Source organism: Ralstonia pickettii, from assembly GCF_001699815.1.
Lineage (GTDB): Bacteria > Pseudomonadota > Gammaproteobacteria > Burkholderiales > Burkholderiaceae > Ralstonia > Ralstonia thomasii.
The window spans coordinates 169701-392764 of record NZ_MCGB01000061.1 but is presented as its reverse complement, the minus strand read 5'-3'; the positions used below and the strand labels follow the sequence as shown (position 1 = coordinate 392764).

General features: G+C 62.4%; 192 protein-coding genes, 1 tRNA gene, 6 pseudogenes and 1 riboswitch (1 of these 200 only partly in view). Of the genes and pseudogenes, 105 read left to right on the top strand and 94 right to left on the bottom strand.

Annotation, left to right across the window (positions count from 1 at the left end; translation table 11 throughout):
- From BEK68_RS12450 to lpxC, 12 genes and pseudogenes are all read left to right on the top strand, one after another.
- Nucleotides 1–256: pseudogene (locus BEK68_RS12450) on the top strand (UDP-N-acetylmuramoyl-tripeptide--D-alanyl-D-alanine ligase); the annotation flags it as partial.
- 15 nt (nt 257–271) lie between these two features.
- Entirely contained in the window at nt 272–1441 is a 1170-nt protein-coding gene (gene mraY / locus BEK68_RS12445) for a phospho-N-acetylmuramoyl-pentapeptide-transferase (RefSeq protein ID WP_012436473.1), read from the top strand.
- Nucleotides 1442–1590: 149 nt separating this feature from the next.
- Nucleotides 1591–3090, top strand: coding sequence for a UDP-N-acetylmuramoyl-L-alanine--D-glutamate ligase (gene murD / locus BEK68_RS12440; RefSeq protein ID WP_024542294.1), 1500 nt, complete (start codon nt 1591–1593; stop codon nt 3088–3090).
- A complete protein-coding gene (ftsW, locus tag BEK68_RS12435; protein WP_012436471.1) occupies nt 3087–4328 on the top strand; it encodes a putative lipid II flippase FtsW in 1242 nt (413 codons plus the stop codon). Before murD ends, ftsW begins: the two co-directional genes overlap by 4 nt.
- Nucleotides 4325–5425 (top strand): undecaprenyldiphospho-muramoylpentapeptide beta-N-acetylglucosaminyltransferase, encoded by a 1101-nt coding sequence (gene murG / locus BEK68_RS12430; RefSeq protein ID WP_012436470.1) that lies wholly within the window; start codon nt 4325–4327, stop codon nt 5423–5425. The genes ftsW and murG overlap by 4 nt, the downstream gene beginning before the upstream one ends.
- A 13-nt stretch (nt 5426–5438) precedes the next feature.
- Complete coding sequence (gene murC / locus BEK68_RS12425; protein ID WP_012436469.1) at nt 5439–6890, top strand: UDP-N-acetylmuramate--L-alanine ligase; 1452 nt, start codon at nt 5439–5441, stop codon at nt 6888–6890.
- Complete coding sequence (locus BEK68_RS12420; RefSeq protein ID WP_012436468.1) at nt 6887–7882, top strand: D-alanine--D-alanine ligase; 996 nt, start codon at nt 6887–6889, stop codon at nt 7880–7882. Before murC ends, BEK68_RS12420 begins: the two co-directional genes overlap by 4 nt.
- A gap of 37 nt (nt 7883–7919) precedes the next feature.
- Entirely contained in the window at nt 7920–8831 is a 912-nt protein-coding gene (locus BEK68_RS12415) for a cell division protein FtsQ/DivIB (protein WP_012436467.1), read from the top strand.
- Nucleotides 8828–10060 (top strand): cell division protein FtsA, encoded by a 1233-nt coding sequence (ftsA, locus tag BEK68_RS12410; protein WP_004633059.1) that lies wholly within the window; start codon nt 8828–8830, stop codon nt 10058–10060. Before BEK68_RS12415 ends, ftsA begins: the two co-directional genes overlap by 4 nt.
- Nucleotides 10061–10200: 140 nt before the next feature.
- Nucleotides 10201–11400: a cell division protein FtsZ gene (gene ftsZ / locus BEK68_RS12405; protein ID WP_012436466.1), complete on the top strand. Its 1200-nt coding sequence runs from the start codon at nt 10201–10203 to the stop codon at nt 11398–11400.
- Between the two features lie 391 nt (nt 11401–11791).
- Nucleotides 11792–12292, top strand: coding sequence for a peroxiredoxin (locus BEK68_RS12400; protein WP_004633056.1), 501 nt, complete (start codon nt 11792–11794; stop codon nt 12290–12292).
- Between the two features lie 245 nt (nt 12293–12537).
- Nucleotides 12538–13455, top strand: coding sequence for a UDP-3-O-acyl-N-acetylglucosamine deacetylase (lpxC, locus tag BEK68_RS12395; protein ID WP_004633054.1), 918 nt, complete (start codon nt 12538–12540; stop codon nt 13453–13455).
- A gap of 49 nt (nt 13456–13504) precedes the next feature.
- Here the strand turns inward: lpxC and BEK68_RS12390 are convergent, their stop codons facing one another.
- Nucleotides 13505–14026, bottom strand: coding sequence for a DciA family protein (locus tag BEK68_RS12390; RefSeq protein WP_004633051.1), 522 nt, complete (start codon nt 14024–14026; stop codon nt 13505–13507).
- Nucleotides 14027–14095: 69 nt separating this feature from the next.
- Here BEK68_RS12390 and BEK68_RS12385 point away from each other — a divergent pair, with 69 nt between their 5' ends.
- From BEK68_RS12385 to BEK68_RS12365, 5 genes are all read left to right on the top strand, one after another.
- Nucleotides 14096–15061 carry a M23 family metallopeptidase gene (locus tag BEK68_RS12385; RefSeq protein ID WP_012436465.1) on the top strand — a complete coding sequence of 322 codons (966 nt, stop codon included), beginning with the start codon at nt 14096–14098 and terminating at the stop codon, nt 15059–15061.
- Between the two features lie 250 nt (nt 15062–15311).
- Entirely contained in the window at nt 15312–18116 is a 2805-nt protein-coding gene (gene secA, locus BEK68_RS12380) for a preprotein translocase subunit SecA (protein ID WP_012436464.1), read from the top strand.
- A 74-nt stretch (nt 18117–18190) separates the two neighbouring features.
- Complete coding sequence (gene argJ / locus BEK68_RS12375) at nt 18191–19420, top strand: bifunctional glutamate N-acetyltransferase/amino-acid acetyltransferase ArgJ (RefSeq protein WP_012436463.1); 1230 nt, start codon at nt 18191–18193, stop codon at nt 19418–19420.
- A gap of 16 nt (nt 19421–19436) precedes the next feature.
- Nucleotides 19437–20321: an ATP-binding protein gene (locus BEK68_RS12370; protein WP_012436462.1), complete on the top strand. Its 885-nt coding sequence runs from the start codon at nt 19437–19439 to the stop codon at nt 20319–20321.
- A complete protein-coding gene (locus BEK68_RS12365) occupies nt 20311–20760 on the top strand; it encodes an NUDIX domain-containing protein (protein WP_012436461.1) in 450 nt (149 codons plus the stop codon). The genes BEK68_RS12370 and BEK68_RS12365 overlap by 11 nt, the downstream gene beginning before the upstream one ends.
- On the opposite strand, the gene BEK68_RS12360 is transcribed toward BEK68_RS12365, so the two are convergent.
- From BEK68_RS12360 to ispB, 9 genes are all read right to left on the bottom strand, one after another.
- Nucleotides 20753–20956, bottom strand: a complete 204-nt coding sequence (locus tag BEK68_RS12360) for a DNA gyrase inhibitor YacG (RefSeq protein WP_004633040.1) — start codon at nt 20954–20956, stop codon at nt 20753–20755. The genes BEK68_RS12365 and BEK68_RS12360 overlap by 8 nt on opposite strands.
- An 8-nt stretch (nt 20957–20964) precedes the next feature.
- Nucleotides 20965–21723: a cell division protein ZapD gene (gene zapD / locus BEK68_RS12355; protein ID WP_004633038.1), complete on the bottom strand. Its 759-nt coding sequence runs from the start codon at nt 21721–21723 to the stop codon at nt 20965–20967.
- Between the two features lie 135 nt (nt 21724–21858).
- Nucleotides 21859–22473 carry a dephospho-CoA kinase gene (gene coaE, locus BEK68_RS12350; RefSeq protein ID WP_004633035.1) on the bottom strand — a complete coding sequence of 205 codons (615 nt, stop codon included), beginning with the start codon at nt 22471–22473 and terminating at the stop codon, nt 21859–21861.
- Between the two features lie 13 nt (nt 22474–22486).
- A complete protein-coding gene (locus BEK68_RS12345) occupies nt 22487–23368 on the bottom strand; it encodes a prepilin peptidase (RefSeq protein WP_012436460.1) in 882 nt (293 codons plus the stop codon).
- 4 nt (nt 23369–23372) lie between these two features.
- On the bottom strand, nt 23373–24647 hold the full coding sequence (locus BEK68_RS12340; protein WP_004633031.1) for a type II secretion system F family protein: 1275 nt from the start codon (nt 24645–24647) through the stop codon (nt 23373–23375).
- A gap of 44 nt (nt 24648–24691) precedes the next feature.
- A complete protein-coding gene (gene pilB / locus BEK68_RS12335) occupies nt 24692–26419 on the bottom strand; it encodes a type IV-A pilus assembly ATPase PilB (protein WP_004633029.1) in 1728 nt (575 codons plus the stop codon).
- Between the two features lie 259 nt (nt 26420–26678).
- Nucleotides 26679–27953, bottom strand: coding sequence for an HlyC/CorC family transporter (locus BEK68_RS12330; protein ID WP_012436459.1), 1275 nt, complete (start codon nt 27951–27953; stop codon nt 26679–26681).
- A gap of 169 nt (nt 27954–28122) precedes the next feature.
- A tRNA-Pro gene (locus BEK68_RS12325) sits at nt 28123–28199 on the bottom strand.
- A gap of 26 nt (nt 28200–28225) precedes the next feature.
- Nucleotides 28226–29155: an octaprenyl diphosphate synthase gene (gene ispB, locus BEK68_RS12320; RefSeq protein WP_049768047.1), complete on the bottom strand. Its 930-nt coding sequence runs from the start codon at nt 29153–29155 to the stop codon at nt 28226–28228.
- Nucleotides 29156–29492: 337 nt separating this feature from the next.
- Between ispB and rplU the strand changes: the two genes are divergently transcribed.
- From rplU to proB, 4 genes are all read left to right on the top strand, one after another.
- Nucleotides 29493–29804 (top strand): 50S ribosomal protein L21, encoded by a 312-nt coding sequence (gene rplU / locus BEK68_RS12315; RefSeq protein WP_004633023.1) that lies wholly within the window; start codon nt 29493–29495, stop codon nt 29802–29804.
- Nucleotides 29805–29841: 37 nt separating this feature from the next.
- Complete coding sequence (gene rpmA, locus BEK68_RS12310; RefSeq protein ID WP_004633021.1) at nt 29842–30102, top strand: 50S ribosomal protein L27; 261 nt, start codon at nt 29842–29844, stop codon at nt 30100–30102.
- Between the two features lie 195 nt (nt 30103–30297).
- Nucleotides 30298–31392, top strand: coding sequence for a GTPase ObgE (gene obgE, locus BEK68_RS12305; RefSeq protein ID WP_012436457.1), 1095 nt, complete (start codon nt 30298–30300; stop codon nt 31390–31392).
- A gap of 33 nt (nt 31393–31425) precedes the next feature.
- The gene (proB, locus tag BEK68_RS12300; RefSeq protein ID WP_012436456.1) at nt 31426–32550 is read left to right on the top strand and encodes a glutamate 5-kinase; all 1125 of its coding nucleotides are present in this window, start codon (nt 31426–31428) and stop codon (nt 32548–32550) included.
- Between the two features lie 92 nt (nt 32551–32642).
- On the opposite strand, the gene BEK68_RS12295 is transcribed toward proB, so the two are convergent.
- The gene (locus BEK68_RS12295; RefSeq protein ID WP_012436455.1) at nt 32643–33272 is read right to left on the bottom strand and encodes a CNP1-like family protein; all 630 of its coding nucleotides are present in this window, start codon (nt 33270–33272) and stop codon (nt 32643–32645) included.
- A gap of 5 nt (nt 33273–33277) precedes the next feature.
- Nucleotides 33278–33985, bottom strand: a complete 708-nt coding sequence (locus tag BEK68_RS12290; RefSeq protein WP_012436454.1) for an RNA pyrophosphohydrolase — start codon at nt 33983–33985, stop codon at nt 33278–33280.
- Nucleotides 33986–34205: 220 nt separating this feature from the next.
- Here BEK68_RS12290 and BEK68_RS12285 point away from each other — a divergent pair, with 220 nt between their 5' ends.
- The 4 genes and pseudogenes from BEK68_RS12285 (at nt 34206) to BEK68_RS12270 (ending at nt 38252) form a co-directional block, all read left to right on the top strand.
- Complete coding sequence (locus BEK68_RS12285; protein WP_004633012.1) at nt 34206–35930, top strand: proline--tRNA ligase; 1725 nt, start codon at nt 34206–34208, stop codon at nt 35928–35930.
- Between the two features lie 22 nt (nt 35931–35952).
- Nucleotides 35953–36713, top strand: a pseudogene (locus BEK68_RS12280) (lytic transglycosylase domain-containing protein).
- Between the two features lie 66 nt (nt 36714–36779).
- Nucleotides 36780–37646 (top strand): 2OG-Fe(II) oxygenase, encoded by an 867-nt coding sequence (locus BEK68_RS12275; RefSeq protein ID WP_012436453.1) that lies wholly within the window; start codon nt 36780–36782, stop codon nt 37644–37646.
- Nucleotides 37647–37658: 12 nt separating this feature from the next.
- Nucleotides 37659–38252 carry a MarC family protein gene (locus tag BEK68_RS12270; protein WP_012436452.1) on the top strand — a complete coding sequence of 198 codons (594 nt, stop codon included), beginning with the start codon at nt 37659–37661 and terminating at the stop codon, nt 38250–38252.
- A gap of 65 nt (nt 38253–38317) precedes the next feature.
- Here BEK68_RS12270 and BEK68_RS12265 read toward each other — a convergent pair whose 3' ends face one another.
- Both BEK68_RS12265 and ffh read right to left on the bottom strand, forming a co-directional pair.
- Entirely contained in the window at nt 38318–38866 is a 549-nt protein-coding gene (locus BEK68_RS12265; RefSeq protein WP_004633004.1) for a hypoxanthine-guanine phosphoribosyltransferase, read from the bottom strand.
- A 68-nt stretch (nt 38867–38934) separates the two neighbouring features.
- Complete coding sequence (gene ffh / locus BEK68_RS12260) at nt 38935–40350, bottom strand: signal recognition particle protein (protein WP_012436451.1); 1416 nt, start codon at nt 40348–40350, stop codon at nt 38935–38937.
- Nucleotides 40351–40524: 174 nt separating this feature from the next.
- Between ffh and BEK68_RS12255 the strand changes: the two genes are divergently transcribed.
- From BEK68_RS12255 to ampD, 5 genes are read left to right on the top strand one after another with little or no spacing between them, the layout of a single operon-like run.
- On the top strand, nt 40525–41433 hold the full coding sequence (locus BEK68_RS12255; RefSeq protein WP_012436450.1) for a cytochrome C assembly family protein: 909 nt from the start codon (nt 40525–40527) through the stop codon (nt 41431–41433).
- Nucleotides 41434–41478: 45 nt separating this feature from the next.
- Nucleotides 41479–41745, top strand: a complete 267-nt coding sequence (locus BEK68_RS12250; RefSeq protein ID WP_004632999.1) for a hypothetical protein — start codon at nt 41479–41481, stop codon at nt 41743–41745.
- Nucleotides 41742–43781 (top strand): ATP-binding protein, encoded by a 2040-nt coding sequence (locus BEK68_RS12245; RefSeq protein ID WP_004632997.1) that lies wholly within the window; start codon nt 41742–41744, stop codon nt 43779–43781. Before BEK68_RS12250 ends, BEK68_RS12245 begins: the two co-directional genes overlap by 4 nt.
- A gap of 39 nt (nt 43782–43820) precedes the next feature.
- A complete protein-coding gene (locus BEK68_RS12240; RefSeq protein WP_012436449.1) occupies nt 43821–45446 on the top strand; it encodes a sigma-54-dependent transcriptional regulator in 1626 nt (541 codons plus the stop codon).
- Nucleotides 45439–46035, top strand: a complete 597-nt coding sequence (gene ampD, locus BEK68_RS12235; protein ID WP_012436448.1) for a 1,6-anhydro-N-acetylmuramyl-L-alanine amidase AmpD — start codon at nt 45439–45441, stop codon at nt 46033–46035. Before BEK68_RS12240 ends, ampD begins: the two co-directional genes overlap by 8 nt.
- Nucleotides 46036–46689: 654 nt before the next feature.
- Here the strand turns inward: ampD and BEK68_RS12230 are convergent.
- The 3 genes from BEK68_RS12230 to BEK68_RS12220 are packed head-to-tail and all read right to left on the bottom strand — an operon-like array spanning nt 46690 to nt 51147.
- Nucleotides 46690–48849, bottom strand: a complete 2160-nt coding sequence (locus BEK68_RS12230) for a phosphocholine-specific phospholipase C (protein ID WP_012436447.1) — start codon at nt 48847–48849, stop codon at nt 46690–46692.
- A gap of 36 nt (nt 48850–48885) precedes the next feature.
- Entirely contained in the window at nt 48886–49086 is a 201-nt protein-coding gene (locus BEK68_RS12225) for a hypothetical protein (protein WP_012436446.1), read from the bottom strand.
- A 30-nt stretch (nt 49087–49116) separates the two neighbouring features.
- Nucleotides 49117–51147, bottom strand: a complete 2031-nt coding sequence (locus BEK68_RS12220) for an alkaline phosphatase family protein (RefSeq protein ID WP_012436445.1) — start codon at nt 51145–51147, stop codon at nt 49117–49119.
- 649 nt (nt 51148–51796) lie between these two features.
- On the opposite strand from BEK68_RS12220, the gene BEK68_RS12215 reads away from it, so the two are divergent.
- From BEK68_RS12215 to BEK68_RS24900, 11 genes and pseudogenes are all read left to right on the top strand, one after another.
- Nucleotides 51797–54781, top strand: coding sequence for a ribonucleoside-diphosphate reductase subunit alpha (locus BEK68_RS12215; RefSeq protein ID WP_004632986.1), 2985 nt, complete (start codon nt 51797–51799; stop codon nt 54779–54781).
- A gap of 116 nt (nt 54782–54897) precedes the next feature.
- On the top strand, nt 54898–56106 hold the full coding sequence (locus BEK68_RS12210; RefSeq protein WP_004632983.1) for a ribonucleotide-diphosphate reductase subunit beta: 1209 nt from the start codon (nt 54898–54900) through the stop codon (nt 56104–56106).
- Between the two features lie 329 nt (nt 56107–56435).
- Nucleotides 56436–56948, top strand: coding sequence for a DUF6471 domain-containing protein (locus BEK68_RS26165; RefSeq protein WP_238563764.1), 513 nt, complete (start codon nt 56436–56438; stop codon nt 56946–56948).
- A gap of 63 nt (nt 56949–57011) precedes the next feature.
- Nucleotides 57012–57665: a hypothetical protein gene (locus BEK68_RS12200; RefSeq protein WP_004630218.1), complete on the top strand. Its 654-nt coding sequence runs from the start codon at nt 57012–57014 to the stop codon at nt 57663–57665.
- 650 nt (nt 57666–58315) lie between these two features.
- On the top strand, nt 58316–58678 hold the full coding sequence (locus BEK68_RS12195; protein WP_004630221.1) for a helix-turn-helix domain-containing protein: 363 nt from the start codon (nt 58316–58318) through the stop codon (nt 58676–58678).
- Entirely contained in the window at nt 58675–59229 is a 555-nt protein-coding gene (locus tag BEK68_RS12190) for an ImmA/IrrE family metallo-endopeptidase (protein WP_004630222.1), read from the top strand. Before BEK68_RS12195 ends, BEK68_RS12190 begins: the two co-directional genes overlap by 4 nt.
- A gap of 172 nt (nt 59230–59401) precedes the next feature.
- Entirely contained in the window at nt 59402–59530 is a 129-nt protein-coding gene (locus tag BEK68_RS26375) for a hypothetical protein (protein ID WP_004630224.1), read from the top strand.
- 84 nt (nt 59531–59614) lie between these two features.
- On the top strand, nt 59615–59821 hold the full coding sequence (locus BEK68_RS24905) for a DUF2188 domain-containing protein (protein WP_080517552.1): 207 nt from the start codon (nt 59615–59617) through the stop codon (nt 59819–59821).
- A 256-nt stretch (nt 59822–60077) separates the two neighbouring features.
- Nucleotides 60078–60842 (top strand): hypothetical protein, encoded by a 765-nt coding sequence (locus tag BEK68_RS12185; protein WP_004630226.1) that lies wholly within the window; start codon nt 60078–60080, stop codon nt 60840–60842.
- A 358-nt stretch (nt 60843–61200) separates the two neighbouring features.
- On the top strand, nt 61201–62217 hold the full coding sequence (locus tag BEK68_RS12180; RefSeq protein ID WP_004630227.1) for an SDH family Clp fold serine proteinase: 1017 nt from the start codon (nt 61201–61203) through the stop codon (nt 62215–62217).
- 359 nt (nt 62218–62576) lie between these two features.
- A pseudogene (locus tag BEK68_RS24900) lies at nt 62577–62783 on the top strand (methyl-accepting chemotaxis protein); the annotation flags it as partial.
- Nucleotides 62784–63077: 294 nt separating this feature from the next.
- On the opposite strand, the gene BEK68_RS12175 reads toward BEK68_RS24900, so the two are convergent.
- Nucleotides 63078–63302 carry a hypothetical protein gene (locus BEK68_RS12175; protein ID WP_004630232.1) on the bottom strand — a complete coding sequence of 75 codons (225 nt, stop codon included), beginning with the start codon at nt 63300–63302 and terminating at the stop codon, nt 63078–63080.
- A 157-nt stretch (nt 63303–63459) separates the two neighbouring features.
- Between BEK68_RS12175 and BEK68_RS26160 the strand changes: the two genes are divergently transcribed.
- On the top strand, nt 63460–63822 hold the full coding sequence (locus tag BEK68_RS26160) for a transposase (protein WP_004630237.1): 363 nt from the start codon (nt 63460–63462) through the stop codon (nt 63820–63822).
- The gene (locus BEK68_RS12165; RefSeq protein WP_310722459.1) at nt 63771–64619 is read left to right on the top strand and encodes an IS3 family transposase; all 849 of its coding nucleotides are present in this window, start codon (nt 63771–63773) and stop codon (nt 64617–64619) included. Before BEK68_RS26160 ends, BEK68_RS12165 begins: the two co-directional genes overlap by 52 nt.
- Before the next feature lie 76 nt (nt 64620–64695).
- On the opposite strand, the gene istB is transcribed toward BEK68_RS12165, so the two are convergent.
- The gene (gene istB / locus BEK68_RS12160) at nt 64696–65481 is read right to left on the bottom strand and encodes an IS21-like element helper ATPase IstB (RefSeq protein ID WP_004630242.1); all 786 of its coding nucleotides are present in this window, start codon (nt 65479–65481) and stop codon (nt 64696–64698) included.
- On the bottom strand, nt 65471–66997 hold the full coding sequence (istA, locus tag BEK68_RS12155) for an IS21 family transposase (RefSeq protein ID WP_012760797.1): 1527 nt from the start codon (nt 66995–66997) through the stop codon (nt 65471–65473). The genes istB and istA overlap by 11 nt, the downstream gene beginning before the upstream one ends.
- Before the next feature lie 76 nt (nt 66998–67073).
- On the opposite strand from istA, the gene BEK68_RS12150 reads away from it, so the two are divergent.
- Nucleotides 67074–67352, top strand: coding sequence for an H-NS family nucleoid-associated regulatory protein (locus tag BEK68_RS12150; protein ID WP_012760798.1), 279 nt, complete (start codon nt 67074–67076; stop codon nt 67350–67352).
- Between the two features lie 296 nt (nt 67353–67648).
- Here BEK68_RS12150 and BEK68_RS24895 read toward each other — a convergent pair whose 3' ends face one another.
- The 3 genes and pseudogenes from BEK68_RS24895 to BEK68_RS12140 all read right to left on the bottom strand — a co-directional run bounded on the left by BEK68_RS24895 (nt 67649) and on the right by BEK68_RS12140 (nt 71103).
- A complete protein-coding gene (locus BEK68_RS24895) occupies nt 67649–68074 on the bottom strand; it encodes a transcriptional repressor (RefSeq protein ID WP_274521289.1) in 426 nt (141 codons plus the stop codon).
- An 837-nt stretch (nt 68075–68911) separates the two neighbouring features.
- Nucleotides 68912–69659 (bottom strand): annotated as a pseudogene (locus BEK68_RS12145) (lipid-transfer protein); the annotation flags it as partial.
- A 25-nt stretch (nt 69660–69684) separates the two neighbouring features.
- Complete coding sequence (locus BEK68_RS12140; RefSeq protein ID WP_086004677.1) at nt 69685–71103, bottom strand: long-chain-fatty-acid--CoA ligase; 1419 nt, start codon at nt 71101–71103, stop codon at nt 69685–69687.
- A 66-nt stretch (nt 71104–71169) separates the two neighbouring features.
- Between BEK68_RS12140 and BEK68_RS12135 the strand changes: the two genes are divergently transcribed.
- Complete coding sequence (locus BEK68_RS12135) at nt 71170–71781, top strand: helix-turn-helix transcriptional regulator (RefSeq protein ID WP_238563765.1); 612 nt, start codon at nt 71170–71172, stop codon at nt 71779–71781.
- 769 nt (nt 71782–72550) lie between these two features.
- Here the strand turns inward: BEK68_RS12135 and BEK68_RS12130 are convergent.
- The 4 genes from BEK68_RS12130 to BEK68_RS12115 form a co-directional block, all read right to left on the bottom strand.
- Nucleotides 72551–72979, bottom strand: coding sequence for an ExbD/TolR family protein (locus BEK68_RS12130; RefSeq protein WP_004630254.1), 429 nt, complete (start codon nt 72977–72979; stop codon nt 72551–72553).
- A 10-nt stretch (nt 72980–72989) separates the two neighbouring features.
- The gene (locus BEK68_RS12125) at nt 72990–73415 is read right to left on the bottom strand and encodes an ExbD/TolR family protein (RefSeq protein WP_004630255.1); all 426 of its coding nucleotides are present in this window, start codon (nt 73413–73415) and stop codon (nt 72990–72992) included.
- Nucleotides 73416–73418: 3 nt separating this feature from the next.
- Nucleotides 73419–74330 (bottom strand): MotA/TolQ/ExbB proton channel family protein, encoded by a 912-nt coding sequence (locus BEK68_RS12120; protein WP_065851735.1) that lies wholly within the window; start codon nt 74328–74330, stop codon nt 73419–73421.
- Between the two features lie 79 nt (nt 74331–74409).
- On the bottom strand, nt 74410–75198 hold the full coding sequence (locus tag BEK68_RS12115) for an energy transducer TonB (protein WP_004630261.1): 789 nt from the start codon (nt 75196–75198) through the stop codon (nt 74410–74412).
- 928 nt (nt 75199–76126) lie between these two features.
- Between BEK68_RS12115 and BEK68_RS12110 the strand changes: the two genes are divergently transcribed.
- On the top strand, nt 76127–78808 hold the full coding sequence (locus tag BEK68_RS12110) for a TonB-dependent receptor (protein ID WP_065851733.1): 2682 nt from the start codon (nt 76127–76129) through the stop codon (nt 78806–78808).
- Nucleotides 78809–79283: 475 nt separating this feature from the next.
- Here BEK68_RS12110 and BEK68_RS12105 read toward each other — a convergent pair whose 3' ends face one another.
- A complete protein-coding gene (locus tag BEK68_RS12105) occupies nt 79284–80939 on the bottom strand; it encodes a flavin monoamine oxidase family protein (protein WP_238563766.1) in 1656 nt (551 codons plus the stop codon).
- Between the two features lie 247 nt (nt 80940–81186).
- Entirely contained in the window at nt 81187–82602 is a 1416-nt protein-coding gene (locus tag BEK68_RS12100; protein WP_004630273.1) for a ClcB-like voltage-gated chloride channel protein, read from the bottom strand.
- Nucleotides 82603–82744: 142 nt separating this feature from the next.
- Between BEK68_RS12100 and BEK68_RS12095 the strand changes: the two genes are divergently transcribed.
- From BEK68_RS12095 to BEK68_RS12080, 4 genes are all read left to right on the top strand, one after another.
- Nucleotides 82745–85000 (top strand): hypothetical protein, encoded by a 2256-nt coding sequence (locus BEK68_RS12095; protein WP_004630274.1) that lies wholly within the window; start codon nt 82745–82747, stop codon nt 84998–85000.
- Between the two features lie 101 nt (nt 85001–85101).
- Nucleotides 85102–86529 carry an NAD-dependent succinate-semialdehyde dehydrogenase gene (locus tag BEK68_RS12090; RefSeq protein WP_004630276.1) on the top strand — a complete coding sequence of 476 codons (1428 nt, stop codon included), beginning with the start codon at nt 85102–85104 and terminating at the stop codon, nt 86527–86529.
- A 257-nt stretch (nt 86530–86786) separates the two neighbouring features.
- Nucleotides 86787–88403, top strand: a complete 1617-nt coding sequence (locus BEK68_RS12085) for a GMC family oxidoreductase (RefSeq protein WP_004630278.1) — start codon at nt 86787–86789, stop codon at nt 88401–88403.
- Between the two features lie 290 nt (nt 88404–88693).
- Nucleotides 88694–89998 carry a spinster family MFS transporter gene (locus BEK68_RS12080; protein WP_004630280.1) on the top strand — a complete coding sequence of 435 codons (1305 nt, stop codon included), beginning with the start codon at nt 88694–88696 and terminating at the stop codon, nt 89996–89998.
- A gap of 122 nt (nt 89999–90120) precedes the next feature.
- On the opposite strand, the gene BEK68_RS12075 is transcribed toward BEK68_RS12080, so the two are convergent.
- Nucleotides 90121–90414, bottom strand: coding sequence for a hypothetical protein (locus tag BEK68_RS12075; RefSeq protein WP_004630282.1), 294 nt, complete (start codon nt 90412–90414; stop codon nt 90121–90123).
- Between the two features lie 131 nt (nt 90415–90545).
- Between BEK68_RS12075 and BEK68_RS12070 the strand changes: the two genes are divergently transcribed.
- A complete protein-coding gene (locus BEK68_RS12070) occupies nt 90546–91457 on the top strand; it encodes a LysR family transcriptional regulator (protein WP_004630283.1) in 912 nt (303 codons plus the stop codon).
- A gap of 17 nt (nt 91458–91474) precedes the next feature.
- Here BEK68_RS12070 and BEK68_RS12065 read toward each other — a convergent pair whose 3' ends face one another.
- From BEK68_RS12065 to BEK68_RS12035, 7 genes and pseudogenes are all read right to left on the bottom strand, one after another.
- The gene (locus BEK68_RS12065) at nt 91475–92605 is read right to left on the bottom strand and encodes a hypothetical protein (RefSeq protein ID WP_004630284.1); all 1131 of its coding nucleotides are present in this window, start codon (nt 92603–92605) and stop codon (nt 91475–91477) included.
- A 530-nt stretch (nt 92606–93135) separates the two neighbouring features.
- A pseudogene (locus BEK68_RS24890) lies at nt 93136–93372 on the bottom strand (integrase core domain-containing protein); the annotation flags it as partial.
- Between the two features lie 30 nt (nt 93373–93402).
- Complete coding sequence (locus BEK68_RS24885) at nt 93403–94911, bottom strand: flavin monoamine oxidase family protein (RefSeq protein ID WP_238563768.1); 1509 nt, start codon at nt 94909–94911, stop codon at nt 93403–93405.
- A 145-nt stretch (nt 94912–95056) separates the two neighbouring features.
- Nucleotides 95057–96982 (bottom strand): flagellar hook-associated protein FlgK, encoded by a 1926-nt coding sequence (gene flgK / locus BEK68_RS12050; RefSeq protein ID WP_004630286.1) that lies wholly within the window; start codon nt 96980–96982, stop codon nt 95057–95059.
- A 42-nt stretch (nt 96983–97024) separates the two neighbouring features.
- Nucleotides 97025–97810: a flagellar basal-body rod protein FlgG gene (flgG, locus tag BEK68_RS12045; RefSeq protein ID WP_004630287.1), complete on the bottom strand. Its 786-nt coding sequence runs from the start codon at nt 97808–97810 to the stop codon at nt 97025–97027.
- Between the two features lie 46 nt (nt 97811–97856).
- Nucleotides 97857–99062, bottom strand: a complete 1206-nt coding sequence (gene flgE / locus BEK68_RS12040) for a flagellar hook protein FlgE (RefSeq protein ID WP_004630288.1) — start codon at nt 99060–99062, stop codon at nt 97857–97859.
- Between the two features lie 357 nt (nt 99063–99419).
- The gene (locus BEK68_RS12035) at nt 99420–100241 is read right to left on the bottom strand and encodes a flagellin (protein ID WP_004630289.1); all 822 of its coding nucleotides are present in this window, start codon (nt 100239–100241) and stop codon (nt 99420–99422) included.
- A 1112-nt stretch (nt 100242–101353) separates the two neighbouring features.
- Here BEK68_RS12035 and BEK68_RS12030 point away from each other — a divergent pair.
- Nucleotides 101354–102628 carry a flavin monoamine oxidase family protein gene (locus BEK68_RS12030; RefSeq protein WP_349289604.1) on the top strand — a complete coding sequence of 425 codons (1275 nt, stop codon included), beginning with the start codon at nt 101354–101356 and terminating at the stop codon, nt 102626–102628.
- 490 nt (nt 102629–103118) lie between these two features.
- On the opposite strand, the gene BEK68_RS24880 is transcribed toward BEK68_RS12030, so the two are convergent.
- From BEK68_RS24880 to BEK68_RS12020, 4 genes are all read right to left on the bottom strand, one after another.
- On the bottom strand, nt 103119–104132 hold the full coding sequence (locus tag BEK68_RS24880) for a hypothetical protein (RefSeq protein ID WP_004630291.1): 1014 nt from the start codon (nt 104130–104132) through the stop codon (nt 103119–103121).
- Nucleotides 104133–104141: 9 nt separating this feature from the next.
- On the bottom strand, nt 104142–104528 hold the full coding sequence (locus BEK68_RS25490; RefSeq protein WP_137884644.1) for a hypothetical protein: 387 nt from the start codon (nt 104526–104528) through the stop codon (nt 104142–104144).
- A 1001-nt stretch (nt 104529–105529) separates the two neighbouring features.
- Entirely contained in the window at nt 105530–106069 is a 540-nt protein-coding gene (locus BEK68_RS24875) for an SOS response-associated peptidase family protein (RefSeq protein WP_167313371.1), read from the bottom strand.
- Nucleotides 106030–106374 (bottom strand): hypothetical protein, encoded by a 345-nt coding sequence (locus tag BEK68_RS12020; RefSeq protein ID WP_004630293.1) that lies wholly within the window; start codon nt 106372–106374, stop codon nt 106030–106032. Before BEK68_RS12020 ends, BEK68_RS24875 begins: the two co-directional genes overlap by 40 nt.
- A 1196-nt stretch (nt 106375–107570) precedes the next feature.
- Between BEK68_RS12020 and BEK68_RS12015 the strand changes: the two genes are divergently transcribed.
- The 4 genes from BEK68_RS12015 (at nt 107571) to BEK68_RS12000 (ending at nt 113591) form a co-directional block, all read left to right on the top strand.
- Entirely contained in the window at nt 107571–108341 is a 771-nt protein-coding gene (locus BEK68_RS12015) for a hypothetical protein (protein ID WP_004630294.1), read from the top strand.
- Nucleotides 108342–108499: 158 nt separating this feature from the next.
- Complete coding sequence (locus BEK68_RS12010; protein ID WP_004630295.1) at nt 108500–110512, top strand: DDE-type integrase/transposase/recombinase; 2013 nt, start codon at nt 108500–108502, stop codon at nt 110510–110512.
- Between the two features lie 9 nt (nt 110513–110521).
- Nucleotides 110522–111505 (top strand): TniB family NTP-binding protein, encoded by a 984-nt coding sequence (locus BEK68_RS12005; protein WP_004630296.1) that lies wholly within the window; start codon nt 110522–110524, stop codon nt 111503–111505.
- A gap of 1 nt (nt 111506) precedes the next feature.
- Nucleotides 111507–113591: a TniQ family protein gene (locus tag BEK68_RS12000; protein WP_012760803.1), complete on the top strand. Its 2085-nt coding sequence runs from the start codon at nt 111507–111509 to the stop codon at nt 113589–113591.
- 599 nt (nt 113592–114190) lie between these two features.
- Here BEK68_RS12000 and BEK68_RS11995 read toward each other — a convergent pair.
- The 3 genes from BEK68_RS11995 to BEK68_RS11985 are packed head-to-tail and all read right to left on the bottom strand — an operon-like array spanning nt 114191 to nt 116076.
- A complete protein-coding gene (locus BEK68_RS11995; RefSeq protein WP_004630298.1) occupies nt 114191–114652 on the bottom strand; it encodes a DUF6527 family protein in 462 nt (153 codons plus the stop codon).
- Complete coding sequence (locus BEK68_RS11990; protein ID WP_004630299.1) at nt 114642–115844, bottom strand: ThiF family adenylyltransferase; 1203 nt, start codon at nt 115842–115844, stop codon at nt 114642–114644. Before BEK68_RS11990 ends, BEK68_RS11995 begins: the two co-directional genes overlap by 11 nt.
- Complete coding sequence (locus tag BEK68_RS11985; RefSeq protein WP_004630301.1) at nt 115819–116076, bottom strand: multiubiquitin domain-containing protein; 258 nt, start codon at nt 116074–116076, stop codon at nt 115819–115821. Before BEK68_RS11985 ends, BEK68_RS11990 begins: the two co-directional genes overlap by 26 nt.
- Nucleotides 116077–116204: 128 nt before the next feature.
- Here BEK68_RS11985 and BEK68_RS24865 point away from each other — a divergent pair, with 128 nt between their 5' ends.
- The 3 genes from BEK68_RS24865 to BEK68_RS11970 are packed head-to-tail and all read left to right on the top strand — an operon-like array spanning nt 116205 to nt 118413.
- Nucleotides 116205–117041, top strand: coding sequence for a TIGR04255 family protein (locus BEK68_RS24865; protein WP_004630302.1), 837 nt, complete (start codon nt 116205–116207; stop codon nt 117039–117041).
- Nucleotides 117038–117721, top strand: coding sequence for a hypothetical protein (locus tag BEK68_RS24860; protein ID WP_004630305.1), 684 nt, complete (start codon nt 117038–117040; stop codon nt 117719–117721). Before BEK68_RS24865 ends, BEK68_RS24860 begins: the two co-directional genes overlap by 4 nt.
- On the top strand, nt 117718–118413 hold the full coding sequence (locus tag BEK68_RS11970) for a zeta toxin family protein (protein ID WP_004630307.1): 696 nt from the start codon (nt 117718–117720) through the stop codon (nt 118411–118413). The genes BEK68_RS24860 and BEK68_RS11970 overlap by 4 nt, the downstream gene beginning before the upstream one ends.
- Before the next feature lie 331 nt (nt 118414–118744).
- Here the strand turns inward: BEK68_RS11970 and BEK68_RS11965 are convergent, their stop codons facing one another.
- Nucleotides 118745–119158: a hypothetical protein gene (locus BEK68_RS11965; RefSeq protein WP_004630309.1), complete on the bottom strand. Its 414-nt coding sequence runs from the start codon at nt 119156–119158 to the stop codon at nt 118745–118747.
- A 961-nt stretch (nt 119159–120119) separates the two neighbouring features.
- Here BEK68_RS11965 and BEK68_RS24855 point away from each other — a divergent pair.
- Nucleotides 120120–121202 carry a M14 family metallopeptidase gene (locus BEK68_RS24855; protein ID WP_004632982.1) on the top strand — a complete coding sequence of 361 codons (1083 nt, stop codon included), beginning with the start codon at nt 120120–120122 and terminating at the stop codon, nt 121200–121202.
- A 3-nt stretch (nt 121203–121205) separates the two neighbouring features.
- Here the strand turns inward: BEK68_RS24855 and BEK68_RS11950 are convergent, their stop codons facing one another.
- The 7 genes from BEK68_RS11950 to BEK68_RS11920 all read right to left on the bottom strand — a co-directional run bounded on the left by BEK68_RS11950 (nt 121206) and on the right by BEK68_RS11920 (nt 128805).
- Entirely contained in the window at nt 121206–122117 is a 912-nt protein-coding gene (locus BEK68_RS11950; RefSeq protein WP_004632979.1) for an EamA family transporter, read from the bottom strand.
- A gap of 121 nt (nt 122118–122238) precedes the next feature.
- Complete coding sequence (locus BEK68_RS11945; RefSeq protein WP_012436443.1) at nt 122239–123582, bottom strand: hypothetical protein; 1344 nt, start codon at nt 123580–123582, stop codon at nt 122239–122241.
- A gap of 118 nt (nt 123583–123700) precedes the next feature.
- On the bottom strand, nt 123701–125248 hold the full coding sequence (locus tag BEK68_RS11940; RefSeq protein WP_012436442.1) for a methyl-accepting chemotaxis protein: 1548 nt from the start codon (nt 125246–125248) through the stop codon (nt 123701–123703).
- 207 nt (nt 125249–125455) lie between these two features.
- Nucleotides 125456–125911, bottom strand: coding sequence for a DUF2147 domain-containing protein (locus BEK68_RS11935; RefSeq protein WP_012436441.1), 456 nt, complete (start codon nt 125909–125911; stop codon nt 125456–125458).
- A gap of 66 nt (nt 125912–125977) precedes the next feature.
- Entirely contained in the window at nt 125978–127090 is a 1113-nt protein-coding gene (locus tag BEK68_RS11930; RefSeq protein WP_012436440.1) for a collagen-like triple helix repeat-containing protein, read from the bottom strand.
- A gap of 132 nt (nt 127091–127222) precedes the next feature.
- A complete protein-coding gene (locus BEK68_RS11925) occupies nt 127223–128032 on the bottom strand; it encodes a collagen-like triple helix repeat-containing protein (RefSeq protein WP_012436439.1) in 810 nt (269 codons plus the stop codon).
- A 497-nt stretch (nt 128033–128529) separates the two neighbouring features.
- Entirely contained in the window at nt 128530–128805 is a 276-nt protein-coding gene (locus tag BEK68_RS11920; protein WP_137910748.1) for a hypothetical protein, read from the bottom strand.
- 970 nt (nt 128806–129775) lie between these two features.
- Here BEK68_RS11920 and BEK68_RS11915 point away from each other — a divergent pair.
- Nucleotides 129776–130012 carry a hypothetical protein gene (locus BEK68_RS11915; protein WP_212634773.1) on the top strand — a complete coding sequence of 79 codons (237 nt, stop codon included), beginning with the start codon at nt 129776–129778 and terminating at the stop codon, nt 130010–130012.
- A 252-nt stretch (nt 130013–130264) separates the two neighbouring features.
- Here BEK68_RS11915 and BEK68_RS11910 read toward each other — a convergent pair whose 3' ends face one another.
- From BEK68_RS11910 to BEK68_RS11865, 10 genes are all read right to left on the bottom strand, one after another.
- Nucleotides 130265–130732: a membrane protein gene (locus BEK68_RS11910; RefSeq protein WP_012436437.1), complete on the bottom strand. Its 468-nt coding sequence runs from the start codon at nt 130730–130732 to the stop codon at nt 130265–130267.
- Nucleotides 130733–130741: 9 nt separating this feature from the next.
- A complete protein-coding gene (locus BEK68_RS11905) occupies nt 130742–131677 on the bottom strand; it encodes a carbohydrate kinase family protein (RefSeq protein WP_012436436.1) in 936 nt (311 codons plus the stop codon).
- Between the two features lie 92 nt (nt 131678–131769).
- A complete protein-coding gene (tpx, locus tag BEK68_RS11900) occupies nt 131770–132270 on the bottom strand; it encodes a thiol peroxidase (RefSeq protein WP_012436435.1) in 501 nt (166 codons plus the stop codon).
- Nucleotides 132271–132420: 150 nt separating this feature from the next.
- The gene (locus tag BEK68_RS11895) at nt 132421–133881 is read right to left on the bottom strand and encodes a DUF3426 domain-containing protein (RefSeq protein ID WP_012436434.1); all 1461 of its coding nucleotides are present in this window, start codon (nt 133879–133881) and stop codon (nt 132421–132423) included.
- Nucleotides 133882–133977: 96 nt separating this feature from the next.
- Nucleotides 133978–134874 (bottom strand): 50S ribosomal protein L11 methyltransferase, encoded by an 897-nt coding sequence (gene prmA, locus BEK68_RS11890; RefSeq protein ID WP_012436433.1) that lies wholly within the window; start codon nt 134872–134874, stop codon nt 133978–133980.
- Nucleotides 134871–136238 (bottom strand): acetyl-CoA carboxylase biotin carboxylase subunit, encoded by a 1368-nt coding sequence (gene accC / locus BEK68_RS11885; protein WP_004632953.1) that lies wholly within the window; start codon nt 136236–136238, stop codon nt 134871–134873. Before accC ends, prmA begins: the two co-directional genes overlap by 4 nt.
- Before the next feature lie 132 nt (nt 136239–136370).
- The gene (gene accB, locus BEK68_RS11880; RefSeq protein WP_004632950.1) at nt 136371–136838 is read right to left on the bottom strand and encodes an acetyl-CoA carboxylase biotin carboxyl carrier protein; all 468 of its coding nucleotides are present in this window, start codon (nt 136836–136838) and stop codon (nt 136371–136373) included.
- Nucleotides 136839–136980: 142 nt separating this feature from the next.
- The gene (aroQ, locus tag BEK68_RS11875) at nt 136981–137448 is read right to left on the bottom strand and encodes a type II 3-dehydroquinate dehydratase (protein WP_004632949.1); all 468 of its coding nucleotides are present in this window, start codon (nt 137446–137448) and stop codon (nt 136981–136983) included.
- A 183-nt stretch (nt 137449–137631) separates the two neighbouring features.
- The gene (locus BEK68_RS11870) at nt 137632–138156 is read right to left on the bottom strand and encodes a TlpA family protein disulfide reductase (RefSeq protein ID WP_004632947.1); all 525 of its coding nucleotides are present in this window, start codon (nt 138154–138156) and stop codon (nt 137632–137634) included.
- 66 nt (nt 138157–138222) lie between these two features.
- The gene (locus BEK68_RS11865; protein WP_012436431.1) at nt 138223–138897 is read right to left on the bottom strand and encodes a hypothetical protein; all 675 of its coding nucleotides are present in this window, start codon (nt 138895–138897) and stop codon (nt 138223–138225) included.
- 78 nt (nt 138898–138975) lie between these two features.
- Between BEK68_RS11865 and mpl the strand changes: the two genes are divergently transcribed.
- The 7 genes from mpl (at nt 138976) to mtgA (ending at nt 146437) form a co-directional block, all read left to right on the top strand.
- Nucleotides 138976–140361 (top strand): UDP-N-acetylmuramate:L-alanyl-gamma-D-glutamyl-meso-diaminopimelate ligase, encoded by a 1386-nt coding sequence (gene mpl / locus BEK68_RS11860; RefSeq protein WP_012436430.1) that lies wholly within the window; start codon nt 138976–138978, stop codon nt 140359–140361.
- A 7-nt stretch (nt 140362–140368) separates the two neighbouring features.
- On the top strand, nt 140369–140992 hold the full coding sequence (locus BEK68_RS11855; protein ID WP_004632943.1) for a YqiA/YcfP family alpha/beta fold hydrolase: 624 nt from the start codon (nt 140369–140371) through the stop codon (nt 140990–140992).
- On the top strand, nt 140989–141567 hold the full coding sequence (locus tag BEK68_RS11850) for a chorismate--pyruvate lyase family protein (RefSeq protein WP_004632940.1): 579 nt from the start codon (nt 140989–140991) through the stop codon (nt 141565–141567). The genes BEK68_RS11855 and BEK68_RS11850 overlap by 4 nt, the downstream gene beginning before the upstream one ends.
- A gap of 152 nt (nt 141568–141719) precedes the next feature.
- Nucleotides 141720–143816: a ribonuclease catalytic domain-containing protein gene (locus BEK68_RS11845; protein ID WP_012436429.1), complete on the top strand. Its 2097-nt coding sequence runs from the start codon at nt 141720–141722 to the stop codon at nt 143814–143816.
- A gap of 52 nt (nt 143817–143868) precedes the next feature.
- Nucleotides 143869–144783, top strand: coding sequence for an energy transducer TonB family protein (locus BEK68_RS11840; RefSeq protein ID WP_012436428.1), 915 nt, complete (start codon nt 143869–143871; stop codon nt 144781–144783).
- Between the two features lie 11 nt (nt 144784–144794).
- Nucleotides 144795–145712, top strand: a complete 918-nt coding sequence (gene aroE / locus BEK68_RS11835; protein ID WP_004632935.1) for a shikimate dehydrogenase — start codon at nt 144795–144797, stop codon at nt 145710–145712.
- Between the two features lie 20 nt (nt 145713–145732).
- Complete coding sequence (mtgA, locus tag BEK68_RS11830) at nt 145733–146437, top strand: monofunctional biosynthetic peptidoglycan transglycosylase (protein ID WP_012436427.1); 705 nt, start codon at nt 145733–145735, stop codon at nt 146435–146437.
- Between the two features lie 12 nt (nt 146438–146449).
- Here mtgA and corA read toward each other — a convergent pair whose 3' ends face one another.
- The gene (gene corA, locus BEK68_RS11825; protein WP_012436426.1) at nt 146450–147412 is read right to left on the bottom strand and encodes a magnesium/cobalt transporter CorA; all 963 of its coding nucleotides are present in this window, start codon (nt 147410–147412) and stop codon (nt 146450–146452) included.
- Nucleotides 147413–147622: 210 nt separating this feature from the next.
- Here corA and pyrF point away from each other — a divergent pair, with 210 nt between their 5' ends.
- Nucleotides 147623–148438: an orotidine-5'-phosphate decarboxylase gene (pyrF, locus tag BEK68_RS11820; protein WP_012436425.1), complete on the top strand. Its 816-nt coding sequence runs from the start codon at nt 147623–147625 to the stop codon at nt 148436–148438.
- A gap of 40 nt (nt 148439–148478) precedes the next feature.
- Nucleotides 148479–148697, top strand: coding sequence for a hypothetical protein (locus BEK68_RS11815; protein WP_012436424.1), 219 nt, complete (start codon nt 148479–148481; stop codon nt 148695–148697).
- Nucleotide 148698: 1 nt separating this feature from the next.
- On the opposite strand, the gene BEK68_RS11810 is transcribed toward BEK68_RS11815, so the two are convergent.
- The 3 genes from BEK68_RS11810 to thiL are packed head-to-tail and all read right to left on the bottom strand — an operon-like array spanning nt 148699 to nt 150892.
- Nucleotides 148699–149199, bottom strand: a complete 501-nt coding sequence (locus tag BEK68_RS11810) for a CinA family protein (RefSeq protein WP_004632926.1) — start codon at nt 149197–149199, stop codon at nt 148699–148701.
- Between the two features lie 32 nt (nt 149200–149231).
- Nucleotides 149232–149810 (bottom strand): phosphatidylglycerophosphatase A family protein, encoded by a 579-nt coding sequence (locus BEK68_RS11805; protein WP_012436423.1) that lies wholly within the window; start codon nt 149808–149810, stop codon nt 149232–149234.
- A complete protein-coding gene (gene thiL / locus BEK68_RS11800) occupies nt 149807–150892 on the bottom strand; it encodes a thiamine-phosphate kinase (protein ID WP_012436422.1) in 1086 nt (361 codons plus the stop codon). The genes BEK68_RS11805 and thiL overlap by 4 nt, the downstream gene beginning before the upstream one ends.
- Before the next feature lie 161 nt (nt 150893–151053).
- On the opposite strand from thiL, the gene BEK68_RS11795 reads away from it, so the two are divergent.
- The 3 genes from BEK68_RS11795 to BEK68_RS11785 all read left to right on the top strand — a co-directional run bounded on the left by BEK68_RS11795 (nt 151054) and on the right by BEK68_RS11785 (nt 154923).
- Complete coding sequence (locus tag BEK68_RS11795; RefSeq protein WP_012436421.1) at nt 151054–153399, top strand: NADP-dependent malic enzyme; 2346 nt, start codon at nt 151054–151056, stop codon at nt 153397–153399.
- 472 nt (nt 153400–153871) lie between these two features.
- Entirely contained in the window at nt 153872–154303 is a 432-nt protein-coding gene (locus BEK68_RS11790; protein WP_004632916.1) for a ribonuclease, read from the top strand.
- A complete protein-coding gene (locus tag BEK68_RS11785) occupies nt 154300–154923 on the top strand; it encodes a barstar family protein (RefSeq protein ID WP_004632915.1) in 624 nt (207 codons plus the stop codon). The genes BEK68_RS11790 and BEK68_RS11785 overlap by 4 nt, the downstream gene beginning before the upstream one ends.
- A gap of 103 nt (nt 154924–155026) precedes the next feature.
- Here the strand turns inward: BEK68_RS11785 and araH (BEK68_RS11780) are convergent, their stop codons facing one another.
- From araH (BEK68_RS11780) to BEK68_RS11755, 6 genes are read right to left on the bottom strand one after another with little or no spacing between them, the layout of a single operon-like run.
- The gene (gene araH, locus BEK68_RS11780; RefSeq protein ID WP_012436420.1) at nt 155027–156037 is read right to left on the bottom strand and encodes an L-arabinose ABC transporter permease AraH; all 1011 of its coding nucleotides are present in this window, start codon (nt 156035–156037) and stop codon (nt 155027–155029) included.
- Nucleotides 156038–156070: 33 nt separating this feature from the next.
- Complete coding sequence (gene araG, locus BEK68_RS11775) at nt 156071–157600, bottom strand: L-arabinose ABC transporter ATP-binding protein AraG (RefSeq protein WP_012436419.1); 1530 nt, start codon at nt 157598–157600, stop codon at nt 156071–156073.
- A gap of 57 nt (nt 157601–157657) precedes the next feature.
- Entirely contained in the window at nt 157658–158662 is a 1005-nt protein-coding gene (locus tag BEK68_RS11770) for an arabinose ABC transporter substrate-binding protein (RefSeq protein ID WP_012436418.1), read from the bottom strand.
- Between the two features lie 53 nt (nt 158663–158715).
- The gene (locus BEK68_RS11765; protein WP_012436417.1) at nt 158716–159654 is read right to left on the bottom strand and encodes a Gfo/Idh/MocA family protein; all 939 of its coding nucleotides are present in this window, start codon (nt 159652–159654) and stop codon (nt 158716–158718) included.
- 2 nt (nt 159655–159656) lie between these two features.
- Nucleotides 159657–160598 carry a dihydrodipicolinate synthase family protein gene (locus tag BEK68_RS11760; protein WP_012436416.1) on the bottom strand — a complete coding sequence of 314 codons (942 nt, stop codon included), beginning with the start codon at nt 160596–160598 and terminating at the stop codon, nt 159657–159659.
- A 26-nt stretch (nt 160599–160624) separates the two neighbouring features.
- Nucleotides 160625–162361 carry an IlvD/Edd family dehydratase gene (locus BEK68_RS11755; protein ID WP_012436415.1) on the bottom strand — a complete coding sequence of 579 codons (1737 nt, stop codon included), beginning with the start codon at nt 162359–162361 and terminating at the stop codon, nt 160625–160627.
- Nucleotides 162362–162560: 199 nt separating this feature from the next.
- On the opposite strand from BEK68_RS11755, the gene BEK68_RS11750 reads away from it, so the two are divergent.
- Complete coding sequence (locus BEK68_RS11750; RefSeq protein ID WP_012436414.1) at nt 162561–163505, top strand: LysR family transcriptional regulator; 945 nt, start codon at nt 162561–162563, stop codon at nt 163503–163505.
- Nucleotides 163506–163565: 60 nt separating this feature from the next.
- Here the strand turns inward: BEK68_RS11750 and BEK68_RS11745 are convergent, their stop codons facing one another.
- The 4 genes from BEK68_RS11745 to gcvA all read right to left on the bottom strand — a co-directional run bounded on the left by BEK68_RS11745 (nt 163566) and on the right by gcvA (nt 166480).
- The gene (locus tag BEK68_RS11745) at nt 163566–164165 is read right to left on the bottom strand and encodes a YidB family protein (RefSeq protein ID WP_012436413.1); all 600 of its coding nucleotides are present in this window, start codon (nt 164163–164165) and stop codon (nt 163566–163568) included.
- 92 nt (nt 164166–164257) lie between these two features.
- Nucleotides 164258–165007 carry a 16S rRNA (uracil(1498)-N(3))-methyltransferase gene (locus tag BEK68_RS11740; protein ID WP_012436412.1) on the bottom strand — a complete coding sequence of 250 codons (750 nt, stop codon included), beginning with the start codon at nt 165005–165007 and terminating at the stop codon, nt 164258–164260.
- Nucleotides 165008–165056: 49 nt separating this feature from the next.
- A complete protein-coding gene (locus tag BEK68_RS11735; protein WP_004632896.1) occupies nt 165057–165476 on the bottom strand; it encodes a VOC family protein in 420 nt (139 codons plus the stop codon).
- A gap of 77 nt (nt 165477–165553) precedes the next feature.
- Nucleotides 165554–166480 (bottom strand): transcriptional regulator GcvA, encoded by a 927-nt coding sequence (gene gcvA / locus BEK68_RS11730; RefSeq protein ID WP_012436411.1) that lies wholly within the window; start codon nt 166478–166480, stop codon nt 165554–165556.
- A 175-nt stretch (nt 166481–166655) separates the two neighbouring features.
- Here gcvA and BEK68_RS11725 point away from each other — a divergent pair.
- The 13 genes and pseudogenes from BEK68_RS11725 (at nt 166656) to BEK68_RS11665 (ending at nt 181546) form a co-directional block, all read left to right on the top strand.
- Nucleotides 166656–167718: pseudogene (locus BEK68_RS11725) on the top strand (porin).
- A gap of 174 nt (nt 167719–167892) precedes the next feature.
- Complete coding sequence (locus tag BEK68_RS11720; RefSeq protein WP_012436409.1) at nt 167893–168906, top strand: 2-dehydro-3-deoxygalactonokinase; 1014 nt, start codon at nt 167893–167895, stop codon at nt 168904–168906.
- Nucleotides 168907–168982: 76 nt separating this feature from the next.
- Nucleotides 168983–169987 carry an arabinose ABC transporter substrate-binding protein gene (locus BEK68_RS11715; protein WP_004632890.1) on the top strand — a complete coding sequence of 335 codons (1005 nt, stop codon included), beginning with the start codon at nt 168983–168985 and terminating at the stop codon, nt 169985–169987.
- A 33-nt stretch (nt 169988–170020) separates the two neighbouring features.
- A complete protein-coding gene (gene araG / locus BEK68_RS11710; RefSeq protein WP_012436408.1) occupies nt 170021–171556 on the top strand; it encodes an L-arabinose ABC transporter ATP-binding protein AraG in 1536 nt (511 codons plus the stop codon).
- Between the two features lie 77 nt (nt 171557–171633).
- Nucleotides 171634–172581, top strand: coding sequence for an L-arabinose ABC transporter permease AraH (gene araH / locus BEK68_RS11705; protein ID WP_249262918.1), 948 nt, complete (start codon nt 171634–171636; stop codon nt 172579–172581).
- Nucleotides 172582–172591: 10 nt separating this feature from the next.
- Nucleotides 172592–173506: an SMP-30/gluconolactonase/LRE family protein gene (locus BEK68_RS11700; RefSeq protein ID WP_012436406.1), complete on the top strand. Its 915-nt coding sequence runs from the start codon at nt 172592–172594 to the stop codon at nt 173504–173506.
- Entirely contained in the window at nt 173487–174371 is an 885-nt protein-coding gene (locus BEK68_RS11695; protein WP_012436405.1) for an aldose 1-epimerase, read from the top strand. The genes BEK68_RS11700 and BEK68_RS11695 overlap by 20 nt, the downstream gene beginning before the upstream one ends.
- Nucleotides 174368–175177 (top strand): SDR family oxidoreductase, encoded by an 810-nt coding sequence (locus BEK68_RS11690; protein ID WP_012436404.1) that lies wholly within the window; start codon nt 174368–174370, stop codon nt 175175–175177. The genes BEK68_RS11695 and BEK68_RS11690 overlap by 4 nt, the downstream gene beginning before the upstream one ends.
- The gene (locus tag BEK68_RS11685) at nt 175174–175800 is read left to right on the top strand and encodes a 2-dehydro-3-deoxy-6-phosphogalactonate aldolase (RefSeq protein WP_012436403.1); all 627 of its coding nucleotides are present in this window, start codon (nt 175174–175176) and stop codon (nt 175798–175800) included. Before BEK68_RS11690 ends, BEK68_RS11685 begins: the two co-directional genes overlap by 4 nt.
- Before the next feature lie 20 nt (nt 175801–175820).
- Nucleotides 175821–176969, top strand: a complete 1149-nt coding sequence (gene dgoD / locus BEK68_RS11680) for a galactonate dehydratase (RefSeq protein ID WP_012436402.1) — start codon at nt 175821–175823, stop codon at nt 176967–176969.
- Nucleotides 176970–177084: 115 nt separating this feature from the next.
- Complete coding sequence (gene tkt, locus BEK68_RS11675) at nt 177085–179100, top strand: transketolase (RefSeq protein ID WP_012436401.1); 2016 nt, start codon at nt 177085–177087, stop codon at nt 179098–179100.
- Nucleotides 179101–179186: 86 nt separating this feature from the next.
- Nucleotides 179187–180185, top strand: coding sequence for a type I glyceraldehyde-3-phosphate dehydrogenase (gene gap / locus BEK68_RS11670; protein WP_004632871.1), 999 nt, complete (start codon nt 179187–179189; stop codon nt 180183–180185).
- Nucleotides 180186–180502: 317 nt separating this feature from the next.
- On the top strand, nt 180503–181546 hold the full coding sequence (locus BEK68_RS11665) for a LysR family transcriptional regulator (RefSeq protein WP_012436400.1): 1044 nt from the start codon (nt 180503–180505) through the stop codon (nt 181544–181546).
- 72 nt (nt 181547–181618) lie between these two features.
- On the opposite strand, the gene fur is transcribed toward BEK68_RS11665, so the two are convergent.
- Nucleotides 181619–182050, bottom strand: coding sequence for a ferric iron uptake transcriptional regulator (fur, locus tag BEK68_RS11660; RefSeq protein ID WP_004632868.1), 432 nt, complete (start codon nt 182048–182050; stop codon nt 181619–181621).
- A gap of 149 nt (nt 182051–182199) precedes the next feature.
- Between fur and BEK68_RS11655 the strand changes: the two genes are divergently transcribed.
- The 8 genes from BEK68_RS11655 (at nt 182200) to BEK68_RS11620 (ending at nt 191519) form a co-directional block, all read left to right on the top strand.
- Nucleotides 182200–182856: an outer membrane protein assembly factor BamE gene (locus BEK68_RS11655; protein ID WP_012436399.1), complete on the top strand. Its 657-nt coding sequence runs from the start codon at nt 182200–182202 to the stop codon at nt 182854–182856.
- A gap of 106 nt (nt 182857–182962) precedes the next feature.
- Nucleotides 182963–183754, top strand: coding sequence for a 4-hydroxy-tetrahydrodipicolinate reductase (gene dapB / locus BEK68_RS11650; RefSeq protein ID WP_012436398.1), 792 nt, complete (start codon nt 182963–182965; stop codon nt 183752–183754).
- A 178-nt stretch (nt 183755–183932) separates the two neighbouring features.
- A complete protein-coding gene (gene leuS / locus BEK68_RS11645; RefSeq protein WP_012436397.1) occupies nt 183933–186566 on the top strand; it encodes a leucine--tRNA ligase in 2634 nt (877 codons plus the stop codon).
- Nucleotides 186567–186596: 30 nt separating this feature from the next.
- Nucleotides 186597–187121, top strand: a complete 525-nt coding sequence (lptE, locus tag BEK68_RS11640) for an LPS assembly lipoprotein LptE (protein ID WP_012436396.1) — start codon at nt 186597–186599, stop codon at nt 187119–187121.
- Nucleotides 187122–187146: 25 nt separating this feature from the next.
- The gene (gene holA / locus BEK68_RS11635; protein WP_004632859.1) at nt 187147–188223 is read left to right on the top strand and encodes a DNA polymerase III subunit delta; all 1077 of its coding nucleotides are present in this window, start codon (nt 187147–187149) and stop codon (nt 188221–188223) included.
- Nucleotides 188224–188295: 72 nt separating this feature from the next.
- Nucleotides 188296–189576, top strand: coding sequence for a glutamate-5-semialdehyde dehydrogenase (locus tag BEK68_RS11630; RefSeq protein WP_012436395.1), 1281 nt, complete (start codon nt 188296–188298; stop codon nt 189574–189576).
- 85 nt (nt 189577–189661) lie between these two features.
- Nucleotides 189662–190084, top strand: coding sequence for a CopD family protein (locus BEK68_RS11625; RefSeq protein WP_009277382.1), 423 nt, complete (start codon nt 189662–189664; stop codon nt 190082–190084).
- A gap of 16 nt (nt 190085–190100) precedes the next feature.
- Nucleotides 190101–191519, top strand: a complete 1419-nt coding sequence (locus BEK68_RS11620) for a THUMP domain-containing class I SAM-dependent RNA methyltransferase (RefSeq protein ID WP_012436394.1) — start codon at nt 190101–190103, stop codon at nt 191517–191519.
- A 33-nt stretch (nt 191520–191552) separates the two neighbouring features.
- On the opposite strand, the gene BEK68_RS11615 is transcribed toward BEK68_RS11620, so the two are convergent.
- The 9 genes from BEK68_RS11615 to BEK68_RS11575 form a co-directional block, all read right to left on the bottom strand.
- Nucleotides 191553–192572, bottom strand: a complete 1020-nt coding sequence (locus tag BEK68_RS11615; RefSeq protein ID WP_004632854.1) for a response regulator — start codon at nt 192570–192572, stop codon at nt 191553–191555.
- A gap of 82 nt (nt 192573–192654) precedes the next feature.
- Complete coding sequence (phcR, locus tag BEK68_RS11610) at nt 192655–193761, bottom strand: two-component system hybrid sensor histidine kinase/response regulator PhcR (RefSeq protein WP_012436393.1); 1107 nt, start codon at nt 193759–193761, stop codon at nt 192655–192657.
- A 7-nt stretch (nt 193762–193768) separates the two neighbouring features.
- The gene (locus BEK68_RS11605; RefSeq protein WP_012436392.1) at nt 193769–195097 is read right to left on the bottom strand and encodes a sensor histidine kinase; all 1329 of its coding nucleotides are present in this window, start codon (nt 195095–195097) and stop codon (nt 193769–193771) included.
- 20 nt (nt 195098–195117) lie between these two features.
- Entirely contained in the window at nt 195118–196530 is a 1413-nt protein-coding gene (phcB, locus tag BEK68_RS11600; RefSeq protein ID WP_004632851.1) for a class I SAM-dependent methyltransferase PhcB, read from the bottom strand.
- A 655-nt stretch (nt 196531–197185) separates the two neighbouring features.
- Nucleotides 197186–198223, bottom strand: coding sequence for a response regulator (locus BEK68_RS11595; RefSeq protein WP_012436391.1), 1038 nt, complete (start codon nt 198221–198223; stop codon nt 197186–197188).
- A 150-nt stretch (nt 198224–198373) separates the two neighbouring features.
- Nucleotides 198374–199834, bottom strand: a complete 1461-nt coding sequence (locus BEK68_RS11590) for an NAD(P)(+) transhydrogenase (Re/Si-specific) subunit beta (protein ID WP_012436390.1) — start codon at nt 199832–199834, stop codon at nt 198374–198376.
- Nucleotides 199831–200160 (bottom strand): NAD(P) transhydrogenase subunit alpha, encoded by a 330-nt coding sequence (locus BEK68_RS11585; protein ID WP_004632848.1) that lies wholly within the window; start codon nt 200158–200160, stop codon nt 199831–199833. The genes BEK68_RS11590 and BEK68_RS11585 overlap by 4 nt, the downstream gene beginning before the upstream one ends.
- A gap of 70 nt (nt 200161–200230) precedes the next feature.
- Entirely contained in the window at nt 200231–200593 is a 363-nt protein-coding gene (gene panD / locus BEK68_RS11580; protein WP_009241493.1) for an aspartate 1-decarboxylase, read from the bottom strand.
- An 83-nt stretch (nt 200594–200676) separates the two neighbouring features.
- Nucleotides 200677–201816, bottom strand: coding sequence for a Re/Si-specific NAD(P)(+) transhydrogenase subunit alpha (locus BEK68_RS11575; protein ID WP_004632846.1), 1140 nt, complete (start codon nt 201814–201816; stop codon nt 200677–200679).
- Nucleotides 201817–202104: 288 nt separating this feature from the next.
- Here BEK68_RS11575 and BEK68_RS11570 point away from each other — a divergent pair, with 288 nt between their 5' ends.
- The 3 genes from BEK68_RS11570 (at nt 202105) to BEK68_RS11560 (ending at nt 205396) form a co-directional block, all read left to right on the top strand.
- A complete protein-coding gene (locus tag BEK68_RS11570) occupies nt 202105–202599 on the top strand; it encodes an NUDIX hydrolase (protein ID WP_004632845.1) in 495 nt (164 codons plus the stop codon).
- The gene (gene mnmA / locus BEK68_RS11565) at nt 202596–203708 is read left to right on the top strand and encodes a tRNA 2-thiouridine(34) synthase MnmA (RefSeq protein WP_012436389.1); all 1113 of its coding nucleotides are present in this window, start codon (nt 202596–202598) and stop codon (nt 203706–203708) included. The genes BEK68_RS11570 and mnmA overlap by 4 nt, the downstream gene beginning before the upstream one ends.
- 89 nt (nt 203709–203797) lie before the next feature.
- Complete coding sequence (locus BEK68_RS11560; protein ID WP_012436388.1) at nt 203798–205396, top strand: FMN-binding glutamate synthase family protein; 1599 nt, start codon at nt 203798–203800, stop codon at nt 205394–205396.
- Between the two features lie 20 nt (nt 205397–205416).
- Here BEK68_RS11560 and BEK68_RS11555 read toward each other — a convergent pair whose 3' ends face one another.
- Nucleotides 205417–206025, bottom strand: coding sequence for a glutathione S-transferase (locus BEK68_RS11555; RefSeq protein ID WP_012436387.1), 609 nt, complete (start codon nt 206023–206025; stop codon nt 205417–205419).
- A gap of 239 nt (nt 206026–206264) precedes the next feature.
- Between BEK68_RS11555 and purB the strand changes: the two genes are divergently transcribed.
- From purB to BEK68_RS11535, 4 genes are all read left to right on the top strand, one after another.
- Nucleotides 206265–207638 carry an adenylosuccinate lyase gene (gene purB, locus BEK68_RS11550; protein ID WP_004632841.1) on the top strand — a complete coding sequence of 458 codons (1374 nt, stop codon included), beginning with the start codon at nt 206265–206267 and terminating at the stop codon, nt 207636–207638.
- Nucleotides 207639–207900: 262 nt separating this feature from the next.
- Nucleotides 207901–208482, top strand: coding sequence for a cytochrome b (locus tag BEK68_RS11545; RefSeq protein WP_012436386.1), 582 nt, complete (start codon nt 207901–207903; stop codon nt 208480–208482).
- Between the two features lie 99 nt (nt 208483–208581).
- On the top strand, nt 208582–209154 hold the full coding sequence (locus tag BEK68_RS11540) for a YceI family protein (RefSeq protein WP_012436385.1): 573 nt from the start codon (nt 208582–208584) through the stop codon (nt 209152–209154).
- A 63-nt stretch (nt 209155–209217) separates the two neighbouring features.
- The gene (locus tag BEK68_RS11535; RefSeq protein WP_012436384.1) at nt 209218–209814 is read left to right on the top strand and encodes a YceI family protein; all 597 of its coding nucleotides are present in this window, start codon (nt 209218–209220) and stop codon (nt 209812–209814) included.
- Between the two features lie 95 nt (nt 209815–209909).
- Here the strand turns inward: BEK68_RS11535 and secF are convergent, their stop codons facing one another.
- The 5 genes from secF to queA form a co-directional block, all read right to left on the bottom strand.
- The gene (gene secF / locus BEK68_RS11530) at nt 209910–210881 is read right to left on the bottom strand and encodes a protein translocase subunit SecF (protein WP_004632837.1); all 972 of its coding nucleotides are present in this window, start codon (nt 210879–210881) and stop codon (nt 209910–209912) included.
- A gap of 79 nt (nt 210882–210960) precedes the next feature.
- Nucleotides 210961–212850: a protein translocase subunit SecD gene (gene secD / locus BEK68_RS11525; RefSeq protein WP_012436383.1), complete on the bottom strand. Its 1890-nt coding sequence runs from the start codon at nt 212848–212850 to the stop codon at nt 210961–210963.
- Between the two features lie 110 nt (nt 212851–212960).
- Nucleotides 212961–213293 carry a preprotein translocase subunit YajC gene (yajC, locus tag BEK68_RS11520; RefSeq protein ID WP_004632835.1) on the bottom strand — a complete coding sequence of 111 codons (333 nt, stop codon included), beginning with the start codon at nt 213291–213293 and terminating at the stop codon, nt 212961–212963.
- 105 nt (nt 213294–213398) lie between these two features.
- On the bottom strand, nt 213399–214550 hold the full coding sequence (gene tgt / locus BEK68_RS11515; protein WP_012436382.1) for a tRNA guanosine(34) transglycosylase Tgt: 1152 nt from the start codon (nt 214548–214550) through the stop codon (nt 213399–213401).
- A 2-nt stretch (nt 214551–214552) separates the two neighbouring features.
- On the bottom strand, nt 214553–215632 hold the full coding sequence (gene queA, locus BEK68_RS11510) for a tRNA preQ1(34) S-adenosylmethionine ribosyltransferase-isomerase QueA (protein WP_012436381.1): 1080 nt from the start codon (nt 215630–215632) through the stop codon (nt 214553–214555).
- A 131-nt stretch (nt 215633–215763) separates the two neighbouring features.
- Between queA and recG the strand changes: the two genes are divergently transcribed.
- A complete protein-coding gene (gene recG / locus BEK68_RS11505; RefSeq protein WP_012436380.1) occupies nt 215764–217911 on the top strand; it encodes an ATP-dependent DNA helicase RecG in 2148 nt (715 codons plus the stop codon).
- A gap of 254 nt (nt 217912–218165) precedes the next feature.
- Here the strand turns inward: recG and BEK68_RS11500 are convergent, their stop codons facing one another.
- Entirely contained in the window at nt 218166–219329 is a 1164-nt protein-coding gene (locus tag BEK68_RS11500) for a metallophosphoesterase (protein WP_004632831.1), read from the bottom strand.
- Nucleotides 219330–219488: 159 nt separating this feature from the next.
- Between BEK68_RS11500 and BEK68_RS11495 the strand changes: the two genes are divergently transcribed.
- Nucleotides 219489–220436: a LysR substrate-binding domain-containing protein gene (locus BEK68_RS11495; RefSeq protein ID WP_012436379.1), complete on the top strand. Its 948-nt coding sequence runs from the start codon at nt 219489–219491 to the stop codon at nt 220434–220436.
- 286 nt (nt 220437–220722) lie between these two features.
- On the opposite strand, the gene BEK68_RS11490 is transcribed toward BEK68_RS11495, so the two are convergent.
- On the bottom strand, nt 220723–221733 hold the full coding sequence (locus BEK68_RS11490; RefSeq protein ID WP_012435725.1) for a sodium:calcium antiporter: 1011 nt from the start codon (nt 221731–221733) through the stop codon (nt 220723–220725).
- Nucleotides 221734–221831: 98 nt separating this feature from the next.
- Nucleotides 221832–221942: riboswitch (yybP-ykoY riboswitch) on the bottom strand.
- Between the two features lie 660 nt (nt 221943–222602).
- On the opposite strand from BEK68_RS11490, the gene BEK68_RS11485 reads away from it, so the two are divergent.
- Nucleotides 222603–223064 carry the 5' end (the start) of a carbohydrate porin gene (locus BEK68_RS11485; RefSeq protein WP_012435726.1) on the top strand. 987 nt of this gene lie beyond the right edge of the window, so only the first 462 of its 1449 coding nucleotides appear in the window; it begins with the start codon at nt 222603–222605; the stop codon falls past the right edge of the window.

Below are 223064 nucleotides of genomic sequence, written 5' to 3'. Positions count from 1 at the left end.
CGCGCGCGGCATCGACGCAGTGCTGGCAACCGGCGAGCTTGCGCGCCACACGGTCGATGCCTTCGGCCCGGGCGCACAGCATTTTGCGTCGGCGGAAGACTTGATTGAACACGGTGTGCCCGCCATTGCGCCGGCCGCGACGGTATTGGTGAAGGGATCGCGCTTCATGCGGATGGAACGCATTGTGGAAGCGCTGGTCTTGAAAGACCCGGTAGCGGATTCGCCAGCCGGTTCCAACACACAACAGCAGCATTAAGGGAAGCAAGAACCCATGTTATTGGCATTGGCGCAATGGTTGCAGAACGACTACGGCTTCCTGCGCGTCTTCAACTATCTGACGTTCCGCGCCGTGATGGCATCGCTCACGGCGCTGGTGATCGGCCTCGGGTTCGGGCCGTTCGTGATCCGTCGCCTGACGGAACTGAAAGTCGGCCAGGCTGTGCGCAGCTATGGCCCGCAGACGCACCTGGTCAAGGCCGGCACGCCCACCATGGGCGGTGTGCTGGTGCTCATCGGCATTGCCGTGTCGACGCTGCTGTGGGCGGACTGGGGCAACCGCTTCATCTGGATCGTGCTGCTGGTCACGCTCGGCTATGGCGCGATCGGCTGGGTCGATGACTACCGCAAGGTCGTGCACCGCGATCCAAAGGGGATGTCTTCGCGCGAGAAGTTCTTCTGGCAGACCGTGATCGGCCTGTTTGCGGCGGCGTATCTGGCGTTCTCGGTGTCCGAGACCAGCAACATGCGCGTGCTCGAGCTGTTCATGGAGTGGGTGCGCAGCGGCCTGTCGCTGAACCTGCCGGCCAAGTCGCACCTGATCGTGCCGTTCTTCAAGGAGATCAGCTACCCGCTCGGCGTGTTCGGTTTCATCATCCTGACGTACCTCGTGATCGTCGGCTCCAGCAATGCGGTGAACCTGACCGACGGCCTTGATGGCCTCGTCATCATGCCGGTCGTGCTCGTGGGCAGCGCGCTGGGCGTGTTCGCGTACGTGATGGGTAGCGCTGTCTACAGCAAATACCTGCTGTTCCCACACATTCCGGGCGCAGGCGAGCTGCTGATTTTCTGCTCGGCGATGGCGGGTGCGGGGCTTGCCTTCCTGTGGTTCAACGCGCATCCGGCACAGGTGTTCATGGGTGACGTCGGCGCGCTGGCGCTGGGCGGCGCGCTTGGCACCATCGCCGTGATCGTGCGCCAGGAAATCGTGCTCTTCATCATGGGCGGCATCTTCGTGGCGGAGACCGTCTCGGTGATGCTGCAGGTGACGTGGTTCAAGTTCACCAAGAAACGTTATGGCGAGGGCCGGCGCCTGTTCCGCATGGCGCCGCTGCATCATCATTTCGAGCTGTCCGGCTGGAAGGAAACGCAAGTGGTCGTGCGCTTCTGGGTCATCACCATGATGCTGGTGCTGATCGGCCTGTCGACCCTGAAGCTGCGGTGAGCACGGACATGACCGACATGACCGACGACTCCATCACCCCGGACGACGATATGGCCGCCACGCAGCCCGACGCCGCCGTGGACGCCGTTGTCGCGACACTCGATTCGGCCGAGCCGATGCCCGCCGCTGAAACCGCACAGGCGCCGCGCATGTTCGGCGAGTTCGAAGCGCCGGTGGTGCTTGTGCTCGGCCTCGGCGAATCCGGCCTCGCCATGGCACGCTGGTGTGCCCGTCATGGCGCGCCCGTGCGCGTGGCCGACACGCGCGAGGCACCGGCCAACCTGCCGGTGCTGCGCGCCCATGTGCCGGACGCGGAGTTTGTGACCGGTCCCTTTGCCGTGTCGCTGCTGGACGGTGTGACGTTGGTGGCGATCAGCCCTGGCTTGTCGCCGCTGGATCCGAACGTCGCGGCGCTGCTGAACGCCGCCAATGCGCAGAGCGTGCCGGTGTGGGGCGAGATCGAATTGTTTGCCCGCGCGCTGGCCGGCCTCAAGGCCGCGCAAGGCTATGCGCCGCGCGTGCTCGCCATCACGGGCACGAACGGGAAGACCACCACCACGGCGCTCACGGGCGCCCTGGTCCAGCGCGCCGGCAAGACGGTCGGCGTGGCCGGCAACATCAGCCCGTCGGCGCTGGACAAGCTGAGCGAATGCGTCGACGCAGGCACGCTGCCTGACGTGTGGGTGCTCGAGCTTTCCAGCTTCCAGCTCGAAACCACGCATTCGCTGGAAGCCGATGCGGCCACCGTACTGAACATCACGCAGGATCACCTCGACTGGCACGGCACCATGGAGGCCTACGCCGCAGCGAAGGGCCGCATCTTCGGTGCCAACACCGTGCGCGTGCTGAACCGTCAGGACGCGGCCGTGATGGCATTCGCGAGCAAGAACGGCGGCGATATCACCTTCGGCATCGATGAGCCGGGCACGCCCGATGCGCTCGGCCTGCTGCGCGATGGCGGCATGCCCTGGATCGTATTGGCCGAAGTCGAAGAGGACGATCTGCCCAAGCCTACGCGCCGCAAGAAGGGCGACGCCGCGCCGGCCGCGCCGGTGCCGGTGCGCCTCAAGCGTCTGATGCCGGCCGACGCACTGCGCATCCGTGGCTTGCACAACGCGACCAACGCGATGGCTGCGCTGGCACTGTGTCGCGCGATCGGCCTGCCAGTGAGCGCGCTGCTGCACGGCCTGCGCGACTACGCCGGCGAGCCGCACCGCGTCGAACTGATCGCCGCGTTTGACGACATCGAATTCTTCGACGACAGCAAGGGCACCAACGTCGGCGCGACGGTGGCTGCACTCTCGGGCCTGTCCAAGCATGTCGTGCTGATCGCCGGTGGCGATGGCAAGGGTCAGGACTTTTCGCCGCTGGCCGAGCCGGTCGCGCAGTACGCGCGCGCCGTGATCCTCATCGGTCGCGATGCACCGCTGATTCGTGAGGCGCTGGCCAATACCGGTGTCGCGCTGGTCGACGCGCCGACGCTGGAAGCCGCCGTGCTGGAAGCCGCCGCGCATGCGCAGCCGGGCGACGCCGTGCTGTTGTCGCCGGCGTGCGCAAGCTTCGACATGTTCCGCAACTACGAACACCGCGCCCAGGTGTTCCACGAGGCCGTGGTCGCATTGGCGGCAGACCGAGGAGTCCTCCTATGAGCGACACCCAGATCAAGCGCAGCGGCTTCATCGGCGCGACCATCGGCAATGCGTGGGATGGCCTGCGCGACGCCGTTTCAGGGGTCAAGCCCACGCGCTCCAAGATGATGGAGTACGACCAGCCGCTGTTGTGGGTGGCGATCGTGCTGCTCGGCCTCGGGCTGGTGATGGTGTATTCGGCGTCGATCGCGTTGCCGGATTCGCCCAAGTACGCCAACTACAGCAACGGGCATTTCCTGATCCGCCACATCTTCTCGCTGGTCATCGGGCTGATCGGTGCGATCGTCGCATTCCAGATTCCGGTCAAGTTCTGGGACAAATACGCTCCGAAGCTCTTCATCATTGCACTGGTCCTGCTGGTGATTGTGCTCGTGCCGCACCTCGGCAAGGGCGTGAATGGCGCGCGCCGCTGGCTGCCGCTGGGCGTCATGAATTTCCAGCCGTCCGAGCTGATGAAGCTGGCGGTGGTGCTGTACGCCGCCAACTACACCGTGCGCAAGCAGGACTGGATGCAGAGCGTGCGCAAGGGGTTCCTGCCCATGGGCGTGGCCGTGGCGTTTGTCGGCTCGCTCCTGCTGTTGGAGCCGGACATGGGCGCGTTCCTGGTGATCGCAGCCGTGGCCATGGGCATCCTGTTCCTGGGCGGCGTGAACGGCAAGCTGTTCGGCGGCCTCGTGCTCACCGCGGTTTCCACCTTCTCGCTGCTGATCGTGGCGTCGCCCTGGCGACGCGAGCGGATCTTCGCCTACCTGAACCCCTGGCAAGAGGAATACGCGCAGGGCAAGGCATACCAGCTCACGCACTCGCTGATCGCTTTCGGCCGTGGCGAGTGGACCGGCGTTGGCCTGGGCGGGAGCATCGAGAAGCTGCACTACCTGCCTGAAGCGCATACCGACTTCATTCTCGCCGTCATTGGCGAGGAACTGGGCTTTGTCGGCGTGCTGATCGTGATCCTGCTGTTCTACTGGATGGTGCGCCGCGCCTTCGAGATCGGCCGCACCGCGCTGCAGCTCGACCGTACGTTCGCAGGCCTCGTTGCCAAGGGACTGGGAATCTGGATCGGCTGGCAGGCCTTCATCAACATGGGCGTGAACCTGGGCCTGCTGCCGACCAAGGGTCTGACGCTGCCGCTGGTCAGCTACGGCGGCTCCGGCATCCTGATGAACTGCGTCGCGATCGCGGTGCTGCTGCGTATCGACTATGAAAACCGCGTGCTGATGCGTGGGGGCAAGGTATGACGGCAGGCAATTCGGCCCGTCTGGCGCCGCGCACGCTCCTCGTCATGGCCGGCGGCACGGGCGGTCACATCTTCCCCGCGCTGTCGGTGGCCAAGCTGTTGGCCGCGCGTGGCTGGAAGGTGGTGTGGCTCGGTAATGCGAACGGCATGGAAGGCCAACTGGTGCCCAAGCACGGTTTTCCGCTGGAGTCGGTGCAGTTTGGTGGTCTGCGCGGTAAGGGCCTCGTCACCAAGTTTCTGCTGCCGCTCAACCTGCTGCGTGCCTTCTGGCAGAGCCTCGGTGTGGTGCGCCGTGTGCGCCCGAACGTGGTGCTGGGCATGGGCGGCTATATCACCTTCCCGGGCGGCATGATGAGCGTGCTGCAGGGTCGCCCGCTGGTGCTGCACGAACAGAATTCGATTGCGGGGCTCGCCAACCGCGTGCTCGCGCGCGTGGCCGATCGCGTGCTGTGCGCATTTCCGAATGCGCTGGCCGGTGCCGAGTGGGTCGGCAATCCGATCCGCGCTGACCTCGCCACGCTGGCTTCGCCGCAAACGCGCTACGCCGAGCGAACCGGCCCGCTGCGCGTGCTCGTCGTGGGTGGCAGCCTGGGCGCAGCGGCGCTCAACGACGTGGTGCCCAAGGCGCTGGCGTTGCTGCCGGCTGATACGCGTCCCATCGTCATCCATCAGGCGGGCGCCAAGCAGATCGATACGCTGCGCGCCAACTATGCCGCCGCAGGCATTGACGATGCCCACGCGCAGCCTGTGCCGTTCATCGACGACATGGCGGCTGCGTATGCGCACGCCGATCTCGTGATCTGCCGCGCGGGCGCCATGACCGTCTCAGAAGTGGCTGCGGCGGGTGTCGCGGCGCTGTTCGTGCCGTTCCCGCATGCCGTGGACGATCACCAGACCACCAATGCGCGCTTCCTCTCAGAACGCGGAGCGGCGCTGTTGGTGCCGCAGCAGGAACTGAGTCCGGCATCGCTGGCAGATACACTCGCGTCCCTGACGCGTGCGCAATTGGCCGATATGGCGGCTAAAGCACGTGAGCAGGCACGGCCCGAAGCGGCCGAGCGTGTCGCCGACGTGTGTGTAGCGGTGGCACGGGCATAGGGAACGAATCGATATGAAGCACATCGTCAAGAACATCCATTTTGTAGGCATCGGCGGGGCCGGCATGAGCGGCATCGCGGAGGTGCTGCTGAATCTGGGCTACCGCGTGACGGGCTCGGATCTGGGCAGCAGCGCGACCACGCAGCGTCTGGCAACGCTGGGCGCCACCATCATGCAGGGCCACGCGCCGGAACATGTGATCGGCGCCAATGCCGTGGTGGTCTCCACCGCCGTGCGCGGCGACAACCCGGAAGTGCTGGCCGCGCGCGCCAAGCGCATCCCCATCGTGCCGCGTGCGGTGATGCTGGCCGAGCTGATGCGCCTGAAGCAGGGCATCGCGATTGCCGGCACGCACGGCAAGACGACGACGACCAGCCTCGTCGCCTCCGTGCTGGCCGAAGGCGGTCTGGACCCGACGTTCGTGATCGGTGGCCGTCTCAACTCCGCAGGCGCCAACGCGCGCCTCGGCACGGGCGATTTCATCGTCGCCGAGGCCGACGAATCCGACGCGTCGTTCCTCAACCTGTTCCCCGTGATCGAGGTCATCACCAATATCGATGCCGATCACATGGACACCTACGGGCACGACTTCGCGCGCCTGAAGCAGGCGTTCATCGAGTTCACGCAGCGGCTGCCGTTCTACGGCATTGCCGTGCTGTGCGTGGACGACCCGAACGTGCGCGAAATCCTGCCGTTCGTCTCCAAGCCGGTCGTGCGCTACGGGTTTGCCGAAGATGCGCAAGTGCGTGCCGTCAATGCGCGCGCTGTCGATGGCCGCATGGAATTCACCGTGATCCGCCAGCTCAACGGCCATGCCGAGCCGCCGCTGTCGATCACGCTCAACCTGCCGGGCCTGCACAACGTGCAGAACGCGCTGGCCGCCATCGCCATCGCCACCGAACTGGAAGTGCCGGACGAAGCCATCGTCAAGGCGCTGGCCGAGTTCAACGGCGTGGGCCGCCGCTTCCAGCGCTACGGCGAAGTGCCGACCGCTGACGGCAAAGGCCACTTCACGCTCATCGACGACTACGGCCACCACCCTGTCGAAATGGCGGCAACGCTGGCTGCTGCGCGCGGTGCGTTCCCCGATCGCCGCCTCGTGCTGTCGTTCCAGCCGCACCGCTTCACGCGCACGCGCGATTGTTTCGAAGACTTTGTGAAAGTGCTCGGCACGGTCGACGCGCTGCTGCTGGCCGAGGTGTACGCCGCCGGCGAGCCACCCATCATCGCCGCTGACGGTCGCGCGCTGACGCGTGCGCTGCGCGTGGCCAACAAGATCGAGCCCGTATTCGTGGAGCAGATCGAAGACATGCCGCAAGCGATCCTGGATGCGGCGCAGGACGGCGACGTGGTCATCACCATGGGCGCTGGGTCGATCGGGCAGGTGCCCGGGCAAGTGGTTGCGTTGCAGGCGCAGGCGCGCACTGCAAACGTCGTGGATCTGAACGGAGGCGCCGCAGCATGACGACCGGTCCGTTTGTTCCCAATCCGACGATTGATCCGAAGTCCCTCGGCAAAGTGGGCGTGCTCATGGGCGGTCGTTCGGCCGAGCGCGAAATCTCACTGATGTCCGGCAACGGCGTGCTGGCTGCGCTGCGCGCACGCGGTGTCGATGCACACGCCTTCGACCCGGGCCTGCAGGCCGTGGCCGATCTGGCCAAGCAAGGGTTCGACCGCGTGGTGATTTCGCTGCACGGCCGCTTTGGCGAAGACGGCACGATCCAGGGCCTGCTCGAGCAATTCGGTATTCCGTACACCGGCAGCGGCGTACTCGCATCTGCGCTGGCGATGGACAAGGAAGCCACCAAGCGCCAATGGCAGACCCATGGCCTGCCCACGCCCGATTTCGTGATGCTGCACGCCGGCGCCGACTGGCAAGCCGTGGCCGACCGCCTGGGCCTGCCGCTGATCGTCAAGCCGGCGCGCGAAGGTTCGTCGATCGGTCTGACCAAGGTCACGAGCGTCGCCGAGCTGCCCGCCGCCTACGAAAAGGCCGCGCGCCTGGATCGTGATGTGATGGCCGAGCAGTTCATCGAAGGTGACGAACTGACCTGCCCGATCATCGGCGAAGGGGAGAGCGCTACGGCATTGCCGCTTATCCGCATCGTCGCGCCGCAGGCCAACTACGACTACCAGAACAAGTACTTCACCGACGACACGCGCTACGAATGCCCGGCACCGATTCCCGCTGATGTGGCCGCGCGCGTGCAGGCGCTGGTGGTGCAGGCATATCGCGGGCTGGGCTGCCGTGGCTGGGGCCGCGCCGACATCATGCTGCGCAAGTCCGATAACGCGCCGTTCCTGCTGGAGATGAACACGTCGCCGGGCATGACCGGCCATTCGTTGGTGCCGATGGGCGCCCGCGCGGCCGGCATCAGCTATGAAGATTTCGTATTGCAACTGGCGGCGAGTGCGTCGCTGGAGTTGCACGCGAGCACCGACTGGAAACCCGAGTAATCGACACAACGTCAGCGAAACCGGACAACACAACGTTATGTGGCACAACACCCGTCTCCTCAACGCCGTCGCGAGTGCGCTGTATGCGCTGCTCGCGCTTGGCGCGTTGGGCGTTGGGGCGGTCTGGCTGATGCAGCGGCCGACGTTCCAGCTGCAGCAGGTGCGTGTGATGCCGATGGCGGGCAGCGAGTTGCGCCACGTGAATGTGCCGAGCCTGCGCGCCAACGCGTTGGCCAAGCTGCGCGGCAATTTCTTCTCGCTGAATCTGGACGATGCGCGTGCGGCGTTCGAATCGGTGCCGTGGGTGCGGCGCGCGAGCGTGCGCCGCGTGTGGCCCAACGGGCTGCTGGTGGAAGTGCAAGAGCACGAAGCGCTCGGCACCTGGGGCGGCAATGAGTCCGGCAAGCTGGTCAACACGTATGGCGAAGTCTTCGTGGCCAACCTGGCCGAAGCCGAGGACGACACTGACCTGGTGGCGCTGGCCGGCCCCGAGGGTACTGAACAGGATGTGGTCGACAAGCTGGAGACCATGACCGAGTGGTTCAAGCCGATGAATGTCGAGCCGTTGAGCGTGACGCTCACCGACCGCTACGCCTGGCGCGCGCGGTTGTCCAACGGCACGGTCATCGAGCTGGGCCGCGAACTGAATGACGATGACCGCACCGCGCTGGCCGCGCGTGCCCGCCGCTTCGTGCGTGCGTGGCCCGAGGTGACCAAGCGCTGGGGCGGTCAGATTGAATACGCCGACCTGCGGTATCCCAACGGATTTGCAGTTCGTGCGGCGGGTGTGCGCTTCCTGACCGATGCGCAGGCTGCGGTGCTGGCCAAGGGGGGCAAGTTGCCCGGCACCACGGGTGGCACCAGCAGTGCTGCAAAGCCGAAAGCCACGCTGGGGGGTAAGCCGGCGGCCAACAACAAAGCAACGCGAAGCACAGAGAAAACGCGATGAGCAAGGAATACAAGGATCTTCTGGTCGGGCTGGATATCGGCACCTCCAAGGTGGTGGCGGTGGTGGCCGAGCTGCGTCCTGACGGCGCCTACGAGGTCATCGGCATGGGCCAGACCGAATCGAAGGGGCTCAAGAAGGGCGTAGTCGTCAATATCGAGGCGACAGTCCAGTCGATCCAGAAGGCGCTCGAAGAAGCGGAGCTGATGGCCGACTGCAAGATCGGCGAGGTCTTCACGGGCATTGCCGGCAGCCACATCCGCAGCTTCAATTCGAGCGGCATGGTGGCGATCAAGGACAAGGAAGTCACCTCCACCGATGTGGCGCGCGTGATCGAGACCGCCAAGGCCGTCAACATCCCGACCGATCAGCAGATCCTGCACATCCTCACGCAGGAATTCATCATCGACGGTCAGGAAGACGTGCGCGAGCCGATCGGCATGAGCGGTATCCGGCTCGAGGTGAAGGTACACATCGTGACGGGCGCCGTGAGCGCGGCGCAGAACATCGTCAAGTGCGTGCGCCGCTGCGGGCTGGAAGTGCACGACCTGATCCTGCAGCCGCTGGCATCGAGCCTGGCCGTGCTGACCGAAGACGAAAAGGAACTCGGCGTGGTGCTGGTCGACATCGGCAGCGGCACGACCGACATCGCCATCTTCAGCGAAGGTGCGATCCGCCACACGGCCGTGATCCCCATCGCCGGCGACCAGATCACCAACGACATCGCCATGGCCCTGCGCACGCCGACGCCGGACGCCGAGGACATCAAGATCCAGTACGGCATCGCCAAGCAGGTGCTGGCCGATCCGGACGAGATGATCGATGTGCCGGGCGTCGGCGACCGCGGCCCGCGCACGCTTTCGCGTCAGGCGCTGGCCGCCGTGATCGAGCCGCGCGTGGAAGAACTCTTCTCGCTCGTGCATCAGGTGGTGCGCGAATCCGGTTACGAAGAACTGCTCTCCAGCGGCGTGGTGCTCACTGGCGGTACCGCAATGATGCCGGGCATGGTCGAGCTGGGGGAAGACATGTTCTTGAAACCCGTGCGCGTGGGGGTGCCCGAGTACCGCGGCAATCTGCACGAGGTAGTGAAGAGCCCGCGCTACGCCACGGTGATGGGCTTGCTGCAGGAAGGTCGCGTGCAGCGCGTGCGCGGACGGAAAGTCGTGGTGCAGTCCGGCTCGGCCAAGCAGATCTGGACGCGCATGAAGGAATGGTTCATCGGCAACTTCTGAGCATGCGAGTGCCGGGTGTTGACGATGTGCTCCCCGGGGGGAGCAAGTTGAGTTTCTTGTTTTGATGTTTTTTGTTCAGGAACCAGGAGTTGCGGCGGGGAGGCTGCATCGTCTGGGACTGATCACTTCTGGAGGCAATGATGGACTTCGACATGATTGAAACGGAAATGCAGGACGGCACCATCATCAAGGTGGTCGGCGTCGGCGGCGCGGGCGGTAATGCCGTGCAGCACATGATCAACCGCGGCGTGCAAGGCGTGGAATTCATCTGCATGAACACCGATGCGCAGGCGCTCAAGCGCTCGACCGCATCGCGCGTGCTGCAGCTCGGCAGCACGGGCCTCGGCGCCGGTGCCAAGCCGGAAGTAGGCAAGCATTGCGCAGAGGAAGCCCGTGAGCAGATCGCCGACGCACTGCGCGGCGCGCACATGGTCTTCATCACCGCCGGCATGGGCGGCGGTACGGGCACGGGCGCAGCACCGGTGGTTGCACAGGTCGCCAAGGAAATGGGCATCCTGACCGTGGGCGTGGTCTCCAAGCCGTTCGACTTCGAAGGCGCACGCCGTTCGAAGGTTGGCGAGCATGGCGCGAACGACCTCGAAGGCAACGTCGATTCGCTGATCGTCGTGCTCAACGAAAAGCTCTTCGAAGTCATGGGCGACGACGCCGAGATGGACAAGTGCTTCCAGTGCGCCGACGACGTGCTGCACAACGCGGTCGCCGGCATTGCGGAAATCATCAACGTCGACGGTCTGGTGAACGTCGACTTTGAAGACGTGAAGACAGTGATGGGCGAACAGGGCAAGGCGATGATGGGCACGGCCACCGTGTCCGGCGTCGACCGTGCGCGTCTGGCCGCTGAGCAAGCCGTGGCAAGCCCGCTGCTGGAAGGCGTGGACCTGTCGGGTGCGCGTGGCGTGTTGGTCAACATCACGGCCAGCCGCTCGCTCAAGCTGTCTGAGACCAAGGAAGTGATGAACACCATCCGCAGCTATGCCGCGGAAGATGCCACCGTCATCTTCGGTACGGTCTACGACGATGCCATGGGCGACGCGCTGCGCGTGACCGTGGTTGCCACGGGTCTGGGCCGCGCTGCTCGCAACAAGCAACAACAGCAGCAGACGATGACGCTGCTGAAAACCGGGACCGACAACCAGCCGGTGGCTTTCGGGGGTGGCGCCGGTCATTCGGTGGCAGCTGCGCCGGACTACAGCAACTTCGACACCCCGGCGGTGTGGCGCAGCTCGCGTGAGTCGGCCTCGGCTCACGTGGCAGCACTGCAAGAGAAGGGCGTCGACACGTACGACATTCCGGCATTCCTGCGCAAGCAGGCGGACTGATCCGGGCCGCGTTGGCTCGATAGCGCTCGCGCACGTCCGACTGCCTGCGGTACTGCACGCCGCGCGCGGTTCACGGCTCCCCTCCCGTGATCGCCGTTGTGTGACGGCCCGCCGCTCGTCAGCCGACAGCGCGCGACGAACCGGACACAGTCGTTGCCGCCGGGCAGGTTGGCCTCTGGCCGCCTCCCCGGAAGGGTTCACCCCGCCCGGCGGGTGTGTCCGTTCGTTGTGCCGCGCGCGCTGCGTTCCGACCCAAGCGGCCTGATGGTGTTGTCTCCCAAGACCGCCCGCGTGATTCGTTCACGCGGGCGGTCTCGTTTTAAGAACCGGCTGCGCGGTCGCTCGGCAGGTTCTATGATCGCGATATCCACGCAACCGCTTCCTGACGATCATGATCCAGCCCGGTCAACCGCTGCCCGACGCAACGCTCTACGAGTTCTTTGAAGTGGAAAAGGACGGCTGCGCGCTCGGCCCCAACGCTTTCTCCGTGCGGCATCTGGCCGAAGGCAAGACGATCGTCATCTTCGGGCTGCCCGGTGCGTTCACGCCGACCTGCTCCGCGCGGCATGTGCCAGGCTACCTCGCCAACTTCGACGCACTGCGCGCCAAGGGTGTCGACGAGATCTGGTGTGTGTCCGTCAATGACGCCTTCGTGATGGGGGCCTGGGCCCGCACGCAGGGCACCGACGACAAAATCCGCATGCTGGGCGACGGCAGCGCGGAGTTCACGAGCAAACTCGGTCTCGACCAGGATCTCTCCAAGCGCGGTATGGGCATTCGTTCGCAGCGCTATGCGATGGTCGTGAAGGACGGTGTGGTAACAGCGCTACAGGTGGAAGCGCCCGGACAGTTCTCCGTCAGCAGTGCCGAATCGATGCTGGCGCTACTCTGACGCCACGTCACAATCTCCCCCGAATGGCGGAGTACCGCCCGCTATCCCACCCCACCTCAAGGCTCATGAGGCCGTGGCGCTAAATCTGCGTGCACTGTAGTTGGCTCGATTGTGTGCACTCCTAACATCCCGATACAAAAGTCGTTTTGAAGGCAGGGACGTGAAAATGGTATGCTTAAGGTTATCACCTATGCAGACTGCATAGATAAAAATAATCGTAGAAATTCTGTGAGTTGAGGGCGGCCATGTTGAAACAACGCACCATCAAGTCCCTCGTCAAGACCGTCGGCATCGGGTTGCACTCGGGCCGCAAGGTGACGTTGACGTTGCGCCCGGCGGCCGCAGGCACCGGCATCGTCTTCACGCGTGTTGACCTCGACCCGGCCGTCGAGATTCCGGCCACCGCCAGCGCCATCGGCGACACCCGCCTTGCATCCGTACTGCAAAAGGATGGCGCCCGCGTGTCGACCGTCGAACATTTGATGTCCGCTTGCGCAGGCCTTGGCATCGACAATCTCTATGTCGACGTCGACGCCGAAGAAATCCCCATCATGGACGGCAGCGCGGCCTCGTTCGTGTTTCTGCTGCAATCGGCGGGCATCGAAGAGCAGGGCGCGGCCAAGCGGTTTATCCGCGTGACCAAGCCGGTGGAAATCCGCGAGGGCGACAAGCTTGCACGCCTCGACCCCTACTTTGGCTTCAAGCTGTCGTTCACCATCGAATTCCGTCACCCGGCCGTCGACAAGACCGGCCAGACGTTCGAGATCGACTTTGCCGACACCAGCTACACGCGCGAAATCGCGCGCGCCCGTACGTTTGGTTTTGCCCACGAAGTCGAAATGCTGCGCGAAGTCGGCCTGGCGCGCGGCGGCAGCCTGGACAATGCCATCGTGCTCGACGAGCACCGCATGCTCAACAACGACGAACTGCGCTACGGCGATGAGTTCGTCCGTCACAAGATCCTCGACGCCATCGGCGATCTGTATGTGGTCGGTCACCCGCTGATTGCCGCGTATACGGCACACAAGTCGGGGCACGGGCTGAACAATGCGCTGCTGCGCGCACTGCTGGCCGATGAAACGGCCTACGAGATCGTGACGTTCGACAAAATCGAAGAGGCGCCGCGCGCGTTTCTACCTCAGTTGCAACCGGCATTCTCGTGATCGGCTGATGCGTTTGTACCCATGAAAAAAGCGCCCTGCGGGGCGCTTTTTATTTGGGCCTGGCCGCAGGTGCAACATGCCGTGCGATCATTTCGGCCAAGGCCTTCCGGAGCGGCGAATCGGGCAGTTCGTTGGCAAGTGCCGCCAGGCTGTTGACCCCAACTGCTGTCATCCTGGCGCGTTTAGGCGGCTTTTCGGTCTCTTGTGGCCATAAACTGTCGCTGCCCCCTTGCGGTTGTACGCGTACACGAATTGCGGTAATCTGCGATCCCCGGCGCTGCAGACGCTCTAGCAAGGTGGGTACCACCTGCCGTAAGCGCGCCGCAGCCGCACTATGTGCGGCGAGCAACACCAGAGTCGCTTCTCGGCTGTCGCGCGCATCGTTCTTGATGCCGCCGATCGCCACGCCGCCGCCCAAGCCGGGCGGCAACAGCGACAACACCTCCGCTTCCAATGACGCCAATTGCCTGGCCGCCTGCATCAGCGGGCCGACCGAACCGGCACCCGAGAGCCAGTCCTGGACGGGTTTTGCCACAGGCGTCTTGAGAGCGGGATGAACAAAGATTCGCATGCCGGCATTGTAGGGCGCTTCATCGCCCTTTCGTGCCGGTGGGCAGCTTTTTTGTCCGGAAAACGAGCGATGCAGATCATCCTGATTCACCCGCGCAAGGCCGGCGCGATGCACCTGTCGCGACGCGGCGTCTTCGTGGCTATTGGCGCGGCGCTGCTGACCGTGGCGGCCCTGTCCGTCGGTGGGACGTGGCTGGCGGCCAAGCAGGGGCTGCTGCCAGGGGCGGCAGCTTCCGCGGTTGCCAGCGCAGACCAGCGTGTCACCCGCGAAAACCTCAACCTGATGGCCGCGCGCATCGGCGAAATGCAGGCGCAGATCGCGCGCCTGGACGCGCTGGGGGCCCGCGTGTCGGGCCTGGCCGGTGTGCTGCCGCGCGAGTTCGATTTCAAATCGCAGCCGAGCCGGGGCGGGCCGGAAGGCGCGTTCTCCCGGCCGATGTCGATGCCGGAAATCCAATCCGAGTTGAATCGCCTGACGCGCTCGGCTGACCAGCGCAACGATTACCTCAGCGTGCTGGAGAGCACCCTGATGGACCGCCAAATCCACGCGAAGATGATGCCCACCGTGCGCCCAGTGGCGACGGGCTACGATTCGTCGGGTTTTGGCACGCGGATCGATCCGTTCACGGGCCGCCGCACGCAGCATGACGGCGTCGATTTCGTTGGCCCTGTTGGGACGCCCATCGTCGCGGCTGCTGGCGGCGTGGTGGTGGCCAGCGAATTCCACCACGAATACGGCAACATGATCGACATCGACCACGGCAACGGCCTGAAGACGCGCTATGCCCATGCGTCGAAGGTGTTCGTGAAGGTCGGTGACATCGTGAAGGCGGGCGAGCGCATCGCGCTGATCGGCCGCACTGGCCGTGCCACCGGCCCCCATCTGCATTTCGAGGTGCACGTCAACGACGTCCCGCAGAATCCGGTGGCCTTCCTGGAGAACGCCGGCCAGCCCAAGATGGCAGCCAACAAGGCGCCAGCGCCGAAGGTTGCGGCGGCCGATATCGGCAAGAGCATGGCGGCTGCCGGCCATTGATCCGGGCCGGGTTGCAATCGGGGTCGCCCATCCCCAATTCAGCGTGAGTGTGTGGCCGCTCGGACGGCGTTCGATGCAGCTCTAAAGTGCAGCGTTCCCGCCACATCCGGCGGTTCTGCTGCCATCAAGCGGGTGTTTTGCACATGCTAAACTCCCGCCTTTGCGCCAACCCTTTCTGGGCCGTTGTGCTGCCTGTGTTTCGCGGTCTCTCTCGACGCGCTTCCCGGTTGCGCACCAGCCCTAGCCATCGATGATCACGGGCCTTCTCAAGAAGATTTTCGGCAGCCGTAATGAACGGCTGATCAAACAGTACCGCCGCAAGGTGGCGCAGATCAATGCGCTCGAGCCCAAGTTCGAAGCGCTCTCCGATGCCGAGTTGCAGGCCAAGACCGAAGAATTCCGTCAACGCTTTGCCAAGGGCGAGACGCTCGACGCGCTCCTGCCCGAAGCGTTCGCTGTGTGCCGCGAGGCCAGCAAGCGTGTGATGAAGATGCGGCACTTCGACGTGCAGCTGATCGGTGGCATGGTGCTGCACGACGGCAAGATCGCCGAAATGCGCACGGGTGAAGGCAAGACGCTGACCGCCACGCTGGCCGTATACCTGAACGCCATTTCCGGCCAGGGCGTGCACGTCGTGACGGTCAACGATTACCTGGCTCAGCGCGATGCCGAGTGGATGGGCCGCCTGTATAACTGGCTGGGCCTGTCGGTGGGGGTCAACCTGACCACCATGGACCATGACCAGAAGCAGGCTGCCTACGCGTCGGACATCACCTACGGCACCAACAACGAGTTCGGCTTCGACTACCTGCGCGACAACATGGTGTACGACGCCGGCCAGCGCGTGCAGCGTCCGCTGAACTACGCGATCGTCGACGAGGTGGACTCGATCCTGATCGATGAAGCGCGTACCCCGCTGATCATCTCTGGCCAGGCTGAAGACCACACCGACCTGTACCGCCGCATGAACGGCATCCCGGCGCAGCTCACGCGCCAGATCGGCGAAGAGAAGTCGGATGGTACGGGTGTCGAGAAGCCAGGCGACTACTACGTCGACGAAAAATCGCACCAGGTCTACCTGACCGAATCCGGTCACGAGAAGGCTGAGCAGATCCTGCTGCAAGCCGGCTTGATCGGCGAGGGCGAGTCGCTCTACGCGCCGCAGAACATCACGCTGATGCACCACCTGTACGCCGCCCTGCGTGCGCACAGCCTGTTCTTCCGCGATCAGCACTACGTTGTGCAGAACGGTGAAGTGGTGATCGTCGATGAATTCACCGGCCGCCTGATGTCGGGCCGCCGTTGGTCCGACGGTCTGCACCAGGCCGTGGAAGCCAAGGAAGGTGTGCAGATCCAGCAGGAAAACCAGACGCTGGCGACCATCACGTTCCAGAACTACTTCCGCATGTACAACAAGCTGTCGGGCATGACCGGTACGGCGGACACGGAAGCGTATGAATTCCAGGAGATCTACGGGCTGGAAACCGTGGTGATCCCGACCAACCGCCCCCCGCAGCGCAAGGACTTGCAGGATCAGATCTACAAGACCTCGAAGGAGCGCTACGACGCCGTCATTCGCGACATTCGCGATTGCTACGAGCGTGGCCAGCCGGTGCTGGTGGGCACGACGTCCATCGAAAACTCCGAACTGCTGTCGAACCTGCTGAACCAGGCCAAGCTGCCGCACCAGGTGCTGAACGCGAAGCAGCACGAGCGTGAGGCCGAGATCATCGCGCAGGCCGGTCGCCCGAAGATGATCACCATCGCCACCAACATGGCGGGCCGTGGTACCGACATTGTGCTGGGCGGCAATGTGGAGAAGCAGTCCGGCTTCGTGATGGCCGACGAGTCGCTCTCCGACGCAGAAAAGGCCTCGCGCGTGAAGACGTTGCAGGACGAATGGCAATCGCTGCACGAGCAGGTGAAGGCTGCGGGCGGTCTGCACATCGTCGGCACCGAGCGCCATGAGTCTCGCCGGATCGACAACCAGTTGCGTGGCCGTGCCGGCCGTCAGGGTGATCCGGGTTCGTCGCGCTTCTATCTGTCGCTGGACGACCAGCTGCTGCGCATCTTCGCGGGCGACCGCGTGCGCGCGATCATGGATCGCCTGAAGATGCCCGAAGGCGAGCCGATCGAAGCCGGCATCGTCACGCGCTCGATCGAATCGGCGCAGCGCAAGGTTGAAGGCCGCAACTTCGATATCCGCAAGCAACTGCTGCAGTACGACGACGTCTCCAACGATCAGCGCAAGGAACTCTACAAGCTGCGCAACGAGATTCTCGAAGCGCAGGACGTGGGCGACCTCGTCAAGAACCTGCGTGAATCCGTGTTCACGGAGCTCTTCCGCACGTATGTGCCGGCCGAGACCATGGAAGAGCAGTGGGATGTCGCCGGTCTGGAAAAGACGCTGCGCGAGGACTGGGGTGTCGATCAGCCGCTGGTCAAGACGCTGGAAGCGGCGCAGTCGATCGAAGACGAAGACCTGCTTAAGATCGTGCTGGACGCCGCCGAGGCGGTGTACGAAGGCAAGGTGGCGCAGGTTGGCCGTGAGTCCTTCGCCGGCTTCGAGCGTTCGGTGATGCTGCAAAGCCTCGACACGCACTGGCGTGAGCACCTGGCGGCGCTCGACATGCTGCGCCAGGGTATCCACCTGCGCGGCTATGCGCAGAAGGACCCGAAGCAGGAGTACAAGCGCGAGTCGTTCGAACTGTTCGGCCGCTTGCTCGATACCATCCGCAACGAAGTCACGCGTATTGTCTTCACGGTGCGCATCCAGTCGCAGGAAGAGCTGGAGCAAGCCTCCGAGCAGATCGAAGAAGATCTTTCCGCGCTGACCAACCTGCAGTACAAGCACGACGAGTTCAGCGAACTGGCCGAAGTGGCTGCAGGTGATGCGGAGATCCATGGCGCAACGCCGGCCATGGCTGCATCGCGTTCGGCGGCATCGGCCGCTGCTGCCGCACTGGCTGGCGAAGTGCCGAAGGTTGGCCGCAACGATCCGTGCCCATGCGGTTCGGGCAAGAAGTACAAGCAGTGCCACGGCAAACTTGTCTGACGCTGCTGGAACCTGTTTTCTGTTGATTCACGATGCCCGCAATGCGGGCATCCTCATTTTGAAAGGTGTGCTCCATGGCTGTGAATCTCGTCGCGCCCGCCGCTGATACCCTGTTGCCGATCGACGGCGTGGACCTCGGCTGGGCCGAGGCCGGTGTGCGCAAGGCCAATCGCAAGGACGTGCTGCTGGTTCGTATCGCCGAGGGCTCGACGGTAGCCGGTGTGTTTACGCAGAACCGTTTCTGCGCGGCGCCTGTGCAGGTATGCCGTGAGCATCTGGCGAGCGGCAAGGGCGCACGCGCGATCGTCGTCAACACGGGTAACGCGAATGCCGGTACGGGCGCGTCTGGCCTTGCGCATGCGCGTCAGACCTGCGATGCCGTGGCCAAGCTGCTGGGCGTGTCGGCGGAACAGGTGCTGCCGTTCTCGACGGGCGTGATTCTGGAGCCGCTGCCGGTCGACCGCATCATCGCCGGACTGCCCGCTGCTGAGGCGAACGCCAAGCCGGACAACTGGCTGGCTGCCGCCGAGGCGATTATGACCACCGACACCGTACCCAAGGCAGCGTCGGCCACGTGCACGCTGTCGGGCAAAACCGTGCGCATGTCCGGCATCAGCAAGGGTGCAGGCATGATCCGTCCGAACATGGCGACGATGCTCGGCTTCATCGCCACCGATGCCGATGTGGATGAAGCCGTGCTTCAAGGTCTGGTGCGCCACGCCGCCGATCACTCGTTCAACAGCGTGACGGTGGACGGCGATACCTCCACCAACGACTCGTTCGTCGTCATCGCGACGGGCCGGGCTGGCACGCCGCGCATCGATTCCGAGTCGCACCCCGACTACGCTGCGCTGCGCGATGCGCTGACGGGCCTCGCACAAGAGCTGGCGCAGAAGATCGTGCGCGATGGCGAGGGCGCGACCAAGTTCATGGCCATCCAGGTTGAGGGCGGCCGCAACGTCGAAGAGTGCCGCCTCATCGCCTATGCGGTCGCGCACTCGCCGCTGGTCAAGACCGCGTTCTACGCTTCGGACCCCAACCTGGGGCGCATCCTGGCCGCTGTGGGCTACGCCGGCGTGACGGACCTCGACGTGAACGGCGTCAACCTGTGGCTCGACGACGTGTGGGTCGCGCGAGACGGCGGCCGCAACCCCGAGTACCGCGAAGAAGACGGCCAGCGCGTGATGAAGCAGGCGGAGATTACCGTGCGCATCGCGCTCGGCCGCGGCGACGCCACCGCCACCGTGTGGACGTGCGACTTCTCGCACGACTACGTGTCGATCAACGCCGACTACCGTTCGTGATCCGGAGCGCGCCGCTATGTCGTCCGACCTTTCCGCACGGCTCGACCGCTTTCTCGGGCGGCTTGAGCAATGGCTGCCGCCTGAACTGACCGAAGCTGACTGGAACGAGGCCGTTGCGTTCCGCTGGCGCAAGCGCCAGAGCCTGTTCGGCAACATCGGCTATCTCGCACCGATCCGCCAACTGCCCCCGATCCATCTGAGCGATCTGCACAACATCGAGCGCCAGAAAGACGCCATCGTCGCCAATACGCGCCAGTTCGTGCGCAAGTTGCCGGCCAACAACGTGCTGCTGACGGGCGCACGGGGCACCGGCAAGTCGTCGCTCATCAAGGCGTGCCTGAATGAGTTCGTGAAGGAAGGCCTGCGCTTGGTCGAGGTCGACAAGGACGATCTGGCTGACTTGGGCGATATCGTCGATCAACTCTCGGCGCGCCCCGAGCGCTTCGCGATCTTCTGCGATGACCTTTCGTTCGAAGAGGGCGAGTCGGGCTACAAGGCGCTGAAGTCTGCGCTGGACGGCTCGGTGGCAACGCAGTCAGACAACGTGCTGATCTACGCAACATCGAACCGGCGCCACCTGCTGCCGGAATACATGAAGGACAACGAGACCTATCAGCACACCTCGGACGGCGAAATCCATCCGGGCGAGGTGGTGGAAGAGAAGATCTCGCTGTCGGAGCGGTTTGGGCTGTGGCTGTCGTTCTACCCGCCCAAGCAGGACGAATACCTGACCATCGTCGGCCACTGGCTCAAGTACTTCGGCTGCAGTGACGAGGACATCGCGGCCGCCCGTGGCGACGCGTTGGTATGGGCGCTGGAGCGCGGTTCGCGTTCGGGCCGCGTGGCATGGCAATTCGCCCGCGACTGGGGTGGCAAGCATGGGCGGCACCATGTCGACTGACAACCTGACGCAAGTGCCCCCGACGCACACGCCGGACGGCCGCAAGATCACCGAAGTGGCCGTTGGCGTGCTCGTGCAGCCCGACGGCAAGTTCTTGCTAGCCCAGCGTCCGGAAGGCAAGCCTTACGCGGGCTACTGGGAATTCCCGGGCGGCAAGCTTGAAGCGGGCGAATCGGTCGAGGCTGCGCTCATGCGTGAGTTGAAGGAAGAGCTGGACGTCACGCTGCGCACCTGCGTTCCCTGGCACACCATCGAGCACGACTACCCGCACGCGTACGTGCGCCTGCACTTCTGCAAGGTCACTGCCTGGGACGGCACGTTGCGCGCACTGGAAGGCCAGGATTTCGCTTGGCAGACGCTGCCGATCAGCGTCCATCCGGTGCTGCCGGCAACGTTGCCCGTGTTCGAATGGATGCGCGAGGAAACGACGGTTAGTTGAGCTTGCCGCTCGTATCGTTGCCCGGTGCGTCGGGCAGGTCGTCTTCTTCGACCACGGGGATGGTGTACTGCTCGGCTGCCCACGCGCCCAGGTCGATCTGCTTGCAACGCTCAGAGCAGAAGGGGCGGTAGCGGCTCTCAGGCACCCAAGGCACGGGCTTGCCGCAGCTGGGGCATTTGACGGTCTTCACATTCATGGTGCGGCTCAGAAATTACAGAGCTTCAGCTGGAACGGGATATCCGCGTCGACCGGCTTGGGTCGCAGGTCGCCATCCTGCTGGGTAAAGCGCACCCAGAGCATGTATTTGTTGGCGCTGATCTCGGGAATGAACCCCAGCGCCGACTCATCCAGGCGCACCTGCATCAGTTGGTACACGCGGCCCGACAGCATCTGCTGATAGCTCCCAGCGTTAGCAATCACCTTGCCACTCTGACCCGATTCGCGCAGCAGGCGCAGCACGATCATCGTGGCGTCGCGCAGCGGCACGAGCGGTTGGGCCCATTTGATGATGTCGGCGCGGCGGCGCTCGGCCGGATGATGCTGCCATGCAAAATACGCCGGCAGATCGAATTCACACGTACCACCGGGGATGATGGCGCGGCTGCGGATGCTCGTCAGCCACTCGTTGTCGGCGATGAGTTGGCCGGCCTTGCCATGTGTGGCGGTGAGATTGCCCGAGGCGGTTTCCAGCTCGCTGATGACGGCGTCGAGCGCGTCTTGATCGATCTGCGGATTGGCGCGCAGCGCGGTGAGCGTCTGGCGCTGGCGATCGAGTTCTTTCAGCAGATCGGATTTGAGATCGGCACGCCCGGCCACGTCGACCACTTCGAACAGCGTGGTCAGTGCCACGTGGTGTTGCAGCGGGTGCTCCTGCACGAGAAAGAAATCCAGCCGCTCGAACAGGTCTTCGAGGCGCAGCAGCGTCCGAATGCGTTCGTTGAAGGGATATTCGTACAGGATCAAAACTTGGGTGCCCGGTGTGCTGGCCTGCTGGCATGTGCGGCCCCGAAGCCCATTTGGCCTCGATCTGCCCGCATTCTATGCGAGACCCTCGTTCATCACAATGCAAAGGGCTGTGACGACCGCTTTCAGATCGTTTCAGTTCGACCTGTAGGTTAGGTCCAGACGGTCGATCTGCGGCAGCAAATCCGCCAGCGTACCGCTGTTGTCGATCACGTCGTCGGCGGCGGCAAGGCGGGCTTCGCGTGAAGCCTGGCGGGCGATGATGGCTTCCACTTGCGCGCGCGGCAGCCCGTTCCTGGCCATCACGCGGGCGATCTGCGTGTCAACGGGGCAGTCGACCACCAGAATGCGGTCGACCAGCGAGCGCCAGCTGTGATGCCCGGCCAAGGATTCCACCAGCAGCGGGACGACGTAGACGAGGTACGGATGCGCGCCCGATGCCTGCGCAGCGGCCCCGCGCGACAGCGCAATCTCGCGGATGAGGGGATGCGTGATCTGCTCCAGTCGCGATTTGGCCGTAGCGTCCGAAAAGGCGAGGGCGCGCATGGCGTCGCGGTCCATGGCACCGTCACTGCGTAAGATGCCTGCGCCGAACGTCTCGACCAGCTTGGGGATGGCGGCGCCGCCCGGCGCGGTGATCTCGTGGGCGATGGCGTCGGTGTCAACGATGGCGGCACCGCGCTCCGCAAGGCGATCCGCCACGTAGCTCTTGCCGCTGCCGATGCCGCCGGTCAGGCCGATCACGCGCATGCTGATCATGCCCTTATGGCGCAAGGAGCGGGCCTAGGCCTGCCATCATGAGCAGCTGCGGGCCGGCCAGCAATGCGATCACGCCGGCCCCGGCAATGAACGGTCCGAACGAGAACGGCGATTCGCTCGTCGCGCCGCGCGCAATGCGCACGAGCCCAAACACCAGTCCCACGACGGACGAGAGCAGCACCAGCAACGGCAGCGCCTGCCAGCCGAACCACGCGCCGAGTGCGGCCATCAGCTTGAAGTCGCCGTAGCCCATGCCTTCGCGGCCGCGCAGCAGCTTGTAGGCCCAATAGATCGACCACAGGAACAGGTAACCGGCCATCGCGCCGACGACCGCGTCCTGCAAGTGCGCAAACATGCCGAACAGGTTCACGCCCAGCCCGAGCCACAGCAGCGGCTGGGTGATGGCATCGGGCAACAGTTGCGTATCGGCGTCGATCATGGTGCCGGCGATCAGGAACCACAGCAGGACCGCCGATGCGACCGCCACCCACGTCGGGCCGAAGTGCCACAGGCAGGCCGCGGTCAGCAGACCAGTGACCAGTTCCACAGCGGGATAGCGCCACGAGATGGGCGCCTTGCAGGCACTGCACCGGCCGTGCAGCGCAAGCCAGCTCAACACGGGGATGTTCTCGATCGCTTTGATCTGATGACCACACGACGGGCACGCCGAGCGCGGCACGACCAGGTTGTATGCGTCGGGGTGAGGCAGCGGCTCATCACGCAGTTCTGCGATGTAGTTGGCTTCCTCCCGCTCGATCATGCGCGGCAGACGGTGGATCACCACGTTCAGGAAGCTGCCGACCAGCAAGCCGACCAGCCCGCCTGCGGCAACTACAAACCACGCCGGCAGTTGCGCCAACGTGGGGATGACGAACATCTCAGGCATTGCGTCAGACCACCGTACCAAGCTTGAAGATCGGCAAATACATCGCCACCACCATGCCGCCGATTAGCACGCCGAGGAAGACGATGATGATGGGTTCGATCAGAGTCGAGATGTTGGCGACCGCATCGTCCACCTCGCGCTCGTAGAACTCCGCCACCTTCAGTAGCATGTTGTCCAGGGCGCCGGACTCTTCACCGATCTGCGTCATCTGCAGGACCATGTTGTCGAACACGTGTGTCGCTTGCATGGCGTTGGTGAGACTCGTGCCGATACGTACCGCTTGCTGAACCTCGAGGGTCGCATCATGGTAGATCCAGTTGCCTGCGGCCCCGGCGACCGACTCCATCGACTCCACGAGCGGCGTACCGGCTGCGAACATGGTAGCCAGCGTACGCGTCCAGCGAGCAATGGTTGCCTTGCGGATGATGTCGCCAAAGATGGGAATCTTCAGGATGAAGCGATGCGTCGAACGCTGGACGTTTTCAGATCGCTTGAATGCGCGCGAAAACAGTGCAATGCCGGCGATGGGGCCCAGCACGATCGGTATCCACCACTTGACGAAGAAATCCGATATCGCAATGACGAACAGCGTCGGGGCTGGCAAATCGGCACCGAAACCGGAGAAAACGCCCTTGAACGACGGCACCACAAAGATCATCAGCACCACGGTCACTAGGAAGGCCACCGTCAGCACCGAGATCGGGTAGATCAGGGCCGACTTGATCTGCGCCTTCAGTGCGAGGGACTTTTCCATGTACAGCGAAAGCCGCTCGAGCAGCGCATCCAGAATACCGCCTTGCTCGCCCGCGTCGATCAGGTTGCAGTACAGCGTGTCGAAGTACTTCGGGTGACGGCGGAAGGCTTGCGCCATGCTGCTGCCCGACTCGATATCGACGCGGATTTCCGTCAGCAGTTGCGTGAAGTTCGGGTTGGCGTGGCCCTTTGCGATGATGTCGATCGACTGCAGCAGCGGCACGCCGGCCTTCAGCATGGTCGACAGCTGGCGCGTGAAGTAGGCGATGTCCTTCGGCGTGATCTTCTTGCCGCGGGCCGCGCGGCGGCGCTTGGATTTGGTGATCGACAGGCCTTGCTTGCGCAGGATGGCATTCACCTCGGTGATGCTCTCGGCGCGCATCTCGCCCTTGAAGATCTTGCCTTTCCGATCTTTGCCTTCCCACTCGAAGATGTACTGCGTGGGCGCCTTGGTCTTGGCGGTCTTGCCGGTCGTGCGATTGGGCGCTGCGGCCGCGCGGTTCGCGGCGGGTGCTCGTGTGGCCATGGTTGGTTCCTACCCCCCGGTATGGGAACGATTGATCGAGAAGGTTATTGGTTCGTTGTGGCCAGCACTTCCTCGAGGGAAGTCAGCCCCTGCTTCACTTTTCGCAGGCCCGATTCGCGTAGCGACATCACGCCGTCTTTGCGCGCCTGCTCGGCAATCTGCAGCGCCGTGCCATGCGTGAGAATGATTTCCTGGATCGCCTCGGTAATCGGCATGACCTGGTAGATGCCGACCCGGCCCTTGTAGCCGCTGCCGTTGCAGGTTTCGCAACCGACCGGGTGATACGGCTGCCAGGAGCCGTCGAGGTCCGCTTCGGTAAAACCCGCGTCGAGCAGCGTTTCCTTGGGCAGCGGACCCGGCTTCTTGCAATCCTTGCACAGCCGGCGCCCCAGACGCTGCGCCGTGATCATCAGCACCGACGACGCGATGTTGAACGGCGCCACCCCCATGTTCATCAGGCGGGTCAGTGTGGTCGGTGCGTCGTTGGTGTGCAGCGTGGAAAACACCAGGTGACCGGTCTGCGCAGCCTTGATCGAGATGTCGGCCGTCTCCAGATCTCGGATTTCGCCCACCATGATGATGTCCGGATCCTGCCGCAGGAACGACTTCAGCGCCGCCGCAAAGGTCAGCCCAGCCTTGTCGTTCACGTTGACCTGGTTGATGCCGGGCAACTGGATTTCCGCTGGGTCTTCGGCGGTGGAGATATTGATGTCGCCCTGGTTCAGCCTGTTCAGGAACGTGTACAGCGACACGGTTTTGCCCGATCCGGTTGGCCCCGTCACCAGCACCATGCCGTACGGCCGCTTGATTACGTCGAGCAGCAACTGCTTTTGCTCCGGCTCATAGCCAAGCTGGTCGATATCGAGCCGCTCGGTGGACGACTCCAGAATCCGGATCACGATCTTTTCGCCGAACAGCGTCGGCAGCGTCGACACCCGGAAGTCGATGGCGCGCTCGATCGTCTCTTTGTTGTCCTTGTCCTTGCGGTCTTTCGGGACGGTGATGAGCAGCTTCATGCGGCCGTCTTGCGGCACGCGCTTTTCCGAGATGTCCAGGCGCGAGAGCACCTTGATGCGGGTCGCGATCTTGTCGCGGATATCCAGCGGCGGCTGCGCGACCTGCGCGAGGATGCCGTCGATGCGGAAACGTACGCGGTAAAACGTTTCAAAGGGCTCGAAATGCAAGTCCGATGCGCCGCGCAGCAAGGCTTCGGTAAAGAGCTTCTGCAGGAAGCGCACCACAGGGGCATCGTCGATGCCGTCGGGGGTGGTGCGACGCGTGGCGGCGGCAGCGCCCGCATCGTATTCGATCTGCGTGGCCTCCTGCTTGGGGAAGAGCGACTTGATCTCGGCCGGCGCCTCATTGGCGAGGCTGAGTTGGCGAACCAGCTTGTCGTGTTCGACGATGACCGTTTCGATGGCTACGTTCATCTTCTGACGCAGCTCTTCGATCGGCTTCGGATCGCTCGGGTCGGACGTGGCGAGGATGAGGCGGTTCTCGCGACGGCCCAGCGGCAACAGGCGCAACTGGGCAAAGTGCTTGTTGGCCGACAGCACGGCCGGCACGGTGTCGAGCTTGTACTGCGCAAGGTCGAGCAGCGGCATCTGGTACTTGCCGGCCACAAACACGGCGAGGTCGTGCGCACTCATGATCCCGCTGCCCACCAGTTCGTCGATCAGTTGCGTGCGTTTTTCACGCGCGCTCTGTTCGAGTTGGGTAAGTAGCGTCGGCGCGATCCGCCGGCTCTGCGCTAGAGCAAGTCCGAGTGTCATGAGTCCAGTCCGTCAGGCTGAAGCTGACCATTTCAGCGCGCGCCGGGCCCCACCGCCTCCTGCGCGCGCTCGCCCCCCAAGGCGATTGTTCTATGTTCTGCCGCCGGTACCCCACCCATTCGTGGGGGGTGGTGCCCGGAACCGGGGCAGTTTGCCGACCGCCCCTGCATTTGTAAAGCGCACATCAAAGCGCAGCTTGCATTTGTGCCACATCGGCAGAAAACCGCTCCAACTGAAGCGTTCGGCCTCAGGTGTGGCGTCAACTACGCTTTGGCTGCGGCGGCTGATGCAGTCGCACCGTGCGGATCGACTGACTGTCCATCTGGACGATGTCCATCACGCAGCCCGCGATCTTCACGCTGACCGTCGCCTCGGGAATCTCTTCCAGCTCTTCCAGTAGCAGCCCGTTGAGCGTTTTCGGGCCGTCGGTCGGCAGACTCAGGCCCAGGCGCCGGTTCAGATCGCGCAACGACATTCCCGCATCCGCAAGATAAGTGCCTTCCTTGTCCCACGCCAGCTTGCCGGCGTTGGGCAGCGTGGTGGTGAACTCGCCGATCATCTCTTCGATGATGTCTTCGAGCGTCACCAGCCCAAGCATGTCGCCGTACTCATTGACGATCAGCCCGAGGCGGCGGCGGTTCTCCTGAAAATACTGTAGCTGGCGGAAAACGGGTGTGCCGCTCGGTACGAAATAGGGCTCGGCCAGCAGGCTACGGAAATCGTCGTGCGTGAGTTCGGTGTGCCCCAGAAGTGACAGCGCCTTGCGCACATGCAGGATGCCGATCACCTGATCGCTGTCCTGCTCGAACACCGGAAGCTTGTTGTGATAGCAGGTCTCGAGTTGCTGGACGACCTCTTCGATCGGGCGCGACAGGTCGAGCGATTCCACCCGCGCGCGCGGCGTCATCACGTCGTCCACGGTGATGGCGTCCAGATCGAACAGGTTGAGCAGGATGCTGCGGTGCTTGTGCGGGATGAAGTTGCCCGATTCCAGCACCAGCGTACGCAGTTCCTCGGTCGACATGCGCTGCTCCGGCGCCTTGCGCGTGTTGATGCGCACCAATCTGAGCACACCCATGGCAAACGCGTTGACTACCGCCACCAGCGGCGTCGAAATCTGCAGCAGCGGCTTGATGATGAAGCTGGCGGGAAACGCAACGCGTTCGGGATAGGTCGCGCCCACGATCTTCGGGGCGATCTCGGCGAACACGATGATGAGAAACGCCACGATGGCCGTGGCGATCGACAGCGTCGTTCCGTTGTTGCCAAAGTAGTGGATCGCCAGGGTGGTGATCAGCACCGGCACGGCGGTGTTGATCAGGTTGTTGCCGATCAGGATGAGCGAGAGCAGCTTGTCGGTCTGACCGAGCAACTGCTGCGTATTGCGCGCGCCCGATACGTTGGACTTGGCAAGATGCCGCAGGCGATGGCGGTTGAGCGCCATCATCGCGGTTTCGGAAATCGAGAAGAAGGCGGAGCAGCACAACAGCAGCACGACGGCGCCAATTTGTGCCCAGAGCGGCCAAGAGTCCAAAGCGGGAGGGGAGGGGCAGCGAAGCGCCCACTATAACAGAGGGGTTTGCCCCGCCGTTGCGGGCGCCCGTTGCGCGTGCCGCAACCGTAGTCCCCATCAGATGGCCATTCAGAAACAAAAAAGCCCAGCAATTGCTGGGCTTGATGTCCTTGATCGACAAGGGAATTTCTGGTCGGGGTGAGAGGATTCGAACCTCCGGCCTCTACGTCCCGAACGTAGCGCTCTACCAGGCTAAGCTACACCCCGATGCTTCTTCGCAGATCTCGTGCGTGTCAGGACTGACGTTGCAGCGAGAAAGCACACAAGTCTATCAGTGTCTGGCGGAAAAGGGAAGGGGGTAATGCGTTTGCCGCTGCTTCAGCTGCGGCGGCTTCGCGCTCGGCGGCTTGGCGCGTGTACTCCAGCGCGCCGGAAGCCTGAATGGCAGCGAAGATCGCATCGAAATGTTCCGTGCCGCCTTGCTCGATGGCTTGGCGCACCAGTGCTCGCTGCTCTTCCGTGCCGTTCGATAGCAGGTGGATGAGCGGCAGTGTCGGCTTGCCTTCGCGCAGGTCGTCACCGGCGTTCTTGCCCATCTGGTCAGCGGTGGACGTGTAGTCGAGCAGGTCGTCGACGATCTGGAACGCGGTGCCGATGCGGCGGCCATATTCGGCAGCGGCTTCTTCAGTGGCGGCGTCCGCGTCCGAGAGCACGGCGCCGATCTGGGCAGCTGCCTCGAACAGCTTGGCGGTCTTGTAGCGAATGACCTGGAGGTAGCGCTCTTCCGTCACGTCCGGGTCATGCATGTTCAGCAGTTGCAGGACCTCGCCTTCAGAAATGATGTTGGTTGCGTCGGCCAGGATCTGCATGATGCGCATGCTGTTGGCCTGCACCATCATCTGGAAGGCGCGCGAATACAGGAAATCGCCCACCAGCACGCTTGCCGCGTTGCCGAACACGGCGTTGGCGGTCTTTCGGCCGCGGCGCAGGTCGGATTCGTCAACCACGTCGTCGTGCAGCAGTGTGGCCGTGTGGATGAACTCGACCACGGCGGCCAGTTCGTGCTGATGCTCGCCCTTGTAACCAAGCGCGTTTGCTACCAGCAGCAGGATCACCGGGCGCAGGCGCTTGCCGCCGGCGCTGACGATGTATTCGCCGATCTGATTGATCAGCACCACCTCCGAGCCCAGGCGGCGGCGGATCACGGCATCGACGGCGCGCATGTCTTCAGCGACAGGGGCGAGCAGGACGGAGGCGGAGGTCTGGGTCAAGGCGAATTCCGACAGAAAAGCGTGTGGCTGGTGGTCAACTTGGGCGCGTACGATGCTGCGCAAAAAACCGCGAGATTATAGAGCAACAAGGTGGTTTGCCCGATGGCCCGGCGCACCACGCTTGACGTGGCGGGCGCGTTGCGCGGGCGCAGCACGCCCGTAACGCATTAGCCTTTGATTTGCTTGGGTTTTTCTTGTATAATCACGAGTTCTCTGTGTTCGTTGCCCGCGCATGCGGGCGTCGAGCGGCACAAGAGTCACGTTTTAGTTCTTTTATCGAGGTCCGACAATGTACGCGGTCGTAAAAACCGGCGGTAAGCAATACAAGGTTGCTGCTGGCGAAAAACTGAAAGTAGAACAGATACCGGCGGACGTTGGCGCAGAAATCACGCTTGACCAGGTGCTCGCAGTGGGCGCCGGCGACCAACTCAAGGTTGGTGCGCCGCTGGTGAGCGGGGCTGCCGTCAAAGCCACCGTCATCTCCCACGGTCGTCACGACAAAGTGCACATCTTCAAGATGCGCCGTCGTAAGCACTATCAAAAGCGCCAAGGGCATCGTCAAAATTACACCGAGTTGCGTATCGACTCGATCGTGGCCTAAGGCTGCGTCGTCTACGTAACCGGATAGGAGTTCAGTCATGGCACAGAAAAAAGGCGGCGGTTCCACACGGAACGGCCGCGATTCCGAGTCGAAGCGCCTGGGCGTGAAGGTGTACGGCGGTCAAGCCATCAACGCTGGCGGCATCATCGTCCGCCAACGCGGCACCCGCACACACGCTGGCGTGAATGTGGGCATGGGCAAGGACCACACCCTCTTCGCGCTGGTCGATGGCCACGTGAAGTTCGCCAACCGCGGCGAAGGCAAGAAGCAGTTCGTCGACGTTGTTCCGGCGGCCTGATTCAGCCTTGTAGTGCAAAGGCCCCGCACCCGTGCGGGGCTTTTTCGTTTCTGGCCGTTAACAAAACGCGACCCTGATCCTGGGCGGTACGCTGCGTCTTGGCGCATGTTTCCAGGCGCGTTCTGTTAGCGATGGCGCGAGTGGCGCCGATTTCCTTTTACCTGCCGTGCGCACGCCGCACGGGCGGAGACCTCCATGAAGTTCATCGACGAAGCCCGGATCGAAGTGATCGCTGGTGACGGCGGCAACGGCAGCGCCTCGATGCGCCGCGAGAAATTCGTCCCGTTTGGCGGGCCCGACGGCGGCGACGGTGGGCGTGGCGGCAGCGTGTGGGCCGTGGCTGACCGCAACATCAACACCCTGATCGACTACCGCTTTGCCAAGAAGCATCTCGCGCGCAACGGTGAGAACGGCCGTGGTGCGGACTGCTACGGCGCTGCTGGCGACGACATTACCCTGCGCATGCCGGTGGGCACGGCCATCTACGATGCCGACACGGAAGAGCTGATCGCCGACCTGACGATCGACGGCCAGCGCCTGTGCCTCGCGCAGGGCGGCGAAGGCGGTTGGGGCAACATCCACTTCAAGTCGAGCACTAACCGCGCTCCGCGCCAGAAGACCGACGGGAAGGCCGGTGAGCGTCGCAACCTGCGCCTGGAGTTGAAGGTGCTGGCCGACGTGGGTCTGCTCGGCATGCCGAATGCCGGCAAGTCGACGCTGATCACCGCCATTTCGAACGCGCGCCCGAAGATTGCCGACTACCCGTTCACGACGCTGCACCCGAACCTGGGCGTGGTCCGGACGGGCCCGTCGAAATCGTTCGTGGTGGCCGACATCCCTGGCCTGATCGAAGGCGCAGCGGAAGGCGCCGGTCTGGGTCACCAGTTCCTGCGGCACCTGCAACGCACGCGCGTGCTGCTGCACGTGGTGGATCTCGCCCCGTTCGACGAGAGCGTCGACCCGGTTGCCGAAGCCAAGGCGATCGTCGGCGAGCTGAAGAAATACGACGCTGAACTCTTCGACAAGCCGCGCTGGCTCGTGCTTAACAAGCTCGACATGGTGCCCGAGGACGAACGCGAGGCGCGCGTGAAGGATTTCGTGAAGCGCTTCAAGTGGAAGGGCCCGGTGCACCGGATTTCTGCGTTGACGCACGATGGCACGCAGGCGCTTGTGCACGCGATCCAGGAATACCTCGACGAGCTGCGCGCCGAAGAGGATGCAGCCGCAGCCGCACCCGACCAGCGTCTGGACCCGACACTGCACAACGTCGACCACGACGATCAAGCCTAAACACAACAAACATCCTTCGGAGACGCGCCCACCATGGCCCTGCATTCGCTGATTGCCGATGCGCGCCGCCTTGTCGTCAAGGTCGGTTCCAGCCTGGTTACCAACGACGGCCGTGGCCTCGATCAGGCCGCCATTGCCCGCTGGGCCGCGCAGATCGCGGCGTTACGGGCGGCGGGCAAGGAAGTCGTGCTGGTCAGCTCGGGCGCCATCGCCGAGGGCATGCAGCGCTTGGGCTGGGCCAAGCGCCCGAAGGAAATCCACGAGCTGCAGGCCGCCGCCGCCGTCGGGCAGATGGGGCTGGCGCAGGTGTACGAATCCGAGTTCGCGCGGCACAGCATCCGCACGGCCCAGGTGCTGCTCACGCATGGCGACCTGGCCGATCGCGAGCGCTATCTCAACGCACGCTCCACGCTGCTCACGCTGCTGAGCCTCGGTGTCGTGCCGATCATCAACGAGAACGACACCGTCGTCACCGATGAAATCAAGTTCGGCGACAACGACACGCTTGGCGCGCTTGTCACCAACCTGATCGAAGGCGATGCGCTGATCATCCTGACGGACCAACGCGGCCTGTACACCGCCGACCCGCGCAAGGACCCGGGCGCCCGCTTTGTCGATGAGGCGCAGGCCGGTACGCCGGACCTGGAGCAGATGGCCGGCGGCGCCGGTTCGAGCATCGGCAAGGGCGGCATGCTGACGAAGATTCTGGCGGCCAAGCGGGCGGCCAAATCGGGCGCGCACACCATCATTGCTTCGGGTCGCGAGGCTGATGTGCTTGCGCGACTGGCGAGCGGTGAGGCCATTGGCACGCAACTTCGCGCGCCGACCGGGCGGATGGCGGCACGCAAGCAGTGGATGATTGACCATCTGCAGCTGCGCGGTCGCGTGGTGCTGGATGCCGGTGCGGTCGAGAAACTCACTGCCGGCGGCAAGTCGTTGCTGCCGATCGGCGTGACCGAAGTGCAGGGCGAGTTTGCGCGCGGCGAGGTGATTTCGTGTGTGGATGCGGCGGGGCTGGAAGTTGCCCGCGGGCTGACGAATTATTCATCGGCAGAGGCTCGGCTGATCGCGCGCAAGGCATCTTCCGAGATCGAGGCGGTGCTGGGCTACGTCAGCGCTGCGGAACTGGTGCACCGGGATAACCTAGTGCTGCTCTGATCCAGCCACTCGGCTGAGCATCGATAGAAAAGGCCAACCTTGCGAGGTTGGCCTTTGTGCTTGAGCGCACGCGGTATGCCGGTGTCTGCCCCTCAGGGCCCGAAATACCGCCCACTCTGCCCCAGCCGCTGCACTAGCTTAGAAGCCTTCCCATCTCCCGCTACCGAGCGCACGTCGCAGAAGTACGAGCGCATCAGCGCCGACGCATAGTCCGTCGGCCCGCCATTGCCGACACGCTGCCAATCCGTGGCGGGCTTGTAGGCGTTCATGCTGGCGGACTCGGTATTCGCCGTTTCGTTCATGTCGACCGCGCGGTTACCGATCCACTGGTTGGTATCGTTGCGCAGCGTTGCATAGATGCGCCGCTCGGCTGTGTCGCAGCGCAGGCCTTCGTAGTTCACGTTGCGCGCGCCGGTCTTGCTGGTGATCAGCACGGTGTAGCGCACCACGTTGTCCTTGCCGATCGACACCGATTTCGGATCGATGGCGAAGCGCAGCGGCGAGTCGCTTCGGCCGCCCACATCGAATGGCACGGCATCACGATCGACTGGCGGGGCCGGGAAGGTGACGGCGTCTTCCTTGAAGGGCTTGTCGTTGAACGGGTCCATCAACAGCTTGTCTTCGAGGTCGCCGGTGCGGTTATGGCCACATGCCGTCAGCGCCAGCGCAGCCGCCAGCGCGAGCGGCACGAGAGCGCGGCGCGCTCCACGTGTCGTCGTCATCAGATTCACGAATTGTCCTTGGGAGCCGTGTCGTCAGGGTTGGGGGAGGAGGGGGTCGGCGCGGATACGCTCACCGTCTCGACGATGACCGTCGTGGTGGTGACGGTCAGGGCCGGCTGGGCGTGCTGTTCGTTCCGGCCGCCCTGGTCGCTGGAGCGTTCGCGGCTATCGCGCGCGTCGCGTCCGTCGCGCTCTCGGTGCTGGCCGCCGCGCCCGTAGGGCGAGAGCGGCGCGCGGGTCTGACGCTGCACGAAGCGCGAAAGCTCCGACAGCGCCAGCTGATACACCTCGCGCTTGAACTCGATGACGGCTTCGAGCGGCACCCAGTACTGGCTCCACCGCCAAGCATCGAATTCCGGATGCTCGGTAGCACGCAGTTGGATGTCGCAGTCGCGACCGACCATGCGCAGCAGGAACCAGATCTGTTTCTGGCCCCGATAGTGGCCGCGTATTTCGCGGCGGATGAACTTGTCCGGCACCTCATACCGCAGCCAGTCGCGCGTGCGACCGACGATCCGGACGTGTTCTGGCAACAGGCCGACTTCTTCGTGCAGTTCGCGGAACATCGCTTGTTCGGGCGTTTCGCCGTATTTGATGCCGCCTTGTGGAAACTGCCAGGAGTGCTCGCCAATGCGCTTGCCCCAGAACACCTCGTTTCTTGCGTTGATGAGGATGATGCCGACGTTCGGGCGGAAGCCTTCACGATCGAGCATGACTGCACCTCGAATACTTTAGAATTACGCCGATTATAGAGCGGCCCGTCGCTCGGCTGTCACAGAAGCCGAAATGTTGCCGCTCACTCGCGCCTCCTGGGGGAGGGGTGCCGATTGCGCGAATGTGCGCCTGGCGCCTCGTCTCATCTCCTGATTCCGGTGGCTTTTGCCCTTGTTTTCGCGGCTTTGGTTGGTCGCGTCATCCCTTATTGTCAGTCGCATGAAAGCGTCCCAATTCTTCATTTCCACGCTCAAGGAAGCGCCCGCTGACGCGGAGATCGTCTCGCACAAGTTGATGATGCGTGCCGGCATGATCAAGAAGCTTGGCGCGGGCCTCTATACGTACATGCCCGTGGGTCTGCGCGTGATCCGCAAGGTCGAGCAGATCGTGCGTGAGGAAATGAATGCCGCCGGCGCGGTGGAGGTGCTGATGCCGGTGGTGCAGCCGGGCGAGCTGTGGCAGGAGACCGGCCGCTGGGACAAGATGGGCGACGAGCTGCTGCGCTTCAAGGATCGCCACGAGCGCGACTTCGTCATGCAGCCGACGTCGGAGGAGGTGGTGACCGACATCGCCCGCACTGAAATTCGCTCGTACAAGCAGCTGCCCGTCAATTTCTACCAGATCCAGACCAAGTTCCGCGACGAGCGCCGCCCGCGTTTCGGCATCATGCGCGGCCGCGAATTCACGATGAAGGACGCGTACTCCTTCGACCGCGACGCCGAGGGCCTGAAGGTGTCGTACCAGAAGATGTACGACGCGTACACGCGCATCTTCCAGCGCTTTGGCCTGGAATTCCGCGCCGTGGCGGCCGATAACGGCGCGATTGGCGGATCGGGCTCGCACGAATTCCACGTGATTGCCGACACGGGCGAAGACGCCATCATCTACTGCCCGGATTCGGACTACGCCGCGAACATCGAGGCTGCTGAAGCCGTCGCCCCGGCCGCACCGCGTGCCGCTGCCACCGAAGCGCTCACCAAGACGCATACGCCCGGCCGCGCCAAGTGCGAGGCCGTGGCCGAGCAACTGGGTATTCCGCTGCAGCGCACGATCAAATCCATCGTGCTGGCCACCGAAGTCGAGGGCGGCGAGCCCCAGATTTGGTTGCTGCTGCTGCGCGGCGACCATGAACTCAACGAGGTCAAGGCATCGAAGGTGCCGGGCCTTGCCGACTTCCGCTTTGCCACCGAAGGCGAAATCCTGCGTGCGTTCGGCACGCGGCCGGGCTATTTGGGTCCGGTCGGCACGAAGCTGCCCGTGAAGGTGGTGGCCGATCGCACGGCGGCCGCGATGAGCGATTTCGTGGTCGGCGCCAACGAAGAGGACTACCACTTCACTGGCGTGAACTGGGGCCGCGATCTGCCCGAGCCGGAGGTCTACGACCTGCGCAATGTGGTGGCAGGCGACGCCTCGCCGGACGGCAAGGGCACGCTGGCGATCTGCCGCGGCATCGAAGTCGGTCACGTCTTCATGCTGGGCACGCGCTACTCCGAGGCGATGAATGCGACGTTCCTCGATGAGAACGGGAAGACGCAGCCGATGGTGATGGGCTGCTACGGCATCGGCATCACGCGCATCCTGGGTGCGGCCATCGAGCAGAACTACGATGCGCGCGGGATCATCTGGCCGGCATCGATCGCGCCGTTCCAGGTGGTGATCTGCCCCGTGGGCTACGACCGGTCCGACGCCGTGCGCGAGGAAGCCGACCGCCTGCACGCCGAGCTGGTCGCCGCCGGCATCGACGTGATGTTGGACGACCGCGGCGAGCGCCCCGGCGCGATGTTCGCCGACTGGGAGCTGATCGGCGTGCCGTTCCGCGTGGTGGTGGGTGACCGCGGCCTGAAGGAAGGCAAGCTGGAATTCCAGGGCCGCCGAGACGAAGCCGCCACCGCCGTGGCGCCCGCCGACGTGCTGGCTACGCTGAAGGCGCGTCTCGCACAATAACGCAACAACCGGACCGACCCGCATGCGCCGCTTGTCTTCCGCCCGCCTGATCGTCACTGCGCTGTGCGCGGGGACGTTGCTCGCGGGCACGCAGCTGGCGTGGGCGGCGCCCAGAAAGAGGAATACCTGGCGGACTCCGTGCGCAGCGCGCTGTCTGCCGCGGTGGCCGACAGCCGTCCGCTGCGCCCGGTCTTTGCCAGCAACGACGAGCAACTCGGCTACCTGCGCTGGCTGGCGGAGATGTCGGTGCGCATGTCGGGCAAGATCCCGCAGGCGTCGGTACGCGTCGAACTGATCGAGACGGCGTATTACGAGGCCAAGCGTGCTGGCCTGGACCCGGCGCTGGTGCTCGGGCTCATCCAGGTGGAAAGCGGCTTTCGCAAGTACGCCATCAGCAGTGCCGGGGCGATGGGCCTGATGCAGGTGATGCCGTTCTGGACCCGCAGCATCGGCGACAACGACTCGCGCAAGCTCTTCCACCTGCAGAGCAACCTGCGCTACGGCTGCACGATCCTGCGTCATTACCTCGACATGGAAGGCGGCAATCTGTACCTGGCGCTTGGCCGCTACAACGGCAGCCGCGGTCAGCCGCAGTATCCGAATGCCGTGCTGGCGGCCTGGAAGCGTTGGCAATATCAGGAGTCGAGCGCGATGACGGTGTCGGCGCCGGTGCCTGCCGAGCCCGCTGTGCCCACGCCGCGTGCCAAGGCGCTGCCGGAAGTGCCGGCGCGCAATCCGTTCTCGCCGCTGCGTATTGCTGGCGGTCCGGCTGGCGGTTCGTGATCTTCCGCCGGCGAACGGTCGGCCTACAATAGGGCCATTTCTCGCTCGCCCGCATCTCCATCCCGCATGTCCACCACCCAACCGTACGCGACGATGTCTGACGCGCTGCGCGACTGGCTGCAGCGTCACGTGACCGAAGGCTTTGAGGCCGAATCCCTGGTGGCTTCGATGGTGCAATCCGGCTACGACCGTGCCTTCGCGCGCCGTGTCGTCGATGAGGCGCTGACTGCGCGCGCGCCCGCCCCGATTGTGGCGCCCGCTCCGACCTCCGCTGCCGACCAGGCGGTCGAAAACAGCAACGCTGTGCATACCGCCGATGGCGACATCCCCATCCTGTTTGCGATCGAGACGCCGCGCATCGTGCTGTTCCAGCACTTTCTGTCGGACGCCGAGTGTGACGAGCTGATCGCGATCGGGCGCAATCGCCTGAAGCGTTCGCCCGTCGTGAACCCCGATACGGGCGAGGAAAATTTGATCTCGGCCCGGACCAGCCAAGGCGGGATGTTCCAGGTCGGCGAGCATCCGCTGATCGCCAAGATCGAAGTGCGTATCGCGCAGGCCGTGGGCGTGCCGGTCGAACACGGCGAGGGCTTCCAGGTGCTGAACTACCAGCCCGGCGGCGAATACCAGCCGCACTTCGATTTCTTCAACCCCGGGCGCAGCGGCGAGGCACGCCAGCTTGAAGTGGGCGGTCAGCGCGTGGCGACCATGGTCATCTACCTGAACAGCGTGCAGGCCGGCGGTGCCACGGGCTTTCCGAAGCTCGGGCTGGAGGTGGCGCCGGTCAAGGGCAACGCCGTCTTCTTCGTCTACAAGCGGCCCGACGGCACGCTGGACGAGGACACGCTGCATGCCGGCCTGCCGGTCGAGCGTGGTGAGAAGTGGATCGCCACCAAATGGCTGCGTGAACGTCCCTATCGTCGCGGCGCCTGAGCGACGTCGGCGATGGAATACACGTTTCTCTCGGCGACCGTTCTGCTGGTGCTGATCACCGATCCGCTCGGCAACATTCCGATCTTCATCTCGGCGCTGCGGCCGGTCGCTCCCGAGCGCCGCAACCGCGTCGTGCTGCGCGAGGTCGGCATTGCGTTCGTGCTGCTGCTCGTCTTCATGTTCTTCGGCGAGAGCTTCCTGCGCATGATGAGCCTGACCGACATGTCGCTGCAGATTGCAGGCGGCATCGTGCTGTTCCTGATCGCGCTGCGGATGATCTTCCCGCGTGAAGGTGCTGCCGAGTCGCAGCCCACAGGCGAGCCCTTCATCGTGCCGCTGGCGATTCCGGCCATCGCGGGGCCGTCGGCGATGGCCACGGTGATGCTGCTGGTGTCACAGGCGCCCGGGCGCATGTGGACGTGGGTCGGCTCGCTATGCGCGACGATGGCCGTGTGCGCGGTGGTGCTGCTGAGCGCCACGCATATCCAGCGCCTGGTAGGGGAGCGTACGGTGATGGCGTTCGAGCGGCTGATGGGGCTGATCCTGGTGGCGATCTCGGTGGAGATGCTGCTCAAGGGCATCCGCACATTCGCGCATCAACTCTGAACCACGCGCGGGCAACAAAAAAGGGCGACTGAGGTGTCGCCCTTTTTGTTTGCTGCGGTGCTGCCTCAGGTGTTCTTGAGCGCGCGGATGGTCGGCAGGTTGCGCCAGTAGCCCTTGGCGTCCATTCCGCAGCCGAACACGTAGCGGTCAGGCACGTTGAAGCCGCAGAAGTCAGGGTGCAGCGGCTTCGATTTGGCGAGCGTCTTCTCGCAGAGCACGGCGGAATAGAACTCCGCGGCACCCATGTCGATGATGCGCGAGCGGATGGCGGCCATCGTCTCGCCTTCGTCGAGGATGTCGTCGAGCACCAGCACCGTGCGGCCCTTGACCGACTCGCGCGGCGCCACGCGCCACTGCATCTCGCCGCCCACCGTCTTGTTGTTGTAGCGGGAGAGGTGGATGTAGTCGAACTCCAGCGGGAAGGCCAGCTTGGGCAGCAGCATGCCGGTAAAGACCGCCGCGCCGCCCATCACGGACAGCACCATCGGGAACGTGTCGCCGATCTTCTCGGTGATCTCTTCGGCCATGCGGTCCAGCGAGCCGCGCACGGCGTCTTCGCTGACGATTTCTTCGGAGTTGGCCCAGAGTTCGCGGGCCTGTTCTGCGCTCAGCATCTTTTCGGTTCGGTGAAACGGTTCGGTGTGTCGATCAAAAGTGCGATTCAGGAGGGGGGGGAGCCCGCTCAGCGGCCGCCGAGCAGCCCCTTCATGCCGCCTTTCATGCCGCCCATGGCGCGCATCATCTTCATCATGCCGCCGCCTTTGAGCTTTTTCATCATGCCTTGCATCTGCTCGAATTGGTTGAGCAGACGGTTGACTTCCTGCACCTGCACGCCCGCCCCGGCGGCAATGCGGCGCTTGCGGCTTGCCTTGATGAGCTCAGGCTTGGCGCGCTCGGCAGCCGTCATGCTGTTGATGATGCCTTCCATGCGGCGGACCTGCTTTTCGGCCTGGTCCATGTTGGCGCCCTGGGCCTGTTGTGCGAACTGCGCAGGCAGTTTGTCCATCAGGCCGCCCAGACCGCCCATCTTCTTCATCTGGCCGATCTGCGCCTTGAAGTCTTCGAGGTCGAAGCCGCCGGTCTTTTTGATCTTGGCCGCAAGCTTCTGCGCCTCTTCCATGTCGACACCGCGCTGGGCTTCTTCCACCAGCGCGAGAATGTCGCCCATGCCCAGAATCCGCTGGGCCATGCGGTCGGGGTAGAACGGCTCCAGCCCGTCGAGCTTTTCGGCCACACCGACGAACTTGATCGGCTTGCCCGTGATGTGACGCACCGACAGCGCCGCGCCACCGCGCGCATCGCCGTCGAGCTTGGTCAGGACCACGCCGGTCAGAGGCAGGGTGTCGTTGAAGGCCTTGGCGGTGTTGACGGCATCCTGGCCGAGCATCGCATCGACCACAAACAGCGTTTCGGCCGGCTTGAGCTTGGCGTGCAGCGCGGCGATCTCCTGCATCATCGCCTCGTCGATACCGAGGCGGCCGGCCGTATCGACGATCAGCACATCGTGGTAGTGCTTCTTGGCCCAGTCCAGTGCGGCGGCGGCAATGTCCACCGGCTTCTGGTCGGGCTGCGAGGGAAAGAAGTCCGCGCCAACCTGCTCGGAAACGGTCTTCAACTGCGCGATGGCGGCAGGGCGATACACGTCGCACGACACCGTCAGCACTTTCTTTTTCTTGTTCTCTTTGAGCCACTTGGCGAGCTTGCCGACCGTGGTGGTCTTGCCCGCGCCTTGCAGGCCAGCCATCAGGATGATCGCGGGCGGCGTGACGTTGAGGTTCAGCTCGGCGGCGCGGCCGCCCATGATGTTGCTGCCGACGCCTTCCAGCGCTTCCTGGCCGCCGATGATGGCCGTCAGCTCGCGCTGCACGATGCCGACCAGCGCCTGGCCCGGCGAAAGGCTTGTGATGACGTCTTCGCCGAGCGCCTTTTCCTTGACGCGGGCAATGAATTCGCGCACGACCGGCAGCGCCACGTCGGCTTCGAGCAGCGCCATGCGAACTTCGCGCAGCATCTCGGCGGTGTTGGCTTCGGTCAGGCGCGCTTCGCCGCGCATGGTCTTGACCACGCGCGCGAGCCGTTGGGTCAGGTTATCCAGCATGACAGTGACAGGAATCCGGAATTGGGGACGGGATGAAGAGGCGGCCGGGGCGCGTTTGGTTCGCACCGGCTGGGAATGTGTTCAATGCGCGCATGTTGCGTTGCCGCCCAACGAGGCTTTCGGCGGGGGGCGGGCCCCAGCCAAAACTGGGGTGCGCTGCGGTAAACTGTGCAAATGGCAATTGTACTGTATGCGCTGACGGCGCTTCTCTACGGCATCCTCGCTTCGGTAGCGTGGGCGCGACGCGGTGGACTGGGTGCCCGGGCGCCGGCGGGAGCCATGGCGGCAGGCGGTCAGTCGCCGGGTGCCACGGTGCTCGTTCCGCCGCCTCCGGGGGCTGCTGACACTGTCCCGGGCTGGTGGCGCTGGGGTCTGCTGGCCGCCTTGATCGCGCACGGGTTCCTGCTGCACGAGACGATCTTCCCGGCCAGCGCCATGATATTTGGCTTTGCCTATGCGCTGTCGGCCATGCTGTGGCTGGGCGTGGGCATTTTCTGGATCGAAAGCCTCTTCTTCTCGCTGGCCGGCCTCGGCTTGCTCGTGATGCCAGTGGCGCTGGTCGGAAGTCTGCTGCCATTGGCCTTTCCGGGCACGCAAATTCTCGGCTATGCGGCCAGCCCCCTGTTCAAGCTGCACTTCGCTATTGCCAACGTCGCCTACGGGCTGTTCACGCTAGCGGCATTCCACGCGATCCTCATGCTGGCTGCAGAGCGCCGCCTGCACACCATCAACCGCCCGGAGGCAAGCGGGTTCGGCCGTTGGCTGGATCTGCTGCCGCCGCTGCTCACGCTCGAAAAACTGCTGTTCCGGCTGATCGGGGCGGGCTTCGTTCTGCTGACGCTGACGATCGCCTCGGGCGTGCTGTTCTCCGAGCAGCTGTTTCACAGCGCTTTCCATTTCGATCACAAGAATATCTTTGCCGTGCTGTCGTGGGTGATGTTCGGCGGCATTCTGATCGGTCGGCGTTTTCGCGGCTGGCGCGGACGCGTGGCGCTGCGCTGGGTGATGGCGGCCTTCGCGATCCTGATGCTGGCGTACGTGGGCAGCCGCTTCGTGCTCGAAGTCATCCTGCATCGCGCCTAGTGCGTTCCTGGCGCCTGCGCCGTTACTTGTCCTTGTCAGTTCCCCATGTCCCGTCCCGTCCTGCTGATCCTGATGCTGCTCGCCGGCTGGTGGTGGTTGAGCCGCCTGGGGACGCGTTCGTCCCGTTCCTCGGGGCAGCGCCAGACAGCCTCGGGCGGACAGGGCTCAGCCAAGCGCACGCCTGAGCCCGAGGCCTCTCAGCCCATCGAGCAATGTGCCGTGTGCGGCGTGCACGCGCCGCGCACCGGCATGATCGCGCTGCCGGGCGGCCGCTATCGCTGCCCCGAGCATGCTGACCGGGGCAACACATGACGCCCGACGCGTCGGGTGACGCGCGGGCAACACCGTCCACCGCCCGCAGGCTGCTCTCGCGCCTGAACGCCTGGCGCGCACTCCGATCAGTCTGGCTGGAGCCTGATCCGCCTGAGTTCCAGTGGCGCCTGCTGCGCTATTTCGCCTTCAGCCGCGCCGCCGTGGCGCTGGTGCTGTTGCTGTTCGTGATGGTGCCGCGCGAGCACAACGAAGCAGCCGGCCTGCCCAATAGCGAAGCGCTGCTCAGCCTGACGCTGCCGTATCTGGCGATGGCCCTGCTCATCCTTGCCGCAGCCGGCTGGTGGCGCACGCGATTCCAATTCCGCGTCCGGCTGGATGTGGTGCTCGATCTGCTCTTTCTGGGGCTGGCATACGCCACGCTCTCGCGGCTGTCGGCGAGCGTGGCAATGGTACTGCTGGTGCCGGTGCTGGCCGCCGGTGCGCTCACGAGCCTGCTCTTCGCGCTGTTCACGGCGGCAGTGGCGTCGATCGTGGTGCTGACCGATCCGTTCCTGCAGATGATGCGCGAGGGCGTGATTGCGCCGGGGTTGGCATCCGCCGGGCTGTACGGCCTGGTCTACATGATGGCCGCGTCGATGATGTACGGCCTGTCGCACCGTCAGGTTGCGCAGGAACGGTTGACGATGGCCCGCGAGCGGGAGTTGCGCCTGCAACAGCTCGTCAACCGCCTGATGGTCTACGACATGCAGGACGGCGTGATGCTGGTGCGTGCCGACGGCCGCGTCGTTGCCGCCAACCCGGCCGCAGCCATGCTGCTGGGCGTGCCGCAGAGCGCGTTTGTCGGCAGCGGTGCGATGTTGTTCGACCTGAAGGACGTGCCGCACCTGCGTCCGCTGCTCGAAACGCTGCGTCAGTGGCTGCGCCGCAAGAGCCGCCCCGCCGATGGCACCGGTGACGACGATGCACCGCGCATTCTCGACCTGCTGCCCATCGCCTCGGGCGGCCGGGGTGGCCGCGCCATGTTGAGCGCCCGGCTGCGCTTGCGCTTCATCCTGCCGAGCCTGGCCAACCTGCGCAGCGTCTATATGGATAGCCTTGTCAGCTCGATCGGCCTGGGCCTGCCGGGCGAGGGCGGCGAGATGCGTCCTCGCATTCCATCGGCCGAGGCGATCACGCAGGGCTGGTCTGTGGATGACGAAGCGTTTCTGCGCCACGAGTTGCATGACACCGTGCTGGTCCACGTGGAAAGCTGGGAGCGTGTGGCGGAGCAGGCGCAGCAGGAAAAGCTGGCCTCGATGGGGCGGCTGGTGGCCAGCGTCGCGCACCAGATCCGCAACCCGTTGGCTGCGATCAGCCAGGCCGCCGAACTGCTGGACGACCCGGGCGACGGCCATGATGGCGGTACACATGTCCGCCTGGAAAGCTCGGGCGTGGAGACGCGCCTGCTGCGCATCATCCGCGACAACGTGCGCCGGCTCGACCAGGTGGTCGCCGACGTGCTGATGCTCTCGCGCCGCCCGCGTGGCGAACGCGTGCGCGTGCAACTGGCGCAGGTGTTACCGGAAGTGGTCGAGCGCTGGCGTGCCGAAGCCCTGCGCCGCGCAGGCGAAGCGACCGAGATCAACCCGAACCTCGTGCGCGTGGCGGTCGACCTGGACAAGCCCGTGCTCTTCGACCCGGCGCAGTTGCAGCAGGTGGTGGGCAACATGCTCGACAACGCGCTGCGCTATTGCCGCCGTGTGCCAGGTTCGATCCAGCTGGCAGCCTACGCGCTGGACGAGACCCACGCCGAACTCGTGATCTGGAACGACGGCCCGGAAGTGCCCACCGAGCAGCAGCGCAGCCTGTTCGAGCCGTTCTTCACGAATGACGCCCAAGGCACTGGCCTGGGCCTCTACATGGCGCGCGAGTTGTGCAGCGCCAACGATGCGCAGATCCGTTATGGCGCCATCGCACTGGAATCCTTGCTCGATCGCACCGGAGCGTTGACCATGGAGGCGCGCGACACGTTGCCGCGACGGGCCTTCGTCATCACCCTGATGTTTGACCAACCTGCCCTGGCCGTAGCGGAATGATCCGCCGGCTGCGAATTTCCGCCGATCTTCTGCTGATTCATGTCCAAAGCCGCCATCGTTCGCGAACCCATTCTCGTCGTCGATGACGAAGCCGACCTGCGCGAGCTGCTGGAGATTTCCCTGCGCCGCATGGGGCACGACGTCGTGCTCGCCAGCGGGCTGGCCGAGGCGCGCGAGGCGCTCTCTCGCCAGCGCTTCGCACTTGTGCTGACCGACATGCGCCTGGGCGATGGCCTGGGCATCGAACTCGTGCGCCAGCTTTCTGCCACGGCCGACCGCACGCCGGTGGCCGTCATCACCGCCTATGGCAGCGCCGAGAACGCGGTGGAAGCGCTCAAGGCCGGCGCGTTCGACTACATCGCCAAGCCGCTCTCGCTTGATCAGTTGCGCAGCCTCGTGCTCAACGCGCTGGGCCGCCAGCAGCGCGATCCCGACCCGGGCAACGCCGATCTGGCCGAGCGCACCAACGACCTGCTGCCCGGGCATTCCGCTGCGATGCAGGAAGTGCGCCGCTCGCTGATGCGCCTGGCACGCAGCATGGCGCCGGTGGTGATCAGCGGCGAATCCGGCAGCGGCAAGGAGCGTGCGGCGCGCGCCGTGCATGCGCTGTCTGCGCGTGCATCGCGGCCGTTCGTGGCGGTCAACTGCGGCGCGATTCCCGAGAACCTGATGGAGGCCGAGTTTTTCGGCTACGTGAAGGGCGCTTTTACCGGCGCCGACACTGATCGCCAGGGCTTCTTCCAGGCCGCCAACGGCGGCACGCTCATGCTCGATGAAGTGGCCGACCTGCCGCTCACCATGCAGGTGAAACTGCTGCGTGCGTTGCAGGAGCGTCGCGTACGCAAGATCGGCGAAAGCCGTGAAGACCCCGTCGATGTGCGCGTCGTGTGCGCGAGCCACCAGAATCTGGCCCGTCTGGTGGCCGCTGGCCGTTTCCGCGAAGACTTGTTCTACCGCCTGAACGTGCTGGAACTGCGCATGCCCACGCTGCGCGAGCGTGCCGAAGACGTGCCCGTGCTGGCCGGCGTGCTGCTCGAACAGCTCGCCAGCCGCTACGGCGATCCGCGCCCCAAGCGCCTGACGCGACCGGCGCTGCAGCAACTGTGCGCGTATCCGTTCCCGGGCAACGTGCGCGAGCTGGAGAACCTGCTGGAGCGCGCTTACGCCTTTGCGGAAGGCGAGTCGATCGACGTGGACGACCTTGGCGCGCTGGGAGCCGAGATCGAACGCTCGCCGCTGTTCCACCGCACGCGCGAGGCGCAGGCTGCCGCAGCGGCCCATCACCCGATGTCGCCGGCGCCGATGACGAGTTGGCCTGATGCCGTCTACATGCCGGCGCCGGTGCCAAGCCCCTTGGGGATGCCGCAACCGGTCGCACAGCCCGAGCCGGCACCCGTTGCGCAGCCGGCGGAGCCGGCCCTGCCGAGCGTTTCGCTGCCGATCGATCTGCCGGCCTACCTGGAGTCGGTCGAGCGCAACGTGATCCTGGCCGCGCTGGACCAGACCGGCTTCAACCGTACGGCGGCCGCCAAGCTGCTTGGGCTGTCATTCCGCCAGTTGCGCTATCGCATGCAGCAGCTTGGCATTCGTGATCCGCGGGACGTTGAAGCGTCGCCGGGCAGCGTCGGTGAACCGGCCGGAAATGGGCTGAACGGCGATGCCTGAACGGTTGCACGTCGGCGCTGACGGATGGGTGGATGGCGCGCGCCGCCATCCCTCGCCGAATATCGACGCACGGCCCGAAGGCATGCCCATCGACCTGATCGTGCTGCACAACATCAGCCTGCCGCCTGCGCAATCCGCGGCCGACTTCGGCACCTGCCACGTGCTCGACTTCTTCACCAACACGCTTGACTGCGACGCGCATCCGTACTTCGATCAGTTGCGCGGCGTGCGCGTGTCGGCGCATTTCTTCGTCCGCCGCACGGGCGAATGCGTGCAATTTGCTTCGTGCGACGCGCGTGCCTGGCATGCCGGTGCGTCGGACTTCTTCGGCCGCACGCGCTGCAACGATTTCTCGATCGGCATCGAAATCGAGGGCACCGATGATCTGCCCTTCACGCCTGAGCAGTACGTCGCTACGGCGTCGCTTGTGCGGGCGATCTGTGCGGCGTATCCGATCGCAGCAATCGCCGGTCACTCGGACATTGCGCCGGGCCGCAAGACGGACCCGGGACCGCATTTCGACTGGGTGCATCTGCGCGCGCTCGGCGGGTTCAACGCGGCGTTGTTTCCGTATCAGCACGCGCTCTGACGCGACAACCCCCGTTCGCTCGCCAAGGTAGAAAGGCGGCGCACCTCGGCGCGGCGCCGGCACACGGCGGTAAGGCGCCGACGCCTCACGGTCTGCGGCTCACGTGCGAGGGTAAAACCGTGGAGTGTCACCCTCCAAAGCTCAGGCACGAGGGTGAGACTGTGGAACGTCAATGTCCAGGCGCCGCACGCGAGCCTAAAACCGTGGAACGCCACAGTCCGAGGTTCGCGCAGGAGGGTAAAACTGTGGATGTCTCCAGTCTTTGAGGCTCACGCACGACAGTAAAACCGTGGAGCGTCACGGTCCGAGGCTCGCGTGCGAGTGTGAAACCCTGAAGCGCGACCCTCCAAGGCTCACTTCGTCCATCATTCCGTGAGCGATTCCAGGGGCTGAGGCTCGCGCACGACAGTTGAACCCCGAACACGACGGTGTGAGCCCCACGCGAGGGGATAAATGTCTCGAACGTCATGATGAGAGGCCCAAGCGTCGGGGCGAAACCGTGGCCTTCGACCCTCCGAGGCCGACACGCCGCAGGCCGAGCGCGGCCCGCGCAGTCCACCGCTCGCTGCGCGGACGCCGAAACGCAAGCGGGCAGCCTCCTTTCGAAGGCTGCCCGCGTTTTCCCCTGCTGATCCTTCTACTTCACTGCCAGCCTCAGGTGCCCATCGCGGGGTCGGACACGCTGTCCTTGCCCGTTTCCATGCGACCGGCAAAGCGCCGCGTGAAGCCGCCTTGCGGCACCGTCACCGTGAAGTCGTACCAGTTGCCCTGGCGCGCGATCGGCCAGTGCTGGTCGAGCTGCTTGCCGGCCGGGATGTCGTACGTCCACGGGCCGTCGTTGCGGTACGCATTCGGCTTGACTGTGAAGGTGCAGCCGGCGGTGCCGGTGTTCATCATCGTCACGTAGACCTCGGCGTTGGCCAGGTCGTAGCACACGCGGATTTCCGGTGCGCTCGAACCCGCTGCCGACACGGCGCTCACATCGCCCGAGAACGCGCGGTGGAAGCCGTTGGGGCCCAGCACCCACAGGTCGTACTTGCCCTTGTCTGCGGTGAACACGTCCCACGTGTCGTCGAGCATCTTGCCGGGCTCCACCGCATAGCGGCGCGGCACGCGGTCCAGATGCAGGCGGTCGTACACGTGGAAGACAGCCGCGGCCGTGCCGGTGTTGCTGAAGATCAGGCGCAGCGCGCGGTTGGTGGCGTCTTCGCGGGCGCTGACGTGCAGCTCGTACGGCAGGGCCCGCGAGGGACGGGTGCCGGTGGCTTGTGTAGGCATCTGCTGCGCCGTGACGGAGGGCAGCGGCACCTGCGGCTGCAGCCCTTGCGCGGTGCGGATGGCGTCGGCGGTTGCCTTGTCGCGGCTTGGCAGCGTCGGCAGTGTCTCGTTGTTCGGGTTGACGAAGTTGAAGGCGCTGGTCAGGTCGCCCAGCACGGCGCGGCGGTACGCGCTGATGTTCGTCTCCTTGACGTTGAAGCGCAGTTCCAGGAAGCGCAGCACCGAGGTGTGGTCGAACGTCTGCGAGTTGACCCAGCCGCCACGGCTCCACGGCGAGACGATGTACATCGGCACACGCGGGCCGGGGCCGTAGGGGTGTTGGTCCGTGTGGTATTCGCCGGCCGTGCTGATGGTCGATTTGCCGGCCAGCACGCCGTTTTCGTAGGCAGGGGCCGCGGGCGGGGGCACGTGGTCGAAGAAGCCGTCGTTCTCATCGAAGTTGATGAACAGCACGGTCTTGCTCCACACGGCCGGGTTGGCGGTGAGTGCGTTGAGCACTTCCTGCGTGTACCACGCGCCCTGCACGGGGCTCGACGGGCCGGGGTGTTCGGAATACGTGGCCGGCGCGACAATCCACGACACCTGCGGCAGAAGGCCTGCGGCAATGTCGTCCTTCAAGGCCTGCAGGAAGCCGCCGTCGGGCATGGTGTTGCCGATGCCCTTGATGAGCGGGCTGACGGTTTCGTCGGCCGGCGTGTACGGCGGGAACGGCGTGCCGTCGGCAAGGTTGCCGCGCGCGGCGTTGGCATCGCGGTAGGCCTTGAACCCCGCGAGCGGGTTGTCGGTGAAGTTGTCCGGCATGTTCTGGTAGACCTTCCACGACACGCCGGCCGTTTGCAGGCGCTCGGGGTAGGTCGTCCAGTTGTACGTGACGCTGGCATCGAGGTGGTCGCCGCTGTTGTCGATGACGGGGCCGCCCGCAGCGCCGGTCGGGTCGTTCGTGCCCGTCCAGTGGAACAGGCGGTTGGTGTTGGTGCCGCCGTGGAAGGCGCAGTGGTACGCATCGCACAGCGTGAAGGCATTGGCCAGCGCGAACTGGAAGTCCAGCTCGGCCTGCTTGTAGTAGCCCATCGACTGCGTCTGCTTGTAGGTCGGCCACTTGCTCATGCGGCCGAGGTCCCATGCGTTCTGCGCATCAGGGTAGCTGTGTGGCGTGCCGGAGACGCGCTGCGCGTTGCCGGCGCTGCTGTCCAGGTAGTACGGCAGCACGACGCGGCTCGGCCCGCTGCTTGGCACATAGGTCTGCTGCCAGACGTTCAGCCCGCCGGCCAGCGGGATGGGGAAGCGGTCGCCAAAGCCGCGCACACCTTTCAGCGTGCCGAAGTAGTTGTCGAACGAGCGGTTCTCCTGCATCAGGATCACCACGTGCTCAACGTCGCGCATCGTGCCGGTGGCGTTGTTGGCGGGAATCGCGAGCGCACGGCGGATCGACGGCGGGAAGGCGGCGAGCGCAGCGGCGGAAATCGCCCCCGTGCTGGCCATCTTGAGGAAGTTGCGGCGGCTGCCGTTGTTGGCGTGGTTCGTGTCGGAAGTCATGTCGGTCTCAAACGCAAGTCGATGGGAAGCCGCGCGTTACGGAGCGCAGTGCAGGGTCGGCTTGTTGGCCGGCGGCTGGCCGGGTTGATCGGGCTGGGCGGTGCCAGGGCCGGTACCTGTGCCGGGCGTGCCGTCGTTCGAATCGCCGCCGCAGGCCGACAGCGACAAGGTGGCGGCGCACAGCAGCACGGCGGCCAGCCGGTGCGGCCGCGCGAGAGGGTGGATGAAGGGCTTCATGAGCGGTCTCGTTCGGGTTGGGGGAGGGGGTCAGGGGTTCAGCGACGACAGCGGCTGGTGCGAACCGTTGATCGTCTTGAGTTCGTCCAGCGTCAGCCGGCGCGTCCACATGGCGAGGTCGTCGTAGGCCATCACGCCCTTGAGCGAGCCCGGGTTGTTGGGCACGTAGTTGTGCGTGGCGTCGTCGTTCATGCCCCAGACCTTGGTGGTCAGGCCATTGAGCTTGGTGACGTCGGTATTGGCGATGGCCTTGTCTTCCACCTTCTGCACGCCGAGCACCGGGTCGAGGATGTACGCGCTGAAGCGCTTGGCCTGCGCGTCGACCGACAGGGCGAGATAGGCCCACTGGTTGGCGCTGAACTTCATGCCCTGGATGTCGTCGCGCTTGCCGCCGCTGCCGAGGTTGAAGCGCACTTCGCAGCCGCCCCACAATCCGATGGCGATGCCGGCATTGGAGCCGGAGGTGTAGTCCTTGTTGGCGAGGATCGGCTCGCCGGTGCCGTTGCCCTGTGTGCAATCCGACTTGAACCAGAAGCCGATGGTGAATTGCGGGCTTTGCGCGATGTCGGCGCCGTTCTGCGTGAGCTTGTAGGCGTCGATGCGCGAATCGACCGAGAGGGCCGTGCCGCCAAACGGGTCGGCCGTGGCCGAGCCACCGTCGGTGCCAGCCACCCACGGGCCGATCGTCGAATTGGCTTTACGGTCGGTCGGCGGCAGAGTGTCGAAGCCGTAATACGTGGCCAGGCCGTTGGTGAGCGACGTCGCCAGCGGCGTCGGCGCAACGTAGGCGATCTGCGCAAGCATCGACACCGGCACGTTGTTGCGCACCAGCGTGTAGTTGATGCGGTAGATGCCGCTTGCGGTGGCGATGTTGCTGTCGGTGTACTGCGTGGCCGTGGCGGGCAGCGTGGCAACCGGCTTGCCGTCGCGCAGCACGGTGATGGGGCCGCTCGCCGCTGTCGGGTTCTGCCAGTTCAGTACCAGCGAGGCGTTGTACGCGCCCACCGTGCTCTGGACGTTGCGCACGCCGACGGCGCTGGCCGTGAGCGCTGCACCGTCCAGCTTGTGGGCGGTGGCCGGCACGGCGGCGTTCAATTGCGCCAGCACGGTCGGCACGATGTCAGCCTCGCTCGGCAGGGCCGCCAGCGTAGCTTCCGACGTGGGCGCCGCCATGCCGGTCTTGCCGAGCACGGCGTTGACCGGCTTGTTCATGGCGATGAAGGCGGTGCGGTTTTCCAGCGTCGGCGCCGACGTGGTGGCCCCCGTGGCGTCCAGGCCGTGGCTGGTGGTGACGACGACGAGCCAGTCTTCGTTCGGGTTGGCAGCGCGGCGCTGGGCGATGGCCGCCTGCAGCGTGCCGAGCGCCTGGTCGACGTTGGCCAGCGCAGCGGTGTACGCATCGCTTTGCAGGCCCGAAGCCAGCGCGGCGGCGGCCGGCGCGGTGTATTGCGCGAAGACGATGTCGTAGCCGGACTGCACGAGCTTCACGCTGTTCTGCGTCACGCAGGTGTCCACCTGGGCGCAGTCGACGAGCGTGTCAAGGTTGCCGGCTTGCTGATCTGCCTTGAGCAGCGCGGGCAGCGCGGCCGAGCTGACAGCGGCGCCCAGCCGTTGCGTGGTGCCCGCGGCCTTGGCGGCGCTGCGCGCGTAGCTGAACACGCTTGGGGCGGCCAGGGTGGTGATCGTGTCGTCCGTCACGCCATGGCGGTTTTGCCAGGCGCCGGTCAGCACGGTGGCCCAGCTGGGCGTGTCCAGCGGCGGCTGGGCGGTGATGGTGCCAAGCGTCCCGCCGGTCGAAGCCGGCATCACCGCCAGCGCACCCAGGTTCGGCAGGCTGCGCTGCAAGAGCGCGCTCTGTACCTGCGCATAGGTGGCGCCGTCCACGCCGACCATCAGCACCTTCTTGCTGGCGGTGGCGGAGGGCGCGTCCGTGCTGCCCTGGTTGGCGATGGGGCCGCTGTCGCCACCGCCGCATGCGGTCAATGTAGTCGCCAGCGTCGCTGCCACGGTCGTGCTCAGCGCGGCCGTCAGCAGGCGCCGGGCGGGGTGATTCCAAGCCATGTCGATTTCCTCGGTCGTTGTGCGCGGCGCTCGGTGTCTCGCCGCTGTGATTGCGCTCCCTGCAATGCGACCGAAGCGTAGGGTGGGGGGCTGTCGCTCAAGTGACAGCCGCGGCAAGAATGCTGATGCGGCTATTCGGATTTCTTGAGCGGGGAATGTCGGGAAATGCCCCGGTGCGCGGCACGCGTGCACCGGTGCAGTGCGCCGCACACATACCCCTACCGTAGATGAGGTGACGTCTATTGAACTTGCGACGTCGATAGAAAGAATTATTCTGAAGAAACGGTCATTGCGACGCCGCACGCCAGTCCCGCCGACCCTTTGTGCAGACTGGCGTCGCGGGCTTGCGGCACTGCATTGGCGGGTGAAAAATAGCCCTCCGCCCCCACCTGTCAAGTCTAGGCAAATTCGATTGGGCCACTATACTTAGCGTCAATCCCGGAGTTGAACACTAGATGTAGTGGTCGCTTTCCGGGATTCTTATTTCAGCGCCACGCGGGGGCGGGCGTACGGCAGGTCGAGCCGGCGCTTGGGGGCTGAGGAAAGGCAGGGGTCTTTTCCGTCTCATTTCTCCGCGTAGCGCAAGGATTCGCCCAGGGTGTTTCACCATCGGCGAGCCAATAAAACGAACGGTTCAACAGGAGTCCACATGCAGACGGCCCAATCCGAAATCCACTCCGGCACCGCCAATCCTTCGCAATTTGCGCAAAGCGCTGGCGGCACGGCCGTGGCCCCCGGCACCGCTTCCGGCGTCAATCTTGCCGACTACAAGATCATTCGCCGCAACGGCGCCGTGGTGAGCTTCGAGCCTTCGAAGATCGCCGTGGCCATGACCAAGGCTTTCCTCGCCGTGAATGGCGGGCAGGGTGCTGCTTCCGCGCGTGTGCGCGAGCTGGTCGACCAACAAACGCAGAACGTCGTTCGCGCACTGCTGCGCAGCCGCCCGAACGGCGGCACGTTCCATATCGAAGACGTGCAGGACCAGGTGGAACTGGCCCTGATGCGCTCGGGCGAGCACGACGTGGCCCGCGCCTACGTGCTGTACCGCGAGCGCCGCGCCCAGGAGCGCGCGCAAGCCGGCGAAACCCAGCAGCAACCGGCCTTCATCGGCCTGAACGTGACCGACGGCGGCATCACCCGCCCGTTGGACATGGCGGCGCTGCGCAACGTGATCGTCTCGGCCTGCGAAGGTCTGGGCGAAGCGGTGGACCCGGAGCCGATCCTCAAGGAAACGGTCAAGAACCTGTATGAAGGCGTGCCGATGACGCAGGTGTACGACTCGGCCATCCTGGCCTCGCGTACCCTGATCGAAAAGGACCCGGCGTACAGCCAGGTCACGGCGCGCATCCTGCTGCACACGATCCGCCGCGAAATCCTCGGCGAAGAAGTCACGCAAGCGGAAATGAGCACTCGCTACGTCGACTACTTCCCGCAGTTCATCAAGCGCGGCATCAACGCCGAACTGCTCGACGACAAGCTGGCCCAGTTCGACCTGGCCCGCCTGGGCGCAGCGCTGGACGCCTCGCGCGACTTCCAGTTCAACTACCTGGGCCTGCAGACGCTGTACGACCGCTACTTCCTGCATATCAGCGAAACCCGCATCGAGATGCCGCAGGCGTTCTTCATGCGTGTGGCGATGGGCCTGGCGCTGAACGAAATCGACCGCGAAGCCCGTGCCATCGAGTTCTACCAGCTGCTGTCGTCGTTCGACTTCATGTCGAGCACGCCGACGCTGTTCAACTCGGGCACGCGCCGCTCGCAGCTGTCGTCGTGCTACCTGACCACCGTGTCGGACGATCTGGACGGCATTTACGAAGCGCTGAAGGAAAACGCGCTGCTGTCGAAGTTTGCCGGCGGCCTGGGCAACGACTGGACCAACGTGCGCGCACTCGGCTCGCACATCAAGGGCACCAACGGCAAGAGCCAAGGCGTGGTGCCGTTCCTGAAGGTGGTCAACGACACGGCCGTGGCCGTGAACCAGGGCGGCAAGCGCAAGGGCGCTGTCTGTGCGTACCTGGAAACGTGGCACCTGGACATCGAAGAATTCCTGGAACTGCGCAAGAACACCGGCGACGACCGCCGCCGCACCCACGACATGAACACGGCGAACTGGATTCCCGACCTGTTCATGAAGCGCGTGATGGAAGGTGGCGAGTGGACGCTGTTCTCGCCGTCCACCTGCCCGGACCTGCATGACAAGGTTGGCAAGGCATTCGAGCAGGCCTACCTGGCCTACGAAGACAAGGTCGCGCGCGGCGAGATCAAGCTCTTCAAGAAGATGCCGGCGCTGCAACTGTGGCGCAAGATGCTGGGCATGCTGTTCGAAACCGGCCATCCGTGGATCACGTTCAAGGATCCGTGCAACATCCGCAGCCCACAGCAGCACGTGGGCGTGGTGCACAGCTCCAACCTGTGCACGGAAATCACGCTGAACACCAACGACAGCGAAATCGCCGTGTGCAACCTGGGTTCGGTCAACCTGGTCGCTCACCTGGTCAAGCAGGCTGACGGCAGCGTCGTGCTCGATCACGAGAAGCTGAAGAAGACCGTGCGCACCGCCATGCGCATGCTCGACAACGTGATCGACATCAACTACTACGCGGTCAAGAAGGCGCGTGATTCGAACCTGCGCCACCGTCCGGTCGGCATGGGCATCATGGGCTTCCAGGACGCGCTGCACGTGCTGCGTGTGCCATACGCCAGCGACGCAGCGGTGCAGTTTGCCGACACCTCGATGGAAGCCGTGTGCTACTACGCCTACTGGGCGTCGACCGAGCTGGCTGAAGAGCGCGGCCGCTACAGCAGCTACAAGGGCTCGCTGTGGGATCGCGGCATCCTGCCGCAAGACTCGCTCAAGCTGCTGGCCGAAGAGCGCGGCGGCTACCTCGAAGCCGACATGTCGTCGACCATGGACTGGGACAGCCTGCGCGGCCGCATCAAGCAGTACGGCATGCGCAACTCGAACTGCGTGGCGATCGCTCCGACGGCAACGATCTCCAACATCATCGGCGTGTCGGCTTGCATTGAGCCGACGTACCAGAACCTGTACGTCAAGTCGAACCTGTCGGGTGAGTTCACGGTGGTCAACGACTACCTGGTGCGCGACCTGAAGGCACGCGGCCTGTGGGACGAGGTGATGGTCGCCGACCTGAAGTACTTCGACGGCTCGCTGGCCCGCATCGACCGCATCCCGCAAGACCTGCGCGACCTGTACGCAACGGCTTTCGAAGTGGAGCCGCTGTGGCTGGTGGAAGCAGCATCGCGCCGCCAGAAGTGGATCGACCAGGCGCAGTCGCTGAACATCTACATGGCCGGCGCGTCGGGCAAGAAGCTGGACGACACGTACAAGCTGGCGTGGCTGCGTGGCCTGAAGACCACGTACTACCTGCGCACGATCGGCGCCACGCACGTAGAGAAGTCGACCGTGTCGCGCGGCACGCTCAATGCGGTGTCGTCGGGTAGCGATATCGGTGGTGTGTCGGCGGCAGGTGCATCCGGAGTGACTTCGGCCGCGCCGGCCAGCGCGCTGGATGCCGCTGCTGCCACCGCCCAGGCGATGCCGGAAGCTGAAGGCGCCGTGTGCACGATGCGCCCAGGCGACCCCGGTTTCGAGGAATGCGAAGCCTGCCAATAAGTCAAAACAGTGTCTGAGGTTGCTCCCGCGCAAGCGGGGGCGCCGTGACCTGCACGACACTGGACTCGCGCTCCGAAAGAGCGGGAGCGACGAGCAAAGAATTAGGAGAAACACATATGCTGAGCTGGGACGACGACGTCAAACCTGCCGCACAACCGCAAGCTGCGCCGCAGCCCGCGTACCAACCGCAGCCGCAGCTGCAAACGGCCACCGCCGACCAGGGCGGCGTGCTGCCCCCGTCGGCCACGCAGGCCGCCGGCACGGGCATCCTTGGCAACAATCCGAACGCCGCTGCCGCACAGAGCAACCGCCGCGTGAACGCCGCCGACAAGCGCGTCATCAACGGCGCCACCGACGTCAACCAGCTGGTGCCGTTCAAGTACAAGTGGGCCTGGGAAAAGTACCTGGCCGGCTGCGCGAACCACTGGATGCCGCAGGAAATCAACATGTCGCGCGACATCGCGACGTGGAAAGACCCGAACGGTCTGACCGAAGACGAGCGCCGCATCATCAAGCGCAACCTGGGCTTCTTCGTGACGGCCGACTCGCTGGCCGCCAACAACATCGTGCTGGGCACGTACCGCCAGATCACCGCGCCGGAATGCCGCCAGTACCTGCTGCGCCAGGCGTTTGAAGAGGCGATCCATACGCACGCGTATCAGTACATCGTTGAATCGCTGGGCCTGAACGAGGCCGAGATCTTCAACGCGTACCACGAAGTGCAGTCGATCCGCGACAAGGACGAGTTCCTGATCCCGTTCATCGACACGCTGACCGATCCGTCCTTCAAGACCGGCACGCCCGAGAACGACCAGAAGCTGCTGAAGTCGCTCATCGTCTTCGCCTGCATCATGGAAGGCCTGTTCTTCTACGTCGGCTTCACGCAGATCCTGGCGATGGGCCGTCAGAACAAGATGACCGGCGCTGCGGAGCAGTACCAGTACATCCTGCGCGACGAGTCGCTGCACTGCAATTTCGGTATCGACCTGATCAACCAGATCAAGCTGGAGAACCCGCACCTGTGGACGGCCGAGTTCAAGGCCGAGATCACGGAGCTGTTCAAGAAGGCCGTCGACCTGGAATATCGCTACGCAGAAGACACCATGCCGCGTGGCGTGCTGGGCCTGAACGCACCGATGTTCAAGGGCTACCTGCGCTTCATCTGCAACCGTCGCTGCCAGCAGATCGGCCTGGACGCGCTGTTCCCGAACGAGGAAAACCCGTTCCCGTGGATGAGCGAGATGATCGACCTGAAGAAGGAGCGCAACTTCTTCGAGACGCGCGTGATCGAGTACCAGACCGGCGGCGCGCTGTCCTGGGAGTGATCTGAGCCACCGCTCACGGACACATAAGTTGAGATTTCGGACACATAACCTGAGACGCGCGGACACATAACGTGAGATTTTCGAATCTCCGTGAGTGATTCCTGATGATTTACTGATTGTTGCGGTACAGGTCGGACAGTTGTAGGCCTCTGTCGTAAGTGGGGGCGGGCGTCGAGAGACTTCCGCCTTCTTCTTTATGTGGTGGTAGTTGTGAGGCTGGCGAGCGATGTCCCCGCGTAGCCTTCGGCTCCTTCTGGAAGAGTTTCGGCTGATCACCTTATGAGACCTCGATTTGTGGGCTCATCTAGCTAGATGGGATTTGGTTCACCGTGAGCCACGTTGACACTCCTTGGACTCAGCTTGCAGCTCGCACTGCGCGCGGCTTGCTCGCGCGCAAAGGGGCTAGTTACCAGGATGTATGCGATCTAATGCGTGCGTCTGGAATTGCGGAATCGGTTCGCGGAGTAGAGGGAAAGATCTCTCGCGGTACCTATCGAGCAAGTTTCTTTCTGAGACTCCTGATTTCCCTACAGGCGGAATATCCAGAGCACTGGCGTCCGATATTGGCGGTGAAGGGAAGCGACGAAATGCACGCGAAGCACATTTTCCTTCGTGAGCTTTCAGCAAAAAATTTAGACACCGGCCTACTCGCGAAGAAGTTGGCAATGGCGGGTGTGAACATCACCCGTGAATCTCTCGACGAACAGATCGCCGTAGGTGATTTTCAGTTTGTCTTGCTTCTGCAGTTAGCAAGCGTAGATCGGATTTGCGGGTTTGAGCGCTTTGTCGATGATAGCGACTTGGCGCAGGCGACCCTGCTATCGCAGAGTCCCGCAGCTTGACGAAGAGGTCAATCGGATCCTCTTCATTTTCGATTTGAGGTCAATCCAGTTATTTCATCGCCTATGCAGAACGATTCGGGAACTGTTGACGACGGTGAGGAAAGAAAGCGGTTGTATGAGAAGCGGCGAGAGGAGCTTTTTAAGCTTAGACTCTCAAATCTGGAGAATTTGGACAAATCCATTTTGACGTATTCCAGTGCAGGCCTTGCGCTCTCGCTCGGATTTCTCAAGGATTTCATTCCAATTTATCAAGCTAAGTTCGCTTGGGCTCTTTACGGATCGTGGATATGTTTCGCGTTCGCGATATCGCTGGTTGTTCTGTCCTATGTGGTTAGTGTCCAAATTATTGTCAGGCAGCTTGAGCAGGCGGAGCGGTACTATCTCTACAGAGATGAAGGCGCGTATTTTTCTGGTGGCTGGGCTCACAGATTGGCGGATCATCTGAATTCTTGGCTGTCTGCTGCTGTGTTTGTTGTTGCATTAATATTGACAATACTATTTGTTTCGCTGAATTTAACTGGAGCAACCATGGTGAGCAAGAAGATCGTAAGTGCGTATGCCCAGGATGGTGCAATCGGTACGGCAATGCAAAAAGTCCAATCAGTCCAGAAAGGTGTAACGGGTATGCCGATGCAAACTGCTACGCCTGTCAAGCCCGCTAGTCCGGCACCAGCGCCCCAGTCACAACCGAGCAACGCCACAAAGTCCGTCGGTTGATGCATTTGGACTGTTGGGGTGATCCGCTGCGAATGGTCGGTGTCTCGTACAGGACTGCTTAGTTCATGCGCCACCAAGTACGAGAAACAATGCCAACGACAACCCCGGTTTTGCGCACGGGGTTGTGAGTTGCCCAGCGCTGCAACAGCTGAACCAGGCCGTCAATCAACATCTGGCGATCCACCGTCCAAGCCGTTCTAGTACCTGTAGGGCACGCCGTGCCCGATCCAGGTTGACGGTTCTGGACGATGTGGAGATTTGGTCACTCCACCGTCAAGCAAATCTGCGAGCCCATAGAGCGTGGATGCGCTAGGTGGTCGAACCCGTGCTCCGTACGGGGGCGCCTCGTTTCCTATCCGAGGGTGTTCTATGCCCTCGTTTCTCTGGCGAGGCCATAGGAACATGTGGTGTGCCCTTGCCGTCCGATGTAACGCATCCTCCACATGGGTCGCACCGAATGCAAGCGAGTTGCGGAGCCGGCGGCACCAGAATTTAGGGTGGATGTGCGCCAGCTCGTCTCCCTCCCACAGCAAAGAATCCTCTATGTCCGCCCACGGGGGATGTTGTTGCACAATTTCTTGCAAAAATTAACCAATTGGGTTAACATTATGTCTGCATAAGGATAATTTTCGGCTCACTGGAGAACCAACATGGCTCTGACACCGTTTGGCAAGGCAGTAAGGAAGGCCAGGCTGGATGCGGAAGTCACTCTTTCGGATATGGCCGCTGCATTGGACGTAACATCCGCATTTTTGAGCGCACTGGAGACAGGGCGCAAGAAGATCCCACCGCAACTGGCTGAGAGGGTGGAAGCCTACTTTGACAAGCAAGGCGTGCATACCGAAAAGCTACAGCCGTTGGCCGACGTATCTAACAAATCGGTATCGCTGGACGGACTTAGTCCGCAGCATCAGATGATGGTCGCGGGTTTTGCGCGGGCTTCATGGGATCAGCTTGACTCCAAGGACCTGGATAACTTGACACAGTTGCTCAAAAAGATCGGGGGGAAATGATGTTTGGTCAGGGTCCCCTAAAAGGGTTTCGTGTCCCGCCGCTCGGTGTTGCGGATATCCGGCGAACAGCGATGCGGACGCGTGAGGCGCTCGGGCTTACGTTCCCCATTGACTTGGGGGCCTTCCTTGAGAAGTTGTCTACCTATCTGATTACCTTGGACGTGCTAGAGGATGGGGCTAATGGGTTACCGACAGGAGTTGAAGCTTGTTGGATTCCGGAGTCACTAACGCTTTGTTTGACGGAGCAAGTATACGAAAAGGCGTGCCGGAATGACCCTCGCTCCCTCTTCACCGTATTTCATGAGTTGGGACACGCTTTGCTCGGTCACAGGCGGACTCTGAATCGAGAGCCTGTTGGCGGCGCAGAAATCAAAACGTTTGAGGATTCGGAATGGCAGGCAAATCAGTTTGCTGCCGAGATTCTCATGCCCGTGGACGAAATCAAGTACAGGGGGTTGAGAACGGGAGATGATCTCGCCGATGCGTTCGGTGTGTCGACGGAAGCCGCGAGGATTCGAGTCGACAGACTGAAGCGCAGGGGCGAGATGTAGGAAGCACGTAGTCGAGCGGCAACTCGACGAGTGCAGGAAAAAAGGAAGACAAACGCCTCTGACTTCCTCTTTTGCGCTTCGGTCAAGAAGGCACGCGGATTGTAGTCAAACAATTCGCTCGTCGCAAGCGCACAAGTTCCATTCGGTGAGGCATTTCTGACGAGGTTCGGAAATGACGACGAAAGATGATGAGTACATCACCATCTTCCGCCGCTTCCGTCGCACCAAGTCGGGCGCACTGCTAGATGCCAGGAAGTTTGGTCTCGCAGCGTGGCCGATCAAGGTGCGGCGCCAGAAGTGAGCGTGTAGTTCAGTTGTACGTCACGCATGAGGCTATTGCCAATTGCGTGGCGTCTTCACCAATTGACGTGTGTACGGAGTCAGCATGACGACGAAAAAAATCTTTGTAGAACGGCGTCCGCAAGGGGACTACGCAGTTCGGCGGCCCAATTCCGAAAGAGCAAGCGACGTGCTTCCCACGCAGGCGGAAGCTATCGAGCGAGCGAGGAAATTGAACGGTGGCACCCCGCCACTTGTTGAGCGCGTGCGCAATACCTCCAATGGGAAGCCGGACAAATGGCGAAAGCCTTAAGGCTTTCACTGGCCGGCCATAACCCCAGGCTTTAGCAACAAAGAGCGCGCCTCATTCTTGAGGCGCATCTTCCCCACACCATTCGACTAAGCAGGCGGCGCGCCATTGCGGGCTTGCCGCGCTCTCCGGCTTTGCGGTGACTCCAGAGTCTTCGCAGGTACCGTCACGTGCAAAAGAACTTGTCACGCTGGAGGCCAATCGCTTTGGCCTGGTGTTAGGGATGCAGAAAAAATGCTCAATAGCGTTTTAGAAAACCATGAACAACAAATACGCACTCAATTCAATCACTGTTAATGGCGACGGTAATGCGATCGGGACCGGCAACATAGTCAACGTGCTCAAGGAGCACCACGTCCATCATCACAACAATCGAAATGGTGGAGGCGGTGGTGAAAGCGACGGCAAAGGCGAAGTGGGCACAGTGCTGGGCGGGCTGTTGGCTATCGCTCTTGCCATCGCGGCTCTTTCTTATTGGTTCGCCAAATATGAGTCGCAAGTTTATACAGTGGCTTTTATCGTCGCTTTACTGGAGGGGGCTGCCGCGTTCTGTGCTATTGCCGTAACGGTGTATGTCCAAAACTATGCGGCGGCGGGTCGCAATGTCGCCATTCTTACGCTTGCGGCAGTTCTCGCATACACAATCACTTCAGCAGTAGGAGACTACAATCCGCGGCTTACGGAGCTGGCGAATCAGGCGATTGGCTTCAAAGAATTTTGGTGTCAACTGAATTTGTACGGTCAACAGTCGGCTTCGCGGCATGCCCTGCTCGCATCCCTTTTTGTTGTGCCCGGCGTGCTGTTGTTGATGCCGCATGCAATACGGTCCGTTTCAATTGACATTACGGGTGCCTCGGCGGCGATGCGTGTGTTGGCGCCGCTAGCAAAGCTTTCCCCGGCAAGGACGTTGGTAGTGGCGGGGATTCTGTGTTTTGGCGCTGTATACGGGCACTCCGCAGCAGGGGTTGATTTTTGGGCGCACCGGTTTGCCGAGCGAGTAACCATGTTATGCCCTGCACGGTAGGACCGTAGTCTGTTCTTTCGCGCAACGAAGAGAAGGGGGGGGCAGCTCGTTCTTCCCTTTTCGTTCATCAGATCCAAAACTGCGTTGCGGGGCTCGTCGGGCTTGAGTGCTCTCTCAATAAGGGTGTTGCGTAAGAAGATTTTTTTACATCTGATTTAGATATAACTTGTAGAGCCGCTCTATATCAATACTCGTCTTCTTAGGGCGAGAGAGCATCCCTTCTATTGAGGGGTGTTTGTACTGTTGGCGGACATGCATTCTTCTGGCCTATCGCGACAGCGAAAAACATCTCTGACAATGGCCGGCCTGTGGGTAACGTCTATTTGTCGCTACCGATGGACGATCACAAGGAGGAGCAATGGAGGAGAAGCAACTGCTGGAGAGCGTGACCGGCATGTTGGATGCAAACGGAGACCGGGATGTAATCGTAATTAGCCGAGGCGTTAACCGCGAGCTCCACCGAGATCTAACAAAAGCGATTCGGGAAGAGAAACGATACGATAAGTGCACTTTGTACTTGACTACAAACGGAGGCGATCCAGACGGAGCCTTCAGAATTGCGCGGTGTCTTCGTCATCATTACACACACCTTCGCATCGTGATCCCGAGCTACTGCAAAAGCGCTGGTACGCTGATTGCGATTGTTGCAGACGAGCTAGCGATTGGAGACCTTGGCGAGCTTGGCCCGCTAGACATCCAAGTGCCCAAGGATTCGGAGTTGGCCGGACGTAGTTCTGGGCTAGACATAATCCAGGCCATGAACGCCGCGCGTGAGCACACGCAGCGTGCGTTCAAAGAGGCGCTCATTGACATCCGGGGTGCTCGGTTGTCCACAAAATTGGCTGGTGAGTTTGCTACGAAGATTGCCGTCGGTGTTGCGGCGCCGCTATACGCTCAGATTGATCCGATTCGTTTGGGGGAGATGCAGCGGGCTATGCGAATCGCCTACGAGTATGGAAAGCGGCTCAATGAGTACACGAATTCCCTTGCCAACGGAGCCCTCGCCAGTCTGGTTGCAGACTACCCTGCACATGGCTTCGTGATCGATCGAAAAGAAGCGTCGACTCTTTTCACAACTGTCGTCGCCCCTACAGCCATCGAGGACAAATTCTGTACTACACTTGGGCCAATCTTGAACTCGCAGGTTGGCTTCGGACCACACTTCATCCGAGCACATGCGAGCCAAACAGAGGGGAATGAGAATGGAAGCAGCACTGAGGGAACTGGTCAGCACAGTGAACAGAACCCAACAAAACCAGTCGCAGGCAACGTTCCGCGAGGTACAAAAGCGTCAAATGGACAAGGCCGCACAATTCGCGGTAATGGTCGGGGATCGGCAGGCAGCAAGCGTGCTCCCTCGCGCAAAGGGACCTAGTAATCCGTTCTGACTAATCGGCCGTCAAGGGTCGCTAACAAAGCCCGCATCTGCGGGCTTTGTTCTTTCGGGGCCGTGTCGTTTGCCGGTCTTTTTTTAGCAATTCCCTCGTACTCGGCATAGGCTCACAGGCGAGACAGGGGGGCAACACGTCAAAGCAGGGCCATCAATCCGGCACTGAGTTCCAAGCATTTGCCGCTGGCCGCGAGGCGAGGGGGAAGTGCGAACTTCTACCATCGACTAGCTACCCTCCTTACCATCGTCATGCCCCAACGGTCGGGGTTTTGGGCGGGGGCTCCCCCGAAATTGCTCACAACGTTGTGTCGTCAGCGAACCTCTCGCGAGCTGTCATCAATCCTGCGGCCGCCTCCGAGGAACAGAGTCGAGGCATCGAGCAGGTCCACCAGGCAGTCAACCAGATGGATGAGGTGACTCAGCAGAATGCGGCACTCGTCGAGCAAGCAACTGCCGCGGCACAATCGCTTGAAGAGCAGGCGCAGACGCTCAAGGACGCGGTGTCCGTGTTCAAGCTGGCCGACAGCAGCCCTTTTTCTCGGGAAAGCTGAGGTTCGACGCTACTGCACGCCGGTAGTTGGAGTCAGGATTTCGCCGTGCGGTTGGGCGAGGCGAATTCGAGTATGTTGATTTGCACGGAATCCTGACCCCAGGGGGCGGTGATGCGAAAGTTGAACGCGTCGTCGCTGGCGGATCTCGTTCGCAAGACGGAAGTGCTGGGCGTGCCTGTACGGCCACTGGGCGAAGCCTCCGACGCTTCCGACGATTGACCGGACATCCCTTATGAGGCTGCACACGGTGCAACGGGGCTGATGTTCGCGGCGGGTGGCCTGGTTAGCCCAAATTTAAGCTTGTGCCGGGGCCCAGCCAGCGCGCTCTGCAATCACCTGCCACTCCGGCTTGTTCGCGCTGATCATGCTCTCGCAGTATCGGATCAGATACTTGTCGCGGGTGTCGGTACTGTCATATAGGCTTGCAGCAGGCATCCTGCTTTTGCTCCTGTACCACATCTGCATGTTTACGACGACTGGGTTTAGCAGCTCCCTCAGCTTCTCGTCCTCGGTTTTCATCTGAATACTCCCGAGTCTCTTAATACGGCTGGCCACGGTACACACGTCTGTTGATTTGCACCGAATCCTGACCCAGGATTGGAGTGACCCCTTGGGGCTGGACAGGGCGGCAGTTAGGGAGTGATACGCTTGCTGGGCCCCTACAAGGATCAGCTAGATGTCAACAAACGGGTCGTACCGGCGGCATAGTCCGCAATTCAAGTTGCAGCTATGTCACGACATTCGTGACGGCCGCATTGGCCGTCGTGAGGCGCAGCGAACCTATCGAATTTCAGCCAACCTCATTCAGATGTGGCTGAACCAGTTTGATCGCGGTGAGCTTGACAGTGAAGAAGTCGCAGCGTCAACGATCGCAGAATACGAGGTCAAGATCGCTGCACTGGAACGCAAGGTGGGACAGCTCACCATGGAAGTCGACCTGCTAAAAAAAACGTCGCGCCTGCTGCTCGTCAGCAGCAACGAGAACTCATCGATCGTGAGCGGCCCCTTCGTTGCTCCATCCGCCAGGGGTGCAACGTGATCGCGCTGCCTCGCAGTACATACTACTATCGCTCCACGGCCAAAGCTGTCGAGCTCAGTGATGGCCGCTTGGTGGAACTCATTGGCGAGATTCAAGATGAGTTTCCCGGGTATGGTTATCGACGTGTTGTCCGGGAGCTATGCGCACGCGGACATCACGTCAACCACAAACGGGTCGCTCGGATCATGCGGCAGCACGATCTAAGTGTCAGGCCGCGACGCCGATATGCGCGTGCAGGTACCGAGAGTGGAGATCTTGCGGCGTTTCCAAACCTGTATCGCAATGTCATTCCCTCCAAGCCGGATCTGGTCTGGGTGGGGGATATTACGTTCATCAAAGTCGCCGCAGGCTTTGTGTACCTCGCGGCCATTCTGGATGCGTGTAGCCGCAAAGTCGTGGGCTACGCGATCTCTCGTCGCATCGACACCGACCTGACCTTGGCCGCGTTGTTCGCCGCATTGCGAAACAGGCGTCCAACGCCAGGAAGCTGCATTCACCACACCGATCAGGGCTCGCAATATGCAAGCGCGAGGTACCGGGCTGCGCTGCGTGAATATGGTCTGATCGGCTCAATGAGTGCGCCGGGTAACCCTTACCACAACGCCCAGGCCGAGAGCTTTATGAAGACGTTAAAAGTCGAGGAAGTGTACCTGGCCGGTTACCGGACATTCGATGATGTCGCTGCGCGTCTGCCCAGGTTCATTGAAGACACCTACAATGCCAAGCGAATGCACTCGGCGCTCGGCTACGTTTCGCCCAACCAGTTCGAGTCCCAACTCACCCTGCAGGCGGCTTAGTTTCTAACTGCCGCCCTGTCCAGCCCCAAGGGGTCACTCCAGATTTGCATCGAAAACTGACCCACCCCAAAGGCTGTTAGGTGTCGCTTTGTGCGGGTTGTTTGGCGGTGCGTTTCTCCTTCTTGGGCTGGGTGGTGCTGTGCTTGAAACGATAGCTATCGTTGCCGGTTTCAACAATGTGGCAGTGGTGCGTGAGGCGATCCAATAGCGCGGTGGTCATCTTGGCGTCCCCGAAGACGCTGGACCATTCGCCGAAGCTCAGGTTGGTGGTGATGACGAGGCTGGTGCGCTCGTAGAGCTTGCTGATCAGGTGGAACAGCAATGCGCCGCCGGTCTGGCTGAACGGCAGATAGCCCAGCTCATCGAGGATCACCAGGTCGGCATACATGAGTCGCGTGGCCAGGTGTCCCGGCTTGCCTGAGACCTTCTCCAGTTCCAACGCGTTGACGAGCTCCACGGTCGAGAAGAAGCGCACTCGACGGTGATGGTGCTCCACGGCCTGCACGCCGATGGCGGTGCCGAGATGGGTCTTGCCCGTACCTGGGCCGCCGACCAGCACGATGTTGTGCGCCGACTCGAGGAACTCGCAGCGGTGAAGCTGCCGCACCAGTGCTTCGTTGGCCTCGCTGCAACTGAAGTCGAAGCCGGTCAGGTCTCGGTAGGCTGGGAAGCGCGCCACCTTCATCTGATAGGCCAGCGAGCGCACCTCGCGCTCGGTGAGCTCGGCCTTGAGCAGACGCGACAGGATGGCCACGGCCGACTGGTAGGCCGGCGAGTCCTGCGCCGCCAGGTCGCCCAGCGCTTGTGCCATGCCGTGCAGCTTCAACGACTTGAGCATCTCCAACATGACTTCATGCTGCATGATGCACCTCCCGATCTCGCAAGCTGTCGTAGCGGCCGACGTTGGCCTGCGGTTCGACGTGCAGCGCCAGTGCCTGTGGTGAGGTGATCGGTGCCACGGGCTCGCCTTCCAGGAGGCGGCTGAGGATGTTCAGGATGGTTTGCTTGGACGGGGCACCCGCCTCCAGTGCGAGCTCCACCGCAGTGAGCACGGCCTGTTCGTCGTGCAACAGCACCAGCGCCAGGATCTCGACCATCTCGCGATCGCCACCAGGGCGTTTGAGCAGTGTGGATTGCAGGCGTCGGAAGCCCTCTGGCAGTTCGGCGAACGGTGCGCCGTTACGCAGCGCACCGGGCTTACGCTGCAGCACCGCGAGGTAGTGGTGCCAGTCATAGATTGTGCGCCCCGGAAGATGGCTACGGTCGATGTGCCGCACGTGCTCGGCAATCACCTGGCCTTCGGCCACGAACACGAGCCGATTGGCATAGACGCGCAGACTGATGGGCCGGTTGGCAAACGACGCCGGTACGCTGTAGCGGTTGCGCTCGAAGGTCACCAGGCAGGTTGGTGAGACGCGCTTGGTGTGCTCCACAAAGCCATCGAACGGCTGCCCCACGGGCATCAGGTGTGGCCGCTCCAGCGACCAGGCCTCCCAGAGGGTCATGTCCAGCTCAGGATGGCGGGTCTGCTGCCACAGCCGTACGCACTGGTCGGCCAGCCAGTCATTAAGTGCCGCCAGAGAGCCGAATGCAGGGATGCGTTGCCAGATGCGGTGACGGCTGTCCTGCACGTTCTTCTCTATCTGCCCCTTCTCCCAGCCCGAGGCCGGGTTACAGAACTCGGCGTCGAACAGGTAGTGGCTGACCATGGTGCTGAAGCGCAAGTTGACGTCACGCAACTTGCCCAGGCGCACGCGATCCACGGCGGTCTTCATGTTGTCGTAGATGCCGCGACGCGGGATACCGCCCCAGGCCACAAAGGCGTGGTGATGGGCATCGAACAGCATCTCGTGGGTCTGCAGCAGATACGCGCGCAGGAAGAATGCGCGGCTGTGGCTGAGCTTGAACTGAGCCACTTGCAGCTTGGTGCGCTCGCCGGCGATGACCGCCCAGTCCTCGCTCCAGTCGAACTGGAAGGCCTCACCCTCTGCGAAGCGCAGTGGGATAAAGGTGCCTCGCCCCGACGTGCGGGCTTGCTCCTGTTGCTCCTGGCGCCAGCGGCGAGCGAATGCGGCAACGCGATCGTAGGAGCCGGTGAAGCCCAAGGCACACAGATCAGTGTGGATCTGCTTGAGTGTGCGCCGTTGCTTGCGTGGCTTGTTGGCCTCGGTCTTGAGCCAAGCGGAGAGCTTGGCGGCATGGCCGTCGAGCTTGCTCGGACTCTGCCGTGCAGGATAGGCCGGTGCCGTGGTGTCAGCGCGCAGATAGCGCCTGACCGTGTTCCTGGAGATGCCCAGGCGTCTGGCGATCTCGCGCAGCGGGATCTGGTCGCGAAGATGCCAGCGTCGAATGATGCTCAGTATGGCCACGTCGATCACTCCGATCTCCCGCTCGTTGCCGAGCGGGACAGTGTTCTATACGTGGGTCAACATTCGATGCAAAAACCTACCTCGGGTGGGTCAGGATTCCGTGCAAATCAACACCAAGCTAGAGCAGCAACTTGAAGCCGCACGGCGGGCCGAGCTCGACGGCGCAGTTCAACAAGTTCGTCAGATCGTCCAGGAATACGGGTTGACTGTAGATGACCTGGGACTTGCGATTAAGGCGAAAAAGCGCAAAGGGACAACTGTCGCGCCCAAGTATATGGATCCCAAGACTGGTGCGACTTGGTCTGGTCGCGGTAGGGCTCCCGCTTGGATTGGCAAGAACCGCGATCGATTCCTGATTAAGTGAAGGCCGCTGCTGCAGTCTAGAAAAGGTCCCTGCTCTCGGGCGGGGCCTTGGGCGCCTGCTTTACCTGACGGTCAGCAGGAGGAGCTGGTGCCGCCCCCCCCTATCAATTCAGAGGGATACAGCGAAAAACGGTCCGAGTGGCTGCCGGACCATCGCTGCATATGCGCGAACAGAGCGGTATGCAGCGTCTTGCATGATCGACAGTTGTGGGACTTGTTCCCCCGAAGATCGGGAAGAGCGTGTCGGCGGAAATTTCAACGACGCTGGAAATATCCACTCCCGGAGGGCACAGGTTCTTACGCAGGTTCAATCTGAATCAACAGATGTCTGCCAGTTGGATCGACCCCAAGCTTCAGCAACTCAGTCAGCAAAAGGTGTTTTAAATTCCACGTATCAAGACCGACTGAGTAGGCAGATCCGGCGTTGATGAAGGTTAGGCGAATGGAGTCAACGTCGAGTGGTTTGAATTGATATCGAGCCCGATGCCGACCCTTCCCCCAGTCCCGTATCAATAGTCCGGAATCCTCAATCTCGTGGAGGATTCGATATACGGTGCTGACACCTGTGCGCATTCCATCTCGAATGAGCTGGCGATGAATATCTTCCGCACTAATCCCTCCCGCACCCGCAGAGTTGATGATTTTCAATATACTGACTCGGGCAACGGTAGGTCGACAACCAATTGCCCTTAATTTATGCAGAATATACGGTTCAGCGTTCACGGCGATAACAGCCCGCTCATTGTCGTGCGGACCGGGAAGATTGCGAAAGAAGAATCAGTTGCTTTCTTGGTGCAATAAACAAGAATTGGTTTTCGCTAACGAAAGCCGGTGCCTGCGATAGACCCACAGCGATCTTCTGCGTCGACAATCCCATGTTTAACTGGAATCGATGGATAGATGAGTTGAACAGCACCGATTGCAAAAAAACCGCCCATCAAAATTTACGCGATGGGCGGCACCGGAAATCGAGCCGCTGCATAGCAGACCAACAGAATTCGCAGCCAACCTAGATTTGGTGGAAGCTTTTCATTAGCCGCCACCAACAAATGGCATAGTAGAGGCAGCCTGGGAGAAGCGGATAAAAATCAATCGAATGGCTTCTTTGTGCGTGGATTGTTGTCAAAGATTGAAATATTTGCCTGCCATTTTCTCGCAATGCGGAGAATTCGCATTTTGCTGCAAAAACATGCATGTAATTTATTCTTTATTTAATATTTTAATACCAATTTATTATTTAATTTATTTGTAGAAATAATTTTAAGATTTTATTTGTATATCCTTAGCGTTCTATTTGGCGATGGGTGTGCGCGCCAAAAGGAGAGGGAAAGGAGTGAAAGCTTTCTGTAGGAATTTCACTTATTCCCAATTTTTGTGCAGCCATTCCCTATTCTTGTGCAATTTTTCCTTTAATTACTGTTCTTATGGGAATGGAAAGGCTTCTGATGCTCCCATAGAGTTGCTTTGGATAGAGGGTGTTGGTGAGCAGATCAAGGGCACGTGCGGCCTTCCCTCATCAGATACTGGGCCGCAAGACAGCGACGCCATCGCGGCCAGGAGGGTCGGATTGGCCTGAGCGCGGATGCGAACGCTCGCGTCCAACTCATGCTTTTTCGCAAATGCTTCCGAGACCAGCAGCGCCGCAGCAGCGCCGCAAGTCGGGGGGGCAGGCCATGAGCCGGGTCATCACACCGGGCCAGATCATGGGCGAGGCCATGACGTCTTCCTCCGTCACCACCGTGCGGAACAGCGCCAGCGGATTGTTGGCCGCATGACGGCTGGCCTTGGCGCGGATCTTGGCAAACGTCTCGAGCTTCGTGCCGAACTCCTGCATGTGTGCGAGCCCCGCGCCGCCAAAGTAGCGTAGCGCGAATGGCACATCCGGAACGTCGATCAATTCGGCGGTCACCGCGTCAAAGCGTTCGAAGGGGCTGGGCCGATCGCTGAAGACCGAGCCCAGTGCCCCCGGCATCATCTGTTCGAAGCCGAAGGCCAGTGCGCAATCCACCGCGCCGCCGGCAACGGCCTGACGCGCCAGGTAGAGCGCGGTCGAACCGGTCGAGCAGTTGTTGTTGACGTTCACTACCGGGATACCGGTCATGCCAACCTCATAATGCCCGCGCTGGCCGGCGGTGGAGTCGCCGTAGACATAGCCAGCATAGGCCTGCTGCACCTTGCTGTATTCGAGACCCGCGTTGGCCAGCGCGGCCCTGATGGCCTTGGCGGCCATCACCGGATAGGGCTCGCTTGCCCCCGGTTTGATGAAAGGAATCATGCCGGCGCTGGCAACGATCACGGATGAGGTCATGGTTTCTCCTTGTCGATGGATCAATTCAGCGGACTTGTCGCTGTTGCCCTTCCCAGAAGAGCTTGCGCAGCTCGGTCTTGAGGATCTTGCCGGCGCCGGACAATGGCAGCGCATCACAGAAATCCAGGCTGCGCGGGCACTTGTAGCCTGCGATCAGTGTCTTGCAGTGGGCAATGAGTTCCTCGGTGGAAACGGATGCGCCCGGCTTGCGCACCACCACGGCATGCACCGATTCCCCCCACTGGGCGCTCGGTATACCGATGACGGCGCAGGCCGCCACGGCGGGGTGTTGGGTGATGGCGTTCTCGACCTCGGCGGAATAGACGTTCTCGCCCCCCGTCACGATCATGTCTTTCATGCGATCGACAACGAAGACGAAGCCCGCCTCGTCCATATAGCCGCCGTCGCCTGTGTGCATCCAGCGGTTGCGTACGGCGGCCGCGGTCTGCTCAGGTTTGTTCCAGTAGCCCTGCATCACGTTGGGCCCGCGTACGATCACCTCGCCCACGGTGCCACGCGGCACTTCCTGGCCCTCCACATCGACGATTCGTACTTCGGCGCAGAAGGTGGCGCGACCTGCGGAGCGCAGCTTGCCGAGCGTGCGTGCCTGCGGCGTCTGATACACATCTGGGAGAATGGTCGCCAGCGGTGACAGCTCGGTCATCCCGTAGGCCTGCACGAAGCCCACGCCAGGCAGCGCCGCCATCGCCCGCTCAAGTACCGCCTCAGAGATCGGCGAAGCGCCGTAGGCGATGCTCCAGAGCGCGCTCAGGTCGCGGGGTTGCCGCATCGCCGGGTGGTCGACCAGCATCTGGATCATGGTCGGCACCAACAGCAAATGGGTGACGCGATCGCGCGCCAGCACATCGAGCACCCCCTCTGGCGAGAACGCCGGAACCACGCAATGCGTATTGCCCTCGATCCAATGCGCCATCGCAACACCAATGTCTGCCAGGTGGAACATCGGCGCCGCATGCAGATAGGTGCTGCCGGCCGGAGCCAGCCCTTCTGCATGTGCTGCCAGCCCGGAACTGCAAAGATTGGTGTGGCTGAGCATCACCCCCTTGGGGAAACCCGTGGTCCCGCCGGTATAGAAGATGCCGGCCAGATCGTCGCCCCTCCGCACGGCATCGGTCGCCGGCTCGGCCTGGGCCAGCAGCGCCTCGTAGCCATGCATGCCGGTCGGCACATCGCCGTCGTCACAACAGACCACCTCGCGCAGCGTGGTAGCATAGCGGCGGATCTCCTCGGCGAGCGGGCGGAAGGTTTCGTCCACCAGCAGGTGGATCGAGCCCGAATCATTGAGCGAATACAGGATTTCGGACGCCGACCAGCGGGTGTTGCAGGGGTTCAGCACGCCACCGCCCCAGGGCACAGCCATCTGGTACTCGAGGTAGCGGTCGGAGTTCCGGGCCAGCATGGCGACGCGATCGCCGTCCCGCATGCCAGGCTTTGCAGCGCTCCGGCCAGGCGTGCCACGCGGTCTGCGTTTCGATTCGCCAATGCGCGGGTGGCGGAACCGGTCTTCCTGCATGAGATGCTGTTGCGCGTCTTCTGGCGCCTGATGGCCTGGCTAGCAGGCGGGCGCTTGCCGGCCACACGTTTCGACTTCGCCTTTGAAAGCCCGCCCCACGTCGACAGCTACAGCAAAGTCTTTCCAGCACAACTGCAGTTCGGGCAGCGGCAAACGACGATATGGTTCGATGTCGCGTGGCTGCAAAGCCCTGTGCGCCAGGACGAAGCCGCGCTGCGCGCCTTCCTAGCCGATGCGCAAGCCCACATCATCATGCCTCGGCGTGGCAACGACACCATCAGCGCACGCGTGCGCAACCACCTGCAGCACATGCAGCCGGCATGGCCCGACCTTGCCACCACGGCCGATGCGCTACACATGTCCACCGCCACGCCGCAGCGGCGCCTTGCACTGGAGGGTGCATCTTTCCAGTCATTGAAGGACGAGTTGCGGCGCGATATGGCCATCGTTCGTCTGTCGATGTCTTCCGTGCCGTTGGCAGAGTTGGCGCAGGATCTTGGATTTACCGACAGTGCAGCATTTCAGCGCGCATTCAAGAGCTGGACAGGCAGCGCGCCGGGGGTGTATCGCCGAGGCAAGCCGTCATAAAAGGGAATGGCGGGTGGCGAAGACTGAGCGCAACCGTGCGTCGCGGAGCGTAGGGGAGAAAATGGTTCATCGCAGGAAACCGTGGAGCCTTGGAGGTGCGCGCAGACCAGGCTCGGACGTAAGCGGGGTGCAATGCCCTTCGCGTAGCAATGCAACTGCAAGCGAATGAACACACGGCGATGCGCACGGGGCACTGGCAGATGGCTGGGGGCTTGCCAAGCTGACAGCACGCCTTGAAGCCAGCAAGTGCTGTTGACCGACTATCGCACGCAGTTCGGCTTGGCGAACCCGGCAGGTTGATTGGCGCCCACACACAACCAGCTGCGCCGCGACGTGGGACGGTGGCCTAATTTGGCGACAACGGCTTATTTACTGCGCAGTGAATAGGCGTCTACAGTGCTGATCCGGGCTGGCGCCAGCGCGAAAAGCCGCCAGATTCTGTGCGAAAAGGAAAGCTACCCTGGCATCAAGTTTTGGATGTCACTGCAATTGAGATCATGATGAGGGAATCAAGTATCAGCGACGGTCACCATTCTATTTCTCGAAATTGACAGGGGCAGTTATTCAATTTGATTTGACAGATTTTTTCGGAGGAGAATTGAGTTGAAGTGGGAGAATTTTCTGAATTTGATTGGAAGTGAAAAGCGATTGAAAACAAGTAGCGGGCGCTAAGGAAAACACACAAACCTTTCAGGTGTAACTGTGTGCATGCGTGCACGATTTCCGCTACTTGCTTTACATTTTCGCACTTCTTGATCGTGTTGCCTGGCTATTGCATGAACCGCTCGTCGCCGATCAGGCCAATCTTCGTAGCACCCATGCGCTGCGCGGAAGCAAGCACTGCTGCGACACTCCGATACGGCGCAAGCTTGTTCGGCAGCAGACGAATTTCGGCCTGCACCGGCGCCGCCGCCACCTGCGAGAGCTTGGCGTCGAGCGCGGCCTGGTTCACTACCGTGCCGTTCCACAAGATCGTACCGTCGGAGGCGATATCGACCTGCACGACTTCGGGCTGGATAACTGGAGGCGGTGGGTTGCCGACCGGCAGGTTCATGTTGATCACGTGCGTCTGCATCGGAATCGTGATGATCAGCATGATCAGCAGTACCAGCATCACGTCGATCAATGGCGTGGTGTTGATGTCGGCCATCACTTCCGGTTCTCGGCCAATCCCGCTGGATCCTACGTTCATTCCCATAATCAGCTCCTTACCCGCCGCGCGCCGGCGGCTCCGTCACAAATGACACCTTGCTGATCCCCGCGCGCTCACAGGCCGTAATCACCCGGCCAATGAACTCGTAGCGAGTGTTCTCATCACCGCGTACGTCGACTTCGGGCTGCGGCTGCATCACCGACACGGTCTTCAACCGCGCGAGCAGCGTCGCTGCATCCACGTGTTTCTCGTCCCAGAAGATGTCGCCGTCGCGGTTGATCGCGATCGTGACGCTCTTGGGCTTAGTCTGCAGCGGCTGGACCGCCTGTTTCGGCAACTGCACCGGCACCGTATGTGTCACCACTGGAATCGTGATCAAGAAGATAATCAGCAAGACCAGCATGACATCGACGAGCGGCGTGGTGTTGATGTCGGCAATGACTTCGTCCTCATCGCCATCGTGGCCAACGCTCATCGCCATGATTTACCCCACTTGCTCGACCAGTGCAGCCTTTTGAACTACCACCGGACGCTTGGCACGCTGGCCGCCGGCCAACACGACGGCGTGCAGTTGGGCACCAAAGGCACGCACACGTTCCATCACCGACTTGTTGCGGCGTACGAGGAAGTTGTAGCCGAGCACAGCCGGAACCGCGACTGCGAGACCGATTGCCGTCATGATCAGCGCTTCACCCACCGGGCCCGCGACCTTGTCGATCGACGCCTGGCCGGCGATGCCGATTGCCGTCAGCGCGTGATAGATGCCCCATACCGTGCCGAACAGGCCGATGAACGGCGCCGTTGAGCCAACCGTGGCGAGGAACGCGAGGCCATCTTGCAGGCGGTTCGACACGTTCGTGATCGCGCGCTCAACCGAGACGTCGATCCAGGTGTTGCGATCAACCGATTCGAGCAAGGCTTCGTCATGATGCTCACCCGCTTCGACCGCGGTTTCGGCAAGGAAGCGGAACAGCGAGGCCTCGTCCAGCAGCTTGGCGCCCGCGGCAAGCGACGGCGCGCTCCACAGTTGATCGTCGGCGTTCTTCGCACGGCGGTTTGCACGCATTTGCTCCAGGAACTTGGTAACCATGATGTACCAGCTTCCCATCGACATGATCACCAGCAGCATCAGCACGAAGCGAGCAACAAAGTCGCCGTTGTTCCACAGCGCACTGAGGCCGTACGGGTTAGTCACGGTTTCGGTGCTGGCAGGGACTGGCGGCGGCACCGCCTGGTCGGCTGTCGCGCCAGCCGTTTGCGGCGCGATGGTGCTCTGGGCGGGCACCTTCGCGTCACTCACTTGGGCGTACGCCATTTGCGGCGCGACAAAGGTGGTCGCCGATGCCGCGGCGATCAACATGGTTACCGCCATGGCGGCTAGAGAACGCTTCTTCATGTCTGCTCCCGTTCAAACGTTGAACTTCTACAACTTGACTAACAAATCGCTACCAGTACTACTCGACTGCGGGTTCAGATCAGTTCAGGTTGAACGAGAACGGAACTTGGACACGAACCGACTGGCCCTGGGCGATGCAATTGAATTTCTTCACGGCGTTGAATGCCGCGGTATCCAGCGCGGAATCGTCGGACGACTTCGCAATACGCTCATTCGTGATGTGGCCCTGCGGATCAACCACGAATTCGACGAGCACATCACCGGTGACGTTGTTCTCCTGCGCCTCCTTCGGATACCTCACCGATGAGCGCACCTGATCTGAGTTCGGGCAAACCACACCCACTTCGGTGCTCTTCGCCTTGGCTGGAGCAGGCTGCGCCACCGGGGCAGGCGGACCGGGCGGTGCGAGCGCCGGTGTTGAGGGCGCCGGCGCGCTCTGATGTGCGATGGTCGGCTGCGGCGCGGCCTGCACCGGCACTTCGGGTGGCGGTACGAACGGCGGCGGCGCAAGCTTCGGCGACGCCTGATGTACGGTTGGTTTCGGCAGTGGTGGGGGTGGCGGCTTGACCGGCTCGATGATCCTGGTCTCGACCGGATGTTGAATGACTTGCACTACCTTGGTCGCGAGGCCATTGAGCAGTGCATAAATCAACGCCACGTGGATGAGAAGAACGGCAGCGAGACCGCCAAATCGGCGCACGGGGGTCTGCTGTTTTTTTCCGAACTCGCGCGGGCGCCCCGCTCCTTGAACCGGGGACGATCCCACCAAATACTGCCCTTCGATTTTCACTTCATTTCTCCCGGCGTGCGCCGCCAACTGCCGCGACTGAGCGTCATTGCCTTCAGGGTTCTTGCTACGTCGAAACATGGGTGACTTCTGCTCTGTCGCGAGCGCTTACGTCCTGCCGTTGGGGCCGAAGCCCGCATGTCGGCAAATGTTCCGGCGGTGATGACGGTCGTTCTGGTCGAGTCGCCTCTCACGGCGCCACTACGCCGCCCTTAGCGCATTGAAGAGCCTTGCGATCTGACGGCACAACGCTGTGATGCGATTGGGCCCGCAAGGGTGTAGCGCAAGCATGGCGTCATAGCGGGCTTGAGACTCCCGGACGTGCGGCAGTCTCGACAGAAGCAGGCCGAAGCTCATGGTGATGCTCCTCGGAAGGAAAAGATCGGCTGAGCAACGCGCTTGCTGTTCGCGGACGTGGAAGCAGCCGGTCTGATTGGATGAACGGCGGCGATTCTAGGAGAGACACGCTGCCCCGCGAACTGTCACTTGTCACAGTAGACAGGTCCACTCTCACGCAACATCATGTGGCCCAATTTTCAAAGGCAGAGGCGAAGATGTGGAGGCTATGCGGGCAAGAGTTGGGCGCGGTTCTTCCAGCGCATTGCATGCGCTTCCACGCGCTGGTGTTGGCCGCCATCGGCCTGCCGGCGCCATTTTCTGACGCGGAATTCCGGTCATCGCTGGTGAGGGACACTCGCGGATTCGACCCACTTTGATGCAAGCGATTTGGCGTGAGTCCAGAGCAAGTTCGAGCCTTGTGCATGCGCGCGCCTCTGCCAAGGCTCTCGAAATGCTCACGCATACGTAAGCCGCTGCTAAGACCGTTGAAGTGTTCGCACACGCGTAAGCCGCTGCTAAGGCTGCACTGAAGTGGAGCACCGGCAGCCGCAATGACGGTTGCGACATCGCCGTTTTCTACAACACCGATTTTTTTTGGCCGCTCAAGGCGCTCGATCAGCAAGGACGCGCAGATCGCGAACGCCTGGAAGGCATTTGATAGGAATGGGAAATGAAACAAAAAGCATTGGCAGTCGCCATCAAGAAGATCGTCTGGGCGCAGTTGGTGTTGTCGGCCGCACTTGCCGTGCCGGCGTTTGCGCAGAGTCAACCCGTCGCCTCCGAAGGTCCGTCGTCCGAATCGGCCCTGGGCAGCACACCGGCAATCACTGGCCAGGTAGTCACGCCCACCGCGCCGGCGTCAGGTACGCAGACGCCAAAACCTGCCACGTCAACTTCCGGTACGGAGATCACTGGCCCATCGGACAACAAGGTTGCGCAGTTGAAGAAGTTTGAAGTGACAGGTTCGCTGATTCGCAGCTCGGACAAGACGGGCTTCAATCAAGTCCAAACGGTCACGCAGAAGGAGATGCTTAACAGCGGGGCCACCACGGTCTCGGATTTTCTCCGTGGCACGAGCGCCAACTCGGGAAGCAGTTGGGGGGAAGACACGGTGCTGAGCCAGTCGCCGGGCGGCACGGGTATTGCACTGCGCGGCATGAGCGAGAAGTACACCCTCGTGCTGGTGGACGGCCAGCGCGCCGCGCCGTACGCCTTCGCAAACGGCGGCACCGACACGTTCTTCGATGTCAACACGCTACCGTTGAACATGATTGACCGCATCGAGATCGTCAAGACGGGCGCTGTGTCGCAGTACGGCTCGGATGCGATTGCGGGTGTGGTCAATGTCATCACGAAGAAGAACTTCCAGGGCCTTCAGCTTGACGCAAGCGCGGGCGGCGCCCAGCACGGTGGCGAGGGCACAACGAGCTTCAGCATGTTGGGTGGCTTTGGCAATCTCAACTCGGATCGCTTCCATGTGACGGCAGCGCTCAGCCACTACCGCTCCAGTGGCGTTTCCATGTCGCAGCGGGATTTCGCGCGCAACGAGAACTACGCTGCGCTGCCAGGCGGATACTTCTCTCAGCCCAGCTCTTTCTTCATGACGCCTTCTGGCCCGCAGGCGCTGAGCCCCTGCGGACCTACAGGAACGGTCACCTCCGCGCTCAACAATCTGCAAACAAAGTCTGACGGTACGGTCTGCTCTCAAAACGGCGCGAGTGGACAATCGCTCGCAGCGCAGACAGAGCGCACCAGTGCCAAGGTGCACGCCACCTTCAAGGTCAGCGATAACGTCGAGGCCTTTGGCGACATCTGGGGCAGCCACAACACCACGTCGCTCATGTCCGGCCTGGCTGGCTTTGGAGCAGGCGCACTCGTGCCTTCGCTTTACTACACGGGCAGTGAATTTGCTGCGTTCGCTCCCACGGTCGGCGGAAATGCGCTGACCTATTACTTCCCGAAAGCGCAGGCGGTGAACACCACATCCAACTTCTATCGTGTGTCGACCGGCATGAAAGGCTCGCTCAGCACGACGAGATTCGGCGACTGGGATTGGGCCGCGTCTTATGGGCATTCGCAAAGCGTGGTGTCCAACGCCTACACAAACCAGGTCAATGCATCTGCGGTATTGGGGTACACCGATAGCGTGACGCCTGCCACGTTCAGCGCAGCTACGCTCAATGGCTTACCTGGTGTGCTGGGTACCTCCTATAACCAGGGGATCTCGAAGCTCGATGTGGTGGATGCGACGATCTCAACCCCGAACCTGTTCAAGCTGCCTGCGGGCGACGTAGGGATCGGTCTTGGCGCACAGTTCCAGCATCAAAGCGAATACATCGGTCCGGGCTCCACCGCATTTGTGAACCCGTACACTCAGGCGGTGGACGGCAACCGTAATGTCGCCGCGCTGTACTACCAGGCCGACATTCCGATCGTGCGTGGCCTAACATTCGGCCAGTCCGGCCGCTATGATCGATACAACGACTTCGGCGGCGTCTATTCGCCACGCTTTGCACTGCGCTATCAGCCGGTGCGCGACTTGACCATGTATGCCTCGTATAACCGTGGCTTCCGCGCGCCGACGCTGATTGAGCTCTACCAGGCGGCAGCCGTGACCTATCAGACCGTCAACAATCAGAACGTCAACGAGTACTTTGTCGGCAATCCGAGCTTACAACCCGAGCGTACGAAGAATTTCAACATCGGCTTCCAGTCGTCGCCGACCCGGACCACGGACTTCGGCCTCGACTATTACAGGATCGATGTCAGCAACGTGATCGGTCAGCCGAATATCGTCGCAATGGTTAACGCCAATCCGGGGCAGCCGATGTACAAGCTCGGGTACACGAATCTCTCGTATCTGCGTACCGAGGGTTTCGAAGCCACGTTCAAGCAGGTGGTACCAACGACGATCGGCACATTCACACTGGCGGGTGATTGGGCCTACGTGTGGCACTTCACGATGCCGATGAGCGGGGTCGCGACCGATTTCGCGGGCAATAACGGCGCAAACAACACGGTGTTCGGCGGGGCTTTCCCGCGCTGGAAGGGCACCACTGAGCTAAGTTGGGCTTATCGCAAGTGGACGACCACTCTTACTTGGAAATACACCGGTCCCTACACACAAGTGATTAACCCCGGCTCAGATGCCGCTTCCTATAGCCAGTTCAATCTGTTTGTGTCTTACACCGGCATCAAGAACTGGACGCTGTATGCGGGCATCAATAACCTGTTCAACCGCACCCCGCCGTTTGACCCGGTATGGATGTACACGTACCGCGGCGCCTATGATCCGTCGCTGTACTCGGGCATCGGCCGCTACGGTCAAATCGCTGCAACTTATAGGTTCTGATAACGGCATTTTCTGCACGACACCGCACGGCAACGAAGCTGACGGCGATGCCTTTTTCGCGGGGCAAGCTCACCACGATGAAAAAGGCCGCCGAATCGGCACTAGCAGCGCTGCGCGCACGTACAAGCCGCACCGTGCCGCGAATCGATTGAACGAAGCCGCCAACTCTAGAAAAAGCCACGGACCACACAGCGGTCAACCGTCGTGTGGTCCGAGCCGGCATGTTGATCCTGCTCGACCGCGACCATGCGCGTGAGCCTGGAGCGCCGCGACGTCTAGAAGGTCAACGATATCTCGGCGGACGGTCGTCTGCTGCCGGTGCCCGCACCATAACGATCAACCAGCGTGTCACCACGCAGTTGTGCGCGTACTAACTGGATAACGCGTCGTTGCGGTCATAGCTGTGCGCCGCTGGAATTTGCTGCGCGCCCTCGGCTGAGACATCACCAGACCTTGGTAGCGCGTTCCTGCTCAATTACAGCGCCATGATCTTCGCGACTTCGCGGGTACCACTCAAATAAGCCCCATGGACAGTCCCCCGATAATCTCGGTTGGTATGTTCTCCAGCGAAAAACACCTTGTTGTTGATCGCCTCAGCCAAGGTATCAAAGTCAGCTGAGGTGGTGCCGCTTGCCGCGTAGGAGTAGGCGCCGAAGGAATTCACGTTCTTTCCCCAAGCTGTGCGCAGCATGTTCGTCGGGAAAGGGATGGAGCTTCCGTAGATGGTCTGGAGATTGGCCATAATCGCGTTAATGACCTCGCTGTCCGTCATGGCTTCCGTGGCGGTGGCATAGTCGCCAAAAGCGAATGTCATCAAGGCGTTCGCTGATGCGAGATACTTGTTGATATTGAGGTAGTAGTTAAATTGCCCAAGGCTGTCGGGAGTGTAGCCAATATACTGCAAGCTTGTATCCCAGAATGGCGCGTTCCAGGTTAGCAAGAATTTATTGATATTTCCCATACCCATATTGGCAATGGCGGCGGCCTTCTCGCTAGGCAAGGCCGGTATAAACGTGATGGCGTTGCTCTTGAGAACCCCCAATGGCACAGTAACAACAACGGAGTCGGCTTGATAGATCTGGCCACCAGTTGTCGCTACAGTCACTTGATCTCCTGAGTAATCAATGATTGCAACCTGGGTGTTCAAGATCAAGTTCAAGCCTTTCGCCAAATAGTTGGCCACGGTGTCATAGCCATTGGTAACAATGACATCATCGCCGCTGAATTGCCGATCATCTTCAAAATATAGGGATGATATTTTGGAGACATCTCCGCCTACATCAAACTCAAGGTAGGCGGAGAGCATGTATTTCCATAGCCGGTCATTCTGGTATTGGGGATAATTACTATTGAAGACCGCCGCAAAACTTTGATTCAGGCTGCCCAAACCAGGAATGCTGTCTCGAACGGTATTGTAAGTATGTTCGGTGCTGGTCAGCGTAGCGTCAGGGTAGGCTGCACCATTGACATCATGGACGACGACATTGTGGTCATCAGTGAGGAAGGTAGTGGCACCAGCTTGCGCTGCAAGCGGAGTGATAGGGTTGCCGTTGGGTCTGTGAATCCAACTGGCTCCCTGATCAAAGGGAATCCCCAGGCTTCTGTCCGTGCTTAGCCGTCCTCCCACTTTGGATTGGGACTCCAGCACCGTAACGGCGTAGCCTTGCTGCGCCAATTGACTAGCGGCTGACAACCCAGCAATGCCGGCGCCAATAACGATGACCGATCTTGTGGTTGTACTGCTGCTGGAGATTTTCTTGATTGACGACGTGGTTGTCTCCGCAGCATTCTCACTCTGCACGCAAGCGGTCATTAATGCCGATGTCAGCACCGAAGGGGCCAAGGTTCCAAATGATAGCGTATGTAAAGCATTTCTTAGAAACGTCCTTCTGTGAATTGCAGGTTTTTCCAGTGCCTTAATCATATAGGTGGCTAGCTCTTGATGTTTGCCGTCCGCTATTTCGCCTCGAAAGGCGTCAATTTTATTGACTCCAATCGGCGAATCGTGTATTTCGAAGTTTTCATTTTCATTTGGCTGTTCTTGTTCCGTCATTTGTCCCATTTCACTCTCACTTAAGAAATACGCCATCACCCCGTTGCCAACCGTTCTGGCGGTCTTGCGCTTCGGCATTAGTACCGGTTCGTGCAAATACGACCATCTCGCGCTTCCCTGCAGCGACCAGCCACCACACCAACAGGAATTTCGCCGCCCACGTGGAATTCCCGATGCCCATCCCGGTCACCGTTTCAACGGAAGATGGCCGCGCATTGTCTCGGGTCGCTGCTTTAATCCGTCTATATGAACCATGTCGGCTCTTATGAAAAGGGGACGTTGACGTTGCCTCGGGGCCCAAGGAACGCGCCTAGCTCGGATTCGCTTATTGAGGTCGCTTCAGGTCAGAAGCCCAGGCGACACTTGCATCTTTTGCTTGCTTCTCGCCCACGCCTTGGTCGCGCGCAAGCGAACGCGCATACACGGAAGGTGCGCCTGCCGCGTTCGCGGTCACATAGCCGGTCATGCATGCCAGCATCAGCGGCAACACGACCTGATAGCTCAGCGTCATCTCGAAGATCATCAGGATCGACATGAGTGGCGCGTGCGTCGTAGCCGCCAGCAGTGCTCCCATGCCGACGATCGCATAGCTTGCTGGAACGGCCGCGGCAGCGGGCAGCAGCGCATGCATGGCCGAGCCATACAGAAGGCCCAGCGCTGCGCCGCAGAAAAGCGTGGGTGTGAAGATGCCGCCCACCGCACCTGAGCCAGCACTGGCGGCAGTCGCAAGAACCTTGCACAGCAGCACCAGCGTCACCCCCTGCCACTGCCACGGCTCGTGCAGAAAGCTGTTGACCACGCTGTAGCCGTTGCCCCACACCTCGGGCACCTTCACCGAGAACACGCCCACCACCAGCCCGCCTAGCGCCATCCGCACTGCAAACGGCAATGGAATATGCAGGAAGCCATCACGCGCACGGTCAATCAGCACCAGCAGCAACGGCCCCGCCATACCAGCCGCAAGCCCTAGGCCGAGATACGTGAACACCTCCCAGCCGGAAACGAAATTGAAATGCGGCATCGCATATGCCGCGCCGTAGCCAAAGAACTGACGCACAACGATGTCTGACATCACCGTGGCAATCAGCATCGGGCCGAGCTTGGCGGTGGTAATCGAACCGTAGACGATCTCGCACACGAACACCGCGCCGGCGATCGGCGCGTTGTAGGCCGAGGTCAAACCTGCGGCCGCGCCGCATGCCACGAGCAGGCGCAACTGGTCGGTCGAAATCATCGTCACGCGGCGCAGCACCCGGCCGGCGAGCGAGCCGCACAATGCGGCCAGTTGCACCATTGGCCCTTCGCGCCCAATCGACGCTCCGCTGGCCACTGAGCACAGGGAGGAAGCGCTGCGCAGCAGGCTCTGTCGCGCACTGAGCACACCGTCGCCGATGGCGATTGCTTCCATATAGTCTTCCGAGCCGTTGCGCGAGATCCATTTCGAGCCGATCTGCAGAAGCAGTCCGGCCAACAGACCTCCCACAGTGGGCACCAGCACCCGAGCCCACCACGGCAGCGCTCGTGCCACGGCCACCAAATCCTGGTCGGTGCGGGAAAGCCACCACTGCAACACCCGCAGGCATTCGCGGAAGAGAATCGTCGCCAGCGCTCCGATGCAGCCCAGCGCGCCGGCCAGCACAAGAAGCAGGTGCGCGCGCTGGAGTGGCAGCCACATAGCCAACCGCTGCAGCAGCGCGAGCGAGCCGCTTCTATCGGCAGATGGCAACGGGGCGTGCGGCATGGCGAATCCTCAATCCTTCAGGCCGCCATGGTAGAGGGGGACTTATCAGACGATTTGCGAAATTCGGCACGCACTTTCGAAGATTTGCAAAAGGCGGGGTGTGGGTCTGCCTAGACTCTTGTTGACTACTGTGAAGCCCACGATGACACACTCCGCATACCCCAGCACGTACATGGCCCACAGGGCCGGCACTGCCACCGTTACGCCGTCCGGCGCCTTCGAAGCGGGCAGTTTTCAAGAGTTTGTGCTGACGTACACGGCCGGCTACTTCGGTATCGACGATACGGGTAGCCTGAAGATCGTCCACCGGTTTGCGAGCGATATGGGCAAACCGCAGTTCACCGATCCGACCGCGCCGAACTACGTCACTGCGAAGGCCAGCAACGGCGCAATCCTGGCACTGGAGTACGACGGTAAGCGCAACGTTCGACCGTGGGACAAGACGCTGATGATCCGGGTGGTGAAGGGCTTTCTGCGCGAAGGCGACCAGATCACCGTACGCTTCGGCGATCGTCGCGGCGGCTCCCCCGGGTTGCGCGTGCAGACCTTCTGCGAATCCACCTTCGAGTTCAAAGTGCTAGTCGACCCGTGGGCTACTTACACATATATCGAGTTGCCCGTGCAGCCGGTCATCGCCGTCGTGGCAGGACCCGCTGTAAGCCGCAAGCTGCTGGCGCCCACTCTATGCCGCGCCGGAGAGTCCTTCCGGCTGGGCTTCAAGGGCGAGGATAAATGGGGTAACCCGAGCGACAGGATCGCGGGGCGCTTTCACCTGCGGGCCTCCATGCCGGTGGACGGCATACCGGATGCAATCGACGTCAAGCGAGGTACACATGCTTGTACCATCGACGGATTGTCCTGCAACACGCCCGGGCTGTTGACCTTCGAGATCGCCAATCGGGCAGGAGAAGTCGTCGCGCGCTCCAATCCGGTCAAGATTGTTGCCAATGCCGAGCGGCTTACCTACTGGGCAGATCTGCATGGCCAGTCCGAGGAAACGATCGGGACCAATTCCGCCCGGGAACTGATCGAATTCGCGCGCGACCGCGCGTTCCTCGATGTCATGAGCCACCAGGGCAACGACTTCCAGATCACGCTGCCTTTCTGGCATGAGCTCAACCGGCTCACCGCCGAGTTCAACAAGGACGGCAGGTTCATCATCTTCCCCGGCTACGAATGGTCGGGCAACACCGGCCTGGGGGGCGACCGAAATGTACTGTATGCGAAGGAAGGCTGCACCCTTCACCGGTCTCACCATGCCCTGGTCGAAGATTTGGCCGATGCGGACACCGACGCCCATAGCGCGAACGAACTGTTCGAGAAGCTGGCGCACGAGGACTGTGTCGTCTTCGCCCATATCGGCGGGCGCTATGCAGACATTAAGATGGCGCACGATATCCGCATTGAGAAATCCATCGAGATTCATTCCGACTGGGGCACGTTCGAGTGGTTGTTGGAGGATGCTTTCGATCAAGGCTATCGCGTGGGCATTCTCGCGAATTCCGATGGCCACAAAGGCCGGCACGGCGCCAGCCATCCGGGCGCCTCGTTGTTTGGCGCATACGGTGGCCTGAGTTGTCTGCAGGCGACCGGGCTGACACGGCCGGCCATCCTAGAGGCCCTGCGCAAGCGGCGCCATTACGCGACGACCGGAAGCCGCCTGTTCCTTGACGTCGGCGTACAGGTTGATGAAAGCGCAGCGCTCTATAGCGACGACCCGCAGATGGGCGGCCGGGTGGTGGCGCAAACCTCCTCGCTCTCCATGGGTGATATCGCAAGCTATGCCGGTAAGGAGGCGACTTTCAAGGTGGAACTCCATAGCGGCTCGCCGATCGACCGACTCGAGATTCGTAACCGGACGCGCGTCGTCCAGACTGTCCGTCCAACGTTCGATGCATCGCGCAGTCGCCGCATCCGGCTGATCTGGGAGGGCTCGGAATATCGCGGCCGCGGCCGCCAAACCATCTGGGACGGAAGCCTGGAGGTATCCGGCAACGCGATCGAACGCATCGACGGCATCAACTGGTGGAACCTGGACAAGCGCCTGCTGCTTGAGGATAAGCACAACGTGCGCTGGGAATACCTGACGACCGGCGGCTTTGGCGGGATCGAGCTGTGGCTGGATCAGGCCAGTGGCGGCGAGTTGCGTCTGAACACAGGACCCGTGCAGATGGTCCTGCCGATCGACGAGGTGAGCGGTGAAGACACGGTGTTCGAGGCAGGCGGCCTGGGGCGCAGGGCACGTGTCTACCGCCTGCCCGAAGAGAACCGGATGCTGTCCTACGTCGGCGAAGCCGTAGTGCCGTTGAACGAGACGGGTGACAACGCCTTGTATGTGCGCGCCGTGACCGAGGATGGCCATCTCACTTGGTCTTCGCCCGTGTACCTGATCGATTGACGCTTGCACACGGTGTATGGCCGCTCATACCAGGCGTGCCCCGTGCCTGCTACCACGATTGCGCATCGCCGCCTAAGAGAACAAGCACGGAGAAGAACTTGATGGGGTACCGCAAGCTGTCGCTCTACATCGACGGAGAGTTCGTTTCTGAAGGTCGGCATCGGCAGGAGGTGCTTGACCCAGCCACGGGCCAAGTCATAGGACATTTGCCGCATGCCACGCGCGAGGACCTCGATGCGGCACTTGCCTCGGCCGAGCGGGCCTTCCAAGACTGGCGCCGTACTTCGCCCCTGGAGCGCAGCGCGGTGCTCAGGCGGGTAGCTCAGCTGTCACGCGAACGTGCGCCGGAGATCGCGCGCAATATGACGCTCGACCAGGGCAAGCCGCTTGCGGAAGCGATGACCGAGGTGATCGCTTGCGCCGATCATGCCGACTGGCATGCGGAGGAATGCCGCCGCATCTATGGCCGGATCATCCCGCCACGCGAGCCGGACGTCCGCCAGATGGTACTGCGCGAGCCCGTCGGCGTCTGCGCCGCGTTCACACCGTGGAACTTCCCGTACAACCAAGCCATTCGCAAGGTGGCTGCAGCGCTCGGTGCGGGCTGCACCATCATCCTCAAGGGACCGGAGGATTCGCCCAGCGCGGTCATGGCGATTGCCGAAATGTTCCACGACGCCGGCCTGCCGCCAGGCTGCCTGAGCCTAGTGTGGGGCAAGCCGGCAGAGATATCGGACTATCTAATCCGCTCGCCCATCGTGCGCAAGATTTCCTTTACCGGCTCCGTGGCCGTGGGGCGTCAACTGGCAGCGCTTGCGGGCGCCCATATGAAGCGGGTGACCATGGAACTGGGCGGACATTCGCCGGTGATCGTATTCGACGATGCCGATATTCCCCGCGCCGCGATGATGCTCGCGCGCTTCAAGGTCCGCAATGCAGGCCAGGTTTGCATTGCACCTACGCGCTTTTATGTCCAGCGGCACGTGTACGCTGCATTTCTCGACTTCTTTGTTGCCGAGCTCAAGCGTGTTCGTGTGGGCAATGGCCTGGAAGCCAACACCGAGATGGGGCCGCTGGCGCACCCTGGCCGCGTGGCAGCGATGGAGGGCCTGGTGGCCGATGCCGTCGGGCGCGGCGCTACGGTGGTCAACGGAGGCCAGCGGCTGCCCGGCGCCGGCAACTTCTTTCCGCCGACGGTCATCACCAATCTGCCGGATACGGCCCGGCTGATGCAGGAGGAGCCGTTCGGGCCAATCGCGCCTGTTGTGCCGTTCCGTACTCTGGAGGAAGTGCTAGTGCGAGCCAACAGCCTGCCCTTCGGGCTCGCATCCTACGTCTTCACGCGCTCGCTGGAGACAGCCACCCGCGTCTCCAACGGGCTGGAGGCGGGCATGGTCAATGTCAACCATTTCGGCAGTTCGTTACCCGAGACACCCTTCGGCGGCGTGAAGGACAGTGGCATTGGCAGCGAAGGCGGTACGGAGACCTTCGATGGCTACCTAGTCACCAAATTCATCTCGCAGCGCTAGACCCAGCAGCGTACGAGTGTGACCTCAAAGACTTGATTGGCACAGGAAATGCGCTAAGCCCATGACATCTGACCGGCGCGATCCCGAATCTCGCAAAGCGTCTTGCGAATCGCGGAATATCACCGCCAGAATTGCAATTAGGCTTCCATCGAGCATCGCGCGAACGGATACCGTGCCGGAGCCGCGTCCGGCAGGTGCGATGGCGAGACGGAAGCCTGGTCCCCAATGCCCCTGCGCGTGGAGGCTGGAGTACAAGAATGAATGAGACAGATACGTTCGACTTCATCGTCGTCGGCGCGGGTTCCGCCGGCGCGGCGGCTGCGGTGCGCCTGGCACAAGCAGCAAAGCACCGGGTCCTGCTGCTGGAGGCAGGACCGCCCGACACTAGCTTCTGGTCGCGCATCCCGATCGGCGTCGGCACCTTGCTTGCCAAGGGCATCTATATTCGCGACTTCTTTACCGAGCCAGACCCGCAACTCAACAGCCGCCGAATCTACTGGCCGCGCGGTTGGGTGGTGGGAGGCTGTTCCACCGTCAACGGCATGATGTGGGTGCACGGCACGCCGCGCGAATATGACCTGTGGGCCCAGGATGGCTGCCCCGGCTGGGGCTGGGCCGACCTGGCACATTGGTTCCGCAAGATCGAGAACTATGCCAAGGGTGATCCGATGTATCGTGGACTGAACGGACCCGTTGGCGTCACGGAGTTCCAGCCGGTGGACGAAGGCCCCGACGCATTCCTCGACGCCTTGCAGGCATCCGGCGTGGGCAAGCGGGTCAGGGACTACAACGCCGGCGGGATCGGCGGCAGCTACGTTCAATTCAATACACGCCGGGGATTGCGCTCTAGCATGCGCGAGGCTTATCTCGATCCCAACAAGGGCCTGCCCAATCTGACGATCATGACGGGCGTGTTGGCCACGCGTGTGCTGACGCAGGGCAAACATGCCTGCGGCATCGTGGCGCGGGCCGAGGGGCGTGAGCTGACGCTGCATGCGCGCAAGGAGGTGATCCTGTGCGGCGGTACCTTCAATTCTGCGCAGCTACTGGAGCTGTCGGGCATCGGCCGGCGTGAAGTGCTGGATGCGGCAGGGATTCCGCTGTTGCACGAGCTACCTATGGTTGGCGAAAACCTCTCCGAACACGTCTACAGTCCGATCACGTTCCGGTGCAAGCCGGGCATCAGTTGGAACCGGAGGTTGAACAGCCCGATCGGGAAACTGCTGGATGGGGCGCGCTGGCTGCTCCGCCGTGACGGCCGATTGACCTCGGCGACCATGACTGCGCATGGATTCGTGCCGCACAACCCCGCCGACAACAATGCACAGATCAAACTGCAGCTCCAGCAAGCCAGTGCGCCAGGCAATCGCGGCAAGTCGATGACACGCCTGGACTCATTCGATGGCGTGACACTTGCGTCATTCCAAATCAGCCCCTATTCGCGCGGGTCGTGCCACATTGCCAATGCCGACCCGGCCGCCGCGCCAAAGCTGATATCTAACCATTTCACCGATCCGCGGGATATCGAAACCAGCCTGGTGGCGCTGCGCAAGCTGCGCCAAGTTGCCTCTGCTGCCCCACTGGCCCGTTGGCTGCTCGAAGAGCTGCGCCCCGGTCGTCGCGCAATGTCGGATGAGGCACTGATCGAGTACATGCGGGCGACCAGCGCTACGGCCTACCACCCAGTCGGTACCTGCAGGATGGGGGCTGACACCTCACAATCAGTGGTTGATCCGTGGCTGCGCGTACACGGGGTCAGCGGGCTGCGTGTCGCGGATTGCAGCATCATGCCCTCCATCGCGTCCACCAACACGAATGCGCTTGCCATCGTTATCGGCGAGCGCGTGGCCGAATTCGCATTGGCCGACGCCTGAATTTCGGCACCCATCCGGATAAGCAGTCCAGTACATGAGTAGCTGGCGCCAGATGAGCACAGCGTGAGATCGAGCCACTAGAGAGCCCTCAAGAGACCTGTCGAGGAGACCGCGAAGATGGTGGGAGTTCTGACAGCACAGGCCTTGCAGGCCGATACGACGTGTCGACCAACAAGCATGCCACCGCTGTCGCTATCGGCGAGCGCACGGTCCAGTTCATATTGCAAGAGGCGCTGTAGTGCGCGGTACGTTTGACAGACAACTTTCGGATCGTGCAAAAGGAGACGACGATGACTCAGAACGCGCTAGTTACCCAGCTTCCGCCAGACAAACTAGACGCGGACCGTTACCTGTACTCGAAAGCGCATGCTCACTGGACGCTGTTTGTGCTCTCAGTGCTGATGCTGTTCGACTATGTGGACCGTCAGGCCTTGTCATCGCTACTGCCTCTCGTTAAGCAAGAGTGGCGGTTGAACGACGCCCAGCTGGGCGCATTGGTGGCGGCCGTCAACGTGGCCATCGCACTGCTGGCCTTGCCCACCGCCATATGGGCTGATCGGTGGAGTCGAACCAAGAGCGCGGGGATCATGGCTGCGGTGTGGTCCATGGCCACTGCTGCGTGTGGCGTTGCGACCAACTTTGCACAGTTGCTCGCGGCACGCTTCCTCATCGGCACCGGCGAAGCGGGCTACACCGCAGCCGGCAACAGCTTGATCGCAGCCGCTTTCCCAAAGCGCTTACGGGGAACGATGATCGGCGTGTTCCAGTCGGTGGCGTTGTTTGGGTCGGTGCTTGGCGTGGCGCTAGGCGGAATCATCGGCGTCGCGCTTGGGTGGCGCTATGCCTTCGGATTGGTGGCCGTACCTGGCCTACTCTTCGCCGTGCTGATGTTCTTCGTGCGCGATTACGAGAACCCGCCACTTGCCACAGAGCAGATGAACTCGAACCGGTTCTCTCAGTGGAGTGGCTACTTGAAGGAGATGTTTCGCAAGCCAGTTCTTTGGCTCGTGTACTTGGGCAGTGCGATTCAATTCTTTGTGATCGCCACCATCGGCAACTGGATGCCTAGCTTTTTCAACCGTGTCTACGGACTGCCAGCAGACCAGGCTGGTGTGCGATCAGCTCTCTTGGCGCTGTGTTCCGCATTTGGTGTAATGGTTGGCGGCTGGTTTGCCGACCGAGTAATCGCCGGCAATCCATGTCGCCGCCTGTGGCTACCGGGTGTCTTCTCGGTGTTGACCGCCACGTTGTTTGTTGCGGCCTTTCTACAGCCTCCCGGCGTGGTGCAACAAGGGTTGCTTGTCCTTGGCGACTTCGTAATAGTGGCCCTCATCAGTCCGGTGATCACTGTGATTCAGGAGCTCGTGCCGCCGGCGATGCGCACAACATCCACCGGTGCGATGGTCACCTGCAACAACCTTTTCGGCATGGCGTTGGGCCCACTGGTGCTGGGCGCACTATCGGACAGGTTTGATCTACCCACCGCGATGCTGCTGGTGTCCTTCGCGCCCATTCTTGCCGCCGCCGCCTTTTTCGGGGCTGTCCCGCTGTATGCCCGGGAGTTCGGTGCCAAGGCCGCCATACTGAGTCCTTGAACAACAGGTCCGGTTCTCGCAGTTGAACATCGGAGAACGGCTGCTTCACGTCGTTTCACGTGGAATGCAACGGTTTCCTTTCTGCATAGCCGGATCGAAGGGATGCAGACAGATGCCGCTGCCTACTCTTTCGTTTGCCCTTGGGCTTGGCCGTGCCCGGCGAGATCGCCCTGGACGCGCAGCGCCATCATCTCGATGACCATCGCAGTGGCCGCCAGTCCCGACGCGATCGCGTCAATCGCAATGTGGGGTAACTGGTGCAGGTCTATGCTGGCGTCCGTGGTTTTGAGCGGGGCTTTACGATCTGCAGAGTCGTCATGCTGGCCGGTGCGGGAGTATGTGCGCTGGGACAGAATCCCGCGCGCTCGCTGCGCTGCATGTTGGCACGCTGAGGCCATGGTGTGATTACCGTCCATCCCGTCGCCGGGCCATGTTGAACGCGCACACGGCGCACATAGAAGCGAGATCATGCTGGTTTGCAGCATCCGAATCGCACTGGAAGCGGGACGAGGTAATCTAAGGCATTTCGTTGGTGCAGAGGCGGAAGATGGACGTTAATTGGCTCAAGGACTTGGTTGAAGTCGAATCGAAAGGCAACTTCAGCCGCGCCGCTCAAGCACGGAATGTTTCGGTCTCGTCGCTCTCGAGGCGCATCCAATTGCTAGAGGAATGGGCCAACCACCCTCTCGTGGATCGAACCTCGCACCCAATTCGGCTGACGGCCGCAGGTGAGGTACTGCTTCCCGTAGCGCAGGCTGTACTGAGCGAACTTGAGCGCGTGCGGACGCGACTGAATCCCGCTGCGCAGCGCTTGCCGGTGAGGTTTCTCGCGCCCAGCGCGGTCTCCGTAGCGGTCTTTCCACGTCTGCTGGCAGCGCTGCAGGGCGCATTGGGTGCGCTGCTGATCAACCTGATTCCTGACAACTTCCGGGAGGTGATCCGGCGCTTTGGTGCGGGGGAAGCCGAGTTTGCTCTCTATTACGTATGCGACGAGTTCGTACCGCGGCTGCCGATGGGACGCGGCGAGTCGGTGATGATCGCCCGTGATGTGCTGATTCCCGTGGCACGAAGCAACTCAGCACTGAAGGGTAGCCAAGCCAAGAGCGTTCGCGTTGTGGTCCTGGACGATGCTTCGTACCTCGGGCGCATCACCAAAGCCGCAATGTTGCGCCACCGCATCGAGTATGAAGTGGCACTCTCGGGAACGCAGATCTTGGCGATACGCCAGATCGTCATCGAAGGCGGTGGCATGGCGTGGCTTCCTGCCTCGCTGGTGGCTGAAGACCTGGAAGCGCACCGACTCGTGCGGGTCCGGCGGGATTTTCCGTCGATTCCCTTCACGATCCACGCGGCACGCCAACCGTTTCCTCTGAGCCCGGACCACGAAGCTGTTTGGGAAAAACTTAAGGAATTCGGGGAAGCAGGGCGCGTGCTGGACTTCGGAGAGGCGCTGCGCTGATATCCAGACCGGTGTTCCTATTCAGACAAACCGAGCGCGCGCGGGATCTCGTACATGTAAACAACCCGCTCCAGCGAGGTATCCAGCGAGACGGACAGTGGCTGGGCCTCGATCCTCTCGTACTGTGGGCGCCGCAGCCATATGCCCCCAGGCTCTTGCGTTGAGATGAGCCAGTCGGCGATCCGCATCGATAGATCGAAGTACCGGCGGTCCCCGCTCACGGCATACATCTCGGCCGCCCCCCATGCGACTTTCGCACTGGTGGCACTGTTGTAGATGTCTGGTTGGCAACGTCCCACGAGACCTCCGACACGATGCCCCAGCGTCAGCCATGCCTGATCGCCTGTGGCTCGAAACAGCTGCGCCAGGACGCGCATCGAAAAGCCAAGGAACCAGTAGATCTGTCCGCCCCGGTTCAACTCGATCGCAAGCAAACCATTGAGCTGCCCACCCTGGCCCTTTGATGCCTGTCGAATGCGCGACAGCACGGAACGCCCCCGCGCTAGCGCTGCCCATTCCTGCGGAACACGGCAGCCGTCGCGCATGGTCATGAACTTGAGCACTGTGGAGAGGCGCTCGGGCTCCAGCATTTGTCCGTCCCAGCTTTCGCGCAGCAGGACTCGGCCGTCCGCACCCGCAGCAGGACCAAACACGCGGTGGAACATCCGCGCCGCTTTGGTCGCCGCTTCGATGCGACCGGCAATCAGTAGAGCATTGACGACGCTGGCGGTGGTACCAATGTCCAGCATCCGGTGCATGGTGCTGGCGGTGTCGAAGTCCAGCACACCACCTCTTTCGGGGTGGATCTGTGATTCAAGAAAATCAAGAACGGGGCCGGAAACATCGTAGGCGCCGAGCTGGTGCGCTCCCCAGGCGATCCAGCCGTTGCGGTAGTTGGAACCCGGCGCCGGCGTGGGATCGCCCGCACCATAATGAAAATCGCCGTTGCGCAGAAAATGCCTGCACAGATGGCCCAGCACCTGATCAGCCTGGGCGCGGTGCCCCGCCGCAAGTAGCGCGATGGGCGCCTTGTAGTGCGCCCAGATTTCAGTGGCAGCGCCTTGGAACGCGCCGTTAGCGTCAAGCAGTTCAATCGCCCATTTTGATGTGCGAGCGCCGGCTTGGGAGAATGCGCTAAGACTTGCCATTAGTTCGCCTTAGAGACGGTATGTGAACGCATGAGGCGGCGGCGGTCCTGGTCCTCCAAGCGTACCGCTCGTCCAGCACGCTGGCCATCAAGAAGGATTGGGTTGCTGTAGAAATCAAGCCGCAAGAGTTCTGCGATGTCGCTTCGAGCAAAGTCTAAACTCAAGCGCTATGCTGGCCTCTCGTAATGAGCAAATCCTTTCGCAAAATGTGAAAGGTCGTGATTAGCATGTCCGCTCGTTCCGAGCACATTCCAGTGTCCGCGATAAGCGATAACAGTGTGCTGTCGATGATTGCGCTGCAGTCGGCAGAATCCAGTCTTTCGTACCGCACCGGCATGATCTCGCGCTCATGCAGAACGCACTCATCGATGCATGTATGCGGCAAGAAGGCATAGTAAATTGGAAATCTGCTGCTCAGGTTTCTCGCAGGCAGAACAAGACTCCGTATGACCTGACCCCACACCGGAATTAGTACCGCCCCGAGTAGAGATTTCCAGCGCCGTTGAGTCGTCCGTCGAGGCGCTTTCCCTTGCCTGAAGGGCGAATTCGGCGCGTGTCACCCACTGCAGTGCGGAGTGGGGACGGCTCTCGTTATAGTACTGTCGCCAGTCGGCGATTTTGCACCGAGCATCGTCCAAGGACAAGAACCGGTGTTCGTTCAGGCATTCCTGCTGGGACCGCCCGTTGAAGCTCTCCACCCTGGCATTGTCGGTCGGCGTGCCCGGCAGGCTGAAGTCGAGCTCGACGCCGTGCTCGTATGCCCACCGGGCCGTTACCAGAACGGCAGATGCACACGATCATAGATTGGATATCTTGTTCGCCTCACGAACTCCGCTCAGGTACGCGCCATGAACTGTTCCTCGATACTTCCTACTCGTGTGCTCTCCAGCGAAGAAGAGTCGATTGCCCACAGATTCCGCCATAACATCAAAATCAGACGATGATGTTCCGTTTGCTGCAAACGAGTAGGCGCCAAACGAGTTTATGTCACTACGCCAAGAAGTTCTTAGCATCGCTCGTGGATTATGGATCTCGTTACCATATATAGCTCTCAAGTTCCCCATTATTGCATCCAAAACCAATCTATCCGACATTCTTTCGGTAACGTCCGCGTAATCTCCAAAGGCGAATGTCATCAGTGATTTGGAAGATTGCGAGAATTTGTTGACATTGAGAAAATAATTAAATTTCCCGCGACTATCAGGAGTTACTCCAATATATTGCAACTCATCGTCCCAAAAAACTTCATCCCACATCAAGAGAAATTTGTTAACATTCCCCATTCCCATGCGAGATACCGCCTTCACCTTACTTAAAGGCAGGCCTGGAGTAAAACGAATGATATTATTCTTCAGGACCCCAAGCGGCACAGTAACGACTACGTAGCTAGCACGGTACGCCGCCCCACCCGCGACAGTGACTAAGGCTTCGGAGTCGGAATAATTCACCTCAACAACACGCGAATTATTTACAATCAAAATTCCTTTTGCCAAGAATTTTGCAATTGTGTCATAGCCATTTGTTATTATTACGTCATCACCCGAAAAATTCTCATCGTCATCAAAATACAACGATGATAGTTTTGATATATCGCCGCCAGAATTAAATTCAAGAAATGCAGAAAGCATGTACTTCCAAAGCCTATCATTAAGATATCCAGGATAATTTTTCCTAAATACATCCAAAAAACTATCATCGATATCACCCAGATCGGAAATCCGATCCAACACGTCGTTATATAAATCCTCCGCGCTGGAGATCCGGTCATCAGAATAGGCTCGCCCATCAAGATCGTAGACGACAACATTGTCGTCATCCGTCTCAAATGTCTTCGCACCTGCTCTACTTGCTAGAGTTGTGAGCGGATTGCCGTTTGGTCCGTGAATCCAACTCGCCCCTCGATCAAAAGGTACGCCGAGACTCCTGTCGGTTTGCAAACGGCCACCGACGCTGCTCTGCGACTCCAAGACCGTTACCGAGTATCCCTCGCGTACTAGTGAGTTTGCCGCAGCAAGGCCCGCGATGCCTGCGCCAATCACAATCACAGACTCCCCGCGTCGACTCGATGTTGACCTGCCGTCAACGGGTCTTGGCTTACCCACCGGTTTCTTTTCATCAGGTGCAGCAACCGCGTCACTTGAGGCGCCATTGATCGCGAACAGAATGGAGGACAACTCGGAAGGAGCAATTGCGCCCAGCGAAACGGAGCGCAAAAATTCTTTGATAAATTTCCTTTTCTGCATATCCCCCTCAACTCGCCAAATATTTTTCGCCATCAAACCAAAAGAATGGCAAATGGATTTCATTCGCTACAACAACAGGCAGACACATTAATTAATGTTGTCAATGAGCGCGAAAATTTAATTCGCTCAATCCACAGCGAAGAATCGCGATCCGACCAATGCAAATAATGCCAAGGCAATTAATTCCAAGGCCGGGCAAGGGAAATCCTTATCGGCCGTGCATTGATAACAAGGTATCAAAAAGCGAGTTCGCAGTCTGCATGACTTTTGCCGATGCTTGATAAGCTTTCTGATATTGCATCAATTTCATCGCCTCTTCATCGAGATTCACACCAGAAACCGCCTGTTGCTGCGACACCGCGCTTCTGTGCAGCACCGTCTGGGAGGTTAAGTTGCCAGCGGCTTGGTGAGCTTGAATGCCCACCTGCGTTACGAGGTTGTGCCAAGCCGCACCAACAGATACGGTACCGCCGTCAAGCAGGGAGGCGTTGCGTAGCTTGGCCAACGTGCTGGCGTTCCCACTGTCGGTGCTGTTGGCGACATTTGGCGACAGCTTGAACGTGTCGCCGTTGGCTGGCGCTCCCGTCATCATCATGTGGATGCCATTGAACGCGTACGTCGCTCCTTGCACATAGGGTGCCGAGCCGGCGTACGTGGTCGACTTGCCGTTAAATGTGACAGTCACACTTCCTGGGAAACCTGTGAGCGAGCCTCCAGCAGATGCGTTGTAGGTCAGCTTCACGGCCGCCGCGGGGAAGGCCACCACATTAATACCAACAGACGTCACAGCTCCACTACCCCTATTGTTGCCGCCGACATCTGCCACCACGGCAGATGAAGCCGCGATGGTCCTGTAGTCAGTGGTCAGCACTTTCATGGTGGCCGCCGCATTGGCTGTTGGGCGGACCAAGAACGAATCGCCGCTGTGCATCGTGCCCGACAGGTTCAACCTGATGCCGTCGACGGTGGCCGGCCAAGTCGTCACCACGGTGGCCTTTGAGCCATCTGGATAGCGTGAAACAGTATAGACACCGCCTTGATACCGGAGTTGGTAGTCATGGGCTGGTGTAGCGGTGGCATTGGTGATGCTGGCGGTAAGTGTGGCGCTGCCGCGGTTGTCGCTGCGGGGCATAACACTGGGGCCAGCGACCGAAAAGATGTCGCCGCCCATTTTTCCGTTGGCGTCCATGCCCAGCCTGCTTTGGGCGTTCACCTCGGCAGATATAGCTGCGGCCAACCGACCCACGCCGTTCTGCGCCTGAATAAGTGTTTTGCTGCGGAACTCCATCAGGCCGCCCAGGGCCCCTCCACCCAACTGCGCATCGTCAACGATGACCGTACCGGCGGGGCTCTTGTAGCCAACCGAAAGCTGAGATGGGTCGTACGGCGATGGCACCGTCGTCAACTCGAAACTCCGATTGCCTTGCACAAGTGCCTGCCCGTTTCCGACGTAGATGTTGTACTGGCCGTCGCTGGTCTCCACTGAACTCGCTTTGATCGATTGATTGAGCGTCTGCACTAGCTGGTCACGCTGGTCGCGCAGATCATTTGCGGGGGCGCCTGCAGAGCTCTCTGCCTTGACAATCTGGTCATTCAGCGAGGCGATCTGGCGCACGGCACCGTTAACAGCGCCAATCTGAGTTTGTACTTGGCTGTTGACCTGATCTGCCAGCGCGCTCGCTTGTTCGGCAATCAAGTTAAAGCGACTCTGCAAACCTGATATCGCACCTAGGAATACATGACGTGCTGTTGCATCCGATGGCTTGGAGACCAATCCGTCCGCAGCATCGAAGAAGCTTGTCAGTGCCGAACTAAGCCCACTGTTGCGGTCCGACATGAACTGACTTAGATTGCTCAGCAGGCTGTTGAGTTGGTTTGCTGAGCTAGCGGCCGCCTGACTACTCTGCACCTGCGCGGCCAGGAACTGATCGTAGATGCGCTTCACTGTGGCGACGTTCGCACCTTGCCCGAGATCGCCAACGCCACCGTAGTGTGGGGGATTCTCCGTTTGGACAACTTCTTGACGTGAATAGCCCGGCGTATTGACGTTGGCGATGTTACTGCCTATCACCTGCAGATGGATGCCAGCCGTGCGCAAGCCAGAAGCCCCGATGTTCAGAAGAGAAGAACTCATGTTTGCCTAGAAATGAATGCGCATCGTCGGAATCACGTTTCCTTATTTGAGTTGTGCTATCTTCTCAAGCATGCGGTCGGCTGTCTGCACAGCTTTGCTGTTGATCTCATACGCGCGTTGCGTTTGGATCAGCTGAATCATTTCCTCCACCACGTTCACATTGGACGTTTCAACATAGTTCTGGTGGAGCATGCCTAAACCATTGCCTCCTGGGACAGCTAGGTTTGCACCGCCCGAAGCTTCAGTCTCGGCATACAGGTTCTCTCCCAGACTACGCAAGCCGGCCGGATTGACGAAATTGGCGAGTTGAAACGCCCCCACTTGCGTTCGATTGACCATACCTGGCGTCGTAACCGTAACAACACCGTCTTTGCCAATCATCAAGCTCGTGGCATTGCGCGGCACCATCATGGCAGGCTGCACCAAATAGCCGCTTGAGGTCACGAGTTGCCCCTGCGCGCTGATCTGGAAGTTGCCGTCTCGTGTGTAGGCCAGCGTGCCGTCAGGTCTTTGCACTTGGAAGAAGCCATTGCCGTTGATGGCTACGTCCGTCGCATTGCCAGTTTTTGAAAGATTGCCTTGCGAATGCAAACGCGAGGTGGCCACAATCCGCGTGCCGGTACCGATCTGCATGCCCGAAGGCAACGCCGTTTGTTGTGACGACTGGGCCCCCGGCTCGCGCGCGTTCTGATACAGCAGGTCCTCGAACACGGCACGCGAGCGCTTGAAGCCCGTGGTATTAACGTTTGCCAGATTGTTGGAGACAACGTCTAGTTGCGTTTGTTGGGCCTCCATTCCAGTTTTTGAGATCCACAAAGAACGAATCATGCTTGGTCCTTTATAACCTACACACTACTACTCTAAGAAATATTGGTTAGCGAATACTAACCAGCGTCTGCAAAAGAGAATCCTCCGTTTTTATTGTTTGTGCGTTCGCTTGATACGAGCGCTGGGCCACAATCATGTTGACCAGCTCGACACTTAGATCCACATTCGATTGCTCTACTGCGGAAGACCTCAAAAGACCAAATGACCCCATACCCGGCGTTCCTAAGTTAGGCGACCCCGAATTTGCTGTCTCCACCCATTGATTGCCGCCAATATTCTGCAATCCCTCAGGGGCTTTAAAGTTTGCCATCGCGATTTGTCCAAACACGGCGCTTCGCCCGTTTGAGTACTGACCAGTAACAGTACCGTCGATTCCGACCGAATAGCTAGCCAAGCGCCCCGTCGCATAACCGTCTTGCTTAACCATCACGTCGTTGTAACCTCCCCCATACTGCGTTGTCCCGGCAAAATCGATGCTATTGATAGACATGCCGGGGAAAGACACCGCAATCTTGGTGGAGCCTGAGGTCAATTGCCCGTTGCTATTGAACGTTAGAGTTGTAACCGGATTGCCGCTGACAGGACTGGTGCCGTCCACCTGCGAATACACCTTCCAACCGGCACCCGTGCGGACGTAGTAGTTGGTCATCATGTGAGGTGCGCCAGTGCCGTCGTACACCTGTTCCGATACGGAATGGTTGAACGTCGCCGAGTTGGTTGGCGAGAACGGCGTAGCTCCCGGAACCGCCGCTGCCGCATTCAGATTGACACCAAATGCTGTGTTTCTTGTCGCTTGCGGTACCAGATCGTTTACGGGAATTCTGAGGTTTGTCAAAGCTGCGGTGTTCACCTTGCCGCTCGCATCTACACCGTAGCCAGTCAAATTTTGACCAGTGGCGGAGATAACGAAACCGTTCTTATCCGTCTGAAATTGGCCGTTGCGCGTATACGAAACTTGACCACTTGACGAATCAACCATGCGGTAGAAACCCATGCCATTGATTGCGATGTCGAGTGGGTTGCCGGTAACGGTAACGTTGCCCTGAGTAAACGATTGAGAAACTCTGGTCACACTTACACCCTGACCAATCTGATTGTCCGTAGCCCCCACCAAAGAGCGAGCGTATACATCACCGAATTGAACGGTCGATTTTTTGTAACCGACTGTATTTACGTTTGCAACGTTGCTACCAATGGAACTGAGGTTCTTTGATGCTGCATCGAGGCCGCTCAATCCTTGCTGAAATCCCATGACTCTCTCACTTTAGTTTGGATGATTGTTCTTCCCAACTCGGCACCAACTACCCACTAACATCTTCCGCATTCTTAAGTTTCGATGCTGCTTTTTAAGACATCGAGTTGAACACCCCAGGGGTCGCTCCGCGGTGGCCGGTATTGCTTGTGGCTTGCCTATCAAGTGGCCACAATGGGCAGCGTTCTTGAAGGGAAGGCGAAGGAATGCACGCTCGGACGGGCCGCACATCGCCAGCGATCGAATGCCTTGGCATGCTAAGGCTGCTATAGCCTCCCTTTCAATCCGGCACCCTAATGCACACCAACCGCGCTGATGATCCCGCAGGGACCACCAGCACTTCATCACGTCGTACGGTCAGCCTTTGAGAAGATTCAGAATGCTATTTGGGGCGGCATTGGCTTGTGCGAGCATTGCCGTGCCGGCTTGCTGTAGGATGTTTTGTCGGGTCATGTTCGATGTTTCAGCCGCGTAATCGGTATCGATCATGGTCGACTTTGCAGCCGCAAGCGCGGTGTTTGACGATGTCAACGTGCTGATCGTCGAGTTCAGTCCGCTTTGCTGAGCGCCAAGGTTGGCGCGTGCGGCCTTCAAGCTAACAAGGTCCGAGTCGATCTTCGACTGCGCAGCCGTAGCATTCGACGCCGAAGTAACACTTGTCCCGCTTAGCGTCCCAAAGCTCGACAAGTTGGCGTTGGAAATGGTCGCGACATCCGTTGTGGCGTTTTGCCCATACTGGAACGTGGTGGACGTCACCGTCCCGTCAAACAGCTTTGCGCCGTTGTAGTTCGCGTTCGACTGGATGTTCTTGTTGGCCGAAGCCAGCACTTGAAATTCCTTGTCAAGGTTGGCCTGATCAGTCGTCGACAGGCCACCGTTGTTGGCTTCAACGGCTAGCTGGCGCATGCGCTGCAGGTTGTTTTCAACCTGTCCCATGTACGAATCTGCCGTCTGCAAGTACGACAACGCATTGTTCGCGTTCTGAATACCCTGCGTTTGCGAGTTCAGCGTGGTGGTCAGGCTGCTGGCCACCGCGTAAGCGGCCGCGTCATCCTTGGCGCTATTCACACGCAGGCCCGTCGACAAACGCTGCAGAGAGGTTTCCAAAGCTGATCTGGATTGAGACAGTGCTTGTTGCGTCTGCAGAGATGAAACGTTGGTGTTGAGGCTAATAGGCATAGTAGATCCACCTTCTACATTAAAATTCAAAGTGACCAAGCGAAGACCCACTTCGCAGCAACATCGCATCACTTATCTTAGATGTGCCATGCACGCTAACGGTGGTGCCCGAGTAGCCTTGAGAAGATTTCTTTCATTCTCCTGATATCCAACATGTTTTTTCAAAACAATGAGAATCAAATTGACAAATGCACCAAATTTGTTCGTAATTCCTATGTAAATGAAAATATTCTCGAAAGAACAAGAGTGACATGCATACCAGCTCGCCTCTATGTGGCATGAACCCGCCTCCTCGAAATCGCCATAGATTGGTAGTCAATCTTCTTACTGTGGCTCTCTAGCGATACGAGCATTGAAATCGCCAAGCCTTGCCCATATGGCATCTACGTGCGGTAGTCAGGGGCTTTCTAGGACACGCTAGTGTCTACACGGCGGGCGCCGACGCTCTGGGGTGCCCGTAGCGCGATGGCCAAGTAAGGCCGACCTACAAACCGACTTCCTTGGCTGGCTCATCGATGGTGCGCGATGGTCCCCTCTGCATTCGGAAGCTCGAATGCCAGTGATGCAACTTGCGACGAGGCGCTCATAGCTCGCTCCTGGGCGTGTTCACGCGTGAGGATGATCATCACTGTGCACGATGAACCACAAATTCAATTAATTGGACGCCATCCAATAGACGATTTGAATAGAGAGCCCTTGCAAGTTCACCGATGAAAGGACTTCAAAAGGGGCCTGTGCTTTCCTAGCGCCCGCTATGAGGAAAAAGCATCCTCGTCTCGTGTTTCGGCCAAACAAATTGCCAAGGCAAAGTGTGCGAAATCTATGTTTGCCGTGGCAATGGAAAAGTACTTAGTTCTAAGAAATTTCAAAATTATATATAGTGCACTATCTGAACAATCAAATAAATGGGCGGGATGCCGAAGTGAGACGCGCCAGCAATCGTATTTGTTTTAAATAGATTAATTAACATTTTTAGAAATTTTCAATATGGATCGTCGTGATTTTCTGATCGCTACTGGGACGTTGCTTCTATCCGGTTGCGGCGGCGGGGAAGGTGATAGCCCCGCCAGCATAGGACCCACCCAACGTCCGCCGATGGGCGCACGGGCCGCATTCTCGTCATTGGGGCTGGTGTAGCCGGCCTCGCTGCCGCGAAAATGCTGAAAGAGGCAGGAAACGAAGTCGTTGTTCTTGAAGCCCGTGACCGCACCGGTGGCAGACTTTTCACAAACCGGAAATGGAGTGATGCACCCGTCGATCTGGGTGCATCTTGGATTCATGGCGACGACCAGCGCAATCCAATCGCGCAGCTCGCGCGCCAGATCGGGGCCCGCTTAACGACAACCGGCGCCAGAGACGCTGTGATATTTGACAGCGACGGTACAAAGCTCGATGCAAGTGCGACAGCACAGATTGCCTCGTTGAGGGCCGCAGTTCGTGGAGCAATTTCCCAGGCACAGGCTGCCGACAATGATGCTTCCGTACGCGATTCCGCCTATAGAGGTACGAACTACGCAAATCGCTCCGTCACAGATCAGCAACGCATTGATTTCTTGTTGAACTCGTCGATTGAGCATGAGTATGGGGGGGAAACAACGAGTCTTTCCACCTTCTGGTACGACAGCGGCAAACAATTCCCCGGCAACGAGGGACTATTCCTAGACGGATATGGAGTGCTAGTGGACAACCTAGCATCGGGGCTGGACATCCGCCTAGGTCACGTAGTCAACTCCATTTCGTACAACGCCGACACAGATGTCACGGTATCGACGTCCAAGGGCGTATTCGCAGGCAGGCGCGTTGTCGTTACATTACCGCTCGGTGTATTGCAGTCCGGCGCCGTCAGTTTCTCGCCCGAACTGCCTGCGGCAAAGCAAACCGCAATCGCCAAGTTGGGCATGGGGCTACTGAACAAGTGTTATCTGCGCTTCCCGTATTCATTCTGGGACGGAGGGCTCGATTGGATCAACTACGTTCCCGATCGTACAAGGTACGGTCGTTGGACTGAGTGGGTCAGCTTCACGCGCCCAACTGGGCAGCCCATCTTGCTGGGGTTCAACGCGGCAGCTTTCGGTCGAGAAATTGAAAGTTGGAGCGATAGCGCGATTGTCGCGGACGCTATGCTGACGCTTCGCAGAATGTATGGGCGCAATATTCCCGATCCAATTGATTCAATGATCACGCGCTGGAATGTCGATCCGTATGCAAGAGGATCCTATTCTTACAACCCACTTGGCTCCACTCCGCGGATGCGCACCGACCTGGCAAGCAATGTTGGCAACCGTCTTTTTTTCGCCGGGGAAGCCACCGACAGCTCATACTTTCAGACGGTACACGGTGCGTACTTATCTGGGATGCGAGCAGCGTCGGAGATTCTTGCGCTCTAAGAAACCTATCATCTGTAGGTAGAGCGGACGAGTGCAAGGCGCTGCGGCTTGAATGGGTGGCGCCTGCGTCTTAGCCTTGAGCATGAAAGGTGGTGTGACGAAGGTTATGACGCGGTCGTGCCGGAAGGCCGAAGCACGGCCTTTCGCCTGTCGTCAACTACCGTTATCAGGCCCAAGATTGCGGCCATCGCTGATCAAAAGAATGTGGCTTGTAGTTGCCGCTCCGCCCCGTCACAGCTGCGGAATGATCTCCATGGACAGTTGTTCTAGGCGATTTTCGATCGCACTTTGAACGGCTAGACCGTCTCGGCGCATTGCTTCGCTTTGCGCCCATCCGCTGCTTGGCCGTATTGCACGGCGGTAGTGGTTCTTGTGTGAGCTCTTCACACAGGCCCCTCCCTTCCTTTTGATTGTTTTACCGACACTGACCCTACACCGGAATTAGTACCGTCCAGAAGTGGAGATTTCCGGCGTCTGCCCGCGCCAAGTTCTAGGACGTTGTTGTTTGTTGGGTTCGGGTCGTACTCGTAGATTTCAAGGTAGCCATAGCCAGTCTTGTAGACAAACGTATCCCGTTTGTGTCGGTCCAAATTTCTAAGTTGGAGAAGCCGGCGTCCGACGCATCAATTATTCCATCGTGATTTGTATCCAACGCCGCTAAGGCAGAAAAACCATCTGTGCTCGCGTTTCCAAATAGCGCAGTGATGTTGTCAATTGTACCGCTGGCCCCCGGATTATCGACCAGAATCCCGGTTTGTGAGCCCACCCAACCGGTGTGAACCGCGAAGCCAGTGTTGTATAAATCGAAGTGTGCGTTTGATTGAGCCAATGGAATCAACTGCACCCCGTTTCCTGATAGATCTATAACCAATGGATCCACAAGGCTGCGGTTGAAGGCTGCCGCGACCGCCGCTGCATATGCAGCATCACATCTGCTCCCGACGAATGGGAACGGATTGCGAGGGCTAGGGATAAATGCGCCTCTCAGTATGTTGCTCGATGCAGGTGTCCAATATTTGCCGAGGACTCCATCGTTTAGAGGTGTGTCTATACCTGCTGCTGTAAGGGCAGTGTTTGCAATGGAATTTGAATTTTGCGTAAGTGGAGAATAAGGAAGATTCTCTGTTGCGAGCTCATTTTCCGCTGAAACTATTTGATTCCATTTGGTACTTAAGTCAGCACCGGATGCAACGACTTGGGATGGGTTGGGGTTGGCGGTGCTGCCCAGAAGTCTTGAAACATCCGCTGGATCAAAACTCGATAATGCTCCTGTGTTTGTGATTAGTGTTCCGTATGGCGATTGTCCATTCGTCATTGCGGCCCCGGACGCATTCGAGATGTTATCTAAATCTCCAGTTCCTGGCGCGGGTTGCGATGAAGGGGCCGCTGTCGCCATGAACTGATCGCCGTCGGAGTTCGTGTAAAGTAATGTCTCGTGATAGTAAGTGACGCCGTGAAAAACGCCGAGCGGCTCATATACAATCGATATCGTCTCGTTGGCCATTTTTCCCTCTCAGACGAAAGAGATGGTGATTTTTGCAGATATTTCTGCGATGCCGCTTGTGTAGTCACCGTGATTCTTTGGGGTCAAAAATACATAAACATCTGTTTTTTTTGGGAAGCTAGATTCCAACGGTGATATGGCCGCCACAACTGAATATCTGTCAGGGCGGTTTCCTACTGGATTTGGTCCTGGTCTCGGGCTAACTGTGAAGCCGGCATTTTTAAGTATTTCTTCTGCGGCATCAAAAGATGAGCCGATTGGTATATATTTTTCGATCAACGCAGATATGTCTGATTTATTGTTATGGGTGGATATTTTTCTTTCTTTTATTTTTTTATATTCAGCGTCAATTTCTTTCCGTAATTCGTGTCCGATGTGAGAATAGTCATTTTGCATGTGAGCATCCCCGGATCGGGTAACGGTTTGGCTATGCGATATTGACGGAGTGCTTGCGGCAACGATAAGAATTACTATTGCATTTGATATGCGTCGGAAAGTGTTTTTAATCATAATCCACGCCCTCATTTTTTGATAAGAAGAAATGTATGTTGAGGCGCATCAACTGACAGTCGGTCGCGCGGTGCAGAAGCAACTGCGCGGGAATGTGCTTGTTGAAATTAAGCAAGGCGACCTTTTATTTGCTCTTTTTCGATGAGGCCTCCTCCCAAGTGCGTACCGTGCTCTCGGTCTCTATAGCATTTTTCGCAAATGCTTTGGTATAGGCAGCGGTAGCGTGCGTCACTATCAGACTAAAGCACTAATGTGCCCGCGAATTTGGAGGACAAGAGTGGCGCACATTGAGAGGCTCAATTTTTTGTGGTCGTCGTACGGCAGCTCTCCAGCTTGAGTGTCGTATCTCTAATATCAGAATTAAAAAAGATTAATATCTTTTGCTGTATGCAGACTCGGTGACCGGCGCGGTCTAGGTTTGTCTGCACTCCCCTGTTCTTGCAAGGCCCGGGTAGTTCAGGGCGAGACTAGGCGTTGAGCGCAATCACCATGCTGCAGTGCAGCTTCCCCTTGGGGAGAAGGGGGCAGAGATGGCTATGCCGCTACTTATGACCCAGTGCACTGCATTTATGCGCAGTGGCGGTGGCCAAGAGCCTTCGGTGAGCGAGTTCGAGCCGGATGTAGCCGTAACCGTGGTGGTTCTTCCGCGAGTAGCGTTGTGTGCAAGGTAGACGCGGCGCTAGCGGTCCAAGTGGCTGCGCGAATCAAGATCAGCGCGAGCAGTCTGATCTGTTCTTTGGGGCGCTACGGCGAGTACGGCCAGCCCCATGTTGAGATGAAAAATTCGCAGTGGCTGTGAGCCGCAGCAAAGAGTGGTTGCCTGCTCAGCAAGCAGAAATGTCGCTGGCCGATCGAGCATTGCTGCCGGCGCTGGCCGTCACGCTGCCTCAACCCCCAGCGTTCAACGTCAGCATCGCGAACGCGTAGCGCGGCGGCCCACCGGTAGGCGACTCCCAAGTGCGCCAAATGCCTGCGATACCGAACTCGCTTTCGCCCTTAATCCAGATTTTGTGCCGTACGTTGTGGCCCGTTTCATAGCACGGCTCATAGACGGCGTCGACCGGCACGATGCAGAGATTGCAGGCCCGCCAATACTTCCCAAACATGCGATTGGTGCCGACTGTTTCCGCACGCGCATTCATGGGGTTGGGCATGCCTGCCGGAGCGTACTCGGCAGGTGCAAATCCGAAGTTTGCTACGATGCAGTCCTGAGTGTCGTCCTTGTTGATGAGGATGAGCGGCGAGTCATAGTCGGGGAATGTCTCGGGTGGGTACCCGCTTGGATTGGCAAGAATCGCGACCGCTTCCTGATTAAATAGCCTGTCAGGCGGGGGAGCACGTGGAGGCCGCTGTAAGCAGCGGCTTCTGCGTTGCCGTTTCGGTCGGATCACCAGCCAAGAATCTGCCGAGCCCGCTTCATTACCCAATCTTGCTCCGCCGGTGAGAAGTCCCACTCGCCTTGTTGCACCTTCAGCGCGAATCCCTTACGTGCGCGGGTTAGGCACCCCTCCTGAGTCAATGACGGATTTTCAGCAATCTTGCGCGCGCAGTAGCTGACGAACTGTTGTGCCAGGTCTTCACAGCATTCGTACCGCTCCAGCCACTCTTCTTCCGTGAGCCCGGTGATATAACGGCCGTTGATCTGCCGTACCAAGAGCTTGGGCTGCGCACCCGGCACGGAGCCCAATGGCGGTTGGCGCGGGAAGTCGGTCGGTACCGTTCGATTCGCCATGTCTCCTCCTATGACGAGCGGCTTTTTCGTCACTGCACCCGGGTCATTTAGCGAATAACGCTAGTTTTGCTGTACAGCAAAACTAGCTGGTGGAGCAAAAGTGCTCCTCTTGGCGCATTTCCTTCCTTGTGGCGTGGTCCGCGTACCGCCGTTGCTGTTGTGTTGTCCGAAACTTGTACGCGTTTTCAGGGTGCAGGCATCCCACCAAGTGGGCCTCTGCGCTCACGGTCCTTTTGCACAGGTATCGGCCACCCATGCTCAAACCGCATTCGTTCGTGGCGTGTATTTATACATACTATAACTTTCTGCGCTGAACGCTTCTACACAAGTTTCCCTTGAAACAAGCGTCTGACGGGCTATAACAGGAGTGTTGTTGGAGTGTAAAAATACATACCAATTGCTCCATCTGAAACGTCAGCTCAGAAGCCATCCATACCGGCTCCACGTACTTCATCCGTTGGAAGGAGTCATTGCCGGTACCTCACACCTTCAATCGACTGCATGCGACAAGCCGTTCGCACCGGTCGTTTCTCGAGCACTCCAGTTCGCCCCCTTCCAGCGCAAGGAGGGCTCCGGCGGCGCCGTGACAGAGCACTCGGCTGGCGTGGCTTGGGCCATTTCTTCGCCGAAAATACTATCGGCTGCTTCTGCTTAATAAAAATATTTTTTCTGAAGAAACTGCCGTAGCGAGCATGTAGTTAGTGCCCGCTTTCGTTGTGTTGATTGCCGTACCGGAGAAGAGATGAAATTGGCTACCATTTCACGTGGGGGCTAGAAACGTTGGGGAGATCGCGTAATGTGATCTTCCGGAGGCACTGGCCCGTCACGAACGTGATGCCACACCCCTCAGGGGCATCAATGGTGTTCTTGAAACCAAGTTGATTAGCTGAACGCGACTCGTGGAGTTAGCGCGCGGGAAGGAGCGGTAATGAGTTAAGTCAGAAGCCCCACGGCAGCTGCGGAGAAATAGCCGGAGAGTGCGGCGGCAGCTTTAAGTCAAACCAATCCCGAAATTAATCGGGAAGGGCGAGATTTTACCTGTGAATTTTCTCCGGGCTCGGCATTGGACCAGCGTTTATGGAAGCGCTGGATGGGTTCGTTCGTCCTCAAAAAGACGGGCCGGCTAGCGAGCGTTGAACTGGCGGACAAGCCTCGTATCGGCTTGCCCAGAAAGATAGTCAATTGTAGTTCAGATCATGCAAACCATTGAGCTCGATTTCACCGCAACGAGTCACGTGTCACGGCTTGACGCTGCATTCCGTATCCGGGGAACGCTGGAGTGGCAGCTTCGAGAGGAGTTCCTGAAAGGCGTCCAGCACGCATTTTCCCGCAGGCCCGATCTTGCCGCACGGCTGCATGGCGGCCGCATCGTTCGTTTGGGGAAACGTGGTGGGTCCCGTTCGTCCCTCTTTCCCAGCAAGAAGAACGCGGCAGCCTCCCATGTGGCGGTGTACATGCCGGTCGAGAGCCGACTAGAGCAGGCCTATGCGCTCTGCCTTGAGCGCCATCCGAGCGTCGTCGCGTACCGCACCCAAGCGATCTCAATTGAAATCCCGGGGGGACGAGCGCATTGGCCAGATTTTCTGATCCTCGATGATCGAGGTCGGATCTTTGTCCGGGAGGTGAAGCACAGCAAGAACTTCCTCACGGACGACTATCGCAGCAAGGTCGAGTGGGTTGACACATTCCTGTCCCGCGTCGGCGTTGACTACGCCCTCGTCGATCGCGACGAGTTGCCATCAGATCTCGCGCTACAGCACTTCAAGTCCATCCACCACAGCTACGCACGCATCCCCTCCAAGTTCGAGATCGAGCATGCGCTTGCAGCGATTCCTTCGCTGCTGCCATGCCCCTATCAGACGCTGGTCGAAGCACTCGGTGATGTCGCCAAACATCTGCTCTTCGTCGGCGTACTCAAGATCGATTGGGAGAAACCTTTCGATATGGGAGCAACGGTATGGAAATGACCACCTTCGGCAGAGCTGCCGGTAGCCGTGCAGACATTCAAGCGCGTGGGTGGAGCCGTCACCGTCCGGGCTCCAGTCATCGAGACGATTTGTCAACGCCATGCAGGACGGCGCGATGGAGCGTGGCCGCATTTGCGGTGCGCTAACCAAGTGATGCCATGAGCGAGATTGTCCAACATCAGCAGGAGTACACGCCCGAGTTCGTTGCTCGGGTTGGCGTGCGCTTCTGCTACCGCGGCAGTGAATTTGAAATCGCGCACGTCGCGTACGGAGACGTGCGCTACAACGCGGTCGCGGGTGGCACGAGCCGAAGGATCCCCTTGGTTCGCCTTCAGGAGGAGATCCGCAGCGGCGCGATCGTTGTCACCAGCGAGTCCAAAGCAATTCAGGAGTCGCCGTACCTGAACCTCTCCTCCCCGGAGCTGCAGCGCCGTTTTCGGCAACTGCGGTACGCGCAGGGGGCGGTTGCTGAACTGGCCAAGCCCACCGGGCGCGCCTTCCTTTCCGAGTGGATTGCATCGTACGCCGCGCGCATCGGAGACCCGAATGTACCGGGAGCGAGTTCCGTTGCGCGGTGGGTCAAGGTTCTGCGCGATTTCGGGGAAGAGTACTTCCTGGCGCGACCACCGCCGAAGGGGAACTACACGCTTCGATTCGATGTGGGGGTCGAAGCTGGCATTCAGGAGGGAATCGCGGACTTTATGCGAGCGGAAAGACGTTCTTCGAAGAACGTCCTGGCCTATGTACATGGATACTTACTGGAGCACTGTATGTCTGGAATCAAAGCCCCATCCGAACGAACCCTCCGGCGCCGGATCAACAAGGTGGATCCGTTCCTTCTCAAGCGCGTCAAGGACGGGTCAATTGCTGCCGAGCGTGCTGTACGGGCCGGCGGTCGGTCACATCTTGCCCATATGCCGATGTATATCGTGCAGATCGATTCTCATGTGCTTGATGTGCTGGTGGTCGACGAGTCGACGCGCGATGTGATCGGGCGACCGACGCTTGCCCTTGCGATCGATGTGCGAACACGTTGCGTCGTAGGCTGGCATCTCAGTATGCATCCACCATCCACGGTGACAACGCTTGCTGTCGTCAAAGACATGTTCACGCGGCCGTCACGCGGCTTGCCTGGGGGCATCTGTGTGCATCTCGTTCCTGACAATGGCACCGAGTTCAAGAACTCTGCCGTCATGCGCCTGCTGCTCAAGGCCAACGTCATCATTGAACCGGCTGCGATTCGGGAGCCCAATCACAAGCCCCACATCGAGTCATTCTTTCGTACCTTCACAAGAAGCCTCATTCAGACGCTGCCTGGCACGACTTTCTCGAACCCGGCAGAGCGTGGCTCCTATGATTCGGCTGGCCGGGCCTGCCATACGCTCGAACAGGTCCGTTCCTATGTGCATGAATGGATCGAGGAGGTTTACCACAAGCAACAACACTCGAGCACTGGTAGGGCGCCCATCATGATGTGGAAGGAGGAGACCGCTCCCGGAAAATGCACGCCGCTCACCATGTCGGAAGAAGAGGTCAACGTCATTGCACGCACGGTGATCCGCGTTACGCCTAACGGAGGGCGGATTCGTCATGACGGCCTGATCTGGTACAGCCATGCGTTGCGTTCCCTTGAGCACCAATACAAGGGGCAGGTTGTGGTTCTTATCGACGAACTGGATCTGGACAAGGTGTACGTCGAACACCCTTTGGAGAAGGGCGCCGTCATCACGGCGACGTCGACGAACCCCGAATACACGAAGGGCCTCACCAAGTGGGCTCATCGCGAGGCCAAGCGGATCCTGGGCGATATGACGGAGCGGGACCGCAGGGAGTTGGGGGAAAACGCTCCCATCTACGCGCTATATCAGCTGATGATGCGGATCCAGAAGGACTCAGCGTTCGCGACGAAGCAGATAAAACGTCTGAAGGAGGGCAAGAAGGAGCTTGAGCAACGATCCAAGGATGTCGCAAAGGTCGTAGCCTCCTCCTCGGTTGTCTTGACGTCTCGAATTGACGAGGTTGCGGGCAAACCGGAGCCTTCTGAACAGACTGAACGGATTGATCCTGATACCGGTGAGGTTCTGCCGGCCAAGCCGGGTCCGTCAAAGGCTGCCGTCAACGGACTCAATCACTTCGGCAACCTTTCGCTGGACGCAATCATTCTCGACTAAGGACGACGCATGCTTCCATTTGACCACGCAAACACTCTGTTCGAGTCCGAGGCTGAACGCAACGCCTATAGAGAGGCAGCAGAGCTGGACCGCATTGTCGTTCTCCACCCGGCCCTATCCAATGCTGTCACGGGCATCAAGGGATGCATCAAGGCCTCCGTTGCCTCGCGCACGCCAGAGTGCTGCATGTTGCTGGGCGACGGTGGCATGGGAAAGACGACGATCGCCAACTTGATCATGACGGGGATGGCACCTCAAACTGTCGTGGAGAACGATTGTGAGATCGACACCATGCCTGCCTTCTATATGAGTTTGCCTCCGGAGGGGAGGCTGGATGGCTTGACCGAAGAGATGCTTGCCAAGCTGAACGACGTCAACCCGCTCGCTGGTTCACCTGTGTCTCGATCCAAACGAATCAACACGCTGCTCAAGCGCTGCAGGACCACCATCGTTTTTATCGACGAATTGCACAACCTTTCAGTGATCCAAAAAAAGGACGCCAGGGCCGGGCAAGCCATCTGCAATTGGCTTAAGGAACTGTTCAATGCGGAGGGGCCCGTGATCTGCCTGGTCGGGACCGATGAGTGCAAGACCATCTTCGACAAAGATACGCAGATGTCCCGGCGCTACAAAAGCAAGTTCATGTTGACGCCGCTGCACCCGGGAACAGCCGACGAACCGGGAGAGCTCCAGCGTTTTCTTGGTGTCTTGGCCAGCAAGATCGTTGAGCGTACTTCGATCAAATCCACGCCGAGCTTCAGCGAGTATGGCTTGGCACTGCGGGTGTTCGCCGCGACAAGGGGGAACATTGACTACGTTTCCACACTTCTGAAGGTGGCCGCCCGTCACACATTGCTTGGGGGGCGTGATGTCATCACCAAGACGGATTTGGCATCTGTCTGGGACACCGGCATATTTGCGGCGCTGTCCGTGACCAAGCAGAACCCGTTCACGATGAGCGGCCCGACTTTGGCTGCAGCGTTTCGGGGGTGACATGGGGCGCAAACTTCCAGTTCGTCCCATTCCGTTTCCCGACGAGTCACCCGCGGGGTACTTGATACGCATCGCCGAAGGAAATGGGTTTCCGAGCGTGACCGCGATGATTGACGGTCATTTTGCTGGCAAGGCGGATGAGGGGTGGATCACAGCGGCCTATACGCGCGCGGATCGCTACGCAGAGATTCTCCAGTTGTGTGGAGTCGGCGATCCGAATGCCCTCTCATTGAGCTTTGAGCGTGTGGGGCCCACCGCGGAAACCCCGCGACTGATTGATGGTGTCCCGTATGGAGAGCGATTCTTCTCCGAGGACTGCCGCGCATACTGCCCAATCTGCCTTGCCGAGCAGCGCTATTTCCGGAAGCACTGGGCGCTCGAACCTTACTTGGTATGCCAAGTGCATTCGGTGTACATGCTACGAGACTGCCACGCATGCAAGAAGGCACTGTCTCCTCTGCGTGGTTCGCTTTGCACTTGCAGGTGCGGAGCCAATCTTGCCGATGCCCAACCGGTGCTGGCCGATAAGTCGGCCGTAGACTGGTGGATGGGCGAGATGCGCGCTGGGGAGCCGCGAGCTGGCGAGGCTGCGGCGTGTGTCGCTGCTCTCTTTGCGCTGGAGCACCGTGATGGTTTCTTGGAGTTGCTCAGCAGCGCGCGCCGATGGGGCGAGGAGGGCGTTGTGTCAACCGAGGTCCAAGCGCTAGTGCATAACTCGCCCTGGCACCCGCGTATCACGCTGCTTCCCCTCCTGGAGGCGGCATCCAATACGGTACGGGCGTTGGCACTGGAGATTCTTCGCTCGACATCAGGCGAGAGGTCGGTCGGCGCTGACCAATGCGAACGAAGATTATCAAGCAAGCAGATCCAGCTCGCTCTCGGACTTAGTGCCAGTCAGTTGACGAAGCTGGAGAGAGATGGAGTCTTGGAAGCATATCAACTGAAAATCGGCAGGGGCGGATACAGCGCCGTCGCGGCGAACGCAATGCTGAGCGCCTTGACCGCAAACCTGGCCGAGTCGACCTGCGCTTCGCGGGCTGTCACGCGCGGTGTGGCATCGGTACTCAGGGCGATTACCGAAGGGCGCGAGCACAGCGCTGGATATGATTTGAGCGCCGGGCTCAGCAGTCTTCGTTCCGTCCATGCGACGCCACGGAATCCGGCCCCTGACAGCACCGATGAGATCGGCGTCGAAAAGGTCGCCGAAATCCTGGGCACCTATCCTGAGGTTGTTCGCTTTCTTGCAAGGGCGGGATGGCTTGAGTATCGGGATAGGGACGGAGCCAATCGGAAGCGGCTTGTAACCAGTCAAGGCGTGGTCGAGCGTTTCGCTCGGAAGTATGTTTTTGCCGGAGAGGTCGCCAAGCGCGCCAATACCGGTGTAACCAGCACGGCGGAAAGGCTGATGGCGCTTGGTGTGCCAGCCGTTGCGGGTCCAAAAATTGATGGCAGTCTCGTCTACATGTTCGAGCGAGACCGCGTTGATCGCCTTGATCTCGACACGTTGCGTAGCTTGAAGGGGTACCCGACGTCTACGGGGCGTAAGCCGGCTGGCGAAGGCGTCAAGAGAGAACGCTTAGAGATGCCTCTTGCAGACGCTGCGGAGCTGATCGGCGTCAGCGTCCAGACCGCCAAGCGCCTGGTGGTGGACCATCATCTGCGGGAAGTGAAGGGCCTATCCAGGTCTGTGCTGGTGACAAGGCGATCCGTACAACGCTTCAAGGCAATGCTGGATGACCCGGAGCTCGTGCCCGTAGAAGCCGTCTCGGCAATCCTTGGTGTGGGAAAAAGGGCGCTGGAAGTGACATACATCCAGTCCGGGCTTCTTCCTGTGGTGAATCTGACGGTCTCGCGACGTATTCACCGTGCGGACATTGAACGCCTGCAAGAAATGCGGGCGGAGTACCTCACTGCGGAGGAGGCTGGCGGCTTGCTCGGAAGCCACCGGGGTCACCTCCCCAATCTGGAGAGCCGCGGTGAGATCCAGTCGGTGACGTTCGGGAAAGCGCGTAGCGTCAAGTTCTACGCGCTCGCGGACATTCGCAAACTGGAGGGGGTAGGAGTCCGGCCAACCGCCGTGAGTTAGACGTCCTGTTGAGTCCCTGCGAGGGGCGGCTCGATCTCGGTCTGAGTTCTTGACTCGCAGCCTGCCGGTCCGCAACTAAGGTGCGGTAAGTGCGAGTCAGTATGAGAGGGTGTGTTGTCATGTGGGCCGATCTGGAAGCCTTGCGCACTCTGCGCGACAACAGGGAGGGATGAAAAAATAATTCCGATGCTGGTGATGCTCGCCGTGGCATCTGCATATGCGGGGCGATGGCGTGAAGCCAGTGAATCTAGAAACGAAATCGGGAACGTCTACCTCAGACAATTCCAAGTCCAGCGGTGGTGGTACAGATAGCGGGGGCTGCGGCACAGACTTGGGTGGAACCCATAGCGGCGATGGAAAACCTCTGGATCCGGCGACCTGCGTCGACATTTGCGGAAATCGGCCGGTGCGGCTGGTGGCTACAACAGCAGGGACGAGAGCCTAGAGCGCCCGAAAGAGCAACCCGGTCCTATCAAGCAAGGCGGCGGCCCATCGAAACTTAGGGAGAAGGACGAATCATGAAGCGTACGGCCCTCGACGTTGTCTAGACGCAAGGGTATCAGTTGTCCCGCAGCGGATTTCCGGCGCGTCCCAGGGGATCAGCGAGTCAGCCATTGCCAGAACGCCTTTAGTCGCGCGCGCCAACCGGTGCACGGCCGTTCATGCTCAAACGTGGCGGGACTTGGGGCGCCCAGCTCTTTCGCACGCGGCTCCTCGGTGCCACGATGCATCGCTTGCAGATCCCGCAAGTCACGTTCAAAGACGGCCTTGATCTGCCTCTTCGACAGTTGCCCGCTCCAGACCACTTGGTTGCCGCGGATGAAGTAATGCGACTGACAGGCCATCGACCAATTCCCGATCGAGGGATGCAGCGTAGCGCGCCCATTTGTCAACTTAATCTGCCATTCCGCAGGCGAGAGCGGGGTCACGACCTTTTCTCCGCATCCGCAGCAGCAGAGGTGTACAGCCGCTTGGTACTTCTCGCTGATGTAGAGTCGCCCTGGTTGCAACACCCGGGGCGCAAGTTCGACCAGCTCTGGCGTGATTCGGTCAATTCGCATCCGTTCCCTCTGATCTCTCGGCCCTCGCCAAAGCCATCGCACTGGTGGCAAATTCGAGGTGGTGCCAGTCCCAATTCATCGCATAGAAGCCGAAGTGCTGCTTCCAACGCATGACGGCGAGGATAGCGTTGAGGGCGTTGGCGTCAGCAATCTGAATGTTCTGGTCGTACAGCGCATCACCGGCATCTTCCATCGTTGGAGCGCGATCGAAGAAGTGCTTGTTCCTTGCTGGCGTGGCTATTGTGACTCGACACGTACCAAAGATCTGCTGCGCGGTAGACAGCGACATGTCCATACCACAGTCGATAAAGGGCACGCCCTGGTCGATGAGATGGGAGCAGATCAATCTCCGCGCGGGCCCCTTGTCTACACAGACGAACACGAAGTCAAACTGCCCGAGCAGTCCAACATTGACTTCCGTCACGTACGCAGGATGTTCGATGATGCTTGTCCGCATAGGTTCATACAGCGCGGAGAAGTACGCAACCTTGGTCTTGCCGAAATCAGATTCACTGGCTGCCGCGGGCGCCCGGAAGGCGTTGTGGACCTCGAAGACATCGCCGTCGAACAGGTGGATCTCACGTACCGGCGTCTTGGCTACTTGGTCGAGCACATAGGACCCCGTCCCGCCCAGCCCCACGATTGCAATGCGGAGATTCGCTAGCCGCTCTGAGACCATCACGAAGTTTCCGCGCGCTGAGCAGGCGTCCGGATAGCGGAATGGGTCCGTTCGAGGTGCCACCAGCGACGACCCAGGACCCAAGGGGCGGGTGCAGTCTGGATCAATTACTCGCGCTTGGTCCGTGATGATCCGCCAGTAGTGCATCAGTTGGTCAAAGTGGGTGGCGTAACTCGTCCAGCCGTCATCCTTGTTCGAGAAGAAGAACTTGGCCGGAACGCCAGGAGCCACGATTCCCCCCGCCACGTCCGTGTGTCGCAACTGCTCCATCGTGGAGCCGTTCGCGAAGCAAGGGAACGGGCCATCGAACCACGCTTGATGGGTCGCCGGTGGTGTCACCTGGCTGTCGGTATAGACGAGCGTCGCGACGAGGGTGCCCAGCCGCAGTTGCCTCTGGTTGTCGACCACGGGCACGTCGTGCAGAAGCAGGTGCGCCCCCTGCACCGTTACTCGCAGCCCCGCCGCAAGGAACGGTGCGAGCACTGAGTCAAGAACGACCGGTTTTGCGGACATGGCACACCATCCCTTCCTTGACCAGCACTGGCTTATCTCCCCGCGCCAGCGAGAGGCTTTCCCCGTCCGGGTAGGTGACCGTGACTGTGTAGATGAAATCCGACGTATCCGCAGGCGGATCCTGCGGGTAGGCCAGGTGCACCAGCTGCGCATATGTCAGCTTCTCCTGGTGCACCTCGATTTCGTCGAGATTGATGATGATTTTCGTCGCGTGCTGCGCTGCATTAGTCATGGCGTGACTCCCATCAAACAGATCGGACTGTTAGATCTTGTGTAAGATGATATCAGTGTGTCAGATGTTCTGTTAGGTGTAAAGTCCCGTGTAAAATCTTGTTTTGGATCATTGAGAAAGGAGGCTGTTTGGTTAGCGATACCACCCCCCGCAAGGGGCAGTGGGCGAACGCGCCCTTGGTTTTTGTACTCGCCCAGGTTCGATTTCTACCGAATGCGGCAGCAGCTCCGGAACATTTGCGCGACGCGATCGTGAAGCGGATCGGAGCTCACTTTCCGACTATTAGTCAGACCACTGGCGTGAGTATCGAGATCAATCTTGATGCGGCGCCCAGCCTGCCGCGGGCTACCCATGAGGTTGCTTACGACCTCGTCAATAACGACGTGGACGCGATGGTTCGTGTGCAGCAAGGTGCGCTCACGTATGCCGTTACGTCGTACGTTGACTCGTCTCACTTTCGGGAGGCGTGGCTCGACATCACCAATGCACTCGATGATGTACAGGTGAGCACCGTAACGCGACTCGGCCTGCGCTACGTCGATTTTCTGGTGCCTCAGCATGGCCGGAGGCCAGAAGACTATGTCAACGCGCCATGGAACCTGAACGAGATGCCAAAGCTGCCTGGCGCTATGCGCGGGCCAGATCTACACGTTTCCATGGTGGACGTCGCCTATCCCGCCGGCAGAATGCGCCTGCAGTTCATGCGTGGATTTGGCGTGCCGTCGTTGCCGATGGACTTGCAGGGAATGCTGAGTCCGCGTCAGCAGTCGGCGCCAGCGCCTGGAGAGTGCGGCGTGATTGATAGCGACCGATGGGTTGACGGCGAGCACCGGGCCGATCGGGCGACACTGAGCCAGCTGTTTACCCAAATGCACACCGACGTATCGTCGGCGTTTCGCGCCATGATTACGCCGCTGGCGCGGTGCGAATGGGGTCCCGAAGCAGCGAGAGGAGACAATGCATGATTTACGCTTCCGAGCGTGACGCGAAGTTGGGTAGGACGATCGGATCCAACGCGATGTGGCATCAATCCGGGGCCACCAGTGTTCGGCAGGTGACAGCCATATTGGTCGACTGTGGCACGGCAGTGCCGACCGTCGTCATCGATCTTAACGACATCCGGCAATACCTTGGGACAAGCATCAACGCTGCTGTGCCACTACCTTTCAAACTCGGTTCCTTGCAGCGTCAGTCCGAACCGACGCTGACAACGCCGGCTGAGATGGTGGAGGAATTGCGCCGGGCTTTCGGGCTCAACGTCACACAACTCGCACAAGTCCTGCATATCGAGCGCATCACAGTCTACGCATGGCTGCGCACCGAACGGATGGAAAAACTCAATCTGTCCAATCGCACCCGCTTGTGGCGCTTGTACCAGCTCGCCAAGCAATGGGGCAACTATGCACCGCTGGCAGGAAAATACTTGGTCGAACCAATTCCAGGGCGAAACACGACGCTGTTACAGATGCTCAGTGCATCTCAGCTGGATTCTGGCGAATTCGCGCAGGTGTATGAACTGCTGGCGCGAGCGACCAACCCAGCCACGCGTATCCAGCAGCATCGCGCTGAGCAACACGTCGCATTGAAGAAGAGTATCGAAAACCTGCGGAAGAACGCGGGCAAGTTCGGGATGGATCTGGATTGACGGGTGAGCAGCTTTTCAACGCGTTCCTTGACGAGCTCAGCGCAGGCGCGGGAACTAAACCAGTGATGGTCATGATCGCCGGTCCCAATGGGGCGGGCAAGACCACGCTGTGGCGTCAATTGCTCGAGCCGATGCTCGAGGGCGCGTTGGAGGCTGAGTACATCAACGCCGACGAGATTGAGCGTGAGCTGAACGAGGCGGCGCAGGACGATCCGAATGCTCCGCAGACGCCGGAGACTGCCCGTCTGGCGCAATCCGAAGCAACGCGTCGTCGCGGACTGAAATTATCTGCTCACCCTGGTGCGCAATGCCATTTCGTTTACGAAACTGTGTTTTCGGACGCGTACGGTTACAAGCTCGCCGAATTGCAACGTGGAGTGGACGCAGGCTACTACGTTGTGATGCTGTTTGTTGGTGTAAATGACGTCGATCTTGCCCAAGAGCGCGTTCACCGTCGAGTTGCGACGGGAGGGCATGACGTACCTTCCGACGTTCAGCAAATGCGGTTCACGCGCGTCTTCGCCAACGCGCAGAAAGCTCTACAAATCGTACACTTGGCGATGTTCTTTGATAACTCACGGGATCGTGACGACGGGCAGCATACCCATCGGCCCGTAGCCATCATAAAGACCGGTTCGGTACTGGCCCAACACGAAAACGTGCCGGCGTGGTGGTCGACGATCATTCCATAGACCGCTAAAACTCCTTGAAGGACTTCATGGAGAAGTTCCCTGTCCTGCAGGGGGCTGAATGCACTCAACTGTCTCGGGCACAACGAACTGATCCGGCTGCGGCTTGATCGCTATACGTTAGCGAACCACACTGCTCGCCTTCTTGGCGGCAGCAGCCGACGCGTTGAGTACAGAGTCGCGAGGATCCAAGAACACCCTCGTGTTCGGGCAATTGGCGGGCCTGGTGGTCGTCCCCCAGTTTGACCCCTGGGCATTATGTCGCCGTCCTGGGCAAGCCGCCGGCTCATTCGATGGCCCGCTGAAGTGCGGCTTTGGCCAGATTTCCAAGCGCTCAATTGCGCTTCTGTTCTTTCTCGCTGGATTCCCCCGGTGCATGCATCGATTTGGCGGGGGCTTCGTATTTCTTCGCAGATTCGCGCGGCGTATCGCACGGGTTGCGTGCAAAGTCGGCATCTTCTCCGGCATCTGGCATGTCCATCAGCGCTTGTGCGAGCGTGTTCGGGCCACCGATGTCAGCTGACTTTGTGATTCGCAACCACTCGCCTAGCACCTCCTGCACACAGTGCTGACATAGATCGAGGCTGATCGTATTGCCGTCGCCAAACACGGAATCGAAACCGCAGGAATGGTCGAACGACAGCCGTTCCTGCCACTCACCAGGCTCGTCTGCGCTCAGGTGACGCTGACACCGATTGCAGGTACTTGCAACCACTTCGCTGATAGTGCGGGTTCGATATTCACGCATGAAGTCCTCTAAATCCGGGTTGGGCGTAGGGATAACGGCTAGCCCTCTCTGACCATACTGCCGTTGTATCGAGGCGGCCGCACCATGCAAGGGGCCGATTGAGAGTGACATTGGTCTGTTGTTCAAGTGCGCAATCGTGGCACCCTATGACGGCTCCGAGCGTGTCTCGGGACCGACGTCGACGGGCGGACGGGGGGCAGTCCAGCGAGCATTTCCGCTGCGCCGGCACGTCCCACGCTCTGGTCTGCAACTAAGGCGAGAACCTGATTCATCCCCAGAATAACGAACGGTTCCCCACGATGAATGACTACTTCCACTGAGCCAGCTCGGATCCTCTTGAACAAAGCAACGTGGTGCCTGCTGAAGATGGAGATGGGGGTCACGTTGATACGCCTTGCGTCGACGCAGGCTGCCACGACCCTGACGGCTGCCTCGAAAGTCTTCCTGCGCGACCGACCAAAGGCAGACGCGTTGACTTTCTTGGTCAGGATTTTGCGCATGGTCTCTCCCGTTGCGGGCGACTCGATACGATTGTAGAACCCGCACCAGCCGTTTCAACAAAACGTACTGCTCTATATGTATACGTCTGTAGCGCGAGCCTTGTCGAGGTGACGGCTGTGACAGAAGAGGTGAGACTTCCTGTAATCGCGCCTTCCATGCCAAATCTCAGCATATGTGTCCTGGGAGTCGCGGAATCTCAGGTCAACTGTCACGATCAATCCCCACGATTTGTCTGAGATTTTTCTAGCCCCTTGTTTTTATGGAGATCGGAATCTCAATCTATGTGTCCGTGAACGGCCACCGGCTCGACACTCGGCTCGACCCCCGGCATCAATGTAGACAGGCGACGCACCATGCGTCGCCTGTTTGCATTTTGGGGTGGTCGATTCACGTTTGTGCGGTTGCGCCGCGCCTGTCGGGCATGGCACGCTGCGGCTACCACTGCCCCCGGATCCCCGCCATGACGGTCGAAGCTTTCTTCTCGCAGACCTACGATGAAGCGCGCGGCAAGTTCCTCGCCGCCGCTCAGACCCGCAGGCTCCGCATCGAGCGCCATCTGCATCCGGATGTGGTCGGGCCGTCCGGCGAGCAGCTTTCCATCGACACCGCGCTGCTTGCGCCGGCGCAGGCCCAAGCGCTGCTGATCGTCACCTCCGGCGTCCATGGCGTGGAGGGGTTCTGCGGCTCCGGTTGCCAGACGGGCTTGCTGCAAGACGACGAACTCTTCGCACGGCTGGCGGCTGCAAAGGTCGCGCTGCTGCTGGTGCACGCGGTCAATCCGTACGGGTTTGCGCACCTGCGGCGCGTGAATGAAGACAACGTTGACCTGAACCGCAACAGCGTCGACTTTACGGAGACCGCTTCGGCGAATCCGGCCTATCTTGAAGTCGATCGGCTCCTGCTGCCGCACACATGGCCGCCCAGTCAGGCTGACCAGGCAGCGCTGCAGCACTACATGGTCACCCGCGGCGAGAAAGCCCTGCAAGACGCCGCGACGAGCGGCCAATACCGCGTGCCGGACGGCATGTTCTACGGCGGCAGCGCGCCATGCTGGAGCACGCTGCAGATGCGCGGAATCGTGTCCCGACATGCGGCCGGCATGTCGCACTTGGTATGGATCGACCTGCATACCGGACTCGGCCACTACGGTCACGGCGAGAAGATCTTCAACAGTCCAGATCCTGCCGAACTGGAGCGCGCCATGCGCACCTGGGGCGCCGATGTTCGGCCGATTGCGGCAGCGGGTTCGGTCTCGTCAGTCGTCAAGGGCGATCTGGTGGGCATCGCCTACGAACTGCTGCCCGGCGTCGAGAAGACCTGCGTCACGCTGGAGTTCGGCACGCTCGCGCCGCTGGCGGTGCTGCAGGCGCTGCGTGCCGACCATTGGCTGTATCGCCACCCGGAGCAGGGCGCCGCGCAGCGGGCCGGCATCCGCCAGGCGTTGCGTGATGCGTTTTATTGCGATGTGCCCGAATGGAAGGGAATGGTCTACGCGCAGACACGCATGGCGGTTCTGCAAGCGCTGGCGCGGTTTTCCGGCTAGGCGTCAGGCGACGCCGGCAGGATCCGGAGAAGGCTTGGGCGCCCGCACCGTCAGTGCACATCCTGCCGACGCAGCGATGATGGCCAGGATCGCCACCCACTGGCGCCCGGTCAGTTGCTCGTGCAGCACGATTGCCCCCGCCAGCGCGCCAATGGCGGGCTCCAGGCTCAGCAGCACGGAAAACGTCTTGCCCGGCAGATGCTTGAGCGCCACCATCTCCAACGAATACGGGATCGCGCTCGACAGCAGCCCGATGCCCAGTCCCGCCAGAATGAGCGATGGAGCGAGCAGCGCCGACCCTGCCTGCGCCACCCCAAACGGGATCGCAAACAGCGCACCGACCAGCATGCCGATCGACGTGGCCTGGCCCGCATGCAGACCGCCGAGGTTCTTGCCGGTCAGGATGTAGAGCGCCCAGCACACACCGGCGGCCAGCGCATACGCCGCGCCCAGGTGGTCGACCTGACCGACCGACCTGTCGGCCACCGTCAGCATGAGCAAGCCAACCACCGCCAGCCCGATCCACACGAAATCCAGCGCGCGGCGCGACAGCAGCACGGCCAGCACCAACGGCCCCGTGAACTCGATGGCGATCGCGATGCCGATCGGCAACCGCTGCAGCGACAGGTAGAACAGCAGGTTCATGCTCGCCAGCGTGACGCCGTACAGCGCGATGCGGCCGGCATCCGCGCGGCTCAGGTGCAGGCGCCACGGCCGCCAGAACGCCAGCAGGATCACCGCGCCAATGGTCACGCGATACGTGACCGTGCCCGCGGCACCCAGCACCGGAAACAGCGTCTTGGCAAACGAGTTACCGAGGCACACGGAGGCCATCGAGCCCATCAGCGCAAGGATGGGCATCCAGGGTGAGGTGATCGTGGTGGAAGCGGCGGAGGCGGGAGCAGCGGAAGACATGGGCAACAGCGCAGGCGCGGCAGGAGGCGCGGCAGGGGAACGCCACAGCATAGCCGCGCGCCATCGAGAAATCGTTGCGTTCTCGGCGGCGCGGGCGTCGCTTTTTATCGAATTGGCGGGCTTACAGGGCGGCTGCGCTGGGGCGGATCACGTCGATCAGCAACACGCGCAGGCCTTCGCGTTCGCCATCGGGGCGCGGGGTCACGCCGCGCTGCGGGCGCGGGGCGGCGAGCGGTGCCGGGTCTTCGGCGCTCATGCCGAAGACGGCCAGTCTGGACGCCGCGATGCGCTGCAGCGTGCCGCGCACGCCAGGCACGTCGAGGTCTTCGGGGTCGAAGCCGGTGGTGGCCGTCCAGTCGTCGCGGGCGATGTCCTGCAGGCCGTTGGCCATCTCGAACTGCAACGACGCGCCAAAGCCCTTCTGCAACGAGTGCGAGCCGAGCAGGTATTCCGCTGTCAGGAAGCCGCGCAGCCGCGTCCAGAACGCCAGCGAGCTGATATTGCCGCTCTTGAGCGCGTGGCTCGGGGCGACTTCCCAGCTGTGGTCGAGCAGTTTGTTGATGAGGCGGCCCCACGTCGGCACGTCGGTGCCGGCGGAGCAGTCCTCGCCGGGACCTTCCGGGCGGGCGAGCTGGCGCAGCAGGCCGGTGAACGATCCGGAGCTGGCCTGTGCGCCGCTGGCGTGCGGGCCGGAAGGCCAGCGCCATTGCAGCGGCGAGGCCGGTCGGGCGCCGGGCCATTGCGCGTACTGCTGCAGGCCCGTGCAGGGTGTCAGGTAGCGCCACTGTCGCTGGTCGCGGCCAACGCGGCGCAGCGGGTCCAGCTCAGCCGACAGGTCGAACTTGCCCAGGAAGGTTGCGTTGCGCGACTTGATCGGCGAACGCGCATAGACGTTGAAGTCGGGCCAGCCTTCGTACAGGTTGATCTGCGGCAGCGCATGGTGCTTGTCGAGCGCATCGTCGGGCTGGTCGATGCGGCGGCTGGTGAGAAACAGCGCGCGGCAATCGAGCGTGGGCACCGCGCCGCGCAGGCGCAGCAGCACGAGCAGATCGCCGAATTCCGCTGGGCGGGCTTCCGTGCGAGCCGGGTACGCATGCGGCTGTTCTTCGGGCCAGAAGGTGGTCAGGCGCAGGGCCGACCCCGGGAACGCACTGCGCAATCCTTGCCTGAGCAGGCGCAGGCCATCAGCGTGGCGCAGGATGCGCAGGACGGACAGATCGTCGCGCAAGGTGGCGTCGGGGTGGGGCGCTCGGCCACCGTGCTCTGCGGCCAGCGCAAAGCGCCACAGCGCGGTGTCGCTGGCCAGATCTTGTGCGGCGACATCGCGCACCGCACTGGGGCGGCCGCCGGACATCGGCTCATGGGCGTCGCCGGCAGTGTCTCCTGCTGCGGCATAGGCGCTGGTGGTCGACCCGGCAATCGCGCCAAAAAGGCCCCTCAATGGCGGCCGGTTGCGCTCGGGCATGGCTATTCCAACTTTGTTTTGTCAACTCTCTGGCGCGCAGCATAGCACCATGCGACACACCAGAGAACGGCGCGGCGCCCCTCCCATCGTTGGGGAATAGCGCATGAAATCTCGGCGATCAGGCGGTGCGGAACGACGCCACCGCGTCGCGCAGCACCTGCGCCTGTTCTTCCAGCGACAGCGCAGCGGCGGCCGCTTGCTCGACCAGTGCGGCGTTCTGCTGCGTCACCTCGTCCATCTGGTTCACGGCCTGGTTGACCTGCTCGATGCCGGCGCTTTGTTCTTCGGAGGCCGAGCTGATCTCGCCCATGATGTCCGTCACGCGTTTGACCGCGACCACCACCTCGTCAATCACGTTGCCCGCTTCGGCCACCAACGTGGTGCCGTTTTCCACGCGGCCGACCGAATCGCCGATGAGTTCCTTGATCTCCTTGGCCGCCCCGGCCGAGCGCTGCGCCAGGTTGCGCACCTCGCCGGCCACAACGGCAAAGCCGCGGCCCTGTTCGCCGGCGCGCGCGGCCTCGACCGCCGCGTTCAGCGCCAGGATGTTCGTCTGAAAGGCAATGCCTTCAATCACGCCGATGATGTCCGCGATCTTCTTGCTGCTTTCGTTGATGCCGGCCATGGTGTCGATCACGCGGCCGACCACCTCGCCGCCCTTGACTGCGATGTCCGACGCGTTGACGGCCAGCGTGCTGGCCTGGCGCGCGTTGTCGGCGTTCTGACGCACGATGCTCGTCAGCTCTTCCATGCTCGACGCGGTTTCTTCCAGCGACGAAGCCTGCTCTTCCGTGCGTTGCGACAGATCGGCGTTGCCGGCGGCGATCTGCTTGGTGGCACTCGCGATCGAGTCCGCCGATGTCTTGATATGGCCGATGGTGCCGGTCAGTTGCTGCTGCATCTGCGCCATGGCGACCAGCATGCTGTCGCGGTCGCCGGAGCGGGTTTGGACCTGCACGGCCAGATCACCGCCGGCAATGCGCCGTGCGACCTCCGTGGCGTAGCCCGGCTCGCCGCCCAGTCCGCGCTGCACGTTGCGGATGATGAGCGACATGGCCAGCGACACCGCGCCGCCCACCAGCAGAATGACGATCAGGTTCGCGACGAGTGAATGGCGATACGCCGCATCCACTTCCTGCAGAAAGACCGCGCTGGAGAGATTCCAGTCCCATGGCGCAAAGTGCTTCACGTAGCCGATCTTCGGCAATGCGGTCTCGCTGCCGGGCAGGCGACCCTGGTATTCGGCAAAGCCGAAGCCCTTGTCTTTGGCGGCGTTGACGATGGTCGGATAGACCGGTTTGCCGGTCGGGTCCTTGAAGCCCGCGGTGCTCTTGCCGACCATGTCCGCCAGCGTCGGGTGCATCAGCAGGATGAACTGTGAATCGACCACGAACAGATAGCCCGTGGTGCCGAAGCGCATCGAGGCGAGCGTCGACAGCGCGGCTTTCTTGGCATCAGCTTCGGTCATGGCGCCCGATTGCGCGCGGCCGTGATACAGCTTGGCGATGCCCTCGGCGGCATCTACGAGGTTCTGCAGGCCGGCCTTGCGTTCGTCGAGCATGGTCGCGCGGGTCTCCATCGCGCTCCAGATCCCGACGCCGATCAGCCCCAGCCACATCAGGGCCAGCGCGAGGCGCAGCTTTGCTTTGAGTGTCCACTGTCGCATGTCGTGTTTTCTCCACTTATTGTTTGACGACTCCGCATCGGTGTAACGGCGATGGAGTGGCCTTCTTTAGTGGAGATGGCGTGCGCGCAGTGTGCGGATTTCCGCAAAAAGAAGGCGCCGGCTTGCACCGGCGCCTGAAGAGACGGCGCCCCACCCGCAAGGAGGGGGCACCGCCGCGCGTTGGGAGGTGTCGTTATCGGCGGGCGATCATTGCTCGCGAATCCAGGTCTGCGTACGGCCCAGCAGGCTGATGCCCAGGAAGCCGCGCACATTCAGTTTCTGACCGTCTTCCGACAGCGACATCTTGGCGCTGTAGACCTTGCCGTTTTCCGGGTCCAGGATCTGGCCGCCATCCCAGTTGTTGTTGCCGTTCGGCTTCAGACCCGTCAGGATCGTCAGGCCCTTGATCGGCTGGTCCTTGCGGTCGTCCGTGCACTTGGTGCAGGTCTTGTTCTCGTCGCCGGGCACCAGGATCTTGCTGACCTTGCCCGTGAACGTGCCGCCGTTATCGACGATCGTCACTTCGCCTTTCTGTTTGCCCGTGTTGTCGTCGATGGTCTTCCAGGTGCCGGCGGGGCTGGCTTGCGCGAAGGCGCTGCCGGCTGCCAGAGCGAGGGCCAGTGCGCCAGCCAGGCGCGCGAGAGCGTAGGGGGTATGTTGCATCGTGGAGTCTCCTTGTTGTCAGTCAAAAAAATCGGTGAGGGCTGATCGATGATGTCGGCGCAGGGATCAATGCGCGCTCAACGCACCGGTCAGGGGTGACAGCGGATTGCTGCCGGAGCCGCCGGCGGCGTTCGTGACGCCACCCAGCGCATTCGTGATTGGGGCGAGCGGGTTGCCGCTGCCGGCAGCGCCGGTCAGTGCGCTCGTTACCGGAGCCAGCGGATTGCTGCCGCCGCCGAGGCCGCCACCGAGCGCGCCCGTGATCGGTGCCAACGGATTCGCCGAGCCGCCGCTGCCGCCGTTGATCAATCCGCCGGCGCTGGCCACCGTGCCGCCAGCGGCGCCGACCACACCGCCCACGTCACGCGTGAGCGGGTTGCCGCCGGCCGCGCCGACTTGCGCGCCAGCGCTCTGAAGGCCACCGCCAACCGTGTTTAGCGCACCGGCCAGCGGCCCGCCGAGCATCGTCGTGCTGCCGACCGCCTGCGTGCCCTGCGCGACCTGCGACGACAACGGCACGATCGCGTTGCTGGTCTGCTGCGTGATCTGCTGCACCGGGCCGCTCGACGTGCCAATCGTGACGAGCCCGCCGGCACCCTGCATCACCTGACCCAGCGCAGACACACCGCTGCCCACCGGCGACGTCACCGGATTCAGCGGCGCCAGCGGGCTGCCGGCGGCACCCAGATCCGAGACGGTCTGCCCCGCGTTGCCGACCGTCACGCCGGCGGAGCGGATCACATCACCCGAACTCTGCACCGTGGTACCGACCGGGTCGGGCGTCGAGCCGATCTTGCCCAGCCCGTTGCTGATACCGGCGCCCAACGTCTGGACCGTGTTGCCGGCGGAGGTGACCGTCGCTCCCAGATCCTTCTGCGCCGCCGTGCCGCCGATAACGGGTACCGACGCCGTGCCGATCGTCGTGCCAAGGTCGCTGACGGTCTTGCCCGTCTGCGTGACGACGTTGCCGCCGCCGCTGGCAACGTTGCCGACCGGCACCGCGCCCGGATTGTTGTTGGCCGACGATGACGGCGTCGTATCGCCGTTCGGGTTGCCGCCCGAAGCACAACCGGCCAGCGTCAGCACGGCCACTGCAGCCGCTGCCAGCAGCGTGCGCGACGCCGAAGCGGCGGACAACGAAGTGGAAGAAGAAGTGTGGAGCGGGTTCTGAATTTTCATGGTGAGTCTCCTTGTAAGCGCGGCCCGTACCGCGTGTCACCGCCGGGTCAGAAGAACGCGCATCTGGCGTCCAGCGGGTAGCATCCGCCTGCGTTTGCCGTCGAATGCAAAGAAAGTTTTACAGAGCAGTGATCAGTGATGCGCGCCGGATGTCACACCCGACAGCACACCGCCAACCAATCCGCCCACCGTTGTGCCGACGCTGCCCAATCCGCCCAGCGGACCCGTCGCGGCCGTGCCGCCACCGCCGGCTGTGCCAACCGAGCCAAGCGCACTGATGCCTGGCAACCCCGCTGTCAGCGAACCGACTGCCGTCGTAACGGGCGCCAGCGCACCGCCGAGCGCACCGGGCAACGCACCACCCAACGCACCGCCCGATGCACCGCCCGATGCAGACGGCGCCGCCGGTGCGACCATCGTCGACAACCCGCTGGTGAGCGAGCCAAGCGCGCTGACCGTATTGCCCAGCGTCGACACCAGCGCATCGCCCTTGCCGGCCGTCTTGATCGTGCTGCCCTCGCTGCCGAGCGCACTGCCCAACGTCGACAACACGTTGCTCACCGGCGCACCAAGGCCGGTGGCCGCACCCAGCGTTTGCGTGGTGGAAGTCAGCGTGCTCGTGAGCGGCACGATGGCGGTGATGGTGGTGGTCGTCACCTGCTCGACCGGGCCGGTCAGCGTCGCGATGGGCGTGCTGCCGGTCGATCCGGTGCTACCCGTTGCATTGCTGCTGTTGCCGTTCGACCACGTCGGCGACGTCGATGCCGCGATCGCCGGCTTGGACTGCGAATCGCTGCCGCCGCCAAGCGACGTACCCATGTCGCCGCTGCCCGAATTCGCGCAACCGGCCAACATGGCGAGCGATGCCGTCGCCAGCACGCACTGCAGGACCACTCCGCGCTTCGGCGGATTCGATTTTGACAAGAACGCTCGATCGCGCATCTTGTGCCTCCACGACTCAAAACAGAACGCTTGTGTTGGACCCCTTCTGTCTTGCGCTCTTTGCTCATCGGGTTTGTCGTCGCCAGGCGTGTGGGGTTGGCGACGACCTCCCTGTCTTCTCACGTGCCACGCGCAGGCCCGTGCCATATCGCGCGATCGATGCCGTGCTGATGTGGTGAGCGGATCGTGAAGTGAAACCGAATGGCGTGACAATCAGCGGCAACCTGACACCCAAATATGCAGTTGCAGCAATTTAGGAACTCAATTCAGAATGAAACTTGACTGCAAGCCATTCTTCGGGCGATAAGATCGCAGCAAAAATGGCCTGCGGATTGCCGTAGAACAATCCTTCTATCGTCGTAAAACAGCGTCGTTTCAAACGCTGTTGCGTGAACTTTTCAGCGGTTGCTGAGCAGGGTTTTCCCGCGATCGGCGATCGGTTTTCACACAGCGCATGTCGCGGTTGCGCGGTCGTGCTCGCCCGCAGTTCGCCATCATCACGCCTGGGCGCCGGTGTCGCACGCATCGATATCTGTATCGGACGCGTCGATGCGATTCGCGCTCACGCATGCATCGATGCGTTGGCCATATCGTCGCCACCTCGCCCATCGGATGCGCGGCACGCGATTTGCGGCACCTGCATGCACGCTGGTGACCATCGCAATCGCATCGACTTCGCGCAGCGCGCATCGACGGTGGTCGAGATGCGTGTCAGCGGCGTTGTCGACACGCTCAACACGTCGATAAGCGCGCGTCGATCGCTTCGATTGCATGCGTATCGACGTGTCGAGCGCGAAAAATTCGCGTGCGTTGTCGCATCTACGCATCGGTTTTTTCGACACGCATCGCGCAGCGCGCACGTCGACGCACGCGACGATACCGAACGCGCGCGAGGTGCATGCACGTGTTCACGATGTACATCCACACGACATCGCGTGTTGCTGTAAACCGGCATGATCACTGGGTTTGCGGGATGCATGTGTCAACGTGGAGCAACGCCGTAACGTGGTGTCACGACGCAAGAAAATGCGCGTTCGCGAGAGCGATCTGCACGCATGCGCGATGCGAATCGCAGCGACGCACAGACGCAGCGCAATCCTTCACCAAAACTCACCGCGCTTTTTGCATAAATCTCTTAACATCACCGCACAAACGAATTATGATTCGCCTTGACAAGACGTTGACTTCGATGCAAGGAACCTTCGCGCGATCAACGACGATGAAGTTCCAAGCGGCAAGTGAAAGGTAGTCGAGGAGCGTAACCACTTTGATGCACGCCACGCCGACAGGGCTGTTTGAACTCGGTGCCGTCTCTGCGATCCCCCCGTCGGGATGGGCGTACTACCCCCAAAAGAAAACGCGCGCTCTCCAGTTTTTCGCTGTCCGCAAAGTCACGCTGCAAGCGGCTTTGTGGTCCACGCAGCGATTCGCGCAAGATCAAATTTCGACCGGTGTGGCCACGATGCCCCGGTCCTCTCAATTGATGAAGACTCGCCGGATGTGTCCTGTCTGGCCGACTACGGTTGCGCTCGTGCGCGCGACCGGGGCGTGCAACTTGCTGCGTGTGTCCGCCGCGCAAGTCGCAGATCTTCCTACCGAATTCATTAGCGTGCGACTGCTGTCTGGTGGCGCGCCGATGAATCGCTCGCTCGGTTGGTCTGGCGGTGCCAATGCATCGTGGGATCGGGCCGGTCGGGTTGCTCAATCTCGATAGTTCGATACCCAATCTTGAAGGAGTTTCCCATGGCAACTGCTGCTAAGAAGAAACCGGCCGCCAAGGCCCCGGCCAAGAAGGCCGCTGCAAAGAAGGCTCCGGCCGCCAAGAAGGCTGCTGCAAAGAAGGCTGCGAAGAAGGCTCCGGCCAAGAAGGCTGTCGCCAAGCCCGCTGCTGCTCCGGCCGCTGCACCTGCTGCACCCGCTGCCAAGACCGCGCTGAACCCGGCTGCGGCATGGCCGTTCCCGACCGGCAACCGTCCGTAAGTCATTCTTACGACGGTGATCCTCCGGGGCCACAGCGGCGCGCACGTCGCGCCCACCTGATCGGATACTGCGTATCCGGTCCGCAAGACCTTGGTGTCTTGCACCGCCCGCCGATCGGCTCACGCCCGGCGGGCTTTTTCTTGGCGCAAGCGTCGCACATACGTTTCTCTCGGGCATAAAAAAACCGCACCGGCACGAAGCCGATGCGGTGTTTCCGATGAACCCCTCGGTCTATCGGCCGAGCGTTCTCGATCAATGCGTGACGCGCGTCACGCCGCCCGATGACAGCAGGCGCACGCGCTCGCCAGGGCGGAACGCCTCGTCCGCGTCTTGCGTGATGGCGCGGTACTCACCGTTGTCGAGCTTGACGGTGATTTCCAGGCCCGGCCGCTTGTTCATCTGACCTTCGAGCGCGCTGCCTGCGACGCCGCCGAGAATCGCACCGAGCACACCCGCCGCAACCGAGCCGTTGCCGCGCCCGATGGCCGCAGCCGAACCGATGCCGCCAATCGCGCCGCCGGCAATCGTGCCAACGCCGGTCTGCTCACGGTCGATCACGACATTGCGCACGGAATCTACCGTACCGAAGCGCACGGTCTGCTCGCGCTGCGCCTGACCAGAGGAGTAGGCGCTGTTGGAATTGGTGCCCATGGCGCAGCCTTGCAGGCCAAGGACGGCGACCAGCAGAGTCGCGGCGCCGATGCGATAGATGGGTTTCATGTCTATTCCTTATTGATACCGGTACCCGAAAGCGGATTCGAAGCGCCGGGCAATCTCGTCGACGGGCAGGCCATGATTCTGCGGGCCCTGGCAAGCGATCTTGAGCGAGCCCATCAGGCTGGCGAGTCGACCGGTGGTGTCCCAGTCCAGGCCGTTCTCGATGCCGTAGAGCAGGCCGCCGCGGAACGCGTCGCCGCAACCGGTCGGGTCGACCACACGTTCGGCCGGCACGGCCGGAATAGTGTACTGCTTGCCGTCGGCGTAAATCTCCGCCCCTTCTTCCCCGCGCGTGACGATGTACGCCTCGACGCGCTGCGCAAGTTCTGCCGCACTGTAGCCCGTGCGTGACAGCATGACCTGCGCTTCGTAGTCATTGACCACCACGTAGCTGGCGAGTTCAACGAAGTGGCGGAGGTCGGCGCCGTCAAACAGCGGCATTGCCTGGCCCAAATCGAAGATAAAAGGCACGCCGGATTCAGCAAATTGGGTGGCGTGGTGCAGCATGCCTTCGCGGCTGTCGGGGCCCACCAGGCCGAGCCTTGCCGGCAGTGCATTCTTGACCGAATTGATGCTGGAATGGCTCATCGCGCCGGGGTGGAACGCGGTGATCTGGTTGTTGTCGCGGTCAGTCGTGATCATCGCCTGCGCGGTGAACGTGTCCGGAACCTCCGTGACATGCGCTGTCGAGATACCGAGCTTCTTCAGGTAGTCCAGATACGGGCCGGCATCCTGGCCGACCGTGCCCATGATGATGGGCTCGCCGCCGAGCATCTTCAGCGTGAAGGCGATGTTGCCTGCGCAGCCACCGAACTCCCGGCGCATGGTCGGCACCAGGAAGGAAACGTTCAGGATGTGGATCTTGTCGGGCAGGATGTGTTCGCGGAAGTGTCCGTCGAACGTCATGATGGTGTCGTAGGCAATCGAGCCGCAGATCACGCTGGCCATATTGAAGCACTCCAGATATGACACGGCCGCCCAGTGGACGGCCGTGTGATGAACGAGAGACCGGAAGCTGGTCTCGATGCAATCAGTTCAGCTTACTTCAGCGCAGACAGGGCCGCGTCGTAGTTCGGCTCGTCCTTGATCTCGGGCACGAGTTGCGAGTACATGACGGTGTCGTCGGCGTCGAGCACGACCACGGCGCGGGCGGTCACGCCAGCCAGCGGGCCCGACGTGATGTCGACGCCGTAGGCTTGCTTGAAACCCTTGTCGCGGAAGGTCGACAGCGGCTTCACATTCGCGATGCCCTCGGTGGTGCAGAAGCGGCCGGCTGCGAACGGCAGGTCGGCAGAGATGGACAGCACGACCGTGTTGTCCAGCTTGGCAGCGGCTTCGTTGAACTTGCGCGTGGAGGTGGCGCACACCGGGGTGTCCAGGCTCGGCACGATGTTCAGGACCTTGCGCTTGCCGGCAAAGTCAGCGAGCGACACGTCTTTCAGGTCTGCGCCGACCAGCGTGAATGCCGGGGCCTTCGAGCCTGCGGTCGGGAATTGGCCGCCGACTTCGATCGGGTTGCCGCCAAGGGTCACGTTTGCCATGGTGTTACTCCTTCCTTTGATACGTGTTGGGGGAAGAGCCGCTAACAGAACCCGCCTGGCGTCGCCTCCTTGCCGTACCGCTTGCACTGTCTGCGTCGGCATGCCCGGCCAGGAGGGTCTTGTTAGCGGCTCTACGCCAGGGGTGAAAATTCAGGGGTAAAAAATCAGGACCCGGTAATTGGCCGTCGGGCGCTGTGACTGGAATCGTACCCGAATCGGTAGTTCGGCGCGGGCGGGCAGCCCTGACTTGCCGTATGCACTGTCGGTCGGGTTCAGGTAGTCGGTAGGCAACAGTGCGCGGCGCGACAGCAGCTGGTCTTGCAAGTCGGTCGTGACCAACTCGATGGCCGGCAGGGCGATGGGGCCGCCGGCGCGGTTGCGCAATGTCGCCGTCAGCACGTACTGGTCGGACGCTTCGCCTTCTTGCCGCTGCAGTTGTGACGATTCGATCTGCAATGCATCGAGATCACGCGGTGGCGCAATCGTGCAATGCAACGGCTGGCACATCGCCTCCAACATCGGCCGTGTGGAGGGCACGCGGCGCGCGATCTCGGCGCGGGCCAGGAAGAGCAGTTGCAGCACGGCCGTCACCGCCAGCACGCCGATCGCAACGCGCGCCAGTGCGCGGCGTCCCGTCGTTTTGCGTGTTTGGTCGCGGGCTTGCGCGGCGCGCAAGAAATCCAGCGTCGCGGCAGAGACACCGTGGTTCGGCCCCCGCACCTTGCGCGGACGCGGGGCGCCGGTCAGCGTGCGCTGTGGCGTCGGGCTGGCGGCCTCGGCTTGCGTGCGACGTGCGTGACCATGGCGGCGCGGCACCGGCGCAAAAAGCGTGTGCGGATCGGTTTCGTGGCGCATCCAGACCGAATCGTGCTTTTCCGCCTCGGGCTTTGGTGATGCGATGGCTCCCGACGCGGACGCGGACGCGGACGCTGTCGCTACCGGAACCGCTGTGGGCGAGACGGCAAGCTCAACCGGCAAGTCGGCCGACGGCTGCTTGGGTATGGCGGCCGCGAACGCGTCTTCCTCGTCGTCAAGGTCGCGGATGGGAGGCAGGCCGTGGAACGGATCGGCGGGCGTGGCGGCCGCCGCGGGCGGTTCCGGTTGAGGTGCCTGCTGCGCGGGTTCGGCGGCAGGCTCGGCAGCGCGCTCGATTGGCGCTTCGTCCGGCAGCGGACGCGTGTCGGGTGCGGTCGATTGCACGTCGGGCGCGGGTGTTGCGCCTTCAACTTCCCCCAGATGCACTTCTGCGACGCCTTCTTCGGGAACGTCTTCTTCCCAGATCAGCGTCATGCCGAAGCCGTGGTCGTCGTCTGCGGCAGGCGGTGCCGCGGGCGTTTCCGGTTCAGGGGCGGCGGGCGTTGCGAGCGGCGCAATGCGAGTAGCGTGTTCCGGTGATTGCTGTGGCTGCGGTGCTTCGGCGGTCCGCGCTGCAGGCGCGGGCGGGGCGCCAAGCTCGATCAGGTGATCGCGGCCATCGAAGACGTGATTGCAGCGGCCGCAACGGACCAGCCCGCCGCGCAGCCGAAGCTGATCGGCAACAACGCGGAATGCGGTTTGACAGTTGGGGCAGCGGGCGGCCAAACGTGGCGCAGCTTGTGGCGCAGTTGCCATGCGGGACGAGGAGAAAAAAGCCGACCGCGCGAGTATTGCAGACAGAGGCGCCAGCGTCGACCTTTGCAGGGGGCACTGGCGCGCAATGCGATGAAATTATGTCGGCTTCACACCATGCAGGCAGACCCAGCCGTCACGTGCACGCCACACGGTAAGCGGAATGGTGGAGGCGTACGCAGCGGCGACTTCTTCGGCCTGGCGCTCAAGCACGCCCGACAGAATCAGCCGGCCGCCCGGGCGCACGCGCGCGCAGAGCATGGCTGCCATCAGCTTGAGCGGGTTCGACAGGATGTTGGCGACGACCAGATCGAACGTGCCTTCCGGCGCATCGTCGGGCAGGGCGAAGGTGGCTTCGACGTGGTTGCGTTCGGCGTTGTAGCGCGAAGCCTCCACCGCGTTGGGATCGATGTCGACACCGACGGTTTCACCGGCGCCCAGCTTCTTGGCGACGATGGCCAGGATGCCCGAGCCGCAGCCGTAGTCCAGCGTGCGTTCACCGGGGTGCACGTGCTGCTCCAGCCATTCCATGCACAGGCGCGTGGTCGGGTGGCTGCCGGTGCCGAACGCCAGGCCCGGGTCCAGTTCCAGCACCACGGCGTCGGGTTCTGGCGCGTCGTGCCAGGACGGCACGACCCAGATGTGCTCACCAATATGGATGGGCTCGAACTGCGATTGCGTGACGCGCACCCAGTCCTGCTCTTCGACTTCGCGCACGGTGTACGCAGGCAGCGGCGACAGGTTGATCTCGTTGGCTGCGGCTGCCACCAACAATGCCGGATCGGCATCCTCGGCGAGCAGGGCAACCACGCGCGAGCGGTTCCACGCCAGGCGTGTTGGTTCGTGGCCGGGCTCGCCAAAGAGCGGTTGCTCTTCGGGCGTGTCGGCATCGGCATCTTCCACCGAGACCGACAGCGCGCCAAGATCAAACAGAGCTTCGGACAACGCTTCGGCGTCGTCACGCGCCACTTCGAGCACGCATTCGCGGTACGTCACTTGCCGCCACCCTTGGCCACTTCCTGTTGCGCCAGACGGTGCTCCAGGTAGTGGATGTCGGTGCCGCCTTCAACGAAGTTGGCGTCGAGCATCAGGTCGCGGTGCAGCGGCACGTTGGTCTGGATCCCTTCCACCACCATTTCCGACAGGGCGATGCGCATGCGGGCGATGGCCTGCTCGCGCGTGGCGCCGTACGTAATGACCTTGCCGATCATCGAGTCGTAGTTGGGCGGCACGAAGTAGCCGTTGTAGGCGTGCGAGTCCACGCGGACGCCCGGACCACCCGGCACGTGCCACGACGTGATGCGGCCAGGCGAGGGCGTGAACTTGAACGGATCTTCCGCGTTGATGCGGCACTCGATCGCGTGGCCCTTGAGCACGATGTCCTTCTGGCGGAAGCGCAGCTTTTCGCCGGCCGCCACGCGGATCTGCTCCTGCACGATGTCGACGCCCGTGATCATTTCCGTGACCGGATGTTCGACCTGTACGCGCGTGTTCATTTCGATGAAGTAGAACTCGCCGTTCTCGTACAGGAACTCGAACGTGCCGGCGCCACGGTAGCCGATCTTCTTGCAGGCCTCGGCGCAGCGGTCACCAATGCGTTCGATCAGGCGGCGCGGAATGTGCGGTGCCGGCGCTTCCTCAATCACCTTCTGGTGGCGGCGCTGCATGGAGCAATCGCGCTCGCCCAGCCAGACGGCATTGCGGTGCTGGTCGGCCAGGATCTGGATCTCCACGTGACGCGGATGCTCCAGGAACTTCTCCATATAGACTTCCGGATTGCCGAAGGCGCGGCCGGCTTCTTCGCGCGTCATGTTGACGGCGTTGATCAGCGCAGCCTCGGTGTGCACCACGCGCATGCCACGGCCACCGCCGCCGCCAGCTGCCTTGATGATCACCGGATAGCCGACCTTCTTGGCCGTTGCCAGAATTTCCTTCGGGTCTTCCGGCAGGGCGCCTTCCGAGCCCGGCACGCACGGCACGCCTGACTTGATCATCGCCTGCTTGGCTGAAACCTTGTCGCCCATCAGGCGAATCGATTCGGGCGTCGGGCCGATGAAGGTGAAGCCGGATTGCTCTACACGCTCGGCAAAGTCGGCGTTTTCCGACAGGAAGCCGTAACCGGGGTGGATGGCCTGGGCGTCGGTCACCTCGGCGGCCGAGATGATGGCCGGCATATTCAGGTACGACAGGGGCGACGGTGCCGGGCCGATACACACGGCTTCGTCGGCCAGCTTGACGTATTTGGCTTCCTTGTCCGCCTCGGAATAGACCACCACGGTCTTGATGCCGAGTTCGCGGCAGGCGCGCTGGATGCGAAGAGCGATCTCGCCGCGATTCGCGATCAGGATCTTGTCGAACATCGTGTTCTCGCTACAAAAAGGAGAGGCGAGGGCGCTGTGGCCGGGCCGCGCTCAGTGGCAGCCCTTGTACGCCGGCTCGCGCTCGGATGCGGCGCGCTGCGCGCCGCACGAAGAGGGTCAGATGCCGGAAGATCAGCCGATCACGAACAGCGGTTGGCCGTATTCCACCGCCTGGCCGTTCTCGATCAGGATCTCCTTGATGACGCCGGCCTTGTCGGCTTCGATCTCGTTGAGCAGCTTCATCGCTTCGATGATGCAGATGGTCTGCCCTTCCTTGACGGTGTCGCCCACCTTGACGAACTCGGCTGCGCCCGGCGACGGCGAGCGGTAGAACGTGCCGACCATCGGTGACGTCACGATGTGGCCGGCGGGCAGGGCCGGGGCAGCAGCCTCAGCGCCGACGGCAGCCTGAGCTGCTGCGGCGGGTGCGCCCATAGCCGGTGCAGCCTGCATCGGCATCGGCGCATATTGCATCGGGGCCATCACTTGCGGCGCCGACTTGACGATGCGGACCTTGCCTTCGCCTTCGGTCACTTCGAGCTCCGAAATGCCCGATTCGGCCACCAGGTCGATCAGCGTTTTCAGCTTGCGCAAATCCATGAACGTTCTCCTGCAGCGTCGGCGATCTGGGGCGGTGCATGCGCGCGAATGGCTCTTCAGTCGCGCATCGGTGAAAGGCGCTCCAGGCGCTGGCGTCGTTGCGTTGGTTAAGTGATTGAAATAAAAGGAAGAAGACGGCTGATCAGCCGCCGTGTTGGTCGATTGCGAAGTCCAGCGCCGCCAGATAGCCGCGCCAGCCCAGCCCGCAAATCACGCCCACCGCCTGGTCCGCCAGATACGAATGGTGGCGGAACGGCTCACGACGATGCACGTTGGACAGATGCACTTCGATGTACGGAATCACCACGCCGGCCAGCGCATCGCGCAGGGCCACACTCGTGTGCGTGTAGGCGGCCGGATTGATGATGATGAATTCGATGCCTTCGCTCTTGGCGGCATGGATGCGGTCGACCAGTGCGCCTTCGTGGTTCGACTGGAAGTGCGCCAGCGTCACGCCGCGCGCCGTAGCGCGTTCGACCAAGGCGGTATTGATGTCGGCGAGGGTGGTTGCACCATAGACTTCCGGTTCGCGCGTCCCAAGCAAATTGAGGTTCGGGCCGTGCAGTACGAGCACGTTGCGAAGCGCTTTGGCGATGGGTTTGTCAGCCACGGTTTTGACCGGTTGAGCGAAGTTGGGCGCAATTTACAGCAACTTAGAATGCTTTGTCTAGTTTTTGCTGAAAAACTCTCAACAAATCGGTGTTTTCACCGATCTTGGGCGTCCCGCCTATGCTTTTGCCGGAGAAGAAGGGGAGTTGCGTGCACATGAGCGTCATATGACGTTTTTGTACATTCACGTGCGCTGCAGGGCCTCGCGCAGTTCGTCCGCATGCACACGACCCATCTTCCGGAAAGTGATCTCACCTTGTGCATTGAGAATCACAGTAAACGGTAGGCCGCCGACTTCGTTGCCGAACTGGCGGCCCAGTTCCGTCCCACCAAAGCCCGCCACCGCAATCGGGTATGTGACGTGTACCTTACCCAGGAAGGTCTGGATATTGGACGCCGAGTCAATGCCAATGCCAACGAACTTTACCTGGGCCTTCTGCTCCTGCGCCAGCGCAGACAGTTCTGGCATTTCTTCCACGCAAGGACCGCACCACGGTGCCCAGAAATTGATCACCACCGGCTGACCACGAAAAGCGGCCAGATCCAACGGGGCGCCATTGGCGTCCGGGAGCTTGCTGCTGTAAAACGCGGCGACAGCAGTGTCAGCCGGCGTTTTGGGTTCGGTGGCACGATGCCCGAAATAGACGCCCGTCGTCGCGGCAATCAGGCCGGCCATCAGCAGGGCAGTCAGAGTGGTGCGGCGGGACATGGTTTTGCAGAGGTCTCTATATATAGACAGAGGCGGAGCGTGCGGGATTGTACTCCTGTCGGGCGATCACCCCTGCGACAGCAGGGCGCGTACCGCCGCCGCGTCGCCGCGTTGGGTCTTGCCGGTAGCGTCTGCGCGCCGCGCGCCGCGCACGTCGTTCATGTCGTATAGGGCGATATGAACGCCGACGGGTGTGCCCGTTTCAGCGCGCAACTCCCGCGCAAGCTCACGAGATTCGGGCCCGGCGGGCCACTGGCCACGCCACAGGAAGCTGAGCGTTTCTACTTCGTCGCGGCCGGCGAAGTGAGCACTTTCTGTCGTGTCGAAATCCACGCCGGCGTTGAGCAGGAAGATCGCCACGTCCTTCGGGCTGTCGCAGAAGACCTGCAGGTGGATGTCGGAGTGCTCGCTGGCGGTGCCGTTGAAGACCGCGCCCGCGAGGTACGGGTTATGGATTGCCAGCCCTTCCATCAGCACCAGTGCAATGCGACGCAGCAACGCCAGCACGCGCGGCTGGGATTCAGCCTGGAACAGCGCCTGGTATTCGCGGACTTCCGTTTCGACCTGTTCGTTGTCCGGCAGCCATTCGCCGGGCGCGCGGGATTCCGTACCGAGCACCTGGCGCGCGGCCTTGCGTTTAGCGGTGGCGTAGTCAACGCCGTCTTCCGCGATCATGCGGGCGGCGCTGACGGCGATTTCCTCCCGCACGCGGGCGGGGTCGAGGGTGGGTCGTTTGGACATGGCTCTATTTTACTGAAGCGCGCGGGCCGCCCTGAAGCCGCAGGTACAATGCGGCGCAACGAAGTTGAGATGGCTCCCATGCATATCCACATCCTTGGAATCTGCGGCACCTTCATGGGCGGCATTGCCCTGATCGCCCGTCAGGCCGGCCACCGCGTCACCGGCTGCGACGCCAACGTCTACCCTCCGATGAGCACCCAGCTCGAAGCGCAAGGCATCGAGCTGATCGAAGGCTTTGACCCCGAACAGCTCTCCATCGGCGCCGATCTTTACGTGATCGGCAACGTGATCTCCCGTGGCAACGCTCTCATGGAAGCCATCCTGGATCGCAATTTGCCCTACATCTCCGGTCCTCAATGGCTCGGCGACAACGTACTACGCCAGAAGTGGGTGCTTGCCGTGGCAGGCACACACGGCAAGACGACCACGACATCGATGCTCGCGTGGATCCTGCAGGATGCCGGCTACAACCCGGGCTTCCTGGTGGGCGGCGTGCCACGCAACTTCGGGCTGTCGGCGCGCCTGACGGAATCCGACTTCTTCGTGATTGAAGCGGACGAGTACGACACGGCCTTCTTCGACAAGCGCAGCAAGTTCGTTCATTACCGCCCCCGTACAGCCATATTGAACAACCTCGAATTCGATCACGCCGACATCTTTCCCGATCTTGCCGCGATCGAAACCCAATTTCATCATCTGGTGCGCACCGTGCCCGGTCAGGGCCGCCTCCTGGTCAATGGTCGGGAAGATAGCCTGAAGCGTGTACTTGAGCGCGGATGTTGGTCGGAAGTCGAGCAGTTCGGGGCGGAGGGCAACCTCGGCTGGGAAGTCGAAAACCTCGCCGATGACGATAGCTTCGATGTCGTTTTCCAGGGCCAAACGCAGGGCAGGGTCCGGTGGGCACTTCAGGGCGACCACAACCGCATGAACGCGCTGGCCGCCATTGCCGCCGCCCGCCACGTGGGCGTGCCGCCTGCCCAAGCCATTGAAAGCCTGGCCCGTTTCGAAAATGTGAAACGGCGCATGGAAGTGCGTGGCACCGTGAATGACGTGACTGTGTACGATGATTTTGCCCATCACCCGACGGCGATTCGCACCACCATCGAGGGCCTGCGCCGTCGTGTCGGCAAGGGGCGCATCCTGGCAGTGCTGGAGCCACGGTCAAACACCATGAAGTTGGGCGTGATGAAACTGGCCCTTCCCGACAGCCTGTCCGGCGCTGAACAGATCTTCGCTTATGGCGCAGCCAATGGCCGCGACGCCCTCGGCTGGGATTTGGCTGGGGCGCTGGCCCCGCTGGGGGAGCGCGCGAAGACGTTTTCTGATCTGAGCGCATTAATCGAAGCCGTCACAGCTGCCGCCCGCCCGGGCGACCATGTGCTTGTCATGAGCAACGGCGGCTTCGGAGGCGTACATCAGAAGCTGCTGGACGCCTTGGCCGAACGCGCCGAGACAGCGAATTGAATCTCATATGCTGGCATCCATCGTCTATCTGCACGGATTTCGTTCGTCGCCGCGCTCGTTCAAAGCGCAGCTGCTAGGCAGGCGGATGGCGTCCGTAGGGCTGGCGAATCAGTACGTATGCCCGATGCTGCCCGTCTCGCCGCGCGAGGCGATGGCCGAGACAGATGCGCTGATCGCGGAGCTGAGTGCGCGTGACGGCACCAAGCCGGCACTCATCGGCTCGTCTCTGGGCGGCTTTTACGCCACTTGGCTGGCAGAGCGCCATGGGCTTCGCGCGGCAATGCTCAATCCGGCTACGCGTCCTGAGCGGGATCTCGCCAAATACGTCGGCGAACAGCCGTTGTGGCATGGCGGTGGCACGATCCGCGTCGAGCCGCATCATCTGGATGAGCTGCGCGCGCTGGCCGTGCCCGCCATCACGCAGCCCGAGCGCTACTACCTGCTCGCCGCCACCGGCGACGAGGTGCTCGACTACCGCGAAATGCTCGATCACTTTCCTGGCGCGGCCACTCGCCTCATTGACGGCAGCGACCACGGCATCAGCGACTTCGCGCAGTATATGGACGAAGTGCTCGTGTTCTGCGGCGTTCCAGCCGATCTGTTGGCGGCCCACCCTTTCTGTGCCGCATGACCGATTTCCCGTCGTACCCGCGGGGCCTCTGGCGCAGCGCGTTGCCTCCGGCAGTGGTCTATGACCGGCACTGGGCGCGCTGGGCCGTAGGCGCCGATTCGCTGACGGCCAGGCTTCGTGCGGCATCGTCGCGCTTTCGCGTGCAATTGCTCGGCCAGCGGCGCGCGATGCCGTTGCGTGACGAGTGGCGTTGTCTTGGCATGTCGGGCCCTGCTGAGACGCTGGTCCGCGAAGTCCTGCTGATCTGCGACGAGATCCCGGTGGTCTATGCACACACGATCGTGCATCCGCGCAGTGTGGCGCTCGACTGGCCGTTCCTGAAAGCGCTGGGGACGCAGCCGCTGGGCCACTCGCTGTTTGCCGATCCGCGTGTCGAGCGCGGTGGTTTCGAATTCGCCTTGCTGGACGCGCGCCACCCGCTGGTGCGCCGCGCGCATGACGCGCTAGGCGATGCGCCTGTTGTCGGCACCGCCCGGCTGCCAGCCCGCCGGTCGGTCTTCCGGCGCGGAGCGAGCGCGATGCTGGTAACGGAGGTTTTCCTACCTGCGCTGGCTCGCTTCCAACCTCCGCGGTAAGCGTATTTCGCGGGCCGGGCGTCGAGCCAGTGCGGTATCATCGCCCCCAACTTTTTATCGCCGCGCGTAACGTTGTCACGTAAGGGCGCGCGGTCATTCCACTCATTCAAAGCGGTGCCTGCTCGTGCGAGTGCCGCGATCCATACAAATCCATGCAGTTGCTGTTTGAAGAAGGCGGCGAAATCCGCGCGGGCACTGTCTTGTCCCAACAGGGCGAGGCCTATCAGGTCGAGTTGCCGAGCGCCAAGCGCACCAAGGTCAAATCGCGCGACGTGTTGCTGCAATTCGCGCAGCCGTCCGCCGGTGAGCTGTCGCAGGCGGCCCAGGCGCTGTCGGCAGAGATCGACTTGGATTTCCTCTGGGAATGCGCTTCAGCGGACGAGTTCGGCTTCACCGATTTGGCCGGCGAGTATTTTGGCGCCGGCGCCAATGCCACACAGCAGGCGGCGCTGGCCATCGCGCTGCATGGCTCGCCGATCTACTTCCGCCGCAAGGGCCGAGGCCGCTATCAGCGCGCACCTGAAGACCAACTGAAGGCCGCGCTCGCAGGCTTGGAGCGCAAGAAGCAGCAAGCTGCTCTGCAAGCCGAATACGAAGCCGAGCTGAAGGCGATGCGACTGCCCGAGGCCTTCCGCGGCAAGACGCTGCAACTGCTGTTCAAGCCGGACAAGAACAGTCTCGAATACAAGGCGCTCGATGCGGCGTGCACGGTGCTGGGCCTGTCGCCGATGCGCCTGATGGTGGCAGTGGGCGGCATTGCCAATGCCCGCGCGCTGCATGAGGCGCGTTTCCTTTCGGAATGCTTCCCGAAGGGCACCGGTTTCCCGGATGTGACCGTGCCGGAACCGGCGATGGAGCTGCCGGCCGCCGACGTGCGCGCCTTTTCGATCGATGACGTGACCACCACGGAAATCGACGATGCCATCTCCGTTACGCCCATTGATGACGCCACGGTGCGGATCGGTATTCACATTGCCGCGCCGGGCTTCGGCATCCAGCGTGGCGAGCCGTTGGACGTGATTGCACGCCAGCGTTTGTCGACCGTGTATTTCCCCGGCGACAAGATCACGATGTTGCCGGAGTCGGTGGTGGATCGCTACACGCTGCAAGAAGGGCGCGCGTGCCCAGCGCTGTCGCTGTATGTGACGGTCGACCGTGCAACGTGGGCGGTCACCGCGAGCGAGACGCGCTGCGAATCCGTGACCGTGGCGGCCAACCTGCGCCACAACCTGCTCGACGACGTGATCACCGCCGACGCGCTGGCCGATGGCTCGGGCGACTACCCGTTCAAGGCCGAACTGGCCGTGTTGTGGCCGTTTGTGTGCGCGTTGTACGACGGCCGCCAGCAGGCACGCATTGCCAGCGGCCTGAAGCCCGAGGGCGCGCAGAAGGGCGATTATTCGTTCTACATCGATGCGATTCCCGAGGCCGATGGTGGCGGCGAGCGCGTGCGGATCGAACAGCGCAAACGCGGCTCGCCGCTGGACAAGATCGTCGCCGAATTGATGATCCTGGCCAACAGCACGTGGGGCCGCATGCTGGCCGACGCTGGGGTGCCGGGCATCTATCGCACGCAGAAGGCCTGGGGTATGCACCGCACGCGCATGCAGACGTATCCGGCGCCGCATGAAGGTCTGGGCGTGGCGCAGTATGCGTGGAGCACCTCGCCGCTGCGCCGCTATGTCGATCTGGTCAATCAATGGCAGATCGCTGCGGTGGCGCAGCATGGCGTGACGGCCAAGCTGATCGCGCCGTTCAAGCCCAAAGATGCCGACCTGCTGGCCGCCGTGGCCGACTTTGAAGCCACCTACGCTGCCTATGCCGACCACCAGTCGACCATGGAGCGCTACTGGTGCCTGCGCTGGCTCAAGCAGGAAAACCGAACGCGCATGCAGGCCGTGGTGCTCAAGGAAGGCGCCGTGCGCTTCGCCGACATTCCGCTGGTGACGAAGGTGCCGGAACTGGCACAGACGCCACGCGGCACGCATGTCGTGCTCGATGTCCTGGACACCGACGAGATCAGCCTGGAAGTGTCGTGCCGCGTGGTTGAAATCCTCGCGCCCGAAGCGGGCGCACAAGCTGAAGCCGAAGCCATTGAAGAAGAACTGGCCGCGGCAGAGGCTGAGGCTGATGTGCCGGCTGAACCACAACCGGCTGCTGATGGGGAAGAGGCTCGCGCAGAAGCCGACGCGGCTGTGGCGCCGCCGCCGCAAGACGGCGAGAGCGGTGGAACGCCTGCCGCTGCCTAACTACAATCGCAGCCTGACCTTCATTCTTCGCGCATCGACCAGGAATCGCCCCATGGCCGCCCTCGCAAACCGTCCGGACTGGTCCGGCAGCAGCACGCTCACCAAGGCGCTGGTGGTGTCGCTGGCCGTGCATGTTGTACTGCTGTTCGTGCGCGTGGTGGCCCCCGAGGCGTTCGATATCAAGCGCGACGATCCGGGCCTGGATGTGGTGCTGGTCAACGCCAAGTCGTCGACGGCACCGTCCAAGGCGACGGCCGTGGCCCAGGTCAACCTGAACGGCGGTGGCGAATATGACCAGCAGCGCGCCACCACGCCGCTGCCCGCTGACACCAATGAGCAGACCGGCGACGCCATCAAGCTCACACAGCGCCGCGTTGAGTATCTCGAGCAAGAGCAGCGCCGCCTGCTGACGCAATCGACCGAGCGCGCGCCGCTGGTCAACGATCGTCAGGTCAAGCCCGGCGAGCGTCCGCAGCCGTCGCCCACCAACGGCACCGACGACCGCACCACGCAAGACGAAATCGCCCGGCTGCAGGCCGAGATCGACCGGAATCTCGAGAACTACGCCAAGCGCCCGCGCCGCAATGTGCTGACAGCCGCCAGCGCCCGCCAGGTGGATTACGCCCGCTACTACGATGCCGTGCGGCGCAAGATCGAAGCCCGCGGCACCGCAAACTTTCCCAGCCAGAACGGCCGCCCGCTGTATGGCGAGCTGATCGTCGTGATCAGCATCAACCGCGAAGGCCAGCTCGGCTATAACCAGGACGGCTACAAGATCGAAGGCATCGAGATCGCAAAGAGCTCGGGCAACCCCGCGCTGGATCGCCAGGCCGTGGCCATCGTGCGTTCGTCTTCACCGTTTGGCGCCTTCCCGGCCGAGATGCGCAAGCGCGTCGACATCCAGGATGTGGTCGCCACGTTCAAGTTCACCCGCGCAGGCTTGGAAACCCACCTGCAGACCCGTTGATTTCGTCGTCCATGCCGTCGTCGTTTCAAGAGGCCATCCTCGCCGCCGCGAGCGCGCCGCCCACAGATCGCTATGGCGTGATCGGCAACCCGATCGCGCACAGCAAGTCGCCCATCATCCATGCCGCGTTTGCGCAGCAGACCGGGCAGCGCATCCGCTACGACCGTATCTACGCCGAGTTGATCGCGTTTGACGAAACCGTGATGACCTTCGTGCGTGAAGGCGGACGCGGGCTCAACGTGACGGTGCCGTTCAAGCTCGATGCGTATGCCATGTCGACGTCGTTGTCGCTGCGGGCGGAATCGGCCGGCGCGGTCAACACGCTCAAGTTCGATGGTGAAGAGATTTTTGGCGACAACACCGACGGCGTCGGCCTGATGCGCGACATCACCCACAACATCGGCAACGCGCTCGAAGGCGAGCGCGTGCTGCTACTGGGCGCGGGTGGTGCGGCGCGCGGCGTGCTGCTGCCGCTGCTGGAGCACAAGCCCGCGCGCGTGTTCCTGGCCAACCGCACGGCCGATCGCGCCAACAGGCTGGTCGAGCGCTTCGAGGTCTCGGCCAAGCTGCACGAGGTTGAACTCGTGGGCGGGGGCTATGACGAGCTTGCTGCGGACGACGTTTTCGACGTCATCATCAACGCCACGGCGAGCAGCCTGCAGGCCGAAGTGCCGCCGATCCCGACCACCGTGTTCGGCCCCAACGCGCTGGCCTACGACATGATGTACGGCCCGCGTCCGACGGTGTTCATGGAGTTCGCCCGGCGCAACGGCGCCCGCGCATGGGACGGCCTGGGCATGCTGGTGGAGCAGGCCGCGGAATCGTTCTTCGTCTGGCGCGGCGTGCGCCCGGACACCGCGCCGGTGCTGCTCGCCATGCGCGAAGGGCTGCAGGGCGAAGCCGCGGTCGCGGCGCGCGCGCCTCGCTGAACCTGGAGCGCAGCCCTGCGATGATGCGTTGGTTCGGCTACGTGATCGGCTGCTTCGTTGCGGGCGTGGTCGCACTCAACCTGTACTTCTTCGCTGCCATCGCGAGTTGGCAGGTATTTGATCCGTCGTCTACGAGTTTCATGCGCGCTGAGCGTATGCGCTTGTGCGGCGCCAATGTTTTCACCTGCAAGGTCGACCACCGCTGGGTCAATTACGACCAGATCTCGCGCAACCTCAAACGCGCGGTCATCGCCAGTGAAGACGCGGATTTCGTCTCGCACAGCGGCTGGGAAGTCGACGCCATGCTCGACGCGTGGGAGAAAAACAAGCGGCGCGGCCACGTGGTCGCGGGCGGTTCGACCATCACGCAGCAATTGGCCAAGAACCTGTTCCTCTCGGGCGAACGCCACTACCTGCGCAAGGGCGAAGAACTTGTCATCACGTGGATGCTCGAGTTCTGGCTCGATAAGGAACGCATTCTCGAGATCTATCTGAACTCGGTGGAATGGGGCGAGGGCGTGTTCGGCGCGGAAGCGGCGGCGCAGCATTACTTCAAACGCCCGGCCTCGCAACTCACGGTCGGTCAGGCAGCGCGACTGGCGGCGGCGCTGCCTGCACCGAAGTGCTTCGACAAGAAGAGCTACTGCGCCAACGTGCACGTGAACTTCACGCGCAAGGCCACGGTGATCGCCAACCGCATGGGCTCGGCCACGCTGCCGGATTGACCTCGCAGCGAGCTACTTCAGCCAGCCTTTGCGGCGGAAGTACACCAGCGGAATCGCCGCCGACACCACCATCATCACGATCGCGTACGGGTAGCCTTCAGCCCAGTCCAGCTCCGGCATCACCTTGAAGTTCATGCCGTAGATCGAGGCGATCAGCGTGGGCGGCATCAACGCCACCGACACCACCGAGAACAGCTTGATGATCTTGTTCTGGTTGATGTTGATGAAGCCGACGGTGGCATCCATCAGGAAGTTGACCTTGTCCGACAGGAACGCCGTGTGATTCTCGATGGAATCGATGTCGCGCAGCACCTGGCGCGCTTCGTCCTGCTGATCGGCCGAGAGCAACTGGCTGCGCAGCAGAAATGACACGGCTCGGCGCGTATCCATGACATTGCGGCGGATTCGGCCGTTCAAGTCTTCCACGCGGGCGATGATCTCCAGCACATCGGCGGCGGCAGCATCGGTCACCTCATCGGCCAGCACGCGTCTGCTGGCATCTTCGAGGCGTTCATAGACTTCTTCGATAGAGTCGGCCGAGTATTCCGCATCGGTGGCGTATAGATCCATCAGCACATCCTTGGCGTTGCGCACCGAGCCCGGGCGCAGCCGCGCACGCATGCGCACCAGCCGGAACGCGGGCAGATCTTCGTCGTGGATCGAGAAGAGCACATCCTTGGTCAGCACGAAGGCCACGCGCACGTTGCGCGAGGTTGTTTCTTCGTCGAGCAGGAAATCGGTGCGGATGTGGATGTGGCCGTCTTCGCCTTCGAAGTAGCGGGCGGAGGCTTCCAGGTCGCCCAATTGCTCCAGCTCGGGCAGGACCACGCCGTAGGCTTCCTTGATCCACGCCAGCTCTTCGTCGTCTGGGTCGATCACGTCGATCCAGATCGGCTTGTGCTGCAGCAGTTCACTGCGTTCTTCAACCTGTTCCTGCGCGAGACGACCTTTTTGCACGACGAACAGATTGATCATGGGGTGTTTCCTTGAAGCAGGCGTTGAACGGGCGGCGAAAAATCGCGCCGAGTGTAGCCTAAAGAGCCTGCGGATTCAGCCACAAACGGTGCCTTGGCGCGCACGCGTGGGGCCGATGCCACGTCCGGAAGATGCCGCCACCGGGCCGCCCGACGGGTAAAATGAACGCAAGTCATGCGGCCGTCCGGCCGCTCTCACATTCCCGACACCATGCGATTTACCGAACAACTGGCTGCCGCCTGGCAACGCAACAACTCCCTGCTGTGCGTCGGGCTCGATCCTGACCCGGCACGCCTGCCGGCGTCGCTGACCGGCACGGGCGGAGCGATCTTCTCATTCTGCCGCGCCATCGTGGACGCGACCGCCGACCTTGTCTGCGCGTTCAAGCCGCAGATCGCCTACTTTGCCTCGCAGCGCGCTGAAGACCAGCTCGAGCAGCTCATCAGCTACATCCACGAAGCCTATCCGGGCGTTCCCGTCATTCTTGATGCCAAGCGCGGCGATATCGGCTCAACCGCCGAGCACTACGCCAAGGAAGCCTTCGAGCGCTACCAGGCCGACGCCGTCACCGTCAGCCCGTACATGGGTTTTGACTCGATGCAGCCGTATCTCGCGCACGCCGACAAGGGCGTGATCGTGCTGTGCCGCACGTCCAACGCCGGCGGCAGCGATGTGCAGTTCCTCGAAACCGACGGCCGCCCTGTCTATCAGGTCGTGGCCGAACGTGCGCGCGACGTGTGGAACACCAGCGGCCAGATGGGCCTGGTGGTGGGTGCGACCTTTCCCGAAGAGATTGCCAAGGTGCGGGAGATTGTCGGCGACATGCCGCTGCTGATTCCGGGCGTTGGCGCCCAGGGAGGCGACATCGAAGCCACGGTGCGCGCCGGCCGCACGGCCGACGGTACCGGCATGATGATCAACTCGTCGCGGGCCATTCTCTACGCGAGCACCGACAGCGATTTCGCCGATGCCGCTCGCCGCGTGGCGCTTGCCACCCGAGACCAGATCAACCAGTTCCGCAACTGATCCGCTCTGTCGGTCCGGTTGCGGTAAGAGCGAGGACGCCATGACCACGCATCCGCACGGCCCCGTTGCCGGTACGCACCGGGAAGAGACCGGCAAGGACCCGGACCGCAAGCTCGAGAAAGAGCGCGACGACACCCACCAGCACGAGACGACGCGCCGCGACCATGATCGCGACCGTCGCCACGAGCACGACCACGAACACCAGTCGGAACACGATCACGGAGATCGTCGCCGGCCGGATCATCCCAGCGAGATCTAGATCAGCATTCCGCCGAGTCGAGGAAGTCGAGTACGCCGCGCAGCGCGTGCTCGGCAGCCTGCAGGCGAACCTGCTTGCGATCGCCCTTGAAGTGGCGCGTTTCCACGCGCGTTTGCAGCCGGTTGCTCCAACCAAAGCACACCATGCCGACGGGCTTGTCGGGCGTACCGCCGGTCGGGCCCGCCACACCGGTAATCGCGACGGCCACCTGCGCGCGGCTGTTGAGCACTGCGCCCTCAGCCATGGCATGCGCCACCGGTTCGCTCACGGCGCCATGTTCGCGGATCAGCGCCGCCGGAACGCCCAACATCTGCGATTTCGCTTCGTTGGAATAGACGACGAAGCCGCGCTCAAACCACGCGGAAGAACCCGATACGTCGGTGATGGCGGCGGACACCAGCCCGCCAGTGCACGACTCGGCGGATGCCATCATCAGGCTGCGCTTGTGGAGCGTGTCAGCGACGAGTTCGGCCAATTGGGCCAGGGCGCGGGATTCAGCCATTGCGATACCTTCGAAGCTTCGGTCGTCAAACGTCAAAACGAGCGCCACAGCGCGAACACAAGCAGCGTGTAGAACGCCGCCAAAATGTCATCGACCATCACGCCGTAGCCACCGCGCACGCCGAAGCCCTTGAGCGTGCGGTCGTAATAGCGGATGGGCGCCGGCTTGACCATGTCGAAGAAGCGGAACCACAGGAATGCGGCGAACTGCCCGCCCAGCGTGGTGGGCGTGACAAACGCCAGCACGATCCAAAACGCCACCATCTCGTCCCACACCATGGCGCCGTGGTCTGCCACACCCAGATCGCGTGCGGTGCGGGTGCATGCCCAGATGCCGATCACGAAACCAACGGCCGCGATCAGCAGCCACGTGGGTCCTGAAATCCAGCGCGCCAACACCACATAAATCAGCCAGGCGTACAGTGTGCCGACCGTGCCCGGCAGGATCGGCGATAGGCCCGTGCCGAAGCCGAGCGCGAGAATGCGTGCGGGATGGCCGAACATGAAGCGCGCCGTCGGGCGGCGTACCTGTGCGGCCTGGCCCGCCTCAAGGACGACGGTTTCAGGCTGGCCCGGCGGATTGGAGGGCGGGAAGGGAGCGGAAGACATCATGATGCGGAAGAGAAATGGTCGAAGCTGCCATGCGTGAAGATGACCGGGGCACCTTGGGCATCGACGAGGCGCAAGCCGGTTTCGGCGTCAATGCGGCCGACGCGTGTGACAGCCACCCCCGCACGCTGGCCCGCTGCGATCACAGCGTCGCGAGCATCGGCAGGAGCAGTAAAGCACAGTTCGTAGTCGTCGCCGCCGGCCAGCGTGCATTGCAGCTGAAGCGCCCGGGACTGCGCGGCCAGCGTCGGCGAACGCGGGACATCGTCGACCATGACCGTCGCCCCAACGCGGGATTGCGTGAGGATGTGGCCAAGATCGCCCAACAAGCCGTCCGATACGTCGAGCGCCGCCCGGGCGACACCGCGCAATGCCAGACCGAGTGCCACGCGCGGCGTCGGCATGTCCATGCGTGGCTGCACTTGTGCGAGCGCTTCGGGCGTAAGCGCCCATTCGTTGCGCAGGGCACCCAGCGCGAGTCGCGCATCGCCGACAGTGCCCGAGACCCAGAGGTCATCGCCGGGACGGGCGGCGTCGCGGCGTAATGCCGCAGCGAGGGGGACGTCGCCGAAGACGGTCAGGCTCAGCGTGAGCGGCCCCCGCGTGGTGTCACCGCCAATGAGTTCACAGTGAAAGGCATCCGCCAGGGCGAGCAGGCCTTCGGAAAACGGTTTGAGCCAGGCGGGGTCGGCTTTGGGAAGCGCCACGGCCAGCGTAAAAGCACGTGGCTCCGCACCCATGGCAGCCAGATCCGATAGGTTGACAGCCAGCGCTTTGTGCCCAAGTGCGCGGGGCTCCGCATGGGGAAAAAAGTGACGACCGGCGACCAGCATGTCGGTGGAGATCGCCAATTCGTACCCAGGACGTGGCCCGAGCAAGGCGCAATCGTCGCCCACGCCCAATGTCGCTCTTGGCGTCGGCCGCGTGAAATAACGGCGAATCAGGCCGAATTCGGAGAGGTCTGACGCATCATCAGCGGAGTTGCGGGGTTGGACGGGCTTGGACACGGCAGCGGCGATGGAGGAATATGGGGCAAGCCCGATGGTGCCGTGACGGGACGGTGAAATATTGTAGCGAATGCGCATGGCACTCCCACCCAAAATCCCGTTGTGAGATCGCTTTTCACTATATAAAATGACGGGCCCAAGGAGGCGGACCGTATTCCCGTGGCGCTCGTGAGGGTATCCCGGTGGCCCGCTAGATGCGACGGCCGGCGCGCGCGCTGGCCACCCGATACGAGAGACCCATGACCACGGTGGATACCCAGCCTCAGCAGCCCGCCCGCACGGATGAAGAACTCAAGGCGCAGCAGCGCGCCGCCTTGCGCAAGGCCGCGCTGGAGTACCACGAGTTTCCGACCCCGGGCAAGATTTCCGTCACGCCGACCAAGCCGCTGTCGAACCAGCGCGACCTCGCCCTGGCGTATTCACCGGGTGTTGCCGCCGCCTGTGAAGAGATCGTCGAAGACGTTACCAACTCGTTCCGCTACACCGCCCGCGGCAACCTCGTCGGCGTGGTGACCAACGGTACGGCCGTGCTCGGCCTGGGCGATATCGGCCCGGAAGCCTCGAAGCCGGTCATGGAAGGCAAGGCGGGCCTGTTCAAGAAATTCGCTGGTATCGATGTGTTTGATATCGAGATCAACGAAAAAGACCCCCAAAAGCTTGTCGATATCATCGCCTCGCTGGAGCCGACCTTCGGCGGCATCAACCTCGAAGATATCAAGGCACCGGAGTGCTTCTTCGTCGAGCGCGAACTGCGCAAGCGCATGAAGATCCCCGTCTTCCATGATGACCAGCACGGCACCGCCATCGTCGTGGGCGCAGGCATCACCAATGCGCTCAAGGTGGTCGGCAAGGACATCAAGAAGGTCAAGCTGGTGGCGTCGGGCGCGGGCGCTGCGGCGCTGGCCTGCCTGGACTTGCTGGTCGACCTCGGCCTGCCGCGCGAAAACATCTGGGTGACGGACTTGGCCGGTGTGGTCTACGAAGGCCGTACCGAACTGATGGATCCGGACAAGGCGCACTTCGCACAGAAGACCGATCTGCGTACGTTGGCCGAAGTCATCGATGGCGCTGACATTTTCCTGGGCCTGTCCGCCGCCGGCGTGCTTAAGCAGGACATGGTCAAGAAGATGGCCGACAAGCCGATCATCTTCGCGCTGGCCAATCCGAACCCGGAAATCCTGCCGGAACTGGCCAAGGAAGTGCGCCCGGACGTCATCATGGGCACCGGCCGCACGGATTACCCGAACCAGGTCAACAACGTCCTGTGCTTCCCGTTCATCTTCCGCGGCGCGCTGGATGTGGGCGCGACCACCATCACGCGTGAGATGGAAGTTGCCGCCGTGCACGCCGTGGCTGAACTGGCTCGCCAGGAGCAAAGCGACATCGTCGCTTCCGCCTACGGCATCCAGGACTTGTCGTTCGGCCCCGAATACCTGATCCCGAAGCCCTTCGACCCGCGCCTGATTGTCAAGATCGCGCCGGCCGTGGCGCAGGCGGCCATGCTCTCGGGCGTGGCGCAGCGTCCGATCGAAGACATGGACGCCTACCGCCAGCACCTGCAGCAATTCGTCTACCACTCGGGCACGCTGATGAAGCCGATCTTCTCGGCCGCCCGCAAGGTGCCGATGGAGAACAAGCGCATCATCTTTGCCGAAGGCGAAGAAGAGCGCGTGCTGCGTGCCGTGCAGATCGTTGTGGATGAAAAGCTCGCCAGCCCGATCCTGATCGGCCGCCCGAGCGTGATTGCCCACCGCATCGAACGCTTCGGCCTGCGTCTGCGTGAAGGCGTGGATTTCACCGTGGTGAACCCCGAGCACGACGAGCGCTTCCGCGACTACTGGGAAACGTACTACAAGCTGATGGCGCGCAAGGGCGTGACGCCGCAGTACGCGAAGCTGGAAGTGCGCCGCCGTTCGACGCTGATCGGCGCCGTCATGATCCACAAGGGCGAAGCCGACGGCATGATTTGCGGCACGGTCAGCACCACCGCTGCGCACCTGCGCTACATCGACCAGGTCATCGGTGGCACGAACTGCGTGTACGCCGCCATGAACGGTCTGGTCCTGCCTGGCCGTCAGATCTTCTTGACAGATACGCACGTCAATATCGACCCCACTGCCGAGCAACTGGCCGAGATCACCATCATGGCCGCCGAGGAACTGTGCCGCTTCGGCATCAAGCCAAAGGTTGCGCTGATGTCGCACTCGAACTTCGGTTCGTCGGAGGCGCCTTCTGCCGTCAAGATGCGCGAAACGCTGGCTATCCTGCGCGAACGCGCCCCGAACCTGGAAGTGGACGGTGAGATGCATGGCGACGCCGCGCTCGACGAGAAGCTGCGGGACTCGCTGGTGCCGGATTCGACGCTCAAGGGCGAAGCCAACCTGTTGGTCATGCCGAATATCGATGCCGCCAACATCGCCTATAACCTGCTGAAGGCGGCCGCCGGCAACAACATCGCCATCGGCCCGATCCTGCTGGGCGCAAAAAAGCCGGTGCACATCCTCACGCCGTCGGCAACGGTGCGACGTATCCTCAACATGACGGCCCTGACCGTTGTGGATGCCGCTGCACAAGCGCAACGCTGATCGCCACTGCACTGGAAAAGGGAGCGCACGATGCTGCGCTCCCTTTTTTAATTCACTAAGTTTGCGTGTGCTTACATTTCTTAAGACGTAATAGCCATATCAAAAAACCCTTCAGGCTTTCACCGTCGGTTGATTGTTGTCATCGATGAGCGTACCCTTATGGGCTGAAGGGGTGCTTCTGAGCACATGAGGTCTGATCCGGGCCAGACGGGTTCAAAAAGGCGGTTTTCCGTACACACGTCTGACAGGGTCGCCTTATTCGGTGCGCGCAATGGGTAGGTTTTTGCAGGCGGAAGGATTCCCCAAGTCTTCGGCAGTCGCCCGACTTGTCATTTCCTGCCAGGCCTCTCGCGCATTGAGCCGCTTCGCTTTCAGCTGCAAACCGGCTGTCCGGATCGTTATTGGACGGCCACCTGCGCTTGTGACCTGCGCCGGGCTCCGGTCGGCGCGATTCTCCCGTTAGGGCCTGCTGATGACAAAGCGACTTGGAGCGTGGATCGGCCGCTCCGTATCTCAGGCGATGGCGCGTGGCGCGCTTGCGGCAACGCTTGCGTTGTCGGTGGCCGGCTTGCCGACCAATGCGGTCGCCCGGGACACCTCCGGCATGGCTGCCGCCGTGGGAACCATTCGCCCGGCAGACCTGCCCAACGAGGCGCAGCGCACGCTGGCACTGATCGAGCAGGGCGGTCCGTTCCCCTATGCCAAAGACGGCATCACGTTCGGCAACTATGAACGGCGTTTGCCTGCCCAGCGGCGTGGCTATTACCACGAGTACACCGTGAAGACGCGGGGGGCTCGCAACCGCGGCGCCCGACGCATCATCTGCGGCGGCGACCAGCAAGCGGCCAACGACTGCTACTACACGGAAGATCACTACAACAGTTTTCAACGGATACAGCGATGACGACCAACATGTTTGGGCTGGACGACTCGCTCACCGCACGCGATGAGCGCGTGGCCCGCGATGCGTGGCACAAGGCGCAAAATCTGTACGACGGTGTGGTCGGGATGCAAGCCCTGGGCGCACGCGTCGGGGGGGCGACCAAGTTGCCTCAAAGTGCACCGCAGAACATCATGACGCAGGACAACACTCAGACGGACGACGACGGAGGTCGCGAAGACGCCATGAACCTCTTCAAGACGGTGCGTCCGAATATCGTGCAGTCGATCCGCGCGTTCCGCGTGGCGGATCTGGCCGAGTCGGCGGCCAGCCTTGGCCAGCATTTCCTGTACGCCAACTGCGCGGCTGCGACCACCAAGAGCGAAGTGCTCGACGTGATTGCGCGTGAGTTCCTGTTCCCGAAGCATTTTGGCAAGAACTTCGATGCCCTGGCCGACTGCCTGACCGACATGATCTACAAGGCCGGCCCGCAACCGGGTTTTGTGATCGTGCTTGAGGGCCTGCCGTGCCAGCCGAAGTTCGACAAGGAAGCGCGTGAAGTGCTGCTCGACGTGTTCCGCGACGCGGCCGAATTCTGGGCCGAGCGCAAGGTTCAGTTCCGCGTGTTCTATTCGTTCGCTTGAACTTGCTCGTCTGCCGGACAATCGGCGTTAAATGAAAAGCCCGCACTTGCGGGCTTTTTTGTTGCCGTATGAAGACCGACCGGCCTGTCAACTCGCCGGCCTGTCAACTCGCCCGCTTATTGCGGCGAATGCGGTCGAACCACACCGCCAGCAGCAGAATGCCGCCGCGGATCAGGTACTGATAGAACGTCGGCACGTTCATCAGGCTCATTGCGTTCTGCACCGACCCCATGATGAGAACGCCGACCAGCACACCGGACACGGTTGCCACTCCGCCCGTGAGTGAAACCCCACCCAGCACGCAGGCCGAGATCACGCCCAGCTCAAGCCCGACCGATGTTTTCGGATCGCCCAGGCTCATGCGCGAGGCCAGCATCACGCCGGCAAAGCCTGTCACTAGACCTTGCAAGACGAACACGGCGATCTTGATGCGCGTCACCGGTAGGCCAGCAAGCAGTGCGGCCTCTTCATTGCCCCCGACGGCGAGCACGTTCTTGCCGAATACCGTCTTCTTGAGCAGGAAACCGAACGCCGCGAAGCCGACGATGTTGCTCCAGATCGGGTACGAGATGCCGAGGAATGACCCGCCGCCCAGGTCGAAGAAGCGCTCTTCGGAAATCATTACCGCGTCGCCGTTGGAGGTGATGAAGGCGAGCCCGCGCACGACTTCCATCATGGCGAGCGTGACGATCAACGAGTTGATCTGGTAGCGCGCCACCAGCACGCCGTTGACGAGCCCGACCACGCCGCCGGCCAGCACGCCGGCCCCGACGCCAAGCACCACGCTGTGCGTTGCGGTGATGAGCGTGGAGGCCACCACGCCCGCGAACGCGACGATGGAGGCAACGGACAAGTCCACTTCGCCGAGTGCGAGGACGAACATCATCGTGACCGAGATCGAGCCGATCAAGGTGACGGACAGCAGCAAGCCCTGGATGTTGCGGCTGCTGACGAAGCCCGGCACCGTGAACGCTAGCGCGGTGAACAGCAAGAGGAACACTACGACGATGCCCGATCGGTTGACCAGCTCCCAGGTGAGGGTGGCGCGGCTGGGAATGCCCGGGGCGGCCAGTGGCGGGCCGCCCGGCACGGATTCGGTGGATGGCGTTTGCATAGGATCGGTTTCCATGAGGGCGTGGATCGCGCGCTAGCGCGGCAGCGCTAGTTTGATGAGGGTGTCGGGCGAGGCGTGCTCTCGGGGCAGATCGCCGACGATGCGGCCCTGCTTCATCACGAGCACTCGGTCTGCCACGCCGATGACTTCGGCCAGATCGCTCGACACCACGATGACGGTGCGGCCCGTCTCGGCGAGGCCGTAGAGCAGGCTGTAGATTTCGCTGCGGGCGCCGACGTCGATGCCGCGTGTGGGCTCGTCCATCAGGAAGACGTCAATGTCCTCGGCCAGCCAGCGCGAGAGGATCACCTTCTGCTGGTTGCCGCCCGAGAGCTTGCCGATGGGCGTCTCGCCGTTGCGTGTCTTGATGGCGAGCTTGTCGATGAACGACTTCGTGGTCCGCGCTTCCTGCCGGTTGTTCAGCACGCTGAAGCGGCTGAAGTGGCGCCGGCAACTGATGTTCAGGTTGTCCGAGACCGAGGCGATGGCAACGATGCCTTCCTGCTTGCGGTCTTCCGGGCAGAGCGCAACACCCGCGCGCACCGCATCGCGCGGTGTGTTGAACTGGACGCGCTTGCCGTTGAGGCGGACCTCGCCCGCTGTGGGTCCGACTGCGCCGTAAAGCAGCTTCATCAGCTCCGAGCGTCCCGCGCCGACCAGCCCGAAAAAGCCGACGATTTCTCCTGCATGCGCCCGGAACGTTGCGGGTTCAGTCAAGCCTGGCCCCATCAAGCCGCGTACGTCGATCTTCACCCCACCGAGCGGGCGCGGCTTGTAGCCGTACACGTCCTGGATCGAGCGGCCGACCATGCAGCGGATCAGCCGTTCGCGGTCGAGGCTCGCCCCGGCGTTGAACGTGTCAATGTGCCGGCCGTCACGGAATACGGTCACGCGATCGCACAGTTCGTACACCTCTTCCATGCGGTGCGTGACGTAGATGACCGCGCGGCCCTCGGCCTTGAGCGCGCGGATGATGCGGAACAACTGTGCCGTCTCCCGCGAGGAGAGCGAACTCGTTGGTTCGTCGAACGCGATCACGCGCGCGTCGCGCATCAGCGCCTTGCCGATCTCGATCATCTGGCGCTGGCCGATCGATAGATGCTTGACCGGTTGCGCCGGATCGAGCTTCTCGCCCAGCCGTTCGAGTTCGCGCAGCGCACGGGTGATCAGCGTCTTCTCGTCGAGCACGCCAAAGCGGTTGGGCAGCGCGCCGAGCATCAGGTTTTCCGCCACCGTCAGTTCCGGCACGAGGTGCAGTTCCTGATAGATGATCGCGATGCCCGCCGTAATGGCCGCGCGCGTGTTCGTGAACTGCTGCGGCACGCCATCGAGCGACAGCGTGCCAACCTCCGGCTGGTTGACGCCCGACAGCACTTTGAGCAGCGTCGACTTGCCCGCGCCGTTCTCGCCCATCAGGCCGTGCACCTCGCCGCGGCGGATGTCGAGCGAGACATGGTCGAGCGCCAGCACGCCAGGAAAGCGCACGGTGATGCCGTCGAGCTTCAGATAGGCGTCAGCGGAAGCGTCGGGCGGGCCGCTCTCATCAAGTGATTGGACTGTCATCGATTGCTCTTTGCGGATGCGCGTGGGGCGCGGGACCGGCCCGCGCCGCGCGTTGCATCAAATGCCCAGTTCCTTGCGCACTTCCTGCCAATTGCCGCGCACCATCAGCTTGCCGGTGGTTTGCGTATCGGCCGGCGGTTGCTTGCCCGTCTTGATCCACTCGACAAGGTTTGCCGCGCTGTCCTTTCCGTGGTTGGTCGAGCTGACGGCAATCGTGCCGAAGAAGCCTGTCGGCTCCTTCTTCTGGAACTCGGCAAACGCCTCGCCCGCCCCGTTGATGCCGACGCCGATCACATCGGCGGCCGGAATGTGCAGTTGCTCGGTGGCGCGCACGCCGCCCAGCACGCTCTCTTCATTGAGCGCGAAGATCACCCATTTCTTGATGCCCGCATGCTGCGCCAGCACCGGCGACGCCGCATTGAAGCCGCCCGCGTCGTCGGTTGTCTTTTGCGGCGCGTCGAAGATGTTCTCTTTCTTGAAGCCGCCGGCCAGCAGCGTCTGCGTGGCGCCGTCGGTGCGCAGCTTGGCGGTCGGTAACTCGTAATTGGTGATGCGCAGCGCGCCCACTTCCTCGGGCTTCCAGCCGCGGCGCTTCATCTCGTCGGAGATGGCCTGGCCGACCTGGTTGCCGATCTTGAACGCCGACATGCCCAGATGCGGCACGTTGGCCAGCGGCTTGCCGGACGAGTCGACGAGCTGATCGTCAACCGTGACGAACTTCATGTTGTAGTGCTTGGCGCGTGCGGAGATGGCCGGCCCCAAGCGCACGTCCGGTGCGCAGATGACGAAGCCCTTCGCACCTTGCGCGCCCAGGTTGTCGATGGCGGACAGCACCTTTTCGCCATCGGGCGTGCCGATGTTCACCACCGAAAAGCCGTCCTTCTTGCCAAGTTCGGTGGCAGCCTTCTGCTCGTTGATGAACCAGGCCTGCTCCGGCATCTTGACCAGGAAGCCGATCTTGAGCGGCTCGTCGGCGTGGGCGGGCAGGGTGGCGGCCAGCGGCCCCAGGCACAAGGTGGCTGCCAGGGCGGACAGGGTCAGCCGGCGAAGTTTGCGTTGCATGGTTGTCTCCTCGTTGGAATGGCTCTGATGGCACTACGTGGGTCGGGCGTGCTTCACGGCACGAACGGATCAATCAGATGGCGCCGACCGAGCAGCATGGCGTCGGCCACGTGCTGAAGCGGGCGGACATCCACATCGCTTTCGCCGCTGGCGATCAGTTCGAGAAAGCGGGTGTACAGGCTCGGGTATTCGCGTTCGGGGCCGACGTCGATCTCCGCGCCGTCGATGGTCAATTGCTTGCCGCCCTGGGCGAGCCGCAGGGTGCCGTCGCTCGTGGTCACACCGATCTGCCAGAGTTCGCCTGCGTCATGGCGCCAGTCGAATTCCGCTGCGATGGCAGTGCCGCGTTCATCGGTGAATGCGAGGTGGGCGGCAATCGGCGTCTGCTGATTGGCGGGCACCCACAGGTTGGCCGACGTCAGAAAGAACGCATGCGGCAGGATGCGGGTCAGGATCGATAGCGCGTTGATGCCCGGGTCGAACACGCCAAGGCCGCCGGGCTCCCAGATCCATGCCTGGTTCGGGTGCCAGCGGCGTACATCTTCTTTCCATTGCACGTTGACCGAGACGATGGCGCGGCTTGCAAGCCACTCCCGAGCAACCTCGACGCCAGGCGCGTGGCGCGAGTGCCAGGAGGCGAACAATGTGCAGCGATGCTTTCGCGCCAGTTCAGCGAGGATCGCCACTTCCGAGACGCTGGCACCGGGAGGCTTCTCCAGCATCACGTGCTTGCCCGCAGCGAGCGCCGCGCGGGCCTGGGCAAACCGCACCTGCGGCGGTGTGCACAGCGAGACCGCCTGCAATGCGCGTTCGTCTGCCAGCATGGCCTCGAGCGTCGTGTAATGCGGCAGGCCGTCAATGCGCGAATGCGGGCTCGCGCAGGCCGCAAGCGTGAAGCCCGGCTGCGCGGCAAGCGCCGGCAGATGCTGGTCGCGCGCGATCTTGCCAACGCCGACAATGCCGATCGCAACGGGGGAACGGTCACCGTGCATGGCTATCGCCCCCAGCGCAAGACCAGCGGGTCAAGCCGCCGGGCAATGTCGATCAGGCCCCGGCGCGTATCTGGATGCATCGGTGGCAACGGATGGCGCGATGCCTCGCAGGCGATCACGCCGCCTTCCTTCATCAACGCCTTGGCGGCCAGGATGCCGGCCTGCCGGTTCTCGTGATTGATGAGCGGCAACCAGCGTTGGTACAGATCGAAGGCGAGATCGTGCTGCCCTTGGGCGTGCGCCTCGATGATCGGCCGGATCCCGTCGGGATACGCGCCGCCGGTCATGCTGCCCGTGGCGCCAGCATCGAGATCGGCCAGCAGCGTAATGGCTTCTTCGCCGTCCCAGGGGCCTTCGATGGCGTCGCCGCCGAGGCGGATCAGTTCGCGCAGCTTGGCCGCCGCACCGGGCGTTTCGATCTTGAAGTAGGCGACCTGCTCGATTTCGCGGGCCACGCGCGCGAGGAACGCCGCTGAGAGCACCGTGCCGCTGGCCGGCGCGTCCTGAATCATGATCGGAATGCCCACCGCATCCGACACGCGCGCAGAGAATTCGTAGATCTGCGCTTCGGGCACGCGGAAGGTGGCGCCGTGGTAGGGCGGCATCACCATCAGCATGGCGGCGCCCATGTCCTGCGCACGGCGGCTGCGTTGCGTGCAGACCTGCGTGCTGTAGTGCGACGTGGTCACGATCACCGGTACGCGGCCCGCCACGTGTTCCAGCGCGGTGCGGGTGAGCACCTCGCGTTCGTCGTCCGACAGCGAGAATTGCTCGGAGAAATTGGCCAGGATGCACAGGCCATCGGAGCCTGCATCGATCATGAAATCGATCGCACGCTTCTGGCTGGCAAGGTCGAGTTCGCCAGTTTCCGTGAACGTGGTGGGCACCACCGGGAAGATGCCGCGATAGCGCGGTGCGTGCGCGGCGGGTTGATCAATCGGCAAAGCCAGTCTCCTACGCGTGTGTCGATTCAGTGCGAATGGCGCGGCACGGCGGCGCCACGGCAGCCGACCAGGAAATCGAGGTCGCAGCCCTCGTCGGCCTGCAATACGTGGTTGACGTACAGGCGCTGGTAGCCACCGCCTTCACCATGGGAGCGCGGCGCCTGATAGGCGGCCATGCGACGCGCAAGTTCGGCGTCGTCGATGTCCAGGTGCAGCGTGCCGGCTTCGCAGTCGAGTTCGATCCAGTCGCCGTCCTGCACCGCGGCCAGCGGGCCGCCGGCCGCCGCTTCGGGCGCGACGTGCAGCACGACTGTTCCGTAGGCCGTGCCGCTCATGCGCGCGTCGGAAATGCGGACCATATCCTTTACGCCCTGGCGCAGCAGCTTGGGCGGCAGGCCCATGTTTCCGACCTCGGCCATGCCCGGGTAGCCCTTCGGCCCGCAGTTCTTCATCACCAGCACGGAGCTGGCATCCACGTCCAGCGCTTCATCGACGATGCGTTCCTTGTAGTGTTCGAGGTTTTCGAACACGACCGCACGGCCGCGATGCCGCAGCAATTCCGGACTGGCGGCCGATGGCTTGAGCACCGCACCGCGCGGCGCGAGGTTGCCGCGCAGCACCCGAATGCCGCCATCGTCGATCAGCGGGTTGGTGAGCGGGCGGATGACTTCATCGTCGGTGATGGGCGCGCTCTTGACGTTCTCCCACAGCGTCTTGCCGTTGACCGTCAACGCATCGGGGTGCGGCAGCAAGTCTGCTTCACCGAGGCGGCGCAGCACTGCGGGCAGGCCGCCGGCGTAATAGAACTCCTCCATCAGGAAGCGTCCCGAGGGCATCAGGTCGACGATGGTCGGTGTGTCCCGGCCGATGCGTGACCAGTCTTCCAGCTCAAGCGGCACGCCAATGCGCCCGGCAATCGCCTTGAGGTGGATCACCGCGTTGGTCGAGCCACCAATGGCCGCGTTGACACGGATGGCGTTTTCGAACGCGGCGCGCGTGAGGATCTTGGACAGCGTCAGCCCCTGCAGCGCCATATCGACGATGCGGATACCTGACATATGCGCAAGCACGTAGCGCCGCGCATCCACCGCGGGAATGGCCGCGTTGTGCGGCAGCGATGTGCCGAGCGCTTCCGCCATGCATGCCATGGTGGACGCCGTGCCCATCGTGTTGCACGTGCCGGCCGAGCGTGACATCCCGGCTTCCGCCGACAGGAAGTGATGCAGGTCGATCTCGCCCGCCTTGAGCGATTCGTGCAACTGCCACACCGCCGTGCCCGAGCCGATGTTCTTGCCGTCGAGCTTGCCGTTGAGCATCGGCCCGCCCGTCACGACGATCGCCGGCACGTCGCAGCTGGCTGCGCCCATCAGCAGGGCGGGCGTGGTCTTGTCGCAGCCGGTGAGCAGCACCACCGCGTCGATCGGGTTGCCGCGAATCGCCTCTTCCACATCCATGGCCGCAAGGTTGCGCGTGAGCATGGCGGTCGGGCGCAGGTTCGATTCGCCGTTGGAGAACACCGGAAACTCCACCGGAAAGCCGCCCGCCTCGTAAATGCCGCGCTTGACGTGTTCGGCCAGCTTGCGGAAATGCGCGTTGCACGGCGTCAGCTCCGACCAGGTATTGCAGATGCCGATGATCGGGCGGCCGTCGAATTCGTGGTCGGGGATGCCCTGGTTCTTCATCCAGCTTCGATACATGAAGCCGTTTTTATCGGCAGTGCCGAACCATTGGGCCGAGCGCAGCTTGGGTTTCGATTCCGACATGGGTGCGTGTGTCACGGACGTGGTTGTCGAGGCGCGCGCGTCGACCGCAGCGCGGCACTCGCAGGGCGCGCGGCACGTCCGTTGTCTCCGGTGTGGTTGTGGTTTTTTGATCGGACCGAGTGTACGGAGCGCCCTGATATCCTTCCAATGAAATATTGGCCGCGACCGATATCCGATTTGATATCCCGAGGAAGACCCGATGTCGAACAGCCCCTGGTATGTCCGTGCGCGCCTGAAGACGCGGCAATTGCTGTTGCTGATTGCCCTTGCCGAGGAGGGCAACATCCACCGGGCGGCCGCCGCGCTCAACATGACGCAGCCCGCCGCCTCCAAGCTGCTGCGCGAGCTGGAGGCCATGCTGGATGTGCAACTGTTTGAGCGCATGCCGCGCGGCATGCGGCCCACGCGCTATGGCGACGCGCTGATCCGCCACGCGCGCGCAGTCGTCGGCAGCCTGGACCAGGCGCAGGAGGAAGTGCTCGGGCTCAAGGCGGGACACCTCGGGCACGTGGCGGTGGGCACCATCACCTCGCCGGGCGTGCGGCTGTTGCCGCCGGTGGTGGCGCAGATCACGCGCGAGCATCCGGGGCTGCGGGTGTCGCTGGAAATCGAAAGCAGCAACGTGTTGTTGGAACGACTGGCGCAGGACAAGCTCGACCTGGTGGTCGGTCGCCTGTTTGCCGAGCACGACAAGCTGCATCTGCGCTACGAGCCGCTGGCCGACGAACCGGTGGTTGCGGTGGCGCGGCCGGGGCATCCGCTGCTGGCAGAACCGTCGCTGACCTTGGCCGATGTGCAGCCGGCCACCTGGGTGGTGCCACCCATCGGCAGCGTTCTGCGCCACCGGTTCGATTTGATGTTCCAGCGGGAGAGCCTGACAGCGCCGTCCAGCGTGGTGGAAACCTCCGCGTTGCTGTTCCTGACGCGCATCCTTGAGCAGAGCGACATGCTGGCCGTGATCGGCACCGACGTCGCGCAGTACTACGCGTCGTATCGGATGCTGGCGATTCTTCCGATAGCGATGCCGTGCCAGATGGACGATTTCGGCATCATCACGCGCACCGACCGGTTGCTGTCTCCGGCTGCGCTGCATGTGGTGCAGGCGCTGCACGAAGCAGGCCGAATGGCCTACAGCGCGGGTTGAATGCCAGCGCAAAAAAAGAAAAGCCCGCAATTGCGGGCTTTTTCTGTGCGGCGATGACGTTCAGGCCGCCGGCACTGCGCCCTGCGGCGTGAGGTGGTTGACCGCTTCGGGCAGGCCTTCAGCGAGGTGGTTGGCGAGGTCGCCTTCGCTGATGCCCAGGTGGGCGGCCAGTTTCGACACCTCCTCCAACGCACCTGTGCCGCTCAGTGCCTGCGTGATCTGCTCGCCCGACACCGGCAAGTTCTGACCATTGCCGATCCACGATTTCACCTGTTCGCCCAGGCCGGCTTGCTCCAGGATCTGCTGCAGCGGCCCGAGGCCACCCACCGCTGCCTGATCAGCATTGGTGTTGCCGCCGCCCAGCAAACCGCCAAGCAGACCGCCAAGGCCACCCGCTCCGCCAGCGCCGCCGAGCAGGCCGCCCAGCGCGCCGGCACCGCCTGCCGCACCCAGCAGGCCACCGAGCGAACCGAACAGGCCGCCGCCCTGATCTTCCTGGCCTTGCGGCGCGGCCGCATCGCCCGCGCCTTGCGACTTGTGCTTCATCGCCAGGTAGGCCAGCACGCCCATGGCGAGCAGCACTTTCTTGTTGCCCAGCAAAGACGATTGCGCGCCGCTGGCGTCATTGCCGCCGCCGAGAATCGAATCGAGTAGACCCATGATGAAGCTCCTTTGGTCAATGGCGGGCACGGGGGAAAGGCCCACCGGTGGGATCAAACGGCCAGTAACGGTCAGTGTTTCGTCGTCAGAACCTAGAACTCGCCGAGCACGGCGTGCAGCGCGGAGACGGCCACAAGCGCCGCCGATTCCGTTCTCAGAATACGTCGTCCAAGTGTCAGTGGTAAGAAACCGGCGGCCTCGGCAAGTGCTTCCTCGTCGGGCGAAAGCCCGCCTTCGGGGCCGATCAGCAGCACGATGCCGCTGCCTACGATGCGCGTGCGCGATTGCACGGCCCACTGCGTGAGCGATTGCGCGCCGCGCGGTGACAGCAACACGCGCGGCGCGTCGGTGGACTTGGCGGTGGCAAGCCATTCGCGCAGCGTGGCGACGGGTGCGACCACCGGCACGCGGGCTCTGCCGCACTGCTCGCAGGCCGCTTGCACCAATGCCTGCCAGTGCTGCACGCGCTTGACGGCACGCTCGCCGGAGAGTCGCACCACGCCGCGTTCGGTCTGCAGCGGCGCGACGGCATTGACGCCCAGTTCGACGGCCTTCTCGATCAGCCAATCCATCTTGTCGCCGCCGGCAATGCCTTGCGCGAGCGTGATGGCGTAGCGCGCCTCGGTGTCGGGCTGCGTGGCGTCGACAAGGCTGGCGGTGGCGTCGCGCTTGTTGATGGCGTCGAGCCGTGCACGAAATTCGTAGCCGGAGCCATCGAACAGGCAGATGTCATCGCCAGCGGCCAGGCGCAGCACGTGGATGTGGCGTGTGACGGACTCGTCCAGCGTGACGGTGGTGTTGGGGGCCAGCGGCGTGTCGACGAAAAAACGGGGAAGCCCCATTACAGCAATCCTTGTGGTGAATCGGTCAGGCGATCGAGCGATGGAGCGATCAGGCCGCTGCGGGGCGGCAGGCGAGGCCCCAGCGATAGCCGTCGGGATCGCGCACGGCGGCGTAGCGCTCGCCCCAGAAGGCATCGTGCGGCGCCATGATGGACGCGGCGCCCTGGTCGAGCGCGTTCTGATACACGGTGTCGACGTCGTCGCAATACAGGTGGAAGCTCTGCGGGCATTCAAAGCCCGCGCCGGCCGGGGCTTTCGCGGTGGAGCCAAAGACGCCTTCGGGCGCAAACATCAGCATGAGCTGGCCCTGGTAGGTCATCTCGACGTGGATCGGGCGGCCATGGTCGTGCATTTCATCCTGCACATCAAAACCGAACGCGTTGCGATAGAAGGCGATGGCGGCCGAGGCGTCGCGCACGGTCAGGTACGGGACCAGCCACGGGGTGTTGGCGGGGCGGGGGAAGCTCATGGCGGGCTCCTTCTTCGGCGCGGTGCAACCAGGGACGAGTAGTGTAGAGCGCCCGCCACGCCACAATCAAAAAGAAATCAAAACACCTCGCTTGCCGGGGGCTGGTTGCGTGCGCGGCCGCCGCCGCGTGCAACCTCGTCGACGAGCCACTGGCGGAACAGTGCAAAGCCTGCGTGCTCGGCCGCCTGGTGCGGATGGATCAGGTAGTACGACAGGCGCAGCGAGGCTTCGGTCGCCAGTGGGCGCATCAGGCGTCCGGCGGCGATGTCGTATTCGACGAGAATGCCCTGCCCGAGCGCCACGCCCTGGCCGTCAATGGCCGCCTGCAGCGCCATCAACGCCTCGGAAAACGCCGGCCCGCGCGTGGCATCAATCTGGGGTACGCCCACCTCGTCGAGCCATTGCCGCCATGTCGGATGGTGCGCGAGATGGCGTCCGCCGCGCTCGTGCAGGAGCGTCTGTGTGGCCAGGTCCTGCGGCATCCGGATCGCGGCCTGCAGCGTGGCATTGCATACCGGAAAGAAGTCGGTGGAGGTGAACCACTCGACGCGCAGATTGGGTGCGTTGACTTGCCGGTCATCAATGCAGAGATCGAACTGGCCGTGGTCCTGCACATCGGCGGTCGACACCTCGACGCGCACGTGCGGGTGCTGGTTGAAGAAGCGGTACAGCCGCGGCACCAGCCATTTGGCGCCGAAGGTTGGGGGCACGGCCACGCGCAGGGGCGCATCGGCGGTGTCCATCAACAGGTCGGTGGCTTGTTCGAGCGCACGCAGCGCGTCCCGCACGCGGGGCAGGTAGTTGTCGCCCGCGTCTGTGAGCGTGAGCTGGTTGTTGCGGCGTGCGAAGAGCTTCTTGCCCAGATGATCTTCGAGCTGCTTGATCTGGTGGCTGACGGCGGCGTTGGTCACGCAAAGCTCATCCGCAGCCCGGCTGAAGCTCAGGTGACGGCCCGCGACTTCAAAGACGCGCAATGCATTAAGGGGAGGGAGGCGCCGTGGCATGCGTTCTCGTTAAGAAAAATTTAACGTCTCACGAAGAATTTGTAGTTTGCCACGTTAAGGCTGCCCCAACTACAAATGCGCCTGGGGACGGTGACGATGCCTGGTGCGTGCCTCCAGCGATCTCAAACCACGCGACGCACCGGACCCCGCCTACAAAAACATTTCAGGAGACGTCATGAATCGAACCACCGCTGTTCGCGGGATGCTGGCGTGCGGCCTTGCGCTCGCTGGCTGGACCGCTCCCGCCCTCGCACAAACCAGCGTCACGCTGTACGGCCGCGTCGCCAGCGGCATCGACTACCAGAACAACGTCGCCCCCACCGCGACCTCGCCGGGCGGCAGCCTCTGGCGCGCCGCCGACAACCAGTGGGGGACCAGCATGTTCGGATTCATGGGCAAGGAGGATCTGGGCGGTGGTCTGCAGGCGGTCTTCCGGCTCGAATCCGGCTTCGGCGCAGCCCAGGGCAAAACCAATGGCGATGCGCTGTTCAACCGCCGTTCGTACGTCGGCCTGTCCAGCCCCACCTGGGGCACGTTGACTGCGGGCAAGAACCTCTTCATCAGCAACGACGTCTGGTTCCTCGACCCGACCGGCCAGCAGTTCATCGGCTCGGCCACGCTCGTGCGCGGGCGCAACTGGCCGGGTGCCAACAACATCGTCGAATACCAGAGCCCGACCTGGGGCGGCTTCCAGATCGGTCTGCAGACCGGCCTGGGCGAGCAGCCGGGCTCCTTCACGAACAGCCGGCGCGATGGCGTGTCTGCTGTCTACTCCGCCGGTCCGCTGGAAGTGCGCGCGATTTACGACGTGATCCGCGACGGCAACGGCAAGTTCAGCGACATCTTCAACTTCTCGAAGGAAGCGACGGTCGGCGGTACGTACACGATCGGCAAGGCGAAGCTGTTTGCCGTGTATGAAAACCTGTCGGCCCCGGATGCCGCAGCCGGCGCCCCGACCAAGGCGAACCATTATTGGCTGGGCATCAACTACGAACTCACGCCGGCGCTGACGCTGATCGGCGCGGCCTACCGCGTCAACGTGAACCACGGTGGCGGCAACGCCAACCTGTTCATGGCCGGCGCAAACTACAACCTGTCCAAGCGCACGATGCTGTACGCGAGCGTGGGCACCGTGCAGAACAGCGCCACCGCCAACTTCTCGGTAGAAGCGACCAACAACAACCGCGCCGGGGAAGAACCAGCTGGGTGCCTATACGGGTATCGTTCACTCGTTCTAAAAAACCGCTCATGATCGTGGTGCGCACCCCCAACTTGACCCCGCGATGCTGCTGTTTCCAGATGACGTCCTCATGAGCGGCGGCAATTCTCAAGTCAACCTGGGGCCGCCCGCTGCGGCTCATGGATGGTTTTAACCCGGGCCGCGTCCCAAGTCACACCAAGCAATGCCACGCATGAACATCCTCACCATCGATACCGGTACCACCAACACACGCGTCACGGTCTGGCGCGATGACGTTGCGCTTTGCCAGGCTGCGCGCCAGGTTGGTGTGCGCGATACCGCCATCACCGGCAACCGGACGACGCTGCAGCGCGGCGTGCAAGACACGATTGACGCTGCGCTGCAGAAGGCCGGTTTCGGCATGGGCCAGGTCGACTTGGTGCTGGCCTCCGGCATGATCACCTCCAACGTTGGCCTGCACGAAGTCCCGCACCTGATCGCGCCGGCCGGCCTGCGCGACCTGGCGGCCGGGATGGTGCAGGCGAGCATTCCCGAGGTGTGCCCTCAGCCAATCTGGTTCGTGCCGGGCGTACGCAATCCGGTGGACAACCTCGGCCTGCACAACATCGAGTCGATGGACATGATGCGCGGCGAAGAGGTCGAGACCATGGGTTTGGTCTCGCGCCTCGGCATCACGGAGCCGGCGGTGATCGTGCTGCCCGGGTCGCACTCGAAGTTCGTGCATCTGGACGCCGACCAGCGCATCACCGGCTGTGTGACCACGCTGGCCGGCGAGCTGCTCCACGTGATTACCCACAACACCATCCTGGCCGACGCGCTCGACTCGGACTTTGCCACCGAGGTCGATCCGGAAATGTTGCTGTCCGGCGCGCGCAGCGCCAGCAGCATCGGACTGGGGCGCGCCTGCTTCATGGTGCGCACGCTGGGCCAGTTCACGATCTACGAGCGCAATGCGCGGGCCAACTTCCTGCTGGGCGCGGTGCTGGGCGCGGATTTGCTCACGCTCAAGAACAGCAGCGCGATCCGCATGAACCCGGGCACGCAGTTCGTCATCACGGGCAAGCCGCTGCTGCGCGAAGCGCTGGCCGTGCTGGTGTCGGACGACGATTTCTTCTCGGGCAAGGTCACCGTCACCAGCAGTGAACAGCAGGAGCACCTGGCCGGCAGCGGCGCGATCGCCATCGCACGCGAGCGCGGCCTGGTCAAAACCTTGAAGGTGGCGTGAGCCCGGCGCACACGCCATCCCTCTTTCATCCAACGCAGAACAGATGCCGCAATGACGGTATCGCAAGGAGACAAACATGCAACAACAACGACGCGGGACATTCAAGGCCATTGCGGCTGCCACGCTGTTTGCCATGGCCGGCGGCCTTTCAGTGTTTGCCCATGCAGCCGATGACGTGAAGATCGGTTTCCTGGTCAAGCAGCCCGAAGAGCCGTGGTTCCAGGATGAGTGGAAGTTCGCAGACCAGGCCGCCAAGGAGAAGGGCTTCAAGCTGGTAAAGATCGGCGTGCCCAGCGGCGGCGAAGTGCTGACGGCCATCGACAACCTGGGCGCGCAGCACGCGCAGGGTTTCGTGATCTGCGTGCCCGACGTGAAGCTCGGACCTGCAGTCGTGGCCAAGGCCAAACAGAACAACCTCAAGCTGATGACGGTGGATGACCGTTTGGTGGATGGCGCCGGCAAGCCCATCGAAGCCGTGCCGCACATGGGCATCTCGGCCACGAAGATCGGCGAGCAGGTGGGCGATGCCATCGCGCAGGAGATGAAGAAGCGCGGCTGGAACCTGTCGGAGGTCGGCGCCATTCGCATCGCCTACGACCAGCTGCCGACCGCCAAGGAGCGCACCGACGGTGCAGTCGCCGCGCTCAGCAAGGCGGGCTTCCCGGCCGCCAACGTGCTGACCAGCCCGCAGGCCAAGACGGATACCGAAGCCGCCTTCAACGCCGCCAACATCACCCTGACCAAGAACCCGAAGTTCAAGCACTGGATTGCCTTCGGCCTGAATGACGAAGCCGTGCTGGGTGCCGTGCGCGCAGCGGAAGGCCACGGCGTGAAGCCGGCGGACATCATCGGGGTAGGTATCGGCGGCAGCCAGTCTGCGCTCAACGAGTTTGCCAAGCCCGAGAAGACCGGCTTCTTCGGCACCGTGCTGATTAGCCCGAAGCGCCACGGCTATGAAACCTCGCTCAACATGTACGAGTGGGTCAAGAGCAACAAGGCGCCGGACCCGCTCATCCTGACCAGCGGCCGCCTGATGACGCGCGACAACGAAAAGGCCGTCCGCCAAGAGATGGGTTTGTGATCTTGCGGATACCGTTGTTGAAGGAGACTTGCCATGTCGGCGTTTCTTGAGTTTCGTGGCATCAGCAAGGTGTTTCCGGGTGTGCGGGCGCTGTCCGATGTGTCGTTCGGCATCGAATGCGGTCGCGTGCACGGCTTGCTGGGCGAGAACGGCGCGGGCAAGTCGACGCTGTTGAAGATTCTGGGCGGCGACTATCAGCCCGATGGCGGGCAGATCGTCGTGGAGGGAAAGCCGACGGCGTTCCCGACGACGCGCGCGGCGCTGGATGCCGGTATTGCCGTCATCCATCAGGAACTGCAGACGGTGCCCGAGCTGACGGTGATGGACAACCTGCTGCTGGGCCACCTGCCGGCCAGCGGCGGGTTCATCCGTCAGCGCGAGGCGATGGCCTGGACGCGCGAGCAGCTCGGCCGCATCGGCGTCGATCTGGACCCGCGCGCCAAGCTGAAACACCTGTCGATCGGGCAGCGCCAGATGGTCGAGATCTGCAAGGCGATCCTGCGCGATGCGCGCGTCATTGCGCTGGACGAGCCGACGAGTTCGCTGTCGATCCGCGAGACCGACATTCTGTTCCGCCTTGTGAAAGACCTGCGCGCGCAGGGCCGGGCGCTGATCTACATCTCGCACCGTCTCGATGAGATTTTCGAGCTGTGCGATGGCTGCACGATCTTCCGCGACGGCCGCAAGGTGGCGGATTTCCCGTCGATGGCCAACGTCACGCGCGACGAGCTGGTGGCGCAGATGGTCGGCCGCCAGATCGACGACATCTTCGATTACCGCGCGCGCCCGCTTGGCGACGTGCGCTTGCAGGTGGATGGCCTGATGGGCCCGAAGCTGGCTGAACCGGCAAGCCTGTTCGTACGCCGCGGCGAGATCGTCGGCCTGTTCGGGCTGGTGGGCGCGGGGCGTTCGGAACTCGCGCGATTGATTTACGGCGCTGATCGCAAGACGGCGGGCAGTCTTACGCTCGACGGCGCGCCAATCCGCATCCGCGACGTGGCCGACGCCATCCGCCAAGGCATCGTGCTGTGCCCGGAAGACCGCAAGGAAGAAGGCATCATCGGCTGCCGCTCGGTGTCGGAAAACATCAACATCAGTTGCCGGCGCAACCAGCGTCGCTTCGGCCTGTTCGTCAACGACAAGCAGGAAGCGAAGACGGCCGACCACTACATCACGCGCCTGCGCATCAAGACACCCAACCGCGAGCAGCCGATCCGCCTGCTGTCGGGCGGCAACCAGCAGAAGGCGATCCTGGCCCGCTGGCTGGCGGAAGACGACATGCGCGTGCTCATCATCGACGAGCCGACGCGCGGCATCGACGTTGGCGCCAAGAACGAGATTTACCAGGTGCTGTACGAGCTGGCCGAACGCGGCGTGGCCGTGCTGATGATTTCCAGCGAGCTGCCGGAAATTCTGGGTGTGGCCGATCGCGTGCTCGTGATGAGCGAAGGCCGCATCGCCGGCGAACTGCCGCGCGAACAGGCCAACGAGCAAGCCGTGCTCAAGCTCGCACTGCGACCTGAATCTGCGCCGCTGCCATCTGCACCGCAGCCGCCGCTGGCTGCCTGAGAACCCCGGAGTCCAAGATGTCCCAGTCTCAACCCCTGCAACATTCCGATGCCGTCGCCGCATCGGCACGCTCTGCCATGAACAAGACGCGCCTGCTTCGCCTGCTGGACGATTTCAGCCTGCCGCTGATCTTCGCCATTCTCTTTGCCGCGCTGTCGTTCTCGGTCGAGTATTTCTTCTCGTGGCAGAACATGGTCGGCCTTGCGCTGTCGGTCTCGCAGATCGGCATGGTCGCCTGCACGATGATGTTCTGTCTGGCGTCGCGTGATTTCGATCTGTCGATCGGCTCCACGGTGGCGTTTGCCGGCGTGCTCTGCGCGATGATCATCAATGCCACCGGCAGCATCGCACTCGGCATTGGCGCCAGCCTGGTGGCAGGCGCGATCATCGGCGGCATCAATGGTTTCGTGATCGCCAAGCTGAAGATCAATGCGCTGATCACCACGCTGGCCACGATGGAAATCGTGCGCGGCCTCGCCTTCATCGCCTCGCATGGGCAGGCGGTGGGCGTGTCCGACATGGATTTCTTCGACCTCGGCAACACCATCTTTTTTGGTGTGCCGACGCCGGTGTGGGTCGCGGCGCTGTGCTTCGTGGTGTTTGGTGTCCTGCTCAACAAGACAATCTACGGCCGCAATACGCTGGCGATCGGCGGCAACCCTGAAGCGGCGCGGCTGGCCGGCGTGAACGTCAACATGACGCGCATCGTCATCTTCCTGATCCAGGGCGTGATTGCCGCGCTGGCCGGTGTGATTCTGGCGGCGCGCATCACCAGCGGCCAGCCGAATGCGGCGCAAGGCTTTGAGCTGAACGTGATCTCGGCCTGCGTGCTGGGCGGCGTGTCGCTGCTGGGCGGCCGCGCGACCATCAGCGGGGTGCTGGTCGGCGTGCTGATCATGGGCACCGTGCAGAACGCGATGAACCTGCTGAACATCGACGCGTTCTATCAGTACCTCGTGCGCGGCGCGATTCTGCTGGCAGCGGTGCTGGTCGACCAGTTGAAGAACCGCGGCGGCCGTGAGTGAGGCCGTGCAGATGACAACCGCAACCACGCTGTCCGATCTGCGCTGTACGCTGGGCGAAGGCATTGTCTGGGACAACGCCCTGCGCGTGCTCTGGTGGACCGACATCCAGGAATCGCTGCTGTGGCAGCACGATCCGGCGACGGGGCAGGAGCGCCAATGGCCGCTGCCACAACGCGTGGGTTCTTTCGTGCTGACGGACGAGCCAGGCGTGCTGATCCTGGGCCTTGCCAAAAACATCGCCCGCTTCGACACGCGTACCGGCGCGCTCACGCTGCTGGCCGACGTCGAGCCCGACAACCCGACCACGCGCGTCAATGACGGCCGTGCCGACCGCTCCGGAAACTACGTCTTCGGCACCATGCACGAAGGCGGCCCGGAACCGACCGGCAGCTTCTATCGCTTCACGCCCGTGGGCACGCTGCAACGCCTTGCGCTGCCGCACATCGCCATCGCCAATAGCATCGCCTTCAGTCCCGACGGCGCGACCCTGTATTGGTGCGATACGAGCAGCCGGCGCATCCACGCGTGCGATTACGAGGGGCAGACGGGCCAAGTCGCCAATATTCGCGTCTTCGCCGATCTGCGCGGCCAGGATGCGGATGGCGCGCACAAAGGCTCACCCGATGGCTCCACCGTCGACGCAGACGGCTGCCTGTGGAATGCAGAGTGGGGCGGCAACCGGCTGACGCGCTACGCGCCAGACGGGCGCGTGCTGGCGCGCGTTTCCGTGCCGGCATCGCAGCCGACATGTCCGGCATTTGGCGGCGAGGCGCTCGACACGCTGTATCTGACGACGGCGCGCGATGGCTTGTCGGCGCGCCGCTTGGCGGAAGACGTGAATGCCGGCGCGACGTTCCGGCTTGCCGTGCCGGACGTACGCGGATTGCCGGAGGGCCGCTTCGGCCATGCCTACGTTGCAGCTTGAAAACGGCGTACTGCGCGCCGAGGTGTTGCCCGAGGCCGGCGGCGGGTTGCTGCGTTTCGATCTGTTGCGCGATGGCGCTGTGATGCCCATCTTTCGTCCGGGCGAGACAGACGCCGCGCTGCGCGATACGAGAACGCTGGCCTGTTATCCGCTGGTGCCGTGGTCCAACCGCATCGGCGGCGGGCAGTTCCCGTTCCGGGGGCGGACCATCGAAGTGCCGCGCACGCGTGGCGACGAGCCGTATCCGCTGCATGGTCACGGCTGGCTGATGCCGTGGCACCCAGTCTCGCAGACAGCCACGTCGGTCGAACTCGCTGCGATGGTCGATCACGGCCGCCCGTTCCGCTATCTCGCGTTGCAGCGCTATGTGCTGGCAGGCAACACGCTGAATATCGCGCTGACGGTACGCAACGAAGGCTCACCGCTGCCATTCGGGCTGGGCGTGCATCCGTTTTTCCCCCGCACGCCCGATGTCCAGTTGCGCGCGGGAGCCACGGCCATGTGGCAATCCGCGCCGGACTATCTGCCGACGGTCCTGAACGCGCCATCGGCAGATGCAGACTTTCGCAAGCTGCGGAAGCTGGACGCCAGCGCCGCCATCAATCACAGCTTTGAAGGCTGGGATGGCCGCGCCGAAATCGTCTGGCCCAGCCGCCGCGTGTCTGTGGGCATCACCGCCGATACGTCGCGCTATGTGTTGTACACGCCGGTTGCGTACGACTTCTTCTGCTTCGAGCCGGTCGACCACGCGATCAATGCGCACAACCTGCCGGGCTTGCCGCAAGACCACGGCCTGACCATTCTCGGCACCGGGCAGAGCTTGCAGCGCAGCTATCAATTCACCGTGAATCAACCCAACGCATGACTGCTTCTCCGATGTCTTTTCCGCCGCGTCTCGCAGGCAAAGTCGCCCTGGTGACGGGCGCCACGCAAGGCATTGGCGGTGCGATCGCCAAGCTGTTCGTGCAGCACGGCGCACGCGTGATCGTCAACGCGCTGGTGCGTGACGCGCGCGCCGAAGCCTTTGCCGCCGAAATTGGCAACAGCGTTGGCAACGACGACAACATCCTCCTCGTGCAAGCCGACGTGCGCGACCGTGCGCAGATCGACGCGATGGTCGCTGCCGGCGTCGAGCGCTTTGGCGGCATCGACGTGCTGGTCAATAACGCCGGCATCAACGTGTTTTCCGATCCGCTCAAGTTGAGCGAGGGCGACTGGGCGCGCTGCCTTTCCGTCGATCTGGAAGGCGCGTGGCAGTGCGCGCGCGCCGTGCTGCCGCACATGCTGGCGCGCGGGGCGGGCAGCATCGTCAACATTGCCTCGGTGCATGGGCACAAGATCATTCCCGGCGCGTTTCCGTATCCGGTGGCCAAGCATGGGCTGATCGGGCTCACGCGGGCGCTGGGCATCGAATATGCGGCGCGCGGTATCCGCGTCAATTCGATCTCGCCGGGACTGATCCTCACGCCGATTGCCGAGGCCGGCTTTGCCGCCGCGCCTGACCCCGAAGCCGAACGCCGCCGCCAAGCCGAGCTGCTGCCGTGCAAGCGCATCGGCGAGCCCGAAGAGGTGGCCTACACCGCGCTGTTCCTCGCTTCCGACGAGGCGCGTTTCATCAACGCGACCGACATCCTCATCGATGGCGGCCGCTCGCAGCTCTATCAGGAATGACCTGGACAACCCACCTTCCGCTGATCGCCATCCTGCGCGGCATCCGGCCTGACGAGGTGCTCGCGCACACGCAGGCGCTGGTCGATGCGGGTTTCGATGCCATCGAGATTCCGCTCAACTCGCCCGACTGGGCGCAGAGCGTGCAACTTGCCGCGCGCGCCTTCGGTGACCGCGCCTTGATCGGCGCAGGCACCGTGCTGCGCCCCGAAGACGTTGACCTGATGGTTGCGGCGGGCGGCAAGCTGGTCATCACGCCCAACACGCATGCGCCTGTGATCCGCGCCGCCGCACAGGCCGGGCTCGTCACCTGCATCGGCTGCATGACCGCCACCGAGGCTTTTGCCGCGCTCGACGCGGGCGCGCAGGCGCTGAAGATCTTCCCGGCCGGCGCGATCGGCCCGGGCTACGTGCGCGCGCTCAAGGCCGTGCTGCCCGCCGAGGTGCCGGTGTTTGCCGTCGGTGGCATCACGCCGGAGAACCTCGCCGATTACCTTGCCGCCGGCTGCATCGGCGCAGGCCTCGGCAGCGACCTGTATCGCCCGGGCCAGCCCGTCGAGCGCACCGCCGAACGCGCGCGCGCCTTCGTCACCGCCTACCGCAGCGCCCAATCCGACCGCACTTGAACGCACCATCGATTCGATCCATGAAAATCACCCGCCTGACCACGTACCGCCTGCCGCCGCGCTGGATGTTCCTGAAAGTCGAGACCGACGAGGGCGTCACCGGCTGGGGCGAACCCGTTATCGAAGGCCGTGCGCGCACAGTGGAAGCGGCGGTGCACGAGCTGTCCGACTACCTCATCGGCCAAGACCCGAGTCGCATCAACGACCTATGGCAGACCATGTACCGCGCGGGTTTCTACCGCGGCGGCCCGATCCTGATGAGTGCCATTGCCGGCATCGACCAGGCGCTGTGGGACATCAAGGGCAAGGTGCTGGGCGTGCCGGTGTACGAACTGCTCGGCGGCCTCGTGCGCGACAAGATGCGCACCTACAGCTGGGTCGGCGGCGATCGCCCGGCCGACGTGATTGCCGGCATGAAGGCGCTGCAGGCCGGCGGCTTCGACCACTTCAAGCTCAACGGCTGCGAAGAGATGGGCATCATCGACACGTCCCGCGCCGTGGATGCCGCGGTGGCGAGGGTTGCAGAGATTCGCTCGGCGTTCGGCAACACCGTCGAATTCGGGCTCGATTTTCACGGCCGCGTTTCTGCGCCGATGGCCAAGGTGCTCATCAAGGAGCTGGAGCCGTACCGCCCGCTGTTTATCGAAGAACCGGTGCTTGCCGAGCAGGCTGAAACCTACGCCCGCCTGGCCGCCCACACCCATCTGCCTATCGCTGCCGGCGAGCGCATGTTCTCGCGCTTCGACTTCAAGCGCGTGCTGGAAGCGGGCGGGGTGTCGATCCTGCAGCCGGACCTGTCTCACGCCGGCGGCATTACTGAATGCGTGAAGATCGCCGCAATGGCCGAGGCCTACGATGTGGCGCTGGCACCGCATTGCCCGCTCGGCCCCATCGCGCTGGCCGCCTGCCTGCACGTGGATTTCGTCAGCTGGAACGCCACGTTGCAGGAGCAGAGCATGGGCATCCACTACAACAAGGGCGCCGAACTGCTCGATTACGTGCGAAACAAGGCCGATTTTGCTCTGGAAGGCGGGTATATCCGCCCGCCGCGCCTGCCCGGCCTGGGAGTGGACATCGACGAGGCGCTGGTCATCGAACGCAGCAAGGAAGCCCCCGACTGGCGCAACCCGGTGTGGCGTCACGCCGACGGTTCCGTGGCGGAGTGGTAAGCCGGGCGGGGGAGGGGACGTCGTAGCACGTTTTACTGACCGCGATCACCCCAGCCGGGTCATCCCCGTCTGGTAAAATCGCGGTTTTCCCGCCTATCTCCTGCCGCAGGTTCGCATGACCGCCCCCGCCCTCCACTCGAACACCACCCAGCCTACCCAGTTGATGGCCAACGCCATTCGCGTGCTCGCCATGGACGCCGTCCAGCAAGCCAATTCGGGCCACCCTGGCGCGCCGATGGGCATGGCGGATATCGCCGTGGCACTGTGGAGCCGCCACCTGCGCCACAACCCGCTGAACCCGCGCTGGCCTGATCGTGACCGTTTCGTGCTGTCCAACGGCCACGGCTCGATGCTGATCTACGCGCTGCTGCACCTCACCGGCTACGACCTGCCGATGTCGGAACTGAAGAATTTCCGCCAGTTGCACAGCAAGACCGCCGGCCACCCGGAATACGGCATCACCCCGGGCGTGGAAACCACCACCGGCCCGCTCGGCCAAGGCATCACCAACGCCGTCGGCATGGCCCTGGCTGAACGTCTGCTGGGTCAGGAATTCAATCGCCCGGGCTTTGACATCGTCAACCATCACACCTATGTCTTCCTGGGCGACGGCTGCCTGATGGAAGGCATCAGCCACGAAGCCTGCTCGCTGGCCGGCACGCTCAAGCTGAACAAGCTGATCGCGCTGTGGGACGACAACGGCATCTCGATCGACGGCGACGTCGTCCACTGGTTCAACGACGACACCCCGAAGCGCTTCGAAGCCTACGGCTGGAACGTGATCCGCGCCGTGGACGGCCACAACGTTGACGCCGTGGACGCCGCCATTGCCGAGGCCAAGAAGTCCGACAAGCCGACCCTGATCTGCTGCCGCACGCTCATCGGCAAGGGTGCGCCCAACAAGGAAGGCGGCCACGACGTGCATGGCGCCCCGCTGGGCGGCGTTGAAATCGCCGCTGCGCGCGAAGCGCTGGCTTGGCCGCACGCCCCGTTCGAAGTCCCGCAAGCCGTGTACGACGCCTGGGATGCCAAAGGGCAGGGCCAGGCGCTGGAAAAGGCCTGGAACGCGCTGTTCGATGCATATTCCGACCGCTACCCCGCCGAAGCCGAACAATTCGAGCGCCGCATGCGCGGCGAACTGCCCGCCAGCTTCGAGAAGGCCGTCGACGAGTTCATCGAGAAATGCGAACTCAAGGCTGAGACCATCGCCACCCGCAAGGCCAGCCAGAACACGCTTGAAGCCTACGCCCCGGTCCTGGGCGAGCTGCTGGGCGGCTCGGCCGATCTGACCGGTTCGAACCTGACCAACTGGAGCGGCAGCAAGGCCGTGCGCGTGGAAGCCTGGGGCAACCACATCAACTACGGCGTGCGTGAGTTCGGCATGAGCGCCATCATGAACGGCATCGCGCTGCACGGCGGCTACATTCCGTACGGCGGCACGTTCCTCACGTTCTCCGACTACAGCCGCAACGCGCTGCGCATGGCCGCGCTGATGAAGATCCGCTCGATCTTCGTCTTCACGCACGATTCCATCGGCCTGGGCGAAGACGGCCCGACGCACCAGTCCATCGAGCACGTTGCCAGCCTGCGCCTGATCCCGAACATGGATGTCTGGCGCACCGCCGACACGACCGAAACCGCCGTTGCCTGGGCCGCTGCCATCGAGCGCCAGAACGGCCCGAGCTGCCTGATCTTCAGCCGCCAGAACCTGCCGTTCCAGGCGCGCAACCCGGCCACGCGCGAAGCCATCGCGCGCGGCGGCTATGTGCTGCGCGATGCGGCCAACGGCAAGCCGGACGTGGTCATCATCGCCACCGGCTCGGAAGTTGGCCTGGCGGTCGGTGCAGCAGACCAGCTCGCCGCCGAGGGAATCCACGCGCGCGTGGTTTCCGTGCCCGCCACCACCGTGTTCGATAAACAGGATTCGGCCTACAAGGCGAGCGTGCTGCCGGCCGGCGTGCCGCGCATCGCCGTGGAAGCGGGCGTGACCGATTTCTGGTGGAAGTACCAGGTACAAGCCGTGGTCGGTATCGACACGTTCGGTGAATCCGCCCCGGCAGGTGTGCTGTTCAAGCACTTCGGCTTCACCGTCGAGAACGTGGTGAACACCGCCAAGAGCGTCATTGCTTAACTGAATTTGCGCACGCGGCACCTACGAGGTGCCGCGCTGGTTTTTATCGCATCGTCGATTTCTTTTCTGCTATCAGGAGACTGACCATGACCATCAAGATCGGCATCAACGGCTTCGGCCGCATCGGACGCATGGTGTTCCGCGCCGCCGCCGCCAACTTCAAGGACATCGAAGTTGTTGCCATCAACGACCTGCTCGAGCCCGACTACCTGGCGTACATGCTGAAGTACGACTCGGTGCACGGCCGCTTCGACGGTGAAGTGTCGGTCGACGGCAACACGCTCGTCGTCAACGGCAAGAAGATCCGCCTGACCGCCGTGAAGGACCCGTCCGAGCTGAAGTGGGGCGAAGTCGGCGCCGACGTGGTGATCGAATCGACCGGCATCTTCCTGACCAAGGAAGGCGCGCAGAAGCACATCGACGCGGGCGCCAAGAAGGTGATCATGTCGGCCCCGTCGAAGGACGACACCCCGATGTTCGTGTACGGCGTGAACCACGAAACGTACAAGGGCGAGGCGATCATCTCCAACGCTTCGTGCACGACCAACTGCCTCGCACCGGTTGCCAAGGTGCTGAACGACAAGTGGGGCATCAAGCGCGGCCTGATGACGACCGTGCACGCTGCCACTGCCACGCAGAAGACCGTTGACGGCCCGTCCAACAAGGACTGGCGCGGCGGCCGCGGCATCCTGGAAAACATCATCCCGTCGTCCACTGGCGCCGCCAAGGCCGTGGGCGTGGTGATTCCGCAGCTGAACAAGAAGCTGACCGGCATGTCGTTCCGCGTGCCGACCTCGGATGTGTCGGTCGTCGACCTGACCGTCGAGCTGGAAAGCGCCGCCACGTACGCTGAAATCTGCGCCGAAATGAAGGCACAGAGCGAAGGCCCGCTGAAGGGCGTGCTCGGCTACACCGAAGACAAGGTCGTCGCTACGGATTTCCGCGGCGATGCACGCACCTCCATCTTCGACGCCGAAGCCGGCATCGCACTGGATGGCACCTTCATCAAGGTCGTGAGCTGGTACGACAACGAGTGGGGCTATTCGAACAAGTGCCTGGAAATGGCACGTGTGGTGGGCAAGTAATCCAACCCACTTAGCAGTCGAAAGAGAACGCGCCTTCGGGCGCGTTTTTTCATAGGCCTGCGGTCCGGGTGAGGTGTCTCCCCAAAACGTTGTCGCTTGGGTACAAATCGATGTTTGTTATGGACTGGAACGAAAACGTTTGCGAATTGGCAAATTTCAAATTCGGGCTACAGGAATTCGCTTTGAAAATCGGGTTGCAGTCCGTACACTGAACAAATACTACATTGTGATGTGGCGGGCTTTTACGTCGCGTCCGGCCCATTGCCTCGGCAATGGTTGCCTTTCCAGTCTCCAACGTGTTCGAGCCAAGGCGTCCCATGGTCAACGTCGATACCAAGCTGCTGGTGATTTTTGTTGAGCTGCTGAGCAAGCGCAACGCCACCTACGTGGCTGAAAAGATGCACATGACCGCACCGGCTGTCTCGCATTCGCTGGGCCGTCTGCGCGAAATCTTCGACGATCCCCTCTTCATCCGTGTTCCGCACGGCCTGACGCCTACGCCCAAGGCGCTTGAGCTGGGCCCGAAGGTGCGCGAGATGCTCGACCTGTGGGCCGCCATCAACGAAGGCGATATCGCCACGTTTGACCCGGCCGAAGCCACCGGCACGTTCAACGTGAGCTTTGCCGGCACGCTGGGCGATGCGCTGTTCGATCGCTTCCTGCTGCGCATCAAGCGTCTGGCGCCGGCATTGCAGGTGCGCCTGACGGAGTCGTCCTCGTGGGAAGCCGATGTGGCCGCCATGCGCGCCAACGAGCTGGACTTGGCGTTCTCGCCGTTCCCCACGCGCCACCCCGAGATCATGGAAGAGGTCGTGACCTCCTTCAACATGTGGGTCTGCGCACGCAAGGACCACCCGATCCTCGGCGATCGCTGCACGCTCGAGCAATACCTGGACTGCGAGCACATCTTCATCGCGCAGGGCAGCCCGGGCAGCCGTGTCGCGCCGTCGCTCATTCCGCTGGATTACGCCTTGCAGCAGCGCGGCCTCAAGCGCAATTCGACCATGACGGTGCATAGCTGGCGCACGCAAGGCGAAGTGGCTGCCCAGACCGACATGATCTTCACGGTCAATTCGCTGATGAAGGATATGGTCTGCAAGATGTACGACCTCAACGCGTTTCCGCTACCGGCGGAGCTGGAAACCGTGCTCGGCCTCAACATGCTGTGGCACCGCAGCCGCAACACGCATCCGATGCTGGTGTGGGCGCGACAGCTCTTCAAGCAGGTCGTGGCCGAATACACCGGCCAGGCGTCGGGCGCTCCGACCCATCCGCCCATGCAGGCCAACGAACACGGCAAGGCCGAGAAGGGCGGCCAGGGCGACGCAGAAAAGGAGGGCGAGACGCGGCTGTCCGCCTGACATTCGTCGTCTCTCCGCTCCAATGAAAAACGGCCGCAGATGATGCGGCCGTTTCTTTTTTGCGACGCTGCTTCAGCGCTTTGGCCGATGCGGGCAGGCTTCCTTCGTGCAATTGCCATAGAGCGACAGCGCGTGCTCCTGCAGCGCAAAGCCGCGCGCACGTGCAATGCTCTGCTGGCGCTGTTCGATCTCGGCATCGAAAAATTCTTCCACGCGGCCGCAGTCGAGGCACACCAGGTGATCGTGGTGCTTGCCCTCGTTGAGTTCGTAGATCGCCTTGCCGGATTCGAAGTTGTTGCGTGACAGCAGCCCCGCTTGCTCGAACTGCGTCAGCACGCGATAGACGGTGGCCAGGCCAATGTCCATGTGCTCGGCGAGCAGGATGCGGTACACGTCTTCGGCGCTCATGTGGCGCTCTTCGCTGGTCTGAAAGATCTCGAGGATCTTCAACCGCGGCACCGTGGCTTTCAGACCGATGTTCTTGAGGTCTGCAGGACTCGGCATGCGCCAGGCTCCCTAGAGTACAATGTTCGGATTCCAATCATAAGGGTTTTGGCGGCAAAAGTCCTACTGACGGGCCTGCACAATGTGCCTGGCCGCCGCCGATTCCTCCTGTACCGGCATGTCCGGAACCGTTTGAAGGCCGATCGCTCATGACCTTTCCCTTTGCGCGCAGTCCTGTCCATTTTGCCAACGTCGCCCGTCGCGGCGGCCTGTTGGTGGGTGCCATGCTCGCCGCGTCGGCGTTGCTGGCCGGATGCGGCACCTATGACAGCACCACGCGCAAGATCGCCAATGCCATCACGCCGTATCGCATCGATATCGTGCAAGGCAATTTCGTCTCGCGAGAACAGGCTGCACAACTCAAGGAAGGCATGACGCGTGACCAGGTGCGCTTTGTACTCGGTACGCCACTGTTGACCGATATGTTCCATGCCAACCGCTGGGATTACATCTTTTCGTTCAAGCGCGGCAACACGGCCGTTGTGCAGGAACGCAAGCTGACCGTGTGGTTTGATGGCGAACGCCTCGCCAAGTGGGTGGGCGCTGATGAGCTGCCGTCCGAATCGGAGCTGATCTCTGAGATCGACGGCATCAAACGCCCGAAGAAGGATGCCGCGCAAGCCGCTGCTGCTGCGGGTGCCGCACCGGCAGCGCGCGCTCCGTCGATCCCGTCGGCTGAGGTGACTGACCGCGTGCAATCGACCGCCGGCTCCAAAAACAGTGTTGACGTGACGCTGCCGGAGCGCCGCACGGGCGGTGGCGGCACCGACACCAGCGTTCCGCCGCCGGCTACGACGTCGCCCTGAGCGCCCAGGCATCGGCACACCATCTTCGAGCGAGCGGCGGACGGGTTCCGCCGCTTGTGCGTTTGACAGACCGTTTTCTCTTTTGCAGCTTTTCGCTTCCACCGACATGAAAATTGCGATTGCAGGCGCCTCGGGCCGCATGGGCCAGATGCTGATCGACACCGTACTGCGCACGCCCGGCGTGACGCTGGGCGCTGCGCTGGACCGCCCAGGCAGCGACGCCGTGGGCCAGGACGCCGGCGTCAAGCTGGGCAAGACCACCGGCGTGATTGTGACCGACGACGTGCGTGCGGGGCTTTCGCAAGCCGACGTGCTGATCGACTTCACGCGTCCTGATGCAACGCTCAATCACCTGAACGTGGCCCGTGAGCTGGGCACCGCGGTGGTCATCGGTACAACCGGCTTCACGGCCGAGCAGAAGGCCAGCTTCAAGACCTACGGCGAGTCGATCGGCGTGGTCTGGGCACCGAACATGAGCGTGGGCGTGAACGCGACGTTCAAGCTGATCGAAGTCGCCGCCAAGATCCTGGCGCAGGGCTACGACGTCGAAATCATCGAGGCGCATCACAAGCACAAGATCGACGCGCCGTCGGGCACCGCGCTCAAGATGGGCGAGATCGTGGCCGAGGCGCAGGGCACCAAGCTGGCTGATCGCGCAGTGTACGCCCGAGAAGGGGAGACCGGCCCGCGGGAGCTTGGCACCATCGGTTTTGCCACCGTGCGTGGCGGTGACATCGTGGGCGACCACACCGTGCTGTTTGCTGGCGACGGCGAGCGCATCGAAATCACGCATCGCTCCAACACCCGCCAGTCGTATGCCGAAGGTGCAGTGCGTGCTGCGGTTTACGTGGCTGGCAAGAAAGGCTTGTACGACATGAACGACGTGCTCGGCCTGTAAATCAGGCGGGCAGGAAAGGGCGCCGGCAGGCCTGTCCGGCGCCCTTTTTTTCTCCGCTCGCGATCGCCCGGATGGCGCGGGTGGCGACGGTATAATCGGGCCTTTTCCGTTATTCAATCCGGCTGCGCGCGTTGGTGGCGCGGCTGCAATCGCCCGGACACCCGGACGACCCATCACCATGCAAGACAAATACTCCCCGTCCGACGTCGAACAGCAAGCGCAGCAACACTGGCAGGCTCTGGATGCCTACCGCGTGACCGAACACGCGCGCGCTGCTGACGGCTCGGACAAGCCCAAGTTCTACGCCTGCTCGATGCTGCCGTATCCGTCGGGCAAGCTGCACATGGGCCACGTGCGCAACTACACGATCAACGACGTGATGACGCGTCAACTGCGCATGAAGGGATACAACGTGCTGATGCCGATGGGGTGGGACGCCTTCGGCATGCCGGCGGAAAACGCGGCGCTGAACAACGGCGTGGCGCCGGCTGCATGGACCTACGACAACATCGCTTACATGAAGAAGCAGATGCAGTCGATGGGCCTGGCGATCGACTGGTCGCGCGAAGTGGCGACCTGCAGCCCCGACTACTACCGCTGGAACCAGTGGCTGTTCCTGAAGATGCTCGAAAAGGGCATCGCCTACCGCAAGACCGGCACCGTGAACTGGGACCCGGTCGACCAGACCGTGCTCGCCAACGAGCAGGTGATCGACGGGCGCGGCTGGCGTTCGGGCGCGGTGGTGGAAAAGCGCGAGATCCCGATGTACTACCTGGGCATCACCAAGTATGCGCAGGAACTGCTCTCCGACCTTGACCCGCTGGGCTGGCCCGAGCGCGTCAAGCTGATGCAGCAGAACTGGATCGGCAAGAGCGAGGGGGTGCGCTTCGCATTCCCGCATAACATTTCCGGTGACGACGGCAAGCTGATCAACGACGGCAAGCTGTACGTCTTCACCACGCGCGCCGACACGATCATGGGCGTGACGTTCTGCGCCGTGGCCGCCGAGCATCCGATTGCTACGCACGCCGCGCAGAGCAACCCGGCACTCGCCGCGTTCATCGAAGAGTGCAAGCACGGCAGTGTCATGGAAGCCGACATGGCCACCATGGAAAAGAAAGGCATGCCGACTGGCCTGACCGTCACGCATCCGCTCACGGGCGAATCCGTGCCGGTGTGGGTCGGCAACTACGTGCTGATGACCTACGGCGACGGCGCCGTGATGGGCGTGCCCGCGCACGACGAGCGCGACTTTGCCTTTGCCAACAAGTACCACCTGCCCATCAAGCAGGTGATCGACGTGAAGGGCCAGTCGTACGACACGACCACCTGGGCCGACTGGTACGGCGACAAGGAACACGGCGTGCTGTTCCACAGCGGCAAGTACGATGGCCTGAACTATCAGCAGGCCGTTGATGCCGTGGCTGCCGATCTGGCCGCACAAGGCCTGGGCGAGAAGAAGACCACCTGGCGCCTGCGCGACTGGGGCATCTCGCGCCAGCGCTACTGGGGCACGCCGATCCCGTTGATCCATTGCGAGAGCTGTGGTGTCGTGCCGGTGCCCGAGCAGGACCTGCCGGTGCGTCTGCCCGAAGACCTCGTTCCGGACGGCACGGGCAATCCGCTCGCCAAGGATCCGCGCTTTCTGAATTGCACGTGCCCGTCGTGCGGCAAGCCCGCGCGCCGCGAGACCGACACGATGGATACCTTCATCGATTCGTGCTGGTACTACATGCGCTATACGTGCCCGGACGGCGAAACAATGGTCGATGCCCGCAACGATTACTGGATGCCGATGGACCAGTACATCGGCGGCATCGAGCATGCGATCCTGCACCTGCTGTACGCGCGCTTCTGGACCAAGGTCATGCGTGACCTGGGCCTCGTCAAATTCGACGAGCCGTTCACCAACCTGCTCACGCAGGGCATGGTGCTCAACGAGACGTACTACCGCGAAGATGCATCGGGCAAGAAGCAGTGGATCAACCCCGCCGATGTTGACGTGCAGACTGACGAACGCGGCCGCCCGGTGGGTGCCACGCTCAAGGCCGACGGCCAGCCGGTGGTGATCGGCGGCGTGGAGAAGATGTCGAAGTCGAAGAACAACGGCATCGACCCGCAAGCGCTGATCGACCAGTACGGTGCCGACACGGCGCGCCTGTTCACGATGTTCGCCGCGCCGCCCGAGCAACAACTCGAGTGGAACGACGCCGGCGTGGAGGGCGCCTCGCGCTTCCTGCGCCGTCTGTGGAACTTTGGTGTGGTGCATGGTGACGCCATTCGCGGCGGCCACGGCAATGGCGTCGTGGCGGGTGCGACGGATGCCGATCGCGCGTTGCGCCGCGAACTGTACACCGTACTCAAGCAAGCGAACTACGACTACGAGCGCCTGCAGTACAACACCGTCGTCTCCGCGACGATGAAGATGCTCAACGCGCTGGAAGGCGCCAAGGACGCCGGTGCCGACGCGCGTCGCGAAGGCTTGGGGCTGCTGCTGCGCGTGCTGTACCCGGTCGTGCCGCACATCACGCACGTGCTCTGGACGGAACTGGGCTACGCGGGCGCATATGGCGACCTGCTCGATGCCCCGTGGCCGCAGGTCGACGAAGGTGCGCTGGTGCAAAGCGAGATCGAACTCGTGCTGCAGGTCAACGGCAAGGTGCGCGGCAGCATTGTCGTGCCGGCCGATGCCGACCGCGCTGCCATCGAAGCGATTGCCGCCAAGGATGAAGCTGTCCAGAAATTTGCTGAAGGCAAGCCGCCCAAGAAGATCATCGTGGTGCCGGGCCGTCTGGTGAACGTGGTGGCCTGATCGGCCATCCCACTCAAGGAACGCATGGTTATGTCGTTGTCCCGAGGTTTGTCCCGCCGTCGCTTTGGCCGCTCTGTCCTTGCGCTTGCGATTGCGCTGCCGGCGCTGTCCGCTTGCGGTTTCCACATGCGGGGCAACACCGACTTCGCGTTCAAGCGGCTGTACATCAACTTGCCGCAGAACTCGCAGATGCGCGCGCAGTTGCGCCGGCTGATCGACAACGGCTCCGACACCATCATCGTGTCGGATAAGAAAGACGCCGATGCGCTGCTCGACGTGCTGGCCGAAGACCGCGTGAAGACCATCTCGTCGCTCACGCCGCAGGGTGTGGTGCGCGAGTACCGCATCACGTACCGCTTCCGCTTCCAGCTGCGCGATGCGCACGACAACCTGCTGATCCCGCCGTCGGAAATCACGCAGTTCCGCGATCTCTCGTACAACGAGACACAGGTGCTCGCCAAGGACTACGAAGAAGCGGCGCTCTACCGGGACATGCAGGGCGATACGATCAACCAGCTCGTACGGCGCCTGGGCGCCGTGAAACTGCCGTCGTAAGCGGCAGATCAGGGCAAGGTTTCCCATGCAATTGCGGCTCGACGCGCTCGAAGGTCATCTGAAGCAGGCCACTGCCAAGGGGCTCGCGCCGCTGTACGTGGTGCACGGCGACGAGCACCTGCTCGCACTTGAGACTGTCGATGCGCTGCGCCAAGCTGCGCGCGCGCAGGGCTTTAGCGAGCGCGAGGTGATGAGCGTCGAACGCGGCTTCTCGTGGTCGCGCGTGACCGAGGCGCAGCAGTCGATGTCGCTGTTCGGAGATCGCAAGATCGTCGAGCTGCGCATTCCGTCCGGCAAGCCTGGCAAGGATGGCGGCGAAGCATTGCGCGCATTGGCGGCCGGCACACCGTCCGGCCCCGCCACCGACACCCTCACGCTGATCACGCTGCCGCGCCTGGATTTTGCGACCGCCAAGTCGGCGTGGTTCGCGGCGCTGGAAGGCGCTGGCGTGTCGATCAAGGTCGATTCGGTGGACCGCACCAAGCTGCCCGGCTGGATTGGCGAGCGCTTGGCGCGCCAGCAGCAACGTGTGGAGCCCGGTGAGCCTGGCCGCCGCGCCCTGCAGTTCATTGCCGACCGTGTGGAAGGCAATCTGCTGGCCGCGCATCAGGAAATCCAGAAACTCGGCTTGCTGCATCCGCCCGGTGTACTGACGTTCGACGATGTGCACGATGCGGTGCTCAACGTGGCGCGTTACGACGTGTTCAAGCTGTCCGAAGCCATGCTGGCTGGAGACGTGCCGCGCCTGGTACGCATGCTCGAAGGGCTGCGGGGCGAGGGCGAAGCGACGGTCCTGGTCCTCTGGACGTTGACCGAAGAAATTCGCGTATTATCAAAAATCGCCTCGGGCGCGGCCCAAGGCAAGCCGGTGGCGTCCATGCTGCGGGAACTTCGGGTGTGGGGCCCGCGCGAGCGGCTGGTGCCGCAGGCGGCGCAGCGGTTGTCGCAGCGCGAGCTGGAGGGAGCGCTCTCCATGGCGGCCAAGCTGGATCGGCAGGTCAAGGGGTTGCGTGAACCATCGCTACCCGCTGAACCTTGGGATGGCTTGCTGCAACTGGCGATGCGTATCGCGCGGCCGGGCAGCCTCCCGGTGCCGGCCTGATCCGCGCCATCGGCGCAAGCCTTCGAATTGTCCTCACACTGAATTGCCGGCAGCTTGCCGGTCGCGATCATCATGAAGCAGCTCGACGTCAACGAATACATGGCCCTGGTCGGCCGTCAGGCGCGCACTGCCTCGCGCGGCATGGCACGCGCCGGCACTGCGCAAAAGAACCGCGCGCTGTTGCATATTGCGGCCGCTGTCCGTCGCGATGCCGCCAAGCTCAAAGAGATCAACGCCCGCGACGTCGAGCGTGCCCGCGCCAACGGCCAGGATGCTGCCTTTATCGACCGCCTCACGCTGACCGACCGCGCCATCGATACCATGGCCGCGGGCCTGGAGCAGATCGCTGCGCTGCCCGACCCGATCGGCGAGATCAGCAATATGAAGTTCCGGCCCACCGGCATCCAGGTCGGCCAGATGCGCGTGCCGCTTGGCGTGATCGGCATCATCTATGAGTCGCGGCCGAACGTGACGGTGGATGCCGCGGCGCTGTGCATCAAGTCGGGCAACGCGACCATTCTGCGAGGCGGTTCCGAAGCGATCGAATCGAACGGCGCGCTGGCGGCGCTCATCGAGGAAGGCTTGGCAGACGCAGGCCTGCCGGCCAACGCCGTACAAGTGGTGGCTACGACGGATCGCGCGGCCGTCGGCAAGCTGATCACCATGACGGAGTACGTCGATGTGATCGTGCCTCGCGGCGGCAAGAGCCTGATCGCGCGACTGATCGAAGAAGCACGCGTGCCGATGATCAAGCATCTGGACGGCATCTGCCACGTCTACATCGACGCCGACGCGGACATCGAGAAGGCCGTGCGCGTGTGCGACAACGCCAAGACGCAACGCTATGCGCCGTGCAACACGATGGAAACGCTGCTCGTGTCGCGCGATGTGGCCGCACGCGCGCTGCCGCCGCTGGCACGTATCTACCAGGACAAGGGCGTCGAACTGCGGGTGTGCCCGGGCACGCGCGCTACGCTCGAAGCTGCAGGCTTCGGCAATCTGAAAGATGCCGTCGAGGCCGACTGGCACACCGAATATCTTGCGCCGATCCTGTCGATCCGCACCGTTGACGGTCTGGACGCGGCCATCGAGCACATCAATACCTACGGTTCCGCGCACACCGATTCGATCATCACGGAGAACTATTCGACCGGCATGCGCTTCCTGCGCGAGGTCGATTCGGCCAGCGTGATGATCAACGCGTCCACGCGCTTTGCCGATGGATTCGAGTACGGCCTGGGCGCCGAGATCGGCATCTCCAACGACAAGCTGCATGCGCGTGGGCCGGTCGGGCTGGAGGGACTGACCTCGCTGAAGTACGTCGTGTTCGGGCACGGCGAGATTCGCACCTGATATCGCTTGCTGCACATTGAGCGCCGCCACGAGCGGCGCGCTGTTTTTACCGATCGCGCTTCACTCCATTCACGGGACGGTTCGCATGCTCTGGGTCAAAGCCTTTCACATCGTCTTCATTGCGTCGTGGTTTGCCGGGCTGTTCTATCTGCCGCGCATCTTCGTCAACCTGGCAATGGAAACCGAGCGCGCGGCCATCACGCGCCTGCTGATCATGGCGCGCAAGCTGTTCCGCTTTACGACCATCCTGGCAATTGTCGCGATCCTGCTGGGGCTGTGGCTGTTCCTGGGATATCGCATCGGGCTGTATCCACCCAATGGCTGGATGCACGCGAAGCTCGCGCTGGTGCTCGTGACGATCGGATACCACCATGGCTGCGGCGTGCTGCTGCGCAAGTTCGAGGCGGGCGCCAACAAGCGCTCCCACAAGTTCTACCGCTGGTTCAATGAACTGCCGGTGCTGTTGTTGCTGGCGATTACGATCTTGGTGGTCGTCAAGCCGTTCTGATTTTTCTGGTTTTCCGATGGCAACTGCTTACTTCGCGCCATGCCCCCGTGGGCTGGAACAGGCGCTGGCCGATGAACTGGCCGAAATCGCCATCCGCCCCGAGGTGGATGAGCTGGCCGCGTTCGAGGTGGGCCGCACCGTGCCGGGCGGCGTGCACTTCTTCGGCACGCAGGGCGCGGCGTATGCCGTCAACCTGCACAGCCGCATTGCCAGCCGTGTGCTGATGCGCCTGGGCTCGCGCGGGTATCGCTCGGAAGACGACATCTACGCCTTGGCCGCTGCGCAGCGCTGGGAAGACTATTTCACGCCCGACGAAATGATCCGCGTGGACGTGACCGCGCACAAATCGCCGTTGCAGAGCCTGAAGTTTGTCGGCCTGCGCGTCAAGGACGGGGTGTGTGACCGCTTCCGCCAGCGCATGGGCGCGCGCCCCAGCGTCGATACGGTCTCCCCCGACGTGCGCATCTACGCATACCTGACCGAGACCGATTGCACGATCTACCTCGACACCACCGGCGAGCCGCTCTTCAAGCGCGGCTGGCGCCAGGAAAAGGGCGAGGCGCCGCTGAAGGAGAACCTCGCGGCCGGCATCCTGCGCCTGACGGGCTGGACGGGTGCCCACGGCATGCCGTTCTACGACCCGATGTGCGGCAGCGGCACGTTCCTCATCGAAGCTGCGCAACGTGCTCTGGGCATTGCACCGGGCGGGCAGCGCGCCTTCGCCTGCGAGTGGTTGCAGGACCACGACGCCAAATGCTTCAAGCGCCTGCGCGAAGCTGCCGCCGATGCGGCCGCCGCATCCATGCGCCGTGCGCCGCCGCTGGTGGCCGGCTCCGACATTTCCACCGACATGCTGGCCTATGCCGCCGCCAACTGGCAGCGTGCCGGCCTGCCCGGCGAGCCGGCGCTCAAGCAAGTCGATGCACGCTTCGGCAAGCCGCCGTTCGAGGCAGCCGGCGTGTTGTTGATGAACCCGCCCTACGGTGAGCGTATCGCCGTGCGCGGTGCACACGGTTCACGCCGCCGCCGACCGGAAGGCGAGGGCGACGAGGATGGCACCGTGTTCGAGCGCGCCAGCCGCGCCATGGGTGCCCCGCGCGACGATGGCCGCCGTCCGATGCGCGAGCTGCGGCAACCTGAGCCGCCCCCCCCGGTTGACCCCGAGGAAGAGGCCGCCGCCAACGAATTCGCGCAGGCTTTTGCCGGCACGCTCAAGCGTGAGTTCGCCGGCTGGAAGGCGTTCGTCTTCACCGGCGATCTTTCGATGCCGCGTCGGATGCGGCTGAAGGAATCGCAGCGCACGCCGCTCTACAACGGCAACATCGAATGCCGCCTGTTCCGCTTCGACATGGTGAAGGGCGGCATGCGTGATCGACCCGAACGGCCCGAGCGGCCCGCAAAGGGCGATGCCTCAAACGACAACGCCGACGCATAGGCATCGGCGCTGTGTGACAACTGCGGGCCCGTTTCAGGCGGCCTGCAGATCCTGGAAATGCTCCATCCACGCCGCGAGTTGATCCGGCGTGAGCTGCGTCTGGTTGTCGAGCAGGCGCAGCTTGACGGTCGCGCCATCGCGCTCGGCCGTGAGCGACCAGCCCTTGCCATCGAGCCACAGCAGGAACGCCAGCCACTTGGCATGCGCCTCCGACACCTTGTGCGTGGACGCGGCTTCCAGGAATTCCGTCAGCGTGGTGAGATCAACCACCGCCGCAGCATCGTGGCCCGACGGCGAGACCTTGCCGTCCAGCGCCTCGGCCAGCACCTCCAACGCCTGGGCTGCCGGCTTGCTGTCAAAGCGCGACGACAAGTCGAGATAGGCCTGCCGTACTGCGTGGCTGAACTCGCCGGTGCGCAGGCTTTCTTCGCCGACCAGCTCGGTGTAGTCCTTCATCGCCCAGTCGGGCTGTGCCAACGATTGCAGACCCACGGCTGCGGCAGCACGCAGGTAATCGTTGACGGCGCTGAACGATGACAGCCCCGACACCGCCAGGTACAGCGTCTGCAGCGCCCCGATGCGATGCGTCAGCGTCTGGCTTTGGCGCACCGTCATCTTCTCGCGTAGCAGCGCGTCGCGTTCGCGGCGCAGATCGGAGAACTCCAATGCTTGCTTCAGTTCCACGCGCAATGCGGTGATGTCCCACGGCTTCTTGATGTAGCGGTGAATCTGCCCCTGGTTGACGGCCTCCACCGTGTCTTCGATTTCGGAGTAGGCGGTCGTCAGGATGCGCACGAGGTGCGGATAGCGCTCGCGGGCATAGCGCAGCAGCTCGTTGCCGAGTTCACCGGGCATGCGCTGGTCCGACACGAGCACACCGAGTGTGGCGGCGTGCCGGTCGAGCATGCGTTTGCCTTCTTCGACCGAGGTGGCGGTGACGACCGGCGCCAGTGAACCGATGGCACGGCCGAAGTACGTCAGCGCCAATGTCTCGTCGTCCACGTACAGGATCTTGGGCGGGTTAGTGGGCGTGTGGCCCCCGGGATTGGTCATCCGTCACTCCTCATAGCAAATGCGGCCAATACGGCAAACGCGCGGATCACGTGCGGCGTGGTTCGTAATGTTGATGGTCTTGTCATGGGAACGTCAGAGTCACGCGCGTGCCTGCGCTGGGTGCGGAATCGATTGCAATCGCTCCCCCGAACGATTGCATGATCCGCGTACAAAAAATCATGCCCATGCCGTTGCCGCCTTCTTCGGCGCGCGTGGTCACGGGGTCGATGGTCAGCCGCGCGAGAACGTCGGGCGCGATACCGGGGCCGTTGTCTTCGATGCGGATCATGTGCTGGGCGTTGCCCGCATCTGGCGCACGGCTTGCGACGATTTCAAGCTTCGGCGCATGGGTGTGTCGCAGTGCCTGCAACGCGTTGCTCGTGAGCGACGAGAGCACCAGCATCACGCAGTTGGGCAGCGTCTGGATCGGAAAATCCTCTTCCACGCGGTACGACACCCATTCGCGCTGTGCGTTCGTAAACGGGTACGTATCGAACAACGAGCGGATCAGCCCGCCCGCGCTGTTGGGCGTGGCTGCGGTGCCGGGCTTGCCGTAGGTGTTGCGCACGGAGTTCAGAAACGTGGCGATCACTGAAAGGCAGTAGCGCGCGTTGTCTTGCACGCGATCGGCCGCGCGCCCAATTTCAGGAAGGGCGCCGGGCGTGGGCTCACTCTGGTCCACGCGCATGCGGATGCCGCGCGCAAAGTTGGAGATGGCCGCCAGCGGCGTGTTCAACTCGTGCGCCAGAAAGGCCAGCGTTTCGTCGATTGCCATGAGGCGCTGGGTACGCAAGAGGCGGTCCTGGCACAGTGCCAGAGCCTCCTGCAGCGAGCGCCGCACGTCTTCGGGCTGATAGGGCTTCTCCAGGATCTTGAACACGCGTCCGGTGTTCACGGCCTGGATCAGCAGGTCCTTGTCGGCATACGCAGTGACGAGGATGGTGGCGATGTCGCCGTATTCTGCATCGATGAAGCGCAGCAGTTCGGTGCCGTCGCCGCCGGGCATGCGGAAGTCGGTCAGGACCACGCTGATGCGCTCGTGCGAATCGCGCAGCACGGTCTTGGCTTCTTCGACGCTGTTGGCCGTCAGTACTTCGTAGCCGACGCCGATGGTGCGCGCGAACCATTTGCAGGCTTGCGCTTCATCGTCGACGTAGAGGATGGTGACGGTCTCCGGCGTGGTGTCCATGATGCGTCTACTCCGAGCGCGGCAGATCGAACGTGAAGCGCGCCCACTCGCCTTCCTGGCTCGTCACCGCAAGGGTGCCGCCGTGGCGCTGGATCACGCTGTAGCTGATCGACAGGCCCAGGCCCAGGCCCTTGCCGACATCGCGCGTGGTGAAAAACGGCTCGAACACGCGCGACAGGTTCTTTTCCGAGATCCCCGGGCCATTGTCGGTCACCACCACATGGAGGCGGTTGTCGATCCACTCACCGGCAATTTCGATGCGCGGGTTCTCGCGCTGCACCTTTTGCATGGCAAGCGCCGCGTTCGACAACAGGTTGATCAGCACGCCGATGATGGCCGCCTCGTCGCCGCGCACGAGCGTGTCAGCCGGCAGCTTGCGTTCCAGGGCCACGCCGCGCAACTCGTGGCTCGTCAGGCGGACGGCCGAGTCGATAGCCTTCTCGACCAGGAACGGTGCATCGGCTTCGCCTTTCTCGGGGCTGCGGTAGGCGAAGGTCTTCAGGTCCGACACGATGTGCTGCACGCGCTGCATGCCTTCCTTGGCATCGGTCAGGCATTCGAGCAGCATCGGGCTGCTCTTGGCGGTCGGATCTTCCTGCGCCACGGCAATCGCCATCAGGCAAAAGTTGACCGGGTTGTTGATCTCATGCAGCAGGCCGGCGGACAGCGTGCCGATGGCGGCCATCTTTTCCTGCTGCAGAAGCTGGCCCTTGATGTCGGTGAGGTTCTGATTGGTCTGCGCCAGCTGCTCGTTCTTCTGCGCCACTTCTTCCTTGAGCCGGAAGAGCTGGAAGCGCCCGCGCTCGTTGAAGTACGTGTACAGCGTACTCGTCGCAATCGAGAACAGGATGAACATCGAATGCACGATGAAGATCTCGCGCGACTGGATGCCGCCCGGATGCAGCGTGCACGCGATCACCCAGAAGATGTACGTGCAGGTGCCGAACAGTACGGCCTGCAGAAAGCCGATCGGCATCACCATGCCCACTGCATAGATCGCCAGGTTCAGCCCCGAGTAATACGGTGAACTGGCGCCCTCGGTGTCGTAGATCATCCACGAGATCATGATCTGCGGACAGATCAGCCAGAAGAACGTCAGGCTCTGCACGTGCTCCTCGCCCCAGCGCGTGTACAGCACCAGCAGTGCGCCTAGCATGATGAGCGACGTGATGACGCGCAGCGAAGCGAACAGCCACAGCTTGTCCACATACATGCCGTAGTCCAGCCCGACACCGGCCAGCACCAGCACGATGCCGGTAATGGCGGCCATGCGGCTGAAGACGAGCCGGAACTGCTTGAGCTCGGCCTGGTATCCGCGATGTGTAATAGGCTCCATGCGTGTTCCTGGGCTGCGGATTAAGCAGCGGATGTGGCAAGCCGGGCCACGCTGGCCTGGGCGAATACGTTGACGCCGGTCACGTCGGTATAGACACGCACGTCGTGCGAGCCTTCGGGCAGCAACTCAGCCATCAGCGGTTCATCGCGATAGACGAGGTACCACTCCAGCACGTGTTCCATCACGAAGCGCATCGGGTTGTTGCCGTGCACGTTCGTCGCAAGAATGGCGCCGCCCTGGCGCGTGCGCGAAGCAAAGTAGGAGAGCAGGCGCTGGCAGACCTTGTTGGACAGATAGTCGAACAGGCCGGCGCAATACACTGCATCGCAATCGCCGGCTTGCGGGCTGTCGGCCGTGATGCGGCGCTTGAGCAGTTGATGCACCGATTCATGCACGAAATCGACGGTGACGGTCTTGCGCGCGCGGTCCATCGCGCGGCGCATCTGCTCGCGGGTGTAGTCGAGCGTCTCTTCGCTGAAATCCACCAGCTCGAACGACAGCAGCGATGGCTCGGGATGCTCCTGAATGAAGCGCTGAATTTCCACCGCAGGCCCGCAGCCGACGTTCAGCACCTTGAACGGTCGGCCCGCCGCCTTGGCCTGGGCTGCCAGGTCGCTCAGATACTGCACGAGAATGTCGATGCGGTTGCGGTGCGCCTCGGCCACGTCGGTACGCAAGAAGGCGGCGTTGACGATCTGGAAGTACGTGTTCGGCCCCTCTCGCGGGTCGGAGAGGATCTGGTTGACCATCTCGTAGTCGCCCGCGTAGCCCAGCGGCTTGGTGTACGTGCGATAGATGAATGGCGCGCGCAACAGCAGCGGATGCAGCGCCGCCTGCGCGAACGTGCGGTGAGCAGGTGCAAGCTCCGCCTCGACCTTGCCCGCTTCCGATTCCAGCCCGTCCATGTAGCCCTTGAGCTTGAGCATGATCGGCTCGGCCAGCTCCTGGAAGACATCCATGCGCAGCTTGTTGTCTTCGCGCGGCAATGTCTTCGACAGATCCACCTGTTCCACCCAGCGCGACACTTCGGCCAGGAACGCTCGCATCTCGTTGACGACGATCTGATAGTCGCGATGGATGCGGAAACGTTCCTGCCATTCCTGCACGAACGTTCGCGCTTCTTCGCCCACCGAGGCGGGCGTGTCGGCCACTTCCGACAGCTCGCGCCATTCGTCGATCAGCGTGAGCGAGACGACGGCGGTCAGCCCCGTGTTCACCAGGCTGATCACCACCGCCTTGCCAAGATAGGCTTGGCGCGTCCCCATCTTGATCGCGAGTTCGGACAGCACCTCGCTCACCTGCACGATCGAGTAGGGGTTGTAGATCTCCATCACCAGGGCACGCCGCTGCAGCGTGATGATGGTGCCGCGGACCTGCTGACCCTGTGAGTTGCGGAAGCTGACCGCGGGATCGATTTGGTTGGGTGAGTACACGGTGCGAATTTGCCGGAGACTTCAGGGAAAACGTCTGCCAAGCGGGACGCTCACTCCAACAACCGCGCACCCGGGGTCGTAGCGCGATCCGGGCACCGCGAATACGGCGCGCCCCGCCGACACTGCCGGGCATGCCGCCGCATCAGTCGTGAAAGCGTGCTTGAAGCCGTCCGCTGGCTGTGCGCAATACGCGCCAGCCCGGGCGTCTCTCGCCCAAACCCGCTTCGAGAAGATCGGGGAGGATGATCGACTGCAGCCGGCGCCTTCAGTACTGCTACCGCGGCACCTCTACTGCTCGCCGATCAACAGCGTGGCAACGGGAATCGTGCAACCGTGAACCATGACCAGATTGGAACGATGCACTCCGCTGACATCCGCAACGCGCGCTGCTTGAACGCGCGGCCCGCTGCTGCATCCCAAATCGTCCCTCAAGGAGAATCCCGCACAGTAATGAACTCGGGGCGCCATATCGTATGTTGCGTGCTGGCACCCGTATTCGCCATGATGCCGCAGGTATGCCACGCATGCATCAGGGCGATTCAGCCGGGCCATGCTCTGACGTCATGGCTGCCGGATGACGCAATTGATTGTACTTGCCCAATGTGACCCACACAATGCGGAAACCCGCAGTGCAGAGCAAAGCGGAAACACCACCTCAGCGTGGCTTGCGGCCGGTGAGCGCGTCCGGATCCTGTTTGTAGTTGGTGAGGAATTGGGCGTAGCTGTAGACCTGTGCCGGCAGCAGATGGCTGGGCATGTCGAACAGCGCGTAGTAATACGGCTCGCGCCCCTGGCACACCTCTGCGGGCAGGCAATATTGTTCCCACTCCACACAGGCCGGGGTGTACATCCCATCGCCGGGCCAGAAGAACGGGACGATCTGCTTGTCGTGTAGCCCCTTGAGCAGCGCGTCGGGCGCGTTGTAGGCCTCGGCGTTTTCCAGGTGCGTGAGCATGCTCGCGTTGGTCTCGATGACCATGAGCGTCGCCCGCCCATCGGCCGTGAGCAGCAGCACGCCGGCGGGGTGCGGATAGAGGTAGTACTCGATAAAGCGGTAGCGCGTAGACAAATCGCGCACGAGCCGTGTGATCGCCGGGTCTGACAGGAAGCTGAACGAGTGGCGCGACAGGAGATCGCGCAGTGTGCTCGACAGGTTGCTGAAGTAGCGCACCTGCAGTGCTTCGATTTCCGCGCTGAGCCGCTCGGCCATCGCCGGATTGTCTTTCTTGATGTAGCGGTCGATCAGGCCGTCGTTGAAACCCTGCACGGCGATGTTCTCGTCGGCCATGCCGGTGAGCAGGATCGTCATGCACGGCAGATCTTTGAGCTTGGCGCAGAACTCCAGACCGTTCATGCGTGGCATGGAGTAATCCACCACGATGACCGAGGGCTGGAGGAAGCGGTTGACCTCGTGGATCTGGCGGTAGACGCGGTCGACGTCGAGCTGGATCGTGCGGCGCTCGGTCGAGAACGTCAGGTCATCGTGCGTGACGCGCACGGGCAGGAAACCCGGCATGCGAAGCGAATGCCACTGGCGCAGCCACGCCAGCGCCTCTTCCGGATCATTGAAAGCCAGCAGCGCACGTGATGGGTCCATCTGGAACCCGAGGCTTTCCACGAACGATTGGCTGTCGTCGACCACCACCGTCAGGGTAGGGTGGAAATAGACCGGCAGGGCGCTGTCCTGTTGCATACGTCGGGAAGAGTCGGAAGAGGGCTGGGTGCAGCGCACGGCCGGTGTGGCCGGCGCTGCCCGTTTCCACTACGTTACTGTCTGCCGCTGCCGGGAGCAAGCGGAACCGGTCTGGCCTGACGGCACATTGACGGCCGTCAGTGCGCCGCTTTACTCGACGGATTTCACCATGTCCTCAACGACCTTCTTGGCGTCGCCAAACACCATCATCGTCTTGTCCATGTAGAACAGCTCGTTGTCCAGCCCGGCATAGCCGGCGTTCATCGAGCGCTTGTTCACGATGATGGTCTTGGCCTTGTAGGCCTCCAGGATCGGCATGCCGGCAATGGGCGACTTCGGATCGTTCTTGGCCGCCGGGTTGACCACGTCGTTGGCGCCCAGCACCAGCACCACGTCGGCCTGGCCAAACTCACCGTTGATGTCTTCCATCTCGAAGACCTGGTCGTAAGGCACTTCGGCTTCGGCCAGCAGCACGTTCATGTGGCCCGGCATGCGGCCTGCGACCGGGTGGATCGCGTATTTGACGGTCACGCCCTTGTCCGACAGCTTTTCGGTCAGTTCCTTCAGGGCGTGCTGCGCGCGCGCCACGGCCAGGCCATAGCCGGGGACGATGATGACCGTCTCGGCGTTGCCCATGAGGAAGGCTGCATCATCCGGCGAGCCCGATTTGACCGGGCGCTGCTGTCCGCCGCCACCTGCTGCGGCCCCGGCGGATGCTTCAGAACCGAAGCCGCCCAGGATCACGTTGAAGAACGACCGGTTCATCGCCCTACACATGATGTAAGACAGAATTGCACCGGATGACCCGACCAGCGAGCCGGCAATGATCAGCATCGGGTTGTTGAGCGAGAAGCCGATGCCGGCCGCCGCCCAGCCCGAATACGAATTCAGCATCGACACCACCACCGGCATGTCTGCGCCGCCAATGGGGATGATGATCAGCACGCCCAGCACAAAGGCGATGGCCGTCATGATGATGAACGGCAGCCAGCTCTGGCTCAGGAAGAACAGGATGCCGAAGCCGAGCATGGCCACCGCCAGCAGCAGGTTCAGCATGTGTTGGCCGGCAAACTGCACCGGCGCGCCCTGGAACAGGCGGAACTTGTATTTGCCCGACAGCTTGCCGAAGGCGATCACCGAACCCGAAAACGTGATGGCGCCGACGAACGTGCCGATGAACAGCTCCACGCGGTTGCCCAGGGGCAGCACGTTGTCGCCGGCCATCGTGATGCCGAAGGCAGACGGTTCGGCTACCGCAGCGACGGCAATACACACTGCGGCCAGACCGATCAGCGAGTGCATGGCGGCCACCAGCTCAGGCATCTTGGTCATCTCGACCGTGCGCGCCACATAGGCGCCGATGCCCCCGCCCACCACCAGGCCCGCGAAGATCAGGATGAAACCCGTGGATGTGCCGCTCTCAGTGCCGGCAAACATCTCGGCCTTGAGCTTGTAGATCAGTGCGACGGTCGTGACGGCGGCAATCGCCATGCCCGTCATGCCGAACGCGTTGCCGCGCCGCGCCGTGGTCGGATGCGAAAGCCCCTTGAGCGCCTGGATGAAGCAGACGGAAGCCAGCAGATACAGCAGGGTGACAAGGTTCATGCTCATTGCTTGGCTCCCTCGCTCTGATCGGCCTTGGCCTTCGGCTCCTTCTTTTTGAACATCTCAAGCATGCGCTGCGTGACCAGGAAGCCGCCAAACACGTTGACTGCCGCCAGCGCCACCGCCACCACGCCCATCGTGCGGCCGAGGCCCGTCTGTGTGAGGCCGGCTGCCAGCATGGCACCGATGATGATGATGGCCGAGATGGCATTCGTCACGGCCATCAGCGGTGTATGCAGCGCCGGCGTGACCGTCCAGACCACGTGGTAGCCGACGTAGATCGCCAGCACGAAGATGATCAGATTGATCACCGTGTGATTGACCAGCTCCATGAGTGCTCCTCCTCGCTTCTTGGTCGATGTGCGAAGCGGCCAGGTCGTTCAGGCCCGGCCGCCTGGCGCGTCAGGTTTCCTTGATGGCCTTGATCTTGTTGCCCTCGCCCAGCAGCACGACTTTGGGCTTGTAGCTGGCGACTTCTTCTTCGTTCATCGGCGCGTAAGTGCAGATGATCAGCAGGTCGCCCACGTGGGCGCGGCGTGCGGCGGCGCCGTTGAGCGAGATTTCGCCCGAGCCGCGTTTGCCCTTGATGATGTAGGTCGAGAAGCGTTCGCCGTTGTTGACGTTGTACAGCTCGATCTTTTCGTATTCGCGCATGTCGGCGGCATCGAGGAGGTCCTCGTCGATGCCGCAGGAGCCTTCGTAGTCGAGATCGGCCTGGGTGACCGTCGCGCGGTGCAGCTTGGCGCGAAGCATGTTGCGTTGCATGAAGCTTTCCTTGAAACAAAAGATGAAATCGCCACTGGCCACCATGCCGGGCTGTGACGCCCGGCAGGCCGCCGTCTCCGTTCTTATTTGGCGGCGCTCGTGGCTGCGGGAGCGCGCACCACCTGGCCGGCCTGGCTGAGCAGGCAGGCGGCCACGATGTCGTCTTCGCGGTTGATGTTCAAGCCGCCATCCTTGTCGATGATCAGCTTGAGGAAATCAAGCACGTTACGGGCGTAGAGGGCAGAGGCATCGGCCGCCACCATCGACGCGAGGTTGGTGTAGCCCACCAGCGTGACGCCGTGTTTGACGACCACGCGGTCGGCTTCGGTCAGCGGGCAGTTGCCGCCTTGCGCTGCCGCCAGATCGACGACGACCGAGCCTGGCTTCATGGCCTGCACGGTAGCTTCCGACAGCAGCGTCGGCGCGCGGCGGCCCGGGATCAGCGCCGTCGTGATGACGATGTCGGCTTGGGCTGCACGCGTGTGCACGAGTTCGGCCTGGCGGCGCATCCAGTCAGGCGGCATCGGGCGGGCATAGCCGCCCACGCCCTGGGCGATTTCGCGCTCTTCGTCCGTCAGGAACGGTACGTCGAGAAACTTCGCACCCAGCGATTCGATCTGCTCTTTCACCGCTGGCCGCACGTCGGACGCCTCAATGACGGCACCCAGGCGCTTGGCCGTGGCGATGGCCTGCAGGCCGGCCACACCGGCGCCGAGGATCAGCACGCGCGCGGCTTTCACGGTGCCAGCGGCGGTCATCAACATCGGCATGAAGCGCTGGTAATGGTTGGCAGCGACCATCACCGCCTTGTAGCCGGCGATGTTGGCCTGCGAGGAGAGCACGTCCATGCTCTGCGCGCGCGTGGTGCGCGGCGCGGCTTCCAGCGCAAACGCGGTGACGTTGGCGGCGGCGAGGCGGGCCGTGTTTTCGTCATCAAACGGGTTGAGCATGCCGACCAGCACGGCGCCCGGTTGCATCTGCGCCAGTTCGGCCGCTTCCGGCGAGCGCACCTTGAGCACGATCTGCGCGCCAAGCGCCTCGGCGGCGGTTCCGATCTTGGCGCCGGCCGCCACATAGGCGTCGTCAGGCTGGGCAGCGGCGACACCGGCACCCGATTGCACCGTGACCTGATGGCCAAGCGCCACGTACTTTTTCACCGTTTCCGGGGTCGCGGCAACGCGCGTCTCGTCCGCCCGCGTCTCCTGCGGGATGCCGATGTGCATCGTGTTCTCTCCTCGCTGATTATGGTTAGGATGCGCGCGAAGTGAACGAAGGCGCGCTGGATCAGGATCGACGTGCAGCTTACCCGAACTTTTTGGCGCACGGACGCTCGTCGAATGCCATGTCGAATATCCGATCCAACATGGAATGCGGGCCGATTCTGCGCAAACGTGTGCTCAATTGTTCACAACTCAGGCCTGGCGCGACATGCCCTTGTTCCAGCGGCCCCATGCAAGCGGGGAGGGCAGCCTCCAGCTACAATAACGCCTTGTTTTTGTTGCCTTTTTGCCATGAACCAAGCTGTCCGCTGGAAACCCAGCGTTACCGTTGCCGCCGTCATTGAACAGGACGGGCGCTTTCTGCTGGTGGAGGAGCACACCGATGCTGGCTTGCGCCTGAACCAGCCTGCCGGCCATCTCGACCCGGACGAAAGCCTGGTCGACGCCGTCGCGCGCGAGGCACTGGAAGAAACCGCCTACAGCTTTGTGCCGACCGCGTTTCTGGGCTGCTACATGGCGCAGTTCCAGCCGCCGCAGGGGGATCCGGTCACCTACGTGCGGATGGCATTTACCGGCGAGCTGGGCCCCCAAGACCCGCGCCGCACGCTGGACGACGGCATCGTTCGCACTGTCTGGATGACGGCGGATGAAGTCCGCGCCAGCCGCGAGCGCCATCGCAGCCCGCTGCTGCTCGCCTGCGTGGAGGACTACCTGGCCGGCAAGCGGTATCCGCTTGACGTCATCCACACGCACGCCAGCGTGTACGGCCTGGGAGCGCAGTCATGAGCAAGAAGCGCATCGTCGTCGGGATGTCGGGCGGCGTGGATTCCTCCGTCACTGCCTGGCTGCTCAAACAGCAGGGCTACGACGTCGTCGGCCTGTTCATGAAGAACTGGGAAGATGATGATGACAGCGAATACTGCTCGACCCGGCAGGACTGGATCGACGTGGTATCGGTGGCCGACCTGATCGGCGTCGACGTGGAAGCCGTCAACTTTGCCGCAGAGTACAAAGACCGCGTGTTTGCGGACTTCCTGCGCGAGTATTCGGCCGGCCGCACCCCGAATCCCGACGTGCTGTGCAACGCCGAGATTAAGTTCAAGGCCTTCCTCGATCATGCGATGGCGTTAGGCGCCGACACCATCGCGACCGGGCACTACGCCCGCGTGCGAGAGGTCGATGGCCGCTTCGAGCTGCTCAAGGCGTTCGATCACACGAAGGACCAGAGCTACTTCCTGCACCGGCTGAACCAAGCGCAGCTTTCGCGCACGCTGTTCCCGCTGGGCGAGATGCCGAAGACGAAAGTGCGTGAAATTGCTGCCGAGATTGGCCTGCCGAACGCCAAGAAGAAGGACTCGACCGGCATCTGCTTCATCGGCGAGCGGCCGTTCCGCGATTTCCTCAACCGCTACCTGCCGACCAAGCCCGGCCCGATCAAGACGCCGGACGGCAAGACCATCGGCGAGCACATCGGCCTGGCGTTCTACACGCTGGGACAGCGTAAGGGCATCGGCATCGGCGGCAGCCGCGACGGCACCGGCGATGCCTGGTACGTGGCGCGCAAGGACATGGCGGCCAACACGTTGTACGTCGTGCAGGGGCACGACCACCCGTGGCTGCTGGCGCATACCGTGCACGCCGACGATCTAAGCTGGGTTGCCGGCCACGCGCCCGCCGAAGGCACGCACCTTGGCGCCAAGACGCGTTACCGCCAGGCGGATGCGCCTTGCACGGTCGCACGCGCGGCAGGCGGCGCACTCACGCTGACCTTCTCCGAGGCGCAGTGGGCCGTCACGCCAGGCCAGTCCGCCGTGCTGTACGACGGCGAGGTCTGCCTCGGCGGCGGCATTATTTCGGCAGCTGAGCCGGCAGTCGTCGAAAAGGCGATCGCCTAAGCGGTTTTCGCAACACTGCGTTGTGGTGGCTGCGGCTGTTGCGGCACTCGTTTATTCTTGCGCCCTGATTCGTCTCCACAGGGTTGGTCATGCTGCCACGTCGTTACTGGGCCTTTGCGGGCGTTGGGCTGTTGTTTGCCGTCACCGCCGGGTTTGCGGTGGCGGGGCGCCTGCATTGGGTGTGCGCGGTCATTCCGGGCATGTTTGTCATCCTGGGCGTGCACGACCTCACGCAGACGCGCCATTCGGTGCTGCGCAACTACCCGCTCTGGGGCCATTTCCGCTTCCTGTTCGAGTTCATTCGCCCGGAAATACGCCAGTACTTCGTTGAAGACGACACGGACGAAAAGCCATTCTCGCGCGCCCAGCGCAGCATCGTTTATCAGCGCGCCAAGGGCGAAGTCGATAGCCGTCCGTTCGGCACCGAAGTCGATGTGAAGGTGGCGGGGCACGAGTGGATCGGCCACTCGCTGGCGCCAACGCGCATTGCCTCGTCGGACTTCCGCGTGATGGTGGGCGAGGGGCGCGCCAAGCCGTATTCGATGTCGGTGTTCAACATCTCGGCGATGAGCTTCGGGGCGCTGTCGGGCAATGCCATTCGCGCGCTCAACCGTGGTGCGAAGCTCGGCAACTTCATCCATGACACGGGCGAGGGTTCGATCTCGCCGTACCACCGCGAAGAAGGCGGCGACCTGATCTGGGAAGTCGCCTCCGGCTACTTCGGCTGCCGTGACGCCAATGGCCGCTTTGATCCGGACCGCTTTGCCGAACAGGCGCGCAGCCCCCAGGTGAAGATGATCGAGGTAAAGCTGTCTCAGGGCGCCAAGCCGGGGCACGGTGGCGTCCTGCCTGCCGCCAAGGTGACGCCCGAGATTGCCGCCACGCGCGGTATTCAGATCGGCAAGGACTGCATCTCGCCGGCCGCGCATTCGGAATTCAGCACGCCGCTGGGGCTCCTGCAGTTTGTGGATCGGCTGCGTACGCTGTCGGGCGGCAAGCCGACCGGCTTCAAACTGTGCATCGGGCATCCGTGGGAGTTCTTCGGCATCGTCAAGGCAATGCTCGAGTCCGGCATCCTGCCGGACTTCATCGTCGTCGACGGGGCGGAGGGCGGCACGGGTGCGGCGCCGCTGGAATTTACCGACCACGTCGGCACGCCGCTGCAGGAAGGGCTGCTGCTGGTGCACAACACGCTGGTGGGAGCTAACCTGCGCGACAAGATCAAGATTGGCGCGTCAGGCAAGATCGTCACGGCGTTCGATGTAGCCCGCACGCTCGCGATGGGTGCCGACTGGTGCAACGCTGCGCGCGGCTTCATGTTTGCGCTGGGCTGCATCCAGGCGCAGAAGTGCCACACCGACCGCTGCCCGACCGGCGTGGCGACACAAGACCCGTCTCGCCAGAAGGCGCTGGTGGTGCCGGACAAGGCCGAGCGCGTGCATCAATATCACGCGCACACGCTGCATGCACTGCTGGAACTGACGCAGGCGGCCGGCCTGCAGCATCCGGCGGATTTCCGCGCGCACCACATCGTGCGGCGCGTGTCGGGTAACGAGGTGCAGTTGCTCTCCGCTCTGCTCAAGTACCTCGAACCCGGCGACCTGCTGGCCGGGCGGTATCGCTTCCAGTTGTACGAACGCTACTGGCCGATGGCCCGGGCCGAACGGTTTGATCCGGTGGCCGTGTAACGCTCGCCAATTGCTATGGATTACTGCGGCTGGGTTTCCATGAAACTCGGCCGCTTTTCAATGCGCGCGTAGAACGTGGCGAGGTTGGCGTGACGCTCGCGCCAGTCGATCTGCGGCTGGCGGAAATCCAGGTAGGCAAGTGCGCAACCGACGGCGATGTCGGCCAGCGTCAGATGGTTTCCGTTGCACCAGGTCTTGTCGGCCAAGCCTTGCGACATGGCTTGCAGCGCCTGATCGATCTTGTGGCTCTGGCGCGCGAGCCACGTTTCGCTGCGCTGCTCCGGCGTGCGCTGTGTATGTTCGATGCGCAGCATGAGCGCGGCGTCGAGCAGGCCGTCGGCCAGCGCTTCCCAGCAGCGCACTTCTACGCGTTCACGGCTCGAAGGCGGAATGAGGCGCGCCACCGGCGACAGCGTATCGGCGTATTCCGCAATGACGCGCGAGTCGAACAGGGCGCCGCCGTCGTCCATCACCAGGCAGGGCACCTTGCCCAGCGGGTTGAACTGGTGGATCTGCGTATCTGCGCTCCACACGTCTTCCAGCACGAACTGGTAGTCGATTTTCTTTTCAGCCAGGACGACGCGCACCTTGCGGGTGTACGGGCTGGCGTGCGATCCGATCAGTTTCATAGGCATGTCATGTTGGAGGCGGAAGTATAGCCGCGCACTTTCCCGAGTGCGCTGGGCGGCGCCTGGCCCCAACTCAACCAAACGGAGGCTTGCTTTAGGCTGGATTGGCCATGAAAGACAGGTGCCGGGTGGTAAAATCGCGGGCTCGCTTGGGTGCGCATATGCACCTTGGTTCAACGCGCAACGCCGCGTCCGGGTTGTCCGGATTGAGATTCCCTTCACATTTTTCCCCGCCTGCCATGTCGTCGCTTTCTGCCCTGACCGCTCTGTCTCCCATCGATGGCCGCTACGCTGCCAAGGCCGATCCGCTGCGCGAGTGGCTGTCGGAAGCCGCTTTCATGCGCAATCGCGTGAAGGTGGAGGTGCATTGGCTGATCGCCCTGTCGCAGGCTGGCCTGGCAGAGATTCCGCGCTTCTCGGCCGCCGCCGAGGGCGCACTGCTGGCTCTGGTGGAGAACTTTGCCGAGGCAGACGCCGCCCGCATCAAAGAGATCGAAGCCGTCACCAACCATGACGTGAAGGCCGTCGAGTACTGGATGAAGGAGCGCGTGCGCGGCAATGCCGAACTGGAAGCCGCCAGCGAGTTCATCCACTTCGCCTGCACGTCGGAAGACATCAATAACACCTCCCACGGGATGATGCTCAAGGGTGCGCGTGACACCGTGATCGTGCCGACGCTGCGCCGCGTTCAGGCTCGCCTGGTGGAGCTGGCTCATGCCAACGCCGACGTGCCGATGCTGTCGCGCACGCACGGCCAGCCGGCCAGCCCGACCACGCTGGGCAAGGAAATGGCCAACGTGGCCGCGCGCCTGGACCGCGCCATCCGCCGCATCGAAGCCGTTGAACTGCTGGGCAAGATGAACGGCGCCGTGGGCAACTACAATGCGCACCTGTCGGCGTATCCGTCGCTGGACTGGGAAGCCTTCTCGAAGAACGTGATCGAGACGCGCCTGGGCCTGACGTTCAACCCGTACACCATCCAGATCGAGCCGCACGATTACATGGCGGAGCTGTTCGACGCCGTGGCGCGCGCCAACACGATCATCCTGGATCTGGACCGCGACGTCTGGGGCTACATCTCGCAGGGCTACTTCAAACAGAAGACCAAGGCCGGCGAGATCGGCTCGTCGACGATGCCACACAAGGTCAACCCGATCGACTTCGAAAACTCCGAAGGCAACGTCGGCCTGGCCAACGCGGTGCTGCGCCATCTGTCGGAAAAGCTGCCGGTATCGCGTTGGCAGCGTGATCTGACCGATTCGACCGTGCTGCGCAACATCGGCGTGGCGTTCGGCTATAGCCTGCTCGCATACGACGCCTGCCTGCGCGGCCTCGGCAAGCTCGAAACCAACCCGGCCCGTCTGGCCGAAGACCTCGACGCCTGCTGGGAAGTGCTGGCCGAGCCGGTGCAGACCGTGATGCGTCGCTACGGCATTGCCAACCCGTACGAGCAACTCAAGGAACTGACGCGCGGCAAGGGCATTTCGCGAGATGCGCTGCGTGAGTTCATCGGCACGCTGGCGATTCCCGAAGACGCTCGCAAGCTGCTGCTGGACATGACGCCCGGCAGCTATATCGGCAAGGCAGAAGAACTGGCGCGCCGTATCGCCTGATTGTTGCAAAAATTTGGTGGTGTGGTCTGAAGAACGGCCCGCTCTCGAATCCGAGGGCGGGCCGTTTTGGTTGGCGTCCTCCGCAGAGCTATCCGCTGAGCCGCTGGCATTAATATGCTTAGTCAATCAAAAAATTTGAATTGCTTGGTGAACTTCGCGCTGACTTGACCGGTCGGATTGCGCAAATAATGCACAACTGTTTGGCGCCGTGGCCCTATCCACAGGCGCCGCCACCGAGCGCTCCAAAATACCGAGGGAACCGATGTCACAAGCCGCCCACTCGAATCCCGCCATGCGCGGCGCCGCTGACCACGGCGCCTATACCAAGCCGGCGATTGCGATGCACTGGATCGTCGCGTTGCTGATCTTCGCGGCCTTCGGGCTCGGTCTGTACATGACCGATATCCCGGGCTTTACGCCTACCAAGCTGAAACTGTTCTCGTATCACAAATGGATCGGTATCACGGTGCTGATCTTTGCGGTGCTGCGCGTGCTGTGGCGCTTGACGCATCCCGCGCCGGGCCCTGTGCCGGGCATGCCGAAGTGGCAACACGCCGCCGCGGAAGCCGCGCACGTCGGGTTGTATCTTTTGATTCTTGCGGTGCCGCTGACCGGCTATCTGCTCAGCGTCGCGGCCGGCGTCAAGGTTGTCTATCTTGGCCTGTGGGAACTGCCGATGCCGTTCGACAAGAGCGACGCGCTGAAAGACATCTTCAGCATGGCGCACGAATGGCTGAACTGGACCATGGCGGCCATCGTCGTGGTGCACATCCTGGCTGCGCTCAAGCACCACGTCGTCGAGCGTGACGGCACGCTGCGCCGCATGGTGCCTTTCCTCCGCTGATTTCCAAACGTGCCGGTGCACGGTGTGTGCCGGTGCTTCTGCCTCGCCATCCTCACCAAGACTGCCGGCATGATCCGGCCTGACCGAAGGAGTCTGATGATGAAACGTTTTGTGCGCCCCCGCGTCATCGCCCTGGTTGCTGCCGGCGCGCTGGCGATCGCTGCCGTGTCGGTATCGGCCATCGCCCAGGTGGATGCCGCCAAGAGCAGCGTCACCGCCACCGGCAAGCAGCTCGGTGTGCCGATGGACATCAAGTTCGGCAAGTTCGACGCGGCGGTGAACTACAACCCGGCCAACGTGGCGGCATCGACTGCCAAAGTCGACATCGATGTCACCAGCGTCGACGTGGGCAGTAAGGAATACAACGACGAACTCAAGAAGAAGGATTGGTTCGACACCGCCAAGTATCCGAAGGCGACGTTCGTGTCGTCTGCGTTCAAGCCCGGCGCGGGCGGCAAGGTTGACGTGGTCGGTAAGCTGACCATCAAGGGCATTACGCAAGATGTGACGGCACCTTTCACCTTCAGGCAGGAAGGCGCCACGCAGATATTTGAAGGCGCACTGCCGGTCAAGCGCAACGCATTCAAGGTGGGTGACGGTGAGTGGAAGGACACGTCGGTCGTCTCGGACGACGTAACGATCAAGTTCCGCGTCGTCATCGCCAAGAAGTAATCAGCAGTTCCAACCCAACGTTTTTCCGGCCCTCGTGTGCCGCTTTTATCCGCAGGAGTTCTCATGAAATTGCGTACCCTCGTTGCCGCACTGTCGGCCATTGCTGCCACCGCCGCCTTTGCTGCACCGGCCACGTACCAACTCGATCCGAGCCACACCTACCCAAGCTTCGAAGCTGACCACATGGGCGGTCTGTCGAAGTGGCGCGGCAAGTTCGAAAAGTCCAGCGGCACCGTGACGCTGGATCGCGCCGCCAAGACCGGCAGCATCGACGTGACCGTGCAGACTGACAGCATCGACTTCGGTCTCGCCAAGATGAACGAGCACGCCAAGAGCGCCGAGATTTTCGACGTGGCCAAGTACCCGACCGCCACGTTCAAGGGCAACTTCACGAAGTTCAAGGGCGACGTGCCGACCGAAGCCGAAGGCCAGTTGACGCTGCATGGCGTGACCAAGCCGGCCAAGCTGGAAATCGACGCGTTCAAGTGCATGCAGCACCCGATGCTCAAGCGTGAAGTCTGCGGCGCCGATGCCGAGATGAAGTTCAAGCGCGACGACTTCGGCGTGGACTACGGCAAGGCCTATGGCTTCAACATGGAAACCAAGCTGAAGATCCAGGTGGAAGGCGTCAAGCAAGACGCCAGCGTCGCGCAGCAATAAGCCACGCAGCCGCTACAACCAAAGAAAAAGCCCCGCAGCTGCGGGGCTTTTTGTTGCCCGAGAATGCGCTTTCAGGGCGATGCGAAGCGAGGTCTTCAGACCTGCGCGCCGAAGTTCGGATCGTCTTCTTTCGGGCCACCGGCCTTCTTCTCGGACTTGACCAGGTCTTCACGCTTGACGCCGAGCCACATGCACAGCGCAGCGGCAACGAACACCGACGAGTAGATACCGAACAGGATACCGATCGTCAGCGCCAGGGCGAAGTAGTGCAGCGTCGGGCCGCCGAACACCAGCATCGACACCACCATCATTTCGGTCGAGCCGTGGGTGATGATCGTGCGCGAGATGGTGCTGGTAATCGCGTGATCGATCACCTCGTGCGTGTTCATCTTGCGGTACTTGCGGAAGGCTTCGCGGATCCGGTCGAAAATCACCACGGATTCGTTGACCGAATAGCCCAGCACCGCCAGCACCCCCGCCAGCACCGACAGCGAAAACTCCCACTGGAAGAAGGCGAAGAAGCCCAGGATGATCACAACGTCGTGCAGGTTGGCGATCACGCCCGCAACGGCAAACTTCCATTCGAAGCGGATCGACAGGTAGATCACGATGCCGACCACAACGAACAGGAGCGCCAGCAGGCCGTCGGTGGCGAGCTCCTTGCCCACTTGCGGGCCGACGAACTCAACGCGCTGCAGCTTGGCGTCGGGGTTCACAGCGTTCAGGGCTGTCATCACCTGCTGGCTTTGCACGGCCGAGGCGATGGGCTTGCCGTCCGGGCCGGTCTTGAGCGGCAGACGGATCATCACGTCGCGCGAGGTGCCGAAGTTCTGCACCTGCGCATCGGCGTAGCCGAGCTTCTCAACGTCGCCGCGGATCTTCGGCAGATCGGCGGCCTGGGTGTAAGCGACTTCCATCACCGTACCGCCGGTGAACTCCACCGACAGGTGCAGCCCCTTGTGGAACAGGAAGAAGACAGCGGCGATAAACGTCAGGAACGACAGCGCGTTGAGGATCAACGCGTGCTTCATGAACGGAATGTCGCGGCGGATGCGGAAAAACTCCATGGTCTGCCCTTTGTGGCGACCGCCCCTTCATGTTGGGGGCGGTGCCGGTTTTATGCGAGATTCGTTGTGGGTGGCGTGATTACTTGGCGGGCGATTCCGCGTTCGTATTGCCCGGCTTCCACACCTGCCCGATGGCGACGCTCTGGAGCTTCTTCTTGCGGCCGTACCAGAGGTTCACGAGACCGCGGTTGAAGAACACCGCCGAGAACATGGACGTGCCGATCCCCAGGCAGTGCACGATCGCGAAGCCGCGTACCGGGCCCGAACCGAAGGCGATCAGCGCCAGACCGGCGATGAGCGTCGTCACGTTCGAATCGAGGATGGTCGCCCAGGCACGGTCAAAGCCGGCGGCGATGGCCATCTGTGCCGACGCGCCGCTGCGCAGCTCTTCACGCACGCGCTCGTTGATCAGCACGTTCGCGTCAATGGCCATACCGAGCGCCAGTGCGATGGCCGCGATACCCGGCAACGTGAGCGTGGCCTGCAGCATGGAGAGCAGTGCGATCAGCAGGAACACGTTGACGCCGAGGGCCGCCACCGAGAACGCGCCGAACAGCATGTAGTACAGCACCATGAACACCGAGATGGCGAGGAAGCCGTACAGCGCCGAATCGAAGCCTTTCTTGATGTTATCGGCACCCAGCGATGGGCCGATGGTGCGTTCTTCGATGATTTCCATTGGCGCGGCCAGCGAGCCTGCACGCAGCAGCAGCGCCAGGTCGGAAGCCGCCTCGGTCGAGCCCATGCCGGTGATCTGGAAGCGCGAGCCCAGTTCGGACTGGATGGTCGCCACCGTCAGCACTTCGCCCTTGCCCTTTTCAAAGAGCACGATACCCATGCGCTTGCCGATGTTGTCACGCGAGACATCGCGCAGCATGCGGCCGCCCTGGCCGTCGAGCGTGATGTCGACCGACGAATTGTGGTTTTGGTCGAAGCCCGCCGAGGCGCTGGTGATGCGATCGCCCGTGAAGATCACCTGCTTCTGCAGCAGGACGGGAGCGCTGCGCCCTTGCGTGAACAGCTCGTCGCCCAGCGGTACCGGGTCGCCGGGGCGGGGCGCGAGCGGCGCGTTCGGATCGGCCAGGCGCGCTTCCAGCGTAGCGGTGCGGCCGATGATGTCCTTGGCCTTGGCGGTGTCCTGCACGCCGGGCAATTGCACAACGATGCGGTCCGGGCCCTGCTGTTGGATCACCGGCTCGGCCACGCCGAGTTCGTTCACTCGGTTATGCAGCGTGACGATGTTCTGCTTGACTGCGTTGTCCTGCACTTCCTTCATCGCAGCGGCGGTGAAGGTGCCGGTGAGCGTGGCGCCGTCGGCGCTCTTGTCCACGGTGTAGGCCAGTTCGCGGGTCGAATCGGCCAGCAGCGTGCGGGCGCGGTCGGCGTCGTCCGGGGTGCTGAACTTGATCGTGATGGTGTTGCCGTTGCGGTCGATGCCGCTGTGTCGAATGCCCTTGTCACGCAGTTGCGTGCGGATGTCGCCGGCCAGCGAGTCGAGCTTCTTCGTCACGGCGCCGTTCATGTCGACCTGCAGCAGGAAGTGCACGCCACCGCGCAAATCGAGGCCCAGGAACATGGGCTTGGCAAAGAACGGTGCCCCGCTCAACCAGCGCGGCGAACCGGGCAGCAGGTTCAGCGCCACGATGTAGGTCGGATCGGCTTGATCGGTGTTCAGGCCGCGGGCCAGGATGTCCTTGGCCTTGAGCTGCGTGTCGGTGTCGGCAAAACGCACGCGCACGCTGGCGGAGGTGCCGTTGTTGTCGAAGAACACGCCGTCGGGCTGAATGCTGGCCGCAGCCAGCAGGCTCTCGACCTGCTTTTGCACGTTCAGGTCGACCTTGACGGTGGCCTTGCCCGAAGACACCTGCACAGCAGGCGCCTCACCGAAGAAGTTCGGCAGCGTATAGAGGAACCCAATGGCAAGCGCCACCAGGATCACAAGGTATTTCCAGAGCGGATAGCGATTCATCTTGGAATGCAGAGAGGCGACGCCGAAGGGCGCGGGCGCGGATTCTTAGAATAGGCGCTGCCTGGGGTTCCGGCGCCGGCACAATCGTGCGCGGCGCCTGGATGTGGCGATTACAGCGCCTTGAGCGTGCCCTTGGGCAGCACGGTGGTCACGGCACTCTTCTGGACAGTGATTTCGGTGTTGGCAGCGATTTCCACGGTGACGTACTGCTCGGCCACCTTGCTGACCTTACCGAGGATGCCGCCGGCGGTGACCACTTCGTCGCCCTTGGCCAGGGCTTCGAGCATCGCCTTGGTTTCTTTCTGGCGCTTCATTTGCGGGCGGATCATGATGAACCACAGCACCACGAACATCAGGATGATGGGCAGGAAGCTCATCAGGCCACCCGCGGCACCACCAGCTGCCGGTGCAGTTTGCGCGTAAGCGTCGGAAATCAGGAACACGTCAGAACTCCGTAATGGTTCGTCAATCGGTCAAAAATCGGACCCGACATTCTACCATTGCGATGCTGCGGCAAATGGGCGCGCCGGGCACCCTGGGCAGGCGCGTTACAACGCTCCGCGCGCGCGGTCTGCAGCAAAGCGCGCCTGGAATGCGGCAAAGCCGTGCGACTCGATGGCGGTGCGCATTTCGGCCATCAATTCCAGGTAGTAATACAGGTTGTGGATGGTGTTCAGGCGGGCACCCAGGATCTCGCCGACGCGCTGCAAATGGTGCAGGTAGGCGCGGGAGAAATTGCTGCAGGTGTAGCAACCGCAGGTCTCGTCCAGCGGGCGCGGATCGTTGCGGTGCACCGCGTTCTTGATCTTGATGTCGCCAAAGCGGGTGAAGAGCCAGCCGTTGCGCGCGTTGCGGGTCGGCATCACGCAGTCGAACATGTCGACGCCGGCGGCAACGCCTGCCACCAGGTCTTCCGGCGTGCCCACGCCCATCAGGTAATGCGGCTTGTCGGCAGGCAGGCGAGGCGCCACGTGCTGCAGCACGCGCATCATGTCTTCCTTGGGTTCGCCGACCGACAGGCCACCGATGGCGTAGCCGCCGAAACCTTCGCCGCCCGCATCGGCGTCAATCGCTTGCAAACCGGCCAGCGATTCATCGCGCAGGTTCTCGAACATGCCGCCCTGGACGATGGCGAACAGCGCGTTCGGATTCTTCTCGCGCTCGAATTCGTTGCGTGAGCGCTGGGCCCAACGCAGGCTCATGCGCATCGAGGCGGCGGCTTCGGCCTCGGTGGCGGGGCGATCGCCGATTTTGTATGGCGTGCATTCGTCGAACTGCATGACGATGTCGGAGTTCAGCCGGCGCTGGATCTGCATCGAGATCTCGGGCGACAGGAACAGCTTGTCGCCATTGATGGGCGACGCAAACGTCACGCCATCCTCGGTGATCTTGCGCAGATCACCCAGCGAAAACACCTGAAAACCACCCGAATCGGTCAGGATGGGCTTGTCCCAGCCGTTGAAGCCATGCAGGCCCTTGTGCGCGTCCATCACTTCCAGGCCCGGGCGCAGCCACAGGTGGAACGTGTTGCCAAGGATGATCTGTGCGCCGATGTCCTTCAGCTCCGCCGGGGACATCGCCTTGACCGCGCCATAGGTGCCCACCGGCATGAAGATGGGCGTTTCGACCACGCCGTGGTTCAGGGTCATGCGGCCGCGTCGGGCGAGGCCATCAGTGGTGAGCAGTTCGTACTTGAGCATGGTCAGAGCGATTGGGTTTCGCCGGGTTCGCCGGGTTCGCCGGGTTCGGTGGGGGCGCGCGTCAGCAGCATGGCGTCGCCGTAACTGAAGAAGCGGTAGCGCTGGGCGATGGCGTGCTGATAGGCCTCACGGATGGCGCTCATGCCGGCAAACGCCGATACCAGCATCAGCAAGGTCGACTTGGGCAGGTGGAAGTTCGTCACCAGCAGGTCGACGGCGCGGAAGCGGTAGCCGGGGGTGATGAAGATGTCGGTCTCGCCGCTGCAGGCATTGAGCGTGCCATCCGGCTGCGCGGCCGATTCAAGCGCGCGCATCGACGTTGTGCCGACCGCGATCACGCGGCCGCCGGCTGCGCGCGTGGCGCGGATCGCTTCGGCCAGTTCGGGCGTAATTTCGTACCACTCGCTGTGCATGCGGTGCTCGGCAATGTTTTCCACGCGCACCGGCTGGAACGTGCCGGCACCGACGTGCAGCGTGAGAAAACCGCGCCGGATGCCCATGGCGTCCAGCTTGGCGAACAGCGCATCGTCGAAATGCAGACCGGCCGTGGGTGCCGCGACGGCGCCCGGGTTGCGCGCATAGACGGTCTGGTAGCGCGTCTCGTCGAAGCTGTCGGGGTCGTGCTCGATGTAGGGCGGCAGCGGCAGGCGGCCGTACTGCTCGATCAGATCGAGCGCCGGCTGCGGGAAACGCAACGTAAAGAACGGCTCGGCGCGCGGTCCGACCGTCACGTCAAAGGCGTCGGCCAGGCGCAGCGAGGTGCCCTCGACGGGCGACTTGCTGGAGCGGATCTGCGCCAGCACCGTGTGTTCGTCCAGCAGGCGCTCGACAAGCACCTCCACCTTGCCGCCGCTGGCTTTGTGGCCAAAAAAGCGTGCCTTGATGACGCGCGTGTCGTTGAAGACCAGCAGGTCGCCGGGGCGCAGGTAGTCGACCAGGTCGGCAAACTGGCGGTCTTCAAAATGCACGGCATCTTCCGTACGGCGTACGGCCAGCAGGCGGCTCGCGGTGCGGTCGGGCAGGGCGGTTTGTGCGATCAGCTCAGGCGGCAGATCGAAATCGAAATCGGACAGCGTCAGCATGAAAAGTGGCGCAGACGTGGATTGCGCCAAGTGATGGTCGCGGGCGCCGGTACAATCGGGCGACTCGCAAAGTTCGCCATTGTAAACGTCCTGTGCCGTCTCGCGCCCGTTCCGCCACTGATGCTGCTCCTATGCCCGACGCTGATACTGCGCCGGCGCCGAAGCCAAAACGCGCGGCCACGGCAGACAAGCCAGCCAAGGCAACGGCCAAAACTGCCCGCCCAGCAGACAAGCTCGCCAAGCTCGGCCTGCACCGCGACGTCGATCTCGTCCTCCATCTGCCGATGCGCTACGAGGATGAAACCACGCTGCTGACCATTGCCGAGGCCACGGCCCGCGCCAACACCGGCTGGGCTGCGCAGGTGGAAGGCACGGTCACGCGCAATGAAGTGGCGTTTCGGCCGCGTCGGCAGCTCGTCGTGCATATCGCCGATGACTCGGGCGAGCTGGTCCTGCGCTTTCTCAATTTCTACGGCAGCCAGGTCAAGCAGATGGCCGAAGGCGTGCGCCTGCGCGTGCGCGGCGAAGTGCGCGGCGGCTTCTTCGGCGCCGAGATGGTGCACCCGACCGTGCGCGCCGTGGCGGACGATGAGCCGCTGCCCGATCGCCTGACACCGGTGTATCCGAGCACGGCCGGCGTGGCGCAGGCCTATCTGCGCAAGGCGATCCTGAACGCGCTCACGCGCACGCCGCTGCCGGAAACGCTGCCGAACAGCCTCGTCACCGGCCCGCTCGCGCCGCTCAAGCTGATGACGCCGGCCGACGCCGTGCGCCTGCTGCATCAGCCGATGCCCGATGTCGATGAGCACAGCCTCGTCGAGCGCACGCACCCGGCGTGGCTGCGCATCAAGTTTGATGAACTACTGTCGCAGCAGTTGTCGCTCAAGCGTGCGCAGGCCGCGCGCCGCATGCGCAACGCGCCCATCCTGCGCGACAGCGGCAAGGATGGGCTGCTCGCGCGCTTCATGGATGCGCTGCCGTTCAAGCTGACCGGCGCCCAGGCCCGCGTGTGGGAAGAGATTCGCGCCGATCTCGCGCACCCGTACCCGATGCAGCGGTTGCTGCAGGGCGATGTGGGCAGCGGCAAGACCGTCATTGCCGCGCTGGCAGCCTGCCAGGCCATCGATGCGGGCTGGCAGGCGGCGCTGATGGCGCCGACAGAACTGTTGGCCGAGCAGCACTATCGCAAGCTTTCTGCGTGGCTCGAACCGCTTGGCGTGGACATCGTCTGGCTGGCCGGCAGCCTCAAGCGCAAGCAGAAGGACGAGGCGGCGGCGCGCGTGGCGGCCGGCACGGCGCAACTCGTGATCGGTACGCACGCGCTGATCCAGGATGCGGTCACGTTCGCGCGGCTCGGCCTGGCGGTGGTCGATGAACAGCATCGCTTCGGCGTGGCGCAGCGGCTCGCCCTGCGCGGCAAGGCGAGCAACGGCGACGGCCCCGCCGCCAACGTCCAGGTGCCGCACCAACTGATGATGTCCGCCACGCCGATCCCGCGCACGCTGGCGATGACGTATTACGCCGATCTCGACGTCTCTGCCATCGACGAGTTGCCGCCCGGCCGCACGCCCATCGTGACGCGCCTGGTCAACGATGCGCGGCGCGACGAAGTGATTGAACGCATCTACGCCGCAGCACGCGAAGGGCGACAGGTCTACTGGGTTTGCCCGCTGATCGAGGAAAGCGAAGCGCTGCAATTGCAGACCGCCGTTGAAACCTTCGAGACGCTTTCGCAAAGTCTGCAAGGCCTGAAGGTGGGCCTCGTGCATGGACGCCTGCCATCGGCCGAGAAGGCCGCCGTGATGAGCGCCTTCGCCGGCGGCGACCTGCACGTGCTGGTGGCCACCACCGTCATCGAAGTGGGCGTGGACGTGCCCAATGCCTCATTGATGGTGATCGAGCACGCCGAGCGCTTTGGCCTTGCGCAACTGCATCAACTGCGCGGGCGGGTGGGGCGCGGCACGGCGGAATCGGTCTGCGTGCTGCTGTATCAGGCGCCACTGTCCCCGACGGCCAAGCAACGCCTGCAGACCATGCGCGAGACCACCGACGGTTTCGAAATCGCCCGGCGCGATCTGGAGATCCGCGGCCCTGGCGAGTTCCTGGGGGCGAGGCAATCGGGCGAAGCGATGCTGCGCTTTGCCGACCTGAACCAAGATGCGTGGCTCGTCGAGTTTGCGCAGGGCACCGCGGACGAGATGCTCGCGCGCTTTCCTGAAGCCGTCGACACCCATCTCAAGCGCTGGCTGGGCGAGCGCGAGCACTACCTGCGTGTTTAAGGGCTGAGGCGCACGCTTCGGTACGCCAGCTGTGCCTGCTTGCGCAAGCGCTTGACCGTGTCCATCGCACGATCGGCCTGCTTGAGCGGGGCGGCGATCTCCGTCTCTCCGTCAGCTGAACGACACGGACCGGCATGTCGCCCGTATGAGGCGCCGTTACAACTTTCGTATGCTCTGCGACGGCGCGGGTGGACTCGGCCGGGCGCGAGACGTTGATGTCCCATCGCTCTTCGTCCGACGCTCGCCCTCACGGCTTAGCCGATAGTCGGCTCCAGCCGAATCAGCGTGATCTCCGACGGCGCACCGAACCGCTTGGGCGGGCCCCAATATCCGGTGCCACGGCTGGTGTAGATCCACAGACGCCCCAGCTTGTGCAACCCGGCCGTAAATGGCTGCTGCAGCGGGACAAACAAACTCCACGGCCAGAACTGGCCACCATGCGTGTGTCCTGACAGTTGCAGGTCGAAGCCGGCCTCTGCCGCGGCCGGGGCGCTACGCGGTTGATGCGCGAGCAGGATCGTGGGCGTCACGCCGGACGGCGACCCCGCCAGCGCTCGCGTCGGATCGCTCGTGTGGGCAGTGTCGAACTTACCCGCACTGAAATCGGTCACGCCTGCGATCACCAGTGGCGCGCCGTCATGTTCGAGCACCGCATGCTCGTTCATCAGCACCCGCATGCCGAGCCGCTCGAACTCGGATACCCACGGGCCGACGCCCGAGTAGTACTCATGATTACCCGTTACCGCAAAAACGCCGTGCCGAGCCGACATGCCGGCCAGCGGCGCGATATGTGGTCGCAGCACTTCGACCTCGCCGTCCACCAGATCGCCCGTCACGGCGATGACATCGGGTTGCAGTGCATTGAGCCGGTCGACCACGCCCGCCACATACGCACGCTTGATGGTGGGGCCGACATGCAGATCGGTGATTTGCGCGATGGTGAAGCCGTGCAGCGGCGCCGGCAGGCCCGCGATGGGCACCGTTACCCGCGCGACGCGGGGGATGCGACGCGCGTTGACATAGCCGATCAACGTCACCAGCAAGGTGAGCGCGACGACGAGCAGGGCCGAGTCATGCCGATAAGCCTGTGGCAGCACGATCAGCGCGATGTCGCGCAGCAGCGTCAGCACGAACAGCGAAGAGAACAGGCCCATCAGCAACGCACCGAACCAAGACACGCGATCCGCCAGCGAGATGGGGCGGATCACGAAGCGCGCCGCCATCCCAGTGGGAATCATCACCGTCGATATGAGTAGGAAGATGATGCCCGCAGCCCAGCCGGCGCCATTCCAGCCCAGATCCGGCAGCAGCCGCCATCCAATGTAGACATGCAGCGCTGCCATGAGCCCGACCGTCGTCATCAGGAAGCGGCGTCTGCCGCGGGGCAGGGATCGACTTCCGTTAGGTTCGTCACGCATGCTGGGGCGGCTCCTTACTGTTTTGTATTTCGGTGAAACGCATTCACGGAAGATGGGGCGGATGGCAGCGTTGTCAATGCCGGACCGCCATTCGAACCCCAAGCAACATCGCACGTCCCTTGGTAAAATCTATCGACATCTCCAAGCCGATTGATCGCCATGACGCTCACCGAACTCAAATACATCGTCGCCGTTGCGCGGGAACGCCACTTTGGGCGTGCCGCCGAGGCCTGCTTCGTCTCGCAGCCGACGCTGTCGGTCGCCATCAAGAAGCTGGAAGACGAGCTGGCCGTGCAGATCTTCGAGCGCGGCGCGTCGGAAGTGAGCGTCACGCCTGTCGGCGAGCAGATCGTCACGCAGGCGCAGCGTGTGCTTGAACAGACGATGGCGATCCGCGAGATCGCCAAGCAGGGGATGGACCCCCTGGCCGGGCCGCTGCGGCTCGGGGTGATTTATACGATCGGCCCGTATCTGCTGCCCGCGCTGGTCAAGCAGATGATCGACACCGTCCCGCAGATGCCGCTGATGCTGCAGGAGAACTTCACCGTGCGGCTGGTGGAGCTGCTCAAGCAGGGCGAGATCGACTGCGCCATCATGGCCGAGCCGTTTCCGGAAGCCGGCCTGATGACGGTGCCGCTGTACGACGAGCCCTTTGTCGTGGCGGTGCCGCGCGGCCACGAACTGGCGAAGGCGTCGTCGGTGGACCCAGCGGCGCTCAAGCAGCAAACCATGCTGCTGCTCGGCAACGGCCATTGCTTCCGCGACCACGTGCTGGGCGTGTGCCCGGAGCTGTCGCGTTTCTCGCAGAATGCGGACGGCATCCAGAAAACCTTCGAGGGTTCGTCGCTGGAAACGATTCGCCATATGGTCGCCAGCGGCGTGGGCATTACCGTCCTGCCGCGTACTTCGGTGCCGAACATGCAGCCTGCCGCCACCGATCTGCTGACCTACGTGCCCTTTCAGGAGCCGGTGCCCGACCGCCGCGTTGTGCTGGCCTGGCGCAAGAGTTTCACCCGCATCGCCGCGATCGAAGCGGTGGCCATGGCGGTCGCGCAATGCAACCTGCCCGGCATCAAGCTGTTGCCGCCCACACCGCTCGTTCACTGATCTCCTGATTGGTGCGTTGACCGTTGTCGGCATAGCGAAGAAAATTAGAAAAAGCGCCGACCTGACTGGCGAGAATAGCGAAGTAAGTTAGAAAAAATAGCGAAGTAGGCTGGAGCATGAAAGAGGCGCGCGCGAGTGTCCCGTCCCCGGGGCGCCAGCCTGCCCAGCCATGCAACCAGTGCGGTGCGAGAGTCAAGCATTGTCGTCTTGCCACCGGATGTCCATCGCCGACCGCCTCAGATGCCCGGCTGAGTGTCGGCAGTATGAACCCATGCAAGGCGTCCTGTTAGCGGGTCACTGGAAACCCGATCGCGAGAACAAACGCAAAAAGCGCGTACAAAGAGCTGACTGCTACCAGGGTTCGCCCATGCACGACTCCGCGCCGGAACATCATCCACAAGAACAAGATGGCGACCGCAGTAATGATGCCGGACGCAAGCAGCGGCCCGTCAAATCGCCATGGAGTGTAGAAGATCCCCAGTGCACTCGGGATGGTGGCCTGAATCATCATGGCCCCCGAGATGTTTGCCAGGGCGAGGCGTTCCTTGCCCCGGCGGACCCAAATCAGAGCGTTCATCGTCTCGGGCAACTCCGTCGCAACGGGGCTGAGCAATAGCGCGACAAGGTGTGCTGGCCAGTGCAGCGCTGTGCCAATCGCTTCAAGCTGTGCCACAAAGACGTGTGAAGCGCCGCCAATCACGACCAGCGCGAGCAGCACTTGCAGCACGGCCCACCCCAGTGGAGGTTCCGCCAACTTCGGGCGAATCGAGAGGGGCTCCAGTTCCTCTTCTTCAGGTGCCGTGTCACTGTCCTTGATCTCGCGCCAGACATAGATCGCATAGGCGACCAGGAAAAGAATGCCCAGCCAAGGCTTGTATGCAAAGGCAACAAGCCCCAGGGCAACCTTGACAACAAAGGCGCCCAGGAAAGCGGCCTGGTCCCGGCTCATGCGTGCATGGTCGACTTTGACTTCCGCGGTGGGACGGCCAAGCTCGCGTCGATTCATCATCAACGCCAAACCAACTACCGCATATGCGAGTGTGGCCAGAACAAGCGGGCCGCCCATCGCAGCACCGACGCCGAGATCTTTCTGCTCAGGCGTCGAACCGAAGACCACGGCAACGAACGTGACGGCACTTTCAGGCAGTGCTGTGCCAAAGGCGGCCAACACCGAGCCGACGGCTGTGGCGCCGAGATTCAGTCGCTTGCCGCACCATTCAATGCCGTTGACGAAGTACTCGCAGGCCAAATAGATGGCGCCTGCCGATATCAGGAAAAGACCGATTGTGAGGAGCATGAAATGAGGTAGCCAGGCGAACGAGATAAACCAATGGCGCAACGACGCGCGTCGCCCGGCCTGGGTGTGCACGTCGCGGCCAAAGGTCTCGCCTAGCGGCTCTGCTTGCAGCAGAGGCTGTCCACACCATGAGACGGCAAGGTCTCAAGTTTGTTGACGTGGACTTCCGAGCATTGCGCCCGGAATGGCTACTCCCCAATGACAACGGGCCGGAGTGTATCAGCATCCCCCCTGGCACGCAAAAGTACAAAGACGCCTCAATGTCGCTCACTCGCTGCGATAGATCCCGTGTGCGAGATAGTCGGCTTGAATCGATCCGTCAGGTCCGGCTTAGCTCAGCTACCTATGTAGTCTGTCCAGAGGGCCCGCCGAAATTTGAGGTGCGCAGACACTTGCCCAATTCCGCCGCATTCCCTTTTTTGTAGGCGCTCCTATTCGCCACTTGATTCTCTTCCCTCTTGGCGTTCAGCGTTCTCCCGTTCCATGGCCGGCATTCCACGTTGTTTGACGGCTGCGACGCGTTGCTCAAAGCCAACGGAAAAACTGCTTGCAGGCTTACGTATGACTTTGTTACCCTTCGCCCCGTCAGAACTCGGAGTGATCTCCATGGACAGTTGTTCTAGTCGACCTTGGGTCGCACGTTGAACGGCTAGACAGTTTGGGCGCATCGCTGCGCTTCACCACTGCCTAGCCGCATTGCACGGCGGGTAGTGGATCTTGAGCGGGTTCTCCGCACAAGCCTCTCCCATCATTCGATCGTTTTATCGACACGGCCATGTGGCCGCGTACGCGTTTGCGTGCGTGGTTCCTGGGAGGCTCGTGGTCGGCCCATGCCTACGTCTGTCATAGAAGCAGACGAGGGAGGTCTCATGCTGTTTTTCTCGATGCTGCAGTACGCTTGGGTTGCAGTGCGTCCGCTCGTTCTGGTGCGCGCTGCTGCTCTGCGTCCCCTCCGTCGTCCGGCCTTGCTGGCTGCGATGGCTTTGTTCTCTGCTTTCACGCATGCTGCCCAAGCGCAAGAAGCTCCGGCTTCTGCTCCGGCTGCAGATGCGCTGCCTGCCGGTGGTGAGTTGGGCGACCGCTTCGGCTTCCATGGCCAATCGACGTGGGTCTGGCAAGCCAAGCCCGCCTTCAAGTCGCCGTACAGCGGCGACAACAGCCTGACGGCGGGCCGCGCCACGAGTTATTCCTTCAGCACGACGCTGGACCTGGGCATGCGGCTGTGGAAGGGCGCGGAATTCCACTTCAACCCGGAAGTGGTGATGGGCAAGGCGTTCTCCGATCTGCATGGCCTGGGTGGCCCCACCAACGGCGAGTTGGCCAAGGTCACG

Coding starts and splice junctions, on each gene's coding strand:
- mraY (WP_012436473.1), top strand. CDS start 272: ATGTTATTGGCATTGGCGCAATGGTTGCAGAACGACTACGGCTTCCTG.
- murD (WP_024542294.1), top strand. CDS start 1,591: ATGTTCGGCGAGTTCGAAGCGCCGGTGGTGCTTGTGCTCGGCCTCGGC.
- ftsW (WP_012436471.1), top strand. CDS start 3,087: ATGAGCGACACCCAGATCAAGCGCAGCGGCTTCATCGGCGCGACCATC.
- murG (WP_012436470.1), top strand. CDS start 4,325: ATGACGGCAGGCAATTCGGCCCGTCTGGCGCCGCGCACGCTCCTCGTC.
- murC (WP_012436469.1), top strand. CDS start 5,439: ATGAAGCACATCGTCAAGAACATCCATTTTGTAGGCATCGGCGGGGCC.
- BEK68_RS12420 (WP_012436468.1), top strand. CDS start 6,887: ATGACGACCGGTCCGTTTGTTCCCAATCCGACGATTGATCCGAAGTCC.
- BEK68_RS12415 (WP_012436467.1), top strand. CDS start 7,920: ATGTGGCACAACACCCGTCTCCTCAACGCCGTCGCGAGTGCGCTGTAT.
- ftsA (WP_004633059.1), top strand. CDS start 8,828: ATGAGCAAGGAATACAAGGATCTTCTGGTCGGGCTGGATATCGGCACC.
- ftsZ (WP_012436466.1), top strand. CDS start 10,201: ATGGACTTCGACATGATTGAAACGGAAATGCAGGACGGCACCATCATC.
- BEK68_RS12400 (WP_004633056.1), top strand. CDS start 11,792: ATGATCCAGCCCGGTCAACCGCTGCCCGACGCAACGCTCTACGAGTTC.
- lpxC (WP_004633054.1), top strand. CDS start 12,538: ATGTTGAAACAACGCACCATCAAGTCCCTCGTCAAGACCGTCGGCATC.
- BEK68_RS12390 (WP_004633051.1), bottom strand. CDS start 14,026: ATGCGAATCTTTGTTCATCCCGCTCTCAAGACGCCTGTGGCAAAACCC.
- BEK68_RS12385 (WP_012436465.1), top strand. CDS start 14,096: ATGCAGATCATCCTGATTCACCCGCGCAAGGCCGGCGCGATGCACCTG.
- secA (WP_012436464.1), top strand. CDS start 15,312: ATGATCACGGGCCTTCTCAAGAAGATTTTCGGCAGCCGTAATGAACGG.
- argJ (WP_012436463.1), top strand. CDS start 18,191: ATGGCTGTGAATCTCGTCGCGCCCGCCGCTGATACCCTGTTGCCGATC.
- BEK68_RS12370 (WP_012436462.1), top strand. CDS start 19,437: ATGTCGTCCGACCTTTCCGCACGGCTCGACCGCTTTCTCGGGCGGCTT.
- BEK68_RS12365 (WP_012436461.1), top strand. CDS start 20,311: ATGTCGACTGACAACCTGACGCAAGTGCCCCCGACGCACACGCCGGAC.
- BEK68_RS12360 (WP_004633040.1), bottom strand. CDS start 20,956: ATGAATGTGAAGACCGTCAAATGCCCCAGCTGCGGCAAGCCCGTGCCT.
- coaE (WP_004633035.1), bottom strand. CDS start 22,473: ATGCGCGTGATCGGCCTGACCGGCGGCATCGGCAGCGGCAAGAGCTAC.
- BEK68_RS12345 (WP_012436460.1), bottom strand. CDS start 23,368: ATGCCTGAGATGTTCGTCATCCCCACGTTGGCGCAACTGCCGGCGTGG.
- BEK68_RS12340 (WP_004633031.1), bottom strand. CDS start 24,647: ATGGCCACACGAGCACCCGCCGCGAACCGCGCGGCCGCAGCGCCCAAT.
- pilB (WP_004633029.1), bottom strand. CDS start 26,419: ATGACACTCGGACTTGCTCTAGCGCAGAGCCGGCGGATCGCGCCGACG.
- ispB (WP_049768047.1), bottom strand. CDS start 29,155: ATGCGCGCCGTCGATGCCGTGATCCGCCGCCGCCTGGGCTCGGAGGTG.
- rplU (WP_004633023.1), top strand. CDS start 29,493: ATGTACGCGGTCGTAAAAACCGGCGGTAAGCAATACAAGGTTGCTGCT.
- rpmA (WP_004633021.1), top strand. CDS start 29,842: ATGGCACAGAAAAAAGGCGGCGGTTCCACACGGAACGGCCGCGATTCC.
- obgE (WP_012436457.1), top strand. CDS start 30,298: ATGAAGTTCATCGACGAAGCCCGGATCGAAGTGATCGCTGGTGACGGC.
- proB (WP_012436456.1), top strand. CDS start 31,426: ATGGCCCTGCATTCGCTGATTGCCGATGCGCGCCGCCTTGTCGTCAAG.
- BEK68_RS12295 (WP_012436455.1), bottom strand. CDS start 33,272: ATGACGACGACACGTGGAGCGCGCCGCGCTCTCGTGCCGCTCGCGCTG.
- BEK68_RS12290 (WP_012436454.1), bottom strand. CDS start 33,985: ATGCTCGATCGTGAAGGCTTCCGCCCGAACGTCGGCATCATCCTCATC.
- BEK68_RS12285 (WP_004633012.1), top strand. CDS start 34,206: ATGAAAGCGTCCCAATTCTTCATTTCCACGCTCAAGGAAGCGCCCGCT.
- BEK68_RS12275 (WP_012436453.1), top strand. CDS start 36,780: ATGTCCACCACCCAACCGTACGCGACGATGTCTGACGCGCTGCGCGAC.
- BEK68_RS12270 (WP_012436452.1), top strand. CDS start 37,659: ATGGAATACACGTTTCTCTCGGCGACCGTTCTGCTGGTGCTGATCACC.
- BEK68_RS12265 (WP_004633004.1), bottom strand. CDS start 38,866: ATGCTGAGCGCAGAACAGGCCCGCGAACTCTGGGCCAACTCCGAAGAA.
- ffh (WP_012436451.1), bottom strand. CDS start 40,350: ATGCTGGATAACCTGACCCAACGGCTCGCGCGCGTGGTCAAGACCATG.
- BEK68_RS12255 (WP_012436450.1), top strand. CDS start 40,525: ATGGCAATTGTACTGTATGCGCTGACGGCGCTTCTCTACGGCATCCTC.
- BEK68_RS12250 (WP_004632999.1), top strand. CDS start 41,479: ATGTCCCGTCCCGTCCTGCTGATCCTGATGCTGCTCGCCGGCTGGTGG.
- BEK68_RS12245 (WP_004632997.1), top strand. CDS start 41,742: ATGACGCCCGACGCGTCGGGTGACGCGCGGGCAACACCGTCCACCGCC.
- BEK68_RS12240 (WP_012436449.1), top strand. CDS start 43,821: ATGTCCAAAGCCGCCATCGTTCGCGAACCCATTCTCGTCGTCGATGAC.
- ampD (WP_012436448.1), top strand. CDS start 45,439: ATGCCTGAACGGTTGCACGTCGGCGCTGACGGATGGGTGGATGGCGCG.
- BEK68_RS12230 (WP_012436447.1), bottom strand. CDS start 48,849: ATGACTTCCGACACGAACCACGCCAACAACGGCAGCCGCCGCAACTTC.
- BEK68_RS12225 (WP_012436446.1), bottom strand. CDS start 49,086: ATGAAGCCCTTCATCCACCCTCTCGCGCGGCCGCACCGGCTGGCCGCC.
- BEK68_RS12220 (WP_012436445.1), bottom strand. CDS start 51,147: ATGGCTTGGAATCACCCCGCCCGGCGCCTGCTGACGGCCGCGCTGAGC.
- BEK68_RS12215 (WP_004632986.1), top strand. CDS start 51,797: ATGCAGACGGCCCAATCCGAAATCCACTCCGGCACCGCCAATCCTTCG.
- BEK68_RS12210 (WP_004632983.1), top strand. CDS start 54,898: ATGCTGAGCTGGGACGACGACGTCAAACCTGCCGCACAACCGCAAGCT.
- BEK68_RS12200 (WP_004630218.1), top strand. CDS start 57,012: ATGCAGAACGATTCGGGAACTGTTGACGACGGTGAGGAAAGAAAGCGG.
- BEK68_RS12195 (WP_004630221.1), top strand. CDS start 58,316: ATGGCTCTGACACCGTTTGGCAAGGCAGTAAGGAAGGCCAGGCTGGAT.
- BEK68_RS12190 (WP_004630222.1), top strand. CDS start 58,675: ATGATGTTTGGTCAGGGTCCCCTAAAAGGGTTTCGTGTCCCGCCGCTC.
- BEK68_RS26375 (WP_004630224.1), top strand. CDS start 59,402: ATGACGACGAAAGATGATGAGTACATCACCATCTTCCGCCGCTTCCGT.
- BEK68_RS24905 (WP_080517552.1), top strand. CDS start 59,615: ATGACGACGAAAAAAATCTTTGTAGAACGGCGTCCGCAAGGGGACTAC.
- BEK68_RS12185 (WP_004630226.1), top strand. CDS start 60,078: ATGAACAACAAATACGCACTCAATTCAATCACTGTTAATGGCGACGGT.
- BEK68_RS12180 (WP_004630227.1), top strand. CDS start 61,201: ATGGAGGAGAAGCAACTGCTGGAGAGCGTGACCGGCATGTTGGATGCA.
- BEK68_RS12175 (WP_004630232.1), bottom strand. CDS start 63,302: ATGAAAACCGAGGACGAGAAGCTGAGGGAGCTGCTAAACCCAGTCGTC.
- BEK68_RS26160 (WP_004630237.1), top strand. CDS start 63,460: ATGTCAACAAACGGGTCGTACCGGCGGCATAGTCCGCAATTCAAGTTG.
- istB (WP_004630242.1), bottom strand. CDS start 65,481: ATGCAGCATGAAGTCATGTTGGAGATGCTCAAGTCGTTGAAGCTGCAC.
- BEK68_RS12140 (WP_086004677.1), bottom strand. CDS start 71,103: ATGCGGGACGGCGATCGCGTCGCCATGCTGGCCCGGAACTCCGACCGC.
- BEK68_RS12130 (WP_004630254.1), bottom strand. CDS start 72,979: ATGGGAATGAACGTAGGATCCAGCGGGATTGGCCGAGAACCGGAAGTG.
- BEK68_RS12125 (WP_004630255.1), bottom strand. CDS start 73,415: ATGGCGATGAGCGTTGGCCACGATGGCGATGAGGACGAAGTCATTGCC.
- BEK68_RS12120 (WP_065851735.1), bottom strand. CDS start 74,330: ATGAAGAAGCGTTCTCTAGCCGCCATGGCGGTAACCATGTTGATCGCC.
- BEK68_RS12115 (WP_004630261.1), bottom strand. CDS start 75,198: ATGTTTCGACGTAGCAAGAACCCTGAAGGCAATGACGCTCAGTCGCGG.
- BEK68_RS12110 (WP_065851733.1), top strand. CDS start 76,127: ATGAAACAAAAAGCATTGGCAGTCGCCATCAAGAAGATCGTCTGGGCG.
- BEK68_RS12105 (WP_238563766.1), bottom strand. CDS start 80,939: ATGCCGAAGCGCAAGACCGCCAGAACGGTTGGCAACGGGGTGATGGCG.
- BEK68_RS12100 (WP_004630273.1), bottom strand. CDS start 82,602: ATGCCGCACGCCCCGTTGCCATCTGCCGATAGAAGCGGCTCGCTCGCG.
- BEK68_RS12095 (WP_004630274.1), top strand. CDS start 82,745: ATGACACACTCCGCATACCCCAGCACGTACATGGCCCACAGGGCCGGC.
- BEK68_RS12090 (WP_004630276.1), top strand. CDS start 85,102: ATGGGGTACCGCAAGCTGTCGCTCTACATCGACGGAGAGTTCGTTTCT.
- BEK68_RS12085 (WP_004630278.1), top strand. CDS start 86,787: ATGAATGAGACAGATACGTTCGACTTCATCGTCGTCGGCGCGGGTTCC.
- BEK68_RS12080 (WP_004630280.1), top strand. CDS start 88,694: ATGACTCAGAACGCGCTAGTTACCCAGCTTCCGCCAGACAAACTAGAC.
- BEK68_RS12075 (WP_004630282.1), bottom strand. CDS start 90,414: ATGGACGGTAATCACACCATGGCCTCAGCGTGCCAACATGCAGCGCAG.
- BEK68_RS12070 (WP_004630283.1), top strand. CDS start 90,546: ATGGACGTTAATTGGCTCAAGGACTTGGTTGAAGTCGAATCGAAAGGC.
- BEK68_RS12065 (WP_004630284.1), bottom strand. CDS start 92,605: ATGGCAAGTCTTAGCGCATTCTCCCAAGCCGGCGCTCGCACATCAAAA.
- BEK68_RS24885 (WP_238563768.1), bottom strand. CDS start 94,911: ATGAAATCCATTTGCCATTCTTTTGGTTTGATGGCGAAAAATATTTGG.
- flgK (WP_004630286.1), bottom strand. CDS start 96,982: ATGAGTTCTTCTCTTCTGAACATCGGGGCTTCTGGCTTGCGCACGGCT.
- flgG (WP_004630287.1), bottom strand. CDS start 97,810: ATGATTCGTTCTTTGTGGATCTCAAAAACTGGAATGGAGGCCCAACAA.
- flgE (WP_004630288.1), bottom strand. CDS start 99,062: ATGGGATTTCAGCAAGGATTGAGCGGCCTCGATGCAGCATCAAAGAAC.
- BEK68_RS12035 (WP_004630289.1), bottom strand. CDS start 100,241: ATGCCTATTAGCCTCAACACCAACGTTTCATCTCTGCAGACGCAACAA.
- BEK68_RS24880 (WP_004630291.1), bottom strand. CDS start 104,132: ATGGCCAACGAGACGATATCGATTGTATATGAGCCGCTCGGCGTTTTT.
- BEK68_RS25490 (WP_137884644.1), bottom strand. CDS start 104,528: ATGCAAAATGACTATTCTCACATCGGACACGAATTACGGAAAGAAATT.
- BEK68_RS12020 (WP_004630293.1), bottom strand. CDS start 106,374: ATGGCGAATCGAACGGTACCGACCGACTTCCCGCGCCAACCGCCATTG.
- BEK68_RS12015 (WP_004630294.1), top strand. CDS start 107,571: ATGCAAACCATTGAGCTCGATTTCACCGCAACGAGTCACGTGTCACGG.
- BEK68_RS12010 (WP_004630295.1), top strand. CDS start 108,500: ATGAGCGAGATTGTCCAACATCAGCAGGAGTACACGCCCGAGTTCGTT.
- BEK68_RS12005 (WP_004630296.1), top strand. CDS start 110,522: ATGCTTCCATTTGACCACGCAAACACTCTGTTCGAGTCCGAGGCTGAA.
- BEK68_RS12000 (WP_012760803.1), top strand. CDS start 111,507: ATGGGGCGCAAACTTCCAGTTCGTCCCATTCCGTTTCCCGACGAGTCA.
- BEK68_RS11995 (WP_004630298.1), bottom strand. CDS start 114,652: ATGCGAATTGACCGAATCACGCCAGAGCTGGTCGAACTTGCGCCCCGG.
- BEK68_RS11990 (WP_004630299.1), bottom strand. CDS start 115,844: ATGTCCGCAAAACCGGTCGTTCTTGACTCAGTGCTCGCACCGTTCCTT.
- BEK68_RS11985 (WP_004630301.1), bottom strand. CDS start 116,076: ATGACTAATGCAGCGCAGCACGCGACGAAAATCATCATCAATCTCGAC.
- BEK68_RS24860 (WP_004630305.1), top strand. CDS start 117,038: ATGATTTACGCTTCCGAGCGTGACGCGAAGTTGGGTAGGACGATCGGA.
- BEK68_RS11965 (WP_004630309.1), bottom strand. CDS start 119,158: ATGCGTGAATATCGAACCCGCACTATCAGCGAAGTGGTTGCAAGTACC.
- BEK68_RS24855 (WP_004632982.1), top strand. CDS start 120,120: ATGACGGTCGAAGCTTTCTTCTCGCAGACCTACGATGAAGCGCGCGGC.
- BEK68_RS11950 (WP_004632979.1), bottom strand. CDS start 122,117: ATGTCTTCCGCTGCTCCCGCCTCCGCCGCTTCCACCACGATCACCTCA.
- BEK68_RS11945 (WP_012436443.1), bottom strand. CDS start 123,582: ATGCCCGAGCGCAACCGGCCGCCATTGAGGGGCCTTTTTGGCGCGATT.
- BEK68_RS11940 (WP_012436442.1), bottom strand. CDS start 125,248: ATGCGACAGTGGACACTCAAAGCAAAGCTGCGCCTCGCGCTGGCCCTG.
- BEK68_RS11935 (WP_012436441.1), bottom strand. CDS start 125,911: ATGCAACATACCCCCTACGCTCTCGCGCGCCTGGCTGGCGCACTGGCC.
- BEK68_RS11930 (WP_012436440.1), bottom strand. CDS start 127,090: ATGAAAATTCAGAACCCGCTCCACACTTCTTCTTCCACTTCGTTGTCC.
- BEK68_RS11925 (WP_012436439.1), bottom strand. CDS start 128,032: ATGCGCGATCGAGCGTTCTTGTCAAAATCGAATCCGCCGAAGCGCGGA.
- BEK68_RS11920 (WP_137910748.1), bottom strand. CDS start 128,805: ATGCAATCGAAGCGATCGACGCGCGCTTATCGACGTGTTGAGCGTGTC.
- BEK68_RS11915 (WP_212634773.1), top strand. CDS start 129,776: ATGGCAACTGCTGCTAAGAAGAAACCGGCCGCCAAGGCCCCGGCCAAG.
- BEK68_RS11910 (WP_012436437.1), bottom strand. CDS start 130,732: ATGAAACCCATCTATCGCATCGGCGCCGCGACTCTGCTGGTCGCCGTC.
- BEK68_RS11905 (WP_012436436.1), bottom strand. CDS start 131,677: ATGGCCAGCGTGATCTGCGGCTCGATTGCCTACGACACCATCATGACG.
- tpx (WP_012436435.1), bottom strand. CDS start 132,270: ATGGCAAACGTGACCCTTGGCGGCAACCCGATCGAAGTCGGCGGCCAA.
- BEK68_RS11895 (WP_012436434.1), bottom strand. CDS start 133,881: ATGGCAACTGCGCCACAAGCTGCGCCACGTTTGGCCGCCCGCTGCCCC.
- accC (WP_004632953.1), bottom strand. CDS start 136,238: ATGTTCGACAAGATCCTGATCGCGAATCGCGGCGAGATCGCTCTTCGC.
- accB (WP_004632950.1), bottom strand. CDS start 136,838: ATGGATTTGCGCAAGCTGAAAACGCTGATCGACCTGGTGGCCGAATCG.
- BEK68_RS11870 (WP_004632947.1), bottom strand. CDS start 138,156: ATGTCCCGCCGCACCACTCTGACTGCCCTGCTGATGGCCGGCCTGATT.
- BEK68_RS11865 (WP_012436431.1), bottom strand. CDS start 138,897: ATGTCCAAACGACCCACCCTCGACCCCGCCCGCGTGCGGGAGGAAATC.
- mpl (WP_012436430.1), top strand. CDS start 138,976: ATGCATATCCACATCCTTGGAATCTGCGGCACCTTCATGGGCGGCATT.
- BEK68_RS11855 (WP_004632943.1), top strand. CDS start 140,369: ATGCTGGCATCCATCGTCTATCTGCACGGATTTCGTTCGTCGCCGCGC.
- BEK68_RS11850 (WP_004632940.1), top strand. CDS start 140,989: ATGACCGATTTCCCGTCGTACCCGCGGGGCCTCTGGCGCAGCGCGTTG.
- BEK68_RS11845 (WP_012436429.1), top strand. CDS start 141,720: ATGCAGTTGCTGTTTGAAGAAGGCGGCGAAATCCGCGCGGGCACTGTC.
- BEK68_RS11840 (WP_012436428.1), top strand. CDS start 143,869: ATGGCCGCCCTCGCAAACCGTCCGGACTGGTCCGGCAGCAGCACGCTC.
- aroE (WP_004632935.1), top strand. CDS start 144,795: ATGCCGTCGTCGTTTCAAGAGGCCATCCTCGCCGCCGCGAGCGCGCCG.
- mtgA (WP_012436427.1), top strand. CDS start 145,733: ATGATGCGTTGGTTCGGCTACGTGATCGGCTGCTTCGTTGCGGGCGTG.
- corA (WP_012436426.1), bottom strand. CDS start 147,412: ATGATCAATCTGTTCGTCGTGCAAAAAGGTCGTCTCGCGCAGGAACAG.
- pyrF (WP_012436425.1), top strand. CDS start 147,623: ATGCGATTTACCGAACAACTGGCTGCCGCCTGGCAACGCAACAACTCC.
- BEK68_RS11815 (WP_012436424.1), top strand. CDS start 148,479: ATGACCACGCATCCGCACGGCCCCGTTGCCGGTACGCACCGGGAAGAG.
- BEK68_RS11810 (WP_004632926.1), bottom strand. CDS start 149,199: ATGGCTGAATCCCGCGCCCTGGCCCAATTGGCCGAACTCGTCGCTGAC.
- BEK68_RS11805 (WP_012436423.1), bottom strand. CDS start 149,810: ATGATGTCTTCCGCTCCCTTCCCGCCCTCCAATCCGCCGGGCCAGCCT.
- thiL (WP_012436422.1), bottom strand. CDS start 150,892: ATGCGCATTCGCTACAATATTTCACCGTCCCGTCACGGCACCATCGGG.
- BEK68_RS11795 (WP_012436421.1), top strand. CDS start 151,054: ATGACCACGGTGGATACCCAGCCTCAGCAGCCCGCCCGCACGGATGAA.
- BEK68_RS11790 (WP_004632916.1), top strand. CDS start 153,872: ATGACAAAGCGACTTGGAGCGTGGATCGGCCGCTCCGTATCTCAGGCG.
- BEK68_RS11785 (WP_004632915.1), top strand. CDS start 154,300: ATGACGACCAACATGTTTGGGCTGGACGACTCGCTCACCGCACGCGAT.
- araH (WP_012436420.1), bottom strand. CDS start 156,037: ATGCAAACGCCATCCACCGAATCCGTGCCGGGCGGCCCGCCACTGGCC.
- araG (WP_012436419.1), bottom strand. CDS start 157,600: ATGACAGTCCAATCACTTGATGAGAGCGGCCCGCCCGACGCTTCCGCT.
- BEK68_RS11770 (WP_012436418.1), bottom strand. CDS start 158,662: ATGCAACGCAAACTTCGCCGGCTGACCCTGTCCGCCCTGGCAGCCACC.
- BEK68_RS11765 (WP_012436417.1), bottom strand. CDS start 159,654: ATGCACGGTGACCGTTCCCCCGTTGCGATCGGCATTGTCGGCGTTGGC.
- BEK68_RS11755 (WP_012436415.1), bottom strand. CDS start 162,361: ATGTCGGAATCGAAACCCAAGCTGCGCTCGGCCCAATGGTTCGGCACT.
- BEK68_RS11750 (WP_012436414.1), top strand. CDS start 162,561: ATGTCGAACAGCCCCTGGTATGTCCGTGCGCGCCTGAAGACGCGGCAA.
- BEK68_RS11745 (WP_012436413.1), bottom strand. CDS start 164,165: ATGGGTCTACTCGATTCGATTCTCGGCGGCGGCAATGACGCCAGCGGC.
- BEK68_RS11740 (WP_012436412.1), bottom strand. CDS start 165,007: ATGGGGCTTCCCCGTTTTTTCGTCGACACGCCGCTGGCCCCCAACACC.
- BEK68_RS11735 (WP_004632896.1), bottom strand. CDS start 165,476: ATGAGCTTCCCCCGCCCCGCCAACACCCCGTGGCTGGTCCCGTACCTG.
- gcvA (WP_012436411.1), bottom strand. CDS start 166,480: ATGCCACGGCGCCTCCCTCCCCTTAATGCATTGCGCGTCTTTGAAGTC.
- BEK68_RS11720 (WP_012436409.1), top strand. CDS start 167,893: ATGAACATCCTCACCATCGATACCGGTACCACCAACACACGCGTCACG.
- BEK68_RS11715 (WP_004632890.1), top strand. CDS start 168,983: ATGCAACAACAACGACGCGGGACATTCAAGGCCATTGCGGCTGCCACG.
- araG (WP_012436408.1), top strand. CDS start 170,021: ATGTCGGCGTTTCTTGAGTTTCGTGGCATCAGCAAGGTGTTTCCGGGT.
- araH (WP_249262918.1), top strand. CDS start 171,634: ATGAACAAGACGCGCCTGCTTCGCCTGCTGGACGATTTCAGCCTGCCG.
- BEK68_RS11700 (WP_012436406.1), top strand. CDS start 172,592: ATGACAACCGCAACCACGCTGTCCGATCTGCGCTGTACGCTGGGCGAA.
- BEK68_RS11695 (WP_012436405.1), top strand. CDS start 173,487: ATGCCTACGTTGCAGCTTGAAAACGGCGTACTGCGCGCCGAGGTGTTG.
- BEK68_RS11690 (WP_012436404.1), top strand. CDS start 174,368: ATGACTGCTTCTCCGATGTCTTTTCCGCCGCGTCTCGCAGGCAAAGTC.
- BEK68_RS11685 (WP_012436403.1), top strand. CDS start 175,174: ATGACCTGGACAACCCACCTTCCGCTGATCGCCATCCTGCGCGGCATC.
- dgoD (WP_012436402.1), top strand. CDS start 175,821: ATGAAAATCACCCGCCTGACCACGTACCGCCTGCCGCCGCGCTGGATG.
- tkt (WP_012436401.1), top strand. CDS start 177,085: ATGACCGCCCCCGCCCTCCACTCGAACACCACCCAGCCTACCCAGTTG.
- gap (WP_004632871.1), top strand. CDS start 179,187: ATGACCATCAAGATCGGCATCAACGGCTTCGGCCGCATCGGACGCATG.
- BEK68_RS11665 (WP_012436400.1), top strand. CDS start 180,503: ATGGTCAACGTCGATACCAAGCTGCTGGTGATTTTTGTTGAGCTGCTG.
- fur (WP_004632868.1), bottom strand. CDS start 182,050: ATGCCGAGTCCTGCAGACCTCAAGAACATCGGTCTGAAAGCCACGGTG.
- BEK68_RS11655 (WP_012436399.1), top strand. CDS start 182,200: ATGACCTTTCCCTTTGCGCGCAGTCCTGTCCATTTTGCCAACGTCGCC.
- dapB (WP_012436398.1), top strand. CDS start 182,963: ATGAAAATTGCGATTGCAGGCGCCTCGGGCCGCATGGGCCAGATGCTG.
- leuS (WP_012436397.1), top strand. CDS start 183,933: ATGCAAGACAAATACTCCCCGTCCGACGTCGAACAGCAAGCGCAGCAA.
- lptE (WP_012436396.1), top strand. CDS start 186,597: ATGTCGTTGTCCCGAGGTTTGTCCCGCCGTCGCTTTGGCCGCTCTGTC.
- holA (WP_004632859.1), top strand. CDS start 187,147: ATGCAATTGCGGCTCGACGCGCTCGAAGGTCATCTGAAGCAGGCCACT.
- BEK68_RS11630 (WP_012436395.1), top strand. CDS start 188,296: ATGAAGCAGCTCGACGTCAACGAATACATGGCCCTGGTCGGCCGTCAG.
- BEK68_RS11625 (WP_009277382.1), top strand. CDS start 189,662: ATGCTCTGGGTCAAAGCCTTTCACATCGTCTTCATTGCGTCGTGGTTT.
- BEK68_RS11620 (WP_012436394.1), top strand. CDS start 190,101: ATGGCAACTGCTTACTTCGCGCCATGCCCCCGTGGGCTGGAACAGGCG.
- BEK68_RS11615 (WP_004632854.1), bottom strand. CDS start 192,572: ATGACCAATCCCGGGGGCCACACGCCCACTAACCCGCCCAAGATCCTG.
- phcR (WP_012436393.1), bottom strand. CDS start 193,761: ATGGACACCACGCCGGAGACCGTCACCATCCTCTACGTCGACGATGAA.
- BEK68_RS11605 (WP_012436392.1), bottom strand. CDS start 195,097: ATGGAGCCTATTACACATCGCGGATACCAGGCCGAGCTCAAGCAGTTC.
- BEK68_RS11595 (WP_012436391.1), bottom strand. CDS start 198,223: ATGCAACAGGACAGCGCCCTGCCGGTCTATTTCCACCCTACCCTGACG.
- BEK68_RS11590 (WP_012436390.1), bottom strand. CDS start 199,834: ATGAGCATGAACCTTGTCACCCTGCTGTATCTGCTGGCTTCCGTCTGC.
- BEK68_RS11585 (WP_004632848.1), bottom strand. CDS start 200,160: ATGGAGCTGGTCAATCACACGGTGATCAATCTGATCATCTTCGTGCTG.
- panD (WP_009241493.1), bottom strand. CDS start 200,593: ATGCAACGCAACATGCTTCGCGCCAAGCTGCACCGCGCGACGGTCACC.
- BEK68_RS11575 (WP_004632846.1), bottom strand. CDS start 201,816: ATGCACATCGGCATCCCGCAGGAGACGCGGGCGGACGAGACGCGCGTT.
- BEK68_RS11570 (WP_004632845.1), top strand. CDS start 202,105: ATGAACCAAGCTGTCCGCTGGAAACCCAGCGTTACCGTTGCCGCCGTC.
- mnmA (WP_012436389.1), top strand. CDS start 202,596: ATGAGCAAGAAGCGCATCGTCGTCGGGATGTCGGGCGGCGTGGATTCC.
- BEK68_RS11560 (WP_012436388.1), top strand. CDS start 203,798: ATGCTGCCACGTCGTTACTGGGCCTTTGCGGGCGTTGGGCTGTTGTTT.
- BEK68_RS11555 (WP_012436387.1), bottom strand. CDS start 206,025: ATGAAACTGATCGGATCGCACGCCAGCCCGTACACCCGCAAGGTGCGC.
- purB (WP_004632841.1), top strand. CDS start 206,265: ATGTCGTCGCTTTCTGCCCTGACCGCTCTGTCTCCCATCGATGGCCGC.
- BEK68_RS11545 (WP_012436386.1), top strand. CDS start 207,901: ATGTCACAAGCCGCCCACTCGAATCCCGCCATGCGCGGCGCCGCTGAC.
- BEK68_RS11540 (WP_012436385.1), top strand. CDS start 208,582: ATGAAACGTTTTGTGCGCCCCCGCGTCATCGCCCTGGTTGCTGCCGGC.
- BEK68_RS11535 (WP_012436384.1), top strand. CDS start 209,218: ATGAAATTGCGTACCCTCGTTGCCGCACTGTCGGCCATTGCTGCCACC.
- secF (WP_004632837.1), bottom strand. CDS start 210,881: ATGGAGTTTTTCCGCATCCGCCGCGACATTCCGTTCATGAAGCACGCG.
- secD (WP_012436383.1), bottom strand. CDS start 212,850: ATGAATCGCTATCCGCTCTGGAAATACCTTGTGATCCTGGTGGCGCTT.
- tgt (WP_012436382.1), bottom strand. CDS start 214,550: ATGCTCAAGTACGAACTGCTCACCACTGATGGCCTCGCCCGACGCGGC.
- queA (WP_012436381.1), bottom strand. CDS start 215,632: ATGCTGACGCTGTCCGATTTCGATTTCGATCTGCCGCCTGAGCTGATC.
- recG (WP_012436380.1), top strand. CDS start 215,764: ATGCCCGACGCTGATACTGCGCCGGCGCCGAAGCCAAAACGCGCGGCC.
- BEK68_RS11500 (WP_004632831.1), bottom strand. CDS start 219,329: ATGCGTGACGAACCTAACGGAAGTCGATCCCTGCCCCGCGGCAGACGC.
- BEK68_RS11495 (WP_012436379.1), top strand. CDS start 219,489: ATGACGCTCACCGAACTCAAATACATCGTCGCCGTTGCGCGGGAACGC.
- BEK68_RS11490 (WP_012435725.1), bottom strand. CDS start 221,733: ATGCTCCTCACAATCGGTCTTTTCCTGATATCGGCAGGCGCCATCTAT.